General features: G+C 43.2%; 184 protein-coding genes and 1 pseudogene (1 of these 185 cut by a window edge). 49 read left to right on the top strand and 136 right to left on the bottom strand.

Going from position 1 to position 230,686, the window contains the following annotated elements; translation table 11 throughout:
• The 3 genes in view from AC0J2X_RS08625 to AC0J2X_RS08615 are tightly spaced (at most 3 nt apart) and all read right to left on the bottom strand, a layout consistent with a single transcriptional unit that may run on beyond the window.
• A protein-coding gene (locus AC0J2X_RS08625; RefSeq protein ID WP_014949565.1) for a DUF2256 domain-containing protein crosses the window boundary here: on the bottom strand, positions 1–92 show its 5' portion. Its footprint begins 61 nt before the window's first position; the window shows 92 of its 153 coding nt (coding positions 1–92); the start codon lies at positions 90–92; the stop codon falls past the left edge of the window.
• Positions 79–1,617 carry a cryptochrome/photolyase family protein gene (locus AC0J2X_RS08620; RefSeq protein ID WP_101564666.1) on the bottom strand — a complete coding sequence of 513 codons (1,539 nt, stop codon included), beginning with the start codon at positions 1,615–1,617 and terminating at the stop codon, positions 79–81. The genes AC0J2X_RS08625 and AC0J2X_RS08620 overlap by 14 nt, the downstream gene beginning before the upstream one ends.
• Positions 1,618–1,620: 3 nt before the next feature.
• Positions 1,621–3,045 carry a cryptochrome/photolyase family protein gene (locus AC0J2X_RS08615; protein WP_239301210.1) on the bottom strand — a complete coding sequence of 475 codons (1,425 nt, stop codon included), beginning with the start codon at positions 3,043–3,045 and terminating at the stop codon, positions 1,621–1,623.
• Positions 3,046–3,156: 111 nt separating this feature from the next.
• On the opposite strand from AC0J2X_RS08615, the gene AC0J2X_RS08610 reads away from it, so the two are divergent.
• The gene (locus tag AC0J2X_RS08610) at positions 3,157–4,464 is read left to right on the top strand and encodes a DASH family cryptochrome (RefSeq protein WP_472995939.1); all 1,308 of its coding nucleotides are present in this window, start codon (positions 3,157–3,159) and stop codon (positions 4,462–4,464) included.
• Positions 4,465–4,480: 16 nt separating this feature from the next.
• Entirely contained in the window at positions 4,481–6,112 is a 1,632-nt protein-coding gene (locus tag AC0J2X_RS08605; protein WP_472995938.1) for a cryptochrome/deoxyribodipyrimidine photo-lyase family protein, read from the top strand.
• A 5-nt stretch (positions 6,113–6,117) separates the two neighbouring features.
• On the opposite strand, the gene AC0J2X_RS08600 is transcribed toward AC0J2X_RS08605, so the two are convergent.
• Positions 6,118–6,405: a hypothetical protein gene (locus tag AC0J2X_RS08600; RefSeq protein WP_014976601.1), complete on the bottom strand. Its 288-nt coding sequence runs from the start codon at positions 6,403–6,405 to the stop codon at positions 6,118–6,120.
• 208 nt (positions 6,406–6,613) lie between these two features.
• Between AC0J2X_RS08600 and fabA the strand changes: the two genes are divergently transcribed.
• The gene (gene fabA, locus AC0J2X_RS08595; RefSeq protein ID WP_014949559.1) at positions 6,614–7,132 is read left to right on the top strand and encodes a bifunctional 3-hydroxydecanoyl-ACP dehydratase/trans-2-decenoyl-ACP isomerase; all 519 of its coding nucleotides are present in this window, start codon (positions 6,614–6,616) and stop codon (positions 7,130–7,132) included.
• A gap of 101 nt (positions 7,133–7,233) precedes the next feature.
• Here fabA and rmf read toward each other — a convergent pair whose 3' ends face one another.
• The 28 genes from rmf to AC0J2X_RS08455 all read right to left on the bottom strand — a co-directional run bounded on the left by rmf (position 7,234) and on the right by AC0J2X_RS08455 (position 47,621).
• Complete coding sequence (gene rmf / locus AC0J2X_RS08590) at positions 7,234–7,410, bottom strand: ribosome modulation factor (protein WP_014949558.1); 177 nt, start codon at positions 7,408–7,410, stop codon at positions 7,234–7,236.
• A 302-nt stretch (positions 7,411–7,712) separates the two neighbouring features.
• The gene (locus AC0J2X_RS08585) at positions 7,713–9,470 is read right to left on the bottom strand and encodes a DUF3466 family protein (RefSeq protein WP_061095051.1); all 1,758 of its coding nucleotides are present in this window, start codon (positions 9,468–9,470) and stop codon (positions 7,713–7,715) included.
• Between the two features lie 12 nt (positions 9,471–9,482).
• Positions 9,483–11,423: an ATP-binding cassette ATPase Uup gene (gene uup, locus AC0J2X_RS08580; RefSeq protein WP_014949556.1), complete on the bottom strand. Its 1,941-nt coding sequence runs from the start codon at positions 11,421–11,423 to the stop codon at positions 9,483–9,485.
• The gene (locus AC0J2X_RS08575; protein ID WP_014949555.1) at positions 11,420–11,653 is read right to left on the bottom strand and encodes a glutaredoxin family protein; all 234 of its coding nucleotides are present in this window, start codon (positions 11,651–11,653) and stop codon (positions 11,420–11,422) included. The genes uup and AC0J2X_RS08575 overlap by 4 nt, the downstream gene beginning before the upstream one ends.
• Positions 11,650–13,746, bottom strand: a complete 2,097-nt coding sequence (gene rlmKL / locus AC0J2X_RS08570) for a bifunctional 23S rRNA (guanine(2069)-N(7))-methyltransferase RlmK/23S rRNA (guanine(2445)-N(2))-methyltransferase RlmL (RefSeq protein WP_472995937.1) — start codon at positions 13,744–13,746, stop codon at positions 11,650–11,652. Before rlmKL ends, AC0J2X_RS08575 begins: the two co-directional genes overlap by 4 nt.
• Before the next feature lie 67 nt (positions 13,747–13,813).
• Entirely contained in the window at positions 13,814–14,821 is a 1,008-nt protein-coding gene (pyrD, locus tag AC0J2X_RS08565; protein ID WP_014949553.1) for a quinone-dependent dihydroorotate dehydrogenase, read from the bottom strand.
• Between the two features lie 166 nt (positions 14,822–14,987).
• Positions 14,988–19,826, bottom strand: coding sequence for an NAD-glutamate dehydrogenase (locus tag AC0J2X_RS08560; RefSeq protein ID WP_472995936.1), 4,839 nt, complete (start codon positions 19,824–19,826; stop codon positions 14,988–14,990).
• 196 nt (positions 19,827–20,022) lie between these two features.
• Complete coding sequence (locus AC0J2X_RS08555) at positions 20,023–22,341, bottom strand: efflux RND transporter permease subunit (RefSeq protein ID WP_239247195.1); 2,319 nt, start codon at positions 22,339–22,341, stop codon at positions 20,023–20,025.
• Between the two features lie 15 nt (positions 22,342–22,356).
• Entirely contained in the window at positions 22,357–23,403 is a 1,047-nt protein-coding gene (locus AC0J2X_RS08550) for a WD40/YVTN/BNR-like repeat-containing protein (protein ID WP_278711869.1), read from the bottom strand.
• Between the two features lie 79 nt (positions 23,404–23,482).
• Positions 23,483–24,850: a DUF1329 domain-containing protein gene (locus tag AC0J2X_RS08545; protein ID WP_014949549.1), complete on the bottom strand. Its 1,368-nt coding sequence runs from the start codon at positions 24,848–24,850 to the stop codon at positions 23,483–23,485.
• 11 nt (positions 24,851–24,861) lie between these two features.
• Positions 24,862–26,922, bottom strand: a complete 2,061-nt coding sequence (locus AC0J2X_RS08540; RefSeq protein WP_014949548.1) for a DUF1302 domain-containing protein — start codon at positions 26,920–26,922, stop codon at positions 24,862–24,864.
• Between the two features lie 333 nt (positions 26,923–27,255).
• Positions 27,256–27,498, bottom strand: a complete 243-nt coding sequence (locus tag AC0J2X_RS08535; protein ID WP_014949547.1) for a DUF2835 family protein — start codon at positions 27,496–27,498, stop codon at positions 27,256–27,258.
• The gene (gene pepN / locus AC0J2X_RS08530; RefSeq protein WP_039227709.1) at positions 27,485–30,094 is read right to left on the bottom strand and encodes an aminopeptidase N; all 2,610 of its coding nucleotides are present in this window, start codon (positions 30,092–30,094) and stop codon (positions 27,485–27,487) included. Before pepN ends, AC0J2X_RS08535 begins: the two co-directional genes overlap by 14 nt.
• Before the next feature lie 47 nt (positions 30,095–30,141).
• Positions 30,142–31,617 (bottom strand): Na+/H+ antiporter NhaC, encoded by a 1,476-nt coding sequence (nhaC, locus tag AC0J2X_RS08525; protein ID WP_039227711.1) that lies wholly within the window; start codon positions 31,615–31,617, stop codon positions 30,142–30,144.
• A gap of 72 nt (positions 31,618–31,689) precedes the next feature.
• Positions 31,690–33,024 (bottom strand): sodium-dependent transporter, encoded by a 1,335-nt coding sequence (locus tag AC0J2X_RS08520; RefSeq protein WP_014949544.1) that lies wholly within the window; start codon positions 33,022–33,024, stop codon positions 31,690–31,692.
• Between the two features lie 82 nt (positions 33,025–33,106).
• Positions 33,107–35,149 (bottom strand): carboxy terminal-processing peptidase, encoded by a 2,043-nt coding sequence (gene prc / locus AC0J2X_RS08515; RefSeq protein WP_014949543.1) that lies wholly within the window; start codon positions 35,147–35,149, stop codon positions 33,107–33,109.
• A gap of 3 nt (positions 35,150–35,152) precedes the next feature.
• Positions 35,153–35,821 carry an RNA chaperone ProQ gene (gene proQ, locus AC0J2X_RS08510; protein WP_014949542.1) on the bottom strand — a complete coding sequence of 223 codons (669 nt, stop codon included), beginning with the start codon at positions 35,819–35,821 and terminating at the stop codon, positions 35,153–35,155.
• A 16-nt stretch (positions 35,822–35,837) separates the two neighbouring features.
• Positions 35,838–36,128: a hypothetical protein gene (locus AC0J2X_RS08505; RefSeq protein WP_014949541.1), complete on the bottom strand. Its 291-nt coding sequence runs from the start codon at positions 36,126–36,128 to the stop codon at positions 35,838–35,840.
• 2 nt (positions 36,129–36,130) lie between these two features.
• A complete protein-coding gene (locus AC0J2X_RS08500; protein WP_014949540.1) occupies positions 36,131–36,586 on the bottom strand; it encodes a GAF domain-containing protein in 456 nt (151 codons plus the stop codon).
• 12 nt (positions 36,587–36,598) lie between these two features.
• The gene (locus tag AC0J2X_RS08495) at positions 36,599–37,330 is read right to left on the bottom strand and encodes an SIMPL domain-containing protein (RefSeq protein ID WP_069944358.1); all 732 of its coding nucleotides are present in this window, start codon (positions 37,328–37,330) and stop codon (positions 36,599–36,601) included.
• 391 nt (positions 37,331–37,721) lie between these two features.
• On the bottom strand, positions 37,722–38,843 hold the full coding sequence (locus AC0J2X_RS08490; protein WP_239247201.1) for a pyridoxal-phosphate-dependent aminotransferase family protein: 1,122 nt from the start codon (positions 38,841–38,843) through the stop codon (positions 37,722–37,724).
• A 519-nt stretch (positions 38,844–39,362) separates the two neighbouring features.
• A complete protein-coding gene (locus AC0J2X_RS08485) occupies positions 39,363–39,887 on the bottom strand; it encodes a gamma carbonic anhydrase family protein (RefSeq protein ID WP_069944356.1) in 525 nt (174 codons plus the stop codon).
• A gap of 10 nt (positions 39,888–39,897) precedes the next feature.
• Positions 39,898–40,758: an acyl-CoA thioesterase II gene (gene tesB / locus AC0J2X_RS08480; protein ID WP_014949536.1), complete on the bottom strand. Its 861-nt coding sequence runs from the start codon at positions 40,756–40,758 to the stop codon at positions 39,898–39,900.
• Positions 40,751–42,631 (bottom strand): protein kinase domain-containing protein, encoded by a 1,881-nt coding sequence (locus AC0J2X_RS08475; RefSeq protein ID WP_069944355.1) that lies wholly within the window; start codon positions 42,629–42,631, stop codon positions 40,751–40,753. Before AC0J2X_RS08475 ends, tesB begins: the two co-directional genes overlap by 8 nt.
• Positions 42,632–42,714: 83 nt before the next feature.
• Positions 42,715–43,593, bottom strand: coding sequence for a 23S rRNA (adenine(2030)-N(6))-methyltransferase RlmJ (locus tag AC0J2X_RS08470; RefSeq protein ID WP_472995935.1), 879 nt, complete (start codon positions 43,591–43,593; stop codon positions 42,715–42,717).
• A gap of 146 nt (positions 43,594–43,739) precedes the next feature.
• Positions 43,740–45,440, bottom strand: a complete 1,701-nt coding sequence (locus AC0J2X_RS08465) for a dihydrolipoyllysine-residue acetyltransferase (RefSeq protein WP_069944354.1) — start codon at positions 45,438–45,440, stop codon at positions 43,740–43,742.
• Between the two features lie 16 nt (positions 45,441–45,456).
• Complete coding sequence (locus AC0J2X_RS08460) at positions 45,457–46,434, bottom strand: alpha-ketoacid dehydrogenase subunit beta (RefSeq protein WP_014949532.1); 978 nt, start codon at positions 46,432–46,434, stop codon at positions 45,457–45,459.
• Entirely contained in the window at positions 46,434–47,621 is a 1,188-nt protein-coding gene (locus tag AC0J2X_RS08455; protein WP_069944353.1) for a thiamine pyrophosphate-dependent dehydrogenase E1 component subunit alpha, read from the bottom strand. Before AC0J2X_RS08455 ends, AC0J2X_RS08460 begins: the two co-directional genes overlap by 1 nt.
• 501 nt (positions 47,622–48,122) lie before the next feature.
• Between AC0J2X_RS08455 and AC0J2X_RS08450 the strand changes: the two genes are divergently transcribed.
• Positions 48,123–52,082, top strand: coding sequence for a S8 family serine peptidase (locus AC0J2X_RS08450; protein ID WP_069944352.1), 3,960 nt, complete (start codon positions 48,123–48,125; stop codon positions 52,080–52,082).
• 41 nt (positions 52,083–52,123) lie between these two features.
• Here AC0J2X_RS08450 and rmuC read toward each other — a convergent pair whose 3' ends face one another.
• A complete protein-coding gene (gene rmuC / locus AC0J2X_RS08445; RefSeq protein ID WP_039233007.1) occupies positions 52,124–53,413 on the bottom strand; it encodes a DNA recombination protein RmuC in 1,290 nt (429 codons plus the stop codon).
• 233 nt (positions 53,414–53,646) lie between these two features.
• Positions 53,647–55,176 carry a fumarate hydratase gene (locus AC0J2X_RS08440; protein WP_014949528.1) on the bottom strand — a complete coding sequence of 510 codons (1,530 nt, stop codon included), beginning with the start codon at positions 55,174–55,176 and terminating at the stop codon, positions 53,647–53,649.
• A 271-nt stretch (positions 55,177–55,447) separates the two neighbouring features.
• Between AC0J2X_RS08440 and pabB the strand changes: the two genes are divergently transcribed.
• The 3 genes from pabB to AC0J2X_RS08425 all read left to right on the top strand — a co-directional run bounded on the left by pabB (position 55,448) and on the right by AC0J2X_RS08425 (position 59,049).
• Complete coding sequence (gene pabB / locus AC0J2X_RS08435) at positions 55,448–56,887, top strand: aminodeoxychorismate synthase component I (RefSeq protein ID WP_014976580.1); 1,440 nt, start codon at positions 55,448–55,450, stop codon at positions 56,885–56,887.
• 62 nt (positions 56,888–56,949) lie between these two features.
• On the top strand, positions 56,950–57,522 hold the full coding sequence (locus AC0J2X_RS08430) for a CoA pyrophosphatase (protein WP_014949526.1): 573 nt from the start codon (positions 56,950–56,952) through the stop codon (positions 57,520–57,522).
• A 153-nt stretch (positions 57,523–57,675) separates the two neighbouring features.
• Entirely contained in the window at positions 57,676–59,049 is a 1,374-nt protein-coding gene (locus AC0J2X_RS08425) for an L-serine ammonia-lyase (protein ID WP_069944351.1), read from the top strand.
• Positions 59,050–59,136: 87 nt separating this feature from the next.
• Here AC0J2X_RS08425 and cysB read toward each other — a convergent pair whose 3' ends face one another.
• A complete protein-coding gene (cysB, locus tag AC0J2X_RS08420) occupies positions 59,137–60,111 on the bottom strand; it encodes an HTH-type transcriptional regulator CysB (RefSeq protein ID WP_014949524.1) in 975 nt (324 codons plus the stop codon).
• 208 nt (positions 60,112–60,319) lie between these two features.
• On the opposite strand from cysB, the gene AC0J2X_RS08415 reads away from it, so the two are divergent.
• Both AC0J2X_RS08415 and AC0J2X_RS08410 read left to right on the top strand, forming a co-directional pair.
• Entirely contained in the window at positions 60,320–61,024 is a 705-nt protein-coding gene (locus tag AC0J2X_RS08415) for a sensor histidine kinase (RefSeq protein ID WP_014976578.1), read from the top strand.
• Between the two features lie 95 nt (positions 61,025–61,119).
• Positions 61,120–61,878: a hypothetical protein gene (locus AC0J2X_RS08410; RefSeq protein WP_014949522.1), complete on the top strand. Its 759-nt coding sequence runs from the start codon at positions 61,120–61,122 to the stop codon at positions 61,876–61,878.
• A gap of 37 nt (positions 61,879–61,915) precedes the next feature.
• On the opposite strand, the gene AC0J2X_RS08405 is transcribed toward AC0J2X_RS08410, so the two are convergent.
• Entirely contained in the window at positions 61,916–62,800 is an 885-nt protein-coding gene (locus AC0J2X_RS08405) for a LysR family transcriptional regulator (protein WP_069944350.1), read from the bottom strand.
• A gap of 122 nt (positions 62,801–62,922) precedes the next feature.
• Between AC0J2X_RS08405 and AC0J2X_RS08400 the strand changes: the two genes are divergently transcribed.
• From AC0J2X_RS08400 to AC0J2X_RS08370, 7 genes are all read left to right on the top strand, one after another.
• Positions 62,923–63,630, top strand: coding sequence for a CoA transferase subunit A (locus tag AC0J2X_RS08400; protein WP_069944349.1), 708 nt, complete (start codon positions 62,923–62,925; stop codon positions 63,628–63,630).
• Positions 63,630–64,283, top strand: coding sequence for a CoA transferase subunit B (locus AC0J2X_RS08395; protein WP_014949519.1), 654 nt, complete (start codon positions 63,630–63,632; stop codon positions 64,281–64,283). The genes AC0J2X_RS08400 and AC0J2X_RS08395 overlap by 1 nt, the downstream gene beginning before the upstream one ends.
• 245 nt (positions 64,284–64,528) lie before the next feature.
• Positions 64,529–65,854: a DEAD/DEAH box helicase gene (locus AC0J2X_RS08390; RefSeq protein ID WP_014976575.1), complete on the top strand. Its 1,326-nt coding sequence runs from the start codon at positions 64,529–64,531 to the stop codon at positions 65,852–65,854.
• A gap of 242 nt (positions 65,855–66,096) precedes the next feature.
• Positions 66,097–66,630, top strand: a complete 534-nt coding sequence (locus AC0J2X_RS08385) for a hypothetical protein (RefSeq protein WP_069944406.1) — start codon at positions 66,097–66,099, stop codon at positions 66,628–66,630.
• A 320-nt stretch (positions 66,631–66,950) separates the two neighbouring features.
• Positions 66,951–68,093, top strand: coding sequence for a PIN-like domain-containing protein (locus AC0J2X_RS08380; RefSeq protein WP_069944346.1), 1,143 nt, complete (start codon positions 66,951–66,953; stop codon positions 68,091–68,093).
• A 111-nt stretch (positions 68,094–68,204) separates the two neighbouring features.
• Positions 68,205–70,121: a GGDEF domain-containing protein gene (locus AC0J2X_RS08375; protein ID WP_069944345.1), complete on the top strand. Its 1,917-nt coding sequence runs from the start codon at positions 68,205–68,207 to the stop codon at positions 70,119–70,121.
• Positions 70,122–70,656: 535 nt separating this feature from the next.
• Positions 70,657–71,610 carry a hypothetical protein gene (locus AC0J2X_RS08370; RefSeq protein ID WP_069944344.1) on the top strand — a complete coding sequence of 318 codons (954 nt, stop codon included), beginning with the start codon at positions 70,657–70,659 and terminating at the stop codon, positions 71,608–71,610.
• Positions 71,611–71,999: 389 nt separating this feature from the next.
• Here the strand turns inward: AC0J2X_RS08370 and AC0J2X_RS08365 are convergent, their stop codons facing one another.
• The 3 genes from AC0J2X_RS08365 to AC0J2X_RS08355 form a co-directional block, all read right to left on the bottom strand.
• Positions 72,000–72,248 (bottom strand): EF-hand domain-containing protein, encoded by a 249-nt coding sequence (locus tag AC0J2X_RS08365; RefSeq protein ID WP_039220280.1) that lies wholly within the window; start codon positions 72,246–72,248, stop codon positions 72,000–72,002.
• 52 nt (positions 72,249–72,300) lie between these two features.
• A complete protein-coding gene (trhO, locus tag AC0J2X_RS08360) occupies positions 72,301–73,296 on the bottom strand; it encodes an oxygen-dependent tRNA uridine(34) hydroxylase TrhO (RefSeq protein WP_014949513.1) in 996 nt (331 codons plus the stop codon).
• A gap of 149 nt (positions 73,297–73,445) precedes the next feature.
• On the bottom strand, positions 73,446–74,000 hold the full coding sequence (locus AC0J2X_RS08355) for a VC2046/SO_2500 family protein (protein ID WP_069944343.1): 555 nt from the start codon (positions 73,998–74,000) through the stop codon (positions 73,446–73,448).
• A 121-nt stretch (positions 74,001–74,121) separates the two neighbouring features.
• Between AC0J2X_RS08355 and AC0J2X_RS08350 the strand changes: the two genes are divergently transcribed.
• The 4 genes from AC0J2X_RS08350 (at position 74,122) to AC0J2X_RS08335 (ending at position 77,602) form a co-directional block, all read left to right on the top strand.
• A complete protein-coding gene (locus tag AC0J2X_RS08350) occupies positions 74,122–75,762 on the top strand; it encodes a response regulator (RefSeq protein WP_069944342.1) in 1,641 nt (546 codons plus the stop codon).
• Between the two features lie 19 nt (positions 75,763–75,781).
• On the top strand, positions 75,782–76,327 hold the full coding sequence (locus AC0J2X_RS08345) for a hypothetical protein (RefSeq protein ID WP_039227739.1): 546 nt from the start codon (positions 75,782–75,784) through the stop codon (positions 76,325–76,327).
• Between the two features lie 314 nt (positions 76,328–76,641).
• Positions 76,642–77,214: a hypothetical protein gene (locus tag AC0J2X_RS08340; protein ID WP_039232985.1), complete on the top strand. Its 573-nt coding sequence runs from the start codon at positions 76,642–76,644 to the stop codon at positions 77,212–77,214.
• Positions 77,204–77,602, top strand: a complete 399-nt coding sequence (locus tag AC0J2X_RS08335; protein ID WP_039232981.1) for a hypothetical protein — start codon at positions 77,204–77,206, stop codon at positions 77,600–77,602. The genes AC0J2X_RS08340 and AC0J2X_RS08335 overlap by 11 nt, the downstream gene beginning before the upstream one ends.
• 315 nt (positions 77,603–77,917) lie before the next feature.
• Here the strand turns inward: AC0J2X_RS08335 and AC0J2X_RS08330 are convergent, their stop codons facing one another.
• Positions 77,918–79,174: an alpha/beta hydrolase gene (locus AC0J2X_RS08330; RefSeq protein ID WP_039232979.1), complete on the bottom strand. Its 1,257-nt coding sequence runs from the start codon at positions 79,172–79,174 to the stop codon at positions 77,918–77,920.
• Between the two features lie 298 nt (positions 79,175–79,472).
• Between AC0J2X_RS08330 and AC0J2X_RS08325 the strand changes: the two genes are divergently transcribed.
• The gene (locus tag AC0J2X_RS08325; protein WP_069944339.1) at positions 79,473–80,642 is read left to right on the top strand and encodes a hypothetical protein; all 1,170 of its coding nucleotides are present in this window, start codon (positions 79,473–79,475) and stop codon (positions 80,640–80,642) included.
• Between the two features lie 150 nt (positions 80,643–80,792).
• Here the strand turns inward: AC0J2X_RS08325 and AC0J2X_RS08320 are convergent, their stop codons facing one another.
• Positions 80,793–81,635 carry a DUF6279 family lipoprotein gene (locus AC0J2X_RS08320; protein WP_069944338.1) on the bottom strand — a complete coding sequence of 281 codons (843 nt, stop codon included), beginning with the start codon at positions 81,633–81,635 and terminating at the stop codon, positions 80,793–80,795.
• 177 nt (positions 81,636–81,812) lie between these two features.
• Between AC0J2X_RS08320 and AC0J2X_RS08315 the strand changes: the two genes are divergently transcribed.
• Complete coding sequence (locus AC0J2X_RS08315) at positions 81,813–82,817, top strand: ATP-dependent 6-phosphofructokinase (protein WP_069944337.1); 1,005 nt, start codon at positions 81,813–81,815, stop codon at positions 82,815–82,817.
• A 111-nt stretch (positions 82,818–82,928) separates the two neighbouring features.
• Here AC0J2X_RS08315 and AC0J2X_RS08310 read toward each other — a convergent pair whose 3' ends face one another.
• The 4 genes from AC0J2X_RS08310 to AC0J2X_RS08295 all read right to left on the bottom strand — a co-directional run bounded on the left by AC0J2X_RS08310 (position 82,929) and on the right by AC0J2X_RS08295 (position 86,184).
• Positions 82,929–83,756 carry a LytR/AlgR family response regulator transcription factor gene (locus AC0J2X_RS08310; protein ID WP_014949507.1) on the bottom strand — a complete coding sequence of 276 codons (828 nt, stop codon included), beginning with the start codon at positions 83,754–83,756 and terminating at the stop codon, positions 82,929–82,931.
• A 1-nt stretch (position 83,757) separates the two neighbouring features.
• Positions 83,758–84,831: a sensor histidine kinase gene (locus AC0J2X_RS08305; protein ID WP_014949506.1), complete on the bottom strand. Its 1,074-nt coding sequence runs from the start codon at positions 84,829–84,831 to the stop codon at positions 83,758–83,760.
• Between the two features lie 147 nt (positions 84,832–84,978).
• On the bottom strand, positions 84,979–85,440 hold the full coding sequence (locus AC0J2X_RS08300) for an Mpo1 family 2-hydroxy fatty acid dioxygenase (protein ID WP_039232973.1): 462 nt from the start codon (positions 85,438–85,440) through the stop codon (positions 84,979–84,981).
• Positions 85,441–85,500: 60 nt separating this feature from the next.
• Positions 85,501–86,184: a PilZ domain-containing protein gene (locus AC0J2X_RS08295; protein WP_069944336.1), complete on the bottom strand. Its 684-nt coding sequence runs from the start codon at positions 86,182–86,184 to the stop codon at positions 85,501–85,503.
• Positions 86,185–86,376: 192 nt separating this feature from the next.
• On the opposite strand from AC0J2X_RS08295, the gene AC0J2X_RS08290 reads away from it, so the two are divergent.
• The gene (locus AC0J2X_RS08290; protein WP_069944335.1) at positions 86,377–88,203 is read left to right on the top strand and encodes a M61 family metallopeptidase; all 1,827 of its coding nucleotides are present in this window, start codon (positions 86,377–86,379) and stop codon (positions 88,201–88,203) included.
• A 96-nt stretch (positions 88,204–88,299) separates the two neighbouring features.
• On the opposite strand, the gene AC0J2X_RS08285 is transcribed toward AC0J2X_RS08290, so the two are convergent.
• From AC0J2X_RS08285 to yejK, 3 genes are all read right to left on the bottom strand, one after another.
• Positions 88,300–89,208: a M23 family metallopeptidase gene (locus AC0J2X_RS08285; protein WP_069944334.1), complete on the bottom strand. Its 909-nt coding sequence runs from the start codon at positions 89,206–89,208 to the stop codon at positions 88,300–88,302.
• A 38-nt stretch (positions 89,209–89,246) separates the two neighbouring features.
• A complete protein-coding gene (locus AC0J2X_RS08280; protein WP_014949501.1) occupies positions 89,247–90,122 on the bottom strand; it encodes a 6-carboxytetrahydropterin synthase in 876 nt (291 codons plus the stop codon).
• 66 nt (positions 90,123–90,188) lie between these two features.
• Positions 90,189–91,295: a nucleoid-associated protein YejK gene (gene yejK / locus AC0J2X_RS08275; protein ID WP_069944333.1), complete on the bottom strand. Its 1,107-nt coding sequence runs from the start codon at positions 91,293–91,295 to the stop codon at positions 90,189–90,191.
• Between the two features lie 159 nt (positions 91,296–91,454).
• On the opposite strand from yejK, the gene AC0J2X_RS08270 reads away from it, so the two are divergent.
• Entirely contained in the window at positions 91,455–91,673 is a 219-nt protein-coding gene (locus AC0J2X_RS08270) for a YejL family protein (protein ID WP_069944332.1), read from the top strand.
• Between the two features lie 8 nt (positions 91,674–91,681).
• Positions 91,682–93,208, top strand: coding sequence for a DUF3413 domain-containing protein (locus AC0J2X_RS08265; RefSeq protein WP_069944331.1), 1,527 nt, complete (start codon positions 91,682–91,684; stop codon positions 93,206–93,208).
• A gap of 535 nt (positions 93,209–93,743) precedes the next feature.
• On the opposite strand, the gene AC0J2X_RS08260 is transcribed toward AC0J2X_RS08265, so the two are convergent.
• The 3 genes from AC0J2X_RS08260 to AC0J2X_RS08250 all read right to left on the bottom strand — a co-directional run bounded on the left by AC0J2X_RS08260 (position 93,744) and on the right by AC0J2X_RS08250 (position 97,073).
• Entirely contained in the window at positions 93,744–94,592 is an 849-nt protein-coding gene (locus AC0J2X_RS08260; protein WP_069944330.1) for a putative RNA methyltransferase, read from the bottom strand.
• 136 nt (positions 94,593–94,728) lie between these two features.
• Positions 94,729–95,859 carry an enoyl-CoA hydratase/isomerase family protein gene (locus AC0J2X_RS08255; protein ID WP_069944329.1) on the bottom strand — a complete coding sequence of 377 codons (1,131 nt, stop codon included), beginning with the start codon at positions 95,857–95,859 and terminating at the stop codon, positions 94,729–94,731.
• Between the two features lie 59 nt (positions 95,860–95,918).
• The gene (locus AC0J2X_RS08250; protein WP_069944328.1) at positions 95,919–97,073 is read right to left on the bottom strand and encodes an acyl-CoA dehydrogenase family protein; all 1,155 of its coding nucleotides are present in this window, start codon (positions 97,071–97,073) and stop codon (positions 95,919–95,921) included.
• Between the two features lie 259 nt (positions 97,074–97,332).
• On the opposite strand from AC0J2X_RS08250, the gene AC0J2X_RS08245 reads away from it, so the two are divergent.
• Entirely contained in the window at positions 97,333–98,916 is a 1,584-nt protein-coding gene (locus AC0J2X_RS08245) for a response regulator (protein WP_075176671.1), read from the top strand.
• 145 nt (positions 98,917–99,061) lie between these two features.
• On the opposite strand, the gene AC0J2X_RS08240 is transcribed toward AC0J2X_RS08245, so the two are convergent.
• Complete coding sequence (locus AC0J2X_RS08240) at positions 99,062–99,937, bottom strand: NAD(P)-dependent oxidoreductase (protein ID WP_014976555.1); 876 nt, start codon at positions 99,935–99,937, stop codon at positions 99,062–99,064.
• 88 nt (positions 99,938–100,025) lie between these two features.
• On the opposite strand from AC0J2X_RS08240, the gene AC0J2X_RS08235 reads away from it, so the two are divergent.
• Together AC0J2X_RS08235 and AC0J2X_RS08230 are read left to right on the top strand one after the other, a co-directional pair.
• Positions 100,026–100,511: a glutathione peroxidase gene (locus tag AC0J2X_RS08235; protein ID WP_014949473.1), complete on the top strand. Its 486-nt coding sequence runs from the start codon at positions 100,026–100,028 to the stop codon at positions 100,509–100,511.
• Between the two features lie 174 nt (positions 100,512–100,685).
• Positions 100,686–101,726, top strand: a complete 1,041-nt coding sequence (locus AC0J2X_RS08230; protein WP_014976554.1) for a 2-hydroxyacid dehydrogenase — start codon at positions 100,686–100,688, stop codon at positions 101,724–101,726.
• 94 nt (positions 101,727–101,820) lie between these two features.
• On the opposite strand, the gene AC0J2X_RS08225 is transcribed toward AC0J2X_RS08230, so the two are convergent.
• Together AC0J2X_RS08225 and AC0J2X_RS08220 are read right to left on the bottom strand one after the other, a co-directional pair.
• The gene (locus AC0J2X_RS08225; RefSeq protein WP_014949471.1) at positions 101,821–102,567 is read right to left on the bottom strand and encodes a methyltransferase; all 747 of its coding nucleotides are present in this window, start codon (positions 102,565–102,567) and stop codon (positions 101,821–101,823) included.
• A 15-nt stretch (positions 102,568–102,582) separates the two neighbouring features.
• The gene (locus AC0J2X_RS08220; RefSeq protein ID WP_014976553.1) at positions 102,583–103,344 is read right to left on the bottom strand and encodes a Nif3-like dinuclear metal center hexameric protein; all 762 of its coding nucleotides are present in this window, start codon (positions 103,342–103,344) and stop codon (positions 102,583–102,585) included.
• A 230-nt stretch (positions 103,345–103,574) separates the two neighbouring features.
• On the opposite strand from AC0J2X_RS08220, the gene AC0J2X_RS08215 reads away from it, so the two are divergent.
• The gene (locus AC0J2X_RS08215) at positions 103,575–103,922 is read left to right on the top strand and encodes a hypothetical protein (RefSeq protein WP_014976552.1); all 348 of its coding nucleotides are present in this window, start codon (positions 103,575–103,577) and stop codon (positions 103,920–103,922) included.
• 175 nt (positions 103,923–104,097) lie between these two features.
• On the opposite strand, the gene AC0J2X_RS08210 is transcribed toward AC0J2X_RS08215, so the two are convergent.
• The 4 genes from AC0J2X_RS08210 to AC0J2X_RS08195 form a co-directional block, all read right to left on the bottom strand.
• A complete protein-coding gene (locus AC0J2X_RS08210; RefSeq protein ID WP_014949468.1) occupies positions 104,098–104,721 on the bottom strand; it encodes a TetR/AcrR family transcriptional regulator in 624 nt (207 codons plus the stop codon).
• A 101-nt stretch (positions 104,722–104,822) separates the two neighbouring features.
• A complete protein-coding gene (sohB, locus tag AC0J2X_RS08205; protein ID WP_039227763.1) occupies positions 104,823–105,869 on the bottom strand; it encodes a protease SohB in 1,047 nt (348 codons plus the stop codon).
• A 119-nt stretch (positions 105,870–105,988) separates the two neighbouring features.
• Positions 105,989–108,511, bottom strand: coding sequence for an acylase (locus AC0J2X_RS08200; protein WP_278344211.1), 2,523 nt, complete (start codon positions 108,509–108,511; stop codon positions 105,989–105,991).
• 240 nt (positions 108,512–108,751) lie between these two features.
• Positions 108,752–111,349 (bottom strand): VolA/Pla-1 family phospholipase, encoded by a 2,598-nt coding sequence (locus AC0J2X_RS08195; protein ID WP_039227766.1) that lies wholly within the window; start codon positions 111,347–111,349, stop codon positions 108,752–108,754.
• A 320-nt stretch (positions 111,350–111,669) separates the two neighbouring features.
• On the opposite strand from AC0J2X_RS08195, the gene AC0J2X_RS08190 reads away from it, so the two are divergent.
• Positions 111,670–112,413: a YciK family oxidoreductase gene (locus AC0J2X_RS08190; RefSeq protein WP_014976548.1), complete on the top strand. Its 744-nt coding sequence runs from the start codon at positions 111,670–111,672 to the stop codon at positions 112,411–112,413.
• Between the two features lie 95 nt (positions 112,414–112,508).
• Here the strand turns inward: AC0J2X_RS08190 and glnS are convergent, their stop codons facing one another.
• Positions 112,509–114,176 carry a glutamine--tRNA ligase gene (gene glnS, locus AC0J2X_RS08185; RefSeq protein WP_014976547.1) on the bottom strand — a complete coding sequence of 556 codons (1,668 nt, stop codon included), beginning with the start codon at positions 114,174–114,176 and terminating at the stop codon, positions 112,509–112,511.
• A 296-nt stretch (positions 114,177–114,472) separates the two neighbouring features.
• Between glnS and AC0J2X_RS08180 the strand changes: the two genes are divergently transcribed.
• On the top strand, positions 114,473–115,495 hold the full coding sequence (locus tag AC0J2X_RS08180) for a LacI family DNA-binding transcriptional regulator (protein WP_014949462.1): 1,023 nt from the start codon (positions 114,473–114,475) through the stop codon (positions 115,493–115,495).
• A 102-nt stretch (positions 115,496–115,597) separates the two neighbouring features.
• On the opposite strand, the gene AC0J2X_RS08175 is transcribed toward AC0J2X_RS08180, so the two are convergent.
• The 19 genes from AC0J2X_RS08175 to sdhC all read right to left on the bottom strand — a co-directional run bounded on the left by AC0J2X_RS08175 (position 115,598) and on the right by sdhC (position 148,800).
• Positions 115,598–117,295 (bottom strand): alpha-amylase family glycosyl hydrolase, encoded by a 1,698-nt coding sequence (locus AC0J2X_RS08175; RefSeq protein ID WP_061485866.1) that lies wholly within the window; start codon positions 117,293–117,295, stop codon positions 115,598–115,600.
• Position 117,296: 1 nt separating this feature from the next.
• A complete protein-coding gene (locus tag AC0J2X_RS08170) occupies positions 117,297–118,778 on the bottom strand; it encodes an MFS transporter (protein WP_049588619.1) in 1,482 nt (493 codons plus the stop codon).
• A 38-nt stretch (positions 118,779–118,816) separates the two neighbouring features.
• Positions 118,817–120,757 (bottom strand): glycoside hydrolase family 13 protein, encoded by a 1,941-nt coding sequence (locus AC0J2X_RS08165; protein WP_069944324.1) that lies wholly within the window; start codon positions 120,755–120,757, stop codon positions 118,817–118,819.
• A 156-nt stretch (positions 120,758–120,913) separates the two neighbouring features.
• Entirely contained in the window at positions 120,914–122,866 is a 1,953-nt protein-coding gene (locus AC0J2X_RS08160; RefSeq protein ID WP_069944323.1) for an alpha-amylase family protein, read from the bottom strand.
• Between the two features lie 122 nt (positions 122,867–122,988).
• Complete coding sequence (locus AC0J2X_RS08155) at positions 122,989–123,885, bottom strand: PEP-CTERM/exosortase system-associated acyltransferase (RefSeq protein ID WP_061485863.1); 897 nt, start codon at positions 123,883–123,885, stop codon at positions 122,989–122,991.
• Positions 123,886–123,981: 96 nt separating this feature from the next.
• Positions 123,982–124,470: an RNA methyltransferase gene (locus AC0J2X_RS08150; RefSeq protein WP_207198495.1), complete on the bottom strand. Its 489-nt coding sequence runs from the start codon at positions 124,468–124,470 to the stop codon at positions 123,982–123,984.
• A gap of 783 nt (positions 124,471–125,253) precedes the next feature.
• Positions 125,254–126,114, bottom strand: a complete 861-nt coding sequence (locus tag AC0J2X_RS08145) for a patatin-like phospholipase family protein (RefSeq protein WP_014949455.1) — start codon at positions 126,112–126,114, stop codon at positions 125,254–125,256.
• Positions 126,115–126,280: 166 nt separating this feature from the next.
• Complete coding sequence (locus AC0J2X_RS08140) at positions 126,281–130,612, bottom strand: alpha-1,6-glucosidase domain-containing protein (RefSeq protein WP_472995934.1); 4,332 nt, start codon at positions 130,610–130,612, stop codon at positions 126,281–126,283.
• An 83-nt stretch (positions 130,613–130,695) separates the two neighbouring features.
• Entirely contained in the window at positions 130,696–133,746 is a 3,051-nt protein-coding gene (locus AC0J2X_RS08135) for a TonB-dependent receptor (RefSeq protein WP_069944322.1), read from the bottom strand.
• A gap of 290 nt (positions 133,747–134,036) precedes the next feature.
• Positions 134,037–135,557 carry a tryptophan halogenase family protein gene (locus AC0J2X_RS08130; protein WP_069944321.1) on the bottom strand — a complete coding sequence of 507 codons (1,521 nt, stop codon included), beginning with the start codon at positions 135,555–135,557 and terminating at the stop codon, positions 134,037–134,039.
• A 130-nt stretch (positions 135,558–135,687) separates the two neighbouring features.
• Positions 135,688–138,549, bottom strand: a complete 2,862-nt coding sequence (locus AC0J2X_RS08125) for a TonB-dependent receptor (RefSeq protein WP_069944320.1) — start codon at positions 138,547–138,549, stop codon at positions 135,688–135,690.
• Between the two features lie 328 nt (positions 138,550–138,877).
• The gene (gene sucD / locus AC0J2X_RS08120; protein ID WP_012518366.1) at positions 138,878–139,750 is read right to left on the bottom strand and encodes a succinate--CoA ligase subunit alpha; all 873 of its coding nucleotides are present in this window, start codon (positions 139,748–139,750) and stop codon (positions 138,878–138,880) included.
• Positions 139,750–140,916, bottom strand: a complete 1,167-nt coding sequence (gene sucC / locus AC0J2X_RS08115; protein ID WP_014949450.1) for an ADP-forming succinate--CoA ligase subunit beta — start codon at positions 140,914–140,916, stop codon at positions 139,750–139,752. Before sucC ends, sucD begins: the two co-directional genes overlap by 1 nt.
• Positions 140,917–141,068: 152 nt before the next feature.
• On the bottom strand, positions 141,069–142,580 hold the full coding sequence (odhB, locus tag AC0J2X_RS08110) for a 2-oxoglutarate dehydrogenase complex dihydrolipoyllysine-residue succinyltransferase (protein ID WP_069944319.1): 1,512 nt from the start codon (positions 142,578–142,580) through the stop codon (positions 141,069–141,071).
• Positions 142,581–142,589: 9 nt separating this feature from the next.
• Positions 142,590–145,409, bottom strand: a complete 2,820-nt coding sequence (sucA, locus tag AC0J2X_RS08105) for a 2-oxoglutarate dehydrogenase E1 component (protein ID WP_069944318.1) — start codon at positions 145,407–145,409, stop codon at positions 142,590–142,592.
• A 176-nt stretch (positions 145,410–145,585) separates the two neighbouring features.
• Positions 145,586–146,296, bottom strand: coding sequence for a succinate dehydrogenase iron-sulfur subunit (locus AC0J2X_RS08100; RefSeq protein WP_012518362.1), 711 nt, complete (start codon positions 146,294–146,296; stop codon positions 145,586–145,588).
• A 14-nt stretch (positions 146,297–146,310) separates the two neighbouring features.
• Positions 146,311–148,083 (bottom strand): succinate dehydrogenase flavoprotein subunit, encoded by a 1,773-nt coding sequence (gene sdhA, locus AC0J2X_RS08095; RefSeq protein ID WP_014949447.1) that lies wholly within the window; start codon positions 148,081–148,083, stop codon positions 146,311–146,313.
• A 1-nt stretch (position 148,084) separates the two neighbouring features.
• A complete protein-coding gene (gene sdhD / locus AC0J2X_RS08090; RefSeq protein WP_014949446.1) occupies positions 148,085–148,432 on the bottom strand; it encodes a succinate dehydrogenase, hydrophobic membrane anchor protein in 348 nt (115 codons plus the stop codon).
• Positions 148,426–148,800 (bottom strand): succinate dehydrogenase, cytochrome b556 subunit, encoded by a 375-nt coding sequence (gene sdhC / locus AC0J2X_RS08085; RefSeq protein ID WP_014949445.1) that lies wholly within the window; start codon positions 148,798–148,800, stop codon positions 148,426–148,428. Before sdhC ends, sdhD begins: the two co-directional genes overlap by 7 nt.
• 704 nt (positions 148,801–149,504) lie before the next feature.
• Between sdhC and AC0J2X_RS08080 the strand changes: the two genes are divergently transcribed.
• Together AC0J2X_RS08080 and AC0J2X_RS08075 are read left to right on the top strand one after the other, a co-directional pair.
• Positions 149,505–150,782: a citrate synthase gene (locus AC0J2X_RS08080; protein WP_014949444.1), complete on the top strand. Its 1,278-nt coding sequence runs from the start codon at positions 149,505–149,507 to the stop codon at positions 150,780–150,782.
• Between the two features lie 99 nt (positions 150,783–150,881).
• On the top strand, positions 150,882–151,304 hold the full coding sequence (locus AC0J2X_RS08075; RefSeq protein ID WP_014949443.1) for a DUF3429 domain-containing protein: 423 nt from the start codon (positions 150,882–150,884) through the stop codon (positions 151,302–151,304).
• 243 nt (positions 151,305–151,547) lie between these two features.
• Here the strand turns inward: AC0J2X_RS08075 and AC0J2X_RS08070 are convergent, their stop codons facing one another.
• From AC0J2X_RS08070 to AC0J2X_RS08050, 5 genes are all read right to left on the bottom strand, one after another.
• Entirely contained in the window at positions 151,548–153,008 is a 1,461-nt protein-coding gene (locus AC0J2X_RS08070; protein WP_069944317.1) for a phosphohexomutase domain-containing protein, read from the bottom strand.
• 194 nt (positions 153,009–153,202) lie between these two features.
• A complete protein-coding gene (locus tag AC0J2X_RS08065) occupies positions 153,203–153,523 on the bottom strand; it encodes a GNAT family N-acetyltransferase (RefSeq protein WP_240491584.1) in 321 nt (106 codons plus the stop codon).
• Entirely contained in the window at positions 153,513–153,707 is a 195-nt protein-coding gene (locus AC0J2X_RS08060; protein WP_240491583.1) for a hypothetical protein, read from the bottom strand. The genes AC0J2X_RS08065 and AC0J2X_RS08060 overlap by 11 nt, the downstream gene beginning before the upstream one ends.
• Positions 153,708–153,822: 115 nt before the next feature.
• Positions 153,823–154,686, bottom strand: a complete 864-nt coding sequence (locus tag AC0J2X_RS08055; RefSeq protein WP_472995933.1) for a pirin family protein — start codon at positions 154,684–154,686, stop codon at positions 153,823–153,825.
• An 86-nt stretch (positions 154,687–154,772) separates the two neighbouring features.
• Positions 154,773–155,738, bottom strand: a complete 966-nt coding sequence (locus AC0J2X_RS08050; RefSeq protein WP_278344446.1) for a glutathione S-transferase family protein — start codon at positions 155,736–155,738, stop codon at positions 154,773–154,775.
• A gap of 220 nt (positions 155,739–155,958) precedes the next feature.
• On the opposite strand from AC0J2X_RS08050, the gene tcdA reads away from it, so the two are divergent.
• Entirely contained in the window at positions 155,959–156,735 is a 777-nt protein-coding gene (gene tcdA / locus AC0J2X_RS08045) for a tRNA cyclic N6-threonylcarbamoyladenosine(37) synthase TcdA (protein ID WP_014949437.1), read from the top strand.
• A 111-nt stretch (positions 156,736–156,846) separates the two neighbouring features.
• Positions 156,847–157,260: a hypothetical protein gene (locus tag AC0J2X_RS08040; protein ID WP_014949436.1), complete on the top strand. Its 414-nt coding sequence runs from the start codon at positions 156,847–156,849 to the stop codon at positions 157,258–157,260.
• A gap of 90 nt (positions 157,261–157,350) precedes the next feature.
• On the opposite strand, the gene AC0J2X_RS08035 is transcribed toward AC0J2X_RS08040, so the two are convergent.
• Positions 157,351–157,821, bottom strand: coding sequence for a DUF2919 family protein (locus tag AC0J2X_RS08035; protein ID WP_014976532.1), 471 nt, complete (start codon positions 157,819–157,821; stop codon positions 157,351–157,353).
• Positions 157,822–158,127: 306 nt separating this feature from the next.
• On the opposite strand from AC0J2X_RS08035, the gene rimO reads away from it, so the two are divergent.
• Positions 158,128–159,582, top strand: coding sequence for a 30S ribosomal protein S12 methylthiotransferase RimO (rimO, locus tag AC0J2X_RS08030; protein ID WP_014976531.1), 1,455 nt, complete (start codon positions 158,128–158,130; stop codon positions 159,580–159,582).
• Between the two features lie 161 nt (positions 159,583–159,743).
• Entirely contained in the window at positions 159,744–160,556 is an 813-nt protein-coding gene (locus AC0J2X_RS08025; protein WP_014976530.1) for a substrate-binding periplasmic protein, read from the top strand.
• A gap of 159 nt (positions 160,557–160,715) precedes the next feature.
• Here AC0J2X_RS08025 and AC0J2X_RS08020 read toward each other — a convergent pair whose 3' ends face one another.
• The 6 genes from AC0J2X_RS08020 to AC0J2X_RS07995 all read right to left on the bottom strand — a co-directional run bounded on the left by AC0J2X_RS08020 (position 160,716) and on the right by AC0J2X_RS07995 (position 168,077).
• Positions 160,716–161,375: an SDR family oxidoreductase gene (locus AC0J2X_RS08020; protein ID WP_014976529.1), complete on the bottom strand. Its 660-nt coding sequence runs from the start codon at positions 161,373–161,375 to the stop codon at positions 160,716–160,718.
• Between the two features lie 131 nt (positions 161,376–161,506).
• Positions 161,507–162,256, bottom strand: coding sequence for a 3-deoxy-manno-octulosonate cytidylyltransferase (kdsB, locus tag AC0J2X_RS08015; protein WP_014976528.1), 750 nt, complete (start codon positions 162,254–162,256; stop codon positions 161,507–161,509).
• Between the two features lie 42 nt (positions 162,257–162,298).
• Positions 162,299–162,493 carry a Trm112 family protein gene (locus AC0J2X_RS08010; RefSeq protein WP_014949430.1) on the bottom strand — a complete coding sequence of 65 codons (195 nt, stop codon included), beginning with the start codon at positions 162,491–162,493 and terminating at the stop codon, positions 162,299–162,301.
• A 5-nt stretch (positions 162,494–162,498) separates the two neighbouring features.
• Complete coding sequence (gene lpxK / locus AC0J2X_RS08005; protein WP_014976527.1) at positions 162,499–163,530, bottom strand: tetraacyldisaccharide 4'-kinase; 1,032 nt, start codon at positions 163,528–163,530, stop codon at positions 162,499–162,501.
• Entirely contained in the window at positions 163,527–165,275 is a 1,749-nt protein-coding gene (gene msbA, locus AC0J2X_RS08000) for a lipid A export permease/ATP-binding protein MsbA (protein WP_014976526.1), read from the bottom strand. Before msbA ends, lpxK begins: the two co-directional genes overlap by 4 nt.
• A 207-nt stretch (positions 165,276–165,482) precedes the next feature.
• Entirely contained in the window at positions 165,483–168,077 is a 2,595-nt protein-coding gene (locus AC0J2X_RS07995; protein ID WP_278344445.1) for a DNA internalization-related competence protein ComEC/Rec2, read from the bottom strand.
• A 210-nt stretch (positions 168,078–168,287) separates the two neighbouring features.
• Between AC0J2X_RS07995 and AC0J2X_RS07990 the strand changes: the two genes are divergently transcribed.
• The gene (locus AC0J2X_RS07990; RefSeq protein WP_278344444.1) at positions 168,288–168,815 is read left to right on the top strand and encodes a DUF2062 domain-containing protein; all 528 of its coding nucleotides are present in this window, start codon (positions 168,288–168,290) and stop codon (positions 168,813–168,815) included.
• Positions 168,816–169,039: 224 nt separating this feature from the next.
• On the opposite strand, the gene ligA is transcribed toward AC0J2X_RS07990, so the two are convergent.
• The 3 genes from ligA to smc form a co-directional block, all read right to left on the bottom strand.
• A complete protein-coding gene (gene ligA, locus AC0J2X_RS07985; protein ID WP_061094954.1) occupies positions 169,040–171,076 on the bottom strand; it encodes an NAD-dependent DNA ligase LigA in 2,037 nt (678 codons plus the stop codon).
• A 291-nt stretch (positions 171,077–171,367) separates the two neighbouring features.
• Entirely contained in the window at positions 171,368–172,945 is a 1,578-nt protein-coding gene (zipA, locus tag AC0J2X_RS07980) for a cell division protein ZipA (RefSeq protein WP_472995932.1), read from the bottom strand.
• Positions 172,946–172,965: 20 nt separating this feature from the next.
• Positions 172,966–176,517 carry a chromosome segregation protein SMC gene (gene smc / locus AC0J2X_RS07975; protein ID WP_342317591.1) on the bottom strand — a complete coding sequence of 1,184 codons (3,552 nt, stop codon included), beginning with the start codon at positions 176,515–176,517 and terminating at the stop codon, positions 172,966–172,968.
• A 262-nt stretch (positions 176,518–176,779) separates the two neighbouring features.
• Here smc and cysZ point away from each other — a divergent pair, with 262 nt between their 5' ends.
• Positions 176,780–177,517, top strand: coding sequence for a sulfate transporter CysZ (gene cysZ, locus AC0J2X_RS07970; RefSeq protein ID WP_014979262.1), 738 nt, complete (start codon positions 176,780–176,782; stop codon positions 177,515–177,517).
• 35 nt (positions 177,518–177,552) lie between these two features.
• Here cysZ and AC0J2X_RS07965 read toward each other — a convergent pair whose 3' ends face one another.
• Entirely contained in the window at positions 177,553–179,217 is a 1,665-nt protein-coding gene (locus AC0J2X_RS07965) for an SEL1-like repeat protein (protein ID WP_156078329.1), read from the bottom strand.
• A 12-nt stretch (positions 179,218–179,229) separates the two neighbouring features.
• Positions 179,230–180,132, bottom strand: a complete 903-nt coding sequence (gene nlpI, locus AC0J2X_RS07960; RefSeq protein WP_014949420.1) for a lipoprotein NlpI — start codon at positions 180,130–180,132, stop codon at positions 179,230–179,232.
• Positions 180,133–180,267: 135 nt separating this feature from the next.
• Here nlpI and cdd point away from each other — a divergent pair, with 135 nt between their 5' ends.
• Complete coding sequence (gene cdd, locus AC0J2X_RS07955; RefSeq protein WP_039220705.1) at positions 180,268–180,675, top strand: cytidine deaminase; 408 nt, start codon at positions 180,268–180,270, stop codon at positions 180,673–180,675.
• A 93-nt stretch (positions 180,676–180,768) separates the two neighbouring features.
• On the opposite strand, the gene AC0J2X_RS07950 is transcribed toward cdd, so the two are convergent.
• The 23 genes and pseudogenes from AC0J2X_RS07950 to AC0J2X_RS07840 form a co-directional block, all read right to left on the bottom strand.
• Positions 180,769–181,437 carry a hypothetical protein gene (locus AC0J2X_RS07950; protein ID WP_171337087.1) on the bottom strand — a complete coding sequence of 223 codons (669 nt, stop codon included), beginning with the start codon at positions 181,435–181,437 and terminating at the stop codon, positions 180,769–180,771.
• Between the two features lie 2 nt (positions 181,438–181,439).
• Complete coding sequence (locus AC0J2X_RS07945; RefSeq protein WP_472995931.1) at positions 181,440–182,042, bottom strand: RNA polymerase sigma factor; 603 nt, start codon at positions 182,040–182,042, stop codon at positions 181,440–181,442.
• Positions 182,043–182,051: 9 nt separating this feature from the next.
• Positions 182,052–182,745 (bottom strand): annotated as a pseudogene (locus tag AC0J2X_RS07940) (TonB family protein).
• A gap of 100 nt (positions 182,746–182,845) precedes the next feature.
• Positions 182,846–183,022 (bottom strand): hypothetical protein, encoded by a 177-nt coding sequence (locus AC0J2X_RS07935; protein ID WP_197040339.1) that lies wholly within the window; start codon positions 183,020–183,022, stop codon positions 182,846–182,848.
• Between the two features lie 95 nt (positions 183,023–183,117).
• Positions 183,118–184,164 carry a succinylglutamate desuccinylase/aspartoacylase family protein gene (locus tag AC0J2X_RS07930; protein WP_231513071.1) on the bottom strand — a complete coding sequence of 349 codons (1,047 nt, stop codon included), beginning with the start codon at positions 184,162–184,164 and terminating at the stop codon, positions 183,118–183,120.
• Between the two features lie 127 nt (positions 184,165–184,291).
• Positions 184,292–186,007, bottom strand: a complete 1,716-nt coding sequence (locus tag AC0J2X_RS07925) for an OFA family MFS transporter (protein ID WP_069944296.1) — start codon at positions 186,005–186,007, stop codon at positions 184,292–184,294.
• 267 nt (positions 186,008–186,274) lie between these two features.
• Positions 186,275–186,988 carry a DUF4328 domain-containing protein gene (locus AC0J2X_RS07920; protein ID WP_254666640.1) on the bottom strand — a complete coding sequence of 238 codons (714 nt, stop codon included), beginning with the start codon at positions 186,986–186,988 and terminating at the stop codon, positions 186,275–186,277.
• A gap of 100 nt (positions 186,989–187,088) precedes the next feature.
• The gene (locus AC0J2X_RS07915; RefSeq protein ID WP_069944294.1) at positions 187,089–188,135 is read right to left on the bottom strand and encodes a DUF2157 domain-containing protein; all 1,047 of its coding nucleotides are present in this window, start codon (positions 188,133–188,135) and stop codon (positions 187,089–187,091) included.
• A 78-nt stretch (positions 188,136–188,213) separates the two neighbouring features.
• Positions 188,214–188,759, bottom strand: a complete 546-nt coding sequence (locus AC0J2X_RS07910; RefSeq protein WP_014976510.1) for a hypothetical protein — start codon at positions 188,757–188,759, stop codon at positions 188,214–188,216.
• 46 nt (positions 188,760–188,805) lie between these two features.
• Positions 188,806–189,063 (bottom strand): hypothetical protein, encoded by a 258-nt coding sequence (locus tag AC0J2X_RS07905; RefSeq protein ID WP_014976509.1) that lies wholly within the window; start codon positions 189,061–189,063, stop codon positions 188,806–188,808.
• A gap of 21 nt (positions 189,064–189,084) precedes the next feature.
• A complete protein-coding gene (locus AC0J2X_RS07900) occupies positions 189,085–189,309 on the bottom strand; it encodes a hypothetical protein (protein ID WP_014976508.1) in 225 nt (74 codons plus the stop codon).
• Between the two features lie 14 nt (positions 189,310–189,323).
• Positions 189,324–189,728: an MAPEG family protein gene (locus AC0J2X_RS07895; protein ID WP_014976507.1), complete on the bottom strand. Its 405-nt coding sequence runs from the start codon at positions 189,726–189,728 to the stop codon at positions 189,324–189,326.
• A gap of 34 nt (positions 189,729–189,762) precedes the next feature.
• Positions 189,763–190,083, bottom strand: a complete 321-nt coding sequence (locus AC0J2X_RS07890) for a DUF6419 family natural product biosynthesis protein (RefSeq protein WP_170826503.1) — start codon at positions 190,081–190,083, stop codon at positions 189,763–189,765.
• A 177-nt stretch (positions 190,084–190,260) separates the two neighbouring features.
• Entirely contained in the window at positions 190,261–191,292 is a 1,032-nt protein-coding gene (locus AC0J2X_RS07885; protein WP_069944292.1) for a serine hydrolase domain-containing protein, read from the bottom strand.
• Positions 191,293–191,398: 106 nt separating this feature from the next.
• Positions 191,399–191,866 (bottom strand): hypothetical protein, encoded by a 468-nt coding sequence (locus AC0J2X_RS07880; RefSeq protein WP_069944291.1) that lies wholly within the window; start codon positions 191,864–191,866, stop codon positions 191,399–191,401.
• A gap of 42 nt (positions 191,867–191,908) precedes the next feature.
• Complete coding sequence (locus AC0J2X_RS07875) at positions 191,909–192,403, bottom strand: AAA family ATPase (protein WP_069944290.1); 495 nt, start codon at positions 192,401–192,403, stop codon at positions 191,909–191,911.
• Between the two features lie 162 nt (positions 192,404–192,565).
• Positions 192,566–193,585, bottom strand: coding sequence for a PDDEXK family nuclease (locus AC0J2X_RS07870; protein WP_014998281.1), 1,020 nt, complete (start codon positions 193,583–193,585; stop codon positions 192,566–192,568).
• 75 nt (positions 193,586–193,660) lie between these two features.
• A complete protein-coding gene (locus tag AC0J2X_RS07865) occupies positions 193,661–194,326 on the bottom strand; it encodes a uracil-DNA glycosylase family protein (protein ID WP_069944289.1) in 666 nt (221 codons plus the stop codon).
• Positions 194,327–194,400: 74 nt separating this feature from the next.
• Positions 194,401–195,015 (bottom strand): DUF6630 family protein, encoded by a 615-nt coding sequence (locus AC0J2X_RS07860; RefSeq protein WP_231513070.1) that lies wholly within the window; start codon positions 195,013–195,015, stop codon positions 194,401–194,403.
• Positions 195,016–195,214: 199 nt separating this feature from the next.
• Entirely contained in the window at positions 195,215–196,003 is a 789-nt protein-coding gene (locus tag AC0J2X_RS07855; RefSeq protein WP_069944287.1) for a PhzF family phenazine biosynthesis protein, read from the bottom strand.
• 480 nt (positions 196,004–196,483) lie between these two features.
• Positions 196,484–199,060, bottom strand: coding sequence for a DEAD/DEAH box helicase family protein (locus AC0J2X_RS07850; RefSeq protein ID WP_069944286.1), 2,577 nt, complete (start codon positions 199,058–199,060; stop codon positions 196,484–196,486).
• Positions 199,061–199,062: 2 nt separating this feature from the next.
• Positions 199,063–201,036, bottom strand: a complete 1,974-nt coding sequence (locus AC0J2X_RS07845; RefSeq protein ID WP_069944285.1) for a phospholipase D-like domain-containing protein — start codon at positions 201,034–201,036, stop codon at positions 199,063–199,065.
• Positions 201,037–201,058: 22 nt separating this feature from the next.
• On the bottom strand, positions 201,059–202,294 hold the full coding sequence (locus AC0J2X_RS07840; RefSeq protein WP_139125427.1) for a hypothetical protein: 1,236 nt from the start codon (positions 202,292–202,294) through the stop codon (positions 201,059–201,061).
• Positions 202,295–202,643: 349 nt separating this feature from the next.
• Here AC0J2X_RS07840 and AC0J2X_RS07835 point away from each other — a divergent pair, with 349 nt between their 5' ends.
• From AC0J2X_RS07835 to AC0J2X_RS07825, 3 genes are all read left to right on the top strand, one after another.
• Positions 202,644–203,621, top strand: a complete 978-nt coding sequence (locus AC0J2X_RS07835) for a transposase (RefSeq protein WP_472995930.1) — start codon at positions 202,644–202,646, stop codon at positions 203,619–203,621.
• Between the two features lie 142 nt (positions 203,622–203,763).
• The gene (locus AC0J2X_RS07830) at positions 203,764–204,009 is read left to right on the top strand and encodes a type II toxin-antitoxin system CcdA family antitoxin (RefSeq protein ID WP_039220515.1); all 246 of its coding nucleotides are present in this window, start codon (positions 203,764–203,766) and stop codon (positions 204,007–204,009) included.
• Complete coding sequence (locus tag AC0J2X_RS07825) at positions 204,009–204,326, top strand: CcdB family protein (RefSeq protein ID WP_069944282.1); 318 nt, start codon at positions 204,009–204,011, stop codon at positions 204,324–204,326. Before AC0J2X_RS07830 ends, AC0J2X_RS07825 begins: the two co-directional genes overlap by 1 nt.
• 192 nt (positions 204,327–204,518) lie before the next feature.
• On the opposite strand, the gene AC0J2X_RS07820 is transcribed toward AC0J2X_RS07825, so the two are convergent.
• The 11 genes from AC0J2X_RS07820 to pnp form a co-directional block, all read right to left on the bottom strand.
• A complete protein-coding gene (locus AC0J2X_RS07820; protein ID WP_069944281.1) occupies positions 204,519–204,986 on the bottom strand; it encodes a hypothetical protein in 468 nt (155 codons plus the stop codon).
• Positions 204,987–205,062: 76 nt separating this feature from the next.
• Positions 205,063–206,385, bottom strand: coding sequence for a PIN-like domain-containing protein (locus AC0J2X_RS07815; protein ID WP_156078325.1), 1,323 nt, complete (start codon positions 206,383–206,385; stop codon positions 205,063–205,065).
• Between the two features lie 57 nt (positions 206,386–206,442).
• Positions 206,443–207,243, bottom strand: coding sequence for a DUF6615 family protein (locus tag AC0J2X_RS07810; RefSeq protein WP_472995929.1), 801 nt, complete (start codon positions 207,241–207,243; stop codon positions 206,443–206,445).
• A gap of 332 nt (positions 207,244–207,575) precedes the next feature.
• Positions 207,576–208,160 (bottom strand): TRADD-N-associated membrane domain-containing protein, encoded by a 585-nt coding sequence (locus AC0J2X_RS07805; protein ID WP_472995928.1) that lies wholly within the window; start codon positions 208,158–208,160, stop codon positions 207,576–207,578.
• 130 nt (positions 208,161–208,290) lie between these two features.
• Positions 208,291–208,830: a hypothetical protein gene (locus AC0J2X_RS07800; protein ID WP_049587812.1), complete on the bottom strand. Its 540-nt coding sequence runs from the start codon at positions 208,828–208,830 to the stop codon at positions 208,291–208,293.
• An 88-nt stretch (positions 208,831–208,918) separates the two neighbouring features.
• Positions 208,919–211,669: a TrlF family AAA-like ATPase gene (locus tag AC0J2X_RS07795; protein WP_049587810.1), complete on the bottom strand. Its 2,751-nt coding sequence runs from the start codon at positions 211,667–211,669 to the stop codon at positions 208,919–208,921.
• A 101-nt stretch (positions 211,670–211,770) separates the two neighbouring features.
• Complete coding sequence (locus AC0J2X_RS07790) at positions 211,771–212,595, bottom strand: hypothetical protein (protein ID WP_049587808.1); 825 nt, start codon at positions 212,593–212,595, stop codon at positions 211,771–211,773.
• A gap of 107 nt (positions 212,596–212,702) precedes the next feature.
• Positions 212,703–212,870: a Rap1a/Tai family immunity protein gene (locus AC0J2X_RS07785; protein ID WP_375342100.1), complete on the bottom strand. Its 168-nt coding sequence runs from the start codon at positions 212,868–212,870 to the stop codon at positions 212,703–212,705.
• 21 nt (positions 212,871–212,891) lie between these two features.
• Positions 212,892–213,068: a hypothetical protein gene (locus tag AC0J2X_RS07780; protein ID WP_156080647.1), complete on the bottom strand. Its 177-nt coding sequence runs from the start codon at positions 213,066–213,068 to the stop codon at positions 212,892–212,894.
• A 269-nt stretch (positions 213,069–213,337) separates the two neighbouring features.
• On the bottom strand, positions 213,338–213,631 hold the full coding sequence (locus AC0J2X_RS07775; RefSeq protein ID WP_156078318.1) for a DUF1244 domain-containing protein: 294 nt from the start codon (positions 213,629–213,631) through the stop codon (positions 213,338–213,340).
• Positions 213,632–213,792: 161 nt separating this feature from the next.
• The gene (pnp, locus tag AC0J2X_RS07770; protein WP_039229711.1) at positions 213,793–215,904 is read right to left on the bottom strand and encodes a polyribonucleotide nucleotidyltransferase; all 2,112 of its coding nucleotides are present in this window, start codon (positions 215,902–215,904) and stop codon (positions 213,793–213,795) included.
• A 339-nt stretch (positions 215,905–216,243) separates the two neighbouring features.
• On the opposite strand from pnp, the gene AC0J2X_RS07765 reads away from it, so the two are divergent.
• Positions 216,244–216,798, top strand: coding sequence for an HNH endonuclease (locus tag AC0J2X_RS07765; protein ID WP_014949384.1), 555 nt, complete (start codon positions 216,244–216,246; stop codon positions 216,796–216,798).
• 3 nt (positions 216,799–216,801) lie between these two features.
• On the opposite strand, the gene AC0J2X_RS07760 is transcribed toward AC0J2X_RS07765, so the two are convergent.
• The 5 genes from AC0J2X_RS07760 to AC0J2X_RS07740 all read right to left on the bottom strand — a co-directional run bounded on the left by AC0J2X_RS07760 (position 216,802) and on the right by AC0J2X_RS07740 (position 223,181).
• Positions 216,802–217,752, bottom strand: a complete 951-nt coding sequence (locus AC0J2X_RS07760) for a mechanosensitive ion channel family protein (RefSeq protein ID WP_069944269.1) — start codon at positions 217,750–217,752, stop codon at positions 216,802–216,804.
• Between the two features lie 130 nt (positions 217,753–217,882).
• The gene (locus AC0J2X_RS07755) at positions 217,883–219,130 is read right to left on the bottom strand and encodes a glutamate-5-semialdehyde dehydrogenase (RefSeq protein ID WP_039229394.1); all 1,248 of its coding nucleotides are present in this window, start codon (positions 219,128–219,130) and stop codon (positions 217,883–217,885) included.
• Entirely contained in the window at positions 219,127–220,236 is a 1,110-nt protein-coding gene (proB, locus tag AC0J2X_RS07750) for a glutamate 5-kinase (RefSeq protein ID WP_049587803.1), read from the bottom strand. The genes AC0J2X_RS07755 and proB overlap by 4 nt, the downstream gene beginning before the upstream one ends.
• Before the next feature lie 16 nt (positions 220,237–220,252).
• Positions 220,253–221,767, bottom strand: a complete 1,515-nt coding sequence (gene putP, locus AC0J2X_RS07745) for a sodium/proline symporter PutP (RefSeq protein WP_069944276.1) — start codon at positions 221,765–221,767, stop codon at positions 220,253–220,255.
• Positions 221,768–222,134: 367 nt separating this feature from the next.
• Positions 222,135–223,181 carry a DNA topoisomerase IB gene (locus tag AC0J2X_RS07740; protein WP_472995927.1) on the bottom strand — a complete coding sequence of 349 codons (1,047 nt, stop codon included), beginning with the start codon at positions 223,179–223,181 and terminating at the stop codon, positions 222,135–222,137.
• 583 nt (positions 223,182–223,764) lie between these two features.
• On the opposite strand from AC0J2X_RS07740, the gene AC0J2X_RS07735 reads away from it, so the two are divergent.
• Together AC0J2X_RS07735 and AC0J2X_RS07730 are read left to right on the top strand one after the other, a co-directional pair.
• Positions 223,765–224,355, top strand: coding sequence for a hypothetical protein (locus tag AC0J2X_RS07735; protein WP_039229403.1), 591 nt, complete (start codon positions 223,765–223,767; stop codon positions 224,353–224,355).
• Positions 224,356–224,534: 179 nt separating this feature from the next.
• Positions 224,535–225,365, top strand: coding sequence for an HAD family hydrolase (locus AC0J2X_RS07730; protein WP_061485815.1), 831 nt, complete (start codon positions 224,535–224,537; stop codon positions 225,363–225,365).
• 71 nt (positions 225,366–225,436) lie between these two features.
• On the opposite strand, the gene AC0J2X_RS07725 is transcribed toward AC0J2X_RS07730, so the two are convergent.
• Positions 225,437–226,141, bottom strand: coding sequence for an SDR family NAD(P)-dependent oxidoreductase (locus tag AC0J2X_RS07725; protein ID WP_014976474.1), 705 nt, complete (start codon positions 226,139–226,141; stop codon positions 225,437–225,439).
• A gap of 20 nt (positions 226,142–226,161) precedes the next feature.
• The gene (locus tag AC0J2X_RS07720) at positions 226,162–226,692 is read right to left on the bottom strand and encodes a DUF2878 domain-containing protein (RefSeq protein WP_061485814.1); all 531 of its coding nucleotides are present in this window, start codon (positions 226,690–226,692) and stop codon (positions 226,162–226,164) included.
• A 150-nt stretch (positions 226,693–226,842) separates the two neighbouring features.
• Between AC0J2X_RS07720 and AC0J2X_RS07715 the strand changes: the two genes are divergently transcribed.
• The 3 genes from AC0J2X_RS07715 (at position 226,843) to AC0J2X_RS07705 (ending at position 230,519) form a co-directional block, all read left to right on the top strand.
• Complete coding sequence (locus AC0J2X_RS07715) at positions 226,843–228,471, top strand: diacylglycerol kinase family protein (protein WP_283627167.1); 1,629 nt, start codon at positions 226,843–226,845, stop codon at positions 228,469–228,471.
• Between the two features lie 7 nt (positions 228,472–228,478).
• Positions 228,479–229,834 carry an NADP-specific glutamate dehydrogenase gene (gene gdhA, locus AC0J2X_RS07710; protein ID WP_061485812.1) on the top strand — a complete coding sequence of 452 codons (1,356 nt, stop codon included), beginning with the start codon at positions 228,479–228,481 and terminating at the stop codon, positions 229,832–229,834.
• 229 nt (positions 229,835–230,063) lie between these two features.
• Positions 230,064–230,519: a hemerythrin domain-containing protein gene (locus AC0J2X_RS07705; RefSeq protein ID WP_014949372.1), complete on the top strand. Its 456-nt coding sequence runs from the start codon at positions 230,064–230,066 to the stop codon at positions 230,517–230,519.
• Positions 230,520–230,686 lie beyond the last annotated feature (167 nt).

Here is a 230,686-nt window from a genome sequence, read left to right as displayed (position 1 = left end):
ACATTTTCCCAGTTCTTTTCCCATTTTTTGCGCCAAGTAAATGGTCTCTGACAAACCGGACAAATTTTGGTGGGTAAATCAGACTTCTTCATTTTTCGTTAGCTTAGTCAGGAATGTTGAGGCATCTTGCTTCATAGTTTCGATATTTTCTTCTTTCATTCGCCCGTAGGTTTTATAGATCATGGCCATGCGGTGATTGTTGCTCAATTTTTCCTTGTGTTTGTCAATAAAGTGCCAGTATAAGTAGTTAAACGGGCACGCTTTTGGTCCGGTCTTTTTAGAAACTTGGTATCCGCAATTTTTGCAGTAATTGCTCATCTTGTTGATGTAGCTTCCGCTTGCGACGTACGGCTTACTTGCTAGGTTACCTCCATCGCTGTACAAAATCATGCCCGCAACATTAGGAAGTTCAACCCATTCATATGCGTCGGCATACACTAACAGATACCATGCCTGCACTTCCTCAGGGCTAAGTTCAGTTAAAAGACTAAAATTACCAATAACCATCAATCTTTGTATGTGGTGGGCATAAGCGTTCTGCTGCGTTTCTTTAATACACTGGCGCATGCAGTTCATATTCGTCTGGGCGTCCCAAAAGAACGAGGGCAATGCGCGGCTGTTATTGAAGTAGTTATCAGTTTTTAGATTTGGCATAAAGTGCCAGTAGAACCCTCTGACATACTCCCGCCAGCCCAGAATCTGGCGAATGAACCCTTCAGCAGAATTCAGTGGAACTTGCCCTGCATGGTAAGCTTGCTCGGCTGCATGAATGGCTTCTTTTGGCGTCAATAAACCGCAGTTCAAATAAAACGCGATATGTGAATGGTAAAGCCAAGGCTTGCCTTCCACCATGGCGTCTTGATACTGACCAAAGTTAGGTAATCTTTCTTCTATAAAAGTATTCAATACGCTGAGTGCGTCTTTTCGAGTTACCGCAAAGTGGAAGTTATTGATATCGCCAAAATGATCGCTAAACTCGCTTTTTACGAGCTCGATAACTTTCGAAGTAATGTCATCAATCTCAAACGTAGAATGCTTCGGTACTCTCTGGGTTTCAGGCATTGCTTCGCGATTCTGGGCATCGTAATTCCACTTACCGCCAATGGGATTTTTTCCTTCCATGAGCACGTTGTGTTTGCGACGCATCTCACGGTAAAAAAACTCCATTCGAAGTTGTTTCTTGCCTTCAGCCCAGTCCGTAAATTCATGTGGGGACGATAAAAAGCGATTGTCATCACATATACTAACGGGTATGCCAAGCACGTTTTCCCATTGCTCCATGCTTTTGAGTAAGCGGTACTCTCCGGGCATAGTCACCTTTACTTCGTCAAAATCATTTCCGTTAAGTTCATGCTTAACCTGAGCGAGCAAATCGCCCTGATTGTTTTTGTCGCTATAATGAACATAGTTAACGTTAAAATTGTCTTCTCGCAACGCTTTGGCAAAATGACGCATTGCGCTAAACAAAAACGCTATCTTCTTCTTATGGTGCTTAACGTAGGTGGCTTCTTCACGTACTTCCGCCATCAAAATTGTGTCTTTGCTTTTTACTGCGTTAGCAATCGCTGGCAACGTCTCGGTAAGCTGATCGCCTAAAACTAAAATGAGTGCTGCCATACCCTACTCTTTTAATGTTTGGAATGCGTCTAGCGCGCGTTGACGCGATGCTTTTAAATCAACAATAGGTTTTGGGTATTCCTTACCAAGTTCTATACCTGCATCTTTCAATATCGCCGAAGGGGCTTCCCATGGCTTATGGATATACTTGTCTGACAGCTTTTTCAATTCAGGGCAATACTTACGCACATAGTTGCCCTTTTTATCAAATTTTTCGCCCTGTAGTATTGGGTTAAATATCCTGAAGTAAGGCGCAGCATCAGCGCCAGAACCCGCAACCCATTGCCAACTTGCACTGTTACTCGCAAGGTCGGCATCCAACAATGTATCCCAAAACCATCGCTCGCCTTCATGCCAACTGAGTAATAGATTTTTCACTAAAAACGAGCCCACAATCATGCGAACTCGATTATGCATGTAGCCCGTTTGCCACAGTTCGCGCATGCCAGCGTCTACGATAGGAATGCCTGTATTTCCCTTTTGCCACGCTTTGAGCGCTTTCGCATCTGTGCGCCAAGGAAACTTATCGAACTTTTCGTTGAAGTTCTTATTAGGCAAAGTAGGAAAATGGAACAGCAAATAATAGCTGAACTCGCGCCAACCTAACTCACTCAAGTAGGTTTCAATGCTTTTGTCTTCACTATTTCCAAACTTGTCTTTTATCGCGTACCAAACTTGATTTGGAGACACTTCACCAAAGTGTAAATGCGGCGACAAACGCGATGTCCCATTGGCTGACGGTATGTCTCTGCCGTCTTTGTATTTACGTGCTGAATTTTCAATAAAGTCAGCTAAACTATCAGCGGCGCCGTCTTCGCCTGGTGACCACTCTTTTTCAATGGTTGCATCCCAGTTGATGGAAGGGAGTAAATCTAGCGATGTTAATCCATCGCTGTCGTTGTCGACATCCGCATAAGTAATACGTGCGGGTGGTGCTTTGGGATAACGAGGCTCTTCAACCTGCAGGCAGCCCTTCTTGTAGTAGGGTGTAAATACGCGATACGGTGTACCGTCTTTCTTCAATACTTTCATTGGCTCCCATAGTAAGCTGCCGTTACAGCTATGGGCTTCATAATCATGCTCGATTAAGGTTTTCTTGATCGTTTTATCGCGGTTTATTTGCCATGGCTCATAGCACCGATTCCAAAAGATACCTTTAGCGTTAAATGACTTCATTAACTTTGGAATAAGTGTCTGTGGGTCACCCTTAAATATTTGTAAATGTCCGTTCAAGCGTTTATTGAGCGACGAGAGTGAATGATGCAGCCACCATTTACTTGCCCCCCCAGGCTCTCTGCCATTAGGTGCAGTGTCATCATATATGTAGATGGGTACTATTTTTCCCATATCACAGGCAGCGTTTAAGGCCGGATTGTCTTTTACACGAAGGTCTTGTCTGAACCACATTATACTAACGGGAACGGTCACTTTTTTTCCTCAGGCATTGCGCCAAATCTTAATATTATTCGTATTGCATGTACTACGATAAAACTCGGATTCAGGATCCGTAGAAATAGTAAAAAAGTACTCAAAATTAGTATGATAAATCACCACCAACAATCAAAACGTACGAACAACAATCAACGAGGTTTATATTGGTTTCGACATGACCTTAGACTTCACGATAATGCTGCTATTTCTGCGCTGTGTGAAGCAGTTCAGCAGGTTACTTTTCTTTATATTCTTGATGATAAAGCGTTTACACCTACGACATATGGTTTTGCGCCTATGGGGAAACATAGGCACACATTCCTGTTTCAAACACTTGTGGATTTAAAACGGCAATTAGCTAAGCTCGGACATGATTTGCTCATTGTCAAAGGCGACCCTGCTGAGTGTTTAGTTCAATTGATGAAGTCCGGACAATATTCTCACCTTGGGGTAAGCGAGCACTGTGGTTTTGATGAGAGAGCACAATTAAATACAGTAAAGCGCTTTTTCGATTCGGTAACAGTAATAGAAACTCCGACGTTTGGCTTATTTGATGCTCAAACCCTTCCTTTCAACATCGAAGAGATGCCCGACGTTTTTAGTCCGTTTCGCAGAAAAGTGGAAAAGCACTGTAAGCCATTATCTGTCCATCCACCCATGGAAAGCTTACCAAGCCCTTTTACACCGCAATTAGATGAGTCTTTTTTATTCGCCATTGATACTGATTTACCAAGCCCGTCTCAATCATCGTTTGTTGGAGGTGAAACAGCAGCGCTGACGCATTTAAATACTTATCTCTTCGATTGGAAAGCTGCAGCAACGTACAAAGACACAAGGAACGCTTTAGATACTTGGCAAGACAGTACCAAGCTTTCGGCCTGGTTAGCGAACGGGTCGCTGTCTGCACGGGAAGTCATTCGGCAAGTTCAACAGTTTGAAGCAACCGTTGAAAAAAACGATTCCACTTATTGGATATACTTTGAATTACTTTGGCGCGAATTTTTTCATTGGTTACAGTGTAAATACGGGGCCAATTGGTTTCGTTTTAGCGGTATCCAGGGTAAAAAGCCGTCGACACAGCATTGTCCGGAAACCTTTGCGTTATGGTGCGAAGGAAAAACTAGTTACCCGATAGTCGATGCTTGCATGCGACAACTCGCTGAAACTGGCTATATGTCAAACCGAGGCAGGCAACTGGTTGCGAGCTGTTTTGTTCACGAACTAAGGCAGGACTGGCGATACGGTGCAGCGTGGTTTGAGCATCAATTAATCGATTACGATGTGGGGAGTAATTGGGGCAATTGGCTTTACTTAGCTGGTGTTGGAAGCGACCCTCGCGGCCACAGACAGTTCAACCTTCAAAAGCAGACTGAGATTTATGATTCGGACGGCCAATTTCGTGAAAAGTGGTTGTAGTTAGTTAGTTCGTCGTATGGTTCCAGTACATTCTAAACAATCTGTCACTGTCATATGGTTTAAACGTGACCTTCGTCTTCGAGACCACGAGCCTCTCTACCGTGCAGTTGAAAAAAACGAAAACATTCTTCCGCTTTTTTGTTGGGAACCTTCCCTTATAGCCGACCCGCATATGGACATACGTCATTGGCAATTTATCCAGCAAAGTATCGACGACATTAACGCCCAGTTGCCTTCAGACGCCCGTTTACTGACCTTACACTGTGAAGTTATTGATGCGCTCGAACTTATTGCCCAGCACTACGCCATTTCAGCGGTTAGGAGTTACCAAGAAATAGGGTTGAGCGTTACGCATAACCGTGATATTTCAGTAATTAACTATTTGAAGAAAAAGAAAATAAACCATATTGAGTCCCAGTATGGCGCAGTGATGCGTGGTTTGCCTCACCGTGAGCAATGGCAGCAAAACTGGGATCGTCACTTTACAACGAAAACCTATGATATTGATATAAACAGCGTTAATTGGGTCGACTGGACCCAGCACAACAACATCAATACTGCTTGCAAAAATTTAGATGAGCTTGGTCTGTTTGATTTTCATATTACTAGTCAAACCGGCACTCATTGTAACGAGAAAGCGAATTATTATCGGCAGGATGTTTTAGACAAGTTAAAAAAATTAAACAAGATGCAGCCAGGCGGTGAAAGGCGTGCTTGGCAAGTATTAAAAGATTTTTTCGATGCTAGAGGACAATACTACCATCAACATATTTCTAAGCCGGAATATGCAAGACGGGCATGTTCTCGTTTAAGTCCCTACTTGGCATGGGGAAATCTATCAATTAAGCAAGTTTACCAAAGCGTCCAACATCAAAAGCAGACGAAAAAATTACTGCCGAATTCTGATAGAAAACAGTGGAGTCGCGCCCTAGCCGCTTTAACGTCTCGGTTACATTGGCACTGCCACTTTATTCAAAAATTTGAGAGCGAACACAGTATTGAATGGCGACCAATGAATAGTGGATACGAATACTTTCCGTTTATAGATGGCCCAGAAGCCGAGCGTCGCTTTTACCTTTGGACAATGGGATTGACCGGCTATCCGTTGGTAGATGCCTGCATGCGAGCACTTAAGTATACCGGGTACTTAAACTTTCGAATGCGTGCCATGGTAACCAGTTTTCTGTGTCATCACCTAAATGTACACTGGCTAAAGGCAGCGCATTATTTGGCAACACAGTTCTTAGATTTTGAGCCAGGTATTCATTACCCCCAAATACAGATGCAGGCTAGCGTAACCGGCATTCACACCGTGCGGTTATACAACCCTGCAACACAATCTTCAAAATTAGATCCTGAAGGTGTATTCATTAAGAAGTGGGTGCCAGAACTTGCTAAATTACCCAGTGAAGCTGTTCACGCCCCTCACTTATTGCCGCCCCTAGAAGCGCAAATGTTAGATTTTGACGTTGAACGCGACTACGTTGAACCGCTCGTTGATATAACAGAGAATAATCGCATCACGGCAAAGCGCTTATGGGACTATCGCGAGCGAGATGATGTGGTTAAAGAGGCGCATCGTATTGTTAAACGCCACACCATGCAAAATAGTCCAAGTCGTGCATGGCTGAAAACAAAAATTAAATAAACCGGCTAACGGTTATTTTTGCGAAGCCATTCATTCAGTAGTTTAATTTGCCCACATTTGTAAGCTGCGTACATAAGCCGCATGGCATTTGACATAGCTTCACTGTCAGTCCAGCCAGTCTTGTCGCGTATTTCGTCATAACACGCCTTTGCTTCAGGGCTAACATAGCCTCTTACAAGTTTCTTACCTGCGTCTTTTTGCCTTTCTCTGAACCTTCGTTGTTTATCAGCGTTGGCTTTAGCTCTATCTGCGGCACTCTTTTTAATGCTTTTTTTCGTTGTTTGTTCTGTCATAGTTTTCACACAATGTTACGTTACTGTAGAGCTTGTATTTAGAAGTCGTACAAAAACCACACGTATAGAACGATGTTTGTACAAGCCAATGTTGCTAAACCTATATTAGCATGCGTTTTTCTTCAGAAAAATGACTGTTCAGAGTTGTTTGGCGTACAACTGTTCGCTAAATTAGCAGCGTCACTTTAATAACAGCAACGAGTTGGGAATGTCAGAGAAGAAAAATAGTTTTAACAAAGAAGATTTATTGGCGTGTAGCCGTGGTGAAATGTTTGGCCCAGGTAACAGTCAACTTCCCGCACCTAACATGTTAATGATGGATCGCGTAGTTTCAATTACAGAAGATGGCGGTGAGCATGGGAAAGGCGAAATTATCGCTGAATTAGATATTACCCCCGATTTATGGTTTTTTGATTGTCACTTCCCAGGTGATCCGGTAATGCCGGGATGCCTAGGCCTAGACGCGATGTGGCAGTTAGTTGGTTTCTTCTTAGGTTGGAGCGGCGGCCCTGGTAAAGGCCGAGCTTTAGGTGTAGGTGAAGTTAAATTTACCGGTCAAATCCTTCCAACCGCTAAGAAGGTAACGTATAAGATCACGATGAAGCGCGTGATAAAGCGTAAACTCTTCATGGGTATGGCAGATGGTTCAGTAGAAGTTGATGGCCGTGAGATTTACGTAGCGAAAGATTTGAAAGTTGGCTTGTTCCAAGATACCTCAAACTTCTAAACTGCCTTTATAGAGCTATAAGGTCAACTAACGTTGACCAACAAAAAAGCCCCTTTTCAGGGGCTTTCCTTTTTGCATAATCAGTTCATAAAAGAGAAGTGTTATTTAACACTTAAACCTAAGTGTCTGTCTTCTACTGCCTCGCGCCATCCACCTAACCACTGTGAACGTGCATCGTTTTGCTGAAATGGACAATTTTCCTTTGAACGACCGCTAATGCCAGCTTGATAGCCTTTCGAATGGGCGCGTGTCAGTTTATCTCTTTTTTGTCTTTTCATTGATTAGCCTCTTTTGTTTGTTGAAAGTACAACAAATCATTTTCTCGAGCGCTCTACATCATTTCGGTTGATAGTGCCGGAAAAGTGATTGCGTACAATACTGTGATAGTGCAATTAACTAAATGGTTCAAGAAAAATAAAAAATAAAAGGGCTTGACAAAATTTAAATAAATGAAGTTTCTATGAAATTTATGTTACATTTTTTATGCATAAATATGTCTTTTTTTACGTTTTTTAGGCATAAAAAAAGCCACGCATAGGTGGCTCTTTTAATATTGATTACATATTGTCCAAATGGTCAGCTATTTCTTAATACGTCTACGCATAAATACTGCAGCAAATAGACCAAAAAATGCGAGTAAACCTGTTGCAGCTCCTTTTCGCTCATAGGGCTGTTCGTCTTCAGGAATTTCACATTCATCTATGGAACCATTCGATAACGGAGACAGTTTAACCGCCACTACGGAGTCGATTTCTTCTGTTTCACCGTCTGAATTAATTATATCGTTACCCGTTACATACTTGTTCGTAGCTTTAATTCTCGCATTCGCAATGATCTCATTATCATCGTTGATATCTACTGCTTCAATTAGCTCATATGGGTTATCACAAGAGACTAAATCATTTAAGTTAGTAAACTCTTCAGTATCAATGTTGTACATAAATGCCGCTGTATCGCGAAGCGTATCACTCGTTGCATCCACGTCTGCCTTACCCACTACGATATTATTATTGTTAATGGCATTCGCAGTCACACCAGCACTCACGAAGAAGCCATCAGGGTAATGCTGTTCTTGGGTATCAAGGTTGTATACAAACAAACGAGAGCGTGCGATATCGCTTTGTGAACGAAGCACTGCACCCGTCACCCAATTTTCATCATTAATTGCGATAGCCTGGCTAATGATATTTTCTTCGCGTGGAAGAAGTTCAATGGTTTCACCGTCTCTGAAAACCGTTGCAACTCGTTCACTTTCAGTCCTGCCTGATGTATTTGGGCGCGTTATCGTAATGCGATCTCCGGTAAGGCCTTCACCGACTGCGATACCTTGGTTATTTATGTCATAGGCATACGTGAAATAGTGGCGTGTATCGTCTTCATCAGGTTCAAATAATAACGGGTAGGTATCGGTGCTGATTACATCGCCGTTGACATCGATCTGCCAAATGGTAGCGTTAACCTCAGACAGCAATACGAAGCTCGGTAAGTAATTTGTAGATGAATTAATGAAGTAGCTAGAAATACGTGGAACAGCAAAATCGCCATTATAAATAGTAAACAGGCAGCGACCTTCAGATGTGTCACCACGAGACTCATCGTCTGTACACGTTTCAACAGCATCGGCAACATCATCGCGGAAACTAACAGTACTGAAACCTGCAACCTGTAAGTTTGCGTTTATTGCTCGAGCTGAAGAGAACCCTCCTACAGTGTCATCAACAGCTGGAAGTACTTTAGTCTCTCCAGATGCTTGAACAAAGGCTTGTTGTGCTGACTCTGGATACGTGTAGTTTAATGTATCGCCATCTTCGTTCTCATATGGGTCTAGAACAACCAGTCCCGAAGAATCACCGACAATAAAGTTACCGTTCAAGCTGTCACGACCAGTCGATTCAACAGATCGCGTATAGTCATCAAATTTGTCTGTAACTTCATCAAGACCTGGTACTAATGATATATCTTGAGTGTCGGTTGCATAGGTTCTATACGACGCTAGCTTCTGTCCCGTTGTAAGATTTGGGTTCGATAGAAGATAGTTTACTACCGTGGTGTAGTCTATGTCTGTAAAAACACCCTGGCGTGCGTCATCTTCGTTTTCTAGACTCTCACCGAACTGGTCAAAAAAAGTCGTGTCTTCTTCAAGCTGCTCTGCGTCGATTGGTGGATTGAACTCCAGTTGAACGACAGACAACATTTTGCCTGAGTTATCAATCGAACGAGCAAAATTGTTTCTAGCGGTATCCTGTAAAGGAAGAGGCGTCACTGAATAGGTCGCGGCGAATGCCGAAACACTTCCTGTTGCCAACAGAACGGCGGCGGCAAGCTGAGTTCGTTTCATTTAAAATCCTATTTACTGCTGATTATCTTCCAGCATACTTTCTAGTTCATCCCAGCGCGCATATTTCTGGGAAAGTAATTCTTCTTTATCTGCCAACTCGGCTAATGCCTTGGCAGTAATGTCACTGTCTTGTTTGAAAAAGTCCGGGTCGTTCACTTTTTCTTGCATAGCCTCAAGCTCTTCCTCAAGTGTTTCTAGTTCTTTCGGTAAGGACTCAAGTTCACGCTGGTCTTTGTATGATAGCTTTTTCGTCTTACGGGGAGAAGACTTAGCACTAGGACTGTCTGAAGCTGAATTAGTTTCATTCTTTACCTTGGCTTTTTCTTCCTTTTCGATTTGCTGACGTTTTTCCTGTTGCTCTTTATACCAGTTTTCTACGTCAGTGAAACCCCCAATAAATTCGCGAAGCATTCCATTACCCTCGAATACCACGCTACTATTTGCTACGTTATCAACAAATTCCCTATCGTGACTGACTAAAAGCACGGTGCCGGTATATTCGTTGAGTAAGGTTTCGAGCATTTCCAAGGTTTCAACGTCTAAGTCATTGGTAGGCTCATCCAGCACCAAAACGTTGCTCGGTTTAAGCATCAGTTTTGCTAGCATCAGGCGGTTTTTTTCTCCACCTGATAGCGACTTAACCGGTGCATTAACGCGTTCAGGCGTAAACAAGTAATCTTGTAAATAGCTGATCACATGGCGTGGGTGGCCATTTACCATCAGATCGCGTTTACCGTCGCCTACCGCGTCTATCACAGACTTTTCTAAATCCAGCCCGTGGCGGTGCTGGTCAAAGTAAGCAACTTCAAGGTTAGTGCCTTGTTTGCAGTTGCCGCTATCGGGCTGGAGTTCGCCGAGTAGAAGCTTGATAAGCGTACTTTTACCGCTACCATTAGGACCAATGAGAGCAAGCTTGTCACCACGCAAAACATTAAGGTTTAACCCTTTAACAATAGGCTTGCCTTCAATGCTATAGCTTAAGTCTTTTACTTCAAACACCATCTTTCCAGAGCGCGCGCCCTGGTGTTGATTGACAACCGCATTGCCCTGAACCGCTCTTCTCGCTTTACGCTCCTCGCGTAGTTTTTTTAGCGCTCTTACTCGGCCTTCGTTGCGGGTACGGCGGGCTTTAATGCCCTGACGAATCCATACCTCTTCTTGCGCTAGTTTTTTATCAAACTCAGCGTTTTGTGAAGCTTCAACCTCTAAATCGTGCTGCTTCTTTTCTAAATAAGTTTCGTAGTTACCCGGATAGCTCGTAACCGAGCCGCGGTCTAGATCAATAATTCGCGTAGCCATGGCACGTATAAACGCACGGTCGTGGCTCACAAACACAATTGCGCCTTGGTAATTACTCAAGCTGGATTCAAGCCAGCGGATCATTTCAATATCGAGGTGGTTAGTTGGTTCGTCTAACAGGAGCAAATCCGGCTGTCGAACAAGCGCACGAGCTAGCGCTGCTTTTCTACGCCATCCCCCAGAAAGAGTAGATAGCGATATCTCAGGGTCTAGCTTTAGCATGGTGAGCGTCTGTTCAATTTGCTGTTCAAACTGCCACGCGTCTCTGGCTTCTAACTGTTCTTGTAGTCGCTGTAATTTATTTAAATTTGATTCGCTTGGATCTTCACCAACGATACGGGTTTGATGAAAGTAGGCTTTCAGTGTTTCACCTACGTCAGATAAGCCTTCGGCAACATAGTCAAAAAGCGTCACATCGGTGGTTTGAGGCGGGTCCTGCTCTAAGCGCGCAATGACCGTATTATTTTCAATTATACGCTGCCCATCGTCGGCAATAATATCGCCAGCAATAACTTTCATTAGCGTTGATTTACCACTACCGTTGCGACCTACTAGGCAAACGCGCTCTTTAGGCTGTACAACCAGTTCGACACCGTCTAACAGCGGCGGATTCCCATAAATAACAGTGATGTTTTTTAACTGCAAAATGCTCACTGAAGAAACTCCTCTAAATCGGCGGTATTAAAAGGCCAGCCGATTTCTTTTTCATTATCTGCCCGTTTCAAAACGGGGATCCTTGCACCGTACAAATGATAAAGCTCAGTGCTAGTGCGAATGTTAACCTTCTCTATATTAAGCGATGAAAACATAGACGTTTGTTGAAGCTCAACATCGGCTAAGTCGCACAGGCTACATTGCGGCCCGGTGTAAAAATAAATTTTCATGAGCCTAGCACCCAGCACTGATGGATGTTGCCTTTACGTGCAAAATCTTCTGGAATAGTGTCTTTGGTAATATTGTCTACTGACAAGCCCAGTTCACTGATGGCTGATTCGTCTAGCTTAAAGCCACGCTTGTTGTTAGAGAAGATGATGATCCCCTGCTCTTTTAAGCACGCTTTAGCATCGGTAAGCATTTTTACGTGGTCGCGCTGCACATCCCACGTATTTTGCATACGCTTTGAATTCGAAAATGAAGGTGGGTCGATAAAAATTAAGTCGTATTTGCCTTTATGCGTGCCTAACCAAGTGGTGCAGTCAGCTTGAATAAAAGCATGAGGCGCAGTGAGTTTGTTCAGCGCTACGTTCTTCTTTGCCCACTCTAAATAAGTATTAGACATATCCACTGTCGTTACAGACTTTGCGCCACCTTTAGCGGCGAATACCGACACACTACCCGTATATGAAAACAAGTTAAGAACGTCTTTACCTTGGGACAACGCCTGCACTTTTTGGCGGGTATTACGGTGATCTAAGAAAAGGCCTGTGTCCAAGTAGTCAGTAAGGTTAACCAGGAAACGAGCGCCATTTTCAAACACTTCCATCATGTCGCCAGTCTGATTAATTTTCTCGTACTGTTTTGTACCTTTTTGTTGGCTACGCACTTTAAGCGCTATCTGTTTTGGTGAAACACCTGTTACTGCTGGCAAATGAAGCAAGACTTCTTGCAGACGCTTGCGTGCTTTATCTTCAGAAACCGTTTTTGGCGGCGCGTATTCTTGAACGACCAGCCAGTCACCATATCTATCTACGGCAACGTTATAATCTGGCAGGTCAGCATCGTATATGCGGTAACAGTTAGTGTTAGCGTTCTTGATCCAGCCTTTCATGCGTTTGAGGTTTTTCTTCAAACGATTGGCAAACTCGTGGTTGCTAGCGTCCTCGCTAAACTGTACCGTGTTTTCTTCATCCAACACATAATTCGCTAAACGACATTCCAGCTTACCGTTATTCATGGCATAGTCTTTGGTGGCGCGAAGCTTTAAAACCCGAAGCAAATCACGATTGCTGCTAAGAAGCGACACATGCCATCCCTTCCAGGCTTCTTTAAAACGCTTACCCCAATCACTAAATAGCGGTATCAACGATGTTAGCTCGCCCAAACGTTCTCCGTAAGGAGGGTTTGAAACGACGTAGCCTGGTGTGGAAACGGGAGGAGAAGATTTTGTTGCGTCTTGCTGTGAGAACGAAATATCGTTAAATACGCCAGCAAAATCAGCGTTGGCTTTCGCAATGGCTACCATTTTACGGCTGAAATCACCCGCGTAAATACCACTGCAGCTTGGCTTCTGAACGGAAATAGCTTGTTCTACCAAATCATCCCAAAGCTTCTCTTCGTGGCCGAGCCACTTAGTAAAGCCCCAATACATACGCTTTATACCTGGCGCAATATTGCGAGCGATGTAGGCTGCCTCAATCGCGATGGTGCCCGAGCCACACATTAGGTCGACCAATGGCGCATCGGTATTCTCTGTCCATCCACTACGCATTAGCATTGCGCTTGCGATATGCTCTTTAAGCGGCGCGTCACCGGTTTCTTGTCGGTATGCGCGTTGGTGCAGACTTGCCCCTGCTAAATCTATGCCTAAAATTACATTATCGCGATGTAGTCTTGCATACACAGAAATATCAGGGCTCTTTCGTTCTACTGATGGGCGCGGTAAGCCTTGCTCTACGAATGAATCTACTATGGCGTCTTTAACACGAACCGCACCAAATTGAGTGTTTTTTATGGCAAAGTTTGTGCCGATAAACTGTACAGATAAGGTATAACGTGAATCCATCTGCATTTGCCAGTCAATACCCATAGCCGTGTTATACAGTGCATCTGCATCGCCTGCTTTACCTGATGCAAGCACCCAAATTACGCGGTTAGCTAAGCGTGACCATAAGCAAAGTTTATACGCATCCTCTTTTGAGCCTTCAAACTGAATAGTGCCAGGCCCTTGCTTAACTTGCGCATCAGGGCAAAGGCGTAGCACTTCTTGTTTTAATAGTTCGTCAAGACCGCGACTGGTCGTAACCAGAATAGTATTCATTCATGTACCTGTTTTTGATGTACGTGCCTAAGAAAAAGCACGTACACGAGAGATTGGTTTGGGTATATTATAACGCGTTTACGATGCGTTTAACGAGCGATGGGCCTTGATAAATAAAAGCCGAGTAGACCTGCACCAGTGATGCGCCAGCGTCCAAGCGTGCTTGTGCCGCTTCGGGTGAGTCAATACCACCAACGCCAATAATAGGAATAGCGCGGTCAAGTGCTTTGTTTAGCTTGCGTGTTACTTCTAAGCTCATATCTGTCATAACTGAGCCACTTAAACCGCCCATTTCCTCAGCGTGCTGTAATCCGGCAACGGCATCACGTGAAAGTGTCGTATTAGTAGCAATTACGCCATCCATTTTGCTGTTAATTAGCGAGGCAGCGATACTGTCAATTTCCACATCGCTCAAATCTGGCGCTATTTTAATGAACAGCGGTACATATTTACCGTGGGTTTGCGTTAGCGTTTCCTGTGCTGCTTTTAGGCCAACTAACAGCTTATCGAGCGCTTCACCGTATTGAAGGTTTCTTAGGCCAGGTGTGTTCGGTGACGAAATGTTAATAGTGACGTAGCTTGCGTAAGGATAAACTTTGTTTAAACAAATCAGGTAATCGTCGAGCGCATTCGCTTCTTCGGTATCTTTATTTTTACCAATATTAATACCAATAGGCCCTTTAAACTGAGCCTTTTTCACTTGTTCGACAAGATGATCAACACCTTTATTATTAAATCCCATGCGATTAATAATGGCGTGCTTTTCCGGAATTCTGAATAAACGAGGTTTTGGGTTTCCTGGCTGCGGACGAGGCGTTACCGTGCCTATCTCAACAAAACCAAATCCCATGCTGGCAAATGCATCAATACAATCGCCGTTCTTATCAAGACCGGCGGCAAGTCCTACCGGATTATCGAAGGTCATGCCGGCAACGGTAACGGGCTTTTTTATCGTCGGTGTGCTGTACATCCATTTCAGCGGTGTATGTTGGGTCTTGTTTAACCAGTTAATGGTGAAATCGTGACTTTTTTCAGGTTCACACTGAAGCAAGAATTTTTGCACTAGAGATTGCATGGTTATTTTTACCGCTCGCTAATTAAGGGCCTGTTGATCATCAACGTATATTGCGCTTGTATGAGGTTTGCATTTACAAGCGATGCTGAAAAAATGTACAGTAATGTTCAGTTGGCCAATAAAAAGCCCTGATAAACAGGGCTTAAATCATTAAGGTGCGAGTATTCTAATGGTTAGACTTCACGCTTAAAAGCATCAATTCACGTAAAGCGACAGAAAATTTCGCAAATTCGTGCGTTGTACTGGTCTTAAACTCAGACATCATGTGATACCAGCGCTTAAGTAGGACCTGATTGCTTTCAATCCACTCATCAAGAATTTGATCTGCACTACTTACGTCTGCGCGAGAAGCTAAAAGATTTGCTGCAATGGAACGCTGCTGCCAATCTAACTCTTCACGATACGAGGCGCGAGCTAACGCTTGCCAGTGGTTGCTTACCGCCTGGTTGTTTATCTGATCTAAGAACCAGTGAAGCTCTAAACGAGAACCTAGCTGATAGTAAAGCTTAGCGACTACATCGGTATCATGCTTATCTGCTTCAACGATTTGCGCAAGGTCAAAGCTAGAGAACATGTTAGAGAAGCTTGCAACCTGATAAGCGATGTCTTCTGGTACACCCTTATCAATATATTTCTGCGTGGCGTTTTCAAGCTGAGTAAATTCGCTTTTAACCAAGTAGTTTTGCAGGTTCTTCGATAAAATATCGAAGGTACCACGGTAGCTCGCGATGGCTTCTTCAATGGATTGCGTCTTATTACCGTGGCGAATATACCAGCGCGAAGCGCGACGCATAATTCTACGTGCTTCATCTAACATTTTAAGCTGTAGCTGAGCTGGAATAACGTTATCCAGTTGTTCGATGCGCTCCCACAGCGTCTTCATGTTAAAGATACCGTGAACAATTGCGTATGCGTCAGCAATTTCGCTCACACTTGCGCCAGTTTCTTCCTGCATTCTAAACACGAAGTTAAGGCCCATGTCGTTAACCATGTTGTTGGTTAACTTAGTCGCAATAATTTCGCTTCTAAGCGGATGCTGTTGCATGTGTGTTGCGAATTTTTCGCGGAGCACTTTAGGGAAGGCTTCTACTAACAACTTACCGTGGTAAGGATTGTCAGTAATTTCCGGAATATTAAGCGCATCTTTAAGTACCATTTTGCCGTACGCAATCAATACGCTTAACTCTGGGCGAGTTAAACCTTGATCCGTGGCTACGCGATCTGAAATCTCATCGTCACTTGGAATAAATTCCAATTCACGGTTTAGCTGACCTTCACGCTCAAGACCGTGGATAAAGCGAAGCTGTTCTTTAAGTTGCTTAACGCCAGCTAACTCAGTAATAGAGATAGACTGAGTTTGACGGTAGCAGTCTTTCAGTACAATTCGACTTACATCGTCGGTCATATCGTAGAGCAACTTATTACGCTGTTTAAGCGTAAGTTCACCGTCGTTAACTAGGCTGTTAAGCAAGATTTTGATGTTTACTTCGTTATCCGAGCAATCAACCCCACCTACGTTATCGATGAAGTCAGTGTTAACTCGGCCACCGTTAGACGCATATTCAATACGACCTAACTGCGTTAGACCTAAGTTACCGCCCTCGCCCACAATTTTAGCTTGTACGTCACGACCATTGACGCGTAAGTCATCATTAGCACGGTCACCTACGTCTGAGTGAGATTCTTTCTTGCTCTTAATATACGTACCGATTCCACCGTTCCACAGTAGGTCGACTGGCATTTTCAATATATTGTGAATTAGCTCATTAGGCGTCATCGTTAGCTGACGCGTACCTAACCACTTTTTCATTTCAGGTGTAAGCTTGATAGATTTAGACGCGCGGCTAAATACGCCTCCGCCTTTTGAAATCAGCTTACTGTCATAGTCTTCCCAGCTTAGGCTTGGATTCTCAAACAGGCGTTGACGCTCTTTATAACTTGCTGCTGCATCTGGGCTTGGATCGAAGAAAATATGTAAATGGTTAAACGCAGCGATTAGTCGCGTATGCTCTGATAGCAACATACCGTTACCGAATACGTCACCTGCCATGTCACCCACACCAACAGCGGTAAAGTCAGTGGTCTGACAGTCGATACCAATTTCTCTGAAATGACGTTTAACCGACTCCCATCCGCCGCGTGCAGTAATACCCATTTTCTTATGGTCGTATCCAATACTACCGCCAGATGCAAATGCATCGCCCAGCCAAAACCCAAACTCTTCCGCAATACCGTTTGCGATATCAGAGAACGTGGCAGTGCCTTTATCTGCAGCAACAACCAAATAAGGGTCATCATCATCAAGGCGAACAACATCCTTAGGAGGAACAATTTCACCATTTACAATGTTGTCAGTAATATCTAACAAGCTGGTGATGAAAGTGCGATAGCATGCTTGGCCTTCAGCCTGAATAGCTGCGCGACCTTCGCCTACAGGTAGGTTCTTACAAACGAAACCACCTTTTGCACCAACCGGCACGATCACCGTGTTTTTAACTTGTTGCGCTTTTACTAGGCCGAGTACTTCTGTTCTGAAGTCTTCTTGTCTATCAGACCAACGAAGACCGCCGCGGGCAACTTTGCCGCCACGCAGGTGCACACCTTCAACGCGAGGACTGTAAACAAAAATTTCAAACTTAGGCAGTGGTAATGGCATGTCAGGAATGAGTTCAGGCATCATCTTAAATGATACATATGATTTTTCATTGCCGGCATCGTCTACCTGATAGAAGTTTGTACGTAACGTTGCAGACATCATATCCAGATAACGACGAATAATTCGGTCGTCATCCAAGTTACTAACGTTGTCTAACTGTTCCTTAATAGTCTCAAGAATACCTTCCTCTTTTTTCTCATTGCGCTTTTTCTTAGGATTAAAACGCTGGTCGAAAAAGTCTACGAGTAAACGAGCAATGTCTGGATAGTTAGCTAGTGTGTTTGCGATGTAGTCACGGCTGAAAGAACTGCCGGTCTGGCGCATGTATTTAGCATAAGCACGGAGTACCGTAACTTTACGACCAGTCATATTCGCGCCAAGGATAAGACGGTTAAACGCGTCGTCTTCTAGTGTCTTGTACCACACTTTGGCGAAGGCATCTTGAAAGAGAATCTGGGCGTTTTCCATGTCAAAGTGCTGACCACTTTTATGTAACATGGTGAAGTCCATGACCCAGTTACGTTCACCTTCTGAACACGTGACTTTATAAGGGCTTTCATCGATTACGCGTAACCCAAAATTCTCAAGCATCGGTAACACGTCAGACAAATGAATAGGCTCGGCGCGGTGGAAAAGCTTAAGCTTAACTACTTGGCTGTCAGCGTCTTCTTCTTGTGGACGATAGAACAACATATCCAATGTGTGGTTGTCGTCTAACATCTCTAGTTTGCCAATATCTACAAGCGCTGCTGACGGTAGGTTATGCTCCATATAGCTGCGAGAGAAAGCATTGTTGTATTTGCGTTCCAACGCTTTACCCGAAGCCTCACCGTGTGCCGCTGAAATAGCTGACGCGAGTCTGTCATTCCAGGTTTTGGTCAACTCAATAATGTTTTGCTCTATTTCCTTCACATCGAATTCCGCGTTGTTGTCGTTGACTCTAGCAATGTAATGCGTACGGGCATATACAGACTCTGAGAAGAACGTAGTAAATTCCACTTCTTCAGTTGCGCCCAATGACGCTTTAAGTAGCGCTTGGGTTTCTTTGCGTAACTGGGTGTTATAGCGCTCTCTTGGAACAAACACCATGCACGAGAAAAAGCGGCCAAAAATGTCTTTTCGAATGAATAAACGTGAAATTCCACGCTCTTGCATTTGAAAAATACCCATCACAATTTGCGCTAGCTCTTCTGCTGGCGTTTGTAGCAACTCATCTCGTGGGTAGGTTTCTATAATATTTGCAAACGCTTTGTATGCGTGAGTTCCGGGCTCGAAACCAGATAGCTCACAAATACGTTTGATTTTTTCACGTAAAATCGGAAGCTGAGTTACGCTGTTGTTATAGAAAGAGGCAGAATACAAACCTAAAAAGCGGTGCTCACCAACAACTTGACCTTCTTTGTTAAACACCTTCACGCCTACATAGTCCATATATGCAGGACGGTGTACTCGCGCGCGTGAATTTGTTTTGGTCAGAATCAATGGGTTTTTGCTAAGCGCTTCCGCACGGGCCGACGCAGGCAAGCGAGACAACAAACGCTCACGGTCGTTTACTGAGTTTTTAAGCAAACCTAAACTGGTGTCGTTTTGAGGGATCCATCTATGGTCCCCTTCAATGGCTTTAACGTCATAATAACGGTAACCCATCATTGTGAAGTTGTGATCGCCTAACCATTCTAAGTAAGCTTTAGTTTGCTTTTTGGCTTCTGCAGATACAGGCCAGTTAAATTTACCATTGTTTTTAATTACGTCTTGCAAGGTATTTGTCATGCCTTGCCAGTCTTGAACTGCCAGAGAAACTTCATCAACGACAGAGTGCAGTTCTTGTGTTAGAGCATCGATATCTTTTTTCGATGTTTGTCTATCGATTTCGATAAAGATGACCGTTTCTTTTTTCGCACCTTCAAGCGATTGACCTGGCTCAGCAAACGCTTCAACTTTGTTCGCTTTGTCGCGCTTAATGCCAATTGGGCTGTGAAGGAATAAATGTGCGGTGATGTTCAAACGATTTAGCAACATGCGCACCGAGTCAACCAAGAATGGCATATCCGACACAATAATCTCAACAATTGTGTGGCTTGAGTGCCAGCCGTGTTTGGCAATTTCCGGGTTAAATACGCGTATGTATGGCGACGTATGTTCAAACTTCGCCAAGCCATTCCATAAACTAAGTGTTGCACCATAAAGGTCGCTGTCGTTGCGATTTTCTAGGTCATCGCTTGAAATATTTTTATACAACAGACGTCCGAATTGCTGCACAAGAGACTTCTGCTTGGTATCTACTTTTTTGTCGATAAGTGCAAATACATTGTCTAGCAGTACTGAGTGTCGCTGTGAGGTGACTGTCATTTGTTAACCTTTTTTGAATGTCGTAATACCAATCCAGCTTGGTATAAGTGCCGAGTACCTAACTATTTTCTCTAATAAATGACGCTAATGAAAGCCCATTTTTAACCTTATATTAACAGCATAGATAAGTATGCAGAAAACACCCAAAAAAAAGGGCCTAAAGGCCCTTTTTAATGCTTAGCTATGCAAAAATATTTTATGCATCAGGGTCATTCTTGTTCCACCATAGGAATCTTGCTAGTGCAGGCAGTACAATTATTGCTCCAAGCATGTTCACGACGAACATAAATGTAAGCAAAATGCCCATATCCATTTGGAACTTAAGCGAAGAGAACACCCATGTGCTCACACCTATTGCCAGCGTAATACCGGTAAATAGCACAGCACTTCCACGTTCTTTTAAGGCAGCGAAATACGCTTCTTGAACGGTAGCGCCTTTCTTCAGCATCAAGCTCTTGGTAGAGAGTATATAAATACCATAGTCCACACCTATACCCACGCCAAGTGCGATAACTGGTAATGTAGAAACGGTGAGGCCAATTTGAAGGTATGTCATTAAGGCTTGCGCCAGTACAGACACCACATACAGCGGAATAACAACAACTAACGTAGCACGCACCGAGCGGAAGCTAATTAGACACAACGCAATAACGGCGCCAAATACATAAAGCATCATAGGGTCTTGCGCTGCACTCACCGCTTCATTAGTTGCGGCCATCACGCCGACAGGACCAGAAGCAAGACTGAACTTCATATCATCGGTTTGATATTCATCGCGATACGCTTTTACCGCTTCAACGACACGAGAGATCGTTTCTGCTTTGTGGTCTTCCATAAACAGAATAATTGGCATGACCGAGCAATCGCCGTTAAGTAAACCAGACGACGTTGGAACGCGAGAAATTGCCTGCACCAATGTTTGCTGGTTACGAGGGAGTACCTGCCACTTAACGTTGCCTTCGTTGTAACCTGCGTTAACAATTTTGGCAACAGATGCCAACGAAACCGCCGATTGAACGCCTTGAACATTTTCCATTTTCCACTGGAAATCGTCCATGGCCTTCATCACGCTGTGTGACGTACAAGCTTCTGGTGTGGTTTCAACCAAAATAGAAATGTAATCTACCGTTACTTCGTACTTATCGGTAATCAGGAAAGTGTCCTGATTGTAGCGTGACGTTTCATGAAGCGCAGGTGCCCCCGCATGTAGGTCCCCTATCTTCATATTCTGAGCTTGGAAATGACCAAACACGAATAGGATAGCAGTAACGATAAGAATTATTGCCGCAGGCTTTTTACGTGAACAAGCTGCAATGACTTCCCAGAATTTCGAATTAGCGTTTTCTTTACCCGCGAATTTTTCGACATATTTCTGGTCAAGTTTTAAGAAGCTCATCAGCACAGGCAGCAGCAACAAGTTGGTAAGAATGATTACCGCTACACCCATACTTGCTGTAATCGCCAATTCGCGAATAATGCCGATATCGATTACCAATAACGTCATAAAGCCAACCGTATCAGATAACAATGCAATTCCGCCTGGAACCAACAAGTTTCTGAATGCCGCCATAGATGCCCGTTTAGCACCAATACCGGTTACTGCTTGTTTTTCTACCGCGTTAATCATTTGTACGCCGTGGCTCACACCAATGGCAAATACTAAAAATGGCACCAGTATTGACATAGGGTCCATACCAAAGCCAATTGAAGTAAGCAGTCCTAGCTGCCAGATAACGGCAATGATTGAGCATACTAATGGCAATAACGTAAGCATGATGCTGCGCGAGAAGAAATACACCATTACGGCAGTAATCGCGATAGCAATGGCGAAAAAGATCAAAACGTCTTTTGCACCGTCGGCCACATCGCCAATCATTTTCGCAAAGCCAATTATATGAATAGACGTATTTTCGTTTTCATATTGACCGCGAAGCTGCTCTTCAAGTTCTGCCGCTAATGCCAATGTATTGAGAGGTTCGCCAGTTTGCGGGTCAATATCGAGCAATTGCGCTGTTACCATTGCGCAGCTGTAATCACTGGATACTTGTCTTCCGACAATGTTTGCCTTTTCTACGTTAGCTGCCACCAACTCTAATGCTTCTGGGCTCGCAGAATTAAAGTCGGCAGGAATGACTGGCCCGCCTGCAAAGCCGCCTTCCACTATTTCAGTAAAGCGGGTTGAAGGAGAGAAAAGCGAAATAACTAACGAACGGTTCACCCCATTAATAAAGAAGAGTTGGTCGTGAACATTCTTTAGTGTATCGAAGAAGTTTTGATTGTAGATGTTATCGTTTTTATCACACACAGAAACTAATATATTGTTAGCGCCACCAAAATCTTGGCGGTGCTCAATGTACGTTTTCATGTATTCGTGATTTAGCGGTATGTTCTTTTCAAAACCTGCGTCTAAGCGCATTTGTGAAGCTTGGTAACCAAGGAAAACTGTGGCTATAGCAAACAAGGCTACGACAATTTTACGGTTTCCGAATACTAATTTTTCAAGAAAATGGGTCATTGTTTTTATACTGCCCTATTTTAAATTCAACGTTTTAATGCCATTCGCAGTAACGGCAATATTCTTACCATTAAACTGTGTTGCATTAAGAAGCGCGGCTTTGTCTTTAATCTGTGAAACGACAATGCCTTCATCAGCTTCGCAATCTGAAAGGTTTGCATAGGGGTCTCGCATACTGGTGGGTAAAGGTCGCTGTGCGCTTACCATCATCCCATTGTTACCCAAAGCATAAACCTTCGATTCAGAACCAATTAGAATTGAATTTAGTGTGCTGGTTGAGCAAGTTTGTACGTATTCCCACTCACCTTCGTTTCTGTTAACAAATATATTTCCGCGAAGGCCAACCGCTAGAACGGTATTTTCATCAAGCGGCTTAATATCGAAAAACGATCCTGTATAGTCGACGTAATACCGTTGCCACGATTCTCCCATATTAGTACTTTTGGCTAGCAGGCCGGCTTCGCCTGCTAGGTAAAGCGTATCACCATCAAGGGTAATTCTGTTTAAGTGGGGTAAAATAGATTCAAGTTCTTGCTGATAGAAGTCTTCATCTTCTTTTCGAATATCTTCAAGGTATTCTTGATCCATTGGGTCAAGCAGACTGGCATGACGTTCTGCCGTCCACGTTTTTCCACCGTCTAAGGTTCGATAGAACAAGCCATAGGCACCTGTAGCAATACCCTGCTTTTCATTGAAGAATAATACGTCTAGAAATGGGCGCTGAAGGTCAGGTTGGAAATTTTGAATTCCCCACGTTTCGCCTTTATCTGAAGAATGAAGAATGACAGCGTCGTGGCCCACTGCCCAAATATTGTCGCCTACAACAGTTGTCGCTGTAAGCGTTGATTGTGTTGGTACGGCTTTTTGAGTAAATGCCTCACCATCCTCTGAAACTAACACGTGACCGCGTTCACCGACAATAACGACAAATGTATCAGCGTCTATGTCCAAAAGAACCGATTGCTCAACCAATGGTGCCATGAATGCTTCTTCGGCGATTGCAGTTGTAGAGTAATTAACTGCGAAAGTGGCGGCAATGCACGCTGCAATGGTTTTTTTCATAATTAACCATTCCCCCTATTTATAATTGTCTGCATACAAAAACGGCTGGCAATTGCCAACCGTTTGTTGTTTAAGGCGATTAGCGCATACCTTCTCGTCGTAACGCCTGAGGTGTGAATTCCACATCTCGTGGGCGTACGGTGAAGTCGTACATCTCTTCTTCGTTATCGAGGCCAATGGCCAGGTAACGACGAGAGTTCAAGTCATGGTACACATCCAGCGTAGACCACTGAGTAGGTACTTCATAATAGTTCACACCATACGCTACACCAACACGATAAAGTTCGCCACGATTATCATACATATCAGCAACTTGAATTTGCCAGCTATCTTCATCAATGAAGAATACACGCTTTTGATAAATATGACGGAAACCGTCTTTTAATGTGGCTTCTACTTCCCAAACGCGGTGTTTTTCCCAACGTGTTAGGTCTGGATTAACGTGGTTTGGCTTTAAGATGTCATCGTACTTCGCATTATCTGAATGAAGTGCATAGTTGTTGTATGCAACGAACATTTCTTTCTTACCCACTAACTTCCAGTTGTAACGGTTTGGTGAGCCGTTAAACATATCAAAGTCATCGGTAGTACGAAGGCCATCAGCTGCAGTTCCAGGTGTATCATAAGCAATGTTTGGTGCTAGACGTACACGGCGCTGACCCGTGTTGTAGGTCCATGCTTTACGCGGCTCTTTTACTTGGTCAACTGTTTCATGTACAAGCAGTGCTGTACCCGCCAAACGAGCAGGCTTTGTTACTTTTTGTTTAAACATGAAAAGTACGTTTTCGTCAGTAAGCTTTTCTGGTGTAGCACCTTCTTCTGCGTACTTAATTAATAACTGCTCATCGAAACCGATTACGTTGTAATCACCACCAGTTGTTACTGCAGCTTGACCACCATTACGCTGAACCGCTTCACCGCGATAGCGAAGTATATGGTTCCAAATAGCTTCAAGACCATTTTGTGGAATTGGGAACGGAATACCGAGAACAGCCCCTTTAATTCCGTTACCGCCGTCTAGTAGCTCCGCGCTAGTTGCATTTACCTTAGTTGCGTCGTAGATAGCCTGTGGATTAGACGCAGAACGACGCGTTGGGTAAACCGGCATACGGAAGGTTTCAGGGTAAGCTTCGAAAAGCTTTTTCTGACCTTCAGATAGAAAGTCCGCATATTCTTTGTAGTTTTGTGCCGTGATTTCAAATAGCACTTTATCTTCAGGGTACGGGTCTGGATGGTGATCACCCACTGTGTAGCCCGCTGGTGCTGAAGTAATACCGCCAGTCCACGCTGGGATACTGCCGTCTGCATTACCTGCTTTCATAGCGCCCAGTGGCGTCAATTCGTTACCTAGTTTATTGGCATCTGCGTCAGACACCTTTGCCATCGCGCTTGCACCTGACAGAGCAAGTGATAAAGCCGCAGCGATAATTCCTACTTTTCTAATCATAAATACCACTCTTAGATTGCATATTTGATGTTAAATGAAACGAAGTCTCTGTCTGATAGCGCATTAGTAGTACCAATACCGCCCCAGAAAGCGCTGTACGACGCTGTTGCTGACCACTTGCTTAGGTAGTCGAACGTCAATGAAATTGCAGCAGACTTAACATCTTCTGTGAAAAGGAATAGAGGGTCTGGTGTTGTACCCTCTACATCGTGAGAGAATGTTGCACGAGCACGTAAGTTAATTCCGGCCATGACGTCGTTGTAATCAGCGACAGCAAGTAAGCGGTAACCCCACGCATCGTCAGTAGCAAACGGGTTAGTCTCTGGTCCGTCTGATAGCGCTTGGTGTAAACCTTCACGACTATTGCCGTTGATAGGCTCTAGTGACGGCGTACGTGCTGTACCAGGCGCATTTAAGCGAATAACGTTCGGATCTGGCATATCTACAACGTTCACATAACCTACTTCGCCTAACAGTACGAAGTTGTCAGAGCCAAATTTAGGGCCAAACACGTGTGAGGCAGTAAACTGCATTTGCCATGTATCAGAGAATAGATAACCTTCCGCTGTTTCGCCTGGGCCTACTGCTCTTCCGATATTGTTTAGCTGTGAAATACCTTCTAAATCTGGACGTAGCCCAGCATTCGCTAGCTGCTCTGGCATACCCATGTAAAGCAATTCAACATCATCGATTTGAAGCGGCTCATCTACACGGTAAGCAAATTCACCCGCAAGAGCCGTAGTACCGATGTTAGTGTTAAAGCTCATACCATAAAGTTTGATATCTTCTGGGTAGAAGAACTCTGACTGTGTAAATGCACCCAGTTCAGTGATGTTGTCGCGAGTAACGGTATTAGACGCTAGGAACGCGAGATCAGCGCCAATTCCTTCAGCAGTAAAATCGGATGTCTTACCTGAAATAAGCGGGCGTTGGCTGTGGTAATTGATGTGATAGAAACTAAACTCTGTTTCATTCAAATTCTCAGCAAACCACGTCAAGCGTAAACCGTATTGACCCTGATCGTCCGCGTCATTGTGCGCTTCGTCAGAAAAACCGCGGATAGCCACTTTGGTTGGATAAGCAAGGTATGCTTGCGAAATGTCAGCTGGATTAGCGCCAGAGCGAAGCAAATCGCCATATCCGTTTAACGCAGTGAGAAGGTGATCTAAGTCGATGTCTGGGTTACCACTGAAACCAAGCTGGATATTTTGGCGTTGACCGCCCTCACCTGCAAAGTCGTTGCCCGCGAAGTAGCTGCCAGAAACTGGAAGCCAGCTGCGCTGCCATTCGTACTGGTAATAACCAGAAATACTCACTGTGTCAGTCAAACCTAAAGACGCGTACACCATCCCTACTGGAAGGAATACTTCTTTAAGTTCTGCACCTGGAGCACGAGCTCGTGTTACATCAACAGGGTTCGTTGTGTTAATACCGTGCTGGATGAATGTACTTTCACCCCAACTGATCACCTGACGGCCTACACGAAGCGTAAGTGGTTTGTCGCCAATCCACCAGTCGCCATAGAAGAATGCGTCGTAAAGACGTACATCGGTACACAGTAGGTCTTCTGCTTCAGGGTCTTGACACAAGTCGTATTGGTTACCCGTTATTGGGTTAGAGTATGGACGGTCGCCGTCCATTTGCTCAAAGTCGTAGAACCAGAAACCACGGGCGAAGAAACCATAGTCGCCAAAATTGATATCTAATTCATGAGTACCTGAAATTTGCGTTGCAAACGCGTCACCTGGATCGTGTGCAAGGTTACCAAGGTCACCATTGGTGGAATAACCGCCATCTGCTAAACCCCACACGTCGCCACTTGGGTATAAAGGATTGAAAGCTGCGTGATAACCGCTCCAGTCGAATTGAGGATGGTTACTGTTACCTATAAGGTCGTAATCTCTTGCCTCTGTTCGAATACTTGTAGCTAATGTAAATGTTGAATCTAAAGAAATACTTACATCACCCACTTGCCAATTCGCAGCGTGTGCAGGTACTGCAGCAGCACCTAGCAGTGAGAGAACTCCCGCTGCTACCGGTGATATCTTAAAAGCGCTAGGCCCGTTTTTCATATTTTTATACTCCCAAGTCGATGTGACTTAATACGTGACATCATGACCAACCATAACGATTAACAAAATCATTACATCATTTTGCCATAACCGCAAGAACTAATCCTACCAGTTAACAAAATTTACAACATTAGTCGTATCAAATAGTTATTGCTTTATTGTGAGTATAAAAGGCATTTATAAACTTGCAGGAAAAATGTACAGAAATATTGCAAAACTGTTGCGTTAAGTATTTTGGAACGCTCAATGACAAAAGAAAACGCATAAGTGTTACGTATGGGAGTGTTGAAAACTCGTATACAAGAGAGTAATTCGTCGCGTACAAAAAAGGCTCTATGCGAGCCTTTCGAAGGATTTTATTTTTTTGTTGGCATCAATAATCATCCTAAAACGACCTTTAATACCATCAGACGTAACAAATTGCCTGAGCCGGTTGGTCGGTACTTGGACGCTTAGGCCTGATTCACTGACCATGACCACATCTGGCATAGATGGAATATAAAGCACCTCACATTGCTTGTAAGGTGCATTTATTGAAAAGTAAAAAACCGAGTCAGTTTGGCTAATGCTTGTCATAAGCAAGGCTTTTACTTACTTTCTCAAACAAATCTTTACTTAAACCTTTGTGATTAAGCAAACGGCCAAGCTGTTGCTTCATATGAACCTGATGCTCGCTTGCAAAGCCCTGCCATTGCGTCAGTGGCGTTACAATACGGGCGGCAACCTGTGGGTTGACCGCATCGAGCTTAAGTAAGTAGTCGGTTACAAATTTATATCCACTGCCATCGAGTGCATGAAACCTTTCGCTGTTATAGAAAGCGAAGCTACCAATAACAGAACGAACACGGTTCGGGTTACTCATTGCGAACTGAGGGTGCTCACATAACATTGTGATAGTCGCAAAGATATCGTCTCGATTTTGTGTAGCGTGGAGTGCGAACCATTTGTCCAAAACAAGCGGGTCATGATTCCACGATTCCTCAAACTGAGCCATCAAACTGTCGAAAGTGGTGGCGCTACAGTGTTGTGCGCTTCTCAACGCGCCTAGCGTATCTGTCATATTATCAGCGGTTTCAAACTGAGAAACCACAATATGCTCGTGTTGGGGTAACCGCGCTAAGTGTGCAAGCACGACATTTTTGCAGCGACGTTGATTCACCGCTTCTTGCGTGTAGCAATACGCGCTTTTCTCGATATTTTCGAAGACTTGTTTTAGCTCTTTTTCGAGTGCGCGAGCAAACTGGTCGCAGAACGCTTTTCTCGCTTTCGAAAGTGCGGAAACGTTTATATTACTTCGGCTTTGGCACAGTGTCTCAAACGAAGGTATGACTAAACATTCACTCAGCAATTCAAGGTTGTTCTGCTCTTGGGCAATCGCTTGCTTGATACCGTTCCAGATTTCATTACTGATACCAGACCCCGGCGATTCCTCTAATTGCTTCACACAGCGGTCATACAATGTTTGCATTGCATCCCAACGATTAAATGGATCCTTCGCATGCTTAAATATAGTAAGTAAAGACTCTGTCCCCAATGGGTTTTCTACTTTCGCTGGCGCTGAGAAGTTACCCAATACTACAGGTGTTAAATTAGTAGTTTTGGCTTCTACAGTAAAACGCATAGAATCATCTTTTAAAATGACCATGCCGTTTTGAATTAACGACTCGTTGTCTGTATAGCTTTTCCCCTCATCATCAATAATCTCGATATTTACAGGAATATATAGAGGAAGCTTTTCTTTCTGATCGGAGGTTGCAGGTGTGTGCTGTGACAATGTAAAGCTATGCTTAACAATGCCATCATCATCGACCTCAGTGCTGTGTGCGACAGAAATCACTGGCGTACCAGATTGACTATACCAGCGGGTAAACTGGGTTAAATCTAAATCAGTAGCAGACTGCATTGCTGAAATGAAGTCATCACAGGTGACAGCCTGACCGTCGTGTCTTCTAAAGTACTCGTCCATACCACGTCTGAAGCTGTCAGGCCCCAATAATGTGTGGAACATGCGAATAACTTCAGCGCCTTTGTCATAAACCGTCACCGTGTAGAAGTTGTTCATTTCAATGACTTCTTCTGGACGAATTGGATGACTCATTGCACTCGCATCTTCTGCAAACTGGTGTTCTCGCATAACACGAACGTGCTTTATACGATTACTTAACGCCGAAGTCATATCAGCGCTGAACTGTTGGTCTCTAAATACAGTAAGCCCCTCTTTAAGGCTTAGCTGGAACCAATCGCGACAAGTAACACGGTTGCCGGTCCAGTTGTGGAAGTACTCATGCGCGATAACCGACTCAACATTGAAAAAGTCATCGTCGGTGGCACTTTTTTGATCGGCTAATACAAACTTACTGTTGAATACATTTAAGCCCTTGTTTTCCATCGCTCCCATATTGAAGAAATCGACGGCAACAATCATGTAGATATCTAAGTCGTACTCTAACCCGAACACATCTTCGTCCCACTTCATCGCCCGTTTGAGAGATTCTAATGCGAAAATGCCTTGAGACTTTTTGCCTTTATCAACATAAAGTTCTAGCGCAACCTCTTTACCGCTAGTGGTGGTGTAGCTATCGGTAAGTAGATCGAAGTCACCGGCAACTAGAGCAAAAAGGTAGCAAGGTTTTGGATGTGGATCGTGCCATTTAACAAAATGCGTATTTTCGTCAACCTCGCCTTTGTCCACTGGGTTGCCATTGGCCAAAAGCATCGGTACTGATTTGTCGGCAACTACCGTCACTGTGTAGACCGACAAAACATCCGGGCGGTCCATGAAGTACGTAATGCGACGAAACCCTTCCGCTTCACACTGCGTACAATAGGCACCACCTGATAAATACAAGCCTTCCAGCGCTTTGTTGTGCTCAGGGGCAATGGTATTGGTAATTTCTAAGACGAACTCATCAAGTTCAGTAACCACGCTTAAAGCGCTATCTGTTACCGTGTATTCATTATCAGATAGGTGCGTACCGTTAATAGAAATAGAATCTAGCGATAAATTATCGCCATCAAGTACTAATGGACTATCGTGCGCGCCATTACGAGTGACGGACAACGTGCTGATAACTTTGGTTTGCGTTGGGTGTAGCGTTATATGTAGGTCAACTGTCGCTATTGAAAAAGCGGGCGGCTGGTAATCCGCCCGGCGTTTAGCTTGAACTGACATAGATCCTCCTGGAAGAAAGCCTACGTGGGTTTAATTGGAACTCTGTGTTAAACCGTATCTTTGCTGTTTACTTCAACATGCGGTGGCGTAATACGTAAAATCTTAATACCTAAATACGCATAAATAACAGCAAGGATCGGGTTGATTACGTTGAAGAATGCATAGAATACGTAATCAAATGGATTGACTAATAAAACACTGTGCATGTAAGCACCACAGGTGTTCCAAGGAATAAGTGGAGACGTAAGTGTGCCGCCGTCTTCAAGGCTTCGAGAAAGATTCAATTGGTCTAAACCACGCTTTTTGAATTCTTCTTTGTACATACGGCCTGGCATCACGATTGAAATATACTGATCTGCAGTAACAAGGTTGGTACCAAAACAAGTAAGAATGGTTCTGCTCACCATATCCCCTGCAGACTTTGCACCAATTAATATGGCAGAAACTGCACGCTTTAATAGGCCAACACGCTCTAATACGGCACCAAACGACATTGCACAGATGATCAACCAAATGGTATTTAACATAGAAGACATGCCACCACGAGAAAGCAAGCTATTTAAGTTCTCGTCAGGTGTTGAGAAGCTTACGCCATCGAATAGCGCAGTCCAAACTACCTTCAACGCACCTACATTCACCGAGTCGTCAGCACTTGCCATAGAAGTAACCACATCCCACTGGAATACAACTGCCCAGACGCCACCTAACAAAGCGCCGATAAAAACAGCTGGAAACGCAGGCATCTTTTTAATCGCTAAAGTGAGCAAAACGACAAGGGGAATTAACAAATGCCAACCTAAGTCAAAAGACTCGTTTAACAAAAGTTGCATTTGCTCAATGCGTTCTGCTTTGGCCTCACCCACTTCACTAAAGCCCAGTACCGTAAATAGAATAAGCGCAATAACAAAGCTCGGAATCGTCGTCCAAAGCATGTAACGGATGTGCTCAAATAAATCCGTGCCCGCAACGGCAGGCGCTAAGTTTGTTGTTTCAGATAAGGGCGAAATTTTATCGCCAAAGTACGAACCTGATACTACTGCGCCGGCGGTTATGGCTGCCGACATTTCCATGCCTGCAGAAACGCCCATTAGCGCAACACCCACAGTCGCCGCGGTAGTCCAAGAACTACCTATACTCATTGCAACAACCGCACAAATCAGACAAGCGGCAGCATAGAAAAACGAGGGGTTAAGCAACTCTAAACCGAAATAGATAAGCGTAGGCACGGTTCCGGCTAGCATCCATGTGCCAATAAGAGAACCTACCGCTAACAGAATTAAGCAGGCACCTAAAGACATTGAGATACCGTCTACAATGCCCTTTTCGATAGTTTTCCAGCTGTAGCCATTTTTCATTCCAATGATAGCAGCTAAGCCCATCGCTAGAAGAAGTGCAATTTGGTTTGGACCGTAAGAAGAGTTATCGGCAAACAAATAAACTGCGCTTCCCATCATTATGACTAACGCAAGAATAGGAAGCATTGCATCGAGAAGTGACGGCGTTTTTATTTCTTTATTCGTCATTGTCGTTTTTTAAAACCTTATTATTGTATTTGTAACGCGTTAAGCGTGCTGTCCGCTTTTTACCAGAATGCTTTAGAAGACTGAGCGGTAGAACATAAGCGCAATGATAACGGGACACACAAAGCGTACGTACCAAGGCCAAATCTTCCAGAAAATGCTGTGTTCAGCAAACTGATCACCTTGTTTAAGTTCATCGAGTATTGCATCTCTGCGCCACACCCAACCTGCGAAAATACACAAGGCGAGTCCTAGTAACGGTTGGCTATACTCGGTAGTTAATGCGATAACAAAGCCGAACAAGGTTTCAAAATTTAAGATGATGATGCAGCTTAATACAAAGATGACCGATGCCATTAATAACACGGCCTTTTTACGTTGAAGACCTTTACTTTCTACCATAAACGCAACGGGAACTTCCAACATTGAAATTGAAGACGTGACGGCAGCAATCGCCATTAGCGCGAAAAAGGTAAAAGCAACGAAAAGACCTACGCTACCAATGGTATCAAACAGTGCTGGTAGTACTTTGAAAATCAGCGTATCACCTTGGATTAACGCGCCTTCAGGTGTGAAGATTTCAACGCCGTTGTTTAATGCAACGTACATGGCCGGGATAATAAGCATACCCGCAATAACCGCAACACCGATATCGACAAGCGCTACCGACGCACCAATGCTTGGTAGATTTTCATTTTTACTTAAGTATGAACCATAAACCAGCATGGTACCCACACCTAAAGACATTGAGAAAAAGGCTTGTCCCATGGCGTTAATTAATAAGTCTGGGTCTAGAACGCGAGAGAAGTCAGGTACTAAATATGCTGACCAACCTTCTACGGCACCAGGCTGTAGGCTCACATAAACAATCAGTGCAAGAATGAGAATAACCAATGTAGGCATCAAACGCACCGACCACTTCTCAATGCCTGACTTTACACCACCGACAACGATAAATGCAGTTAAGCCCATGAATAAGAAGCAGAAAATAATGTTACGCGTAACTGATGAAGTGAGTAGCCAGTCGCTAGCACTCGTAAATCCCACCATGCTAACGGCTGCATCGGCGAAATAAACCAGCATCCATCCGCCTACAATAGCGTAGAATGCAAGGATAAGTGACACGGTAACACAGCCCCAAATGCCCGTTAGCCTTCCGACGAAATTGCCTGATATTTTACCTAAAGCGTCAACCATATTCGAACGTGAACTACGACCGATTATAAGTTCTGCCATAAGTACGGGATAAGCGAGTACAAAAGCCAGCAGTAAGTATACGAGAACAAATGCTGCGCCGCCGTTACTTGCTACCTTTGTAGGAAAGCCCCAAATATTACCTAGTCCTACTGCCGAGCCTGCCGCTGCTAGCACGAACCCTATTCGAGAGGAAAATTCACCTCTGATAGCCATGTTATTTCCCTTTATTATTGTTTTAATAATTTATAGACACAAAAAAAGGGCTGGCCCTAGACCAGCCCTTTTTTCTAATCACTTAATTTCTTGTGATAGCGTAACGGCCTGTTTCGATCATATCGAAAGTAATATTGGCTGCCTCGTCCAAGAATGGATCTAATTCTTCCATATCTTCAGGTAGGTCGTCCAATGTTGTGACAGTTTCCATTCCCAATCGCTGTAAACGTTCGTTAGCACGAGCAAGCGACTTCTCTTCCGCCTCTTTCTTCTCGCCTTCACGTACAGATTTAACTAATGAGATGAAGTTCTTGTCTTTATTTTCCTTATATTCCTTTATGTCGTCTTGGATATAAGAAAACTCAGGATCTTGTAAAATACGTTTGTTGTGCTTCGCTGTTAAAACATCAAGCGCAGCAGTACCGTCTGCAAACGTCGTATAGTTAGCGCGATTGATACTGTCCCATGGCAACGCATTTTCCGCTTGGCTTTCTCCCCATTCAGCTGGTTCAACTGCCGATGGATAAAGAATATCAGGAATAACGCCTTTATGCTGTGTGCTGCCGCCGTCAATGCGATAGAACTTGGCGATAGTAAACTGAACACTACCTAATGGGTTGTCGTAAAGGTCATAAATTTTACCTAAACCGCGATGCTGCTGCACTGTCCCTTTCCCGAAGGTTTGTTCACCTACGATGAGAGCACGGTTGTAGTCTTGCATCGCTGCCGCAAAAATCTCTGAAGCAGATGCGCTATATCTGTCAACTAATACGGTTAACGGGCCATCGTAAGCCACTTCGCCATCTGTATCACGGTTAACGCTAACTTTGCTTTGACCGTATCGAATTTGAACCACCGGGCCTTTTTCGATAAATAGGCCAGTGAGTAACGTTGCTTCGGTTAGAGAACCACCGCCATTACCGCGCAAGTCTACGATAACGCCTTTAACGTTTTGCGCTTTCAAGCTTTCTATTTCTTTAGCAACATCCATACTAAGGTTGTTGTAAAAACTTGGAATGGTGATTACACCTAGAGGTTCACCCGCGTGAGGACCTGTCTCTGGCACATATACTTCCGATTTGGCTGCGCGATCTTCTAACTTAATTTTATCGCGAGTAAGGCTAACGACCGACGTGGTTTTCGCGTCCGTGGCTCCTTTTTCAACCTGTAGACGAACAGTACTTCCTTTCGGGCCTTTAATTAACTCAACCACTTCGTCCAATCGCCAACCAATCACATCAACAAACTCTTCGTCGTCTTGTGCTACGCCAACAATTTTATCTTCTGGTTTTATTGCGCCAGACTCGTCTGCAGGACCGCCAGGTACAACGCTTTTGATTACCGTGTAATCATCTTCGCTTTGCAATACTGCACCAATACCTTCGAACGACAAGTTCATGTCCATTTGAAAACGTTCAGCGTTACGCGGAGATAAGTAACTGGTGTGAGCTTCAATTGTACGTGCGAATGCATTCATTGCAGTTTGAAAAACGTCTTCGCTCTTTGCTTGCTTAGTGCGCTTAATCGCTCGTGTATAGCGTTTGGTAAGAAGCTCTTTCGCCTCTTCCCACGTTTTGTCTGCAAGTATTAGATTTAACGCGTCGTATTTAACGCGTTGACGCCAAATTTCATCCAGCTCAGCTTTATTGGCTGGCCATTCAGCATCTTCTCTGTCGTAAAAGAACTTATCGCCTTCTTTTTCAAAGTCGAACGGGCCTTTCTCTAACAGTGCAAGTGCAAATTCATAACGCTCAATGCGTCGTTTTGCGCTTACGTTATACATATCATAGGCAACAGAGAGGTTGCCTTTACTCAGCGCATCATCAAACAATGTGCGGTATTTCTCAAAACCCACAACATCAGACAGCAATAACACTTGTTTATTGTGATCTAATGAATCGATGAAGCGCTGGTAAACTCTAGCTGAGAGTGCATCATCCAACGAAATTTCCTTGTAGTGCGCCCTGGTAAAGAGTGCGCTTACTCGCTTAGCTGCAACACTGTGTTGAGATTCCTGTTGTAAAATGGGAAGCTCGTCTACCTCTGGTGTTGACGTAACTGCGCCTGCTCCTACCCCAACGGTAAGAAAAGCACTGGCGATGGAAATTCGAAGGATGTCTCTCATATTTTACGACCTCTTGGAGCGTGCCAAACGTAAAGCGTCTGCGTTTACTTTAACTACCATGCCTGAGTCTAATTGAACGTGAATGCCATCTTTAGCTACTTCGGTAATTACTGCAGGCATAGGTGCTTTACCTAATTTAACGGTAACTTGCGTACCTTGCTGTAAATCGCTATCTGTCAATTTCGCAGGTGGTGTATTGTTTGGTCTGTTATTTTTCGGTTTAGTTCCGCGCTTAGTATCAGCATGGTCCGAATTTGCAGATTTTTCACCTTTTGGACGATTAAATTGACGTTTATCTTTTCGCTTAGGCTGCTGAGCTAGCTTAGCTTTGCGCTTTTCAGCTGCTTTTGCTTTGCTTTCTTCTAACTGCTGCTGCGCATGATCAGCGTGTTCTTTTTCAATTGCATCGCCTTCAACGCCGTCTAAATCTACACGGTTTGCACCTTCTTTGATGCTATGAAGATAGCGCCAGCTGTTGGTGTAATGTCGTAGTGTAGAACGAAGTAAGGTTTTGCTAACGCGTTCCTCTTCTTCTAAACGTGTGGCAAGATCTTGAAAAATACCGATCTTAAGTGGGCGGGCCTCGCCTTCAATGCTAAAACATTTCGGAAAGGTCTCTGCAAGGAAAGCTATCACTTCCTTACTGTTGGTAAACTTCTCTGGTGATTCCATTAACTTTCTAAATTATTCAGGAGATTTCATCGTTACTTGCATCATCCCAAGTTGCCAGCGTGTGGTCAACCCAATCAAGCAATTCGTCGTCATCTATTTCTAATAAATGCTTATCTTGTTGCCAAGATTCCCATGCGTAGTGCAAAATTTGCTCTAAACGCTGTGTTTCAATATCTTCTTCTGCATTGTCGTACACCGCATGTAAGATGAAATTTAAACGTTCAGATGCCTCATCTGGGTCATCATGAAAGTCTTCCATGTCCTCATACGTGGATAAAACAACGTGAATATCAACACTGGATTTCATAATTATTTCTGCGAATCCATAAGAATTTGAGCAATTTCAACGAGCCCTTTTTCGTCTTCTTCGGTAAAGCGTTCAAAAACAGGGCTGTCGATATCAAGTACGCCAACCAGCACATCGTTTAGCACTAGTGGAACAACAATCTCAGAGTTTGACGCAGCATCGCAGGCAATGTGTCCTTCGAACTGATGAACGTCTGCTATACGCTGAACAGTTCTGGTACTTGCACTCGTTCCGCAAACGCCTTTTCCAAGTGGAATGCGAATACATGCTGGTTGCCCCTGGAATGGACCGAGTACCAACTGCTCTTCTTTATAAAGGTAAAAACCTGCCCAATTCACCTCTTCGAGGCTATTGAAAAGCAGCGCACTTATATTTGCCATGTTAGCGATAAGATCGTGCTCGCCAGAAACCAAGCTCTTTGCTTGGTTTATTAACTGACCGTACTGTTGTTCTTTCAAACGAATTTCCTGCTATTGAACAATGTTAAAAGACACATTAACACGCGCTTCTATGCGCTCTTGGCCAGGTAAAGACATAGACATGTCTTTGGCAAAAGCTTCTGCACGCATTACTGGAATCGGCATATTGCCACCAGATTCTGAGATTGCAACAACTTCACCTACTTCAATCTCTAATTCTTTTGCTAATAACTGTGCACGTTGCTTTGCGTCTTTTACCGCAGAGATAAGTGCTTTTTGATAGGCATCGCCTTCACCAACTGAAATAAAGTTGAATTGTTGTATGCGATCAACACCTCGTTTAAGCACGCCATCTAATACTTTGTCATAAGTTTCAAGGTCAGTAGATGTGACGGTGATATCTCGTGACAACGTGAAACCTTCTTGCTGACGGCCTTGAGGCGTATTGATATAGCGAGGTTGTAAGCGTACTTGCATACTCTGAATGTGCTTTTCATCTATACCTTGATTAAGCAAGAACTTAACAATAGAGCGGAGGTCCGAATCAAGCTGAGTGTTCAGTTTACCTACCGTATTACCTTCTTCTTCAACAACGAGTGTGACTGAATAAGCGTTTGGTGTCACTTCTACCGCTCCTACGCCTTGCACATTTATAACCGCTTCTTGTGCGGCCTGTGCAAAAACCATTGGTGCAGATAAGGCAATAAATGATGATGCTAACAATGCTTTTTTAACTACACTTTTAGCTGTCGAATAAGTATTAGTACGCGTGATCATTTTCATAGAGATTCCTTTTTTATGGTGCCTTTTAATTACGTTACCTAAAGGATAAATGTTTAAAACTGAATAGTTTATGAATATACGCAATAAACGAAATCTTAGCACTGAACTAAGACGAGAAGAGATATAACTTCGCCGAGATGCGCTTTTTATGAGGCAAGACCCAAAAATGGATAAGTAATACCAGTCAACTTGATGTAGTGCCACTATACCTGCGGTAACACGACGTGATTACGAAGATTTTAAATCTCACTGAGTGGGTAATGATCTATGCGGACTGATATCAAAGCGCTATGTTAAATGGGTTTTATATGCTAAACGGCTAAAAGCCAACCGTTCAGCTAAGCATCTCGCTGAACGTGTTGACCGAAAAGATTAAAAGGCGCTAGGCGTTTTACTTAAGCACAGTGCGCAACGCAGCAAGGCAGTGATCGATATTACGGGGTTTACATGCGTATCCCATAAGACCAATTCGCCATACTTTACCGGCATGATCGCCTAAACCGGCGCCGATTTCTAAATTAAAATCTTCAAGCAATTGCTTGCGAACGGCAGCATCGTCTACGCCGTCTGGAATTTTAACTACATTTAATTGAGGCAAACGATAAGCACTGTCTACCGTTAGCTCTAACCCAAGTTCACTTAAACCCTGCGCAAGTTTTTCATGACCCAATGCATGACGCTGCCACGCATTTTCTAAGCCTTCTTCTTTTAAAATCAGAAGTGCTTCGTACATAGCGTACATACTGTTGACAGGTGCGGTATGGTGGTAGGCACGCTTGGCGCCCTGCCCCCAATAACCAACAATCAAGTTCATGTCTAGAAACCAGCTTTGCACTTTCGTTTTTCGGTTTTGAATAACGTTAACTGCTCTTTCACTAAATGAAACAGGAGAGATACCCGGCACGCAACTCAAACACTTCTGCGAACCTGAATAAATAGCGTCAATGCTCCAACCGTCAACATCTAACTCGATACCTCCAAGAGAGGTAACTGCATCAACAATGCTAAGACAATCATACTTTTTAGCCAGCTCACAAAGCGCTTTGGCTTCATTGCGTACGCCCGTAGATGTTTCGGCGTGAACAAAGGCAAGGATCTTAATATCCGGATTGGCTTTAAGGGTGTCTTCTACCACATTAAGGTCAGTTTGCTCGCCCCATGTATTGTTGACGGTAATAGCCTCACCACCACAACGCTCTACGTTTTCGACCATTCGATTGCCAAATACGCCGTTAATACACACGAGTACCTTATCGCCTGGTTCTACAAGATTAACAAAACATGCCTCCATTCCTGCTGAGCCCGGAGCAGAAATAGGCATAGTAAGTGCATTCTCAGTTTTAAACGCATACTGTAAAAGCTGCTTGGTTTGGTCCATTAACTCAATGAATAATGGATCGAGATGGCCCAGGGTGGGTCTCGCCATGGCGTTTAAAATTCTGGGGTTAACATCGGATGGTCCTGGACCCATCAAAGTCCGTTCAGGGGGAATAAAAGTAGAAAATGATTGCATAATCCATCCTCGTATTAATGTAAGAGCCTGTTTTTAGAGTCAGTATCACGCATATTTAGCATGAACGTTGACGTCATACTACAAGGATAATGGCATGGTACAACCGTCTGTTTTCAACATAACTTACATGAATGAAAGTAAGTCTATATATTTAAAAAGGGTATATATTAACAACGCTTCATCACGTGGATAAAATGTGTGCAACATGTGGATATAAACTGTACATCTTTTTCTCAAAAAGCATCACATCCGACCAGTTTTTAGTCCATTGATTACTAACGTATAAGTTCTACAATTTAACTGACGTTGAGAGTGTAAGATAAAATTCACACAAAAATTGTTTATAATTTAAACAAATGTATTCTATACTCATTGTCCGTTTAAAAGATTTTATTTAAACTCTCCTGTGTAAAAGTTAGCGCACGGCTCAGCAATGAGCCATTCCCCTAGGCCCGGAACGTTTGTTCTGGTCATTTTTTATTGGGATTCAAAATATCGCGAACAGCCTAGTCTTAAATTTCAGCTATCAATTGGCTGTAATGATGACTTATATGTTTTGGCGTTATCTACGTAATGTTCAGCGGACGCTTTTAGTTTGGGTTCGATCTTCTCATCAAATGTTCTAATGACTTTACCAGGCGCTCCAACTACTAAACTGTAATCTGGAATTTCCATGTTTTCCGTTATCAAAGCGTTAGCGCCAATGATGCAGTACTTTCCAATTTTTGCACCGTTTAATGCGACGGCGTTAATTCCTATCAAGGAATAGTCACCAATCTCGCAGCCGTGAAGCATGACTTTATGTCCTACTGTTACCCCTTCACCTAGCACTAAAGGAATACCTGCATCGGTGTGTAATACGCTGCCATCTTGGATATTCGTATTTTCACCAACGGTTATCTTGTCCATATCGCCGCGTATAACCGCATTGAACCAAACGCTTGAACCCACTTTGAGTTCAACATTACCAATAACATGTGCGCCTGGCGCTATAAACGTACTTTCATCAACCAGCGGTGATGTAGAACCTAATTTGTAGCGCATTACCCTCTCCCTATTCGTCTACTTTTCTCATTAATCCTTCTTGCATGGTTGACGCAACAAGTTCACCATTTTGGTTAAATATTTGTCCGCGTACCAAACCTCTAGAGCCTCCGCTAAAGGGACTCTCCATTGCATACAATAACCATTCGTTCATATTGATTGGGCGGTGGAACCACATAGCATGGTCTATCGTTGCGATTCGAAGTGATTTATCGGTTACCGCAACACCGTGTGGTTGAAGCGACGTACTGAGAAAATGATAATCTGATGCGTAAGCAAGCGCAGCTTGATGAACAGTCAATGATGCATTCATTGTGTCTCTTGCTTTTAACCAAATATAACGCGTCGGTTCGCGTTTCGCTGACTGGTAAGAGTTAGCTGCATCTACCGTGCGGATATCTACAGGTTTATGATAGCTCAACGCTTCTTGCATAGGCCGTGCAATTTTATTGAAGTTAGCTTCATAGAATTCAATGTCAGACTGCACATCTTCCGGCGCAGGCACATCTGGCATTGTTGGGTTTTGATGCTCCATGCCATCTTGAGGAACCTGAAAAGACGCTGTCATGTAGAAAATATTTCTACCATCCTGAATGGCTTTAACCCGTCGAGCAGAGAAACTTCTGCCGTCTCGCACTACTTCAACATCGTAAACTACAGGCTTTTTAGCATCGCCTGGTAGTAAAAAATAAGTGTGGAATGAGTGTGCGACTCTACCAGCCTCCACTGTTTCGTATGCAGCTGCTAACGCTTGCCCCAAAACTTGTCCACCAAACAAGGCGCGGAAGCCTAAATCCCAGCTTTGACCTCGATAGATGCCAGCCTCCACTGTTTCGAGTTCAAAAAGTGACGATAGTTTAATCTCAGACATGTTGTACTTTCTCTTCAATTACTGCTTTTGGGTTTCGCGGGTAGTACTTTTCAGGCAATTTTGCTTTATGCTCGAAAAAGCGCGTATCTTTATAGGGTAACTTCATAAACCCTGAAATGCCTAGCCCTTTTATTTTGGGAATTTGCTGAACGAGTTGCGCTAATAATGCGTGGAAGCGCTCTTCTTGGCTGTGATCAAGCAACGTGTAATAGTTGTGAATTTTCAAATGCCGCGGTAATGCTTCAAATATAATACAACCAGTGTGATGTATTGTATTAAGTTGAACGATGGTATCGATAATCTCCTGAGGCAGCTTTAATAGTTCGTCCGGATCATCGCCATCTTCGAAATATGAGTGAGTCCGGCTTTCATCCTTTTGTGCAGAAACCCGTGATAGCTCGTAGGGAATAAACATACCGCCTGCTGGTTTAAAGTCTTCATCTTCACTTTCGCGTTCAATGTGCAGTGTGTTTTTGGCGTTGAACATACAACATTTGAACACAGCGGGTTTGTGAATAGCCCTTGCTAAATTAATGACATTATTCACTGCTAAATCAAACGCTGCTTTCATTGATTCATCATATAAGTTCAAGCTTGAATCGACATATATACCTTCTGGCTCCCAGCGCACAGCCATACCGCCAACTACAGGGTAACGGCCTAATCTGCTTATTGCTGAAACAAATGCTTTTTCGGTATCCCCCATGCCCTGTAAATAGTTTTTGTAGTAGCGGTCAAATTGCGCATCGTCTATATAACGAAGTTCCTCTACGTCTTTTTCATCTAACGTGTCAGACAGTCTTGCTTGTTGGCGTAGGTAAGATTTTCGAGAGCTGTAAACAACGGTTTCAATATCAGCACGGTTCTGAGTGTGGGCCAGCCATGTAGGGATTAACGGTGTATATTGCGTTGGCTTGTCTTGAGTGAAAACCATATTCTTCAAAACGTGGAGATGATTAAACAGGTAATCTCCGCCCTGCCTTCTCTTTTCTGGATCTTCACTGAGCATGTGCTCAAGGATATTAGCAAGCATTTTAGGAAGACCAAGGGATGAAGGTGTAATAACCTTGCTTCCGTAACGACACGATTGCCCTGATGCCAATGCATATAATGTACTGGCCAAGCCTTGTTCATCGAAGCGGGGGCTGGAGAGTGCGCCATTAAGCTGCTCCTCGCCAATAAAATAAACATCGCCAAGTCGAGCATTAGTTTGATGCAGTTCACCCGACATTAAATCCATTACATTGTTACCTACATATTGCCCAGTGATGTCAGTCTGTGCGAACACTGAAGAGCCCCAATCAATCAATCCAACCGATTCATTTTCGGCATCCCAAACCAGATTCGAGGGCTTTATGTCTCCGTGCACAATGGGTTTAATTTCTCCATTTTCACTGTATTGGCGAAAACTGGATAAAAGTTCGCCGACCTGCACTGCAATTTTGACGATAATACGGGGCGAAAGTGGGCCTGTTTTCAAGCTGACTTTTTCTAGGTCTTCGCCAGGTGCGCGCCCCATAACCAAGATGGATTGTTTGCGTATTTGTTGATATTCAATAAACCGCGGCACAAACTCATGATTAACGTGAGAAAGCATAAAAGCTTCCTCTTCTAGTCTATCTTGCACATGCTGCGGCAACGTTATTCGCGAAAACTTAAATACCCGTGATTCACCGCTTGGTGCATTCCCTGCAAACGCAAAACCAAAGGCCCCTTTCCCTAAAAGTTCTATTTCACTGTAACCCAACCCTTCTAACTGTGAAATGCAAAGGCTTACCCAGTCTTTTAGTTTTTTCGCATCCGCATGGGATAGCAAATATATCGACTGCTCATCGGGTATATAGAAATGTTTTAGGCCTTTGAGTTGCGACATGTTTTTTACTTCACGCTTTTAGTGACTTTTTGAAACAGATTAATCAGCAACAATACGCTTACCATTGTTAAACTGCACAGCAATCAATTATCTTCGTTTATCCAGGTAACATGCGCTGTAGCGTGATAACCCGTTTCATCAGCACCTAACATACCAACAACGCTTTCTAGCGCGCTCTCTAAATTAGCATCTAATTGCCAAGGCGGGTTTAACACGAATACGCCAGAACCATACATTCCAGCATCTGGGGTATTTTCTGCTACATGTATTTCTGCTTTAAAACAGGGTTTACCTAATGCTGCAAGCTTCTCGCACATAGCTTCACTTGCACCACTTTTGACACCAGCCCTCTCTGACAATAGTGGATACCACACTACGATTTGTGCCTGCTGCCAGCGTTTAAATACCTGTTCCACACCCTTAACAAGGTCGCTATATTCATTCACGCGCTCATAAGGAGGGTCGATTAAAATAGCACCGCGATTGGGTTTAGGTGGCGTGAGTGCGCGAAGCCCTTCATAACCGTCTCGTTTATGTACGTGGCTATTACGGGTTCGTAAACGGGATACGTTTTTGTCTAGTTTATCGAATTCCGCAGGATGAAGTTCCATTAGGTGTAAATTATCACCATCCCTTTTCGCTTTTGCGCTTATTGCCGGTGAGCCCGGATATTGTTGTTGTGCTAAAAAAGGTTCACACAACGATAGATAGTCTGCCAACAAATTTGGCAAGTCCTGAACGCCTTTATCATCTATAAGCAAACGAGAAATACCCGTCTCGTACTCTTTATTTTTTGATGACATGGCATCGGTTAGATCGTAAGCGCCCGCGCCTGCGTGGGTGTCGAAAAGCGTAAAAGGTTTATCTTTTTTCTTTAATGCGTTGATAACGCCAATCCAACAAAGATGTTTGATGACATCAGCGTGGTTGCCCGCATGAAAGGCATGTTGATAACTAAGCACAAAACCTCAGTAAAATTTTCGTTTGTTTATAGTGCTCTATAATAACGTCAACGCGCTTTGAGGTATACAAAACAAAAAGGGCCAGTAGTTTTGCTACTGGCCCTTTTAAAATATTGCTACTGCAAATCAAATTGCTTTGAATGATATCACTTAAGGTGCATCAACATTTTTTCTGGCTGAGTTAGGTAACTCATCCATAGATTATTGAATCGCACCATAGTCGCACCATCAATAATACGGTGATCGCCGGACCAGTTTACCGCCATGATATTTTGCGCGCTAACATTCCCTTCATCATCAAAACGCGGAAGTTTCTGCGTTTTGCCGAGAGCAACAATAGCAGCTTCTGGCTTATTAATTACTGGCGTTGCGGTAATACCGCCTATTGCACCGATATTAGAGATACTAATCGTACCGCCTTTTAGGTGCTCGCCAGCCACGCGGCCCGCTCTGGCTTGTTCGATAATAACCTGCATTTGAACAGCAATATCTAAAAGCGAGAGGTCTTGTACGCGTTTAATATTCGGTACAAGCAAACCAATTTTAGAGTCTACTGCAAAACCAATATTGTGATCTGTGAAGTAGCTTATCTCAGTGGCGTCTTCGTTAAGCTGACTGTTAATGACAGGGAACTCATTAAGTGCCAACGACATTGCTTTAACGAAAAACGGCATAAAGCTGAGTTTTACGTTCTTCGCTTCAAATTCAGGTTTAAGCAGCTTGCGTAGCGCCATCAGGTTGTCCATTACCAACTCGTCACTTACTGTGAAGTGCGGGATAGTATAGACCGAAGCCGACATTTGCTTCGCCATAGCTGCCTGAATACCGCGTACTTTTTCTGTTCTAACGCTGCCTTTAAGCACAGTGCTTGTGCTATTCAAATCACCTTTTTCTGCGGTAGATGAGCTTGGCGCAGAAGATCTCGAATTTTGAGACGACGTGTCAACATTCGAATGTTGTAGATTCAACACGTCAGACTTAAGGATCCGCCCCTTTTTACCCGAGCCTTCCACAGTAGAAAGGTCGATATTCTTTTCTCTTGCAACACGTCTTACCGCGGGGCTAGCCAACACTTTACCTTCTATAGCGATAGGTGGCTCGTATTCGCCGTCGCTGAATTTTGAAGGAGAAATTTGCGCTGATTGCTGACTTGAACCGTTTGTTTGCGTGTTCACTGAACTTTGAGATGCAACGCTTGAAGCGTTGTTTTTTGCCGATGGTGATTCGTCATCAGTACCGCTAGTAGTTGTGACTTCACCGGCAACTTCTAACGCAAACAATGCACTATGCACTTTCGCTATATCGCCTTGCGCGTAATAAAGACGATGCACGGTACCTGCGTTTTTAGCGGGGATCTCTACCACTGCCTTGTCGGTCATCACTTCTACAACGGCTTGATCTTCTTCAATTTCATCGCCTTCCGCCACGTTCCATTTCACAATTTCGCACTCGACAATACCTTCACCAATATCTGGCAAAATAAAGTCTTCGATGTGCTTGCCGTTTGAAGCGCCTGAAGAAGCACTATCATTCGCTGTCGCTGTTTCAGACGCATTGTCTTTTACTTCCGCTTGCGCGTCTTCATGTGTATCTGAGTTAGCGTCGGCATCATCTGGCGTCATAGAGAATAATGGTGCGTGCACTTTAGCAATATCGCCTACCGCGTAATGCAGTTTATTAACCACACCCGCATGCATTGCAGGAATTTGCACGGTAGCCTTGTCGGTCATTACTTCCGCGACAGGTTGATCTTCTTCTATATGCTCACCTTCAGAAACTAACCATTCCAGAAGTTCACATTCAACTATACCTTCACCAATGTCCGGTAAGATAAATTCAATTGTCATTTCATCGTCCCCCGGCTTAGTAGTGAAGCGTACGTTTTATGGCTTCGTACGTCTTCGTTTCATCTGGCATATATTCTTTTTCGTGCGCCAAAGGATACGGCGTGTCTAAACCACACACTCTTGCAATAGGCGCTTCAAGGTATAAGAAACAACGTTCCTGAATGCTCGCTGCGATTTCACTCGCAAAGCCACCTGTTAGCGGTGCTTCGTGGTTTATCAATAAGCGACCTGTTTTCATTACAGATTGCATAACCGTTTCAACGTCCCACGGTAATATGCTGCGTAAATCGATAATTTCACACGACACACCATCTTCAAGAGCCATTTCTGCAGCTTTTTGCAGAATTTCTATTTGCGCGCCCCACCCTAATAAGGTGATATCGCTACCTTCTTGAACAATATCTGCCTTACCTAATGGCAGTTCGTAATCTTCTTCAGGCACTTCCGATACAGATGCACGGTAAAGACGTTTAGGCTCCATAAACAATACGGGGTTTTTATCGCGAATTGATGCAAGTAACAAACCTTTCGCCTGATAAGGGTCACGAGGGATAACAATCTTTAACCCTGGGCAGTGAGCGAAGAATGCCTCTGGTGATTGACTGTGGTAGTGGCCGCCTGCGATACCGCCACCATAAGGTGTACGAATTGTTAGCGTACCAACATCGAACTGACCGCCTGAACGGTAGCGCCATTTAGCCGTCTCATTCACAATTTGATCGAATGCAGGGAAAATGTAATCACCAAATTGAATTTCAGCAATAGGTACAGAGCCTTGTGAGGCCAAGCCGTTCGCGAAGCCAATAATGCCTTGTTCAGTAAGCGGCGTGTTAAAGCAACGCGCCTTACCAAATTTTTCTTGAAGGTGACTGGTTGCACGGAACACGCCACCAAAATGGCCCACGTCTTCACCAAAGACCATTACTTTCTCATCTTCGGTCATGGCTGTGATGAGTGCATTATTAATTGCTTGAAGTAGATTCATCTTAGCCATTATTTTACTCTCCCTGCTGTTTTAGGGTACATCTTCGGGTACTTCTTAATATGCGCTTTCAATTCACTGAGTTGTTCTTTTAAGTGCCAAGGTGCTGTGTCGTATACATCTTCGACAATGTCTTCAATGGCACATACGTCAGTCTTTTCACAACTCTTCATTGCTGCTAAAACGTCTTGTCTTGCTTTATCGACGCGCTTTTGGTTCTCAGCCTCGTCAAACCAGCCCTTGCTGTCTAACCATTTCGCCATACGAGCGATAGGATCTTTTGCACGCCACTTATCTTCTTCTTCACGAGAGCGATAGCCTGTTGGATCATCCGACGTGGAGTGCGCCGCTAAACGATAGGTCATGGCTTCAATGAGCACAGGACATTTCTCTTCAATGGCAATACGACGGGCTTCTTTTGTAGCTGCGTAGATGGCTAACACATCGTTTCCATCAACACGGATAGTTTTAATACCGTAACCTAAGCCACGAGAAGCAATGCCGTCACCCGCGAATTGCTCTTCTGCTGGTGTTGAAATGGCGTAGCCATTATTACGGCAAAAGAAGATAACTGGGCAGTTTAAAACAGCGGCCATATTTAACCCTGCGTGGAAGTCTCCTTCAGACGCTGCACCTTCACCGAAGTAACAGATAGTAACCACATCTTTACCCGACATTTTTTGACCATAGGCGTAACCAGATGCTTGAGGGATCTGTGTGCCTAGTGGTGAAGATATCGTCATGAAGTTAAGTGGCTTGTCACCATAATGGATAGGCATTTGACGTCCTTTATTAGGATCGTCTTTATTGCTAAACATTTGGTTCATGAATTGTTCTGTGGTGTACCCGCGATATGCTAAAGCGCCTTGCTCACGGTACTGAGACATGATCATGTCGTCGTCTGAGAGTGCTGCTGCACTTGCAACTGACGCCGCTTCTTCACCCGTGCTTGCCAAGTAAAAACTAATACGACCTTGGCGCTGTGCACCCACCATACGTTCATCCAATACTCGAATGTAATGCATGGTATTAAATATTTTTAATGCTTCTTCTTTGCTGAGGTCAGGTTCAACTGCTTTTTCAATGAGTTCACCTTCGGCAGAAAGGATTTGCAGCATTGGGATATCAACAACCCCTTTAGTAATAATTTCGACCTTATTTGTTGTTTTTACTTCGGCCAAATGATTTCTGTCTTTCACGTTTGTTCCCCTTAAATATGAGGGTTAATAGCGACTTATAGTGATACCAATATGCTAGTTGAGAAAATGCAGGAGCGTCCTACTTATTCATTGGCATTTTTTCAAATGGGTGAAATAGACATACTCAATTAGTCTAAATGAAAAGGATATTCGTCCTAAAAACGTAAACCCCATGTAAAAAATATGAAAACCGAGTAGGACAATCATTTCTCATTCACATCCAGTAATAGAGTTTCTAACGTTTCAAACGCTTATATATCCAATAATCTACTGCTTAGAACTTCAATGAAAAAAGGAAGTTATCTATGCAACGACTAATCGTCGTTAAATGTAACAAAATGTGTAAATTGTGTATTGCAGAAACACACGTTACAAAAAGAAAAAAAGTGTGCTAGTAATAAATAGTCACAGCGATAAGTTGCGTTTTAAAAAAGGCGAATGACCTTTTAAGCAAACAAAAAAATCGTTGGGCTCCAGGGAACTATTCACACGAGAATAATTATGAAAAAAACAATCCTTAGTACGGTTATTGCTACCGCATTAGCAGGCTCAGCCTTTGGTGCACTAGCAATATCAAATCAATTATCTGGCCACAGCGTTGAACAACGTAACGCCATCGAAGCATCCTTCGACAAAAAGAATATTCTTGCAAATGCAATCCAAGCGGATAGTGATAGCGTACGTGTTATCGTACAACTTACTGACGTGCCTATGGCGCAATTCAGCGCAGTAAATCCAAGTGTAAGCAGCATGGCTGCCCACAAAGGTCAAAAGGTAAATTTCAAGTCAAATGCAGCGAAGGAATATCAATCTTTCCTTGAAGCTCAACAGCAATCGGTTATCCAGTCTATCAAGTCATTCGATAAGTCATTCAAAGCTGACATGTCTTACACAGCAGCATTTAATGGTTTTGCGGGTATCGTTTCAAAAAGTGCACTTGATAAGCTTTCCAGCCTTTCAACAGTAAAAGCGGTATACCCAGACTTAGTGCACCATGCCCAAATGGACGCTAGTTTGGATCTGATCGGTGCAGTTCAAACGTGGGAACAGTTCGGCGGGAAGGAAAGCGCCGGTGCAGGCGTGAAAGTGGCGATCATCGATAGTGGTATTCGTCCAGAAAACCCTTTATTCAGTGGTGAAAACTTTACTGCACCAGATTCTCTTCCAACAGATGATTACTGTTCAGAAGTTCCTGATTTTTGTAACAATAAACTGATTGTGGCACGTGCGGCAGACATCGTAGAAGGCTTCGCAGTTGTTGAAGAAGAATATGAAAGCCCGCTAGGCTTTAACGGTCACGGTACTCACGTTGCTGGTACCGCGGTAGGTAACTACGGCGTAATGGCTCAGCGCGATGGCGCAGAAGCTGAAATCTCTGGTGTTGCGCCAGCTGCTTATCTAATGGTTTACAAAGGTTTGTATGCCACACCAGCTAACCCTGCTTCTTCTAGCGGTGCTTCTTCAATGCTGCTTTCTATGCTTGAAGCTGCGCTTACAGATGGTGCTGACATTGTAAATAACTCGTGGGGTGGCGGTGCAGGTGGAAACCCTAACGGCTCAGTATATGAAGACGTACTTGAAGCCATGCACGATGCGGGCGTTGTTACCGTTTTTGCAGCGGGTAACGATGGTCCGGGTGCTGGTACTATTGGCTGTCCTGGTTGTTCAGAAGACGTAATAACGGTCGCAAATACAACAACGGGTCGTTTGTTCGCAAACGAAGTGACCGTTGAAGGCGATACCACTTTAGGTTCTATTCCGGCCCTTTACTCAGTGGGCAACCCTGCCATTGTATTTGATAGCCCAATTACTGCACCTGTTGTTTATGCAGGCGAAGTAGATGCGGCAAACGTTGAAGGTTGTGATGCATTTGCTGCGGGCGCGTTCGATGGTGCAATTGCGCTTATCAGCCGTGGTACGTGTGGTTTCGTGACTAAAATTGAAAACGCAGAGGCAGCGGGAGCAACTGCTGTTCTTATTCATAACGTTGATGGACGCGGTGAAGCGCCAATATTAATGGGCGGCTTAAGTGAAGCTCAAACAATTCCATCACTTATGCTTCCTGCTACACCAGGTTTAGCGCTTGCTAACCTAGCTGAAACTACTGAAGAGTCGCTAAATGTAACTATCGGTAGCGATATTGTTCGCGTTGTTTCAGACAGCCTTGCTGACATCATGAATGAAAGCAGCTCTCGCGGTCCTAACGGCGACCCGACGTTCCTTAAGCCTAATATTGCTGCTCCTGGTACTCGCATCTTCTCTGGCGAATCACCGGATGCACCAGGACACGAAGACCAGAACTTCTCGTTCAAGAACGGTACTTCAATGGCATCGCCACACGTAGCTGGTGCAGCTGCACTTCTTAAGCAAATGCATCCTGATTGGACTGCACAGCAAATAAAGAGTGCGCTTGTTACTTCTTCAATTCGCGATATTCTGAAAGAAGATGCATCTACCGCAGCAGACAACTTTGACATGGGTGCAGGTCGTTTAGATCTTCCTCGTGCAACATCTGTTGAACTAACATACAGCGACCTAAGCCTTGTTTCATCTGAGTGTTATATCACGTGCGACATGTCTATCACTGTGACTAATACAAGCGACGCTGATGTGACAGTAGATGCGACCACAATGTTTGATGATGATAATATTGTTGCTACGGTTACGCCTGCAATGGCAACCCTACCTGCTGGCGCATCTGCGCAAATCATGGTTTCGGTAGATGTATCATTGGCAGGTTCTGGCGAATGGTTACTCGGTGGTATCAACTGGGCGGACACTAACGATGAAACCACTGATTATTTCATACCTGTTGCAGTTTACCCGATCAACACCGATGAACCTGAATTATTTAACAGCTCAGTAAGCAACACGTTTGCAGCTGAAAATGAAACAGTAGTTACGTCGGCATCGGTTACAAACTCAGGTGTAACAGGCCTAATTGGTGTAACTTCGACAGTTGATGAAAAGTACGATATCGACGTTTCTAGTATTTCAGCGGTCAAGAATGGCAACCAAGAGCCAGTGACCTACGATGCTGAAAAACGTGAAGTGCGCTGGGAAGGTGCTCTTAACACAGCGACGCTTGAGCTAGTTGAAACGGCTGCGCCATTTGGGTACTTGCCAATGAGAAGTCTACCTTTTGTGGTAGACCCTATCGTATGTAGTGAAACCTGTGACGATGCTGCAATAACGGTAGAGTCATTCATCGACATAGAATACATGGGGCAGACCTACACAAACGTCCAAGTATCTTCTAACGGCTTTATCTCATTGGGTACATCATCTGGCCAGGTGACTGAATATCGTCCACAATCACTTCCAGGTGCATCAGAGCCAAACAATGTTATAGCACCTTATTGGACAGATCTTGACCTAGATGGTACTGCTGATGATGATACTGGCACAGGTTCGATGTATGCAGCTACGCTAAATACGAGTACTAACCAGTTCTTTGTAGTTGAGTGGGAAAACGCGATGCTGTGGGGCGATACTGGTTCTAGCGTAAACTTCCAGATATGGTACGATCGCAATGCTGCCTCATTCTCGTTTGCTTATGGTCCAATGAGTCCTAATGACACACCCACTGTTGTAGGCTTCGAAAATGCATCAGGTACAGTTGGTTATACCCATGCTGCACAGTTAACCTCTGGTATTGTAGGTTCTCTGCCTGTTGAGGGTGATGAATTTGGTATCGTTACCATCCCTGGTGATCAGATTACCGTTAGCTACAGCGGTTCAGTTAAGCCATCAGGCGAGCTAATGGATGATATGCTTTCAGTTGATGAGGACGCCTCTATCACAGCTAACATCTTGGCTAACGAGATGGAAGATATCATCTTCAATACATTTGAGATGGAATCACTGTCAGGTGACTTCAGAACGTATACGCCTATTGAAGTTGATAGAGAAGAGCTAGACCCATCGACGCTAGAAGTAGTTGCTGAAGCGCAAAACGGTACTGTAGCAATCAACGATGACGGTACGATAACTTATACACCTAATGCTGACTTCTTCGGTGAAGACTCGTTTACTTACACGGTACGTGTAATGGGCACTACCACGGAAGAAGGAGAGGAAGTACTAGGTGAAACTATCGGTGAAGGTACTGTTTCGGTAGCGGTTGCAGGTGTGCAAGATGCTCCAGTTATTTCAATATCTGCTCCAACTAGCGTTGATGAAGGTCAGTCTTACACTGTAACTGCTTCTGCAAGTGACGCAGACGGAGACGACGTGACTATCACCATTAACGGTGTAGAGCGCACTTCGTTCACTGATACAGCGCCTAGTAACGAACAGTCTAACCGTGTAACGGTTCAAGTAACGGCTTCAGATGGTATTGAAACTACTACAGAAAGCGTGACTATTCGCGTTAACGATAAGTCAGGTGGTTCAATGGGCTGGATTGCATTGCTTCTTGCTCCAGCAGTTTACCTACGTAGACGCATGAAACGTTCATAACGTTTTTGATAAGAGAAAAAAGGCCGCAATTGCGGCCTTTTTTAATCGTCTTGAGAAAGTTGCTGTAAGTGCTGAGACATTCGCTTACTGGGTTGTACGCCAAGTTCTCTAAACTTTTCTATTTGCCTTACCAAGTTCCCTCTTCCACTGGTTAACTTATTCATTGCTTGTTCGTAGTTTGCGTGAGCGGTATCCATCGACTTACCTACTTTTTCCATATCCGTCACAAACCCAACGAACTTGTCATAAAGCTTTGCTGCTTGTTCCGCAATAAGCTGTGCGTTTTGATTTTGGTACTCATACTGCCAAATGTTATTAATAGTACGCAGTGCAACCAGTAAATTAGTTGGGCTAACCAACATGATATTGTGATTAAGTGCCATTGTGACTAAATCTGGTTCTTCTTCGACAGCAATCAGAAATGCAGGCTCAATGGGAATGAAAAGTAATACATAATCCAGTGTCTTTATGCCTTTAAGCGTTTGGTAGTCCTTCGCGCCTAAGCCTTTGATATGCCCTTTTATAGAAGCCACATGTTGACTTAAAAATTGCGCTTTCTCAGCTTCATCATCACAGTTGTAATACCTTTCATAGGCCGCCAAACTTACTTTTGAATCTATGATCACATCTTTATCATTTGGCAAATGCACCACAACATCTGGTTGAAATCGCTTGCCGTGCTCTGATGTTGCTGACATTTGTGTTTCAAATTCATGACCCTCGCGTAAACCAGACTCTTTGAGTATCCGCTCAAGCACTACTTCGCCCCAGTTTCCTTGCTTTTTATTGTCACCTTTTAGTGCATTGGTCAGCGCTGCAGCTTCTTCCGTAATTTTCTGGTTGAGAGCCTTTAAACTTAGAATCTCTGTTTTAAGTGAGGCTCGCTCCTGCCCCTCACGTATGTGTTGTTCTGAGATTTGACGTTTAAAACCATCTAACTCGTTTTTGAATGGCGCCAAAACAGCTTCTATATTGTGTTTTGTTTGTTGCGTGTAACGCTGTTGCTTTTCTTCGAATATGCGATTTGCTAGATTTTCGAATTGCGTATGCAAACGTTGTTCAGATGCATTCATAGACGCAAGCTTATCTTCATGCGCAGCATGAAGCGCCTGAATTCTTGCTTGGTGCGCATCGTTTTGTGCTTGAAGCTTGGCAATAGCAATACGCTCGCTATTCAAATCATTTTGTAGCTGCTCATTGATTTGCGAAAGCTGCGCTATCTTGGTGGCATTCGCCTGGCCTCGAATAAATGAATAAAGTGAAAAAGCACACACACTTACGAAGGCTATAAGAAAGGAAATGGGCTCGCTAGAAATAAGGTTAATTAACATAGTGCACGTTCATACTGTTATTTTGTACAGCACTATAAACAAAATCAGATAAATATACCAACTGGTATAAATTTAAAATGAAATTTGGGCAAAACGTCTAGCACGTAAACCTTTGAAAAAATGAAACTACACAAATGAAAACGGGTGCTATTGCACCCGTTTTTTATATTGTGATGAAAAACCTAATTAGCTTTCTTAAGCAGAACGGCTCATCTTAAGTTTTGTCTTCCTCTCTATTTAGATAGCGAGGCATCAAGCTCTTCAATTTTTGCTTTCCAAATGGCCGGACCATTTTTGTGAGCATTGGCACCCGTGCTGTCTACTGCAACGGTTACTGGCATGTCTTCTACGTCGAACTCGTAAATTGCTTCCATACCTAAGTCCTCGAATGCTACGACACGAGATTTCTTAATGGCTTTAGATACAAGGTACGCTGCACCTCCAACTGCCATTAGATAAACCGCTTTGTGTTTAGCAATTGAATCAACGGTTGCTGGACCACGCTCTGCTTTTCCAATCATGCCAATAAGGCCTGTTTTCTCTAGCATCATGTCAGTGAACTTATCCATACGGGTAGCCGTTGTCGGGCCAGCCGGACCAACCACTTCGTCACCTACAGCGTCAACAGGACCAACGTAATAGATAAAGCGGTTAGTTAGATCAACGCCCTCTGGTAAACCTTCACCATTTTCCATCATGGTTTGAATGCGCTTGTGAGCAGCATCACGACCGGTAAGCATCTTACCTGACAGCAGTACCGTTTCGCCTACTTTCCACTCTTGGATGTCTTCTTTTGTTACTTCATCAAGGTTAACGCGGCGAGTGTTTTCGCTCACTTCCCAAGTTACTTCTGGCCAATCTTCTAATTTAGGTGGCGTAAGCTCCGCTGGACCCGAACCATCTAGATAAAAATGTGCGTGACGAGTCGCCGCACAGTTTGGGATCATTGCTACAGGTTTTGACGCAGCGTGAGTAGGTAGCGACTTAATCTTAACGTCAACAACGGTCGTTAAACCACCTAGGCCTTGCGCACCGATACCCAACTTATTTACGCGGTCAAAAATTTCTAAGCGAAGTTTTTCGTCGGTAGTTTGCGGGCCGCGCTCTATAAGCTCTTGGATGTCTACTGGGTCCATAAGGCTTTCTTTTGCAAGTACCGCTGCTTTTTCAGCCGTACCGCCAATACCTATTCCCAGCATACCTGGAGGGCACCAGCCTGCCCCCATCGTCGGCAAAGTTTTTACTACCCAGTCAGCAATATCATCGCTTGGGTTAAGCATTACCATTTTAGACTTGTTTTCAGAACCGCCGCCTTTAGCCGCGATCATCACTTCGATCTTTTCACCCGCTACCATGTCGATATGCACAACAGATGGCGTATTGTCTTTGGTGTTTTTGCGCGCACCGGCAGGGTCAGCAACGATTGAGGCGCGAAGTGGATTGTCTGGATTAAGGTATGCACGACGTGTACCTTCATCAACCATTTCTTGAACGGTCATGTCAGTTTTATCCCACGTCACACCCATACCAACTTTAACAAAACAGGTTACGATCCCCGTGTCTTGACACAAAGGGCGCTTACCCTCTGCAGACATGCGTGAGTTGATAAGAATTTGCGCCATCGCGTCTTTCGCGGCTTGGCTCTTTTCCTTTTTATAGGCTTCTTCTACGGCTTTAACGTAATCGAGCGGGTGATAATAAGAAATAAATTGCAGGGCATCTTCAATGCTGTCAATGAAGTCTTGTTGACGGATAACGGTCATGACATCCTCTTTTTATTTGGCTTTCGTGGTCTTAGCTAGCTAAAAAAGCGTATACTAGCGCATCTAAAGACAACGCACCATGTAAAACCATGTGCTTGTGGCTAATTCCAGTCATTTTTAAAAACTATGCTGAAGGGATATCTGAAAAAGCAGCCTAATGTGATCGGTTATTAGCCCTTATTTGTTAACGCCAGTTAAAAATAGAAGGAAGTTTGTGCTTAATTCAAGCATCAAACGCCCACGATAAAAAAAAGAAGTACAGAAAACACCTATGTCACACGCAGATACTATTCACGTTCATGTTTCCCGTTTCACTGCAGAGGAATTAGCCGATAAATTAGCGCTAAATTGTGACGAGAACACAGCCGTTTTCAATGCACTTTTTAAGCGAGTCTCTACACGCCCATATTCTCTTTTACTCGATACTTCTGGTTCGTCGAAAAGTGAAGGACGCTTCAATATTATGGCATTTTCACCTTCCGCAGTTATCGAAGCAAAAGGTGATAAGGTTCAACTCATCGAACTAAACACTTCAAAGCGTCAGCAATTGACATTGACCCCCTTTGAAGCGGTGCAATCACACTTACATGCGCGCGTTTCAAATGTGGAGATACATGCCAGTGTAAATACAGCGCACCTCCCTTTCATTATCGGTGTGGCTGGTATGGCAGGCTATGATACTGGGCGCTTTTATGAAACCATGCCAAGCATCGCCAAAGATGACTACGAAACCCCTGATTTCGCGGTTGGCCTTTATCTTCGTTCACTTATTGAAGATACAAAAACAGGTTATATCTATTATTGCTCCGTTGACAGTCAACCGCTGACTCAGTTTTTTTCTTCGTTCAACGACGAAACACCTGAGCCAAAATTCAAGTTAACGTCGCGGTTCGAATCAAATTTGTCTAAAACGGAATATGAAGCTTGTTTGGATAAAATACACGCCTATTTGCGTGCCGGTGATTGCTACCAAGTAAATATGGCGCAACGTTTTAGCGCAGCGTTTGAAGGGAATATGTGGCAAGCATATTGTGAGCTACGCAATCAAAATCAAGCGCCATTTTCAGCCTTTTATAACCTTCCCCAAGGCTGTATTGCTTCCATTTCACCAGAACGCTTTCTACGCGTTAAAGATGGGGTTGTAGAAACAAAACCGATAAAGGGTACACGCCCGCGATTTGAAGACAAAGAAGAAGATGCCGCCAGTGCTCAGAGCTTGCTCTCAGCAGAAAAAGACCGTGCAGAAAATCTTATGATTGTAGATCTGCTGCGCAACGATATTTCAAAGCACTGCAAACCTCACTCGGTGAACGTACCCGCACTCTTTGCTCTTGAAAGTTATCAGGCTGTGCACCATTTAGTAAGTACGGTAACTGGTGAATTGAATGAATCTTCTTCGCCTTTATCGCTTCTGGCATCAGCATTTCCTGGGGGGTCAATAACTGGAGCACCGAAAATCCGCGCGATGGAAGTTATCGATGAGCTAGAGCCTCACCGCCGGAATATTTACTGTGGCAGCGTGTTCTATATGGGTTTTCGTGAAGACATGGATTCAAGTATTTGCATTAGAACCGTATTGGCAGAGAACCGTCGATTACATTGCTGGGCCGGTGGTGGTATTGTGCTAGATTCGGTTTCTAGCGAAGAATATCAAGAAACCCTAGATAAAGTGTCTAGAATACTGCCAGTACTTGAATCAATTAACCAATAGCACAGTATCTGTATGTAATGTGCTAGCACAAAGGTAAGCATATAGGTTGTAAGTAAATATCTATGACAAAGAACGAATTTCTATCACAGTTTCACCACTTAAGGCAGCCTCACACCGAGCCAGATTTTCCGTTGCGAAAAACAGGGCGCCCTGCGGCTGTACTTATCCCCCTGATAGATTATGGGAATTCGCTTCAATTACTGCTTACCGAACGAGCGCACCACCTCAAGCATCACCCAGGTCAAATCAGCTTTCCAGGCGGAGCGGTCGACGAAGCTGACAATTCTTTTTTTGACGCGGCACTTAGAGAAGCTGAAGAAGAAGTTGGTTTACCCGCTACTCACGTAGACGTAGTAGGAATGTTGCCTAGATACCGAACAATCAGCGGATATGAAATTGCGCCAGTTGTTGGCTTTGTAAATCCTGACTTTACACCGATTATTGACAAAAATGAGGTTGAAAGCGCTTTTGAAGTGCCTCTCGCACATGTTTTAGACAGAAGAAATCATTTAGTTCACACGACGCATCGCGATAAAAAGGCATTTCCAATTTACTTTATCCCATGGAAAAACCGCATGATATGGGGCGCAACGGCGGCAATGTTACGCAATTTATCTCATCATATTCATCCTTAGCCTTTGTATTTGCTTAACCGCTCTTGCGTGTACTATAAATTAAACTTTACAGCGTATTAGCAAAACTAATCCCTTTATTAGCTTTTCTGTATTGTGGTTTTTCCGTGGTGGATGCATGATCTTACTATTACTTTGTTTTAATTTTGAAAGTTTATGATCAGTGTATTTGATATGTTCAGCGTGGGCATTGGCCCATCGAGTTCGCACACCGTAGGACCAATGAAAGCAGGCGCCGAGTTTGTCACCGAACTCGCTCAGGAAGCTGCGCTTTTTGATTCAGTGGATAGCGTGAAAGTTGAACTGTTTGGGTCATTAGGCCAAACCGGTATCGGCCACGGAACAGGAAAAGCTGTTATCCTCGGTTTACTAGGAGAACTTCCAGACGTTGTCGATGTGGACAGCATCGAGTCTAAACTTGAAGAAATACGCAACACGGAAAAGCTTTGCCTTAATGGCCAGAAATTAGTGCGCTTTCCTAACAAAAACGCCATTGTTTTTCACCGCCGTAAAACGCTCCCCAAACACGCTAATGCCTTAACGTTTTATGCGTACGCGAAAGATGAGCTTGTAAAACAGCAAACTTATTACAGTATTGGCGGTGGTTTTATCATAAAAGACGAAGACTTCGATGCGACCAAAGCGCATGCAGCCAGCCTGCAAGCATCAGTACCCTTCCCTTTTAAAACGGCCGGTGACCTTCTTGCTCTGTGTAAAACTAACGGCTTAAGCATTAGTTCACTGATGCTACGTAACGAATCAACTTTCAGGCCCAAGCACGAAGTGAAGCAACAGCTACACAACATTTGGTTAGTAATGAAAGCTTGTATTCAACGAGGTATCGAAAGCGAAGGTATTTTACCTGGCGGGCTTAAAGTAGTTCGCCGCGCACCTGGACTATACCGTCGACTTCAAACTGAACACACAAACGACCCTATGCAGACTATGGATTGGGTTAACTTGTTTGCTTTAGCTGTAAACGAAGAAAATGCAGCTGGCGGCCGTGTTGTAACTGCACCTACAAATGGTGCAGCGGGTATCATTCCGGCTGTTCTACAGTACGTAGATAAGTTTATTCGACCTGTTGATGAAGAAGTAGCAAGTCGATTCCTGCTTACCGCAGGCGCCATTGGTATTCTCTATAAAGAGAATGCGTCAATCTCAGGTGCTGAAGTAGGTTGCCAAGGAGAAGTAGGCGTCGCTTGTTCAATGGCTGCAGGCGCGTTAGCTGAAATTATGGGGGGCACAGCTGCCTCGGTAGAGAACGCTGCGGAAATCGGTATGGAGCACAACCTCGGCCTTACTTGTGACCCCGTGGGTGGCTTGGTTCAGGTTCCTTGCATTGAGCGAAATGCCATGGGTGCAATCAAAGCAATTAATGCTTCTCGTCTTGCACTGCGCGGAACCGGTGAGCAAAAAGTATCGCTAGATAAGGTTATTAAAACCATGCGCGATACCGGTAATGATATGAAGACTAAATATAAAGAAACGGCGAGAGGTGGACTCGCGGTAAATATTATCGAATGTTAGCGCCTCGTTCTAACTAGACAATATGTGAAATGCAAAAAAGGGGCAATTAGCCCCTTTTTTAATGAACGTTTTCAACAAGCGCTGCGCTTACTTTACTGGAAGCGTCACGCCTTTAAACATTTTTTCTACTTCTTCGTTATTTTTCAGCATCATAGCCTTCTCAACCTTGTCCTTGGTCAGATGAGGCGCAAAACGCTCAATGAAGTCGTACATATAACTTCTTAAGAACGACCCTTTTCTGAATCCAATTTTCGTCGTGCTGTAATCGAACAGGTGACTAGCATCTATCTTCACAAGATCATCATCTAATTCTTCGCTTACCGCCATCGACGCAATAACACCAATACCGACACCTAAGCGAACATAGGTTTTAATAACGTCGGCATCTGTTGCGGTAAACACGATTTTAGGTGTTAGCCCTGCCCTTTCAAACGCTTGATCTAATTCAGAGCGCCCGGTGAAACCGAAAACATAAGTAACCAACGGATATTTGGCAATGTCTGAAATATCGATAGTGCCCTTTTTCGACAAGGGATGGTCCTTGTTTACTATTACACTGCGATTCCAGTGATAACAAGGAAGCATGACTAAATCGTTGTACAAGTGGAGAGCCTCGGTAGCGATAGCAAAATCGGCTTCGCCCTTGGCAGCCAGGTCGCTAATTTGAGACGGCGTGCCCTGATGCATGTGTAATGACACTTTTGGATACTTGCTCATGAAACCCTGAATAACATCAGGTAATGCATAACGGGCTTGCGTATGCGTAGTCGCAATATTGAGTTTACCTTGATCTGGAAGCGTGTGCTCCCTTGCTACCGCTTTAATACTCTCTACTTTGGCTAGTATTTCACGAGCTATATTGATTACATCATTACCCGCGTCTGTTACGTGTGTTAAATGCTTACCGCTACGGCCAAAAATCTGAACACCTAGTTCATCTTCCAACATGCGAACTTGTTTGCTGATACCCGGCTGTGAGGTATATAAACTTTCTGCTGTTGCTGACACGTTCAAATTGTTATTGAGGACTTCTACGATATACCGTAGTTGCTGTAGCTTCATATTTTACACCGTTTAATGCGATAGACTGACACTGTACTCCCCCCGTTATAACCAAAACCACCTTTTTTTACTAGTTGCTATTACGAAATTGGCATTATAAAGTTGAAAATAATTGAATTTTTGCATTTTCGAGTGGGATTTATTCGCCTTTGTCCGATTTCTTCTACATTATGGGTAGGTGATTAAAAAGCACGGTGTTAGATAGATAATGAGTAGCAGTAAACAAGTTACATCCACAATTGATTTTTCATCGGTGTTGGCAGCTGCTGTGCACGATATGAAAAATTCACTTTTTCTCCTTATTCAATCTATTGAAACACTCAGCGACGCCCTTTCTCCTCACGACGAGAAAGCTAGAGAGCAAGTTGCGAGTGTTCATTATGAAGCATCTAGGCTCAACACCAATCTTGTTCAAGTACTCTCTTTGTACAGGGCTGAATTAGAAAGTTTACCCATTACCGTTGACGAAAGTTTCATCAAAGATTTGGTTGAAGATGTTGTTGGCTCTAATGCGTTATATGTATCTCAGAAAAATATTGATATAAGCATCGCTATCGAAGATGACCTTAGCTGGTACTTAGACAGTGAGTTAATTTATTTGTTATTAAACGATGTAATCATTAACGCAATGCGCTATGGAACATCCAAAATAATAGTAAGTGCCAAGGCAGACGAGAACGACTTCATGACTATTAAAATAGAGGATGATGGTCGTGGCTATCCTGAAGCGATGTTAACTAAAAGCCACGAAGAGCTCTGTGACTTTGAGTTAAGCCAAGGAAGAACGGGATTGGGGTTATTTTTTGCGAAGTTAATTGCAAACGCACATTCTCAAGGAGATAAAGTGGGTTCAATCGCCCTTTCCAACGGCGGGAGTCTCGGTGGAAGTGTATTTGAAGTAAAAATACCGTAAGATTGACCGATAACATTAAGTAATACAAAAAGTAACGCTCGTACGTAGTAATACGTTAACGTTATAAAAAATAAAAAACAGACGGAAACACACGCATGTACGTGATTATTATTATATTAATTGTTGTTTTGCTAATCGCAGCTATTTTTATCAATGCAATGCAACAACATCGTCAAAAGCAAGAGGCTGAGCGCAGAACTGAACTTGCCAAACAGCGTACTATTGTCGACGAAACTGAGAACGTTATTGCCGCCTGTGTAAACATGCCTGTTTCTTCGCGCATTATGGGCATACTTCACAATCGTATTCTAAATGCCTTGAAAGCAATGAACGATTTATCGAGTACATCTGAACTAAAACAGCGTATCTCAAGCAGTGAGCAAGCAACCGCCGCTGCTCTTTCGGACAATAGCGGTATCACTAACGATTTCGCGTTACCCGACAACGACAAAATGATCATTCAATACATTCAGGCCGTTAAGAAACTGCGCATTATTCTTCGTTCAGAACATAGCAAAGGGCAAATTGATTCTAAAGTATTCATGGATGAAGATAAGCAGCTTGAACGCTTGCAGGTAAAAGTAAATGTAGAAACATTGATTAAGCGCGGCCGCGCTGCACTTCAAACCAATATGCTTGGGTCAGCCAGACAGTATTTTGAAAAGGCGAAAAACGCACTAGAAAATCAAAATCCCCAAGACGAATACTCAATGTCTAAACTTGCTACACTTAACGAGTGGTTACACGAAATCCAAAGCAACCTTAAGAGCGTGAACGAAAAAGATCGCGCCAAGAAGCAAGAAGAAGAAAGAGACGAATTAGACGAGTTGTTCGCACCTAAGAAGAAGTGGTAGGTCGAACCTTTTCTTAGAAACTATAAAGCGCATTATTTCACTCATAATGCGCTACGGCCATGTCCCACATAGATTGAGCCGGCAGCGATAACCCTTTTCGCGCATTTCGAATTATTCCAATATTTTTCACCAGAGGCATGTCACTAATTTCTTTTGTTACTAGCCCCAATCCCTCCATTTGCGCTTTACAAATCGCCGGCATAATAGATATACCTAAACCATTTAGAATAAGCTTTCCTAGTGTAGATAGCTGCCCCGTTTCCGCGATTATATTCAGCTCACCATATTGTGCTAGCTTAGATTGAGTCCAGTGGCGTACCGCAGATCCCCTATTCATCATTACCAATGGAAGTTTTAGACAGTCCTGCCAATGCAACTTGTCCCCTAAATGGGCTGATTGTGCTTTGTTGGTCACAACAACAAACTCATCAGCAAAAAGGCTTTTAAACACTAAACCATCTTTGCGCTCTGGCTCAAACGAGAACCCAATCTCGCTGCGGCCTGTAGTAACTTCATGAATTACCTGCTCCATTACTACATCGACAATTCGTAAGTTTACGTTTGGAATTCGTCGATGAAATACTGACAAGATATTCGGTAAATGAGACTCGGCAAATGACGGCATAGCGCAAATGGTAAGCTGCCCTTTCGCCATAGCAAACAAATTTTGAATATCAGAAAAAGTATTGTCCCAGTCGTGCAGTAGCCTCAAAGCATTTGGAAACAACACCTCTCCTTCTGGTGTTAGGCTTACATTGCGTGTATTGCGTTGGAATAACTTACCGCCTAACTGCTCTTCCATTTTTTTAATTGCCGATGACAAAGCTGGCTGTGTTAAATGTAGATTTACCGCGGCTTCAGCGAAGGTTGATGACTTGGCCACTTCTACAAACGCTTTTATTTGACGGTATGAAACATCCATAAACTTTTCAACTGACTTCAAAAATTAATAAATAGTTTTTATTAATCGCAAGATTAATTCGATTTTACAAATGAAGCAACAATGTCGATACTTATTTTTAACAAATGCATTGGAGATAGAGAATGGCGGGATTTAACAAAGTTGTATCCTCATACGAAGAAGCAATGGCTGGCCTTGAAAATGGTATGACAGTTATTGCGGGCGGTTTCGGGCTGTGTGGTATACCCGAAGGACTGATAGGCCAAATTAAGAAAATGGGCGTATCTGGCCTTACTGTAGTTTCTAATAATTGTGGTGTAGACGGATTTGGCTTGGGTCTTTTACTAGAAGACAAACAAATAGCAAAAATGGTGTCTTCTTATGTAGGTGAAAATGCCCTGTTTGAAAAACAACTGCTTAACGGTGAGCTGGAAGTTGAGCTTACACCTCAAGGAACGCTAGCTGAAAAAATGCGCGCTGGTGGTGCTGGCATTCCTGCCTTCTACACTGCCACAGGTTATGGCACGCCTGTTGGTGAAGGAAAAGAAGTCAAAGAATTCAACGGTCGTCCTTATATTCTTGAACATGCTATTACTGGCGACTTTGCCATTGTAAAAGCATGGAAAGCAGATACTTACGGAAACTGTATTTATCGCCATACAGCACAAAACTTTAATCCTATGGCCGCTACTGCAGGTAAAGTCACTGTGGTAGAAGCAGAGGAAATTGTAGAGCCTGGTGATTTGAACCCTAGCGAGATCCACACTCCCGGGATTTATGTAAACCGTGTCATTCAAGGTTCATTTGAAAAACGTATTGAACGCCGTGTAGTTAGCAAGGAGTCAGTGTAATGCTTAGTAGAGAACAAATCGCAATGCGCGTCGCTCAAGAGTTTAAAGATGGCGATTACGTCAATTTAGGCATAGGTATCCCTACCCTTGCAGCTAACTATGTGCCAGATGACATCAGCGTGATGCTGCAGTCAGAAAACGGCCTTTTGGGTATGGGACGTTACCCGACTGAAAGTGAAATTGACGCTGATATGATAAACGCTGGTAAAGAAACGGTAACGGCTATCACAGGCGCATCTATTTTTAGTAGCGCCGAGAGCTTTGCCATGATCCGCGGTGGTCATGTTGACTTTACTGTACTTGGCGCATTTGAGGTTGATGTATCGGGTAATATTGCCTCTTGGATGATACCGGGCAAACTCGTTAAAGGCATGGGCGGCGCTATGGACTTAGTTGCTGGCGCGAAGAACATAATTGTTACTATGACTCATACCGACAAACACGGTAACCCAAAACTACTTGGCGAATGCACTTTACCGTTAACCGGTGTTAACTGTATTACGCGCATTATTACTGACTTAGCAGTGCTGAGTGTTGAAGACGGCGCATTTGTGCTTCAAGAACGCGCCCCGGGCGTCAGCGTTGACGAAATTAAAGAGAAAACGGGCGGAAAGCTTGTTGTTCCTGAAAATGTACCTGAAATGCAGTTTTAAATTCTGCGTTTAATTGTGCATCGTAAGGTCGCGCTTATCACTTAGTATTTATGCTTTTGTGGTAAGCGCGCACCATTGAGTTAACTCACATCTTTGCTTCAGCTTTATATTCTTTTTTCAATAACTATTGTTACAAGTGCCCGCCTTCAATATTCAAACTTATAAGCCTTTCCAATAAACCTTTAAATGCACCGTGCATTAAGGGATAATGCGCCAGAATGTCATTTTAAAAAGGCTATACCTTCTTGCTAGTTACTGATTTACCTGTTCACCACAAAATTATTTCAAAGCTCGAAACGAAAAACATTTCGACGCTAACCGAAATTCAAGAACGCACTATGCTGCCTGCTATTCAGGGCAAAGATATTATTGCGTCATCAAAAACGGGGTCAGGTAAAACCTTCGCCTTTTTAGTGCCAGCTATAAACAGGCTAATGTCGCAAAAGGCCCTTAGTCGTCAAGACCCACGCGCACTTATTCTTGCGCCAACTCGAGAGCTAGCCAAACAAGTTTTCATTGAAGCTAAATCAATGTGTACCGGGCTAAATCTTACTTGTTCACTTATTGTGGGTGGTGAAAATTATAACGACCAAGTTAAAGCGCTTCGCCGTAACCCTCACATTATCGTTGGTACCGCTGGTCGTGTAGCCGACCATCTATTAGATAAAAGTGTGTATTTAAACGGTTTAGAGTTGCTTATCTTTGATGAAGCCGACCGAATGTTAGACTTAGGCTTCTCTGCTCAGCTTAAAATGATTAACGACTATGCTGATCACAGAAAGCGTCAAACTATGTTGTTTTCTGCCACGCTCGATAATATTGAGCTAAAGCATATGACAACGCAGTTAACCAAAGGCGCTGTCCGTGTAGCTGTAGGAGACTCAACCGCAGAGCATGGCGATATCGAACAGAAGTGCTTCTTTGCAGACAATGTTGATAACAAAGATCAAATTTTACAGTTTGAACTAGCCAATCGTACCTACAACCAAGCTATCGTATTTACAGCTACCCGTGAAGATACCGATAGAATTGCAGCACTGCTTAACGAACAAAACTTAGAAGCTATTGCGCTTCGTGGTGATATGCTACAAAGCCAACGCGCAGCAGTAATGAGTGCGTTTGCTCGTGGACAGCACAGTATTCTGGTTACTACCGACCTCGCCTCTCGTGGACTAGATCTATCAAAAGTAGGATTGGTGGTTAACTTTGACCTTCCTAAGAACGCTGATGAATACATTCACCGTATCGGCCGTACAGGCCGTGCTGGGCAAAAAGGCGAAGCATTCTCGCTAATTGGCCCTCGTGATTGGAACAGTTTCGAGGGGCTTAAGAATCACCTTCAATATGCGTTAGAGTGTTCACCGCATGACGAATTCTCGGCGTCTTTCAAAGGTTTTACGCCGAAGAAAAAAGTATCGAAACAATCAAATGCGAAAAGTGGTAAAAAGCGCGTAGCGAAACCAGCAAAACCTGGCACTAAAAAACGTGTCGATACCATGTCTGGAGAAGATATTGGTATGGTTCCTGTGAAACGCAAGCCAAGAAACACTCTGTCTGACGACGACGAGTAAAACTCTATATCGTAGTTTGAACCATCACCGCCGCTAGTCACAATTCACTATTGAATAGCGGTGTGTAACCTTTCACTTTGTTTTTAATCACATTTCCTACAGCCCTTTGATGGAACACTTCGCCATCATATGCTCTACTACGCATATAGAAACAAGTCGATTGTGCTGACTACACGCTTCAACTGTTTGTAACAAAGCGTGTAAGCGGCACAAACTCCCCCTTTAAAATGGATTTTAACCACATGAAATTTATAAAGTTCGTATCGTTAGCCTTGTTTATAGTAATAGTCGTTGTGGCACTTTCCTATGAAAAAATAATAGCACGCGTATTGTTGCCGCAATACATAGAGTGGGCACATGAAACAGATATGAAAGGCTTAAAAATAGGTCAACCGTTGAACGAACAAGAATTGGCGCTAGCATCGGAGATAGGCATAAAACAGCCTAAGAAAGTAAGAATTGTTTATGTAGATGAAGTGCCATATCCCTACGAAAACTTCGCGCTTAAAGTGTTTGGCGAAGCCGTTGGACTTGTTGGAGAAGGAATAATAAATAACGCACAAGTTTTCGGCTATTCGATTTATGCTCGTAAAGATTTCGAGCTTAATAGGCCCAAGTTAGCCCACGAATTAGTGCATGTGTTACAGATTGAACGAGCCAGTTTAGATGAAGTTGTCACCCAACACTTTTTCGACATGGCTGAATACGGTTACGATAAAGCCCCACTAGAAGTAGAGGCGTCCGCAGCCAATATAGTATACAGCGCTGATTGGTAATTTGTATTCACCAAGGATTGCTTTTTAGGGCGGCGGTGATTGTTTACAGTAGCGTTTGTGTTAAAGGTTCGTTTGAGTGAAGATACTGACAATCCTACTTTTATTCGACTACTTCCGTTTTGTGCCAGAAGCGGAAGTTCGCAAGGTATTATTGAAACAGCGGAAATGTACTTACAGCGGACCTAAGACCTTGGATGGCCTGCGGCAACAATAATCGACTTATAAACCTCGGTTCATCAGCTTAAAACTACAATTTCTGGCTATCGAGCTATCTATATTGTACCCTCAATGTTTGCATAGATGATTAGCATGGATGAGCAATGAGCAAGGGTATGAAAGAGCTATTTCCTGGTTATTTTAGGGAAGAACATGGAGAACTAAGCGATATTTGGAAGCAAGCTGTATTTGTCTTTGATGCCAACATACTGCTTAATATCTATCGTTATTCAAATAAATCCAGTGAAGGTTTCTTGCGTATTCTGAAACAAATACAAGATAGAGTTTGGATCTCGCATCAAGCTGTAGAAGAATACTTTCAAAATAGGCTTGCCGTAATTAAGTCGCAAGAAGCTGCATATGACGATACGATGAAAAACATAGATGCTTTGGAAAGTAAACTTGATAATAATCGTCAGCATCCATTCCTTAACAAATCATCTCTAGACGAACTTCAGGCAACTTTTTCAAAAATAAAACAAGAACTTTCTGAAAGCAAAAAATACCATTCTGATCGAATATTAAATGATCCGATTAAAGATACTCTTGCTTCAATATTTGAAGGGAAAATTGGAGCTCCTTACACAGAGAAAGAGTACGAAACTGTATTCAAGGATGGCGAAACCAGATACAGGCGTTTTATACCACCAGGCTATAAAGATTCCAATAAAGCTAAAGAAGCCGACAGCTTTAACGACCAAAAGAGAAAGTTTGGTGATTTAGTCGTATGGCTACAAACGTTAGCACATGCGAATGACTCTGCTAAAGACGTTATTTTTATTACAGATGATAAAAAGGAAGATTGGTGGGAAATTTTTAATGGGAAGACCATCGGCCCTCGCCCTGAACTCGTTAAGGAGTTCAAAGACTTCACAAGCAAACGATTTTATATGTACCGTGCAGATACCTTTCTAAATAATGCAAATGAATTTCTAAATAGCAACATTGACGCAGAAACTCTTGCTGAAGTAAAACAAGTGCATCTTGATAAAAGCGTTTTTACAGCACTACAGAAATATAAACCTTTACACGATTTAGTCTTTTATCTAAATATGCAAAAGTTATCGGTTGGTTCCAAACTACCATCTGAAAGAGAACTCTCAGAAGTGGTTGGCTATAACAGAACGGTGATTCGTGAACAGCTTGTTCGCCTCGAATCTTACGAATACGTAGATATTAACCATGGCAAGTCTACATTACTTATTAAAGAACTGCCCAGCCTTAACACTTTAGAAAAGGATGATTGAAGTGTCCGGTCCTTGCCTGATAAGAAACTTCACAAATATGTCAATTGTGAAAATCCAACAGTCTATCTTTGTTATAACATACATTTGTAAGTTTTAGAGCCCTGCATTATTTTGACCCATAGTTTAGTAAGAGCCATAGTAGCAATCTTAGTTTTATATACTCAGTTCCCATCGGCTGAGGTGACTCAAACATTCAGCAAAGAAGAAGTAGAGCGATATTATGGCTATCTAAATGTTTTACTGAGAGCTGAGGAAGGAGCCATCTATGCTGATGCGCCTGAACTACAAAAAAAATTGGAAGAACTAGGCTTTTACAAGGAGTCAACACATTTTCGAAATGTAACCAACCTTTTCACTTACGATGTTTATGACTCTCAAAATCCCAATGAGAAAATAAATTTATTTTGCTCTAATGATGATTTCTGGAAACGATTAAAACTATCCAACGAACGTATTTACTTTTCTTTAAAGATAATATGTATCGAAACTAAGTTCGCGATTACAGGGCAAGAAGACGCAGCCAACTCTCTTGTAAATCTCCAGCGCGAAGCCTTGAAGTTAAAAGATAAATGGCCTTATGTGCAAGTTACATCAAGCCTCGCTGTAGTTTTGACCAAGGGAGGAAATCATGTTGCCGCCTTAATCGAGTGGCAAAAGGTAATCGGTGATATTCGTCCGAGAAGTAGCAAACCTATATTGAACGAAGTGTATTTAGAGCTTGCATTAGAATGGGTTTCAGATAGCTACCTAGCCCTACAAGCCTATGACGAAACCATACTCATATCTAAAAAATTAATCACTCTTACTAGCTCGAACTCTCAGGTTGATAAAAGATTATACCCTTACATAAATATTATCAGAGCACAACAAAATAAGGGGAATAGCGAGCAAGCAAACTTAGCAATCGCAGAGACATTGAAGATAGCTGAGAATTTTCAATATGATTTTGATGGCAACTTTCAAAAAACGCTTCTACTAATTGAAGCCTTGAAAGTAGATGAATTTCAAAAATCTGTTAAGAAGTCTCTCGAGTACAAAAAAATAGTCGAGTCGTTAAATAATTTAGATTACACATCCTCAAAGGTTTATGATGCTCCAAGGTCCAAATTTCTGTTGAGAGCTATTAATAGCTTCAACTACGCCGTCAATGGTTACCATAAGAAGGCAAGAGAAGAGCTTAGCCTCATTGAAACAATACCTGACTATTTCCCATCAAATCAGCTCGCAAGCTTTTATGAAATTGCAGCTATCACTATGGAAGAAATTGGCGATTACCGGTCAGCCTATAGCTTTCTAAAGAAGGCGAAGCTAGAAAGTATACGGAGTGTGCAAAATACCTCAGCATTTATACCTGATATCATAGACTCTCAAAATTCACAGATAGAAAAAGCTACCGTTGCTTTACTTAAGTCACAATTAAAAAATCAAAAGATAACGCTTGAGAGCAACCGTCTGAGGATAATTCTTATCTCTCTCATAGCTTTAACTCTCTTAAGTGCACTAGTTTTTTTCATTTATCGTCATCGTGAGAATTCAAAGTTAGCAAACACAGATAGCTTAACAAAAGCGTTAACACGCAGGGCTATAATGCCATTGTTAGTGACTTCCATTTCAGATAAAAGGCGGAGTACAGTAATAGCCATTATTGATTTAGATAATTTTAAGAAAATTAATGATACCTATGGTCATGTAATGGGTGACGAGGTGCTGGCTAAGTTTTCAAATCACGTTTCCGCCAAAATTCGTAAAACAGACAAGTTCGCTAGATATGGCGGCGAGGAGTTTTTATTACTCTTCGATAATGCAACTCATATTGAAGTTAAAGGCTTAATCGATTCAATTCGCGTGAGCTTTGGTAAATTGGTGTCATGGAATTCAACGAGCGATTCTGTATCAGTTTCTTTTAGTTGCGGTGTTGTTGAAGTGAAAACAGCGAAGGAGGTGAGCTTCGCAATAAAACATGCTGATGAATTACTTTACGAAGCTAAAAAAGCAGGAAGAGGACGTACACATAGTGCTGAAATTTGAAGTTTAGTTTAACTTGAGCATAACAATATTGAATATTCATTCTTTGACTAAAGCCGATTGAGCAATATCGTTTGCAATTTGCGCGCTTTACGAGCCTATCGACCTTCTAAATTCTAGCTCAAGAGCCGTTATTTTTGGCACTATTCGAAAGTGTGAAGCCCAAAAGCTGAAGGTCCGTTCCTTGTCTGTTGAAGCTCGCCAGTGCTTGCCGTAAGTCAGCTCTTGACCAATGACGGAAATCCAGTGTCACAAGCCTGAACGCCCGCTCCTTGTCTATTGTTGCCTGTCGGCGCTAGCTTTGAGGCAACTCTGTGCCAGAAGCAGCCGTTCGAAAATTTGTAATTAAACGGCAGAAAAGTACGTAAAGCGGAAGTAGAGACACTAAACTATGCACGACGCAATGAGCGGCCACTGAATTACGTCTTTTTATACTTCTGATATGTGCAATTACCCTTCCAAACATTTTTCATGGTATGGTCGAGCACCGTAAAATTTTAACGTTAATCACTATCTGATTATTATAAGGATGTTGAAAATGAAGTTAGTTAATAGCTTAATTGTTTTTGGCTTTGCTGCATTGTTGGTAGCCTGTTCTGATAGCTCTCAACAATCTGACCCTGACTTCAGACCTAAACATAGAGTTGCACACTTTTCCTCTGCGAGTAGTCCACTTGTTTTAATAGACGAAGCCCATAATAACTTTTTGACGCTGAGCGGCAGGTATAAGCCATTTGCGCAAGTTCTTGAAAGCGACGGGTTCAGGGTCAGTTCGAATGATAAAGCAATTACAGAAAGTCAGCTAAGGCAAGTGGATATTTTAGTAATTGCAAACGCGCTTGACAGAAATCGACAGGACTGGCTTCCACCTTACGGAGAAGCGTTTGATGACCATGAAGTTGAAGCTCTCAAGAGCTGGATATTGAACGGTGGCTCACTTTTTTTAGTTGCTGATCACACACCTTTTCCCAAAGCTATTGATAATCTGGCACTTGCACTAGGCTTTCAATTCATCAATGGACATGTTGGAAACGCAACCTTTAGCAAAGTGGATCACTCTCTCGCAGAACATGCGACAACTTACAATAAAGAAATTTCGCAAAATATAGGTGAAAAATCACAACCTCTTTTTCTGCAAAGTATTAATAATGTGTCACGAGATATACTACAGGTAAGATCGTTCGGTGGCTCAGCATTTAAAGCTCCCGAAAAAGCAATATCTCTATTGAATTTAGGAAACGGTATCACTGCTACAGAACCCAAAGTACCGTTTCAAGTAAACGCGGATACACCAAAGGTTCCAATGTCAGGATGGAGTCAAGGTGCTGTTATAGAGCTAGGTAAAGGACGTGTTGCAGTTTTTTCTGAAGGCATGATGTTCTCTTCGCAATTAGTTAAAAGTACAGGCAAAGCGATGGGACTACGCTCTGTTGGTGCGGAACAAAATGAAGAGTTTTTACTGAACATAATGCGCTGGCTAGCTGACTCGTAAGACTGTTAATTGACTAGTTGCCTACAGGATCAAGAGGTTTCTAGGCAGCTAATTTGTCTGGGAAGCGATTCTGCGTAAACAAACTCCGATTCTGGCTCATGCCAGAAACTCAGAGCTACAAACTAAACAGTCTGCTCCTTGTCTACAGCGGACAAGCGCGTTAGTAACCTTCAAGGTCCGCTTAACGCTAGAAGCCGACATTGAAGGCTATTCAAAGGAAGCTATATCTCACTCCCAACACGAAACAACAAACTCAACACATAAAAAAAACGAGTGCTTAAAAGCACTCGTTTTCAATTGGCTCTTTTACGTGGCCTAGCCCTCGTTTCCACGCTTAGCCTAGCGTGTCGAAAAGCCTCAGTCGACGATAAGTGTTACTAAGTTTAAACTTAGTACTCCCACCATCCTTCTTGCCACCACTCCAAAAACTCTTCAAAGTCGATGTAACCGTCGTCGTTACTATCGATAAGCTTAAAGCCTTCTTGTACGTGGCTAGCTTTCGTTTTTGGTGAAATAACGGTTAGAAGCTCGATGAACTCCGGCAAATCGATTTGGCCGTTGCCATCACGATCGAAAAAGCTGAAGTCCTTTCTAATTTCTTCAATTTTAGATTCTGAAAGTTGAGTGCTCACTCGCATTCCTTATTTCAACTGCAATAAGCACGAGTGTAACGCCCTTCTTTCTAGCTGTCTACGCCTGATTTTCTTTTGCTTTAAGTGCGCGTAAACGTTGAGCTTCTGCTTTTTCCTGACGCTTTTGTTCCATGGTCAAACGCGCTTCCGTTCCTACGTGTTCTTGTTGACGCTCTTTTGCCAGCTGAACCTGTTTTTCACGTTCTCTAAAGCGAGCAATTTGATCGTCGGTATGGGTACCAAAGCAGTGTGGGCAGCTTACACCCGGCTCATACTTATCACTCTGCTTGTCTTCTTCAGTAATTGGAAGTCTGCACGCGTAGCACTGCTCATAATGGCTTTTCTCTAAGTCATGGTTAACTGCAACGCGATTATCAAATACAAAGCAATCGCCTTCCCACAACGACTCTTCTTTCGGTACATCTTCAAGGTACTGTAGAATACCGCCTTCTAAGTGATAAACCTCGTCAAACCCCTGCTCTTTCAAGTAAGCCGTCGATTTTTCACAGCGAATACCACCGGTGCAGAACATAGCCACTTTTTTGTTTTTTGACGGGTCGAGCTCCTTCGCTACGTATTCAGGAAACTCACGAAACGTTTCGGTTTTTGGGTCGATAGCGTGTTTGAACGTACCAATTTCAATTTCATAACCGTTTCGCGTGTCAATAACCGTAACATCTGGGTCGCTAATAAGTGCGTTCCAGTCTTTAGGTTTTACGTAAGTACCAACGGTTTTGCGAGGGTCAATACCCTCAACGCCCATGGTCACAATTTCTTTTTTCAGTTTTACCTTGGTGCGATAGAACGGCTGTTCATCGTGAAGAGATTCTTTGCAAGAAATAGGATTAATACGCTCGTCGCTGTTTAAATAAGCAAGTAATGCGTCGATACCTTCGCGGGTACCAGAAACCGTACCGTTTATCCCTTCGTGGGCAAGAAGAAGTGTACCTTTAATGCCATTAGCTTCCATTGTTTCGAGAAGCGGTTGGCGGATTTCTTTGAAGTTTTCAAGCGCAACAAATTTATACATTGCGCATACAATATATTTAGACATATTTTAACCTTTGCTGATTGGAGCGTAAGACCAGTGCAAAAATGCGGCGCGCAATATAACAAAAAGGAATGATAAAAACTAGGGCGGATACGAATTAGCGCTCCTACGTCAACCCAAACTTAGCACGCAACAACGAATTGAAATAACTGCTATGCAATATTCTCAAAAGATGTGAAGTGTGACGAATTTTCTTGTTGTGAATGGTGTTCTTTATCTTGTGATGAGAGGATATCGTATAGCATCGTATTATCTTCCTTCACGGTGTTAGCGTATTCCTTTTTCAACCGCTTTTGTGTTGCCAAACTACAATTATCTACTACATCGTCGGGTAGACGTTTAGCATCATCAGTTTGTGATAGTGGAGAGGGATTCATACTTAAATATAATCTTGCTGCCGCATAGTCTTGAGAGACTAACTCAGACAAAACGCGCATTCTGCCCCATTCGCTTTCATTAGCGGCTAGCGATGGCCTTCTATAATAATTTAACGATGCAAGCTTGGATTCGATGCTGCTTTTATCATCATTTTCTGACGCTACCGCTTCGATTTCAAATGGCTCGGCAACACTATGTTGCTGCATAGCAAGATATAGAGAGAACAACGCTCCCTGCGCAGATGCTTTAGCAAGCACACCACTGCGCTCCCAGTATATACTGGGGTCAATAGGTATTTGCTCACGAGCTTCGACAGTTTCTTGCGACATTCTTATTTACAACTTCATATGTATACTTATGTTTTCGGCAAGATAATGTTTTTCTTAAGCTTATTATCTAAAATTAGATATACTCCTATAAAGTAATCGCGCGCTCATTCATGGATTTGAAATGCAATTTAGCAACAAACAAGTACTGATTGTTGAAGACCAACGCCCTTTCCTTCTTTTATTAAAGGGGCTGATGCATTCGATGGGCGCATCTGATGTAGTTACGAAGTCATCTGCTGAACAAGCGGTATCACTATGTAAAAAGCATAAGTTTGATATTGTCATTTGTGATCTACACTTGGGAGCTGACAACAAAAATGGCTATGAGCTCATTGAAGAGTTGCGCACTCGAAGGCTTATCAGTCCCACTTCGGTGTTCATTCTGATAAGCGCAGATAGCGCTCGACCGGTAGTGTTGGGCAGTATTGAACGTAGACCCGATGATTTTTTAATTAAGCCCTTTTCTCAAGTTCAGCTGAAGTCTCGTATTGTTCGTGCGTGGCAGAAAAGACAGTTTCTCCAGCAAGCGTTTAGTCTCGTTGAACAGGGTGAAATAAACAGTGCAATCGACCATATCGAAGCGTTACTTGACGCCCCTTCCCACTATAAAGGTCACTGTGAACAGCTATTAGTCGAGCTATACTGGCGTATAAAGCAACCCGATAAAGCGCTAGATGTGTTACGTGACTACATTGACGGAAAACCCGTGCTGTGGGCACAAATAGCTATTGGAAAAACTTACTTGCTTTTAAAGGAATATGAGAAAGCGATTTCAATTGCCAAGAGAACGCTAAAGCGTAACCGGTTCAATGCAGACGCCCACGATATTCTTGCGCAAGCACACCAAGCCACCACAGCTGGCGACAAAGCACTTGATGCAATAAAAGAAGCAATAAAACTGTCACCCTACTCCTTACCCAGGCATTTCAAAGCCTGTGAAATAGGTCGGCAAAATGACGATTTAGTGCTGGCAGCGAGTTCAAGCCAAGCGATCTGGGATTTATCAAAACGAACCGTTCACAAAACAAGTTTACACTGGTGCGGTATTATCCGAAGCCTTTTAGATGTCGCAGAGTTTGCAGACGACAAGCGCCAGCGCAATAAGTATCAGCAAGAAGCATTACTAACTCTGCAACGAGGAAAGTTTGATGAACATCTTCAAAAAATGGACAGAGATTTTGACGTAGATATATTTGGTACAATCGTCAACGCTAGAATTAGTGCTATTGACGGCAAGCTGATTGATGCCAAACGCCACTTAACAACGTCACAAACACTGCTTGACGATAAGTACACGGAAGTTCCTACCGCGTTTATTCCTGACAGTATTAACGTTATGTATAAACTGGGTGAGTTTGATGATGCGCTACAGTTGAATGCACTTTTAACTTCAAGACAGGATGAGCTCGACCAAAACAGTCTAAACATGCTGGATGCGCAAGCCCTCAATGCTCAGAAAAACTTAGCCAGTTATCAACAGTTCAACCGCGAAGGCATTCAACACTATCAGCAGCAAGATTACGAACGTGCTAAAGCTTCATTTGCCCTTGCTCAAGGCTTTGCTCCTGTAAATACAGGGGTTGCGCTTAATCTATTGCAATGTCTTCTACAAATTGCAATCAAAGAAGATAAAGCCGAAATGAAACTCATTAATGAGTGTAAGCGGCTGTTTAAATTGATTGACGATATGTCACTTAAGGCGCCTTACAAAGAAAAATACACCAACCTTAGAGATGAACTCTCTAAATATATTGGCTTTTGAATTAGAAAACTGGTGAGCTATGAGGTTGTTAGTTTTTTTACTGGTGGCAATTTTAATCGACGAGGTTAGCGCCAATGAACAGGCGCTAAGTCAGAACGAGTCTTTTGTACTAGCCGATGCTGGTATTCACAGAATGACATTTGAAGAGCTAAACAGTGGTGAAATATTTGTTATTCGCGGATTAAAAGTACCTAGCACACAGCAATTCGAGGGTAGTCAAGCTAACGAGAAACACCTCCCAAAACTCGTCAAAGTTAAAACTGGCAAATACTATCTAAAATCGATAACTCCAGCTTTTTCGAACATTGGGGTAAGACGTTTTAAAAAACCTGAATGCGATGGCTGCTTTTTCTCGCTTCAACCAAGCGCGGTTTCTTATCTGGGTAGGTGGAATATTGATTTAGAATACAAATCAAGGAATAAGGTAGAGTGGCATATACAGAGGCAGTATTCCTACGAGAACCTTAAAACATTAAAACAAAAAAACACTAAATTGACCGAACTTCCCCTTTTCGTTGCTAACGAAGAAGGTAAAGTTCTTAAAATCGATTGGAAAGAATTATAACTTAATACCTTATTTAGTACTGAGTGCTACCACCATAAGTCGGAGTTTTCTTCTTGTATTACGAGAAGACCAGTACTGTATCGACCGAGCTGAATGTGTACTGAGCCAGAGTATTACTAATTAATTGGATTAGTCGTCACTTAACCTGACACTTTCAGAGATAGAGCTAGACCAAATCTGACAGTCTCTTGTGAGCGTGTAGCGGACATCTTATATGTTCACGTGGAAATACAAAAAATGGTTTTTCGGAGAAAATAGGTGTTATTATGAAGCCTCACAAATAAGAGAATGTGGTTTCATCAAGGACGATTTATATGGACATTAAATTTACACTCCAAGATATAGACGGGAATGAGTATACTGAAGACCAATTAGAACTTCTCATGACTTCGTTAGACCTTACTGATTGTAGTGAACTAGAAAGCCATTTAGTTAAGATTGCAGAAGCTAGCTTGATTGAATATCTTGAGATGCTAATTGGGAAAGGCATGTCAAACAGAGCAGATGAGTCAAAGCAAGACAGACTCTTTTATCTAATTAAAAAATTTTATTCGCCCTACCTTCCAAGTGATGACGAAGTCTCTACGGTTTTCCAGCTAACATCAACACAGTCGAGAACTTTACTCAGAAATACGCTTTCTAGGTATAGGACGAGACTTTCCAACGAGTTGCAAAAAACGCTCACATCAACATTCAGGTCAGCACAATCTACCAATAGTGGGTATGATTTAACTATTGCGTCTGATGTTTTCGTCGAGCAGTTTAACTTAATTGTTGCCAAAGAAGGTGCTGGTTATAACCCTGTAAAAAAGAAAAGTGTAGGCTCAAAGTTGTATTTTATGAGCACTGATACATACAATGCATTGGAGAACCATTTTGGCGGCTGAGCTACCTAATGTCTTGTCAGCTATAAGCGTTCTTTTTGCTATTGCAGTCTTTCATATGACTACAAACTTAAAAAATGTCGAAAAGGCACTAGCGTTTAACAAACCTCCAAAGGAGCAATCAAGTCAGCTAGATTCACTAAGAAAAAAAATTCGTGGTACTGTCATTTTTAGCTCACTTCCCAATTTTAGCATTTTAGTTTCATTACTATTTACAATGACACCACTATTTATAGAACACGCAAAATATACGACTTTCTCTTTCATGGATATGAATCAGATTATTACCTTGTATCAAATTATTTGGTTTGTAGTAATTGTCTACACAATCTCATCAATTGCTAACTTTTTAAAGCTCCTACGTAAATGGCTTGAATTTAGGCAGCCTTAGTATCAAGTAAGCTAAACAATAACATGTAAGCTCCGCTTACTTTGTTCCATAATTTAGAGTGGGGGTATATATAATTATTGGAATTTTTAGTTCGCTCAACTTCCGATCCTTGTCTGTTGAAACCCGTCAGTGCTCGCTGTAGTTAAGCTCCGAGCCAAAAGCAGAAGTTCAAATATTTGTAGTTGAAAGGCACAAGAGTACGTAAAGCGGACGTTGGGCAATCAAGCCAATAAAGACTTTTCATGTTCATAAGCCGCCGCTCAAAGGTGATAAATTTGAGGCTAATGTAGAGCGAAAACTTTGATTGACTAGTTTTTATCGACTTTGAAAAAAGTATAGTAGACCATCCGAAATCGAATGTCGCCAGTTCAGATGTGCGTGTCCTCCATTATATTCTCTATACTCAACTTCATATCCTTTAAGCTTTAATATATCTCGAAACTGTCGATTCGTACCGACTCTTGCTAACCCAAGGTCATATAGCCCCACATCGATATAAAAATCGATGGGCAACGTCTCTGCATCCATATATTCTTTCAGTATTTTCCCTTCAAATTTAGGGTAAATGGGCCAATTCTCTTTTTTCTGTAACGTGTAGTAAAAAGAACCTGATTGAGATAAAACGCCGTTGACTTTTTCAGAATGCAAGAATGCTGTAGACGCCGCTGCGTATGCAGCGCGGCTAGGACCAGAAATAACTACTTTTTTAGGTTCAACTTGATACTTTCTTGTAACGGTCGACAATACTTCCTTTACAACAAAAGAAGGAAATGCTCCATTGAGCAAGTCTTTGGATCTATCTTTGTTTAGTACAAAAATGGCAATTACAGGTGTAATTTTTTGTTGTGAATGAAGATTATCAAGAATGGTAGGTAATGGTGTCCATCCCTTCCATTGCTCGTCATAACTCGCATTTACGGCAAAGTTTTCACCATCGAGTTGTATTAGAATATTGTAAGAATTATCAGGCTCATATGTTTTTGGTAAGTAAACAAAGACATCGCGAGCACTATTCATGTATTTACTTTCGATGCTTATTTGTTCGAGAACAACTCTAGTATCACTATTATGAAATACATTTTGAGAAAGTGGCGCATCTGGACCAATTACTGAGCCATCAAATACGTGCTCAATCTCGGTTTTGTAAAAGGCTGTAGTCTCAGTGGATATTTTTTTGAATTCGTTGATACCGTAGTTGAACCACGCATTGCTTGGTATTCGTTGAACACAGTAATAATAATCACTATCTCCAATTTGTTTAAACCGTAAGCCGTAAAAATCCGGACCTCCAGACTGCATAAAGTAATCTGTCAGCGTTGAGCCTTTGGCAAAGTAAGTGACCGTGGAGAATTCAGGATTTTCTAGATCGCGTTCAACGATGTGCATTTCCTGTAGTGAATCGAAAAATTTAGAAAGTGAAGTCTCGTCCTTTTTATAAGCTAGAAAAATCTCAATAAGTTTTTCCGTTGGGTATTCTTCCTTAATTTGCTCCCTTAGCTCTGCATTCGCATTAGCGTCTGTCGATATGTTTATGAAAAATGCGAAGCTAATAGCAAAAAAAATCCATTTCAATAGCTTGTTCCTTTTGGAAAACATTCAAATAAGTACAACCATTAAAACGAAGCTAAAAAAGCCAACTACCCAATAAAAGTGCGAGCGTCGCCATTCTGCCTGTTTGCGTCTCTCATGAATTCACGCGCGACCGTCCGCTCTTTGTCTTAAGGTGCCTATGGGCTTACAGGTCTTCTGTGTACGTCAAGCGGACATTTCTTACCTTTTCCCACGTAAACAAAGTGGATAGTTTTTCAGTGGAGATGGGTGGTACTATGATTTCTCAGTAATAATCTATTAAATTTCTCAAGGAATGCGAGTGTTTAATCTAGAGAAGTCTTCACTATTTTTTGAAGGAATGTCTAAATCTCATCCTGAGTTGGTGCAGAATATTGAAATTGTTCATGAGAACAGAGACTCACTGGATGTTTCCTATCATAATCCCAAGCTGTTTATTTTAAACTTAAATAACTCTCTAAGGTCATTGCTATTTTTTATAGAGACTGCAATTAAGAACTCGCCAACGTGGTTGAATTCCTGCGTAAACTTGTATCGCAGAGAAAACCAAGAAGACTATGAAATCTTAAAGAAACTTAGAGATGTCAGTGCGCACCAGGCCCTTATTTTTCCAGCAGAGTCAATAATTACTGGTCTCTTTAGAATAAAGTCATCCCAAGACTACCTCGCTAAAATAGGGATGGGTGATTTAAGAGCACCGGGGAGTTATTCCTGGGACTTAGCGATGAAAAACACAGATGAAATATTTCATGACCTTCTAGTTTTTCATAATATGGCATTTATGGATTTAGAGCATGGAGAGCCTGGCGAATGCTTAGGAATATCAAGAAAATGGTTCTTCCATGTGAAATTCAAGAATAAATCAGGTAGCTACGATAAGATCGTAGACGTATACGACCTAATATGTAGGTTTTCTGAAAAATTATTAGATGCGGTGTGTTTGTCATACGCAGAAGAGGTTGGCATTCAATTTAGCCCTCCATTTCATCATGAGATGAAGGAGTTTAATTGCATTAATACCCTTCTCGAGATCGATCTCTATCCATCGCTTTTCAGTGAGTGGTGGGGAGGCAAAGTATCCCCTATGAATTATGGCGTTCGTGTTCTTAAGAATAAAGGAGATGCTATAACTGCCTACGATGAAGTGCATAAAGAAAGCTATTCTAATTTGTGCTCGAGCCCTGCTGCTTATAAGCAGGCATTGCTTAAATATAAAGATATGAGCTATGAAGAGTATTTCAAAGATTGTAACGTAAATGAGTTTTACTCATTCATATATTTTAATCACTGGCACTATAAGAAATCATTTGGCGGAGGGCTAGATACGCCTATTCAACCTTCCGAGATTATGCATTTACAGCGGCTTGGTAAGATTTTTCTCACAGAGTACCAGAAAGAAAAGTTGTGTACGATTATGTCTACCAGTGAAGACTTAAAGGCGCATTTTGAAGCACTTGCAAACAAATTTTAACAAACGCATTTTGTCGGGCTGGTTTTCGGTAGCGCTCAAAACCAGCCGCAAATGCAGGCGTTGACCGTCCGGTCCTTGTCTAATGCCGACTGTCAGGGCAAGTTGAGACCTTAAAATCAAAGTGTCAGATTAGATATGAGCCACTACAAATTAATCCATAAAATTATCAACCGTTTCGATTAGCTCATCCACGTTTTCAACCAGTGTTTGACGCTGTTTCTCTGAAAGAGTTGAAAATATCTCGGCCAGTAGCGTTGCCGTCACAGTCATATTATGAGCACTACTTTGCTTGTACACATCGCTTTTATAATTATCCGGATTTTGCATGAGAGCCACCAATTCTTGCTCAAACCTTTCGTTTTGCTTGCGCGAAACGAATAACTTTCTTGCCGCATTTTGAATGTTTCTGCGATACGTTATCCAAGCGTCACCTGTAGAAATAAACTGTTGCGCGTAGGTGCTAACAATTTGTTTTTGCTCTTTACTTAGATCTCCAATACGCTCACTTATTGTTTCTTGTATTCGCTCGATTCTATCTTTAAGTCTCTGTGCTTCAGACTTTTCCAGCGCCTCTTGTCGCTCTTCCTCTTCTTCTTTGTTGTCTTTTTCTAAAGCCGCAAACAGGGTGACAACTTGTTCATCATCGAGTGTTTTAGCAATAGCCGCTAATTCAGGACTGACCTCGTCTCGTACGCGCTCCCAATGCGATCTAGCTAGCTCAAGGTTGTTATAAACAATACTCGAATTAAGGGTGTCATTCTGAATCTGCTTTTTTATATCCTCTAATTGCGCTTTATAACGAGTAAGTTCACTCTTCTTGTGCCAGCTCAACCAGTTTTGTAAATGCGCATCAAACTTCTCCTCTTGCTCATCTTTAAGCTCGATGTAGTCGTCCATGTACCAATACACCCACCAATCTAGGTTGTTATAGGCCAGCTTAGAACTGCATGAAGTAAGAAAAATAATAAAGACAACAACCAACAATGAACGCATAGTGTTTCCTTTTTTTACGTTAGTTACGTCGTGACAAGCAAAAACGCTTATTGCTGTGTACTGAAAAATTGAATTTTACTTTGATATTACGCAATAAATATCCGCAATAGAGAACTTTACGTTGCACAGCCTTTACTCTACTTTAATGGCATTGCCTGTAAAAAGAAGGACTTTAATGTGTCAAAACGTGTCGCAATTTTAACCTCTGGTGGCGACGCCCCAGGTATGAATGCATGTATACGTGCCGCAATTATTGCGTGTCAGAAAGCTAATTTTACCTTACTTGGCTACAAGCACGGCTACAACGGATTACTACAGCAAGAGTTTATTCCTCTATCTCTTGATTCAACGCACAATCTTATCCAGCAAGGCGGCACCATACTACACAGCGCAAGGTGTAAAGAATTTAAAAATCGTGAAGGGCTTATCAAAGCGGCTGATAACTTGAGACAGGCCGAGATCGACACACTTATTGTAATCGGTGGTGACGGATCTTTTCGCGGCGCAGCAAAGTTGAGCGAACTATGGGATGGCCAGATTCTTGGTATTCCTGGAACAATTGATAACGATATAGCGGGCACTGATGCCACTATAGGCTACTTTACCGCAATAGATACCGCCATGAGTTCTATCGATAAAGTTCGTGATACAGCTGATGCGTTCGAACGTATTTTCCTTGTAGAAGTAATGGGTCGCAATGCTGGCTTTTTAGCATTAAATGGTGCCCTTTCCGCGGCTGCTGACTATGTGGTTGTTCCTGAGTTTTTTGAATCCGCTGAGACTGAAATCAAAAAGATCGTAAACCAGATAAAAGCGCAGCGTGCTTTGAAAGGGCCCGTCAGTTTTATTGTTGTAGTAGCTGAAAACGTTTGGCCTAATGGCTTAACAGGATTAACCGAAGCTTTGCAGTATCACAATATCAACGACGTTAGGCCAGTAACCTTGGGACATGTCCAACGTGGCGGCTCGCCGGTAGCACAGGACCGACTGCTCGCCACTACTCTTGGCGAATTCGCCATAAGCTTAGTAGGAAGCGAAGTCACCAACATAATGGTTGGTGAAGTTAATCAGCGCCCTATTACCGTACCTCTACCCAAAACTTGGGAAGAAACAAAACCCCTCAATCAAGCCCGGGTTGACGCTATGCGTACCCTAATGAACGAAAGATACAGCTGCGACTAAGTAAGATGGTTCAGACGCTGTTTAACTTGAAACTTTTATAGATTGTAAAAACAAAAAAGGCGGTGCTTTATAATAAAACACCGCCTTTTAGTACTTAATGCTCAAGCTTCTTTACATCTTCATTGCCGCTTTCACTTTATCACGATGACTGCGACTCACTTTAAGTTCTGTATCATTTTGAAGTATTAAATGATATTCGCCACTAATATGGCTCACTAACTTTTTAACAAAACGGATATTAGCAATAGCTGAACGGTGCACTCGAACAAAGAACTGTGGATTGAGTTCCTGCTCAAGTTCTTTCATGGTTTTGCGCATTATATGCATGCCATCCAGTGCGTGAACGCACATATAATCACCTGCAGCATCAATCCATTGAATGTCTTGAACGTTTACGCGCGTTACTTCTGAGCCATCTTTAATAGCCAATACATCCGGGTATGGATTGGTTTCAACCGGCTCACCATTAGCTAACTTGCGTAAAATCTCTTCGCAATCATCGCCTGTAAGTTCAGCAACAAGGCTTACCAATTTTTGGGACTGCTCATCTTGATGCTGAGTTGAGTAATATTCACGTACTTTGTTTAACGCTGCACCTAAGCGCTCGTCGTCTGCTGGCTTTAACAGATAATCTAAAGCATGCACGTCAAATGCTTTTATTGCGTAGCTGTCATAAGCAGTTACGAAAACGATCATGGGAATGGGCTGTTTCAGTTCGCGCAACTTGTGAATAACCTGAAAGCCGTTTAAGCCTGGCATTTGAATATCTAAAAACACCAAATCTGGACGATGTTGAGAAATGCTACTTACAGCCTCTAGGCCGTTCTGACACTCTGCAAGCACCTGCACATCATCATGACGCTCTAACCTGGCACGAAGGCCCTTGCGTGCTAAAGGTTCGTCGTCCACTACAATGGTTTTAATCACTTGCTTTGTCATGTTATACGTCCTTAACTTCATAGGGAATGCGTATTCTAACTCGCACGCCTGAAGGCTGATTGTGTTCTATAGAGAATGCAAAATTACGATGATAGAGGGATTGCAAACGCTCTTTTATATTGGCTAGGCCTACGCCGTTTTCTCGACTAAGTGTTCCGTCTTTGATATCTGCACCAGGTCCGTTATCGGCAACATCCATTAACAAATCATTGCCAAATGTACGTGCCGTAATCGCTATACGACCACCATTTTCCATCTTAGATATGGCGTGCTTTATTGAGTTTTCAATAATGGGCTGCAAAATCATGCTCGGCACAAGTGCACTTTCACACCCTTCATCGATGTCCCATAGTACTTCTAGACGATCGTCAAAACGTACCTTCTCTATCTCTAGATAGAGTCGTAATGCCTTTATTTCCTGACCTAGCGGTACTCGCTTTATCGGGTCGTTGTCTAATGAATAACGTAGAAAGTCACTCAAACGCGACACCATCGCTTCTGCTGTGTCGTTCTCTTTTAAAAGAATAAGGGTTGAGATAGCGTTAAGCGTATTAAAGAGAAAATGCGGGTTGAGTTGATAGCGCAACATCTTTATGTGAGCTTGGTGCGCCATGGTACTCGCCTTTAACGCGTTCTGCTTCTCTTTTTGAAGCATTTGGAAGTTCTTGATGCCAAAGTACACACCACTCCAACACCCCACCATTATTAGCGAGTTAATAGTGTTGGTAAAATACATATACCATTCGTCTGGGCGATATCCGTGCTTGTAGATTTCCCAGTAGTTAATGTTTTTCACCACGGCCCATAGCAAAGCAATTAAGTAGCACGACACAATCACTATGATGATCATGTTGAGCGGTGATTGCTTTCTTGCCCATCGATAGATGTAGCGAAGCGGAATGGTTAGCAACCATCCTGCATAGGCATTAAGCATGATGATGAAAACCCAAATGGGTCGAACATCATGGAGAAAAGATCCGATGTAATAAATTATTGCGAACCCTGCCCAGCCTGCACTGTGCAATGTCCAAAATAAACGTTCATTACTTTCTATTACGCGCTGAAAGCGACTCACAATATTACCAATTTAAAAACTTATAAGAAGATTATACGCAAGCCTTGCCACGACCCAAGCGCCTTGGTCGTGCCCCTTATGCTTCTTGTCGCAGGGCAAAATCTTGAAATTAGACATGTTTTGGCTATATCAATTCGCTGATTAAGCTCAGTAACTGATATTCATTCTTTTCAGCCAGTGCACCCACCACCAGGCTGGGCCAACCAGCAAGAAGCGCAAATCGTCAAAAAACGAAGGCTTTTTGCCCTCGATATGATGGCCAATAAACTGCAAAATCCACATAACGACAAACAGTACAAGAGAAAATAACCATACTGAGATACTGAAGTGGTCTAGGGTATTAACTGCACCGAAACACAGTATAGTTAAGAGGGTCATTGCAGCCCCAATCGGACCAGACAACATAAAATAATAATACAATACGGGAACCGCTATGATATGCGCCCACGTTATATCGAATTGCGCTATGATTTCAGGTACCGGCAAACTCCAAAGCAAACCTATCGTTACGAAATAGATGCTGGGTACGGCAATAGCATGGATGATAACGTTGGTCTTGTTTTGGTGGCTTTCACCGTACTGCATTAAAAGTCGCTCAATACTTCTCATGTAGATCCCCTTAGCCTGTTATTTTGATTATTATCTAAAGAGCACCCAACTATTGTTTTCCTACGTTAACAATGTGTGTCGGGACAACAGCGTTTTTATCAATTTTTCTTCACAGGTAAAGGCGAGCCCATAATAAACCACATCACTATCAAGCTTATGATTTTTAACTTTTGCAGCAAGCGCTACTTCTTTACCGTCCAACGAATAGTTTAGCTTAACCTCAGCTTCATCGAGCATTACCGGCCAATTTGGCTTGACCTGTAACGCTACTTTGCACCCTTTTTCACTTAAATCTATGATGATCCCCGTTACGTTTTCGTCACTGGGATAAACGTCAGCTTCTAACGTTACTGAAACGCCAAGTTGAGCACGCTTTACAGCGCGAAGCCCTATACTTTCAATACGTTTTGGAAAGGTTGTAATAAGTAAGCCTGATGGCTTTGAAAGCAATTTGAGTACTTTCACTTTAAACGCAATAACCTGGCCAGTATCGCCCTCAAGCACAGAACGCACCACGATATCGTTGCCAACAGTCAGAGCATCCCTAACGGTAATCCACTTCGCCGATGTTGGAATATGAAAAAGCAAACATTCATCAATAAGCATGCCTATGTAGTCAGTCTTCACACGCTTTGGCGCTGCAGGCATAGCAATTTGTAAATCTACTGTATCGCCGGGTACCAGCGTACGCAACGATTCCAAATTATCTTCGCTTAGTAAATTGCTTTGTATTTTTTCAGCCATTTGTATTTGTTATTGCTGGATTTAATGTCATTTAACTCAATGTACGCATCAAACAAAAACTTATCAATACTACGATTGAAAACCATGTTCAATAAACGTAAAAATTGCCTCTTAGTAGCAGGCAATCTATTGGGATTAACTCAATAGGTTGATATAGTTGAGGGATAGTTTTGCTTATCTTTTCGGACGTTTATGACCTCTGCTCTTCGCTATACGTTAACTATTTCCAATTGGCGTGCCCATCAATTTACTGTCGCGCTGCAAATACCTGAGCATTCTGGCTCATCAATTGAGCTTAGCCTTCCAAGCTGGATCCCGGGAAGCTACATGGTGCGCGATTTTGCAAAAAGCATTATCGAGCTAACTGCAAACACTTCTGAAGGTCATAGTACTGAAAATGTTGGCGATAGAAGCGTTTATAGCCTTTCGGTAACTAAGCTCGATAAACAAACTTGGCGTGTAGACACAGATGGAAAACCATGTACGGTCGTTTACTCGGTTTATGCCAACGACTTATCTATTCGCTCTGCTTTTATGAACGACCAATATGCGTTTATAAATGGAACCAGTGCGTTTCTAAACGTTTACGGCTTCGAGAATGTGCCGTGTGAGGTGGACATTGAGCTTAACGACAGCGATTCTGCAACCTCGAATTGGAAGGCTTATACGTCAATGCCTTCTCGATGTGAAAGCACAAGCCCATCTCGGTGGCACTTCGTTGAAAAAAATTACGATGAGCTCATTGATCATCCCATTTATGTGGGTATTGCAGACACTCACAGCTTTGAGGTTGACGGCATTACGTTTACGTTACTTTTCTCAGGTAACAACAATATTGATTATGAGCGCATAGCAAATGACTTAACGCCAATTTGCAAGCACCACCTAGATTTGTTTGGTGCTCCACAACCTATTAATAACTACCTGTTTATGACGCTGCTTGCCGACAATGGGTTCGGCGGTTTAGAGCATAAGTATTCTACTGCCCTTCTTTACCCTCGCTTCGACCTTCCTCAAGTTGGTGAAAGTGTGAAAAAAACCGACAGCTACATCACATTCTTAAGTCTGTGCAGCCATGAGTTTTTCCACACATGGCATGTTAAGCGCATTAAACCTAGCGTAATGGTGAAACCAGACTTATCTCAGGAAACATACACAAATCAGCTGTGGATTTATGAAGGCTTTACCAGTTTCTATGATGACGTCACCCTTGCTAGAGCCGGCGTTATCGAACCACAGAAATACCTCGATATTGTTGCGCAAAATGTCAGTCGACTTTTGCAAAACGCTGGTCGCTCTAAACAAAGTGCAGCGGAAAGTAGTTTCGACGCATGGACAAAGTTCTATAAGCAAGATGCGAGCGCTACTAACAATATTGTCAGTTATTACACAAAGGGTGGCATTATAGCCCTTGGGTTAGATTTACTCCTTCGTAAGCAGTCAAACGAACAAGTGAATTTAGACACCTTGATGCAATTACTGTGGAAACACTATGGCGTAGAGGAAAAAGGTACGCCTGATGACGTGATCCAATCTTTATGCAAAACCCACTTCGACATCGACGTTTCAGAATACTTAAATCGTGTGGTGTATGGCACAGACGATGTAGAATTGGCTTCGTTAGTATCTGAAATGGGCGTTAACTATGCGGTTCGTGCTCGCGTGTCAGGTGAAGATAAAGGCGGTGCCTCCTCGCTGCCTGCCATTAAAAATCAGATTGGCGCCACGTTAAAGCCAGCTACCTTCGGGCTTACGGTAATGCAGGTATTTGAGGGTCTTGCCGCAATGAAGGCAGGTGTTTTTTTAAACGATGTTATCATTGGGTTAGACGGTCATATCGTCAATGCCCAGAAGCTTCAGCGCCTATTAGATAATGCCCAAACGTCGCAGGTAGAGTTAACGCTTATTCGAGACGGGCGGCTTCTAACCCTGCCTCTTGAGGTAACTCAGGCAAGAAAAGAAATGGCTTACTTTGAAATCACTGATGAAGAAAAGCTTAATCAGTGGCTGGGAAAATAACTCCGCCCTGTCGCGTAAAAACTAAAAAGGCGCTTTGAGAGTTTACCTGAAAGCGCCTTTTTCTTTATGACTGTTAAAGCTAAATCAAATTAATGGTTACTGTTCAGGCGACCCCGAAATGATAGTCTGTGGGTCTAAACGAGTGTTGCCCAAATTAATACGCCAATCCAGATGCGGGCCTGTAGAGCGCCCTGTTGAACCTATCGTTCCAATCTGCTCGCCTTGCTTAACGGTTTCACCCACTTCTACCGTTATAGTATCCATATGAAGAAACGTTGAAAACACGCGCATGCCGTGGTCGAGGATCAAGGTGTTACCCGAATAATAGAGATCATCAGCCATTGTTACCACACCATCAACTGGGGCATACACAGGCGTGCCCGTTTCATTGGCGATGTCCAAACCATAATGCGGCCATTTCGGCACGCCATTTAGAATGCGCTGACTACCGTAAACACCGGAAATAACGCCTTTCGCAGGCCACTCAAACCGGGTGAATAATGCATCTAAATCAGTATTACCGCTTCGCGCGTTAGCTACGTTGATATTGTCTTGCTTAATACGCGCCGTCACTTCTGCTGGCGGAGAAACCATTTTTTGCTCTAGCCCGTCAATTCGCTGAATGTTGTATTCGCGTTTTTCAAGGGTAATGTCTCGCTGCCACTTTTGGCCGTTTTCTAATTTTACAACCAACGTTTGCTGCAGTGGCGCTTCCCGTTCAAAGCCAACAACAAATTTTCCGTCTTTATTGGTTTGAACAGTTTCGCCATTAAGCGTTACTTTAGCCCCAGCGGGAGCTTGCCCGCGAAGTAAGGCACCTTGCGTAAACTTACCGTTCAGCGCAACGTTTACTTGCTCTTGACTAGATAACGCTTCTTTTTGGCCGTTTAACTCTACATCTGCGTAAGCAAATGGCATAGAGGCAACTGTGCTAATTGCCACTACACAACTCATTACACGAGATAGTGCGCTATGCAATGCGTTTTTTGAAAGCGTGAATGCCATAGATGTTTCCTTTCCCTATAACGAGCAGTAGTCGAATGTTAACCCTTTACTGTGGCGCCTTTACCTACGCCCTCATAAGCAATAACTTGGCAAACGCCATCAGGCGTGCGTTTCTTCTGTTCTTCAAGCAGATACTGCGCCAAACACTCGACTGTTGAGTCGGTTTCGATGACTTCACAATCTGACTTAGGAATTAATAGTTCAAAATAGCCTTGTGACGACTCGTAAGCAAAACAGTAGTAATCCGCTTCATTTGAAACTTGACCTTTAAGCTTTCTGTCGCTGTACGCTATTTCGTCTTCACGGGTGGCTATATAGATGTCGGCCCAACGGTCAGCCCAATACTGCTGACTTTCAACACACACTTTGCCGTCAAGGATAATATCAATACGCGAACGGTGACCGTGCGCTATGCGCTGACAATTACCGTCGTGCTTTTTAAGCCCGTGGGTATAGTGATAATACGGAGAATTAATGACTTCCTCACGTAAATGCAACGTAATGTTTTCAACGTTTTCTGGAAGATGAGTCGCCAATACTTCTTTTAAGTAAACGCCAACAGATTCCATGTTTATCTCATCAGAATAAACAAATGCATAAGCTTCAGCGGGGCAATGTAGCATGATGCTACGCCCATCAATGCAGGTAAAGCGCGCTTCTACCTGTTCAGAATCGTCGTCGTGAATAACCTCTGAACCGCTGTATTCAGCAGGTACAAGCAACTTGTGATCAACATATTCGTCGATTAGTCGCTTTAAGTTCTTTTTCACGTGACCAAAGTCTTGAACCATGCTCTCTTCGTTGAGCTCACCGTCCAAAATCACATCGACAATCCAGCTTTCCCCTACCATACCGCGCTTTGGGCAAAGGTAAGAGAAGTCCATCACTGTCAAATCATTTACAAATAATTGCATAACACCCTTGAATCGAGTTTATATTCTACTAACTAGTATACGTTTTTTATCTTTGCTTCGCAGCGACTAGTCCATTGAAGATTGGCGATTAAGCTGATCTTTTAAATTAGGTGGAATTCCACGGATTGTTAGCGTATCAGTAGCTGGGTCGTAAAATACCCGATCGCCCATTAATTTGCGTTCGAAGCTAAGCGATATACCACCACCCTGACCGGTAAATTTAGCAAGTTGTTTCAGCGCTGCAGGGTCTGGCTGAATTTCTTTTTCAAGCGGTACTTCCATAGACTGTGTAAACGCAGAAAAGTTACTGCTAGTTTCTTCATTTTGTGGAAGTCGGTTAGCCAGTTCATCTACCGATAAACTCTCGCCCGCATCAATCTTTTCTTTAAAGTACGATTTAACTTCTTCTCTATGCTGGTGCTGCTCTTGCGGGTCTAGTGACTCACTGGCTAGGTAGGCATCAACTGTAGAAATCAATTGTTTATTTTGCTGTTTAACATCAACCAGCTCTTCGCAGCCTACAAACTGCATAAAGAAGTCTGATACCTTACGTCCCATTCTACCTTTAATAAAACTAACGTAACGCTGCTGTTCTGGCTGAATATCCCACTGGGTTAAATCGAACCGTACAGCGAGCTGCATTTTTGCTAAATCCAAGTGTTCACGCGCGGAAAGGTCTAAAGAGTTTGTCACTTCAACGTGCGAGCGGGTATTTAACAATGCAATCATCAAATACTGTGTGGCTAAATACTCATACTGGCAGAAAATAAGAAAACCGGTCTCAACCGTACCCGTTTCTGCCAAAGTGCGAACTAAGCGATTGGTCGCTGATACCGAAAAAGCATGGAATGCATCTTCAACGTTATCACCCGCCTCTTTTTGAATATCCATGTATTGCTTAAGGCCTTCCGCGAACTCTGCTACGTTCTCGGTGCTCTTTTGCGTAGTCGCTTCGCCTTCTTCGTTTTCCACTTTTGCTTCACGGGTAACTTCCGTCACGAAGTGGCCAACCCCTTTTCCAGGTTTAGCATTGAAACTGTGGTTTATTTGATGGGCAAGAAGCTCGATTTCCGGAGTAACAGCTAAGCAGTTGTCACGTGGAATTGCTTCAATTTTCTCTTCTTTGTTTACAATCAAACGATGTACAACAAAGTGATGAATCAGTGCACTCATAGAGTATCGGGTGTCCTGTTGCTTAAAAAGTGTCAGAAATATCCAAAGAATTGCGGGATTTTAGAATGAATGATTGTACTCACTCAAACAACGATTATAATCATTTTACGTGTAAAACCATTCTTTTTATCAAAGAAATCATAAAAAAGAGGCGTAGCAATGCCCCAACAGAGCCGCTATAGCAACGACGAATTCGAAACGCTAATGAATAACGTTATTCTAACCCTTGAAGAAGGCGGTGCAAACCGCGATCTTTCACTTATGGTGTTAGGAAATGTCATTACGCACATTTTAAATACTCAGGTAGCCCCTGAAAATCGCGAAGCCATGGCAGCGCAGTTTGCCGACGTACTCAAGAAAAGCGTTAAAAATAGCTAAGGGATTGCATGATACTTGCCGAATCACCTCGTCGCCAGCGTGTTACTAAACTGGTAAATTGGGGGCATTGGTTTGCCTTGGCGAACATTATCATCGCCATAGTTATTGCCTCGATTTTTGTTTTCTCATCACCTATGCCTGGCACAGGTGTCGGCACCTTGTATCTTCTAGCCAACTGGTTCGGTCATATTGGTTTTATGACCTTTTTTGGCTTTGTCATTTTTATTCTCCCTCTTTGCTATTTGGTTAACAACCCCAGAGTCATAAAGGTCAGCGCGTCTATTATTGCAGCTGTGGGGCTAGCACTCTTGGCTTTCGATGCGTTGCTATTTAATCGCACAGGCTTCCATATTAGCTTTCAGGCCGCGGATTTACTGCGCAGTGAAGCTCAGTCAACAATGGCGATAGAAAGCTGGCAACAGTGGGCATTTTTATTTCTTCTGTTTATCGTTTGGCTTGGCTTCCAGCTGGTCTTAGCCAATGCAATCTGGAAACGTGTTGAACGCTTCACTCGCCATAAAGTGGGCATCCCTGTTACTACATTTTTTGTCAGCTGTTTTGTTACCAGTCACGCTATACACGTGTGGGCTGATGCCAAGTTGTATCAACCTATCATAAAGCAGGACAACATGTTTCCGCTTTCTTATCCTGCGACTGCTAAAACGACGATGTCGCGTTATGGATTGCTTGACTTAGCGGCTTATGAAGAAAGAAAACAACTTCAGTTCAACCCTGATATTCACAATATCACTTACCCAGCCGAGCCGGTTTATTGTTCTATTGAAACTAATAGAAACTTAACCGTGGTTGTCCAGAGTGATAACGAACAGGTGGTGGACTTAAGTAACATCAAGCGCAACACCTTAAACAAAGTAGCCAATTACTATTCGACGGCCAGCAGCATAGAAGGCTTAATGACTACTACGCTATTTGGTGTTCCCGAAATATACCAAGACGCTTTATCTCAAAAGCGTCCGGTGTTATTAGCGCTTCCATTGGGGTCTGGCATGCCGGTCTCTATTCACAGCGATGAAGCGTTGCCGTTGCCTCAATTAGCGGGATATTTGCAACCACTGAGCAACAATCATGATGGTTTGCATATTGCGTTTTTGAAGAGTGCTGATATCGAAAGCTATGTGAAAAACACGTTAGCGCGTAAACACGATGTGATTGTTGCAACTGGCTTTGGTAGCGAAAGTGGCAAAGGCACGCTGTACAGTACCCTTAAACTGAATGCTAGCTTAGCCAGCACGGAAGATTTAGCGCCTACCATTTTAGGAGCATTGGGATGTAACGCCCCTGCTACGTTTTATTCTACTGGCCAAAGCTTACTTTCTCCTTCAAGACCATGGCTAGTTAGCACCTCTGGTGAACGCATTGTTGTGTTCCATGACAATAAGCGTACTGACGTACTTAGTAACGGCAGCTATGAAATAAGCGACATGGCGACCGGCAAGCGCAGTAAAGAAGCGCTAAATGTCGATTTATTAAGTCAGGCTATTAAACACCTATCACGATTCTCAACACAGAATTAAAATTCTGGCGGCAGACTAAGGAAAGTCTGCCGTTAAGCGCTTCTGTGTTATGTACAACCACTCAAGATAAGTTACGCATAACCACCCATCTAATTGTTTTGCATAACTAATATAGAAAACCAGCACTTTACGAAACACCGGCCCAAACGGGTTCTCGCAACACTCTGTGTTAAGGACGCAAACTAATAAAGACTATAGTTTTAGGCCATCTAGCTAGAGGTGTGGATGTCTACCCACCATTGAATCCGATGGGTAATCCACTTTATACCAATCCGCAAAGATAATTGCCCACTCAGAAGGCGCTGGCAAGTTTCCTAGCGAAGCGTGGGAATGCAGGAATGGCTGTTTCCTTTCAAATTCCCAGAATGAAGCTAGGAAGCTTGCCAGACATTCCCGAAGGGCGAGTTTAAAATGTCCGTACACTTTGTTGTGTTACCTCGATGTAGAACCACTATACCTGCGGTAACACGCCGCGATTACGAACATTTTAACTCTCGCTGAGTGGGTAATGATCTATGCGGACTGGTATTAAATATTACTGTGGTGTTTTTTGCCATAGCTGAATATGGAAGTCTGCGGTTACGCTTTTCAACGTTTCAACAATCTCATCGATTTTGCCGTTTGGCAGTTTCCAGTAAAACGGCGTCATTTTGATAAGTGCCAGCGCATGTTCTTCGCTTTCGAAATGGATAGGAAAGGAAAAACACTCATTGTAAACCCGTGTAAGCCCATCTCGTTCTTGGTTGTCGATTTCATGCTGTCTTGGATTGTCGTACACCTGCTGTTTAAGCTCAAACAGGTGTTCAGGCGCTGGGTCGACCGTCACTAAAAGGCCATTGTTTTTAAGAGCCCTCACATATTCTTCATTACTCCCAGGTGCGAAAACCTGAATCATCACGTCTTGCGAGTTACCGCTTAGGGGTAAATCGAAACTGCTAGCAACAACGAACTGTGCTTGTTTGTACGCTTTAGCTGCCAGCTCTACTGCGATTTTGGCGATATCGCTACCTGCTCCTTCAACCTTTAAGCCACTCGCTGAAAGTCCTTGTACCATCGCATCCAAGTAACTCCCCTCACCACAACCCGCGTCATAAACCTTTATGGCATTCTTTGATGCTTCTTCATTGGCTGCCGTTTCATTTAGTACCTTTTTCACCAGCGTCACTAATTTATCTTTCAACGGCTTATAGGCATTTAATTGGTGGAATTCCCTTCTGGCTCTCACCATTGCTTTGTCGTCACCCGGAAGTTTCGATTTTTTAAATTGAACGGGCAAAAGGTTAACGTAACCAGACTTCGCTTTATCGAAGGTATGGTTGTTTTCGCAGCGAATAGGCGTTGTATGTAATGAGATAGGGAGTTTACAAAGTGGACAGTGCCACATGACAGGTTCTTTTTACTGAGAATTTGCCGTAAAGGATATCAAACCCGACACCTTTACGGCAATAAGCGTAACAACTTCACACGCCGAGTTAACACTAATACTGGGCGCTTTCGTGCTTATTTGGAGAACTTTTACACTACAGCTTTGCCAATGGATGTTGCTCTTCAGCCCATGGAGAAGTGAAGAAATGTGCTATTGCGCTTTGCGGCACTTCATCTACTGTTTTGTATTTCCACTGTGGTGACATGTCTTTATCAATCAAAAGCGCTCTTACACCCTCTTGGAACTCTCCACTTTCTCCACATCGACAGGACATATCAGCTTCCATTCTAAAACAGTCAGCCAACGTCATATTCGCACCTTTCTTACATTGCTCGAACACCAAATGCATAGTGATAGGAGAACCTTTGGCTAAAGTGCTTTGCGCTCTCTGTAACCACTTATTCTCACTCATGTCTGCGTTAAGAATGGCATGAACTACATCGGTAACATTGTCAGCCGAACACAAGTCATTAATAAGTGCCATATTCGGCTCAACGTTGCCATTGGGAAGTTCTTCAGGCGTTTTCATTGTGTTGATAATGTGCGAAACACTAGAATCCAAACTTTCGCTGTCGGTCTTTTCCCACGTGTATTCTACGAGGGTATTAAGCAAAGTGTCTTTTTCGGTACTCGCCAGCAAACTGTCTGCAAGCCCTACAAAGCAAGCATCGGAGCCATTCATTTGGCCGCCAGTTAAACCTAGGAAGAGACCTGCTTTTCCTGGTAAGCGAGGTAGAAAATAGCTTCCGCCTACGTCCGGGTACAAACCTATCGTAATTTCCGGCATAGCAAGACGAGAGGTTTCGGTTACTATTCGATGGCTTGCACCGCATAGAAGCCCCATGCCACCGCCCATAACAATACCACTGCCCCAAACAACAATAGGCTTACTGTAATTGTGAATAGTATAATCTAGCGTGTATTCAGTTTCGAAAAATGTTTCTAAGAAAGCTGGAATTTGCCCATTAGCTTCCACCATCGATTTGTACATAGACACTATGTCACCACCGGCGCAAAATGCCTTCTCGCCAGCAGCATCGATCACAACAGCTACGATATCGTCGCGAGACTGCCATCGCTGAAGCGCGTCAAGCATGATGCCAGCCATTTCCAAATCCAATGCATTTAATGCCTTTGGCTTGTTAAGCGTTAAACGGCCTATTGTGTAGTCATTGCTAGACGTCTTGATTTCATCAACAATGACTACCGATTCCACATCTGTCATTTTCACTCCTTCCCATAGTCCATTAAATCGTGCCTGAATTAGTTCGTTAGCGAAGTGTACTACAGTACACTTCTCTCATCTGACAACAAACGTCTACCAATGATAACGCGCATAATTTCATTGGTGCCTTCCAATATTTGATGTACGCGAACATCTCTGAAGTGACGCTCCAACGGATATTCTTTGATATAACCGTACCCGCCGTGTAGCTGAAGGGCATCGTTACATACATTGAAGCCAACATCTGTCGCAAACCTTTTCGCCATAGCGCAATAGGTGGTTTTGTCTGGGTCGTTATTATCCAGCTTACAAGCCGCCATACGTACCATTTGTCTCGCTGCAACAAGTTCAGTAGCCATATCAGCTAATTTAAACTGTAATGCCTGGAAACCTGCAATAGGTTTACCAAACTGCTCACGTTCATTCATGTAGTCGCGCGCAACGTTTAGCGCCTGCTGTGCAGTTCCTACCGAGCAAGTTGCAATATTGATTCGGCCGCCATCAAGCCCTTGCATGGCCATTTTAAAGCCTTGTCCTTCCTCGCCAAGTAACCAACTAGCATCTAATTTCACGTTATCGAACGTGATCATACGAGTGGGCTGTGCATTCCACCCCATTTTTTCTTCGGCTTTACCGTACTCAATCCCGTCGGCATTAGCCGGAACCGCGAATGCAGATACGCCCTTAGGACCATCTTCCCCTGTACGCGCCATTACAACAAGAACATCCGTACTGCCAGCACCAGAGATAAACACCTTAGACCCGTTAAGGACATACCCACCGTCAGCTTTCGTCGCCTTTGTTTTAAGCGACGCTGCATCAGAACCAGCGCCAGGCTCGGTTAGGCAATATGACGCCAGCTTGTCACCGGTTACCAGTTGGTCACACCACGTATCTTTAACTTCACTGGTGCCCCAAGTGGCAATCATCCACGTTGCCATGTTATGTATGGTTAACATAGCTGTAGTCGTGGTACATCCCATTGAAAGCTGCTCGAAGATTATGGAGGAATCGAGCCTAGATAAGCCCAACCCACCTGCACTCTCAGGCGCATACAATCCACAGAAGCCTAATTCACCCGCTTTCTTTATTGCCTCTACTGGGAAGTGATGGTCTCTATCCCACATAGCGGCGTTAGGTGCTAGCTCTTGCTGAGCGAATTGACGGGCGGTCTCTTCAAAGGCTAACTGGTCATCGGTTAATTCAAAATTCATTAGGCATATCCTCAATTGATTTGCTTTTGAACTACAATAACCAATACTTACCCCTTACGTAAACGTAAAGGTAAATTTTTATTTAAAAACATTGAGGGTTAACGTAAATATTTTGTGACGAGAAATGCTGTTTCTTTATAGACTCCAGCACGAAGCAGAAAAAAGTTATCCTTTTTAATAATGCACTTTTATCTCGCCGCTGATAAGCTAGGTTGATGTAAGTAAACCTTGTTTGGTCGCCGTGGAATTCAGAATAGCTATAGTAGAAGACAATGCTACTGCTCGGACTGCGCTTCGAGGACATTTAATGTCAATTGCTAACTTATCGGTAAGTAGCTTTGCATCTGGTGTAGAACTGAAAGCGGCACTTAAAAAGCAAAACTTTGAACTCCTGTTAATGGACTATCACCTAGGTCAAGGCAAAACAGGCGTGGAATGGATCCAGAGTTTAAGAGAGGCAGGCTTTATAAGACCTAGCACAGGCATTATTTTCTTAACGTCTGATCGCTCACCGCAAATTATTGGCCGTATAATGGATTTACAGCCTGACGTTTTGCTTATTAAGCCATACACCATTGCTTCACTAACCCGCCAAATTAACCATTACTTAAGTTATCGAGACTTTGTTAAAAACGTATTGCACGCGCTGGATAACAAACAACTTGACCGAGCAATTAGTGTCGTTAGAGCTAAGATCACCGAAGGCATTCCTCCTCGGCTTGTTGCTGAAATTAGAAAGCTTTATGCGCGTCTTCTTTTCGAGAATGGTGATTTGCAACGAGCGTTGAGTATTTATGATGATGTGTTAACCCGCTCTGACAAAGTCCTTTGGGCACAATGGGGAAAAGTAAAGTGCCAGTACGCTTCGGGTCAATGGCCACATTGTAAAAGCCATTTGAGCCAAATGGTTAACTCTAGCTTGGCTCGTGACAAGGCATTTGAATGGCTTGCATCCATATCATTTGAACAAGACTCCTACGATCAAGTAGAAAAATACTTAAATGAAATTAAGTTTAGTGAATTAAGCCTACCAGCTGCAAAGTTAAAAACCATTGCCTATCAAAAGCAGGACAAGGTTGTAGAAGCCATCGATCTCTTACAGAAGAAACGGGCTATGCATCGCAGTGCAAAAGACAGGTTCAATGACTTTACGTTTGAGCTCGCTGAGTTCTATTTGTTTCTTGCAGAAGAGTCGCCTGAAACCAATAGAAAAGAAAGCTTGTCTCAGGCTAGAAAATTAGTAGGCATTGCCGGAAGAAGTCAGGGCGACCCGCAGACTTTACAAAAAAGAGACTACCTTCTGGCTTTCTCGGCTGTGCTGGACGGCGACTTAGAAAAAGCGGCACATTTGCTTGAAAGCGACTACGTCGACAACTACCTTCGTACTGAGCCGTCTATCCTCGTTATTGCCGCAAAAGTACATCACGGTCTTGGAGATGAACGTAAAGCTGGTGAGTTACTCTTGATGGCTAAGCGAAAAAACGCGGAGTTACAAGCTATTTCAGAACAGGTTATGAATGACGAGCTGATTTTTTCGGGTGGAGAAAGGTTAGGTTTAAATCACGAACAGGCCATTTCTATAAACGAGGCCGGCACACAACTTTTTATCGAAGGCTTATTCAACAAGGCAATGAGGCATTTTTATGATGCTTTCCAACTCTCACCTGATACCGCAGCGTTTGGCTTAAACCTTCTTCAGTGCATGATTGAGTCAGACACAGGTGTTTACCGAAAATTTAACGTCAGACAGCTACTCGACAAGATAATGTCACTCCCCTTGAATGACGTTAACAAGGCCCGTTTGGAACAGCTTACGCTATCTGCTCAAGAACAGGCGCTGTAATGTTTAATTAGCAAATGACTAAAGCAACATCCATAACCTGCGTTATGGATAACAACGCACCGCTTCCAGAACGCCACTGTTTTTCGCTGTTTAGTACATTTTACTGTAAACCAGCGGGCCTTTTATTCTTGTTAGTCTGTTAGCGTTATTTGAGTCGGGTAAGCAAACTCGATGTATCCCAACGGCCGCCACCAAGCTTTTGAACATCTGCATAATATTGATCAACAAGTGCCGTTAGCGCCAAAGTCGAACCGTTCTTACGCGCTTCATCCAATGCAATACTTAAGTCTTTACGCATCCAATCAACAGCAAAACCAAAATCAAAGCTGTTATTTAGCATCGTGCTGGCTCTGTTTTCCATCTGCCACGACTGAGCTGCGCCTTTGCTAATAACATCGACAACCGCATTACAATCAAGCCCAGCACGCTGGCCAAAATGTAGTGCTTCAGCCAAGCCTTGTACAATGCCGGCAATACAAATCTGATTCATCATTTTTGCTAGTTGACCGCTGCCACTCTTACCAAGTAGCTGACTGTGTCGTGCATAATGTGCCATTACCGGCTCAACCGTGCTGTATACGTCTTCATCGCCGCCCACCATAACGGTCAGCTGCCCGTTCTCAGCCCCAGCCTGGCCACCAGAAACCGGTGCATCCAAGAAGCCAACTTGCTTATCTTGGCAGCTTTTATATAGTTCTCTGGCAATATCTGCTGATGCAGTCGTATGATCGACCAGCACACTGCCCGTCTTCATCACTGCTAACGCCTGTGTGCCCACATCTCTTACATCATTGTCGTTACCCACACACATAAATACGATGTCAGCGCCTTCACACGCCTGCGCAACGGTATTGCTAGCACTGACTTTAGCGTCGTCAGTGTTATAGGTTGTTAGCCAATCCTGTGCCTTTTGAGAGGTACGATTATAAACAGTGACCGAATAGCCAGCTTTGCTCAAGTGCCCTGCCATAGGATAGCCCATTACACCCAAGCCCAAAAAACTCACTTTCAAATTACTCATACAAAATATACTCTAGATACTTAACAAAGATGGTTGGATTACCTAAGAGTAACAGACTTAACAACAACAAAAATATAGGAAAATAATTTTGGCGCTCTATGAACACGCTATTACGTTGAACAACGGTGAACAAACTACCCTTGAACAATACAAGGGTAAGGTATTACTTATTGTTAATACGGCAAGCAAATGTGGCTTTACTCCTCAATATGAAGGACTAGAGTCGCTCTATAAAAAATACAACGATAAGGGCTTTGAAATTTTAGGGTTTCCCTGCGATCAGTTCGGACATCAAGAGCCAGGTAGCGACGAAGATATTGCGCAATTTTGTAGCCTTAATTTTGGCGTTTCATTCCCATTATTTAAGAAAACAAATGTAAATGGTCCAGATGCCAATCCGCTCTTTGATGAATTGAAAAACGAAGCCCCCGGTCTTCTTGGCACAAAACGTATAAAATGGAACTTCACTAAATTCTTAGTTAATGCTCAAGGCAAGGTGCTAAAACGTTATGCGCCTACTGTAAAACCAGAAGCCATTGAAAAAGACATCGCTAAGCTTTTATCAGCGAATTAGTACGCTTTGCAGTTTAGATAGCCGCCGACATGGCGGCAGTGAACGAGCGTTTTGAAATATACCTAATGCGTTAGTGCTCAATACATCCCGCTAGATTTATTGATCTACATCTATGTAGTTTGAATGTGAATGTGGTAATTTTTTGCCGTCAAAGTGACTTAACTGGGTACTAAAATGAATACCTCTGCACGTAAAAAAGCGCACGATAACCTCAGCGACCAACAACACAAAAACATCGCTTTTTTTAGTACTCGCTCTTATGAACACGCTCTGTTTTCTGAATTGCTGGAAACATTAAACGGTGCTAGTGACAAAACCATCAATGCCACATTTTTTGAACACCCACTGAACGCTTCAACCGCTGCGAGTTGCAGTGGATTCAGCGATGTTGTTGTGTTTGTAAATGACGACATTAATAGGAAAACCATTGAAGCTCTAAAACTCTGTGGCGTTAAACATATCGCGCTTCGCTGCGCTGGCTTCAACAATGTTGATGTGGATGCAGCAGCAAAGGCAGGTATCACTGTAAGCCGCGTACCCGCTTATAGCCCTGAAACCGTAGCTGAACATACAATTGCGCTAATCCTTACGTTGAACCGAAAAACACATAAAGCATACAACCGAGTACGCGAAGGCAACTTCAATCTTGGAGGATTGATGGGCTTTACGCTTCACGGTAAAACCGTAGGGGTAATTGGCACAGGAAAGATTGGACAAGCGGTTATACGCATACTATTGGGATTTGGATGCCATGTGCTTTGCTTCGATCCGCATACAAACAATGATGTAACCACAATGGGAGCCCATTATGTAACGCTCAATGAACTACTTGAAAAAAGCGTTATTGTTACCCTGCACTGCCCGCTCAACGAACAGAGTCATCATATAATCAATGCGAAGAGTATTGATAAAATGCCTCAAGGCGTCATGCTAATTAATACGTCAAGAGGCGGGCTTGTCGATGACAATGCCATCATTAAAGGGCTTAAGTCGAAAAAAATTGGATATTTAGGGCTAGATGTCTACGAAAGAGAATCCGAACTGTTTTTTAACGATCATTCGCAAGACATAATTCAGGATGATATTTTTCAGCGCTTAACTACGTTTCCGAACGTTTTAATAACGGGCCACCAAGGGTTCTTCACGCTCGAAGCCTTAGAGGAAATCGCAAAAATCACGGTCAATAATATTATGACGGGTGAGAACGCGCTCTAAGGCGCCACTACAACTATCTACGTATTAGTGCGCTCATAACCCTATGTAGTCCGTCACGTAAATATCCCAACAAACTCTTTTTTACTGGCTTTTTCTATTTCTCTTTTTCTAGAATCAGCTGAAAATATTTTCCTAACCAAAGGTAAGGCGCTTGCCTATGATACTGCCGCTCTAGCGCAAGTAAGTCATCAAATTTGCTGCTTTGATGGGTTATATCTCGCATGTAATCATGGAAACAACGAATGCCTGCTTTTTCGATAATTTTGAAACCCAATGATTCACAATGTTCAACCACGCGGGTTGCACTTAACGGCTGTTTTGGATTCAGTCTAACTTGCTTTTTAACTTTCATCCCTTTCGCGATGTAATCAAAGTTTCCGTAGATAGCATTGGCAAACAAATTCGCATCTTGGTTGAAAAAGCTTAGGCTTAAACGGGACCCTGGCTTCATGTTCTTATACATAAAATCGATAGCATCAAAGGGCGCATCCAGCCACTCTAAAACCGCATGGCAAATCACTAAATCAAAACTGTCTAAATCCTCAATCTGCTGCAAATATTGATGCCTAATTGTAATATTTGGTGCATCTGCAAGCAGTGCCTCAGCTTGTTTAAGTACATCCTTCGACGCGTCAGTTAACACAACAGAATGCCCTTTAGAAGCAATATGCGCTGTCATTACACCTGTCCCCCCACCTATTTCAATAGCGCGAACAGGCGTGGTTAAATAAGGCTCGAGAACATCACATAATAAGGTGTGCCTGAGCTTTCCCTTAGTAGTGCCATATATATTGCTTGAGAATTTTTCTGCAATACCATCGAAGATACGATCGTTATTCATATACTACAGTCATCGCTAAGCAGGATTGTCAATATCAATAAACTCGACAGGCACGTCGAATTGCTGCCCAATGTGCTCTCCTAAGGATTTCACACCGTAGCGTTCAGTAGCATGATGACCAGCAGCAAAAAAAGTTATCCCCATTTCCCTTGCCGTGTGTACAGTTTGTTCAGACACTTCTCCGGTAATAAATGCATCGACGCCCAGTTCAACCGCTTGTTCGATGAATCCTTGTCCACCTCCCGTGCACCAAGCAAGCTTCGATATAGGTTTTGATACAGGCCCCTCAATCAGCACGTCTCTCCCCAGCAACTTCTGTAATTTAACCTGTAACGCTGACCCTTCAATTTCTTCTTCAAAATTTCCGTGCATAACAACGCCAACAGGCTTCACACCGCTCACCGCACTTATATTTTGAATGCCTAATAGCGATGCAAGTTGTCGGTTGTTGCCAAATTCAGGGTGTACATCCAGTGGAAGGTGATAAGCAAACAAATTGATATCATTTGACAGTAGCGCTTGAAGGCGGCGCTTTTTCATGCCCGCAATCACTTGTGACTCACCTTTCCAAAAATAACCATGGTGAACAATTAGCGCATCTGCCTTAGCTTCTATGGCGGCATCAACGAGTGCTTGTGACGCAGTTACACCGGTAACTATCTTCTCAATTTTACTTGCGCCCTCTACCTGTAATCCATTGGGGCAATAATCACTGATCTCGCTAACCCTTAACATTCCATCAAGATAATTTTGTAGTTCTAGGCGGGTAATAGACACAAGTCCTCCGGTTGAAAGTTAGACAAATTGTTCAAAAAACGTTATAAAAAGACGCGAACGTTTAGCATTATACCTGTAATTAGACAATTATGAGTGGTGAGTAGATCCAATTTTAGTTTTGCGATACTTGCTGGCTTGGTCGTTACGCTGGGCGAGTTTTTCTCAGCGTAATAGCAATTACATACGTCGCATAGCGTTCGTCATCTTAACAAAATAAAGAGCAAAAAAGCATGGCAAACTTAGACAAAGACGAAGTGGTAGCAGCATTTACCGAAGCTTATAAAAAGGCGAACGGCAAAGCACCATCTATTGAAAGCAAAAGTGGTTGGTACAGTGTAGATGGCGGTAAGAACGTCCGTTTAGCACAGCTTCAAGAGATGACAGCGTCGTTAGCTTCTGGCTCTTCTGACGCCACGAGTGAAAGTGAAGAGAAAAAAGCGCCAAAGAAAGAGGCAAAAGCCGCAGCGAAACCAGCGAAGAAAAAGGCACCTTCATCCAAAAAGTCAGGATTTTCGGTAAAGGATTTCTGGGCAGAAAAGCTCAATGCAGAGGCGCCTGGCGCAACCCTTCCTCGATAATTTTGCATAACCTGATTTAATATCTAGTTTAGCTACTGGTGTAAAAACGCAATAAATGTCGCATACCGTAAGTGTCGTTGAGGCACTTATGTTATGTGACCCCTTCACTATTTATTATGAAATAATAATAGCTTACCACTCTTTCTCAACTGAGTATTTAACGAGCGCGCTTGAATTATTTGCCTGCTAGCCCTTGGGCTACGAATGGAACTAGGTGCTGGATAACTTCTTTTATATCGACATGCTTGTGAAAGTCAGACTCAGCTATTTCTGTTAGCGCTTGGCTCGACGCCATTGAAAATACAAAACTTCCCATCGCAAAATGCAAGCGCCAGAATAGTTCTTCCTCAGGTAGATCAGGAAGACAACGCCTTATGGCGTCGACAAGTGCACGGATACAATCACCGTAATCATTCATTAAGAACTTACGCAAATGCCCCTGAGTTTCGTTGTAGCCACGTCCTAGCAACTTAACAAACGTAGAAGTACCCTGCTCTGAAATGGTGTTGAGGTTAAGCATAGGAGGGATCAACGAATACAAGAGTTGCTCAACGCCCTTCGCACCTTCCATAGGTGTCAAAGACGCCAAGCAAGACTCTACCTGCGGCATTAGGTGATCAAAGTACCTTTTAAACACGGCTTGAATTAAATTCTTCTTACTGCCGAAGTGATAGTTCACCGACGCCAAATTCACTTCTGCTCTGGCAGTAATCTCGCGCATGGATGTTTGAGTAAACCCGCTTTGAGAAAATAAGTATTCTGCCGCATCTAATATATCGGTTTTAGTATGCCGTGCCATATTCTTTTTATTATCTTTTTGTAGGTTAAAAATTTAACGTATGTCTGTGTTAACAATCGTTTTATCGGTCCTGAATTATCAACACAGACAAATTGTCGCTATTAAAACCAGTGACGCGCTTTGCTCATTGATTTCATAAACACGCGCTCAACAACATTTGCTGCAGACATCCCCAGTTTCTCTGCTACATTTTTCTTCACAGCATACTTAACACTAAATATTTCGCGTGCGGGATAATGAGAAAGAATATAGTCATCTGAGGTTGTGATGTCGTCAATTAAGCCAAGCGACTTAGCTTTAATACCTGGCCAATACTCGCCTGTGGCGACTTTATCGATGTCCATATCTGGACGCTGGCTTTGAACGAAGTCTTTGAACAGTACATGAATCTCTTCAATTTCTTCTTTAAATTTCGCGCGGCCTTCATCGTTGTTCTCACCAAATACGGTTAGAGTACGCTTGAATTCACCAGCGGTGTGTTGTTCAAACTCAATATCATTTTTCTTCAATAGTTTATTGAAGTTAGGCAACTGAGCTAAAACGCCTATGCTGCCAATGTAAGCAAATTGAGACGCCAGTAATTTGTCTGCAACACAAGCCATCATGTAACCACCGCTTGCCGCCACTTTATCTACCGCAATCGTTAGTTTAAGACCCTTTTCCTTGATACGCTGAAGTTGAGACGCTGCAAGTCCATAGCCGTGTACAACACCCCCACCACTTTCAAGTCGAACCAAGACTTCGTCTTCTTTATTCGCTACACATAAGATAGCGGTAATTTCTTCTCTTAAGTGTTCCACTTCATTGGCGTCCATCGAACCTTTAAAGTCGATGACATAAAGACGGGACTTCTCAGACTCTTCGCCCTGTTCTGTGATTTTGGCTTTGTTTTTTGCTTTATTTTTAGCTTTCGCTTCTTTTTTCTGTTCCTTGGCTAATTTCTTTAACGCATTTTTATCTAACAGAACCTGTTTCGCGTAATTTGTAATGTCTTTCAACTGCTCAGAAATAGACACGATTTCAAGTTGCCCTTTCCCATGCTTTTGCTTACTCGCTAAGCCAACAATGGTAGATACAACCACAATAAAAGCGATAACTAGCGTTACTGCCTTGGCAACAAACAAACCGTACTCGTACAAAAACTCCAAACTTTACTCCTAGTAAAATAAACGGGTAAGCGTCGTTGTTTACCCACAACGTAAATAGCGGCCTTGCTTTGTGAAAAGCAACGCCGCTTTGCTAATTACGTTATAATACCAGTCTCATCTTATTCTGACGATAGGGTAACTTGCTCTATCTTGTTAGCCTCTATCTCCTCGTCAGTAAAGAAGATATCTCTTAGCGTAGGCTGCGTAGAATAAAGCTGAGTTTGGTCTAAGAAATGTTCACTGCCATACTTGCGAGATTGTGAGTAGGTCAGAATACCCCGTCCCTTGGGGCCTTCATCAGTGAAGTTAATAACCATAGCCCAACTGGTGCCATAGTTAATATGGTAGCCTTCAGCTTCTGCACTCATTATGGTGTTACTATTCACAGGCTCGTAGTTATGACGTGGAAGCAACGTACCGTTCCTGTTGCTTATAAGGTCAAACACGTTAAAGCCACCTTCAATATTGTGTGCACCAGCCCATGGTAGTTTGATACCAGACGCCGTGCCATCTGGCAGGCTTCGCTCAACAAACTGAACGTCCCCTAGCGGCGCGTCGAATGCGACACCTGCTTGCTCAATCACTTGAGTTGCTCTTGCCAATTGTTCAAGAGTAACGTCATTTTGCATCAAGCCAGAAGGCGTAGTGACTGGTGATTCTAGTGAAAACGGCGTCTCCCACTGTGGCGCTTGGTTAAACTGGAATGCAAACTCTCTAAACACGTGTGCACCAGTACTTGTAAGGTTCATGGTGCCATCCCAATCCTCCAACGCAGCACAGGCTTGTGAAACATCAACGCTAGTTCCGTCTACATCTACAGGTGTTGAACCTTGCGCGGCGCATAGCGAAAGCAATGAAGGCAAAATATTCTCTGCTAAATAACTTCTGTTATTAAACAGTAAGCCTTCCACTTCGTCTGGCGTAAAGGTTCCGTCACTTCCCGCTTCGTTTTCAATAAACTGTTGACCCATTCTTGAGCGTAGTGTTTGTTGATATTCCACGCTACCAAATAGCGGATTGCTTACAACAATTGGTGAGTTTAAATTCGTTAACCAATAGCTGTCGTTCGAGTTTTGAACTGAATCCGTGCCCTCGTACTTAGGCGCTTCTTCGTATGGAACGGGTCCTTCGAAATCAAACTGCGAAATGTTACCCGGTAATACGGTAAAGCCAGCAGCTGCTTTAGTTTGAATAAGTAACGGGTTAGTCGTTAGTTGCTCAATTGCGGTTTCGGTTAGATTCGGCACGGTTGAATCGTCAATGTAGAAGACTTGACCATCATCAGAGGCAGCCATTGTATTATTGAAAATAACACCGTCGTAATCTTTAAACGCCTGCTTAAACTCGTCCATGGATGTCGCCATATTCATGGCAAGCCAATGGTCTACAATATCGAAATTAGGCAGATTTGCGTCTTTTATGGCAAAGGCATTATTACCATTCCAATCAAAGTTACCAGGCACTTCAATCATTGGACCGTAGTTGGTGTAATACGCGGTCTTATTAAGCTTAATGGTTTGCCCTCCACCCACTGCGACATCAATTTGAAGTGGCTTTTCATAGATGGTGCGTCTGTTGCCATCAACCATATGGGTAAGGCCAGATTCATCATTTTCGTCGAGGGTCAGCTGATACACAACAAAATGTTCAGCCGTCGAGAAGGTGTGTGTCCATGCAACGTTTTCGTTAAATCCGATATTTACTGCACCAGGCAATCCCATCAACGAGCCACCTGTTACATTCAAGTGTCCGGGTACTTGAGCATGAAAATTCCAAAAGCGTAGATTTCCTGTGTGAGGAAAATGCGGATTGCCTAAAACCATACCTTTGCCATTGGTCGTTTTATCGCTGCCTAACCCCCAACCATTAGAGCCCATTTCTTGAGGATTTTTTTCAGGCAGACCTACCGTTGGTGAAATCTTAAACGTAGAAGCAACGTCACTTGAGGACGCAGCTGGAGTAGGTAGATAACTCTCACCTTCAGGCGCTGCAATAAACATAGGTCCTAAGAAATTAGCGGCCCCAGGTAATAGCGCCACGCCTAATGAGTACGTTAATAGATCCACACTATCAATTTCAGTGACCCATGGTTGGCCAGCACAGCTTTGATCTCGTTCTTCTACAGGAGTTTCAGCTAAGTACCGGTTGTATCCAGCAGTGTAGCCTTGAAACATTGCACGTGAATTAGCAGACAACCGAGGTAAGTTCTCTTCTGCTAACTCTCTAATACCTAGAGTAAGAAAACCGAAATCGTTAATAAGATGCTCTGAATCACCGCTACCAGGTACAGTATCTGGACCAAAATACTTAGCTCTCTCAGAGTTATACTTAACAATCTGGTCGGCCAATACACAAAGGTTATCGCGTGCAAACGCATAACCCACACCGTAAGCCATACTTTCTAGGTTATCGGCTTTCACATGCGGAACGCCATAGGTGGTCCAGGTAACATCCGCGGACAGTGTACCGTCAGGAGAAAATGCTGGAATTGGTGCTGGTGTTGGTTCGGGTGTCGTAGGCGTTGTGGGCGCTGGTTGTTCTACGTTAGAAAAGTCGTTATCGTTATCGCCGCACGCACCGAGAAGTGCAGTGAGTGATAACGCAATAAGCGTCCGTTTAGCGTTAAAGGTGTTGTCAATCATCTCAAATGTTCCCTAATGATAAATGAAAAAGGTCAACCACTCTTACCGCACGCGTCTTCAAAGCGGTGTTAATTACAGCATAAGTAAAACTGATCCGACCTGAATTCACACTACATTAACAAATGAAAACATTCAAACAACATTATAATTTTTCTACAAAAAAGCCGGCAATAACGCCGGCTTTCTTTCTGTAAAATGTAAGCAGTTGTAACGCTGCCCATTGGAGCAAACTACCCTTGGCTAGTTCGCTACAACACTTTCATCAGAAATTGGCAGTACAAGTGCGTCAGACGCAATATAACCCGCCACTTCTTTTTGCATTTCCGTTGTTACCGCTGCGCTCGCCGCAGGGCTTAAGCTAGAAGCATGAGCACCACTATTGAACTGTACAATTCCGCTAATTGGATCTGTACCAGGACCTTGCGTGGTTGTCACTTGCTCTAAGCCAATGGTCGCTGCCAGAGGAAGCTGACCTGACAATGGTAACGCTGTTGAAATTGGAATAACTTGATCCGGAAGGTTCGCGTCGCTGCCATCACCCACTACCGTCATCATATGAACTGGCGTATTGCTACCCAGTGTCTGAGCGTAGTTAGTAGGGTCACCAGCATCCATTACCGTTTGCGCAGCAAAAGCAAACTCTGCAAATACTGCATTTACTTCGGCAGCCTGCTCAGCAGTAAGATTTTCTTCGAAAATCGCTACCGCTGCGCGAAGTTGTTCTTCGCTCACATCAGTGGTTTCATACAGTTGATTTAGCAAGGCAACAAACTCTTCAGAAGCCTGAGACAGCAACAGACCTTTGATAAGAGGACCAAACGCGGCTGACTCAATTAGGAACTGAGCAACACCGCCCCCTGGAGACTCAAGAGAAGCTTGCTTGACAGCAAACATGCCATCAAGTGCTGCTAAATCGCCGCCCATCGACGTGTTTGCCACTGAAGCAAAATTACCACCAGTGATAGCGCCTAGAGACACACCCATAATCGATACACGTGACATATCAAACTTAACATTTTGCGCTGCTGTGGTATCGACAACTGCGTTTAGTCCTAAACGTAGACCAAGTAAATCTGACACGCTTTGGCGTAGATTGTCCCGAGCCGTAGGCAAGCTGGCAAGGTTCATATAGTGAGTTGCGCTAACCGTAGTCGCGTTCAGTTCATCTGTACCGTCGCCATTAAGGTCAAAACCGCGGCTACCGTGTAATGGTTGGTCGATTGCTACTGACGCAATACCTGCTAGAGACAGAGTACCAGTGATGGCAAGCATATCTTCTTTTTGGCTGGTAATGCCGTGCGCTAGAATAACCACTGGCCAACCGGCTTCAGGCATGCTGATAGGAAAACCTAAAGCACCTGCAATTGCTGGGTCAGGAATAGTAACCTGAACGTCTAACGTTTCTGTACCCATGTTTCCGCCAGTAGGCTGTGGATATGGGTTGAATTTAGTAATGTTTCTTGCGCTATCTAACATTTCGCCGTTAATACGAACGTCTGCAAGGCCTAGTGAAGAACACATTGCTGCATTAGGACCTGGCTCTGCGTCTGCAAGTAATTCTTGAGGAGCACCAGCTAAAACAATTCCGCTGTCACAAGCTGCCTTCCAGAAATCATTTACTGGAGCAAGTGGGTTCTCTGCACTTGGAACACCCAAGAAATAAGGCAATGCAATATTACCTTCATAACGTTGAGCTGCACAAAATGGACCGGCTTGCGCTAAAATGCCCGTAGAAACACCAACAGCAAATTCGTTCAGCGCACCCCATTGAGCAGAAAGTTGACCAGACGCAGTACCCGCAAGTCCTGCACAAGTTTCTAACAAGCTGAAATCAGTAGCGTCAATCGCTGCTTGAATATTATCTGGTAGACCTTGTTTACCCTGCTCTACTGCGCCAGCTACAACAGTAGCGTTTACAAGACCAAGTGCTTCCATGGCATTAGGCGCTGCAGATACATCGCTTACCGTGATTGCAGGTAGTGCAGTTGGAGCGGACGGGTCACCGCCAGCAGCCAGTTGTGCAAAACGGCTAATCATGACCTTCTTGATGGTATCAAGCGAGTTGGCAATAGACTGTGTGGTGAAAGCTGACACGTAAGTAATGTCTTCACGATCGAAACCCGCACCAAGCACTGGATTAACTAACGAATTAACTAAGCCTTGTAATTGAAGCTGTGCTGCACTTGATAGAGGATTAGTGTCGATGTCTTGTCTTACTGAGTCCCACGTAGTTGACCCCTGAACCGATTTGCCAGAAGAGTCTTTCAAATCAGTGGTCATTACTAACATGTAGCCCTGAGCTGCTTTTAGCGGCTTAAGAGGAACAAAAGTGATTGTGTTGCTATCAGCAAGGCTGAGTACGTAATCAACACCAAAGGTAAGTTGATCGCCAAGCTTACAACCCGCAGAAGGTGTTGTAACCTGCGCACAGTCAGGATCACTTTGGTCAAGACCTAACGTTGCTTCAAAAAGCAACACGCCAGAAGATAATGTACTTGCATCAAGCGATGCGCCAGCAGGTGTTTCTACATTAATTACAAACGGGTGTTGAGTTGACCAACCGTCTAACACGTTAAGTGCATTTTGCGGGTCAGCAAAATCTGTAGGGTCATCGACCGGAATATTCAGTGTGTAATCAAAGAAACCATCATCGCCTGGAAGCATCAGAAGGTCGTTTGGAATGTTCAAGTTCCCATTAGCTGGGTCAAAAACGATTCGTGAAAATGGTGTTTGGACTTCTGTTTCGGCCTGAATGTCGGAAAGGGTTTCATCGGAGCCACCACAGCCTGCTAGACCCAGCGCAAGGGCCACACTGGAACTTAATACGAGTTTTCTCATCTCTACTCCCTACAAGCATTGTTGTTATTCTGTGTCTAAAACTTAACTCTATTAAAAGTAGCTTGGTCTACCCTGTCTTTACAGGCGTAGATGATAGTTTTAAACATGTTAGACCAGTTGTATCTTCCTCAATCTTATTGACTTTGTTGCAACTTTGCAAAGTTTTGTTAACTACTTTTGTTAACTTTTTTTACGTTTGAAGAAATTTTCATTCATTGTTTTACTTGTGAGTCAGGCTGAGTATGATCTGGGGTTTGATTCTTAATTGGGTCTACAGGCCCCAATCATTGCGATATAAATGAACCTTTTGAAGGAAAATGATGAACGATTACAACGCACCAGCGGATTTATTGCGCGATAAAGTTATTCTTATCACCGGGGCTGGCGATGGAATTGGTGCACAAGCCGCAAAAACGTATGCTGCACATGGCGCTATTTGTATTTTATTAGGCCGCACCGTGTCTAAACTTGAAGCTGTGTACGACGACATTGTCGCAGCAGGTGGTCAAGAACCCGCCATTGTTCCTTTAGATATCAAAGGCGCAACGCCCTCTCATTATCAGCAAATGACGCAAACCATTATTGACCAGTTTGGCCGATTAGATGGTGTTCTTCACAATGCGAGTATTTTAGGCCACCTAAGTGCATTTAAAGATATTGATGCGCAAGAATGGCAAGACGTGATGCAAATTAACCTAAATGGCATGGTCTTCATGACACAAGCGCTTATTCCCGCTTTAGAGAAGGCAGAAAGTGCATCGGTAATTTTCACCACCTCTAGCGTAGGCAGAAAAGGTCGCGCATTTTGGGGTACGTACGCCGTATCAAAATTCGCAACAGAAGGCGTTATGCAAACCCTTGCTGATGAATATCGAAATAAGTCACTGCGCTTTAACTGTATTAATCCAGGTGGTACCCGCACACAAATGCGCGCTCAAGCGTTTCCAGCAGAAAACCCTGAAACACTAAAAACACCTGAAGATATTATGCCTACATATCTTTATCTTATGGGCGAGGACAGTAAGGAAACAACCGGACAGTCACTTGATTGCCAACCAAAGTAATTAACGAAAGCAATGTTCCTTTAAACAAAAAAACCGCTTAAGCAGCACTTAAGCGGTTTTTTGTTTACAGCGCATAAATGGCTAAAGGCCAGTGCCTACTCGCCCATTTTGGCCCAGGTATCTCGTAGACCTACTGTGCGGTTAAAGACCGGCTTGTCGTCTGTGCTGTCTTTATCTACACAGAAGTAGCCAGTGCGTTCAAACTGCCATGCTCCTACTTCAGGAACATTGTCTGCCAATCCGGCTTCTACCCAACCGTGTTTTACTTCCAACGAGTGAGGGTTAATCGCATCGGTAAAGTTTTCTTCCGCTGCTGGGTTAGGCACGTTAAACAAGCGGTCGTAAAGCCTAAACTCTGCTGCCTGTGCTGTTGCTGCATCCACCCAATGAATAACACCTTTAACTTTGCGGCCATCAGCCGGATCTTTACCTAGAGTATCTGCGTCATAAGTACAAAAAACGGTTGTTACATTACCATTTTCATCTTTTTCAACGCGATTAGCTTTAACCACGTAGGCGTTGCGAAGACGAACTTCTTTATCAAGCACTAAGCGCTTAAACTTCTTGTTCGCCGACTCTCGGAAGTCTTCTGCTTCTATATACACTTCGCGACTGAAGCCGATGTTACGCGTACCCATACTTTCATCGTTAGGATGATTTGGCGCAACCAGCGTTTCTGTCTGGCCTTCCTCATAATTTTCGATAACGAGCTTTATTGGATCTAGTACGGCCATTGCGCGAGGAGCATTTGCATTTAGGTCGTCGCGTATGCACGCTTCTAGCATGGACATTTCAACCATGTTGTCCATCTTAGTCACACCGATGCGTTTACAAAACTCAACGATTGAACCCGGTGTGTAGCCGCGACGGCGTAAACCTGCAATGGTAGGCATGCGTGGGTCGTCCCAGCCATGTACATGGTTTTCGTCGACTAACTGAATCAGACGACGCTTGCTTAATACCGTATATTCTAGATTAAGACGTGAGAATTCATACTGTCTTGGCGTGCAGTCGATAGAAATGTTTTCGATAACCCAATCATAAAGACGACGGTTATCCTGGAACTCTAGTGTACACAGGGAGTGCGTTATTCCCTCAATGGCGTCTGAGATACAATGTGTAAAATCGTACATTGGATACACGCACCACTTATCACCAGTTTGATGATGGTGAGCATGCTTAACGCGATAAATTACCGGGTCACGCATGCACATAAATGGCGATGCCATATCAATTTTCGCACGCAGACTACACTCACCTTCTTTATATTCGCCTGCCGTCATTTTGGCAAACTCACTGAGGTTAGTTTCAACGTCTGTATCGCGATAAGGGCTATTTTGACCAGGCTCTTTAAGTGTGCCACGCATTTCGCGCATAACGTCTTGCGCTGAAAAATCTACATAGGCTAAGCCTTTTTCAATAAGTTCAACGGCGTATGCGTGTAGTTGGTCAAAGTAATTCGATGAATAGCGCGCTTCTCCGTCCCACGTAAATCCAAGCCATTGCACATCTTCCTTAATTGAATTAACGAAGGTAATGTCTTCTTTTGCAGGGTTGGTATCGTCAAAGCGTAAATTGCACGTACCTGTGTAGTCTTGAGCAATACCAAAATTCAAGCAGATAGACTTGGCGTGGCCAATGTGTAAGAAGCCATTCGGCTCTGGTGGAAACCGTGTTTTAATTGCGTCATGTAGACCACTAGACAGGTCTTTATCAATAATCTGACGGATAAAATTGGTCGGACGGTGTTCAGTCTCGGCCATTCGCTTGTTCCCCTTATGCACGTAATATTTCAAAATCTCGCTGAGTATAACACTCTCGCAATTACTTCAACCATGTTTTATTCAAAGAAGCCTGACAAGTGATTGAATTAAGAGCGATCTGCAAATACCTTCTAAAACTAAATGCCGTTATGACTTCCAAAATATAAATAAGCACTAACGAAATCGTAACTTTGCGTGGCATTTGAGCGACTGCGTCTCAAAATGCGCGCGTCATTATAAAAATATGGTAATCTAAATTCGCGACAACAAGGTCGTAGCAGCAAATCATGGTGTTTATGAAAGAAAAAGCAACCTCTTTTGACATTGCCCACTTGGCAGGTGTTTCGCAGTCGACGGTTTCGCGAGCGTTAAATAATAGCCCGCTAGTTAATCAAGAAACTAGAGATCGCGTTCAGCGTATTGCCCGGGAACTCAATTACAAAGTGGATAAAAACGCAAGTAACTTGAGAAAGCAAAAGAGCAGCACAATTGCCCTACTCTTGTTTGAAGATCCTACGTCCGATGATTCGATGATTAATCCGTTCTTCCTAGCGATGCTCGGCAGTATTACCCGCGCGTGTGCGCAAGCAAACTATGATCTGCTTGTGTCCTTCCAAAATTTAGATGATGACTGGCACGCAGAATATGAAGACTCAAATAAGGCTGACGGCATTATTCTATTAGGATATGGCGACTATACTGATTACCAAAACAAAGTCGCGCAACTTGAATCACAGGGCACGCACTTTGTTCGTTGGGGTGCGCCAGATGAAGCCCACCCAGGGGTTAGTATCGGTTGTGATAACTATCAAGGTGGCCAAAGCATAACGTCACATTTAATTGGCTTGGGTAAAACTTCCTTTGCGTTTATTGGCGACAACGGCGATCACGCCCCTGAATTCAAAGCGCGTTTTAACGGTTATTTTGAAACACTTCAATCTCATGGGCTTGATCAGTCAAGTGTTCAACGCAATGCTATTTCGACTGAGGATGCGGGGTCAGAAGCGGTGAAATCATTGCTGCAAAGTGGCGAACTTCCCCAAGCAATTGTCTGCGCATCGGACCTTATTGCAATGGGCGTGCTTAGAGCGCTGCGCCAGGCAAAAGTGAATGTGCCTGATGATGTAGCCGTGGTTGGCTATGACAATATTGCGGTTTCAGCCTACACCACGCCTTCGCTCACCACTGTTCAGCAAAATACCAAACTGGCGGGCGAGTTATTGGTAAACACCTTATTAAAAGCCATTAACAACGAAGACGTTCAGGATTATTTAATGCCTGCGGATATTATTATTAGGCAGTCATGTGGCAGTGAGTAAGCGTGCGCAAATTACACGCTAGAAATTAAGCAATCACTGATTAACAAAAAGCCCCGGGCGTTAAACAACCACGGGGCTTTTTTATTGTGCGCTAAACACGTTTTATTGGCGGGCCAACTGATGCTTAATTTGAGCAAGTAATGCACTGTTACTTACTTGACCCTCGCGCACCCATACCTGAACGCCATTGGGCTTAACCGTTGCGGTTAACGCATCACCTAGTTTTACCGTTTGCGTTTCTCCAGATAATTGTTCCGTCCAGTCGCCCGATTGCATAAAGTCACTAACCTCAAAAGATTGTGCGGCATTACCCTTATTAAGTAATACAAGTGCAGTCTGCTGTGTTTCTGCAGTATCAACAACGCGATAAAACGCCGCTTGATGCCCGTCAAGTTCAACGTTGACTTGAACACCGCGCTGCAGTGCTACCGTGTTTTTACGCACATTGGCAATCTTTGTTAGCGCCTGTTGAATAGGATGTGTCTTGGCTTGGTCTAGGCGCTCTTGGCCAACATAGTTACGATTGCCGGCATGTTCCGCCGTACCGCGCATGAAGCCAATTTCAGATCCCATGTATACAACCGGAATGCCTCTTACTGTAAACAACCAATTATGCGCATTAATAAAGCCTTCATCAGTGGCATTAATGCGCGCCATATCGTGGTTATCGTAGAACGTAGTTAATTCATATGGATTGTTATATGGCCCGTGCGTAAGATGAAGCACCGTTTCTAAGTCAGCAAAATCACTCTCTAGCGGCTTTTCAAATACACTCACCATGGCCTTTTGCATAGGAAAGTCTAATACACTGACGCCCCCATTTTTCGGTAACGTATGTTGGGCAATGTTGTTCGCCTCATAGTCAAATGCTTCGCCAAACATAAAAAAGTCAGGGTTTTGCTCGCGTATACGATCTGACGCTTCACGCCAAAACGCATGAGGCACATGCCTGATTGTATCTATTCTAAATGCATCAGCACCTTGAGAAATCCAATACAAATAGCTGTTGATGAGATAATCGCGTACGGCGGGGTTTTCGTCATCTAGATTAGAAAGCTTAACTAAATCTGGATAGTTGTGAAAAAAGCTATGAAGCGGGTTGTTTTCAGGGTCAAGCTCTTCAGGCGCTAAGTTTTGATGATCAGCAACCAGATTTCCATCGCTGTCATATATTTCCCCGTAGCCAGGTAAGTCCTTCTCCATGGTGAAGCTTGGTGTGCCATGATTTGCCACAATATCAAACACGGACTTAAGGCCATGCTGACGCATTTTCGCCGTATAGTCACTAACGCTTAAATTGGCGCTAACCAAATGCTCGTCAGCTTTATAGAAATTAGTTGCCCAATAGCCGTGATAACCCGTTTTACCACCGTCTTTAAAGGCACCGCCATAAGTAATGGGTTCATCACCATTAAACGCATAGTCCGGGTTATCGTGGACAGGCGTCATCCATACTGCCGTGAACCCCATTTCTTTAATGTAATCGGCGTTGTTTAAGATACCCTGTAAATCACCGCCCATGTAACCCACATAGGCTTTCTTACCTTCAGGACCTTCTAAGGGCAGTTGCCACGTAGGGTGATCGCCTCCCTGCTCTTCATGATTGTTCGAAGGGTCGCCGTCTACAAAACGATCTGTTACAACAAAGTACACCGCTTCGCTAGCAAATGGCGTAGTGGTACCCACGATAGCGTGGCTGTTTTCTTGTATATCGTTAGATGAAGGAACAGACGTACTCGAGCAGGCTGAGCAAAATAAACCAGCTAACGTTAATGCGATTGTTGTACGATTAAATGACATATTAAGCTCCCTGCGCTTCTTCAATTTCTTGCTTATCGGCCTCGTTCACGAAGAAAACTGAAACCGCACCAATTAACATAGAAACTCCGGCAACAACGATAATGTACTTTGCGTCGTTGTCGAAAACAGAACTTAGAATCCAGCCAGCAGTTAGGCCCGATACAATTTGAGGGGCGGCTACGGTAAAGTTAAAGATACCCATATAAACACCCGTTTTATTTGCAGGTAACGCACCAGCTAACATAGCGTAAGGCATAGCAAGAATAGCAGCCCACGCAATACCTACGCCTACCATAGGGATTAACAGCTTCACTGCGCCCAAAGGTACTGTTACTTCAGTAATCAGTAAGTTTACGTTGATCATCGTTAGGTCTTGGAATAACAAGAAGCTTACGTAGCTCAGGCCACCTAGCGCTAAAGACGAAGCGTAAACCGTTTTGCGTCCAAACTTGTCAGCAAGTTTTGCCAAGAAAATAGAAAAAATAGCAGCAAATACCGAATACGCAGCAAATAGAATCCCTACCCAATCACCAGCGGCTCCCTTGGCCATGATGATGGTTTCAGGCACCATCGGGGCTGCAGCAATATAAGCTGGGTCAAACCACTGCTTATCTACATTCCATATATGTTGCGTAATAGCAGGTGTGGTGTATACCCACATAATAAAGAGTGCAAACCACGAGAAAAACTGCACGACAGCAAGTTGTTTCATCGTCTTTGGCATATCTTTTACTAACGTGAAAAACTCACTTAAGCGTTGTCCTAGCGGTGCTTTAGGCGCTTTTTCAGTTGCAGGCTGCTCTTCGGTAAGCCCTTTATAGCGGTTGTATTCATCTGGTGCGTATTCTTTGGTACGAACTACCGTCCAAATGACCGTACCAAGCAGTACTGTAGCGCCAATGTAGAAAGCCCAAACAACAGAAGGTGCAACCTCACCCATTTGTGCCGTATTTTCAAGGCCAATAACATTGGTAAGTACAAATGGCAGTATTGAGCCGATAACTGCGCCTATATTAATCAGTAATGACTGAATCGAATAGCCAACATTGCGTTGTGACGGCGGTACCATGTCTGACACCAATGAGCGAAACGGCTGAAAACATACGTTAAACGACGCGTCCATAAGTGCAACCATTAACGCGCCCATTACCATAGGTGCCAAGAAGGCAACAAATATCGGCGCATTAGGCAGTAAAATCATACCCAATACTGCGGCGATTGCACCAGCAAGGATGAACGGGCGGCGTCGACCTAATCGATTCCACGTTCTATCAGATGCTGAGCCAACAATTGGTTGAACGATTAACCCCATGATTGGCGCGACGAGCCAAAATAGTGATAGCGAGTGAAGGTCTGCCCCTAAGTCTGAAAGGATCCGACTTACGTTTGCGTTTTGCAGTGCAAAACCGAATTGAACACCTAGAAAGCCAAAGCTGACGTTCCATATTTGCCAGAAAGAAAGGCGTGGTTGAGTTGCTTGCATACTTTGCTCTATTTATTGTTTTACTATAGTTAATACGATTACTGCACAATGAAAACACTAGCAGACATTGCTGGTAAGCTTAAGGTATCCGTCGTCTTAAAAGATATCCCATCGCTAACTCGTGTTAACGTCTGGTGTGTGCTTAGCACCTCTGCATACTTATTTAGAGGCAGGTCCACTGGCTTTTTATTTAAGATGACCAATATTTTATCAGAATGATTGGTATTTGATTTATCTGCACCACTGACTGAATCGACATTTGCCTCTCGAATATAGGTATAAACCCCATTCTCTGGTGCAAAATGCTTCAACAGGCCTTTAAACTGCATAGGGTGTGATTTACGCAGTTGAAGTAACCCCTTCACACGCTGCTGTGCCCAACGCTCATCATCCGTTAAACCGTGCCCGGTAAAAGCGTTTTTGTCATTGTCCGAAGGCCACCCGCCTGGAAAGTCAGAACGAATAATACCGTGGTCTTCACTGCCTTCGTTACCCATCAAAATTTCTGTACCGTAAAAAACTTGTGGAATACCGCGCGTAGTGAGCAATAGCGTCATCGCCATATTCCATTTGTCTTTATCATGACCGAGCTGAGTAAAAATGCGGCTCATATCGTGGTTATCAGGAAAGATGACCAAATTATTCGGGTCGCCATACAAAAAGTCAGTAGCTAAGGTTTCGTATACAGAGATGAAGCCAGAATTCCAGCTTTCATCATTGCTCAACGCTTCAACGACTGCGGCTTGAAGCGGGAAATCCATAACCGATGGTAGAGCGCTATCGTAATCATCGTGGCGGTGGCTACCCGCCTGCCAATATGCCGTGATTGCGGGGTTAACTGACCACTCTTCCCCTACTATATTGAAATTCGGGTACTCGTCCATTATGCGGTTTGTCCATTGGCTCAAAAACGCCTTATCAGGATAGGAGTACGTATCCACACGTATTCCACTTAGCCCAGCGCTTTCAACCCACCAAATCGCGTTTTGAATAAGGTAGTTCGCTAAATGCGGATTGCGCTGATTCAAGTCCGGCATGGTTGGCACAAACCAACCATCGCTAAACCCTTTTATATCGCTTGCTATGGCGTGAGGGTCGTGAAGAGCTTCACGCTTGTGGGTTGTCCCTACAAATTTACCGTTGTTATTGATCCAGTTGTGTGACGGCGTATCTTTCATCCATAAATGATTACTGCCTATATGGTTAAGTACCATATCCATTATAATGCCAAGACCCTTTGACTTAGCTTCAGTACTTAACGCAATAAAATCGTCATTGGAACCAAATCGAGGGTCTATTTTGTAGTAATCCGTGGTGGAATAGCCATGATAACTGTATTTATCCATGGCATTTTCGAGCATGGGCATTGTCCATATTTGAGTAAAGCCCATATCCTGAATGTAATTGAGGTTATCAACAATACCTTGAATGTCACCACCGTGGCGACCACCTTTGAATGAACGGTCTGCGGGATCGCCATAACCCTTAACATTATCATTTTCCTTATTACCATTGGCATATCTGTCGGGGGCAATAAGATAAATAGCATCTTGAGGCCCAAAGCCTACGCGCGACGCTGAGCCTTGTGCTCTTTTTTCCAGGGTGTAAGTTAAATCACGGGTCGTACCATCGCTGTCTGTAAGCCTGATAACGAGTTCTTGGGCACTAACATTCGACGTGTCTAGCGTTACGAATAGATAGTTTTCACTATCAAGGGCTTGGCTATGCTTAACTCTTACATCGCCTTTCGCTATTGAAACAGTGTCATCGGCAACACCATCACCATAAAGCATCAATTCTACATTACTGTTTTGCATACCAACCCACCAATTCGGCGGGTAAACATCAATGCCACTGTTTGCAGATGATTGAACTGAGAACAAAGGAAATGTAGTGATACAGCTGAGGAGAAGCGGAATTGCGCGCTTTTGGATTTTTTTATGACCACTGTCATTAGTTACACGATTACGTTTTGGCACATCAACCCCATGTTAAAAATACGTTAAGTACAAGATGGTGATGAGATACTACCTTGCCCGTCCGATCTGACCAATGCTCTGCATACGTATTCACGAAACACCATGTAAAAAAACATGGTGTTTCGCGTTAACTCAGCAGCATGTGATAAAACCTAATTAGAAGGCGAATACTTTAGTCTCAAGCCCTTCCAATGAGAACGAAGCGTTGTAGTTAATGCCCGCTTTTTCTAGTGTTATGCCTTCATGAGAAAGCATAGGCGCTAGCGTAATCCGATCGCTATCTTTACCTAAAACATTTGAAGGAACAACAAGCTTCATTGCACCTGTAGGCTTATCGTTAAAATTAGCCACAACCACAAATCCGTGCTCACCTTGCGCGCGCACAAAAGCAAATTGCTGCTCAGTATAGGCTGAATCTTTCACATCAAGATTGAGCGCGTGTAGGCTTTGATATTCACCTGTAACTGCAGGGTTTGTGGCAGCAATAGCCATCACGTCTTGGTAAAATTGGTGAAGTGCTTTTTCATCTTCGGTAGATTTCCCTGCATCAAACTTACCGTTGTTCATAAAACGCTGATGGGCAGGAACACCTACATAATCGAAAATTGACGTACGTGTTGGATTTCCAAAACCAGTCTCTTCGCTACCGTCTTCACCCACATCTTGACCAAAGTACAACAGCGTAGGCGAACTGCTAATAAGCGCACTCACTGCGAGCGCGGGTTTACCTTTCTGGGCACTACCGGCAAAGTCGGGGCTGGCTATACGTTGTTCGTCGTGATTTTCTAAAAAATGAAGCATATGCGGGGCGATATCATTGATTTCATCATGAATAGTAACCAGTTTGCTTACTTTTCCACTCCCTTGCATAATCGTTTTTAATGTGTCGTAGAAACCCACCTTGTCGTAAAGGTAGTCCATTTTGCCTTGGTGGATATACTCGCGATACTTATCTGGTTGATAAACTTCCGCAAGCAAGAACGCATTGGGTGCCTTTTGTTTAATACTGCTATTTAGAAACGACCAAAACTCGACAGGCACCATTTCGGCCATATCGTAGCGGAAACCGTCGACACCTTTATCTATCCAATAATGTGCAATATCTCTGAATTTATACCACGAATCTGGTACGTCTTTTCCTTGCCAAAATGCGGCATGTTCTTCAAAAGACTTATCACTGTACTCTTCAGGTAAAACTGGAAAGTCGTAAGTGCCGTCAGGCTTCACGCCATAGTTCACTTTTACGGTCTCGTACCAGTCGTTTATATCCGGTTTCGAAGCTCTAGCCCCGTTGCCTGTCCATTTTGCTGGGAACTCTTCGAACTTACCGTCAGATAGTGGATGCTTTTCACCACCTAGAGGTTGATAGTTATCAGCTGTGGGCACTTGAAACGCTTCACCTACTACATAGTAAAAGTTGTTATCACGGGCGTATTCAACAGACGTGTCGTCGTGCGCGCCGAAATCACTTACACCTTCAGGTGCAGAAAGTGAATGGTAATCACGGGCGACATGATTGGGCACGATATCGATAATAACCTTCATTCCCGCTGCGTGAGTCCTGGCAATTAGCGCTTCAAATTCTTCTAAACGCTTGGCTGGATCATCGGCTAGGTCTGGATTAACGTTGTAGTAATCTTTAACTGCGTAGGGAGAGCCCGCTCTGCCTTTCACTACATCTGGGTCGTCGTCTGAAATACCAAAATCAGTGTAGTCATTAATCACCGCATGGTGCGGCACACCGGTATACCAGACATGACTGGTTCCCAAAGATTTTATGGCCTTTAGCGCTTCGGGAGTAAAATCACTAAACTTACCTACCCCATTGTGCTCAATTGTGCCCCAAGGCTGGTTATTTGTATTCGTGTTTCCAAACAAGCGAGTAAAAACTTGATAAACAACAGGTTTACCTTGCCTTTCAGCCGAATCGTTTAGCGTCGAACTTTCGCCGCTTTGACCAAATGGTTTCAGGCTAGCGTCTTTGGTCACCGGTTTTTGATTATTCACTGGAGAGGTCGGCCCTGTACACGCTGTTATTCCAATTGACAGCATAGCAATAGACAAGGGTTTAAGACAAAAACGAAATTGGAAATTTGGCATGGTAATCATTGTGATAAATGTAAATTATGCCAACAGGATACGCGTTAACTGGATGTTAAAAAACATGCATACGTATTCAAACATAAAAAAACCGCCTGACGAGGCGGCTTAGTATTACAGATAGCATGGTGTCATGCTGCATGAGCTATGCGAAGAGGCTTTCGAGTATGGTCAATGGTGGGAACGGCCACATCGCCAATAGCTTGTAACGCACTATTTAGTTCTGAATGAATCTTTCTGTGAAAACCTTTTAAAGGTTTTGCTAAATCATCAAGCAGTACATGCGGTGACAATCTATATGGCATACGTTTACCGTTGAATTCGATAGCTTCACCTACTGGATTAAAATGAATACCGAATGCCTTCATTCTTCTTGCTAACTTAGGCTCCATAAGCACATAGGCATGCTTAACGTTTAAATGAAGGCACACACTCGTTGCCATTAAGTACAGCGCAATTGAAAGATAAGGAAAATGCTCAACGTTAAATGGAACATTTTTCTTTTGTTTAACTTTTTCAATTTTTTCAGAGGGTAGGATTTTAGAGCGTAACTGTCGCACTCTAAATTCTCTCGGTATTGCAAGGCGAGAGATTTCACAGACGCTTTGTGGAGACAAGTTTGAAGGTAGCAATGAACCATCGCCAATTACTTCCGCACACTTTTCTTCTAATGGAAGTGCCAAGCCAGCTTCAGTTGGCAAGACCAACCTTATCGTGCCTGCACACTCTCCTGTTGGCAAATGCTTGATGTAGCAATTGATCGCGCGATCATCAAACTTATCTTTTTCTAATGCAGTGGCATTTTTCTGCTCGAAGTTCATTTCTTCACAATACACTTTGTGTCGCGTTTTATAACTCACCTGCTTTTCACTTTCTTCGTTAGCAATCACAAGTTCGTAACGGCTAAAGAAGAAATTAGAAATACTCTCTTCGAGTGAGAAACGACTAGGGAGTACCCTAGAAAATGTTTGTGGTAGTCGACTCAGTTTGTTAGACACGGCGCCATTAAACGCTCGAACTGCGCTCATTGTTCTCATCTTCAACGCAAAGCTCCCCTGATTTAATTTATTATTAGGCTTGTGGGTAACTTCCTGTTCGCAACGACAGCCTTAGTTATTTAATTACTATTTAATCTTAGATTTGTTATTCGTATCTCTACTTTGTCTGATAAGTGCATCCCCACTTACGTAATCAGACTTTGACAGACGGTCATACAGCAACACATTTGCTGTGGCCGCTAAATTCATGCATGAAAAGGTAGGAACGTAGACAACATGATCGCACCAAGACAAAACGTCTTCGCCGATACTGCCATCTTCAGGACCTAGCAAGTAAAACGCATTACTCGGGTGCTCAAATAAAGGTAGTGGTGTAGCACCCTCTACCAGTTCAACCGCTACGACTGACGCACCTTCAGGCACTACTTCTTTTAAGTCGTCGACCCCAATGGTCGGAATGACTTTATGAAACGCTTTCGTATCCGCATTAAAATCTTTAGCAAATCGATAGCGCTGACCAGTATAAAAAACGCTGGCCACACCATAACAACCTGCAGCTCGCAGTATAGAAGCAACATTTACGGGATTTTTCGGGTTTATTAACCCAATTGACATTTTCTGATTCGCAATTTGCACGTTTGTATTTATTTTATTTTTTATTCAGCATTTGATATTGCCACGTTCTTTCTCACGCTTCTAGACAGGTTAGCGCAAACTAACCTTAAGTATGATTAAATTTATCTAAAAAGCGGTAGACACAAAACTCGCGATTCAATTATGCCAATGAGCATTTCTGCCAATGAGCATTGGTCTCCTCTTGTTATCGAGAAGCACGTGATATTGCAAAGCGTGGTCGATTGTAATTTCTATATTTTAATAACGTGTGACAGTTTGGTCTATTTACTCAATCCCTTTTTTAAGAAGGATTTAATGTTGAGATAAATGAACCACCCGAAATCTTCGCATCGTTAAAAAAAAGCGTTCATTGCCACCTGTTCAGCAAGATGCAGACCAGTTTAATGAAAATATTGCACATTGCCTGCAAAGTTTACATAAGAATGCTTGATAAACTCGAAAAAATTGATTTTTTTCAAAATGTTACTTAAATAGGAAATATGGCAACTTATGTTCAAACGGGAAGACAACAGCGCTAGTTATAAGCGATGTAAGGGAAATAGCGTTGCTAAATTCAACAATTCACGATGTGTAGGACTGGTACTAGAAGTAAGAATGAGTAACTTAAGCTTAAACTGTTGCCAAATTGAAACAGGGTAAGATATTGAAAATAAGAGTTTTATTGGAGATAAAAAAAAGCTTGGAAAAAAAACCAAGCTCTATAAGCCTTTTGTTGCGATTTGCATACAGGCTTTGTATAGAAAGAAGAAATCAGTCTGGTAGCTATGCGCTTTTGCGCTGTCTTTCCACTGAATTCTCATAGCAATGTTTAAGATAGCGTCTTGCCATGCGCCGCCCTTGACCGTAGCCTCGCAATAACTTCTTCTTATCCATAGTTAAACGCTTAACGCAAAAAGCTTCGTCAGGCGCTATCACACGGATTGTGCAGTCGTCGGGTGGATTATTGAGAAAAGCTAACGTTTCGTTATAAATGGCTGCACGCTGCAACATCTTATCGAGTAGCGCAGGCTGGTTGCCATACATCTTTTGCATTAGCCAAACAGACTTTACTTCTGGTTTTGTAAAACCTAACGGTTGAGAAAGAATGACCGTGATATCCTTCGCACCCATTTTGTATGCTTGGATAGCAGGTATTGCATCTGCCACTCCCCCGTCCAGGTATCGCGTACCGTTTATTGAAATTTCGTCTCGGTATGCAGTTGGCAACGCACAGGAAGCTACCATTAAATCATCAACATTATCTTTGGTGGCTTGTATATATTCACATTCACCTGACTCTGCATTAGTAATCCCAACATACAGTGGCATGCTGCTTTTTTCACCTGGTGCAGGAATATTCATGGACTGTTTAGAGTGATGCCATAGCCAATGAACATCTGTCATGTGCCCACCTTTTATGAAACGAAGCGGGCTAAAAAACTCCCTCTTTGTGGCGTATTGCGTGATGATGGTTTTACTAAGCCCATGCATTTTCGACACGTAGGTTGAAAGATTAGTTGCGCCAGCTGAAACGCCAATCGCGAAGTCGAACGAATGGTAGTCATGCTCCATGAATTTGTCTAACACGCCTGCTGCAAAAACTCCGCGCATAGCGCCACCTTCAACAACAAGTGCACGTTTCATTTTCATCTCCTTTTGAATAAATTCAACCATTCTGGTACGACCACTATTTTCATGGTGATACTACTAGAGAATCAAGAGATATGCCAAAAACAAAAAACCGCGAACTACGTCGCGGTTTTTAAATTTTTATTTATTAGAAATTTACCAAATTAGCGTTTATTCGGTCTTACTTTTTCGTAACCGTTAACGTAGGTGCATTTCCATCAGGGCCAGATACCTTAAACTCGTATAGACCAGACTCTGCAACTTCAATCATTAGATTATTGTTACTTGCGCCAAGTGTTTTCGGCTCGCCAGACGTTACTACGTTGCTTGCTGCATCGTTCGGATTGCCAAGGTTTACTGTCGACCAGTCTTCAGAAGCGACTTTGAATTCAATACTACCTGCGCTCAATTCAATGTCTGCGGTATAAACACCTTCTCCTTGATATTCAAACATATCGACAGCTCCCCAGCCATTCATACCACCACGGATATAAACTTGAGTGTCGCCCCAAAACGCTTCTTTAAATACACCAATGGTTGGCGCATTTAAATCAGTGACGTTGAATACGAACACATAGCGGTCGGCGGTTTCAATGTTCAAAATAAGATTGTCGTTAGTAGCGGCGAGCCCCAAAGTCTGACCAGGCGCAAGGTTGCGATCTGAATCATCGGCTGATATCGCACCGAAGTTCACGGTACTCCAATCTTCTGAAGCAACCTTAAACTCGTAAGTTCCTGGTTCAACATCACGAGAGAAAGTGTAAATACGTCCGCCTTGGTACGCAAACTCCTCAGCCGTACCCCAGTCGTTCATTGCACCACGAAGATACACTGGTGTGCCAACATAGGGCTCTTCGTTTTCAATCATAAGGATTGGTGCTTCGCTATCAGTCGCATCAATAGTAAACAGGTAGGTCGCGCTCGTCGCTGGTGTAAATGAAAGGTTGGTATTAGTACGTGCAAGAACCTTTTCTTCACCCGCTGTTACTGTACCTTCTTCACCATCCGCTGCACCAAAGTTCACTGTACTCCAATCTTCAGATGCGAATTTGAATCCATATGTAACGCCACCTTCAAGTGTAGCTGTTACGGTGTACTTACCGTCACCCTGATAGGTAAATGCATCATCCGTTGACCAACCATTCATATCTCCACGCAGGTAAGCGATGGTGTCGCCGAAAGGAACAACATCAGGCGCACCAGACGTGGCATACGCTGATAGACCATAACCTTGAGCTCCAGACTGTGGTTTTACGAAAACAGCAATAGTTAGTGCAGGAACGGTAAAGGTTCCATTACCATCTTCACCTTCTACAAATGTGGCGCCGCGTACCGCTGCATCGACAGAATTCATTTGTGTGGCGTGAAGCGAAAAGCCTGTTGCTGTGTTTACCGTGATAGACTTCTCTTCATACCCTGTATTCACTAGCACCATAACCGCATCATTCATCATGTCTAAATCTAGGCGAGGTACTTCACTGTTTTCCGATACGCCGTCATCAATGCTCATCGCAATGAGGCCACGCTGCTGGCGTTCGCCGATATTGTGGAAACCAATACGATCGATAATGTCTTCAGCGGTGGTCAATCTAAACAATGGACTTGTCATACGAATGTTTAGCAACTCTGCAAAGACGTCTGAGGCAAACATGATATCTGCCATCGACGCAGCGCGGTTCGGACTATAAATAAACTCACCCATTTCTTCCCAACGGGCTTCATTGTCCTGTGCTAGCGGTAAGCCTACATTCCAGTTATTGGTCTCGTAAGTGAAATCCACATAGTTAAACCAATCTCCGGCATCATAAGTGTTTCTATCCATTGATTTGGAGCGAAGCATGTCGCCGCCCATCTGTAGGAATGGGATGCCTTGAGATACAAGGTTAATACCCATTGCTACATTTTGGGCACGAACCCGCTGTTCTAGAGTAATATCTTGTGGAAGCGTGTAGTTTAACTGATCCCACAGTGTTTCATTATCGTGCTTCGACACGTAGTTAATGATATCCGCAGGATCTTCTGCATAGCCGCCTAAGTTACTGGTAGCGCCTGCACTTCCTGAAGACGTCTCCAAAACATAGTCTTTTAACGTTCCGATCATGCCCATTTTTACACGGTCTTGCGCGCTTAATAGCCCTTCATCTTCCGGTCTAAAGATAGCGCCTTGGCGAATAGCTTCTCGAATACGGTCGTTATAGGTACCAATCTCGGTACCAGCCATATTGAGCTGGCTCGCTTGCTCGTAACCACGGTCTATTTTGGTCCAACCTTCCCCATAAAAGTAATTATCTTCGTCAATAGAATGAACAGCATCACGCAAGCGCACCATGGTGTCCTTAGTGGCTTGGCTCATAATGTCGAAACGGAAAGAGTCATACTTATAGTGTTCAGTCCACATAAGCAGTGAGTCTTTCATGAATTTTTCCATCATGACATTACGAGGTTCGGTGTCATCACAGCATGTTTCACGAACAATCGCACCAGTATCCACTTCGTAACGGTGATAGTAGCCCGGTACCGCTTTGTCTAAAACTGACTTGCTGAAAACACCCGATGCATTGGTGTGGTTGTATACAACGTCTAATGCAACACGAAGTCCCATCTCGTGAAGCGCCTGGATCATTGCGCGCATTTCTACAATGCGTTCAACACCTTCTGCACTTGACGCATAACTTCCTTCTGGCGCGTTAAAGTGATGGGGGTCATAGCCCCAGTTGAACGTATCTAGATTCCGCAAATCATTAGTAAGCTGTTGTGCCTTGCCCGCTTCAGATAGTGGATCATAAGAATTGTAAACATCGATTAGCAGTGCGTTTGCGCTTTCTTCTTCACACACTGCCGCACCGCTGTTTAAGCGACACAATTTGCCTACCGTATCATACAAATCAACGGTCTTAGTAGGGTCTTCGTCAATGGTTGCGATGTCATTTGCTGGAAGTATATGGAAGTAAGTAAGCCCTGCTTCAACAAGCTTTTTAAGGTGCTCAACCGGTGCTGTGCCCTCTTCAGTAAAGGCAAGGTATTTACCTCTATTTTCCTCAGACGTAGACATATCACGTACGCTAAAGTCACGAACGTGTCCTTGGTAAATGACTGCATCTTCATAATTTTCAACCGTCGGAATAGTATGAGTATCCCAGCCTTGTGGTTTTAAATCATCATCCGCTAGATTTACAAAGCGAGAGAAACGGCCGTTTGTGCTTAGTGATACAGAATATGGGTCTGTTACAAGCAGTGTCTCTACTTTGCCCGTTATCGGGTGATAAACAGTGACTTCATAACGGTAAAGCTGACGGTCAAGCGACATATCACCTTCATGGCGCCAAACACCTGAGGTATCGTCACGAACCATTTCAATACGTTGGTTTAATGTCTTGTTGTCATTATAAAGTAAAAGGTCAACATTTGAAGCAGTAGGTGCCCACAGTGCAGCAGTTATACCTGCGTCAGTGTAGATGCCCCCAAGTTGAGCTTCATCAGCATCGTCTTCTCCTAAGGTGTACAGAGCATCAATAGCATTAGCCAATTGGATACCTGTTGCTGCTACTAGCGTCCCTTCAGCATCATATCCGCCAACAACCGCTTGTGTCGTCAATACCGTTTTGGCATCTTCTACCGACCAGTCACCTTCCCATGCTTGCATAGCAGATAAGTGCGGCGCGCGGGTAGATTGCTCCTCGGTAAGCGTTGTACTCATTAAGGTTACTTGAGTACCGTTGATCCCCTCATCAAGTGTGCTCTCTAAATCAGCCTGGGCTGAGTAGTGAAGCTTTACCTCTGAAACCGTTTCGGGAACATCCCATAAAATGGTGTTTGCATCTAGCCAATGGGCACCAAAGCCTTCTATATCAACCGGCTGAGGACCAAGCGACATTATGGGGAACTCAAATATGGTTGGCTCACCAGAAAGGGTAAAATTCATGCGTACAAAGGTTTCATCATCTTGTACTAAAGAACCCTGGAAGTCTCCGCCCCCCATTTCTTTTCCGGCATCGTCAGTGCCTTTGTGGATGATGAAATTGTGACAGCTTCCATACCCTTCTTTAAGGTCTAGAATCCAATACGCACCATAGTTTGGATCGATGCCGCTATGAATGCGACCGTTGGCCCAATCCGTGTCTGCGTCAGCATAAGCATCACACTCGTCATTGTTCCAAGTATGTAGTCTCCAGCCTTCATAAGCTGCATCGTTACTTGAGTTATCAGCGTCAACAGCAGCCCGATTATAATAAAGTACAGCTTGATTAGATGAAGGGGTAAATACAGGTGCAGGTAAACTTGGATCAGCACCGGCTTCACATGCATCGTTCGCTTCATTAGGTACGAGCGGCGCATCGCATTGAATAGGTGGTGGCGGTTCACAAGCCGTACCTGTTGAATTAGGTACATTTGGAACCTCACAGGTAAGCAGATCGTTGGTGCCCGACTCTACGCCCGAGCCACCGCAACCTGCAAGTGTATAAGCGCCTACTACGAGTAACGCAGCGCGCACTACTCTTTTTTTAGTAAACATAGAATTCTCCTGAATATTTTCGCTACTTTTGGCAACCGAATATTCCTTCGTGTTGCTAAATAAATTACCTAAGATGCTGTTTTTCATAGTTGATATGTCATCCCTAGGTAATATTGCGTTCCAAAGTATTGGATAGTGCCGGTTTGCTCTTCTGATGAGAAATAGCTCTTCGTTGGCTCGTCTGTTAGGTTATTAACTTGAAATAGTACGCTCCAATTGTCGTTAATCTCGTACGACGCTTGGTAATCAATAACCAATTCTTCGTCAAAGTTAACCACCTGGTCGTTTACCGCTACTTGCTGCGAAACAAATGCATCGCGATATCGGCTAGACAAGCGAGTTTCAAAACCTTCGTATTCCCAAAACACAGTTAGCGTAGCAACGTTTTCAGAAAGACCTGGTAAGTTAGCGGCATACACGTCATCACCTAGCGTGCGCTGAATTTCACTTTCGGTGTAAGAGTAACTTGCGCTAACGCCTAAGCCTGACCACATGCCAGGCAGCATGCTATAAATTTGCGTATAGGCGATTTCTAAACCGCGAATATAGCCACCTTCGGCATTGTTTACGGCTGTGCTGTAGCTACCATTTTCAGTAGGGACGGTAATAAAGATGGGGTCGCCATTTTCATCAAGCGCGAGTTCGGCTTCCTGTCCTGCAAACTCTGGCGTCAAGTAAACCGGCACACTTACGTTATCAGGAATTACAATGCCGTTTGCTTCAAAATCATAAGGCTCTATTTCGATGTCTTCTACGAACGATTCAATGTCTTTATAAAAGCCAGCAACAACTAATGCACCTTCCGTATCTGAGAAATAATACTCCCACGAAACGTCGTATTGAGTTGCATAGAATGGTTCTAAATAAGGGCTGTTACGGGCGCTACCACTAACCCTTGCCGTAGGGTTGGAAAGCGTAATTTCACCCGAGTCTCTGTCTTGGAAAGCGGTAACCGTTTCAATAGTGGTTGACGCATTTGCGGCAAAACGGTTTATTGGCGCTCTGCCCATCACTTTTGCAGCAGCTACACGAAGTTGCGTGTCATCTGTAAGTTTAAAGTTCAGGTTAATTGAAGGCAAAACGTCAGAATATTCGTGACTTATCAACGCTGGGCGATAAAAGTTATTAATTAACCCTACGTCGTCGGTAATGTTTTGTGCACCAGCCGTAGGGTCACTAACTTCAACCGATGTTCCGGTCTCAAGGTCTTCAATTAACTGAGTAGCACGCTGTAGCGTCGTTGAACTTTGTTTACTTTTAACGTAACGAACACCAACATTACCTGTAACAGGGATACTGCCAATTTCTGTATTAATGTTTGCCATCAAGTAAGCAGAATTCACAGTTTCAAATACATCGCCACTTTCTTGTAGCGTCCACGCAGTAGCTGGCCCTGTACCTGGACCATTAATAACGCCGGCAGCGCCAGGTCCCCACGTTTGAACAGGCTGTGGCCTACCGTTTGGAAACCAAGCATTAAGTGCACTCTCTAGATCAACGGAAAGATAACTTGGAAAATAACCAAAATCACCGCTCCAATTTACCTCTTCGACCATATCAGAAGTTAACTGAAGTGGCGGTTCGCTTACTGAGAATGCACTATCGTTTCCGTATTCAAACACAGAGCGGTCATTGTTATATTCCCGGTCTGAGTAACGATAGCCAAATTCAAAGCCTGAAATGATTGGCACATCAACATAATATTGGAAGTCTACGCGATAGGCGTCTAACTCATCTTTGTTTTCATACGGGTAAATGCCGTATTTACTTACCATTACACGGTCTAAGTCTGTAAAAGTATCACTTTGATTAAAACCGATATCAGGTAAGTTTAGTCCGTTGAGCAAATAAGAAATTTGAACGTTTTCGTCGAACACGGGGTTTGCCGCTGTCGCGTCTTCGCCAACAAGCGACCACAGTAAGCCGTTTCTAAAGTCGCTTTCAGCACTTGAGCGGGAGACGTCAAACTGAACCGCTAAATCTGGCGATATTTCCCAGCTAGCATTCACGCCTAAGTTGGTAACACTGTCAAAATCTTGATTGTCGTCGTTTACCAACTCAACACGGGTAAAGCTGTTGTCTGTACGAGAAAATGTGCCGCCAATTACGCTGTTATTTACTACTACAGGATTAGTTATACCAGCGTTTATTCCACCTAGCTTAACGCGAAACCCGCGAGCAAAGGCTTCGGAGTCAAATTTCGAGATAAAAGCATCAGCTTTAAGTGTAAAGGTATCGATAGGTGCCCATTCAAACGCGGCAACGTAACCATCGCGCGTCTCTTCCCCGCCCTTGTGCTGCATTTCAAAGCCTTCTGAAATGAGTTCACAATTGGGGCAATCTGCAGGCCCGTCTATATCACCTTCAAGTCCGTCTACATCAACTTGACCGTTATAAGCTAAACCAATGAATTGAGTAGAAACGCTCGGTTGGAATAAACGAGCATAACCTAATGATACACCTAGCGTATCGTCAAGGAATTTACCTTGATATGAAAAACTCAGTCTATGTCCATACTCTGTAGCATCACTCACCTCTGACGCTCTATCGTTGTACATGCCACGCATGTTGGCGCTGAATTTATGCTGATCTTCAATGGCAAGTGGTGATGCAGTTTTAAGTTCTACCGTACCCGCTATACCCCCCTCAATAAGCGATGCCTTGGGTGATTTATAAACCGCTGCCTCACTAATAAGCTCTGAAGGATACTGATCAAACTCAATTGCCCGACTTCCGCTGGTCGATACCTGCTCTCTACCGTTTAATGTAGAAAACACAAAGTCACCGGATAGACCACGAATGTTTATCTGCGCGGCTTGGCCCCCGGTTCTTACCGCAGAGATACCCGGCAAGCGGGTCAGTGCATCCGCCATCGACACATCGGGAAGTCCGCCCAAATCGTCTGCAGATATTTGTTCAGAAACCGTATCGGAGAAGCGTTTCTGGTTTAGTGATTGGATCAAGCTGGTACTAAAACCACGTACTTCAATACGCTCTAGGGTATCTTCTTGTGGTCGTTCAACTTCCTCCATTGAGGTGTCTGGTGACTCTTGGGCGTAAAGAGGAGCTGCGCTAAACGCGACCCCACTACTTATCAAGGCCGCCATGATAGTGCTGGGTTTGAATGTTTTCATTGGTGTCCCATTCCTTGTTTATTATCGACACTTTTAGGACTACCACACCCAAAAATGCCTCTTATGGTTCAACACCAAATACTACTGTTTTGTATAAAAAGGGAGCAATGCTATGCATACGTATTCATTTACATCAGCGCAACATATTTTTAATTTACCAGTAGAAAACCAGCATAATTGTAACAATTCATCCTTAAAAACGAATAAAGCAGCCTTTTGGCTGCTTTATCCTTTACCTGTTTAGTTAGCTAATGCGTTCGTTCGCAGCACTTCTAACCATATGAAACTATTCAACTCATTGCGCGCTTATACTTTGCAACCATCCCATTTATATACTCGTCATGTGTCGGCAACTTAGCAATGGGCTCTTTTTTGATTTCCAACAACCTTGTTAACATTTGATTTAACTGAACTTCAGGCACACTGTTTACCAAACCGTGATAATCCTTAGGAGTAATCCCCTGACCGTACAAGACCTGTAGCCATGAGCTTTCAAGGAATAGATCATTTTGTTCTCGTAGCAGATTTCCGCTTTCTTTAAACAACGTAATTTTATGTGCTAGGGAATCGGGCAAAGTAATATTTCGCATATCATTGAAAAAGGCGCTATCGGTTCGCTCATTTACGGTGTAATGCAAAACAAGAAAATCTCGGATTTGTTCAAACTCTAATTCAGACTGCTTGTTATATTCCGTTTCCAAGCACGGTACAAAACCATTGTGGGGAAACAACTGAATTAAACGAACAATTGCAGATTGAATGAGGTGAATACTGGTAGATTCAAGTGGCTCTAAGAATCCACTTGATAGACCTACTGCTACTACGTTTTTGTACCACTGCTTACGTCGTCTACCCGTCGTAAACTTTATCAGTTTAGGGTCGCCCAATGGTTTGGTATCTAAGTTTGACAACAAAGTGTCACAGGCCTGATCATCAGTGATATAGCGTGAACTATATACGTGGCCATTACCATTTCTGTGTTGCAGTGGGATCCTCCATTGCCAACCCGCATCGTGGGCAATAGAGCGCGTGTAAGGTGCAGTTTTTTCATGTCGCTCAGACGGTACAGCAATGGCACTATCACAAGGAAGTAAGTGAGACCAATCGTCGTAACCAGCGCCCAGCGCTTCCTCTATCAATAGCCCCTTAAAGCCTGTGCAATCAACAAATAAGTCCCCTTCAACCACGTCCCCACTTTCTAAGTGAAGAGCTTGAATAAAACCGCTGTCGGTAAAACGTTGAACACGTGAAATTTTGCCTTCTTTGCGTACAACTCCCATATTTTCACTCAGCTTTCGTAAATACTGAGCGTATAAACTGGCGTCAAAATGATAGGCGAAAGGTAGCTCAACGACTGGGTCTTTGGCATTTATCTGCGCAAATCGTCCCGCTTCAGCGGCATGGTAATTTAGGTCAAAATCCCACAGGTCGTCTTTTAGGCCTTGCTGGCGCGCCTTTACCCAATAGTGATGAAAATGACAAAACGCCATGCTTTTGCCCGGCGCACCAAAGGTGTGATAGTAGCTTTCACCCTTCGTTTTCCAATTTTCGAACCGTATAGCAAGTTTTATCGTTGCTTTAGTATCATGAAGAAACTGTGCTTCGTCGATACCTAACACTTGGTTTACTAGGCGTATTGGGGGGATGGTAGCTTCACCAACACCGACCGTACCAATCGCTTCAGATTCAACCAGAGTAATATCAACTGCTTTACCCAACACCTTTTTCATTAATGATGCAGCTAACCAACCTGCCGTTCCACCGCCGGCAATCACTACACGCTTTATCGGTTTATTATGAGGATCTTGCATAAACTTCTCGCAATTCGTACCAAAAATTTTGAAGGGTTCCTTTCATACAAAAAGAAAAGCCACCATTTGCTCTCTCTTTTAGCACAAGCTAAAACAAAAAGCAGCAGGTGGCTTTACACACACGAAGAAATTAGAACTTGTAGTTAAATCCTAGCAAGTAGTTCGTTCCATAAGTTTGGAACTGCGTGATTTGACGGCCGTCAGCCGCTGACGCTTGAATATCATCTTCATCAGTCAGGTTCTGTGCTTGTAAAGTAACACGTAGGCCTTCTAGATATTCGATACCAGACTCGCTAAAGTCATAGCCAATTTGCGCATCAACAAGCGTACCGCCTTGCTTCGTTGCGTCAACTAACGCCAAACTAACACCACGTTCTTCAGTTAGGTACTGATCGCGTTTTGTTGCCGCAAGACGGAATTCGAAACCAGCATTCTCATAGAAGAAAGTCATACTGTAAGACTCTTCAGATAGTCCAGGAATACGTGTTTCAGTTTGCCCCGGAGCCGCGTCAACTTCACCATCCATAAAGGTGGCACTTGCGAACAAGCCGAAGCCTTCAAGTGAATCGTGGATCATGTCAAATGGAAGTGAGCCTTGTAATTCGTAACCGCGAACAAAGCCTTCGAAACCATCAAGAACACTGCCTACTTGGCCAGTGAACAATACAGGAGTTTGGCCCTCTGAACCTTGGTGAACTTCTGGAATATAGAATTCTGTAAAGTCAGCTACAATAGACGTGCTACGGTGCCAGTTTTTAATGTCTTTATAGAAGAAAGACACAGCAACATAACCCGTATCAGCAAAGTAGTTTTCATAGGCTAGGTCAAACTGGTTAGCTTCAAGCGGACGCAATTCAGGGTTACCAGCACTACCCCCCCATGGACCATTTTCAATTTCAGTGCTAGTAATTTGGTTATCGTTGAATGAGAACGTAACCTGAGTATTTGGACGCATGTCATCCATACGCGGACGAGAAATAACTTTACTCAAGCCTAAGCGTACAAACTGCCCCTCAGCCACTTCTGCTGAAAGGTTAAGTGTTGGAAGAACATCAGTGTAATCAGCACCACCAGATACAGGGTTAGCAACAGTAAAGCCTTCTCTATTTGAAGTTGCAAAGAAACCTGTTGACTGCTGGTCGGCACTAACAACTTGAAGACCTACGTTACCGCGAACCCAAACATCGCCAACTTCCATTTCCAAGTCTAGTTTGGTGTAAAGGGTAAGTAGCTCTTCATCAACGGTATAAGTATCACCTAAGCGATCGTTTTGAACGCGGCTTGCATCGCTTTCATCGTAATAACCACTTTCGAAAAGACCTAGCGAGTCGTACGCTAGCACGCCGTCAATTCCAATAAAGTTAAGGTTCGTTACGCCTAGCACTTCAGGAATAGGAGCATTTCCAGGATACGAAGGCGCTGTTAGGTAGGCACCGTTATTGTCTTTAGATTTAGAACGGTCAGAATATACAACACCAGCAGATAGGCCAGTTACCACACCCCAATCTACATAGCCTTTAACGTCGAAACGAAGGGTATCAAGCTCTTCTTCGAAAAGCGGCTGGTTTACGAAACCATCCTGTGCGTCAGACTCAAGTAACGGACGTGCGCCCCATGCTTGTGGACCTGCAAGGCTAATAAGTGTTGGGTCGGTAAGGTCAACCGGTGCAATAGTTGGGTGATCAGAGAACATTACACCAGAAGATGTCATTTCCCAGCTACGTGCAGTAATTGGACGGCCTTCAGTACCAGCACGACCTACACCTGAGTAGCTTTCTACATCGACAATTTCTTTTTCAACTTTACCGGTAGAGTAATCTAGTTCTAGTGTCCAAGAGTCGTTGATTTGGTATTCAGCATTAATGCCTACTGTGGTTAGGTCTGCTTCTTGACGACGCGCATCGTTACGTACAACGCTATAGAAACCATCAGTGTAACCGCTGGTTACCAGACCATTTTCAACACCAGTGATTGTGTAAGCGCTTGTACCCCACTCTGCACCGCCTTCTTCAAGACCACGGCGTACATCGTCTTCAACGAAATCGATATAAAGCGCATCTAGTTGGATATTGAGCTTATCGGTAGGTGCCCACTGGACTACAGCGGCAATTGAGTCACGTTCTAGCATTGCTGAACGCTGGAATGAATCGTGACCGCCCAATACAACAGTACCATCAGGAACGTCTACAGTGTCTTGACCATCATAGCGACGAGGGTTCCAAAGAGGATTTCCGTTATCGTCAAACGTGTTTTCTGGTGTAGTGTTTACTGTGGCGTAACCCCAACCGCGGAAGTGTTGCTCCTGGCGCGGAGACTCCATGCTCGCAACAGTTAACGCTAAACCAATCGTATCGTCGGCAAATTGATCGACAAAGTTTACAGAAATGCGGTGACCGTCGTTGTCAAAATCTGGGTTTGGAGAGTCTTCAGCATTCTTTTCGAACGTGCCGTTTACGGTAAACGTGCTTTCTGCCGTTAGAGGCTTAACCGTTTGAAGGTCAATTGAACCACCGATATTTTGGGTAGTCATGCCCGCTTCTGGTGTTTTGTATACCAGAATGTTTGAAATGATTTCCGTTGGATAAAGGTCAAACTCAACCCCACGGTTATCACCCATACCTAGAAGCTCACGACCGTTCAGTGACGTACCAACGTAGTTCTCGTTAAAACCACGAACAGAGATACCACTTGTACGACCGTTACGACGTTCACCAGTTACACCAGGAAGACGTGCGATTGATTCTGCAATACTGGTATCTGGTAGCTTACCAATATCTTCTGCTGATAACGCTTCAACAATTGAGGTGTTATCCATTTTGATTGCTTGAGCACGCTGTAAGCTGCCGCGAATACCGCTAACTTGAATTACTTCAAGATTTGCTTCATCAACAGCATCAGTGTTTGCATCTTGTGCAAATGCTGGTGTACTACCAAACGCCATACCGCCTGAAATAAGCGCAGCTTTAATTAGGTTGGGTTTAAATTGTTTCATAAAACGGGTGTCCCATACGGTTATAGTTGTTGTCTTTTTGTTGTTCTTATGACAATTAAATGACAATACATCTCGTCGGCATAATGCTATAGAGGACCTAGGGTTTGCACAATTGCCTGCATACGTATTCAATAAAATTCGTGCAACACGCCGTTAACAAAGAATACGCAGGCCTTTATGTAATTTAACAACACAATATGGATTGTAAGGGGCTTTTACGGCAGATAGTTGTAATTTTGTTACATGCGTTTCTGCCGAGTTGTTAATAAGCGCGCACAAAAAAGCCCGCTTTAAGCGGGCTTTTATCAAAAAATTGTTAAGCGTTAGCTTACCAACCTGTAGTCTCGCGAAGCGCCTTGCCGATTTCAGCAAGTGAACGTACAGTTTTAACGCCAGCGTCTTCTAGTGCTTTGAATTTCTCATCAGCAGTACCTTTACCGCCTGCGATGATTGCACCAGCGTGACCCATACGCTTACCTGGAGGAGCAGTAACACCAGCAATGTAAGAAACAACAGGCTTGGTTACATTAGCTTTAATGAACGCTGCAGCTTCTTCTTCAGCTGTACCACCGATCTCACCGATCATTACGATAGCTTCAGTTTGTGGATCGTCTTGGAACATCTGAAGGATGTCGATGAAGTTTGAACCAGGAATTGGGTCGCCACCGATACCAACACAAGTAGACTGGCCAAAACCTTCGTCAGTGGTTTGCTTAACCGCTTCGTACGTAAGTGTACCAGAGCGAGAAACAATACCTACTTTACCAGGCTTGTGGATGTGACCAGGCATGATACCAATTTTACACTCTCCAGGAGTGATCACACCTGGGCAGTTTGGACCGATCATGCGAACGCCTTTCGCTTCTACGTATTCTTTAACGTAAAGCATATCTAGCGTTGGGATACCTTCAGTGATACATACGATTAGCTCGATACCCGCATCTGCAGCTTCAACAATTGAATCTTTACAGAAAGGTGCTGGTACATAGATAACTGTTGCAGTTGCGCCAGTTGCTTCTACCGCTTCACGTACAGTATTGAATACTGGAAGACCTAGGTGCTCAGTACCGCCTTTACCTGGTGTTACACCACCAACCATTTGCGTACCGTAAGCAATTGCTTGCTCAGAGTGAAAAGTACCCTGACCGCCAGTGAAACCCTGACAAATTACTTTAGTATCTTTATTAATTAATACAGACATTATTTGCCCTCCGCTGCAGCAACAACTTTCTGCGCTGCATCAGTTAGCGATTCAGCAGCAATGATATCTAGACCAGAGTTCGCTAGAACTTCACGGCCAAGCTCTGCATTGGTACCTTCAAGACGTACAACTACAGGTACTTCTACGCCAACTTCTTTAACCGCACCAATGATACCTTCTGCAATCATGTCACAGCGAACGATACCACCGAAGATGTTAACCAATACCGCTTTAACATTGTCATCAGAAAGGATGATTTTAAATGCTTCAGCTACACGCTCTTTAGTTGCGCCGCCACCAACGTCTAGGAAGTTAGCTGGCTTGCCACCGTGTAGGTTTACGATGTCCATAGTACCCATTGCTAGGCCTGCACCGTTAACCATACAACCTACATTACCGTCTAGCGCAACATAGTTTAGTTCCCACTGAGCAGCATGAGCTTCACGCGCATCTTCTTGCGAAGGATCTTGCATATCTTTCAGCTTAGGCTGACGATATAGCGCGTTACCATCGATACCTACTTTCGCGTCTAGGCAGTGTAGGTTACCGTCAGTTTTGATAACTAGCGGGTTGATTTCGATAAGCGCAACATCAAGCTCTTCAAACATCTTAGCTAGGCCAAGGAAGATTTGAGTGAATTGCTTGATTTGTACGCCAGAAAGACCTAGAGCAAACGCCATTTCGCGCGCTTGATAAGGCTGAGGACCTACAATTGGGTCGATTTCAGCTTTAAGGATTTTCTCTGGAGTTTCTTCTGCAACAGTTTCAATCTCAACGCCACCTTCAGTAGATGCCATGAATACAACGCGACGGGTTGTACGGTCAACTACTGCACCAAGGTAAAGCTCGTTAGCGATATCTGTGCAAGATTCAACTAGGATTTTGCTCACAGGCTGACCGTTTTCGTCAGTCTGGAAAGTCACCAAATTTTTGCCAAGCCAGTTTTCAGCGAAAGCGCGAATGTCGTCTTTGTTTTTAACTAGCTTTACACCGCCAGCTTTACCGCGACCGCCCGCGTGTACCTGACACTTAACTACCCACTCGTTTCCGCCAATTCGGTCAGCGGCTTCTACAGCACCTTGAGCAGTGTCTGCTGCGTATCCTTCAGAAACAGGCAAACCGTATTCTTTGAATAGCTGCTTACCTTGGTATTCATGCAAATTCATGGTGTTTCTATCCGATTTTTAGTAAGACAAAAGCCGCAAATGCGACTTGATTAGTTTGACTGATATTATAGGGCAAATATCAGCGTTGCGTTAGGCGCAAAGCAAGCATACACAAGCTAAACGCCTAACCACAATTCCGTGAGACGAAAGTCTTATACGTCTAGAAGTAGACGTGTTGGATCTTCTAGCATCTCTTTAACGGTTACCAAGAAACCTACTGATTCTTTACCATCGATAATACGGTGGTCATAAGAAAGCGCTAGGTACATCATTGGTAGAATTTCTACTTTGCCATTAACAGCCATTGGGCGATCTTGAATTTTATGCATACCCAAGATAGCGCTCTGTGGCGGGTTAATGATTGGTGTAGACATTAGTGAACCAAACACACCACCGTTGGTGATTGTGAAATTACCACCTTGTAGTTCAGCCAATGACAGCTTACCGTCACGGCCTTTAAGTGCTAGTTCCTTAATTCCTTTTTCAACACCTGCCATGCCTAGTGTGTCAGTATCTTTAAGTACTGGCGTTACAAGGCCGCGTGGTGTAGAAACAGCAATCGATACGTCGAAGTAGTTGTGATAAACAATATCATCACCGTCAATAGACGCGTTAACTTCAGGGAAGCGCTTAAGTGCTTCAGTTACCGCTTTCACATAGAAAGACATGAAACCAAGACGAATACCGTGACGCTTCTCGAAGCTGTCTTGATACTGCTTACGAAGATCCATGATTGGCTTCATGTTAACTTCGTTAAACGTTGTTAGCATTGCCGTAGAGTTCTTCGCTTCAAGAAGACGATTTGCAATTGTCTTACGAAGACGTGTCATAGGAACACGCTTTTCAGTACGGTTACCAGTTGGTAAATCTGCAACTGGTGCTTCAGCAGCTGCTGTTGAAGCCTTCGCTGAGCTATCGCCGCCTTTAAGGTATTTCTCTACGTCTTCTTTAGTGATGCGGCCATTTTTGCCAGTGCCTTTCACTTTAGCTGCGTCTACGCCTTTTTCAGCAAGTAGACGACGTACAGACGGACTAAGCGCATCGCTGCTGTCGTCACTGTCGTCGCTTTCGCTAGATGCTGCTGGAGCAGAAGCGCCGCTTGCAGCACCTTCTACAAATTTTGCAATTACTTCTTCAGCAGTAACTGTTGCGCCCTCTTCTGCGATAATTTCAGCAAGAGAACCGTCTGCAGGAGCAACAACTTCAAGAACAACTTTATCAGTTTCGATATCAACCAAATTTTGGTCGCGAGAAACTGCTTCACCTACAGCTACGTGCCACGTTGCGATTGTCGCGTCAGCTACAGATTCAGGAAGTACTGGTACTTTAACATCAGATGTTTTTCCAGAAGCCGCTGGAGCCGCCTCTGATTTTGATTCGTCTTTTGCCTTGCTTTCTGTTTTAGCTTCAGCTGGTGCAGCAGCACCACCCTTTTCTAATTTAGCAATAACTTGCTCGCCTAAAACAGTTGCACCCTCTTCGTTTAGGATCTCACCAATTGTACCGTCCGCTGGCGCCACAACTTCTAAAACCACTTTATCAGTTTCAATATCAACCAGGTTCTGGTCTCGTTTAACTGCGTCACCGGCCTTTACGTGCCAGGTTGCAATGGTGGCATCGGCAACTGACTCAGGTAGAACCGGAACTTTTATCTCAATTGTCATTACTGTTCCTTATTTAATTGTGAGTGCGTTTTCAACCAGGGCTTTCTGTTGCTGGTTGTGAACGGATACATAACCTACTGCAGGTGACGAGGATGCATCACGGCCTGCATATGTTAATTTTGCACCATCTGGAATTGCTTGCCAGAAATGGTGTTGGCTACAGTACCAAGCGCCTTGGTTTTGAGGCTCTTCTTGACACCAAACCCAATCTTTTACGTGGCTGTATTGTGCCACAACTTTAGCGCATTCTTCTTGTGGGAATGGATAAAGTTGCTCTAAACGGATGATTGCAACGTCTGTTTGCTCATTTTTACGGCGTTGGTCTAACAAATCGTAGTAAACCTTGCCTGAACACATAACAACACGCTTCACATTCTTCGGATCGATATCATCAATTTCGCCGATTACGTTATGGAATTTACCCTCTGCTAGTTCTTCAAGTGAAGATACCGCAAGAGGATGACGTAATAATGACTTAGGCGACATAACGATAAGTGGCTTACGCATAGGGCGCACCACCTGGCGACGAAGCATATTGTAAACCTGTGCAGGTGTAGAAGGTACACACACTTGCCAGTTATGATCAGCACACATTTGAAGGAAACGTTCAAGGCGTGCAGAGCTATGCTCTGGGCCTTGGCCTTCGTAACCATGTGGAAGTAAAACGGTTAGGCCACACAAACGGCCCCACTTCGCTTCACCTGAGCTTAAGAACTGATCAAATACAACCTGAGCGCCGTTAGCGAAGTCACCGAACTGGGCTTCCCAAATAGTCAGACACGTAGGCTCCGCTGTCGCATAACCATACTCAAATGCCATAACCGCTTCTTCTGAAAGCACAGAGTCGTAAATTTCGATCTCGCCCTGTCCTTCACGAACATGCTGTAGTGGCATATATATCGACGCATCTTTTTGATTGTGTAACACCGCGTGACGGTGGAAGAAAGTACCACGGCCTGAATCCTGACCGGTAATACGAATATCTTCGCCGGCATCAACGATAGTTGCATAGGCCAAGTTTTCAGCCATGCCCCAATCAAGCATTTTCTCGCCAGCAACCATCGCTTTACGGTCTTGGTAGAGCTTGTTTACGCGAGACTGAAGCTTGTGCTCTTCAGGAATAGTAGTGATTGACTCACCTAGCTCTTTGAGCTTCTCAACTGAAAGCGAACCATCGTAAGGCGTATCCCAGTCGTGACCAAGATATGGAGACCAGTCAACGCTGTGCTCTGTCATTGGACGCCACTCTTCAACAACGCACGCGCCGTGGTCGAGCGCTTCACGATATTCTTCAAGATAGCGGTCTGCGTCACGTTGTTCAATCACACCTTCAGCTATTAACTGGTCAGCATAAAGAACACGTGGAACCGGGTGCTTCTTAATTTTTTGGTACATCAACGGCTGCGTGGCGTTTGGCTCATCCGCTTCGTTGTGACCATGACGACGGTAACAAACTAAATCAATTACAACGTCTTTCTTAAACTTATTGCGGTATTCAAGCGCAAGCTGCGTAACAAAGGCAACCGCTTCTGGATCGTCTGAGTTCACATGGAAAATCGGTGCCTGTACCATCTTCGCGATGTCAGTACAATATTGCGTTGAACGGGTATCTTCAGTCTTCGATGTGGTGAAACCAACTTGGTTATTTACCACAATACGAACCGTACCACCTACAGCAAAGCCGCGAGTTTGCGACATGTTGAAGGTTTCTTGTACTACACCCTGACCAGCAATTGCCGAGTCACCGTGAATAGTGATAGGCAGTACTGTACTCGTGTCATCATTGCGACGCGCAAGACGTGCACGTACAGACCCCATAACTACAGGGTTTACAATCTCAAGGTGAGACGGGTTAAACGCTAGTGCTAAGTGAACATTGCCGCCAGGTGTTGCGAAGTCAGACGAGAAACCTGCGTGGTATTTCACGTCACCCGCGCCTAGTGAGTCGTCGTGCTTACCTGAAAATTCATCAAACAGCACCGATGGGTTTTTACCCAATACGTTAACTAGCACGTTCAAACGACCACGGTGAGCCATGCCGATAACCACCTCTTTGGTACCTGCAGTGCCAGCCTTGGTGATTAAACCTTTCAGCATAGGAATAAGTGCATCGCCGCCTTCTAGAGAGAAACGCTTTGCCCCTGGGAATTTAGAACCCAAGTACTTTTCCATTCCGTCAGCCGCAGTAAGACCTTTAAGAATTCCTAGCTTTTCGTCGCGAGAAATTTCAGGCTTTGCTTGGACAGATTCAATTTTTTGTTGCAACCAGCGTTTCTGTTCAGTATCGGTAATATGCATGTACTCTGCACCGATAGAGCCACAGTATGTGCGGTTTAACGATTTAAACAGTTCACCCAATGGCATTGAATCTTTGCCAATAGCATACGAACCTACATTGAATACTGAATCGAAATCTTGCTCAGAAAGGCTGTGGTGAGAAAGTTCTAAATCGCGTACACGCTCTTGTTTCCATAGACCTAGCGGGTCAAGGTTTGCGTGCTGATGACCGCGGAAGCGGAACGCATTGATTAACTGAAGAACTTTAACTTGCCTGTCGTCTGAAACATTTGCAGAAGGCACAGACGGACTAGACATGCGGGCGGTTGGCCCTAACGCAGCAAGTTGCCTAAATTGATTTTTAATTGTTGTATGATTGGTTTCTAACTCTACGCCATCGACTTTGGGGAGGTTATCGAAGATTTGTCGCCAATTTTCAGAGACACTTTGCGGGTCTTCTAAATAAGTTTCATACAACTCTTCAACATAGGCAGCGTTGGCACCTGCCATGTGCGAGGAATCCCACCACGCTTTCATCACGCTTTCTTGCATTTAATTTGCCTTGCTACGTTTTATAAAATCTAGTTAACAATCAAGATGTATTATAAGGTTATTCTCAGCATAACCAAGTGTTATAACAGCGAATATATAAAAAAATAGCCATCCTTTTGGGATGGCTATTTAGAGCATCACTATCTGTAACTTTAGGAAGTTATCAGAATATAGTACTAAACAGCCCGTTGTAAAAGCATAGACTTAATTTGGCCTATCGCTTTTGTAGGGTTTAAGCCCTTAGGACATACACTTACACAGTTCATGATACCGTGACAGCGGAATACGCTGAACGCATCATCAAGGTCGTTAAGACGCTCTTCAGTTGCCGTATCACGGCTATCGATAAGGAAACGATACGCGTGAAGTAGACCAGCAGGACCGATGAACTTATCAGGGTTCCACCAGAAAGATGGGCATGACGTTGAACAACATGCACATAGAATACACTCGTAAAGACCGTCAAGTTTCGCACGCTCTTCAGGTGACTGTAAGTGTTCGCGCGCTGGCGGCTGCTTACTGTCGTTGATTAAGAACGGCTTAATCTTTTCGTACTGTGTGTAGAACTGCGTCATATCAACAACAAGGTCACGTACAACAGGTAGACCTGGAAGCGGACGTACTACTATTTTACCTTTGCCCAGTGCAGATAAAGGAGTGATACACGCAAGGCCATTTTTGCCGTTCATGTTCACGCCGTCTGAACCACACACACCTTCACGGCAAGAGCGACGGAAAGAAAGCGTCGGATCTTGCTCTTTAAGTGCAAGTAGCGCGTCTAGCACCATCATGTCCTGACCTTCCTCTACTTCTAGAGTGTAGTCTTGCATGCGAGGCTTCGCATCTACTTCTGGGTTGTAACGATAAATCGAAAAAGTTAATTGCATGATCGTTGCCTCTCTTAATATGAACGCACTTTAGGCGGGAATGCTTCCCTAAGCTTAGGCGCCATATTCACTTCACGTTTAAGCATTTTATCAGTGTTCGGATCGTAGATGCTGTGGCATAACCAGTTATCGTCATCACGGTCCGGGAAGTCGAAGCGGCTGTGAGCACCACGGCTTTCCGTTCTGAAGTTCGCTGCTACTGCTGTGCTGTACGCGGTTTCCATTAGGTTATCAAGCTCTAAACATTCAATACGCTGGGTATTGAAGTCTGCGCTCTTGTCGTCAAGGCGTGCATGCTTAAGACGCTCGCGAATTTCGCTAAGCTCTTTAAGACCTTCCGCCATTGCTTCACCTTCACGGAATACTGAGAAGTTAAGCTGCATGCATTTCTGCAAGTCTTTCTTAATTTGTACTGGGTCTTCGCCCTTACCTTTCTCTGAATTTTCCCAACGGTTGAAACGCGTCATAGAGGCTTCAAGATCAGACTCTGATGCGTCGCGTGTTGGTGCCATTTCAGACAATGTCTTACCAAGGTGTAAACCGGTCGCGCGACCGAATACAACAAGGTCAAGAAGTGAGTTACCGCCAAGACGGTTCGCACCGTGTACAGATACACAGGCTATCTCACCACAAGCAAATAGACCGTTAACAACCTTGTCGTTACCGTTTTCATCAACCGTTAGACATTGGCCATCAACATTTGTAGGAATACCACCCATCATATAGTGACAAGTAGGAATTACTGGAATTGGCTCTTTCACTGGGTCAACGTGTGCAAACGTACGTGAAAGTTCAAGGATACCAGGTAGACGAGACTCAAGAACGTCTTTACCAAGGTGGTCAAGCTTAAGCTTAATGTGAGTACCCCATGGGCCTTCACAACCACGACCTTCACGAATTTCAGTCATCATTGAACGCGCAACAACGTCACGACCAGCAAGGTCTTTCGCGTTAGGCGCATAACGTTCCATGAAACGTTCGCCGTCTTTGTTTAGAAGGTAACCACCTTCACCACGACAACCTTCTGTTACCAATGTTCCTGCGCCAGCGATACCCGTTGGGTGGAACTGCCACATTTCCATATCTTGAACTGCAACGCCTGCACGAAGTGCCATACCAACACCGTCACCGGTATTGATGTGTGCATTTGTAGTAGATGCGTAGATACGACCCGCACCACCTGTTGCAAGTACAACTGCGCGAGACTTGAAGTAAACTACTTCACCAGATTCGATATCAATCGCGGTACAACCAACAACGTCTCCGTCTTGGTTCTTAACTAGGTCAAGTGCATACCACTCAGAGAAAACTTTTGTTTTGTTCTTTACGTTTTGCTGGTAAAGAAGGTGTAGAAGCGCGTGACCAGTACGGTCAGCTGCAGCTGCTGTACGAGCGCCCTGCTCGCCACCAAAGTTCTTAGACTGACCGCCAAAAGGACGCTGGTAGATTTTACCGTTTTCGAAACGAGAAAATGGTAGACCCATATTTTCCATTTCGATAATTGCTTCCGGACCAGTTTTACACATGTATTCGATAGCGTCTTGGTCACCGATATAATCAGAACCCTTAACGGTGTCATACATGTGCCATTCCCAATTGTCTTCGTGTGAATTACCAAGTGCTACAGTAATACCACCTTGAGCAGACACAGTATGAGAACGGGTTGGAAATACTTTTGATAACAGTGCACATGATTTACCAGACTGCGAAATCTGTAGTGCTGCGCGCATACCTGCACCGCCAGCACCAATTACTACTGCATCAAACTCGTGAACGGGTAAACTCATTTTACACTCCCCACAATACGAATAGGCCAACAGCTACATAGCCGAATGCGATGATATTTAAGATATATTGTAGTCCTGCGCGCAGACCTGCTGATTTAACATAGTCTGTAAGCACCTGCCAAAGGCCGATGCGCACGTGGATCATCACTGCTACTAGTGCTGCCAATGTGAAAACTTTCATAGCCAGGCCAGAGAACAACCCTCGCCATTCGATAAACGTTAGGTTATCGGTGGTAATAAAGAACCACGCCATGAAAACCGAGTACGCGAAAATAATTGCTGCTGTAGCGCGAAGTGAAACGTAGTCTTGTACGCCGTCACGCTTAATGCTTGCTTGGTTGGTTACCATAATGCAACTCCCAATACTACGGTCAGTACAACCCAAAGTGCGATTACAGCTTTTGCACTTGTGTTACCCGACTCTAATTCTTCCCAGTGACCTAAATCCATAACAACGTGTCTTAGGCCGCCTAGAATGTGATATGTCAGCGCTGAAGCTGTGCCAATTGCGACAAATTTTCCAAAGAAACCGTCCATGATTGCTTGTACGTCCGCGAAACCTTCAGGCGAATGAACAGAAACTGCCCATGCCCAGATAACAAAAAGTAGCGCGAAGAACATTGCAACACCGGTTACACGGTGGAGAATTGACGAAATAGCAGAGGGCGGAAATTTAATAGTATTGAGTTCTAAATTTACTGGTCTTTGCTTTTTCACAATGTATGCCTGTTTAATCCGTAGGGGATAATGAATTTCTTACCTTTATTATGTCCTGAGTAAGTGAATTCGATTTTTAACCTGTTAATTGCCTCATCCATTGAGTTGTTAACAATTTGTGAATTATTCTTTAATGCCTGTAACAGAATAATTATTCCATTTCCAAAGCACCGCTGAGTATATCCAGCGTAGTATATAATTACAATTTTTTGTGCCGTAGTAAGACTTTAGTCGCTATATACACTTTTATGATAATTATTTTGAATAAAAAGAGATCAAAATTGAGCGCAACACGTTTAAATGAGCGCAATTACAGTGTTAAGAAGTTTACCAGCAGCTAAATGGAATAACTATGCATAACAACGAGAAATTAAGCACTTTTAATCTGTATGCGTATTTATTCCTCATCAAAAGGTTACTTTTTAAACTAACCTGTTAATATATTTATCGTTCGATGGTTTACCTTTATCGAAAAGCCATTGATAATTGCACCGTATCGGGCAAAGTGAAATCCCAACGAGTTAATTAATCGTTATCTGATTGCTAGTATTTTTTTAAGCAATTCGGAATATTTATTGTGCAAATATGCAATTAAATTGACTTGTTGGTGCATAATAAAGTACAAATACGCCCACTTTTCCCAACGAAGCGGATATTTTCGTCCGTTTTCGCTGCAAACAGAACCATTCTGAGGAGAGCATTTTATGGCAGATCAGAAAGCCATTCTTAAAGCCGGCGGTAAGGAAATCGAGCTTCCTATCTTGTCTGGCACCGAAGGACAAGATGTAATCGATGTCCGTACGTTAGGCCAGCACGGTTATTTCACGTACGACCCAGGTTTTATGGCGACAGGATCTTGCGAGTCTTCAATTACCTATATTGATGGCGCTCAAGGTGTATTATTACACCGCGGTTTCCCTATCGAAGAATTAGCGCGTGACGCAGACTACTTAGAAGTTTGTCACATGCTTCTTCACGGTGACGCACCAACAAAAGAACAGTACGAAGAATTTAAAGAGACAATTACTCGTCACACCATGGTACATGAACAAATTAACATGTTCTTCCATGGTTTCCGCAACGACGCCCACCCTATGGCAATGCTATGTGGTACCGTTGGCGCGATGTCTTCGTTCTACCACAGCGATTTAGACGTTTCTAATGAAGAACAGCGCATTCGCAGCGCACACCGTCTAATTGCTAAAATGCCTACTCTTGTTGCTATGTGCTACAAGTACAATGTAGGTCAGCCGTTTGTTTATCCACGAAACGACTTAAGCTATGCAGCTAACTTCCTGAACATGATGTTCTCTGTACCAGCAGAAGAATATCAAATCAGCCCAGCTGTTGAGCGTGCGATGGACCGTATCTTTACGCTTCACGCAGACCACGAACAGAATGCTTCAACGTCTACCGTTCGTCTTGCCGGTTCTTCTGGTGCGAACCCATATGCATGTATTTCTGCTGGTGTTGCTTCACTTTGGGGTCCTGCTCATGGTGGTGCAAACGAAGCATGTCTGAACATGCTAGAAGAAATTGGCACAGTTGATCGTATTCCAGAGTTTATTGCACGCGCTAAAGACAAGAATGACCCATTCCGTCTTATGGGCTTCGGTCACCGTGTTTATAAAAATCACGATCCACGTGCAACAGTAATGCGTGAAAGCTGTCACGAAGTATTAAGCGAGCTTAACGTAAAAGATCCACTACTAGAAGTAGCGATGGAACTAGAAAAGATTGCGTTAAGTGACCCGTACTTCGCAGAGAAGAAACTGTTCCCGAACGTAGACTTCTACTCAGGTATCGTTCTTAAAGCAATTGGTATTCCTACCAACATGTTTACGTGTATTTTTGCCCTATCTCGTACAGTAGGTTGGATTTCACACTGGCATGAAATGATGAGCGACCCTAAACAAAAAATTGGTCGTCCTCGTCAGCTTTACACTGGTCACAACCAGCGTAAGTACACGCCAATTAAGTAGTAAATTAGTAAATACTGAACTAAGTATTACGCTTAATAGTAAAAATAGCGCCTTTATGGCGCTATTTTTGTTTATACAAGATTACTTCAAGGAACAACAATGCCCTATTCAGCGGTTTTTCTAGGTATTGCCGGTCTCATTCCTTTTGTGGCTATGCCACTGGCTTATCAGCTTAACCTGTTATCGCTTACACAAAGCGCTGTTTACTTTGTCCAATACTCAGCTGTGCTATTGTCTTTCTTTGGTGGCATTCATTGGTGGGATGCGATAAGTAACCAACGTTATGACAAACAAATGTTAGTCGCTATGTTGCCGACCATAATTGGGTGGCTGTGTTTAGTGTTCTCTCACGACGTGAAGGTGTTTGGCGTTTTATCGTTAAGCTACGTCGCCGTACTTATTTACGACAAGTTTATCCTGAGTCTTCCTAAAGAGCAGATTGTAAGTTACATAAGCTTGCGGATGGGATTAACAAGTGTCGTTGTTATCTGTCACGCCTGGATGATTTACTTGCTCGTCTAGCGTTACTACTACCAGCTTAGCTTTAGAGACATAAAATTAGATAATTGCGAAAAAAGTAAAAGAGGCAAAAGCCTGCGGTGCTTAAGCGAGTTTCTAACTCAAGCAAAAAGTTACGCATAACCAGTATAAGCAATTGATAAATATAGCTTTAACAGGTTTAAATCTCGAAAAAAAAGGCGATAATATCGCTATGTTATCGCCTTCGTTTTTTACTTCTAGCGTTATTAACGAAAAGTAACGAGGTTATTCAGCGCGAATAAGCGAAAGTAGCTCTTCGGTTTTTTGTTCCATCAACGCAATGTCGCCTTTACTTTCAACGTTTAAGCGAATAACTGGCTCAGTATTCGATTTACGTAAATTAAAGCGCCATGTGCCAAACTCCAGACCCAAACCATCGGTAGTATCGATTACGCTGGCTAGTGGCTGATATTTACTTGTAACGCGTTCCAGCGCTGCGTCAGCATCTTTTAGTTTACTGTTAATTTCACCAGAAGATGGAAACGCTTCAATTCGCGCTTTCACCATACTCGCTAGTGTTTGCTTTTTCACACACACCAATTCGGCAATTAACAACCAAGGGATCATGCCTGAATCACAGTAGGCAAAATCTCTAAAGTAATGGTGCGCACTCATTTCACCCCCATAGACCGCATCTTCTTTGCGCATACGCTCCTTAATAAACGCATGGCCGGTTTTCGACTTAATGGGTGTACCACCTGCATTCGCTACGATATCTTCTGTATTCCAGTATACGCGAGGGTCATAAATGATTTTACTGTCGGTGTTTTTCTCGATAAAGGCTTCAGCAAGCAAGCCAACGATATAATATCCTTCAATAAATTCACCATCAGCGTCAAACAAGAAGCAACGGTCGAAATCACCATCCCATGCAATGCCAAAATCAGCTCCCGACGCTCTAACGGCATCAGCAGTGTCAGCACGGTTTTCAGGTAACAATGGATTGGGGATGCCGTTTGGAAATGTACCATCAGCATTGTGATGTACTTTTACAAATTCTATCGGAACACCCTGCGCTTTCATTTCTTGTTCAATGGCGTCAAGTGCAGGGCCTGCTGCACCATTACCAGCGTTAACTACCACTTTTAACGGTGTAAAATTACTTAAATTCACATAAGACAGCATGTGAGATACATAGTCAGACATACACGATTTAACCGTATATTTTTCGGTTTCAGAAAGCTTGTCTTCTTTTACATGGGCCGTACCGTTAAAAAACGCATCGGCATCAATTAACGCCCCCTCAGTGTAGTGTGCTAATCGCTCTGACACGAAGCTATCTTCTAATGCTTCCGCTTTCTCTTTTATGGCGTTTAGACCTGTGTCGCCACTAATTGGAACAGAGCCCGCCTTAACCAATTTCATGCCGTTGTAATTAATGGGGTTATGACTTGCCGTTACTTCAATACCACCATCAACGCCAAGGTGTTTGGTAGCGAAGTAAATTTCTTCTGTTCCTGCCATGCCAATATCAGTCACTGTTGCACCAGCATCGATAAGACCTGCGCTTAACGCTAATTTTAACGGTGTTGACGTAAGACGCACGTCACTACCAACAACAACAGTTTTCGCATTTAATTCTTGCGCAAAAGCATAGCCAATTCGATACGCTACATCTTCAGTCAGCTGTGAGTTCAATTCGCCACGAATATCGTACGCTTTAAAGCAGGTAATTGGGGTTGCCATTTGGATCGAAATTCCCTGTGTTTTAACTATTTATGATTACATTATCGCCTTTTACAACAAAAAAGCGCATACGCCCCTTTGCTATTGTCGTAAAAGAGATTAGACATACCGATATTAAATCATTAGAGGGAATGAATTACTAATTCAATTTAAACAGCGCAACGTTTTGCTCACGCTGTTTTCAATCGATAAATTTAAAGCGCGAGTTCGAAATAGATACTGTTATGGAAAGCGCCTTGATGACGATACTTTCGGCGAAAGCACAGCTTTGGACTAAAACCATTCTTGATAAGGACTTTTTCAGAAGCGGCATTGTTGTCCATGACCTCTGCAGTGAGCAATCTTATGCCCATGCTTTTGGCCTCCTCAATTAAAAATGAGACGCAGTGAGAAGCAATGCCTTTTCCACAATCCTTCTCTGCAACTCGATAGCCGATTTCCGCCTTGTCGCCTGCTCTATTTTTGATGTTAGCACGCGCTACAATCTGGTTATTTCGTTGCTCATCAACAAGCACATAACCCCAAGCTCTTTTTCGGCTGTTGTAAGTAAAGCAATTCGCTAATGTGGTAGCCTACGCCATCCAATGAATAAAACGCTGCCTCTCTTGGTGCTATAGACGATTCAAAATAGGCTTTATTACTACGCTCAAATTCTAAAAGTGATAGCACGTGTTTTTCGGCGATGCTTTCAAAATGCATTGGCAGTGCTACTCCTTGCTGAACCTAATGAAGAGGTATTGATTAAAAGCCCAGTCTAATACCAGTCCGCATAGATAATTACCCATAGTCGAATCAAAACAGGCAAACCTTGTATCTACTTTGCTAATGAACCGCTTTGGTAATCGTTAAATGCCTGAATAATTTCCTGCTGAGTGTTCATTACAAAAGGCCCATATTGGACCACAGGCTCTTCAATAGGTTTACCTGAGACCACTATAAACTTACAACCTTTATCAGCGGATACAGATAGCTGCTTGCCACTTTGTGACAAAACACCCAGCTCTCCCTGCGACACAATTGTTTCTTTGCTAAGTTCGCCGCTATTAATGACCACGCTTCCCTCGTACACATAAATAAAGGCAGCTTCATCCGAACCCAGTGCAATTTCCGAACTCCCGCTTCGTAGTGCAACGTCTAAAAAAGTAGGAGCAACCGCCGTTGTCTTCACAGGCCCTTTCACACCATCAATTTCACCTGCTAACACTTTGATTACTGCATCTTGAATGTGTACTGTAGGCACACTATCTGGCTGTATGTCTTGATAGTTCGGCGCTGACATTTTCTCTACGGCCGGAAGATTCACCCACAGCTGAAAGCCTTGTAACAAGCCCTCCTCCTGCTCTGGCATTTCTTCATGTATTATGCCTCGACCCGCATTCATCCATTGAATGCCACCAGCATCAATAACCCCCTCATTGCCTACAGAGTCTTTATGGCGCATTTTTCCTGCAAGCATATAAGTAACTGTCTGAAAACCACGGTGAGGATGTGGTGGAAAACCAGCAATGTATTCACCTGGATTATCTGAACCAAAAAAATCCAACATTAAAAAGGGATCGAGGCGAGGTAGATCAGGTTGCCCAATAATACGAGTAAGCGACACCCCCGCGCCATCACTTGTTGGCATACCTGTAACCACTTTCTCTATCGATTTTTGTTCACTCACTTCCACTGACATAATGTGTATCTACCTTAAATCTTAGCCTTCACTATCTTTTACGAGCTTCACGTTTAGCTTTTTGTATTACCGACCTTTTGTGTGCTTTAACGTTCTATTTTATCGCGACCGTGAGGCGACATAAGATCTTGCTCTGGCCCGACGGGGATTACCTGGGTTGGATTTATCATAGTGTGGCTGTAGTAATAGTGCCTTTTGATATGGTCGAAGTTTACCGTTTCAGCAACGCCCGGAACTTGATAAAGTTCTTTCATATAGCCGTAAATATTTGGATAGTCTGCAATTTGCTTTTTATTGCATTTAAAGTGCCCGTGATACACAGCGTCGAAGCGTATCAGCGTGGTAAATAAGCGCCAGTCAGCTTCTGTTATTTTGCTGCCAACCAAATAACGTTGTTTACTCAACCTTTCTTCAACCCTATCTAGCGCGCAGAACAATGCAGTTACTGCCTCTTCATAGGCCTCTTGCGTTGTAGCAAATCCAGCTTTATACACGCCATTATTTATGTCGTGATACACCATATTGTTGATGGCATCAATTTCTTCACGTTGGGCGTTAGGATAATAATCGTCTTCATTATTAGTCAGTGAATTAAACCCACTGTTAAAAATACGGATAATTTCAGCTGATTCATTATTAACGATAGTTTCTGTTCGTTTATCCCAAAGGATTGGAACAGTGACACGGGTGGTTATCTCAGGTTCTGCCTTAGTATAAATTTGATGCGCATAATCAAAGTTATAAAGCTTATCTCCCGTTGCTCCTGGGTAATCTTTAAACTCCCAGCCTTGATCAAGCATCTCAGGGTGTACCACCGAAACATCAATATGCGCCTCCAATCCCTTTAACTTTCTAAATATGAGCGCCCTGTGGGCCCAAGGACAAGCTAACGAGACATAAAGATGATAGCGACCAGATTCAGCGGGAAACGTGGAACCATCTTCGTTACTGACTTTGTCACGAAATTTAGATGCTTGGCGCTCAAATTTCCCACCATTTTTGCTGGTGTCGTACCACTTGTCTTGCCATTTTCCATCAACGAGTAAGCCCATATGCCTGCCCCTTTTCATTACTTCATTAAACAATGAATTCATTTAAACATGTGCTGGGTAGAACGTATGTCGCTTAAAATCGGATTTATTATTCGAAAAAACTGGAGTGTATTGATCTTTAGTGTCCACTTTTGAGATGATGCGCGCCCTGCTAGCGTACTTGCACGTTTTTGTGTGAACACACGCCTTTGAGTTAGTTTATTTTTAAGTGAAGTGAAACATGTCTGATGATCCACGTTTAGGCGGTATTGTGCGTTTATATGGCGCACAGCAAACTAATAATTTAGCCAACAGTCATGTGGCTGTAGTCGGCATTGGCGGTGTGGGAAGTTGGACTGCAGAAGCACTAGCTCGTTCGGGCATAGGTACTATAACCCTTATTGATTTAGACGATGTTTGCGTAACTAATACAAATCGCCAAATTCACGCGCTTTCCAATACCATAGGAGAAGCAAAGGTCGACGCCATTGCATCGAGAATTCACTTGATAAATCCTGCTTGCAAAGTGAATTGTATTGAGGATTTTGTCACTCCAGAAAATACGGCTACGCTTTTGACCAAAGAAATGCACGCTGTAGTCGATGCCACTGACAGTATTCGCGCTAAAGCGGCGATGATAGCTCACTGTAAACGCAACAAAATTCCTATTGTTACGGTTGGCGGTGCGGGCGGTCAAATAGACCCAACTCAAGTCACTAAAGGCGATTTAGCTAAAACAACACAAGACCCCCTAGCAGCTAAGCTACGCAGTGAGCTTAGACGTAACTATAATTTTAGTAAAAACCCAAAACGCCGCTTTGGCGTTGAGTGTATCTATTCAACAGAGCAATTGCGCTACCCACAACCTGACGGCTCGGTTTGTTACAACAAATCTGCAATGGAAGGTGGTACTCGACTAGACTGTGCAGGCGGCTTTGGTGCTGTGGTCACGGTAACCGCCACCTTTGGTATGTTTGCCGCTGCAAGTGTAATAAATAGATTAACTGGACAAAAATAGACTTTGGCCGATAACTTGCGCACAATAGTCAAAAACTTATAACACCTTGTCTTAACGACTTTTTAAGCGTTAGCGTGTTATAACAAAAGTATCGGTGAGAAGGAGAACAACATGTCACCTGATGAACTCAATAAATTAATGGCAGATTGCGCGAAGGACGCTGTGGTAACAGCAGCTGATGAGTTCGATATTGTACTCGACCACTCACCTGCTAGCGTAGCACTGGTGGACGACATTTTACTTAGTTTCGTAGATAAATATCACGATTTAGCGTTAGAAGATGAAGCAGTGTTCACCATCTGTAATATCTTTGGCGCTTACGTTGGAGAAATTTTAAAAGCGCAGCTAGATGGTGAATGGATTTACGATCAGTCAAATCCTAAAGCACCTGCCGTTTTTCTTCAGGTTGGTGAAAATACCTATGCCTTAGCGGGTATTTGCTATGAACGTCTGGTTAACGACAGTCAAATCAGCGTATTTGCCTACTATGAACAGGCGTTGGGGAACCACTTACGCAGCCACTAACGTTCTCACAGATTTTGCACTCAGTCTAACGTCTGTTCAATTGAGTGCATTAAATATATTTCCGATAAAGATGTTTTTGGAGAATGAGGTTCAGGGGTTAGGTGTTTCCCAATCCTCTACCATCCACTTTAAATGACGACTTTTTGAAATTGCGTACAAGGCTATACTGTAAAAAACGATTTTTACACCCGTAATAGTTTCAAACCCCCAGTGATGATGCATAGCGTAGTAAAGCTGAACACTCAACAATGCCAACACCCCCAATTGAGCCAGTGGAATAACCCATCGGCGCCATGCTAAAAAGCCTTTTTTCCATAAGCGATCTCGTTGGCTAACCAAAGATAACGCAATTAACACAGGTAAACTTGCCGCTAACCCCAACCCTAACGTTTCTTTTTGTGGGTAAAAGAACGTAAGTAGCTCACTAGTTTGAGTGCGGGAAGCCAGAGAAAAGACGAACGCGAGCCAGTCAATGCATAGAAGTATAAACACGCTGTAAAGCCAACGGGGAGGTAGAATTCGCCCTGACTCATCATAAAAAGTTAGCGGTAATTTAAGCATGCATTCACTTCTATTTTATTAATTTGAACCCTAAAGCGCATTCAACTCTGATAATGTTTACTTTCAAGAAGTGATAAATGTGGGGGTAAGTAAGGTATTTTTAAACCTTGTTCGTGCCGCTTTTACAATGAAACCCGTGGCCGTTTAAACTTGTTTTCACATTTAGTGCCTAACTTACGGCTGTACTGTGAGAATGCGTCAATAATTTATATCTTGGTCGCTAATTATATATACTGCGTACAAGCGTGTTTTCCTGTATAATCCGCGGCCATTTTAAGCTCAGTCATTTTCCAGGTGATATTTTAGATGACAGTAGAAACGTTTAATCCAAACAAAGTAGTAAATAAAACCACCACGCTAGAAACGCCAGTGAAGGTATTAAGTGACAACAAACCTTCGCAACAAAGCAATGGCAGCAGAATTGGTTTTGTTAGCTTAGGTTGCCCTAAGAACTTAGTTGATTCAGAGCGTATTCTTACTCAACTTCGCACCGAAGGTTATGACGTAGTCCCTACCTACAACGATGCCGACTTGGTTATCGTTAACACCTGTGGATTCATTGACGCGGCGGTAGAAGAGTCATTAGACACCATAGGCGAAGCACTTAAAGAAAACGGCAAAGTTATCGTTACCGGGTGTTTAGGTGTTAAAGAAGACGAAATTAGAGAGCTTCATCCAAATGTACTGGCTATCACGGGGCCTCATGCCTACGAAACGGTAGTTGAGCAAGTACACGATCATCTTCCAAAACCCCAGCACAATCCGTTTGAAGATCTGATCCCTGACCATGGTGTAAAATTAACGCCTCGTCATTATGCTTATTTAAAGATTTCAGAAGGCTGTAACCACCGTTGCACGTTCTGTATCATTCCTTCTATGCGTGGCGACCTTGTCAGCCGCCCAGTGGGTAACGTACTCGATGAAGCTAAGCGTTTGAAAGACGCTGGTGTTAAAGAGCTATTGGTTATTTCACAAGACACTAGCGCCTATGGTGTTGATGTTAAGCACAGAACGGGCTTTTGGAACGGCATGCCGGTTAAAGCACACATGCAACAGTTGTGTGAAAAGCTGGGCGAAATGGGCATTTGGGTCCGTTTACATTACGTGTACCCTTACCCGCATGTGGATGATCTAATTCCACTAATGAACGAAGGTAAAATCCTTCCTTACTTGGATATTCCGTTTCAACACGCCAACAAACGTATTCTTAAGTTAATGAAACGCCCAGGTAGTGCTGAGCGCGTGCTAGAGCGCGTTAAAAAGTGGCGCGAAGATTGCCCATCATTAGTCATTCGTTCGACATTCATCGTCGGCTTTCCGGGCGAAACGGAAGAAGAGTTTGAAGAGTTATTGGATTTCCTTCGCGAAGCGCAGCTTGATCGTGTTGGTGCATTCGCCTATTCCCCTGTTGAAGGTGCAAGAGCAAATGACCTCCCTGACCCAGTGCCAGAAGAAGTGAAACAAGCTCGCCTTGCACGGTTTATGGAAGTACAGGGCGAAATAAGCGCAGCGCGACTTCAAGCGAGAATCGGTAACGAATATCAAGTTGTTATCGACAGCGTTGATGCGGAAGGTGCCGTCGGCCGTACCTATGCAGACGCACCGGAAGTTGATGGTCTGGTTCATTTAAACGGTGTTTATGACGTAAAACCTGGCGATCGTGTATGGGCTGAAGTTATTCACGCTAACGAACACGACGTATGGGCAGTATTGTCTGAAGACCAAGACGAAGAAGACGAAGGCGCTGATCCCGCGCTGTAACTTTCGATTAACTGCAGTCTAAACTCGAAAGTCATCTATTCGTTATTTTTGTAACCCTATCGGCTAATTGCCAGTCGATAGGGTTTTATGTATAACAGACCCTATACATAATTAAACAAGTAAAACTATCAATGCCATCTTCTGTGGTACGTGAATAAAATATGGCAATGTTACCCTACTCCAAACTGAAACACTCTTCCCGCCACATCTTGTCATTTGGCATAGTGCTCATTTTGACTTTCGTATTCAACCCTCGTGCACTTGCCAGTACAGAGTGCAAGACTTTACACACCGCGGGAGCACAACAGTGGTTTCCCTACGCATTTAACGAGTTTGAAGGAAGGTTGAAAGCTACGGGGATAGCATTTGACGTTTTAACCCTGCTAGCACGGGATTTAGGTGTCACACTAAAGATAGAAACTGGGCTCCCCTGGAAACGAATAGAATCCAAACTCGACGCGGGCGAGCTTGATATTTTGGCGGGAAACTATTGGAACGAAGCTCGTAGTCGAAAATGGCTTATCACCGCACCGTTTGCAGCAGAAGAGGTTTACGTTGTGCTCTCTCCTTCACTTTCTCAAACGCGAGGTACCGATCTTTCGCTTAGCGCACTTGCGCAATATATTGGTGTGATGCCTCGAGGAATAAGCTTAGGTGAAAAATTCGATAGCATTAAATCAAACTTGAATATTATCGAAGTTAAAGACCACGACAAAATGTATGAAATGATGCGTCGACATCGTGCTGATTACGCAGTTTCACCACAAAGCGCAGCACTAAGCCACTTGAACGACCCAGAAAATGACGGCATGCGAATAAGCCAGTCACCTATATCTTCAAACAATGTACATTTTGCTATCTCCGCCAAATCTAAGTGCGCATCACTATTTCCAGAGTTTAACCAAGCCCTTAGCGCTCGTTTAAAAGACGGGTCTATTAAGCATATCATTGATACGTATGATTTAACGCGCTAAAGCTATGGCGCATTGGAATCATGTAGTTAAGAACACGTGTAGTTAAGGACACGTACAGTTAAAGACAGGTGTAGTTTAAAAGTAAAAGAGCGCTTTTCGTAAGCGCTCTCTTGGTGTTATTGCATTATTGATTGAGTTTGTGGCAAACCAACATTAAACCTACCAAGGCAACTCGTCACCATTTGAATGGATGAAGCGACCTGCGTTAGATACATTTAGCTCATCTATGCGTTGTGACAAACGCTCAGCACAGGTATCGGCGTCAATATCTCCCGCTCCATTGACCATTTCTGTTTGAACGAATCCAGGATGAAAAATACCTACTGCAATTCCCTTGGGTTTCAGATCATTCGCCATGGACACTCCCGCCGCGTTTAGTGCGGCTTTAGACATTCGGTAGCCATAGTAGCCGCCTGACCCATTGTCTGCCATTGAACCCATGCGACTGGTAATCATGGCAATTTTACCGTCATTTGCCATTGCCGGTAATAGTGTTTGAGTAACTAACAATGGACCTAATGCATTAACCCTAAATTGATAATCGATGGTATTTGGATCCCAATCGTCAATACTCTCGCGTCCGAGCACTCCGGCATTATTAATGAGCAAATCGATGTTAACGTCCATTAAAGGTGCAAGCTTTTCAGCCAACATTTCTGGTTGGGATACGTCCACACCTTTGATGATTGTCACACCTGCACTGTTTAGCTCGTCGCAACTGTTTCGACAGGTAGCATAAACTTTCGCACCACGTGCTTTATATTGCTTGGTAAGCGCAAGGCCTATGCCTCTGTTGCCACCGGTAATAACTACGTTCATAACGGTTCCCTTGTTACTATGTGTATGCGTTTAAAAGGTTTCACTCACCTTTTACAAGAACTGGCTGTTTAGATAAGGCTTTTTGCTAATTTACTAAAAAGCATCAGCCCTATTTCAGCACTCATTTCTTATTAACTTATAGTCTTTAAAAGACGTTCTAGATCTTCCGGGGTATCAATTCCAACTGGCGGTGGCGCTATCGCCACCTCACAGTGAATCTTATCGCCATACCATATGGCTCGAAGCTGTTCTAAGGATTCAATTTGCTCCAGAGAGCTAGGCGCATAGGCAACATATTGCTTAACGTATTCAGCACGATAGGCATAAATGCCTATATGGCGTTTGTACAGCGACGTATTTGCAGATTGCGGGTTTGCCATCATGTGATCGCGTTCAAAAGGAATAGGAGAACGTGAAAAATAGATAGACTCACCCTTTTCGTTTACCAACACCTTAACAATATTGGGGTTAAACACATCCTCAACACGTTCAATAGGCGTAGATAACGTAGCCATCTGGCACTGGGGCGCATTGGCAAGATTATCTGCAACCTGCCTGATGTTTTCGGCGGGAATAAATGGCTCATCCCCCTGTACGTTAACCACAATAGTAGAACTCGCAATGCCTTCTTTTTCGATAACCTCGGCAATGCGCTCTGTTCCAGATTGGTGGTTGACAGACGTCATGCATACTTGAGCAAAACCTAGCACGACGTTTTGAATACGTTCATCGTCCGTGGCAACAATGACGTTATCCGCTCCAGCTTCTTTAGCACGTTCAACCACATGTTGAATCATCGGCTTTCCATCAATAAGCGCTAAGGGTTTGCCAGGAAACCGACTTGAGCCGTATCGAGCAGGGATCACAACTGTAAATGACATAACTTTATTTCGCCCTTATTTACCACTTAGTTTAACGTTTTATTACCGTGTCGCGTCAACATCGTCTAACGACAATGCTGTTGCTTTACTTTCGATAAGTACAGGGATGCCATCTTTAATATCGAAAGCCAATCTATCAAATCGACACACTAACTGGGTGCTATCATCACTCAGAACTAATTTTCCCTTACACACTGGGCAAGCCAAAACTTCTAAAAGCTTTTTATCAAAGGCCATTGTTATTATTCCTGTCCGTCTTGGTTGATCTTCAAACCTGCCTTGGCAAGTTTCACATTTACTAAATTAAAAAAGTCTGGCGCTAAATGCGCGGTAACAGGTAAAAACCAGCAGTCGTTATGAGCAAAAGGTGCAGCTTTAACGGCGTCTTTTTCTGTCATTAATACTCTGCCATTCGGTATGTCTGACCGTGTGATCGCATGGTGATCCGCCAGCGGTGTAGCTGAAGAAAGCTGGATACCCATTTCTTTAAGCTGAGAGAAAAAACGCTGAGGTGAACCTATTCCAGCAATTGCGTTGCACGGCACTTTTTGTATCTCTTCAAGGGGACTGGTTCTTACTCTGTTTGAAACAGAGGTGAAGTCCCCAGCTACTAAGGTCATTAGATATTGAGGCGCTACAGCATGGCTAAATGTCGGCATTGAACGGCTATTATGTACTAGCGCATCAACGGTACCAAGGCGCCATTGTCCTTCGCGAAGGGGCCCCATTGGCAGCAAATAACCACTGCCTACTTTTCTATCGTCCATCACCACAATTTCAACGTCGCGATGAAGTGCGTAATGTTGAAGGCCGTCATCACAAATAATTAAATCGCAGTGTAATTTGTCACTTAAGTACGCGGCTCCACGTGCGCGGACTGGATCGATAACAACGTCGCACTGGCTTCTAATGGTCAGTAAACGAGGTTCGTCTCCCACCTCAGACGCATCATCTTCGCCTTTCACTAATCGCGGGTATTCTGGTGATTTAGCGCCATAGCCCCGACTTAAAATGCCGACCTTAATGCCCTGCTTCTGGTAATAATCGGCTAAAGCTAATACGACTGGCGTTTTGCCGTTGCCGCCCACTGATATGTTGCCAACGACAATCACGGGAGCGTTAGACTTAAAGGCCTTTTTGAATCCAATTTTAAAAAGTAACCGGCGAATTGCCGAAATAAAGTAGAACAGCAGCGCAAATGGTGAGAGCAGCCACACTAAAGGATGGCCGAAATACCATTTATCGTGCTTGGTTTTACTTTGTGATTGACTCACTTAGTCTCACCAAATTGTAACGCGTGCAGTTGCGCGTAGTGACCACCTTTTTCAAGCAATTCGTTGTGTTTACCTTTTTCAATAATGCGCCCCTGCTCCACTACCATAATGCAATCTGCGTTTTCGATGGTAGACAAGCGGTGCGCCACAACAATGCTGGTGCATCGTTTTTGCAGCGTTTCTAATGCGTCTTGGATCAAACGCTCAGACTCTGTATCAAGGGCAGATGTCGCTTCATCCAGAATAAGTATGGGCGCTTCGGCAAGTATTGCCCTTGCAATGGCAATACGCTGACGCTGGCCGCCCGAAAGCATCAAGCCGTTTTCACCAATTACCGTATCTAGTCCTTCAGGTAAGTTCGATAAGAACTCTTCAACATGCGCCATTTTTGCCGCATTCTCGATGTCTTTGCGAGATACATTTTGGCGCGCACCATAAGCAATATTGTTAGCTATGGTATCGTTAAATAGCGTAACGTTTTGCGATACCACGGCGAACTGCGCCCGCAGATCTTTAAGATCAATATCGTTGAGCGCCGTGTCATCCAAGCGAATTTCACCTTCTTGCGGTACATAAAAGCGTGTAAGCAGCGACGAGATGGTCGATTTACCACTTCCCGAGCGCCCTACCAAAGCAATCGACTGCCCAGGGTTTGCGATAAAGCTCACATTAGATAACGCGGGCGTCTGTTTTCCTGGATAAGAAAATGTAACGTCGTCAAATTCAATTTTTCCTGTTGCGCGCTCTACTTTGGTTTTTCCTTTATCTTCTTCGTCTGCTTCATCAAGAATTTCAAAAATACTGGCGCAGGCTGCCATACCTTTTTGAAATTGGTTATTAATGGTAGTGAGCTGTTTAAGAGGTTTAAGCAGCATCACCATACAAAAGACCACATTAATAAATACGCCTGCAGTAAGCTTTTCAAGCATACCAGGCGTGCTGGCAATAAACAGAACGACTGCAAGGGCAATTGACGCTATTACCTGTATTGAAGACACACTCAAAATAGAAGTGACATTCAACTTCATTGACTGTTGACGGTTGTGATTGTTTTTCTGCTCGAAACGCTTTTGCTCTATTTCTTGACCGCCAAACATGATCACAACTTTGTGACCTTTCACCGCTTGCTCTACCGACGATGTTAGGTTGCCCATTGATTGTTGAATGTTTTTACTTACAACGCGAAAACGCTTACTAACGATAGAAACAATCACTGCCACAATCGGGCCAATTAAAAGAAATATGAGAGAAAGCTGCCATGAGTAATAGAACATGACACACAGCAAACCGATGACCAGTGCGCCTTCCCTCACCAATGTTAGCAGCGCCTTACCAGATGCATTAGCCACTTGCTCTGTATCGTAGGTGACTTTACTGATAAGCCCGCCAACCGCATGATTATCGTGAAATGCCACTGGAAGATGAATGTATTTTTCAAACAACTGCTGGCGCATGCGCATTACCACCTGAGCACCAATCCAGCTTAGCGTGTAACTACCTAAAAAGTTGAAAACACCCCGTAACAAAAAGAGCGGCACAATCGCATATGCGGCTAGACGTAGATAGTCATGGTCGTTTTTCCCCAGTGATTCGTCAATCATTGGCTGAAGCTGGGAAAATACGAAGGTATCTACAGCGGAATAACCAATCATACCAATGATGGCAAAAACGAAAGGCACTTTATACGCTTTAAGATACTGTAAAAAGCGCTTAATTTGATAATCCGAGTTGTCGGCTTGTTGCATGTAGTTTTTTTAACCTGTTTGAAACGTTAACAAAAACGCGTTGGAAGTATTGTACTCGTTCTCGCTCTAATTCACTAATATAGCGGCAAAATTGGTTAGTCTGCCAACTAAGTGAATAATGTGTGGCCACTTCATACCTATTTAAAGGTATTCGTGTACATCTTCGTTTCGTTACAAGCTAATATTTCTGTCATTTGGCGATATTACTTAGTCTTTGAGGTGTCGCGGTGTAATGCCTGGTAAATACCAGCGTTTGTTCAACGTTCCACGTTGGGAATCTATATGGAAAGAATTCTTATCGAAGGTTGCGCTTATATATCCGTGATAGCTTGTTAAATATTGCGTTACGCCCAAACGCTCGTAACGTTTAGCCACAACATACGCAGGAAACTGCCATCGATTCTCGTAACCTTGCGTAAAGATCACAGCTTTTGGTGCAACGTGTTCTATAAAAACATTAGTAGAAGACGTTTTGCTTCCGTGATGCGGCGCAATAAGAATGTCGGCAGTTAGATTTGTAGAACTCGCTAAAGTATCCACTGAAGCCCCCTCTGAAAAACCATCCATGCTTTCACGGGTTATCAACGCGTACTCACTTGTTTTCTCAATGTCACCAGGAATTAACACGCTACCAGCGTCGCTTGTTATTTTAACCACACACGACATGGCATTGTTGTCTTCTTTGTTGCCATTTGGCGGCCATAGAAAATTGATTGTTAAATTCTGCCAGCGTATACGCTTTCCTCGCTCACAACCTAATGTTGGTGTATAGAAAGTGGCTTTTTTAGCTAAGGCGTGTTGTTCAATGGCTAATGCGCCTCCTGCATGATCGTTGTCACTATGCGTATGAACTACAACATCTATATTTGAAATATGCCTACTTTCCAAAAAAGGTAACAGGTGTTTCGTTGCAGTATGAGCATTGCCATTAAACTGAGCGCCAGAATCAATAATCATAGCCCGACCTCCCGCAGTCACTGCAATAGCACTGGCCTGGCCCGCATCAAATACATGCAGCGCCCATGCCGATTCATTGGTAGGTAACCACTTTTGAAAAATGCTTAGCGATGGGAGCAAGAGAAGCGCTACGCAGATAGCTTTGTACCGCCATGTTGGCAAAAGAAAAATAAAAAAAGCGACAATTAGACAAAGTGCCGCACCACTACTTACGTAAAAATTGATAGCGCTCCCAGAAAACTGACTAAGAACGTTCAAAAGCGATAACAAATACCCTAAACACGCATCACTGTAATGCATAAGCATGCCCGTAATTTGTTGTGAGAAACTAAACTCAACAAAGTGAATGACCAGCAACGAAATTAAACAAATAGGTAAAAGTAACGTTATTACGGGCAAGGCGATTAAGTTAGTAACAACTGCAATAAAACTGGCGTTACCAAACCATATTAGGGTTAGCGGCATCATTATTACGGTAAGCGCTACTTGTAGTTTAAACAAAGACACATACCAAGGTACTCGCTGTAGCCCCCAAACAACAACTAAAAACCAAATGCACAGTACAGCCCCTATGCTCAAGTAAAAGCTAGCGCTTAATATAGAGAGAGGAAACAGCAACAAACTCGAAGTAAGCATTGTGAGCGCAACATTTACTGGCCGCCATGCATGTCGAGAGAGAGACAGCACGCACCCCATAGTTACCAGTATCAGCGCACGCACAACTGGCAATGCGCTTCCACTAAGCAACGCGTAACAAAAACAAGCAGCGATAAGCACACAAAGCACAGAGGCTCTAATGGGCGCGCTGGTTTGAAACATCTTACTTATTTGCTGTTCTCTGTTCTTTCGACCTGTTGCCGGATAGTTGATGGAGGCTGAACGTACTAACCAATATTTCGCTCTGCCTAATAGGCCTGTAACATGCGTGAGTAAAAATATAACGGGGTTAAAAAACAATAAGCAGACCCCAGCGATAAGTGATAGATGCATGCCTGATATACTAAACATGTGCCCAGTGCCGGTGCGTTGTAACAGCGTCCAATCACCCAACGTGAAGCCCGTTTTATCCCCTAGCAGCAATGCGCGCCACCATTTTTCATGAACAAGGTCTAGCTTCTGCAATGTTGTAGCAAGTTCATAACGCACTGAGTGATTATGCTTTGTTTTATCGTGCTCTATCGACTTGATATAGCCAATTGCATGAATAAATTGGCTAACCAACTGCTGTTGTCGGCTAGCTCCAACAGGATTAGCTGTACCGTATGCAGGTTTAAGTTTTACAATTGCGGTGAAGGTATCGCCGTTGTGCAAACAATTTAATTTCACCTGGGACGGAGAAACCGATTGAGGCCGCACGCCTTTAGTTCCCTGTTGAGCATATGCAATTTTCTTATTGTCTAAGCCTTTGCTTTTTCGATCATTTGGGAATTCATAACGTTGGTGAGTAAGACGAGCTTTGAAATTAAACGTGCTAGTTAAAACACGCTTAGGCAAGGGGGAAAGTATACCGTTGTCTAGAAATGTCGCTGTGCTTTCACGGTTGACAGACTCAATAGCGACAACATACTGATAAGCCGCATCCGGCACGCTAGCAGTGCCGAAGATACATCCCCCCGACACAACTCGACCTGAAATTGTGACATCTTGTTGAATTTTCCCTTGGGGCAGTTGCCAAGCGTAGTAAAAATGCCCTACACTCGCCACCCAAAGTACTCCAGACAGCAGTCCGCTCACTGCCCAACATAGCAGCACCTCTGGAAATGCATGATGTTCAGCGGGTTTTGTCGTCGAAATGAATATAATGATAGTCACAGATATTATTAAAATGGCAATCATCAATGCCATGCTGTGAGTACTTGGAAGTATTTGCCAGAAAACTGCACTTATTGCGCTAGCGCAAAAACAGCTTAAGCAAATTGTGATACGATTGACCATGTTTTCACGTAGCAATTGACAGTGAGTGAATGTGGGTGGTGCAAATTCATGTTGCGCAATTCCGTTTACTGTTATTTTTTCTGTCTTTTTTGATTTTATTTTCGAGATGCATTGATATTTATGCCTAAGAAATTTATCCGACGTTTTTTGCCAGATCACCAAAGCATTAAGCAAAACAAAGCTTTAAAAATTTTTGGTAGCGTATTGCACGAGCCCAATCTTTGGCACTTAAACCGTCGTTCTGCATCTGGTGCATTTGGCATAGGTTTATTTTTCGCGTTTTGGCCGGTACCCTTTCAAATGTGGCTTTCTGCCGGTTTAGCTATTCCATTTCGCGCAAACCTGCCCTTATCTGTTGCAACTGTTTGGGTGACTAACCCTTTTACTATTCCGCCTATATTTTATGGGGCATACAAGGTTGGTACTACTGTACTTGGGACCAAGCCTGAGCATTTTGAATTTCAGTTTAGTTGGCAGTGGGTTGTAGAAAGCATTAATACCATTGGCCCTGCATTTTTAGTCGGGTGTGGAATTTGCTCGGTTGTGTTTGGACTAGCGGGTTATTTCTCTTTGAACTGGGTTTGGCGCTTTCAAGTGAAAAAAGCCTGGAAAAGACGCAGACAAATGCGGAATCAAGAAGCCCACTAGCGTGAGAGCCCTACACTTGAGTGTTTGTAGAAATATTTACCTTTTCTCAAGCCCCTTACAACGTTCAGTACAAAATACGCCGTAAAAGACAGAGCAAGAATTACAAAAAACGCCACTTCATAGAAGTGGCGTTTTTTATTGGTAACGATCAATATGAGTTCGGCGTTAATCTATTCAAGAAAACCATTACGCCGAGCGCTCTTATTGAATTTAAGCCAGACAGGCTACTTTTCATGCTCTGATAAAAAAGCGATAAGCGCAGCTTCGTCCCATACCTCCACATCTAGCTCTTGTGCTTTAGTTAATTTGGAACCCGCTTTTTCTCCTGCAACTAGGAAGTCGGTATTCTTACTTACAGAACCTGCCACTTTAGCACCAAGTAACTGCAGACGGGCTTTCGCATCAGACCGCCCCATTTCACTAAGCGTACCGGTAATAACGCAGGTTTTACCTTCAAGAGGCAAATTATCCGAATCTGGCTTTTCGATAGCTGGCCAGTTAATTCCTTCTTTTAACAGCGCATCAATAACATCGGTATTATGTGATTCGTTAAAGAAGTTGAAAATGTGGGTAGCCACCACTTCACCTACGTCTTGGACTTCAACCAAGGCTTCAAGTGACGCTTCGCGAATCGCCTCCAAAGTTTCGAAGTGCGCAGCCAAGTTTGCCGCAGTAGCCTCGCCAACCTCACGGATCCCCAACGCATAAAGAAACTTGGCAAGCGTGGTTTGCTTTGAAGCTTCAAGCGATGCCAGTAGCTTACTGGCAGACTTTTCAGCCATGCGCTCTAGCCCAACAACATCGCCTAACGAAAGCGTGAAAAAGTCGGCGGGACTGTGCACAAGATCAGCGTCAACTAACTGATCGACTAACTTGTCGCCCAGACCATCAATATCGAATGCTTTACGCGAAGCAAAATGCTTAAGCGCCTGCTTGCGTTGTGCTGCACAAATTAATCCACCGGTGCAACGGGCAACCGCTTCGTCTTCTAGTTTCTCAACCTGCGAGTCACACACTGGGCATTGGCTTGGGAAGGTAATGTCAGTTTCGCTACCTGTGCGATTAGCTTCTACCACAGATACCACTTGAGGAATTACGTCACCCGCACGTCGAATTACCACGGTGTCGCCAACTTTAACGCCTAATCTCGAAATTTCGTCTTGGTTGTGAAGTGTAGCATTCGACACAGTTACTCCACCCACAAATACAGGCTCCAAACGGGCAACCGGCGTGATTGCACCAGTCCTTCCTACTTGAAACTCAACGTCCAGTAACTTAGTCACTTCTTCTTGTGCAGGAAACTTCTGCGCAATCGCCCAGCGAGGCGCTCGAGCCACAAAGCCAAGGGCATTTTGCAGGTCAATACGGTTAACCTTAAACACAACGCCGTCAATGTCATACGGCAAACTATCGCGCTTTTCCAAAATGTGGTTGTAGTACGCCAAGCAGCCTTTACCGCCCTCGGCGGTGTCGATATCAGGGCACAGCGGCAGCCCCCAATTACCTAATTGCTTAAGGCGCTCGCTGTGTGTTGTGGGTAATTCAAAACTTTCAGGTTGCACTACGCCTAGCGAATAAGCATAAAACATCAGCGGGCGCTTGGCCGTAATTTTAGAGTCTAACTGTCGTAAACTACCGGCCGCAGCATTACGAGGGTTGGCAAAAACCTTACCCCCCGTTTCTTTTTGGTGTTCGTTGAGTTTTGCAAAGCCCTCACGAGGCATAAACACTTCACCGCGCACTTCTACGCGCTCAGGATAATGCTCACCACGAAGCGTTAACGGCACATTAGAAATGGTACGCACGTTAGCCGTGATATTCTCGCCTACCTGGCCGTCACCACGGGTGGCAGCACGCACTAATTCGCCATTTTCATACAGAATACTTACCGCTAAACCATCTAGCTTGGGTTCGCAGCTAAAATCTAACGTTGCCGAATCTTTTAGTCTGTCTTTTAAACGTTTTTCGAAGGCAAGCAGTGATTCTTCATCAAAGGCGTTATCCAGCGACAGCATAGGAACATCATGGGTAACTTGTTCAAAGGCCGATAACGCTGCGCCCCCTACTTTTTGACTGGGAGAATTCGGGCTTTGAAGCGTAGGATATTGTTTTTCTAGCGCAATAAGCGCCTGCATATCTCTATCATATACTGCATCAGGAACCGAAGGGTCATCCATCACATAGTACTGATAGTTGTACTCATTAAGTGTGTTGCGAAGTGTTGCTATTTGTTGCTTTGCTTGTTCTAAAGAATCTGACATGGAGTTGTTGTCACGCCGTTTAAATAGTTAAAAGTATTACAATTCGTTGCCAAGGCCTATTCGCCCAAGCCGCTGTATGTTCCAAATGGGCTGCAAAAACCTGGCCTATTTCAGTCAGGTTGTGAAACGTACAGCCACGCTACAATGCTATGGCTTGCTAGCCCTTGTTATACATCAAGGATCAATAGACCCTAATCAACAGAAAAGGACCTGGGTATGAGCCAAGTCCTTTTTTGTTTTTGCACCTACATGAATAATCCACAAGATTGAGGCGCAAGTGATAAATTAACGCTAGCTGCGCGCAATCATACGCTTGCGCTCGAACTCACGAATTTTCTCGACGTATTGCTGTAAGCCCTGCTTCGTTAATACGCTTCGGCGTCCATCAAGTACTTGTGCGCCGAACTCATCTGCCAATTTGCGGGCTGCATTGTGCATCATGTTAAACACTTGATGAGGGTCACCCTCAATAGGCAATATCATAAACAGCGAAATACCTTGGGTTTCAAAGTTCTCTAGGTTATCAATATCGAAAACCCCAGGCTTAAACATGTTAGCAAGGCTAAACAATACTGGCCCTTTGCCATTTGAATTTACGTGGCGGTGGAAGATGTCTTGATCGCCAAATTTAAACCCTAATGTTAATAGCATAGGTAATAGTGCAGCGCCTGAAATGGGCTCGCCTTCTGGCGTTCTTACATTTAATACTAAAACCTCGGGTTCGATCGACGACTTAGCGGTCTTTGATGTACTTCCAGCACCATCATTGCCTGACTCATTAGCACTAAAGCTTTCATCGCCAAAATCAGCGCTAGCTGCTTCGCTGGTGTCAAAATCAATACGCATTTGATCGTCACCAAAATTCGGCTCTTCACGTCTTCTCACTGGCGTTTTGCTTCGTTTGTTACGTGCAAAACGTCGCGGCTGTTCATTTTCTTCATGAGCATCGCTGGATGAAACAGACTCTTCGGGTGCATCTAAACTGAAATCAGCAACTTCTCTTTCGTTTTTAGCCGGCGGCTGCACTGTTTCAGGCTCTTCCTCCAGCGTTGGGTCGATATAAAACTTCTGTGCAGGACGAACTGGCTCTGCACGTCCTATTTCTTGATGACCGCTCGCCTGACTCTGAATTGGGTCATGCGATTGCGCGTTATCCGCTCTCTCTTGATTACTTGGAGTATTTGGCTGTTCGCTTTCTTCACGCTGAGCATGCGACGCTAAAGACGTTTCCTCTTGCTCTTCGCCTTCACGAAGTAAGAAGCCTGGAGGTTCAGGGAACGCGGCAAGGTTTTCGTCGCCTCTGTTAGCACCTTTTGTTGATGGGCCATCGGGACGAGCTTGCCCTTTCATGTGTGGCTTCGGATTCGTAACCACAGAGCCATAGAGCTTTGGTGCTTTCTCAGCTTCTTCTTTCCCGTCAGACGGCATAGCTGAATTACCAACGCTGCTTGGGCGTTTACCCGCATGCTCACCGTGTGCGCCCTCTTTTCCATCACCCTGCTCTTTTGACGTGGCATGTTGAGACAAGCTATCCTCGTCATCAGCTTCTTCGCTGCTGTAAGCATGTTTTTCATTGATATCGTAATGCGCAGGGCTTTTTGCCGTATTCGTCGATACGTTGCTTGCAGCCTCATGCTCTTGGTTTTGTGTTTTGCTAACCACGCGCACCGCGCCAATGCCAAGCTCGTCAAAGCCTTCTTGCTCGTCGGACTCGAAATCGTTGTCATCATCTTGCCACTGACGGGGCTCTAAGCGCTCTTTTTCCGAAGGCTTACTGTTTTTACGAATTTTCCAAATACCATGGGCAAGCACTGCGATGATAAAAACCGTGCCTCCAAGGAGTAAAAATAGACGTAATTGATCTTCCATTTAATTTCTTTCGCCCTTTGTTATGCTTCTGCGAAGGCTACAGCTTCGTCTACATCTACCGCCACCATACGCGAAACTCCTGGTTCCGCCATGGTAACACCGGTTAGGTGACTGGCCATTTCCATCGCTATTTTATTGTGGGTGATATAAATAAACTGCACTGTTTGTGACATTTCTGACACTAAGTTACAAAAGCGCCCTACATTTGCATCATCCAATGGTGCATCTACTTCATCCAGCAAACAAAATGGTGCCGGATTTAATCTGAAAATAGCAAACACCAATGATAAAGCGGTTAATGCTTTTTCTCCACCGCTTAAGAGGTGAATCGTACTATTTTTCTTACCAGGGGGGCGAGCCATTATCGTCACCCCAGTTTCCAACAAATCGTCATCGGTAAGCGCAAGATATGCCGAGCCGCCACCAAACACTTTGGGAAATAACATTTTAAGGTCTTCATTAACCTGTTCAAAGGTAGTAGAAAAGCGCGTGCGGGTTTCTTTATCAATCTTCCGAATGGCCGATTGTAGCGTTTCCAAGGCTTCGGTCAGGTCGTTATGCTGTGTATCTAAATGCGACTTTCTTTCCGACTGGGTTTCATATTCTTCAACCGCAGCTAAGTTCACTGCACCTAAACGCTGCAAATTAGCCTGCGTTTTTTCAAGGTCTTCTTGCCAGCGTTTCTCTTCGGCATCTTCGGGTAAGGTTTCTAGAATGTTCTTCAGCGACTGCTGCGTTTCATCAAGCTGTTCTAAAATCGTATTCGCACGTACCCGATACCCTTCAATATCAATGTTGAGTTTATCGATGTTTGTCTGTCGCGTTTGAATATCTTTACCTAAAGCTTGATGCCCTTTTTCGGCTTCTCGTAACCATTGTTCTATATCTTCAAGACTACTTTGCTTAGCACTTTTCAGCTGTTCTAATTCAGCTTTGTTTTCCAACAACGACTGTAGCTCTGCTTCTTGAATTTCTTCAGGAGACGTAAGCTGTGTAAGTTCTGTTTGTAATCTTTCTTTGTTTTTTATGTACTCTTCACGCTGCTGAATGTTACGCGTAACCTGTTGACTATATAAATTCTGGTGGTTCTCTAGTTGCTGCTTCTTAAGTGCAAGCTCATGTTTTTGCGATGTTAATGTATCAACTAACGCGCGCAACTCTGACGTAGTTCGCTCATTTGCATCACGCTTAGCGTTCACATCGTCAATGTGCACTTCGTGTTCAAGAATTTGTGCCTCTTGAAGCTCTAATTTTTCCGAAAGTTGGGCTAGTTGCTCTTCTTCTTTCGCTAACATTAACTCTTGCTTTGCTAACTCGTCATTAAGTTTGGCAGTGCGTGTTGACTGTTGCTCTTGCTGCATTTCAAGCAAAGAAAGTTTATTTTTAAGCTGTGCGCGCTGGTTTTCTTTTTCACTTAAGGCGCTCTGAATAGCCTGCTTTTGCGCTTCACTCTGTTCAAGTGCCTGTTTGGCACACTCTACTGAATGCTCAATCTCATCTATAAGGCTTTCAGTTTCTTCAATGCTGTCTACCAGCCCCTTAATTTTGTTCGCCCGCTGCAAAGCACCGTCGCTTGCTTCGCCAGGTTTCACTACCCACTGCGAGCTTGCCCACAACCCTGAAGGCGAGATTGCGCTAGTAAACTCCTTGGCAATAGCTTCAGGTTCAGGTTCAGGTTCAGGTTCAGGTTCATCTTCATTGTTAAAAGCACTTTCAATCGTTTCCGCAAGTTCGTCATCGTTGCTACAAAGGTAAATGTCATCAAAAAATGCGGGAACACGCTGTGTTGACGATTCATTTGTGCTAGATTCAGTTAATAGAGCGTGTGCTAGTGAACCCGATTTGGCAGTGCTTACAAACGCCTTATCGGTAAACACTTTAATGCCGCTTGGCAAATAAGCGTGGTTTTGAAGCAGTGCCTGTATGTCATGGCTTTTGGCAACAACGGGGTCTTTTGCGTGTTGTAAAATCGATTCTACACAAGGTGCAAGAGTTTGGTTAGAGCTAAACTGCTGCCACAGCTTTTCAATCCCGTCTAACGTAACGTCTTCATTATTTGAGGCATCTTGTTGAAGCGCTTCTAGCGCAGCTTTTGTGGACAGTGCAGTTTGTAACTGGCCCTGGGTATCACGGCGCTTCGCTTCTATAGCGTTGACTTCGCCTTGTTGCTGCGACACCTTTTGATTGGACTCTTGAAGTAATTGCTTAGCTTCATCAATGTCAAAATAGAGTTCGCTACATTGCTCTTCTAAAAGTGTTATCTGACTGGCAAAATCTTCTTCATCTAGCTGTTTTAGCTCGTCTTGTAGTTCGCTGATACGCTGAGAAGTGCGTAACTGCATGCTCATCGTTGACTGAATTTGGCTATGGCATTGCTGAACATTCTGACGAAGTTGATTGTAGGTTTGTTCTTGCGCTCGCGCTTGTGCGTTAAATTCTCTTAGCGCTTGTTCAGCGTCTTCAAAACGCTCTTTGGCATGCTCTAACTCTGCTTCCTTAAGGGCAAATTCAGGCTCAATGTTTTCAAGCGCCTCGTTTGATACCGCAAGCGCTTCCTGTGCCTCATCAATAGAGTGGTTAAGCAATTCGTGTTGCTCGCTAATTCGTGCTAACTCTTGCTCTACCTGCCCTTTGCGTTGTTTTGCGTGCAGCGCATTTTGCTCTAGTCGTGTTATTGCGTTACTGGTAGTAAACAGCTGCTGCTGAAGATCATCTATCGTTTGTTTTGTTTCCAGCTGCTTGGTTTTGTACGACTCAAGCCCCGCTTCATCGCCCTGTAGTCGAGCCACTAAGTCGTCAACTTCTAACTGCAGTGCTTGCTGCTGTTTTTGCAGCGCTTCAATATGTTCACTGTTTTTTAGAAAACGAAGGGCTGCTAACTGGCCTTTTAGCTCTCTGGCTTGTGCACGTAGCGTTTTGTAACGAGTAGCCGCAGCAGCCTGACGCTGTAATTTTTCGAGCTGCTTGCCTAATTCATCGCGCACATCATTCAAGCGTTCAAGGTTATCTTGCGTGTGCCTTATACGGTTTTCTGTCTCTCTGCGGCGCTCTTTGTACTTTGAGATACCCGCGGCTTCTTCTATGAATACACGCAAATCCTGTGGCTTAGATTCAATAAGCCGCGAGATCATACCTTGCTCAATGATGGCGTAAGACCGGGGGCCCAGCCCTGTTCCTAAAAATAGATCGGTGACATCACGCCGGCGACATTTAGTGCCGTTTAGAAAATAGGTAGAGGTGGCGTCCCGTGTAACTAAGCGTTTAACAGACAGCTCATTGTAGTTGGCAAATTCACCCGCTATCCGCCCTGCACTGTTGTCAAAAACAAGTTCAACGCTACATTGACCCACTGGCTTACGAGACGAAGAGCCATTAAAAATCACGTCGGTCATTGCATCGCCGCGTAAGTTTTTGGCAGAACTTTCACCTAAAACCCAACGTACAGCATCAATGACATTCGACTTGCCGCAGCCGTTAGGGCCTACGATGGCGGTCATTTCGCCGGGGAATGGAATAGTAGTTGGCTCAACAAAGGACTTGAAACCCGCGAGCTTAATCTTTTTAAGCCTCACACATCATCCCTCTTAAACACAAAGCTGCACGCGGTATCGCCTTGATATTAGCCAGAAACCAGCTAACCATCGGCTGAAATAGCAGTTGATGTAGAAATGATGCAATCACACGGAAGATTCTTTTGTTATTATGCTTCGACTCTACCAAATCTAACAGCTTGTAACAATTACCATTTCACTGAGTTAGGCAGAGAATACGCCAAGCGCGTATGATAGAACAGATAGTTAACAAACACAGCGTTTTAAACGCGAAGGAGTACGAATGAGTTCAGGCGGTGTACATTATTTCTTTGAAGGCTTTTCGCTTATAAAAACCAAAGGATTAAAGCGTTTTGTTTTTGTACCCCTAACAATAAACTTAGTGCTTTTTTCTGTGGCTTTTTACTTCTTGTTTGGCCAAATAGAAATGGGTATCGCTTATGTGATTGATCTTGTACCTGAATGGTTAGGCTGGATAAAAACAGCGATCAGCTTTTTCTTGTGGCCCCTCGCAGTCATCAGCGTATTGCTCATTTTCGCACTGATCTTTGGCACACTGGCAAACTGGATTGCAGCGCCGTTTAATGGCGTTCTATCAGAAAAGGTTGAGCGTCATTTAACGGGTCAAGATTTAGGTGACGAGGGCGTGATGTCTTTAGTTAAAGACATTCCTAGAACTGTAGGGCGCGAACTCACCAAGCTGGTTTGGTATCTACCTCGCGCTATTGGATTTTTGTTATTGTTCTTTTTTCTGCCCATTATTGGGCAAGTCTTGTGGTTCTTATTTAACGCCTGGATGATGGCAATTCAGTACTGCGATTACCCATACGACAACCACAAAATAGATTTTACGCGCATGCGCCTGCACCTTGGCGAACACAAAGGGAAAGCGATGACGTTCGGAATGATGGTGAATATATTCTCACTTATTCCCGTGGTTAACTTTATCGTTATGCCCGTAGCAATTTGTGGTGCAACGTCTATGTGGGTAAGAGAGCTTAAAGATACACTCGCTAAATAGTGGCGAGTGTATTGTTTTAGTAATGACAGCTATGGTTATTTGCCACCAGTAAACGCTTCGTATTCAGCTAACCAGTGTGCGGCTTCTTTTTGGTTGCCGCTATTGTGGAACGCCTGGAAGAAATTCATTGAAATAGGTCGCTGGGCATTTTGTTTTTCCAGCTGCTGCTGCCACAGTACCAAATATAAAGGCGGGATCACGCCGCTATCGTGATGTTCCATAAAGGTAATTCTGCGGCTGGGCTTATAGCTGTTTTCCCCCAATACGGTGCACGTTTTGGCCCGTGCAATAATGGTTGCAGGATCTATCTCTAGCCAATTTTCAACCGTTTTGTGAGGTGCATACCAGTACTCAGAATCTACGATTAGGTTTGGTGGTGCAAAATCGTTTATTCCATCTTCATCGCACAGCCTATTCGCCATGCCCTTGCCAATAGGATATTCGTCAGCGAAGCCTGCGAAGTGCGCTAGCTCATGAACAAACACTGAATAAGCGTCACTGATGTCTAAGTACATTACGCCGTTTTGAACATTTGCCTTACCCTGCTCTGCCACTACTACTGCATGACTAAATTTCTGCTTTTTCGCAATGCTTGCCAAAGGAGTAATACTACAGCCTAAGATCCCAGCGTTCTTATAATCCGGATCGCAGCTTAGTACATCGGGTTTAAGCCAAATAGGCGGGGCCAGGCAAATAGAAAGGTTCTGCAGGCGCTTGTCGTCATTGAATGAGTTATAAAGACTGTGAGCACGCATGATAGTAGCTAAACTGGTAGCAAAAGGCTGAATACGCTGAAGGCATTTCCCTTCATTCTCCCAGTTAAATGAAGGAGACTGCTTTAGTGCTTGCTGTATAGAATACGGCGTGTAGAGATTGATGGCCTCTAAGGCTTTTTCCGCTTGAAGATGCCCTTTCTTCGCGGCAAAGCTAAAATGCTGCTTGGCCTCAGAAAACTCCCCTTCGTCCCACAGAAGGCGAGCGTATTTAAATGCGCTTTGCATGTCTAAGGTTGCTGTTGCTGCGAGAAGCGGTTTCGCTAATTGTTGCTGCCCGTGTAGAAGATACCAATCGGCCAATGCGGCCTGTGCGGGTACGTAGTTTTGTGAAGCCGCGCGTACTAGCCACTTCTCACGTTTTTCTGGCGAATCAGTAGACATTGCAAACGCAAGCTGTGCTTCTGCGACCTCGCCGAGCGCTGCTAAGCGCATAAAGCGCTGTGACGCACCTTCTTCACCTAATATTTGATATAGCAGCCATGCAGCGTCTGCGTTTTCAAGATTAACTAGCTTCTCTAGAAAATAGATTGCAGTGGTTTCATCAATATAGTCAGTAGCAATGAAGCCTGCGTTATACGCACGCTCAAATTCACCGAGCAAGCGTGCCTGTGCATTTTCACTGCCCTGCTTTGCAGCTAACCAAAGTAGCGCTAGTGCATCATGCTTAAGGTGATAGTTAGAATAATTGAAACGTTCGGTATTAGCCGAAGTTTGAGCGTCGGGAGAAGATTCTGTGCTGTCCTGTTCCATGCCGTCGGCAGCATTTACTGAAGCAGAGCTCGCCTTTTCAGTTGGGTCGCTATCTGACACTAGGCTTGCCGGCGTAAGTACCTTGCTTGCATTAGCAATTAGTTGCGGGACATAGCGTCCGCTATCGCCCGCAACTATGAGCAGTGCGAACACTGCTAAAAATAAGCCTCGCATAACGCTTGCTGCTTACTCTTCGCTAACCAGATCGCTGCTAGCTAGTTCACGCAAACGGTTAAGTTCCATTCGTGCGTAGCGGTGTTCAACGTAATCAAATACATTGGTGCTTAATGCAAGCTTGAAGTAATTTGATGCAATACCGCTGTTTCCGCGCTGGGTATGAAATTTACCTAAGTAAAAATACGCTTCACACAACCTGTCTGTTAACGCTTTTTGGCTTTTCACACCGTCTAACAATGAGTTAAGTACATCGTTCTCATCAACAGTACCTAAAAACAAGTCCACCAGCGTAGTAGCCCAGTGCTGGTTGTCCAGCGTTGGTCGAATAGAAGCCAAGTATTTTTGTCCTTCAAGCTCTGACACGTCGTGATGCGCAAAGTACGCCCACAGAGCGCGAAATGGATCGCTATCATCTTTTTCAAAAAAGCGGTTTAGATCGTTGGTCGCGAGTTCGGCGCGCCCACCGTAATAAAGCGCAATACCGCGATTTAGGAACGCGAAATCATACTCTGGGTTAATTTCCAGTGTAGAGTCGAATGCGTCGTAAGCCTGAATAAAGTCGTTCTGCTGAATATAGTGAATACCCATAGAATTATAGGCTTCAGCCAAATCTGGCTTTAAATTAATGGCTTGGGTGTAATCAAACTGCGCTAAGCCCGATAGGCCCACGCTGTCGTACAACATGCCTCGTTGAAAGTGCAGTTCAGCTTTGTCTTCATCTGATAACGCAGGGCTGGTAAGCACCTGATTGTAACGAGCAATAGCCATTTCGGAACGAGGATTAATGGGCGCAGGTTCGGCTAAAAGCAGGTTTCCCATTTGTGGTCTTTCTGAAACAGGTGGTGTTTGCGCACAACCGGTTAAAATAGCAGCGAATAGAGAAAAAAAGATGAGACTAACGTTTCTGCACATGGTAAAAAAGCATTCTATAAAAAAAGAAAAAACCGCCTGAGTATTAAGTATACGCTTGTTGCGGCGCTAATGCCGCCAACCTTCTCGCATTTGATGATAAAAGTAAAGCGTATTGGGTGGTTAACACAGGTAGCTATGAAGAAAAATAATTTAGAACAACTATCACAACTTGCTTTTGACGCACAGAAAAACTCACACTCACCTTATTCCAACTTTAAAGTTGGTGCTGCGGTGCTTACTCCAAGTGGAGAAACCTTCTCTGGTTGTAATGTAGAAAGTGCTGCTTTTCCATTAGGACAATGCGCTGAAGCCACAGCTATTGGCAATATGGTCACACAGGGACAAAAACGTATTTCGCATATCGTTATTGCGAGCCCGAACGACGAGTTTTGCTTTCCGTGCGGTGGATGCAGACAGAAAATTGCTGAATTTGCCCCAGATGAAACTCCCGTTACCATGGTAAGTCAAAACGGCGAGACATTCGAAACCACCATTGGTGAGTTACTTCCAAATGCCTTTAGAGCACACGATTTAGACAAATAAGTCATTCCTAAAATACTGTTCGTAATCGAGGCTCGAGCGAGTTTCACCGCCTTTACCTCGTTTACGAACGCATCCAGCTAAACACCCTATAAATCAGCACATCAACGGCTTACTCGACTGTTTAATTGAAAGTATTCTTCCTTGCGCATCAAAGGCCAGCGCTACATGCGTGCCAATATTGATATCCCCTTCTATGCGACCGTTAATATTTAATGATGCGATAAGGTTTTCAGAAACCACAACTTGCTGATTTTTGCAGCTCACCAAGAGCCAATACCCATTTTGCGCCGTAAGCGTGGCTGGCTCTAACGTAACCGCTCTAGCGACTAAATTGCTTTCAAGATATTGTTGAGTATAGGCATTAAATCGCGCTTTATAATCAGTACCGGCTTTACCAGCTAGCAGCTTATCTTCCCCTTCGAATCCGTGATATTGAACAATGTCTACACGGTGTGCTGCCGTCTGTAATGGCGACGAATGGTTACGTTGAAATGTTCCTATGTTGTAAACGCCCAACATTGCGACAATAGCAAATGCCACAGCCGTGAAACGTAAGGTTGAAGAAGCGAAGTACGCTCGAATATTAGCAGCCGTAGCAGCAAATACGCGTTTTATTCCACTATCACTTTCTATTGCCTTGTTGTACGCGAGAACCCTTTCACGAATTCGAGCATTAGCCTTTTCACTCATTCCATCATTTTGCTTTTGTACCTGCTGGCTGCGTTTGAACGCATCTTGTAGCTCTTTATCTGATGTAGACATGATTACAGTTTCTCCAGCATGGTTTTAAGGCTGTCTTTGGCATAACGTATCCGGGTTTTAATCGTTTCTTTTTCAGCGCCGCAAATAGTGGCGATTTCCGCTAACGAAAAACCTTCAAACTGTAGCGAAAGCGCCTCTTTCTGTTTGTAGGGTAACTGCTGAATACATGCCTTAAACATGTCTTTTTCTATCCCTTTTGCTACGTCATCCTCTACCGAAGACTGTGCATTTTTAAGTAACTCGCTTAACGAAAACGACTCAACTGCCTCGTTGTTAAATTCAAGCTTGGCGTTTTTTCTGAATTCATCAATAAGCGTTCGCCTACCAATAGTGAAAAGCCAAGCCTGAAAATTATCGCCGCTTTTAAATAAGTGACGATTTTCGATAACCTTAATCCAAGTGCGCTGACACATATCTTCTGCAACAGTGCTATCACTTAACACCTTCAAAAAATAAAATAGCTTATGGCTGTGTAAGTCAAACAGCGCGGCTAACGATGCTTCATCACCTTTTGCGCTGTACCGCAGCATCAGCCTTTCGCTGACTCCCAGCACTTTTTCGCGCTTGCCTTGAAACAGGCATTGCAAGCTTGCGCCTATACTCATAGGCAGTCCTTATTGTTCTAATTTGAAATCTAATACTACAACCATACCTGATTGACTAACAGGTTTACCGTCATTCAGCTTGGGTTTGTACTTCCATTTTTTAAGCGCTCTGCGCGCAGCTCTATCGAACACGCGCTTGGGCTCTGAATCTAGTACTGTAATATCAGACACTGAGCCACTAGCACTTATCGTAAACCCTAACTTTACCCAGCCTTCAATACCGTCGCGACTGGCCTCAGGTGGATAAGTGGGGGTCTACCCTAAATTGGGGTGTGGCTTGCATATCACCTTGCGCACTGTTCAAGTTAATCGACAAATCTAACCCCGTATTAGGTATGTGCGTTTTTATCTCAAAGCCGCCTGGGCCTTCATTGGGCTCAGGGTCAATCTCGATAACTTTTTGAGGTGGCGTTTTAATTACCTGCTCAATTGGCACCATTGGTTTTTTAGTGATGGTCCGTTCGTCTTCAGGTTGGTAAATGATCGGCTCAAAGAACACCGGTGGGGCTTCGCTTATGTTTACTTTGTCTTGCTTAATGAGCTCTGCCATTAATACGAAAAGCCCTGCCGTAACGGTACATCCAGCTATAGCAATTGTGGCTGCGTTTAAAGCACGTTTAGCGAAAGGCGCTTTTTCAAACGGTAGTACACTTTGGTGTGTTAAGTGCTTTGGGTTGGCGTTTGGTAAAATTGTTGTTTGCATAATGTTCCCCCTTTTTTCACTAAACGGGGGAACTGATATAAAGGGGTGAATAAATGTGAACGTTTTTATTTAACGTTGACGTTTTACAATGTTCGAAAGGTTAACTTTTATTTTGGTTACTCGGCTTTTCGCCTTCACGAATAGGCTCTGCAGACGTCTGATTGGCGCGGTTTTCTTCTTGGCGTTTATTCAGCTTAGCAGCGGCCATAAATCCAATAAAAAATATGGCAAAAATAACAACGCCCACCCAAATCAAAACATTAAAAAGAAAGTCCATATCATTCCCTAATCACAATTTCGTGAAATAACTTTAACATTTATTTGTTTGAGTAGGTTAATTAGATCACCACTGTAACTACGCCACCAGCTTAGTTATTCAGAAACTTCAACACCAATAGCCATAACAGACTGTCCGTCTTTGATGGCTGGCATTTGATTAACCATCATAACCGTGCCATCAACGGGCGATTTAATGGTTTCAACGAGATTTCCAAAATAGTCCGTGACCGCACCTACATCCTGTCCTGTCTTTACTTTATCGCCTATCACCACAGAAGCTTTGAAGAACCCGTTTTTTGAGCTCTTTGGATATTTGATTGTTTCATAGATAACTGGCTCGGGGTGCTGCTTTGGCGTCTCTGGCAGCATTTTCAAAAAATACATGGCGTTTTTAGCCACATCTAGCGCTTTTGCTACCGATTCTTCATCTGTCTGTGCCAAATGCCCAATTTCAGTCGTTAGTCCCGGCTTTCCTCTCGTCATCGCTGTGTTAGGGTATGAAATTGAATTGTTGGGATCTCTTGGGCGGTCGCCATACATAACGATATGCTGCATGCCCGTGGCTTTGGCAAATTCAAATGTTAACGCATCAAGTTCTTCGTCGCCCACAAAAGGAGAATACACATGATTTAGCAACGTTTGGTTTGCGCTACCAGAATGCATGTCGATCAAGAAATCTGTTTTGCCGATAAACTCTCTGGTTAGCAGCTCCGCAATCTGTTCTGTTGGTGTGCCATCAACGCTCCCTGGGAATTCCCGATTTAGGTTTTTCTCATCTTTAGGGTTCAACGCGATTCTATTTGCGTGAAACCCATCTAAGTTTGCCAAGTGCAACACAACCAACACACCGCTCATCTCTTTAGGATCAATGCTTTGCTGTAGTTGCTGCAACGCATACATAGATGGAAACTCATCGCCATGAATACCAGCGGTAAGCAACAATACAGGACCGTCACTTTTTCCGTTAATAACCGTCACTGGCAAGGTTATGTTGCTTTCTTTAGCAAGATATGACGTTTTCTCCCCCGTTTTTGTTGTCACCCCCATTAATTCATACGGCGCATTTGCACTAACATTGAGGCTAAACGCACAGCATAGGGAAACAACAATGGAAGCAAGAGGATTCTTCTTAAATAGCATAGCTGACAACTCATGAGAAAATAGCGCACTAGTAAGCCAGAACGTTTCAACTTAATCAATAAAGAGTATTTTAAAACACCTTTGCAAAAAAATACCCGCTATAAAGCGGGTATTCTCGATTGGTAAATTAGCTTGCTCGCGCGGGCTCCAGTTCGGGGTGCGTATTCTCTACGTGATGCTTCTCTCGCACAGGTTTTACAAGTAAGTTAGCAATAAATGCCAATACCAATAACCCAGCCATTGCATACATAGTGGTATTGTAGAGCGTAGAGGTTGGGTCTACCGTTCCGGCTGGCGCAATTTCCAGCAAACGTGCAACCGTTACCGTTTTAGCTTCTACCAATTTTTGCAAGTCAGCCATTGGCGCACCAAACTTACTTGCAAACGCGGCAGGGTCGACTTTTGCCGCTAAATCGGCAATTGCATTCTCTACTGACATATTGCGCAAATAAGTAATAGCGAATGGCCCTAATACGCCGGCAGTAGACCATGCTGTTAGCAATCGGCCGTGAATGCCGCCTACATGTAAGGTACCAAACAAATCTGCCAAGTATGCAGGAATAGTTGCAAAGCCACCGCCATACATTGTGAAAATTATCATTGTTGCAATGTAGAACCCAATTAACGCGGTGGTGTTCCCCATTCCAGCCCAAAAAGGGATAGACAAGTAAAGCAGCGTACCTATTACGAAAAAGCAGTGGTAGGTATTCTTTCTGCCAATATAATCAGACGTAGAAGCCCAAAAGAAGCGCCCTACCATGTTAAACACCGAGATCATCAATACATAGGTACCTGCAAAACCTGCGGTAACAATAGCTAAGTTTCCAAAGATCTCATTGATCATGGTCTTCGCTACGCCAATAACGCCAATACCCGCGGTAACATTGAAACATAGTACTATCCAAAGCAACCAAAATTGAGGTGTTTTAAGGGCTTGATCAATATGGACGTGATTTTTCGATACCATTCCTTTCGATGATGCTTCAGGTTTAGGCTGCCAACCCTCTGGTTTCCACTCCTCTTTCGGTACGCGATACTGGAAAGACGCAAACATCATTACAATAAAATAAGCGATACCAAGAGTAAGGAAAGTCGATGCCGCACCAGTTTCGCCCGTACCAACGACATAAACACCGGCTTCGCCACCGAACGAGGCTGCTTGATTTGCAGAGGCAATAACCACTTCTACTTTTCCAGCTGCCGTCTCTGCAAAACGACGCCCTTCTTCGGTAACCAGCGCAACCATGTTTTCTGCACCTAAGTATTCTGGCGCTCTTTGAAAAGTTTCAAGCAGTGCACTAATAAGAGGAGCGCCTATCATTGCACCTCCACCAAAACCCATAATTGCGAGACCTGTTGCCATACCTCGTCGATCGGGAAACCACCGTATGAGTGTTGAGACTGGTGAAACATAACCGAGCCCAAGCCCGAAGCCGCCGAGTACGCCGTAGCCCAAGTACAGCAGCCACAGTTGATGGGTAGAGATACCTATCGAACCAACAATAAAACCACCGCCCCACAAAAAAGCCGCAACCACGCCTACAAAACGAGGCCCTACTTTCTCTAGCCATTTACCCGCAAATGCGGCAGCTAAACCAAGGCAAACAATAGCCACTGAGAAGATCCAAACAACCGAAGATAAACTCCAATCGTTAGCAGAAGACGCAACAACGCCCAAGTCTCGAGTTAGCGGCGTGTTGAAAACTGACCACGCATAAACAGACCCGATACAAAGGTGGATTGCGATAGATGCTGGCGGAACCCGCCAGCGGTTATAGCCATCTGGTGCGACAATGTTTTCTTTGCGTAAGAAAGCAAGCGCCCCCGTTCCTGAAGTTGACATACATTTTTCCCCTACATGTATTGTGCGCGTTTCTATGCCGCTTTATTACTGGGGGTGTATGGCTCCCATTATTGTATTAAATCAAAGGTATAGAAACGAAGATGTGTACGTAAGCCAGCGTTATCCTGACCTTTTGTTATACTTAAGTATAACGACACTGTCGCGCAACTTAATTTTTACTTAATGTTTACATATAGAGTAAGACTTTAGTCTTATAAAGACAGTTGCTCTACCTTTGTGGCAGAGCAACAAGCGAAATGGATACTACTATTTTGCGGGTTGTAAATCTGAATCTTCTGCAGTTTCTGCTTTTTCCACGTCACTTTCAATCTGTGCTTTTTGCATGTTAGAGATGTTGTTAATCAATAACCAAGTAACTATGGCTAGTGGAATGGATAGGACCTCAGAAACCTGCGAAATCAGATTAACATTCATTATTTCGGAGATTTCTTGCGCCCTTCTGGACATACGAAAAACGACCTGTCCAACCACACTGTTGGCGATCCAGAAAAACCACCATATGCCTAAAATAGGGCCTGCTTTTTCTAAGTGCCAATTGTTAGGGTTTTGGCTGGCTTGCCAAATCTCTTTCATCGCTTGATAAGGTTTCCATAACGACACAATAGGAATGAAATAGAAACCTATCGACCAAGCAGGTGTAAACGTCATATCTTTAGCGCCTAAATAACGCGCATTTTGGTTTGACTGATAAATCCATTTAAGAATTAAGATGCCGGAAATGATAAACACCGCCAAATACGAAAAAGCAATTATCTGCTGCCTTTTGTCATTGGACTCAGCGTCTGCAACGGCCATTTCTTGATTGAAATAAACGCCATTTTGAAAATCTGTTAGAAGTTGATACTCCATTAAGTTGGAACCAATGGCTATAAGCGCTAAAGCCACCTGTACGTACAATAAATACTTTATCCACGTAGTGAGGCGACCAGGCTCCTTAAATTCTACGTTATTTTCCGACATCTCCATTTACCTCTTTCCCCTTACTACTGCGTAAGCGTTATCTTTTATTAATTGTTATCTGTATTGAGTTAGTTACTGGTTTATTTACTGCCTAGGTGAACTAAGCTTTATTAGCTAATAGTTCCTGTAGCGCTTTCGGCAGTATCGCTTGCGCACTCTTTGTTATGCGAGCCTCATTCTTTTGCCACCAAATTCCCGAATATACGACGCCTAAACCGATCGCTGATAGCGCTACAGGGAAAAGCCAACTATCTTCAAAAACGGTAGAAGCAAGATGACCTAAATATAAACAGCATCCCAAAGCACCAAATATAACAAATACACGTCGAACCAACAGAGCACCAGCGCCAATCATGGCAAGGTTTATACAGAAATAGATAAACTTAGACAGTTCGCTGTCTGAATCTTGACTGGTAAGGCCGCCCCAAAACGCTAAAACGCCGAAAAGATAAAGCCAAAACGCGTAATCTGCTGTGTTCCGTGCTCTTATGTCCACCCAGAACGCCAATAGCGTCATCAACGCGCCAAAGTACATCGACACAAGTGCTCGGAATTGCCACGTGTAGCTGTTCCATAAGTCCTCATGGTCAATAATGAGCATCACAGCGTCCATACTGATATACCAGAGCGTTACCGCAATCGGCATTATTAAGAACGGGTATTTATATCGCCATGCTACGATAAGTCCAGTTACTAGCGTTCCAAGTTCCATATATAACCATAGCCATTTAATGCGGTGGTGAAACTGGCGAAAAACCGTATTGTCGTCGGGCCATAGCCCTAGCCATTGCTGCGCACCGTAGATAGCAATTGGCGTTAAACAAACTACGAACGTGGCACAGATCCCTGCTGGTATTATTAAATGCTTACGCGCAAAGGAATTGGCAAGCTTTAAGCCCACGCCAGCATAAAGCATAGAGATAAATACGATGCCGGCACCACCAAATTGCTCCCAGCCTAAATTCATAAATAGAGTCATGGCGCCAATTGCAATAAGGCCACCTAAGTAATACAGAATATGGGTGAAGGTAAAAGAGGGAGTATGCTGATTTTCTTCTTGAAAGAAATTGTACAGAGCAATGCCCTGTTGCTCGGAGATGATATTGTTAGCTACTGCTTTTTGAATACTGGATTTAGATACTTCCATGTACTTCTCTAAATAAGCTTGAAGAGCTGAAGATTATTACTTTACTTTGTTATGGGTAAAAAGCCAGCCTAATAGAAGTTACTCGCTTCCTTTCTCGATATCTAATTCCGCTCTATCGATTAGCGTAAAATAGTCTTCATCAGCGTAAAGCTTTAAAAAGATAGACATAGTGATGCTTGTCATTTCATTTGCCGCCTCTTTAAACCCAGTATTGACGTGAAGATCAAAGCCCGTTGGCGATGCAGAACCCATGAACTCTTGAAGTTCAGTGAATTCTTTTATTGCGTCGGCACTTAACCCTAAAATGTACTCAGTTCGCACTGGCGTTTTACTCAGCCATCCTGACTCGGCCGGCAGTGTTTTTTCTGAAATAACCTCAAGATTATACTTAAAACTTCTTTCTTGCTCTGAGGAGCTAACACCCAAGGTAAGCCAGGTGCTTTCTGGTTTTATTTCGGCAGGCTTGTCTAAGTGAATCTTCGTAAGTAAATGATTGGGGTCGAGTTCAACAAATTTCTCCTCATCAAATGAGCGAAACTCAAGCATTGTTGCAATAGGTATATTGGCACAACTAACTACAAGCAAAGTTAATGAAACAACAAATAATTTTTTGATACTTAACAACAGCGGCTTCCCTTCATTGGTTATTACAAGACATGTTCTAGCAATTCTATACAGTTCTCGTCGTTTCTTTTGCAAAAGCTTTTTCAGATTTGTTCCACGTTAAGTGGCCAAAAGCGATACCCGCAATGGGAAAGATGATCATCGCAATGGCGAGTCGCCCCCAGATATTTTCGGAAGGCTCAATAAACGCCATAAGTAATGACCATAATAAACCGGTAGAGACTCCCCAGCCTAAAACGCCGTAAACTAGAACGAAGCGCTGTTTTCCTTTTTCTCTTATTCTCGCCCACTTTTCTAATTTCATCGCAGATATCCTTTTTCAACTCTAAGCAATCATTGCAAGACAGACAAAAACCACCACAAAGCTTATAAAACCAACAGCAACGGTCCTTCCTTCATCACGACCTGCTCTTGGATACTTGCCGAAGGTCAGCAACTTGAGCACCACATGGCCCGTGCCCTTCAAAACGAATTCCATAATAGCGTCTATGATAATCCACTTTATTACTCGAAGCATAAAGCGGCCCAGCGGTTCAAAAACTTCTTCCATAACCCTTACGCTCTTTAACCTAAAACCTGTTCTATAAAAAGCAACAACCACATTGCAAGAACGGCAACGAAGTTGATAGTAAACACCAAACCACGCAATCTAATATTGTCAGTAAATATTTGTACAAGACTATGCAGCACCCTGCCAATAAAAAATACCCACGCAAGGAAGACTTGTGAATTGCTAATTGGCTCACCTAAGGAAATTAGCAAGGCGCAAACAACGTGAAAAAATAACGGCCACTCAAACTGATTGCTCAGATTCGCACTTACTTTAGGCTGTATATCAGCAAACGGGTTTGAACCATCTTTGTTTTTCCCTACTCCCCATACCGAAGGCGCGCGAGCTAGCGTGAGAAATACGTAGAGCAATGCACAAAGAAGAATGTGCATAAACATAGGGGTTATTAAATTAGACATCTTGGTTTAATTATCTCGTTGTTATCAAATTTCGTTAGCTATCAACGCAACTATCATATCTTTGAACACCTTTCGGCAGACCAAGTGCTACACCGGTGAAAGAGAAAATAAAGATAATCGATATTACAGTTAATGCGGCAAAACTAGACTCGTTTATGTTAGGGCTGACAACTACCGAAAAGGTGTTGATACAAAGCAAAAGCAAGCTTATTTTTGAATACCCTTTAAAGCCTAAAACTCCAGCGAGCATAAGCATTAAAAACGAGCCCGCAACTGCCGGAGTAAATGGCGCAGCGGCCAGTAGCAAACACAAAACCGATATAAGCACAGATAACATTAAGAAGAGTTTTTTCACGTTTTGCCCCTTTTTTTGCCGAGCAGCTGAAGAGATAAAATAATCACTAAAAGCATAGAGTAAAAACGGCGAGTTAATAAACTAACTACATAATAAAAACCGTTCTGTTGCCACCCATTATTTTCTAACTTGTAATGATTGGCCTACACTGAACAAGCGTTGAACCAAGCCTACCACCTACTCGTTTTCTGCTTTTCTTAGTATTTTAAAGATTCGGCTTATTGTGATTTCAGACAAGTTCCACTCATAACCTTCAAAGTCAGTGGTATTGATAAATTGAACAACCACGGTATCGAGGTCTTTGTCATATTCTGCAAGGCTTTGATAGCCGATAACCAAGCCTCCATGCTCGAAAACATAAGGGTAAAGTTCCGCTTCGCCTTCATTGAAAATAGCGCCGTTGTTTAGCGCTCGTAAGAACTTACCCACATCTTCTGCTGTCGCTAGCATACCGTAGTCGCGCGCCTTAACATCTTCCTCGTAACCAACGTAATAGCCGCTCATCACGTCGTCCATATTGACTTCGCTCAATGAAAAATAGGTGTTGTTCAATTCAAGCGGAAGTAAAATGTTTTGCTTAATGTACTCGTGGTGACTGTACCCCAAAACCTTATCCATAAGATTGCGAAGCAACAGATAGTTCGTGTTGGAATACTCATATCCATCACCGGGCTCAAAACTCGCCGGAAGATCTAGCGCAAAGTCGAGCGCTCGCTTGCCGTTTTCCGGTTCGTTTTCCCAGTAGGCAGCATTATCAGTAAAGTTAGGGATTCCTGACTTATGCTGCACCATCATTTTAAGCGTTATTTTTTCTGAATGCTCAATTCTGTCTTTGAGTTCGGGTAAATGATCAACGAGTAAATCGTCTAGGGATAGTCGCTGTTCTCGCGCCATTTTGGTGATAGCCACAGCAGTGTACAACTTACTGATACTGGCAATTTTAAATAAAGAGTCGGGGGCAGCGGGTATTTTGTTATCTCTATCTTTCCAGCCTGCTGTGTAAAAAGCTGGAGGTTTTCCCGCCTGATCCACGTAAACAATTATACCGTCAAAGCCATGGCTAATTGCCTCATCAACTTGTTCTTGTACTGTGTGTGGCAAAGGTAGGATCCAGGCTTTAACCAATATCCACGGAACGAAAAACAAAGAAACAATGGTACTGATTAGCAGAAGAAGCCTGATGATTGTTGTTCTTCGGTTCTTCGTCATTTTACCTTGCCTTTAAAGCTCATCATGTAACACTATCACTAGGTGTACGCCAACTTATTGCAACCGAAAATACAATTGTTACCTAAACGGCTATCGAAAATGAAACTTACTCATGGTACTTTCGAATTACAGCAATCTTACCGTACTCTATTTCTAGTACTTCCATCATTACTTGACTGTATTCAATAGGCTGATTGTTTTGCGGATGCACGCCCTTGACATAATTCTTATATCTGATAGCAATAGCAGAGTGATTAAATGTAAAAACATCTAACAGCTCAGCATTATATTCTGTATGTGCGCCTAAATAGAATGTCATGCCCTCTCTCATTTGCTCCTTACCGTCAGGTAATCGCGTATCGTCTATCACCCATGGCAAATGTGAATGACCAACATCATCCGCGAGCAAATTTAAGTGATTTTCAAGCTCAACTTTTGTCGCGCCAGGGGCCTGAGTTGCAACCATTGTGTCGAAGTACTGTTGGGCAAGCTGCTCAAGATCTATTTTAATATCTTCAGCCGATACCGTAGCTGACACTAGAAGTGATAATGCAAGAAGTATATTTTTTTTCACTAGAAACTCCGTTTCACTTATTTCATATATTAACGAATTTGCCTAACTTGTCTCGGTTGGGACATTTTGCGTAATCATCTTTTTATGACCATGGTAGCTATCATAAAACTGCTTATGTGCCGCATAAGAAAATGTATCGTTTCTTTCTGAATATTGCCCAATCCAATCAATAAGCATTGCTAAGTTGTCATCTTGGGCTTGCTTTGTTTTGTATTTATGGGGCTCCCAAGGTCTCGCCTTTGCGTTTGAAATGCAGGATTCAGTGGGTAAGTTCATAAATATAATTTCAGTAGACTGCTGCTCTACAATTTTTAGTAAGTCTGTATAACAGCCTTCAATTACCCATTTGTCGTTAGAAGAAATAAAAGCCTTTATCTCTTCTTCAGAGTCATCAATAGGCTTTCTCTCAGGAGGGCTAGTAGGTTTCCACGCTAATGTATCTAGATCTAAATGAGCCAAATCTTGTGTTTTGCATAAGTGCTGTGCCAGCGTAGATTTTCCAGAACCAGAGTTTCCAAATATTAAAATTTTTGCCAAAACCACCCTCCTTAAATCAACTAATAAAATGCTGAACTAACAATGCGTTTTAAACGACCTGTAACAGTCCACGGCAACGTAGCCAGAAACTACCAAAAGGCCATTAAAAGTGCACTAGCGCTTAAAGCTTTGACTGTGAAGAACCCCAACCGCGTTAACTTGTTAAGTGCGATGTAAATAATTATTAAGCTCATCGACTAACTCAAGTGCTTCGCTTTTCGTTAAGTAAGGTACTTTTATCGTTCTGGCCCAAAAGAAACTTTTACCTGTTTTAGAACTCACTTCTGAAAAAGGCATAGCCAATAACGTGTTATCGTTTCGGTTTGGGATGGGAGTTAAAAACTCTACGTCTCGATACAGTGTTTCACTGTCTGGCGCTTTAACCTCACCTTTCACTTTTGCAGCAGCTATCAAGCCACACCATTTGTGGGAAAAGAAAACAATGTCGCCTATATGAACATGGTGAACAAACCTTTTGGCGTCTCCATACGCCTCCAGACGACTATTATCCATCATCGACCAAATAGAGTCCTCATTCCAACTGCGATTTGTATCAAATAATACACCTTTTACATCACTTGGGTTTTTGTGCTTATCATAGGGAAGCGCAAAGAACTCAAAGTACTTTTCGCCAGCAAGTTCATAAATTCTATAGGGCAAGAAATCGATGGATATACCACTTTTCTTCCAGTAATCGACGGAAGATATTAATGAGTCATCCGCTGCACTGCCGATAACTAATAAGTGCTGTTTATTATTAATTTCTTTAGGCTCTAATTGGTGCTCAAGACTAAAAGCCTCTCTGTGTGCTTCAACTAGCGACATGTCGCCTTTGCTATATTCTTTGAACTTATTTTCTAATTTTTGATAGCTCCATTGACCAGCATCTTGCGCATATCTCAGCGCTTGATGAACAGCATCTTTCCCGGCAGATGCACGCTTTAGCTCGAATATAACTAATTCGCCACTTTCATTCAGTGCATATATGTCAGCTTCTGCCTGCCATTGGCGTTCTTGAAACACCGGCATCAATCTAGCGTCTTCAAATAAGACGTCTAAAATACTGTTCGCAATTAAGTTTTCTAGATCTTTCTCTAATTTTCCAAAGCTAGAAAAGTCTTTGAACTCTACGGGTTCCAACTTTTCAAATACTTCTGCTTGTTCTTCTATTTTGTAGAGCATGCTTTGCATTCCTTTGAGTGAATAACAGGTAACAGCTTTGATACAGCCTTTTGCGGCTGCATCAAAGCTGCGATGTTAATTGACTCGTTGTATCTTACTTAACAGCCACTTGATAACTTCAGTTTTACCTACAGGAGAGTAGCGACTTAAATGAGGTAGGCCTGCAACGTAAATAGGGCGTTCATTGATCTTGCAACTAAATCCCTTAACCGCCCAGTTTCCGTGTCCTGACGGTAAATAATCTTCTTTGCCGCCGAACATAGAATGCAAGTAGCCGTAGGGTGAAACATCAGAGTTTCCGAAAGTTATTATAAGCTTTGGCTTAACAACGCTTAAAATTGCCTCATGTACTGGCCAACATATTTCAGCTAATGAAAAGTTAATATCTGTAGCTTCGCGGCTCTGTAAGAATATTAAATTACTCGCACACACATCTCTGGTGTTGATCCCAAGGCTTTCAAATATCCATTGAACTCTTTTTTGAAGAGGGGCTTCGCCACTTGCCCACACACCTTTATGATTCTCCCAACTCTCATCCAAGTAGGCGTTAGTGGTATTTGTAAGCATTGAACTAATACTTTGTTCAACTGGCTTTCCGTTTGCGCCACCTGGATTGAAGCCGAGCAAGTAAATATCACTAGGCTTTAGTGTTTCATGACTACTATAGAGAACGCTTCCTGGTTCCTCTAGATATTCAGACAGCGCTTGTTTAGCAATAATAGGTATTTCATTTTTGGTCATTTTTGCCTCGAAAAAAAATAGAAAAATTTAAGCAGTACAAAAAAGCTATCGCAGCACGTTCTTCTTCGCTCCAACTAACTAGTCACACGGTTATCGTATGTCTTTATAATCAATTTTAGTTGCTGCGAATATGTTTTGAGTTTTGCCGCGTTGCCACTTGGTATTAAAGACAAGACGAACGTGTCTGATCCATCGTCAATGCCAATAATTTCTAACCCCATGCTTTTTGCACAGGTTGAGAATAAAAAGCCAGATTCACTAGACTCTAAGTAGTAAGATATATTGAACTGAGTTTGCATCATATCGTCCGCCAGCTGGCTCGATATGCTGCAAGTAGCAAGTGCATTTTTAGATAAATCGTTTAATAAATCGAAGACATGTTGCGCATCCTCTCTCCAATCTACAATCACTACACGGTTGATGCTTTTTAGACCTTCTATAATTACAAATGTAAGGTCAAATGAATTTTCAAAGGCTCCATCAAATCCGCTTTCTTCTAGTCCGTCTTTGTGTTTTAGTTTGTATGCTTTCTTATCAGAAAGGTAAAGTTGAACGTCATTTACAACGGTTTGATTGCCATTGCCGATTATCTTTGCTAATGCAATTTCTGGGGAGTGGTTTTTCGGCTGATTTTCATTACAGCCTATAACAATAAGAGCAGTTATAACTATCAGTAATCTCTTCATCATTCCTTGATTCCAACTTGGTTTTATCCACTACAGTGGGCTTCCATATATAGCGGATACCGACGTAAAAATAACTAGTTAGACAGACCCATAATGTAGACCCTTTTAGACAAAGATGCCTGTCTCGTTTAGTCGATGATTCTCTTTAAAGGTGCGAACCCCTTATTCTCTCAGAGTGTAATATAAAGTGCCTGTTCTTTAGTTAGTTTTGCGGGATATTAATCTCTGCGGTCATGTAGTCCACGTTGCTCCCTGATAGGAATACTCTATTACCTTTGACTTCACATTCTACGCTGCCCGACCGCTTAGACAGCTGTCGAGCACTAAGCTTATTGCGACCGAGACGGCTAGCCCAGTATGGCGCAAGTTCACAATGGGCAGACCCTGTGACCGGATCTTCGTTCACTCTAAGCTTAGGAAAGAAACAGCGGCTAACAAAATCGACCTCTTGTCCCGGGGCAGTTACAACCACACCCCGTAGCCCAAGCTCTTTGAGTTTTTCAAAATCCGGTTTTAGTGATTTTATTTCTTCTTCAGAATCAAAAACAACGAGATAGTCGAACCCGGATAGTACTTCCTTCGGGGCTTTGCCAAGCGCATTAACTAGCGCTGAAGGTGCTTCAGTGTTGATAAGCGATGCAGCCGGAAAATCCATACTAAAACCCGTGCCACTTCGCGTGACAGTAAGCGGCCCACTGCGGGTATGGAAAACTACTTCCTGCTTGGCGTAGTTTAGATGAGTGTAGAGTACATGAGCCGCAGCAAGTGTCGCATGCCCACAAAGATCAACTTCATCTGCTGGTGTAAACCACCTCAATTCATAGGCGTTCCCCATCGGAACGAAAAATGCGGTTTCAGAGAGGTTATTTTCTTCAGCAATGGCCTGCAACAAACTATCATCAAGCCAAGCTTCTAATGGGCATACGGCAGCCGGATTACCTTCAAAAACATGGTTTGCAAAAGCATCAACCTGAAACATCTTAAGCTTCATCTATCTTCCTTTTGTATGCTGAAAACCCAACGCTCAGCAATTATGGCTATTCAAGTGCTGGTACGTATCGTTAGGCCTCTTTTCGTCTTTTAATTGAAAACAAGCTGAACCAAAATGCCCCTTCTACAACGAGCCCCAAAATAATGAACAGGAATACACCTGACTGAACTCCCATACTGTAAGATGTTATAGCTGCGACTAGAAGAGCCAGAGCAATCAGAATTCGATAAATACCATTCATTTAAACTCTTCTTTTAAATGCTTAATAAAAAAGCACAAAGATGCCTGTCTTGTTAAGTCGAGACTAATTCAACTAATGAGCAGTTTGATGACTACAGAAGTCCAAGATGCTTGTAAAAACCAGTAGCATCAATGTAGCTCCAAGCGATAAAACCAGTATTAGTTGCAATAGTAACTCCTTTATGCACTTAATGTAGGCAAGTTTTAACTTTTCAAATTTACTAATCCATCATACAAATCTTATTTTGGTCTAAAGTCAGGTGCAGCTCTGCAAAGCTCGTCATATATATCTTCATCACCACGCGTTCTTTCAGATGCTTGTAAGATCACGCCATGTAGTTGGGAACGAAGCTCATCCCATCTTGTATCAAGTACTTGCCAATTATATTCATCGTAAGTGCCTTTAAAAATCACAGGTTTAACTTCGATGAATGGCAGAACACCACCTTGTTTTTGAAAAGCTTCGAATTCTTTTTGCCACCTTGAGCCAAGGCGGTCAACACGCCCTATTTGCTGCTCGACCACGCCTGGGTTCCACTCAGGATGAAGTAAGTACACGACTCTGCATGCTTGATGTAAGTTTAGTCCTTCACGGCCCACTGCCGATTGGGCAACTATCACTTTGGGAAAGCTATTTTGACGATTAAAACCTAACTGCATAACTCTCCTACTATGCGCTTCTGTACCGCCGTACATCAGGCGCGCCAAGCCTCCTCTAATATGAGTAAATTCAGCTGAAACGCGCTTGGATATGATTGGCCACAGCCCTTTGGCTTCATCCATATCCAACTCGCCATCACCATTCTGGTCGCCTTCGTTTTTGGCTGTCAGCACATTCATTAAATCTCTAAAGCCTTGAGCAATTTCAAATGACGAAAACTCAAAACCTTCTTTATCTATTAATTCAAATATTGCATTTGCAAAGTCAGTTAAGTTGGTTTGTTTTTCTGACTCTTTTGATTTTAATGAGACTTTAAATGCTTCAAATAAAGCTAAGGTTCTTGAATCAAAAACTTTAGCTTTAACTGATTCAATATTTTTAATTAGCGTATTTTTGGCCTTATCCAGTTTGTTAGTGTGTACTTTATATTGCCCAGCCAGCCTATCGTTTACCTCATTAATACTCCACTCAATATTTAGTTGATAAAGCGCTGCTTTAACTGCCAATTCCTCAGATTCTGCACTATTATCTGTGGTTTCCTGGATTTTACTTTGAGGCCAATAACGCTTTTTCTGAAGAGACCTAAGCATTTCTCTAGCATTTAGCAGGTTAACTAAAGCCCGCATTGGTTTTGTCATCTTGCCAAATACAAGCGCTTTTTGGCCCTTCGATAAATCACTTTCTATCCCATCAATTACTTTTAAAATAGCTGGATGGCTATAAAGTGACTCCTCTCCTGATTGAAACGAGTTGGCAATGATTGAATGCCACCACTGAGCTCTTTGTTCTTTTTTACTGGGTAAATTAACGTCTTCTGTTTCGAACGCATCGTCATCTTCTGAAGCATTAATGGCTTTATCAATTATTCCCGCAATGCCGTGACCATTCGCTAAAGTAAGTCTTGCTCTTTTGGATGTTGAATCTGTCTGCATACTCGATGCTGCGGAAAGTCCTTCAACGGCGCAGACAATTTTTTTCCACTCGCTTGTAAGCTCAGATACTTCTATATTTACTGGTATATGCCGACGATAAGCGTTTATAGGTAAACCAGAAGCTCTATGAAACGCTTTGATAGTTTCATCTTGACGTTTGTCTCTTCTAAATAAGTAAGGCGCTAGTGCCTTCTGAAACTGAATTGAGATGTCTTTGAATTGTCGTCTGATTATTGGGTCTGAACGCCAAGTTTTCTTGAACTTTGAAACAACCTGAGCATAATTTTTGACGACCTCTAGAATCTCATCACGTTTTTCTTTTGGTAGCTCAATTCTGCTGAGCATGTCATCCCATTGACCAACACCCAATTCGACAGGGGTTGCTGTCATAGCAAGGTTGCGGGCTTCCTCGGCTTTTAATACGATATTATTTAATATCGTATTAAGGCTGCTGGTTTCACCTCTGCTTTTATGCGCTTCATCTATGACGACTAAATCAAAAGCGCCCAAGCCTAACCCTACTGTTTTTTCGAGTAAATTTCTGTATTCACTACCCGCATAGAAAACATCTCCCTCAAAACCACTCATTCCCCAATTGAAGCTTATTACTATGTCACTTAGGGTTTTGTTAATAATATGCTTTTTGGGTAGTTTTCTTGCATGATTAACTATATTTTTGGCACATATCTCGGCCTCCCAAGACACTAAGTCTGTGCGCTTATGATAACCTCTTGGTACACTTCCATTATGAAGTTTATGGTATTGACCATAGACCTCAGGCAATAAAGCCCAACGTTCTGCTTTAGAACCGATTCCTAGGCGCCAATTTGCAAAGTTATGTGAAAGCAGAATTACGGGCTCATCTGCCCACGGCTCAGCGGTATCCTCATCGCTATAAGCATCTAGAAACCCCCAAAGACTTCGTATTACTGATTTTGGCTTAAGGTCTTTATCTCTCTCTTCTAGCTCGCTTTGCCATTGAAACCCCAAGGTTGTCGGAACAACGACCAATACTCGTCCACCAGATTGTTTTACAGCATGAATAAGCTCAACGGCAATACGGGTTTTACCCATACCGACTTCATCCGCAATGATTGCACCTGAGGTTGGCAATGTTTTAATTAGATTGCGAACACTGTACTTTTGCCCAGAATTTAACCTTTCATTTGTACTTAAAGAGTCAGAAATGATGTTTGCTACTTGCTCCCAACCTTTGAATTTCATCACTACTCTCCTAATTTTGCTAATGCTGCCAACCCTAATTTTAGTTCGAGTCGTTTCAGCACTTCTTCATAATAAGCACCTAATTCAGTTGCGTTTGATTCAGCAAAGTCTGGCCTAAAGGGAGGCTGCCATAATGGTGAGATTGGATTGATTGCTATGTTTTTGAAGAAAGTAAAAGCTGAACTGCTCTTTAATTGAGAAAATGTTTGCTCTAAACGAGTACACCATTGTATCCAGTCTTTTTCTGATACTTCAGTTTGCTTTTCTGCGATAAGCTCAATCAAAACCATCATTGTGTTAATTGAGTAGCGCTTATCGACTTCAACATCCATTTCAGCGCCCTTAACTTGTCCATCATCAGATGCCCCATCGCCTTCGTCGCCCTCGTATCCCTCAGTTTCAAAGCTTGGTAGAAGTGGAAAAGCACTAAACATATACCAAGCATCATCAAGGGCTAATTCGGGGAGTTCAGTCGCGGCAACCCGGCCATATTGATCAATAACAGGAATGTCCTCAGTATGAACAGTGCTATTATTGCACCATGAAACCGTGAGTTGCCTAGGCGGCTTTCCAAACCATAGTAAACATGCTTCTGATTTGATTGTTAGCTTATCTGCACCAGCGTTGACAACTGTAAAAGCATCAGTAAATGGGGTATTGGGTACTAAAGCGTATTTATCGTGTTCTAACTCTTCGAGTACAAAGTAGGAGATTGGTAGAGATATATGCTCTGCCTCATGCTCAGGCATTTCACTACCTCCACTTAGTTGTGATGTGTCGGTTAACGCATAATCACTATCAAAGCAAAGGGGTAATTTTAAACTTAAAGCCGTTTCTGGGTTTTCTTCCCCAACCCAAGTAATACCTTTAGCTTCAAATACTACTCCCGCTTCTATGTTACCACCGAATTTTGACGCCTTTTTTGTAAAGCCTGGGCCAGTTAAATTACCCGACCCTAAATACACCCATGCACTTTTGCATTCATCTGTGGTTTCGGATGACTTGGCAGAAAAAATAAACTTTGCATGCAAGCTTCGCTGCATTTTCCCACCCTGATATAAAGGGTCATATGCTTTTAATACTTGCCAATTATTATCTTTTAAACTGTTTAAGCTACTGGCAATAGACTGACACCCATGCTGATTGACAATAATATTTTTGTCAGCATTTTTTGAGAGCAAGCTTTCATCAATTAAACGCAGATGAAGGGAGTTAATGACACTTGGAACAGCATCACTAGAGCCGCCCTCGTAAAAGCCAGATCCTAAAGACAAATAGTTTCGCTTCTTTTCACTACAGTGGTGTTTTACCAAAGCAGGTAACTGGTCTAAAAGCGATGCTGAACGGTTGTCGAAAAAACGAGGCTTTATACTATCTTCTACAACTACTTCGTCAAATAGCTTATGGAACCTTGCATATTGAGTATGTGTATAAGATTTCAGTTTACTGGCTCCGCTGTCAGTCAAAATAGCCGTATCAAAATGTCTAAGAATGTCATTAAAATAATGATAAGCAGCGAGAATGTCAGCTTTACCTTGCTCATCCTTATTACCAGGCACCACATCAATCGACCACACAAGATCGAGGCTGTCTTCAAGTGTTTGCCTCGTCCAATTACCTGTTGAAACAATTAAACGTATAAATTGTTCTTCACTCTCAATGGCTTTAAAAGTAAGTAAAGCGACTTTGCTATGTAGTAATTTAAACTGTTTAGTTGTGTCGTGTTTAAATGCAAGGTGCAACAAGCCTGGGCATGCAATAGGCGATATTTGGACATGATTAGGATCAAGCATTAATGTAAGGCTTATCCCCCCTTGATAGGACCTCTGCCCTTTCATATTCAAAGTGAATTTTTCTAACGCATCATTAAAAAACTCGGCATCAGCTGAATAACCGGCCACTAAGCCGAATTCCCCTTTAAATCCTCTAGGAGGGATAAAGTAGCTTGCTAAAGATGGGGCTAATTTTCTACTCATCTCTATGTCCTTCTAGACCAAGTCACTTTTCTAATTTATTTTCAAAATCTTGATTTAGAACGTACATATTCAAAACGCGAAAAGAAATACCTTTCGGAAATAATGAATCATCCTCGATATCGTCATTATTGACAGGCTCTGGTTTGCCAAATGCCGCAGCAGGTAAAATTTGCGCACCTCTACACCGAAGAACAACTTCATCTCGCTCTAATAAAAATTTAATTATGTCTGTATCGTTTTTTTGCAAGCATTGTTTAGCAAAGTAAGTCGCTTCTTTTGATGCACTAGGGTCATGTTTTAGATTTAGGAAAGCGTTTGCCGCTTCTTTTAGCATACGCACTGCATCATGTATGCTGTGCGATAATGCTTGTGTGAGTTCGAGTCTTGGCGGGTTAAGCGACGTTATTTCTGCCTCAATTACATTAAGCAAATCTAAAGACTTATTTCTTAAAGAAAAAAAGAAAGCGCCACTTTTTAAATCATCGAAATGCGCTTGTTCAATGAACGGAGGTTTTGACCAATTTACGTAACGGTGAAGGTTTTTAGACTTTACCCAATCAAGTACGCCTTTTCTTCGACGTACACTTTCATTGTCACCTGACAATAGAGCTTGAATGAAAACATGTAAAGCATGCTGCTCTAAACGATCCAGAGGTGACAATACAAAGCGCAATTCTTTGTAGCTGTTGGTGTTGGAAGAAGGCAGTTTTATTTCATTTTTTACCCATCGAGCTAAAAACTCAGAAATACTTAATCTATTACATTTGATATCTGCACAAGCTGCAACAACAAAGTCGTTACCTTGCTGATTTAAACTAAAACTATTGAACCTCTCACCTTTTGAGTCTACAAACCCTAAGCTAGGTAACGCCTGTACCGTGCGCATACGCATTGGCTGAGTGACATAAAAGTTGCTACCGCTGAATATTTTATAGGTTAAAAATGGTTGGTTACTTAGTTTTGTTCTACCGCGTAACCGATCGTTTGCCTCCCAATTAGTTGCGCTATAAGCTAAGTAACAAGCAAGTGCTTCAATAGCATTTGTTACTTCAATATTTGTAACTTTTTTACCAGAATCTCTTACTTTATTGGCAACATCAACACCTAAACAGGCTAAGAAAACAGATTTTGCGTACTTAACACCTCCTAATCCTGGTACTGCTAAGTCATTAAAGTTACGAACAATTGAACTTAAACGCAATGTTCGCGTTCTCCTTTGAGAAACGACCTTTTCTGGTCCCATTAGCCCCCAATCCATAAATATTTTCCACTTATTAGATTTTTATCATTCTTTATTGATAACTAAATACGAACAAGGCTTTTACAAGTATGCTTATAAAAGAGAATAAATATATATGGTACAAGACTTTAAGCAACAAAAGAATGAAGAGAACTATCACACAATACGTTATATCTAGATGCGGGAAATTCCTCATTCATAAACTTTTGTAAACGTATTGAACACAAACGTAAGGGTCATGAAAATAAACAATGAATAAACAAGACAGGCATAACTAGAAAAATCCAAACTGTCCCTTCGTACACTTTCTTTAATCTAAATATCCATCCAAACTGCTAATCGAGTTAATCAGAGTCGGACAGTCGCAATGCCTAAAGCCCGAAAGTCTCAAATTAGTTTATCGGATACGCCCTATTACCATTGTGTTTCCCGCTGTGTTCGTCGTGCTTTCTTATGTGGCGAGGAAAACGGTAGAAGCTTTGAGCATCGTCGCCAATGGGTAGAAGACCGTATTCATATTTTAAGTGAGGTTTTTGCCATTGATGTATGTGCTTATGCGGTAATGAGTAATCATACGCACCTGGTATTACACGTAAACAAAGAGAAAGCAGACGCACTAAGTACAGAAGACGTGATTCAACGTTGGCATAAACTGTACAAAGGCACATTAATCTCAAAGCGCTACTTATCACCAGATTTACGTAAAGAATTACATGAAACCCAAATTAAAACGGTTGAGTTAACGGCTGAAGTATGGCGTAAAAGGCTATTTGATATCAGTTGGTTTATGCGTGCACTGAATGAATACATTGCCAGGGCCGCAAATAAAGAGGACTACTGTACTGGTCATTTTTGGGAAGGACGGTTTAAGTCACAAGCGCTATTAGATGAGTCAGCCCTTGCCGCCTGTATGGCTTATGTTGATTTAAACCCAGTACGAGCAAAGATGGCCAAAACTCCTGAGGCATCGGACCATACCAGTATTAAATACCGTATTAACGCAGCCAGGCTGGGCAAAACACCTAAAAGACTTATGCCTCTTGCAGGCAGCCCAAGACAAGAGATGCCACACAGTTTACCTTTTACCCTTCCAGACTATTTACAGCTTGTAGATGTAACCAGCCGATATCTTCATCCAAACAAGCGCGGCAAGGTTCAACATAACCTCCCCCCTATTTTAGAGCGTCTCAATATTGAACACGAACATTGGATAACATTAACCACGCAATTTGAAACCTGCTTTAAGCACGCCGCCGGCAAAGTAATTCACCTAGAGCAATACGCGCAGAATCAACATCAGCAACGGGTTCAGGGCCGACAAAGTGCAATGCGATTACTTGGTTAACTTTGCAGTTTAATAGAAAGTAAGACAGGCACTATATGTATACATCTCTACATAACAATTCTGGGCTTGTTAACAATCTATTTTTTTACAATGCGCATCCCTATGCGTATAGTTAATATGTAGAACAGTTTGGAGTGATAGCATGCAAGATTTATATGACATTCATGCCCCAAAAAAAGCGACTAACTTAAGCTTGAACAGCGACTTATTACAAAAAGCTAGAGACTTAAAAGTTAACCTGTCTGCAACTTTAGAACAGGCACTTAAAGACAAGTTGAAAAGTGTTGAAGAAGAAAGGTGGAAAAAAGAAAACAAAGCTGCCATAGCTGCCTACAACGAGTTTGTTGCTGAGAACGGCTGTATAGGTGATGAGTACAGGAACTTCTAATGGCACAGTTTGATGTTTACAGAAACCCAAGCTCAAAAACAAATAGAGCTTACCCCTTTCTTGTAGATGTTCAAAACTCTGTAATTGACCAATTAGCAACAAGGTTAGTTGTACCGCTGACAAAGAATAAGACTACAAATAGTCTTTATATGAAAAATCTTACGCCGGAGATAGAATTCGAAGGCGAGACATACCTATTCGTGACTCAACAACTTAGTTCCTTACCCGAAGATGTGCTCAAGGACTGCATCGGTTCTTTGGCGCAATCCCGTGAATTGCTAATAGGTGCAATAGACTTTGCTATTACTGGAATATAGCCTTTCTATAAGAGATTCTGACAGGTGGGCATAACGACGTAATGTGGCTAGAAAAGTAAAGCGATGAGCTAGTACATATTACAGAGCTTTATAGTGCGAGTACTCGTCGCTTCCGATATCTCCGGTACCACCACCATCGGAATTGCCGTGGTCTGACGACATTACATAAACATGCCTGTCTCGTTTAGTATTTTATTTTGGAGTGTATGGTGGAAGAACTTCTCCACTTGTTAATACAACAACCCTATAAATTTTATCACTTTCAACTCCTCGTTCTGTTATATCGCTAGCCTTTGCAAGGCTAATTAAATAATACCAAACATTAGAATCAAATGAATAACCTAACCGTAATTCAAGTCCGATTAATTGAAGTGCGCCTTCAGGTTTATAAAATTCCTTGGCTTTTAAAACAGCATTTTCGATTGTAAGTTTAGGATTACCTTTACCATCCCAAGCTTTATCAAAATCAAACTGATTTCGCCACAAGGTGAAGTTGGCGGGCTTTCCTCTTGATTGAGTACCTATCAAGTAGAAATAATCCTCTCTTTGTTTACCATCACTACTCTCTTTTTGGATAACTATCAATTCATCCTTAGCATAAGCCGTTGAAGGAAGTGCAAGTAAAAACATAAAAGAGATTAGTGGTAGTAATTTATTCATTTAATTATCCTTAATTAGAGAGTTTATAAACATGCCTGTCTTTTTTAGTAGTAGTGTTTTTAGTGCTAAGCTTTTCTTACTCATTATCACCAGAGTCGTCTTCATCTTGAGGTTTATTTAGACGGTTTATTAGATCATACCTTTCTAGGGTATTTTTATAGCTATCGAGATTAATATTTTTAGTTAAAGCGTCATATTTTTCAAAGATATCTTTATACTTTTCTAAATTCGATTGCTTAGTTAATAACTCATATCTTTCTAGCTGTTTAGCTAATTCTTCATTTGGTTTATTAAGAGCATTGAACCGCTCTATATCAATCGCTAGTTTGCTGTTTTCAAATGCGTTTCTATACTTGTCTGAGTTAAGTATTTCTGAATCAATAATCTCTCTGTATCTTTTATTTTGTTTTTCAGAGAGTTTTATCAAGTTGTTAATTTTAGATTCATGTATTGATGAGATGTGAGAAGTTTGCGCATCAATTATTGAACTTTCTTCAACTTTGACCGCTTTATAAGATTCTCCATCAGCCATAAACATTGATGTACTGTACATATGGAAGGCATCTATATTTGATTCGGAATAAATTTCAGCTTGAAGCTCAGCTAAAGGCCCGACAACTTTTTTTCCATTGGAGTTAATTTTATACCACCAATCTTCTTTGGCATCGTCAGTAACAAAAACGACATTTTTTATATTTTCGTCATTTGCCTTAGCTATTAATTGCTTCCAAAGAATTAGATCCCCGTATTGCCTTTCATAATTTAAACCATCGTAGTGAAAGCTCTTATCTTCTTCCTTTTTTGATTTTCCAGAGTCCTTAAAGCCTGGAGGAATTTGATTTTTGAAACGAACAGCTCCCTCTTTATAAAGGTCATCAAGCCAATTCTGGTTTTCAGGTTTACTTCCAACTTTACCATCAAATAGTTCGTTTATTTGATCTCGAATTGCATCGTGGGAGCGAACACAAGGTTGATTACTGTTCCAATGCAAGACTGATTTTTTGTAATTCCCAATACTCTTGTTAATCTCTTTTTCAAGTTTTTCTGTATTCTCAAAAAGCTTTGGAAAACGTCTTTTAAGCGCTAATTGTTCAAAATCACCTTTAAAAACATTTTGAATTTTTTCTAGGTTATTTTCGATATCATTGAAAATGCTTTTTTCATTTTTAATAACTGTTAACCGGCGCCTCTGATATTCCAATCCTGCATGATATGGTATCCATAAATTATCTTTAATCGACTCAAGAATATTAAAAAAGTCGTTTCTAGTTTGCATCGCATAACCATATAAGTTTAAAAGAACATTAGCGTCAAAAGCGAAAAGAGTTTGTTCATCTTTCCATAGTTCTTCTAATTTTTCTTGGTTTACGTTATGAAAACCTTTAAATACATTCTTCATCTAGTTCCTTTACATTTTGATGAAGCGCCACATTCTGAAAAAAGCCTAACGCCGCGTTCAGCGGCCTGTCCGCTGCAATGCCTTGTTAGGTGATTTATCAAATTCTCGCATGTCATAAACTGCTACATGCCTAAATATACCCAAGTTGTATTCTTTAATGTACTCCCCAAGCTGTCCTTTATCTACTTCCAACTCGTGGGTATTAAGAAGGTAGTGAACATATTCAGGTAAACGTTGTTCCTTTGCTTCACTATCTATGGAAGGGAAGTACTCTTCAAAGTAACCTCTGAATGCTATTGGGCAGCAGAAAATACAGTGAAATGGGTTACTTACACTCAGTAGGTCATTCTTAGAAACTTTTTTTCCGTGCTTACCATCGGCAAACTCTTCGACCTTTTTTGCATGAGCCATAAATACGCCGCAATCTTCAACATCATTATGAAGGCACATTGCTTTTGTTTTTTCGTCTGGAAGACTATAGAACATGTAAAAGGGGAGTTTAGAGCTTGAGCTTGCATATGTTAGCAAGGTGTTCATTTGATTCTTTGTATTTTGCGGGTAGTTAAGCTTATTAACATAGGCATCGTAAGGTTTGACGAACTTTTTCGCTTGAAAAACCAATGGATAACTTATATTTCGACCAACGAGCCAAATTTCCATTTCAAAGTCAGCGCCAGTAACTTTATTTTCTTCCTGTTTTGTAAAAGATGAAACATTGATTGATTTAAATTTCTTGTTTATTGAAGCCCACTTCCATAACAAAAAGTCTGTTATAGATTCTTCTCCAACACCGCCTACGTTCATTAAAAATTCTTTGACTTCACGAGTAACTGACTTATGCGCTTGGCAATGATCCATATTTATTTCACCTAGACACAATGACTCCCTGTAAAAGTGCTAGCCCCCGCATTTTCGTGGGTTAACTTTTCAGCCAGAGCCATAATTAGTTTGTTCAATACTAAATCAATTTGGAGGCTAGCATGAACAAACATAGCATGATTTTTATCGGTTTGGATACGCATAAAGAGTTTCATGAAGTTGCTTGTAAGAATGTCTGTCTTGTTTAGTCCTGTGTAAAGAAATGACTGTCTTGTTTAGTACCTGGGATATAGCCATTCTGTAAGAGACTCTGACATGAGGGCATGACGGCCTAATGCGGCCGAAAACGTGCAAAAAAAAACCAGCCTTATTTAGTCTTCTCCATCCGTGAAACAAATATGCCTGTCTTGTTTAGTACAATATAAATAGAAATTAACTCCGGCGATTACCTCAACGAGAGCTCCGCTTATAGTGGAAATAATAGAAGCATCTCTGGACAAACCCAAAAGTACAAATGAGACACTGACTACGAGAAATATAATGCCAACAATTGCTGATGCAAAAGCAGATTGAAAGCTTCTCCTAGCATTGTTGATGATAAGGTCATGATAAACACTCAAGGTTTCAATCTGTGCAGCAACAATATCTCGTATTTTACTTGAAGCTGTATCCGTTATTTTTTGCGCATTTTTCCTAAATAAGGATTCATCACTACCAGCACTCGCTGCCAAATTTATGAACGAAGACTCGCCGGAGAAGTCAGACGGCGCATATAACTTATGAGTTTGATAAGAAAGAAGATAAAAGAAGGCACCTAGCACTACAACAGGAATAGCTATTAAGGTAATTACAATATATTTTTGCATATCTTCGGGAGCTGATGATGCTACAACGACTAGAACCCCCTCAAATAATATTAATGCAAAAGCTAAGAATTTTAACGGACTTTCTTTCATTGATTTATTTCCAGTTTCTCGTAGCACCTAACGACGCCAGAACGCGGCAATTTTGTAGTTGATTTTTTGTGGCAGCGTAGCGCCCGCCACAAAAAGGCGACGGAAAAATTGCTCGCCGTTACTGGCCTTGTTAGCGCGCATAGGCTAAGGCTATGTTTATTTCCTTACACCGCGCTTCATCGAAAGTAAGTTGATGACTCACCATTATTTCCTTCCAGTTTTGAATAACCGTAAACGCGAAAGTAAACGCCAATATATCTTTACCGTCCGGCAGTAATATTTTCGCAGTTGGTGCTTCAGCACTCTGACCTAGAGTATTCCCGTGGGCGTCGATATATGAGAAGGAGCCAGAGTTATTCTCAACGCGATCAACTGTTGAGGTCTTGTTGTTATCCAAGCCAAAATGTTTTGAACCGTTAGCGATGTCTCTGGCATATTTAAGATATTCGTATGCGTTACATGTATCGTGAAAACTTTGCTTTTGTTGACTATTAGTGTCCCAGCCTAACTCCTTTATGCACCAATCGCGCATTGAGTGCGCAGTCACAGAGAAATTAAAAATGGAATCTGACAGCTCGAGATCATTTGATGCAAAATTAATCCTTCTTCCCTCACGCACCACCTTTGCCAAGATGTCTCCTGCTTTGGTAAAACACTTAATCTGACTCATTGCTGGGGTTCCTTGAGCGCCAACGCCTCAAACACCGGCGCAGCTTTGCTGCGTCCGAGTGCTTTGACTTGTTAGCACTTTGCTTAAATTAAACATTAAACATTCTCTTGTAGCGTTGTTGGAGTGCTATCTCACCACCTTCCATAATTTCACATACATTTTTCCTAACATTTACTTCTTGCAATGCTCCAGATGCGACTGGATTTATTTGTCCTCGATCTTCTAGCGCAATAACATACTCTGAATCACCGTTTACTACGATATTAGGGTTGTGAGTTACGACAATTATTTGTCTGTCTGCTTTGTTTTCATGCAATTTCGAAACGATCAAGCTTGTAATCAAGCCATTATCAAGGTCATCTTCAGGCTGATCTAAAACGAGTGGCTCAGTTCCATAAGATAGTAAAAATGACAAAATAGCCGAAGCCTTTTGTCCAGCTGAACCTTGTGAAACATCCTTAAACCTATTGCCGTCATTAAATTTTATGGACAATTTATCCTCAGGAAACCAAGTATTTACTTGATCAAAATTTTGAGGCTGTAAATTAGCCATGAATTCAGAAAATCTTTTCCCAATCTTGGCTCCTTGGATTTCACCAGACCTAAAGTTAAACACCTGAGACTTAAAGTCATGAATTTTAGATAGCCAAGGCTCCAGGTTGCTTGAATTATCAGAGCTTGTTGTGGCCAATAATTCCTTGTTTAAACTGTAAAGGAAACCACACTCGCGATCTAAATCAAAAATATCAGCAGCAAAAGCGTTATCAGAACGCCCAATGACATCTCTAAATGATTCTTCTATGTGATCTATATCTGAAAAAGGATCTAAATCAACCTTAATAGACGAGTTTCCAGACAAGTGTTGTTTTAAGAATTCTAAACGATTCACTGTTAATTTTTTCCTGCACTCTATGATTTCTTGATATGCAGAATTGATTAAAGAATCCGCCTCGCTTATCTGAGAGGTTACTAGCTCCATTGCTTTTAGTGATTTATTAATGGTATCCCGTTCAGCAATAAGTCTTGCATAATCAGAGGGGTTATCAATTCCTTCGCTACGCAATCTTTCGATTAACTCTTCGTATTTTCCAATAACTTCAAGATGAGTCTTATTGAAGTCAGACTCAATATACCAGCCTCTAAACTGTGTCAATTCATTTCCAAGTGATGCCACTGCTTGCGCAATAGCCTCTCTAAAAGATTGAGCTGCCCCATTCAAGTTTTGTAACTTGGTGAGAACTTCTGATTCACTTGCCGATTGAGTATCAAATGCAATGTCATCTATTGCAGGGATAGCTGATACGTTGGATATTGACTCAACTTGATTCTTCAGATCTTCAATGCCTGCTTCATATTGCGAAACATTCGTTCGCTTCCCGCTATATGCTTGATAGTTTTTAAGGATGTCTGTGTGACCAGAGTTCTCGATTGTTTTTATCTTCTGCTCAACATCAGAAAGCTGCCCTAACAGCACACTTTTATTTGCTAATTTTGATTGAAGCTCCCTTTTTTGACTGCACAACGTTTGAAAATGGGAGTGCTTTTCAGACCATTCCATCTTCCACTGCTGGAAACCTACAGTTGACGACTCATCGATAAGACGCAGAAGCGTATTAGGATTTTTAGCTAAGTCAAATATCTGCTTTTGACTAAATATCTTTATAGGGAATCGAGAGTGTGCGTCACCTTCTTCGGGAATCCATTGCTGACCATCATGACGCGAAATTGAAACTAGGTTGTTTGCCTTAGTCCACGTCAAGAGGTATAGATTTTCATCTCTCGAATAAACGCAGCTGATTTTCGTATTTTCAAGCATTACTCCTTCAGAATCTCTAGATGCAGATATTTTAGTAAAACTCTCGAAAGATCTACGAATTTCATTGTCTCGATCCAATACATCAAAGTCTTTTGCTCTGTCCATACCTAATCGTATGAATTCAAGGACGGACGACTTTCCGCTACCACGCCCTCCAATTATTGAATTCAACCAAGGGTTAAATTCCACTGTCAAAGGAGTTGAACGCCCTGCATATTTAGCATTTTCGATAGTCACAGAGCGTAACAGTGTGTTGGAAGAAATATTGGGATCTGTTGTTTCGTTATCTGAACGAATTATGGAAGATGAACCATCAACCAGAGCCAGTTTAAGCCCTTCTATCGAAGGGGTAGACATCTTTACCCAAGTATAAGCTCTCCCAATATCATTAGGGTGATGGGCGTCAGAGCCAATTATTGATGGTAAGTCGACATTTAAATTTGTGTATCTGGATAATGGGGCATCAGCTCGCTCTTGATCAGGGAAAATTATTTCAACGGCATTTGCTTGTTTGCAGACTTGCCCTATTGTGTGAGAAGAATGCTGCTGACAAAGCCCTGCCTTCATATCTATATGAGCTGGTATGGCAACGCCCCCAGCTGATATGATTTCTTTTATTACATTCTCAGCACTTTCCTCGGCTACTGAATCACTATCTCCTTTTGTCCCACGAAACTTTGATGCTCCAATAACAGCATTGATATCTGCTGAAGTGGCACAAGGGTCAAAAATACCCAGAACATGTATGTTTGAGTTGGCTGTAATCTCAACACCAGGAAAGACGAAAATTGAATAACCTTCTGTTCTTAAGTTTTCTGCCGCATCTTTAAGATTATCAATCCAGTCACCAGTGTTGTGATCTGTAACTGCAACACACTCTATGCCCTTGGCGATATAGTCCAACAGCCAATCTTTAGCGGTCTTCGATGCCTTTAAACTACTATCTGTTTTCCCATAATCAAAAGAAGCTGGTGTGTGTGTATGAAAATCAAATTTCCACCATCTTGCCCCGACGAAACTCATTACTTACATCCTTATGTTCGATTTACCCAAGGGAGTGCTAACGCCCGCATTTGCGGCTGGTTTGGAGCGCAGCGAAAAACCAGTCCTACAACATGCGCTTGTTAGATTTTTACGTTTAATGCTGAAGCTAACTCCTGAAGAATATTTTCAGAAACCTCAACCATATGCTTACTTACGACTGGTTCAGCACCATGAATTATTGAGTTCCTTAAGGATATAAGACTTTTAATCTCGCCAAATAGCCCTTGATCAATCCGCTCAGCACGTAATATGAACTCTGCCAGCCTTACATTTGATATCCTTCTTCTAGAGCGGCTCTTTCCTTCAAGCTCGGATTGATATGCTTGTCCATATTTCTGAAGTATATATTCTAGTTGATTGTAATTTGTTAAAAAGCTTTCCAAGCTTCCTTTATTCTCGGCTTCAGGTGTTGGATCAACTTTCTGTTGGATAACTTTGCTTTCCTTCTCAATCCTCTTTGGTGCAATAACATCAAAAATGAAGTAAGCAATAACAAGCAAATTTATAAAAAATGCTGATTGCGCTGTATTCATCAGGATTGTGTTGAACATGGTATGTTCACTACTTTCAGATGAAATCACAAGGTTCGATATTACTAAGGTAAAAATAGACAACGCAGTTACGAAGAGAAGTATATTGAAGTACCTTTCTTTAAGACTTTCGACGGCCACGGTCAGTGTGTCATCTTCAAATTCTTCTCGACTCAGTTCATTTCGGAAGAATATAAAGCCGGTTAATGTTAACCCATAGATTCCCGCCAGTACTTGCGCTGAAGTGGAGTACAAATAGAATATCTGATTTTCGTTCAAACTAAGTAATGGCTGGTTCAAACCTATCAGACTCGTAGCAACTGAGGCTATTACGAGAAAGATCGAAGACAGCACCGAAATTTTTGTTGGTGTCAAAAACACACTCCTTTGTATGAGGGAAATCTAACGCCGCCATAAATGGCGCGAGCTTGCGAGCGTCCGGCGACCGTAGGGAGCGAATTTAATGGCCTTGTTATGTGCTGCTACTTGCATGGGTATGCATCAATGAATGCAAGCACAGTTAAAACAACTTCATCTTCGTGAAGTGACGCTGGATTCTTCTTTAAATAAGATACGACGATTCGAGTAGCCTGCCCATTATCTATCCCATTTTCAGGTAAGCACGCTTTAATCGAGCCATCATTTTCCATTAATTCCATCGTATTTCGGACTCATTGAACTAACCCAAAACACATACCTATATCGAATTCGTTTTGTATTTCTCGGGTATCAAGGAATTTTTCTGCTGCAATGCATTGCTCTAGTAGTATGTTACCGTCTGCATAGATTGATGAAGAGAAGAGCATTAAAGCTACAATCGACAAAATGTATTTTCTAAAGACTCTCATTTTTTCTCCTTGTGCACATAACAGTTTACTCGTCCCCAAAACGTCATGCTAATCCACACCACTTTCGGGAACCTGTCCTTGTATTTATAATTACAATAACCCACAACCAACAGAAAAATAAAGAAAAACAGTCATGTCATCTTTAACACGCATAGTGAATGCACCAAATCAGCATTCAACTAACTATGGTGTATTTCCCCCCAATAAACAAAAAAGCCAGCTTCAGCTGGCTTTCAAAACACAAAAATAAATGTCGTCTTATCTAAAAATTACTTCCCCTGCCTAGCAGCCAACTTCTCCAACTGCTCGTCAGTAGCTGGAAGCTGGTGTTTCTCTTTCCACTCTGAATACGGCATTTTGTATACCACTTCGCGTGCGGCTTCGTAGCCGATATCAGCGCCCTGCTCGCTTGCAGCGGCCGAATACCATTTTGCTAAGCAGTTACGGCAGAAATCGGCCAAAATCATCAGGTCAATGTTCTGAACGTCTTTATTCGCGTCTAGGTGTTCTACTAAGCGGCGAAATACTGCTGCTTCTACTTCGGTTTGCGTTTGCTTATCCATTTTCAAATACCTCTAAAAAAGCGCTTTTCGTTATAGGTTGGATGTGAGGGTTAAAAAGTAAAACCCAACCCGTTATGGCTTTTAAAACCTAAAACGAAAAAAGGGAGCCAAGCTCCCTTTTTACTTATATACAGCTAACTAGGTTTAAAACCTAATTGGCATTACTCTGCGTCGTCAGACTTAGGCGCAGGTTTTTCTAGAAGCTCTTTAATGCTTAGGCGTACACGGTTCTGGCGATCGATTTCCATAACCTTAACGTCAACCATTTGGCCTTCTTCTAGGTAGTCAGTTACTTTGTTCACACGCTCGTGAGCGATTTGTGAAATGTGAACAAGACCTTCTTTACCTGGCAGTACTTCTACAAACGCACCGAAGTCTACAATACGTGTAATTTTACCGTTGTAAGTCTTACCAACTTCAATTTCAGCCGTTACTTGCTCAATCTTGCTAATAGCGATGTCTGCTTTCGCACGCTCTGTCGCGAAGATTTTGATAGTACCGTCGTCTTCAATCTCGATGTTAGTGTCAGACTCTTCAGTAATTTGACGGATCATTGCACCGCCTTTACCGATAACGTCACGAATTTTGTCTTGGTCAATCTTCATTGTGTAAATGCGTGGAGCAAATTCACTTAGCTCTTCACGGTGACCGCCAATCGCTTCGTCCATTACGTTAAGAATGTGCAAACGTGCTTCTTTTGCTTGTTTAAGCGCGATTTGCATAATTTCTTTAGTAATACCTTCAATCTTAATGTCCATTTGAAGTGCAGTAATACCTTCGGTAGTACCCGCTACTTTAAAGTCCATGTCGCCAAGGTGGTCTTCGTCACCAAGGATGTCTGAAAGTACAACAAAGTTGTCGTCACTCTTAACAAGACCCATTGCGATACCCGCAACAGACGCTTTAATTGGAACACCTGCATCCATAAGCGCTAGTGAAGTACCACATACCGACGCCATTGAAGATGAGCCGTTTGATTCTGTGATTTCAGAAACCACACGTACTACGTACGGGAATTCTTCTTCACTTGGCATTACTGCTTGAATACCACGCTTCGCTAGACGACCGTGACCAATTTCACGACGCTTAGGCGAACCAATCATACCTGTTTCACCAACACAGTATGGAGGGAAGTTGTAGTGAAGCATGAAACGGCTGTCGCGCTTACCTTGAAGCTCGTCAATCATCTGTGCGTCACGCTCTGTACCAAGCGTAGCAGCTACAAGTGCCTGCGTTTCACCACGAGTAAATAGTGCAGAACCGTGAGTACGAGGAAGAATACCTGTCGCTACGTCTAGTGCACGGATCATTGCTGGGTCACGACCATCAATACGCGGCGCACCAGATAGAATGCGTGAACGTACAACGTCAGACTCAAGATCATGAAGAAGGTCTAGTACTTCTTTCTTATCTTGTTCTTCGTCTTCAGCAAGGATAGCTTCTAGTGCTTTTTCAGTTGCTGCAGTTACTGCGTCTTTACGCTCTAACTTGTCAGAAATCTGGTAAGCCGCAGTCATTTCTGCTTCAGCTAATGCTTTAACTTTGTCTTTAAGCGCAGTGTTTTCTGCTTCTGGTGCCCAGTCCCACTTCTCAGTGCCAACTTCAGCAGCAAATTCGTTAACCGCGTTAACTACAGTTTGCATTTGTTCGTGACCGAACATAACCGCACCTAGCATGGTATCTTCAGAAAGCACGCTTGCTTCTGATTCAACCATAAGTACTGCGCCTTCAGTACCCGCAACAACAAGGTCAAGCTCGCTTTCAGCTTGCTCTTCTGCGCGTGTATTTAGAATGTATTCACCGTTGCTAAAACCAACACGAGCCGCACCGATTGGGCCGTTGAAAGGAATACCAGAGATAGCAAGGGCTGCTGAAGTACCAATCATAGAGATGATGTCTGTAGGGATATCTGGGTTAGCAGACATTACAGTTACAACAACTTGTACTTCGTTTTTGAAACCTTCTGGGAATAATGGACGGATTGGACGGTCGATAAGACGTGCAATCAGTGTTTCACCTTCAGATGGACGACCTTCACGCTTGAAGAAACCACCAGGGATTTTACCCGCAGCGTACGCTTTTTCTTGGTAGTTAACAGTAAGTGGGAAGAAGTCTTGATCTGCTTTGGCTTCTTTTTTACCAACTACTGTTACCAGTACAGACGTATCGTCCATGCTCGCAAGAACCGCAGCTGTTGCCTGACGAGCAATTACACCCGTCTCTAGAGTTACAGTATGCTGTCCATACTGAAATGATTTAGTAATAGGAGTCACTATTTGTCCTTTAATTTCAATCTTTATTTTATCGCTTTTAAACGCGGCGCATAGTATAGCCATGAAGTAGCGTTAATACCATGGTCAAATGCAGCCCCGCGCGGAATTTGTCGTGTTATTTGGTCATTAACCGCTACCACCTATAGCACCATGACTATATGAAATATCTGTGAAATTTCAATTATTGACTATATTTTCATCATACTGACACAAAACAGCGTATGCTAGAACAAAAAGCGAACAAAGTAAGAACTTAAATAAACATCACGTGCGACCAATGCGCAGAAGTGATTAACCACAACAAGAACGTCTAATATTAGTGTGCTAAAGGAGATAACCATGTTGGTACTTCGACTTAATAAAGCAGGCATGCCACAAGAGTGGATAGATGTTGAACAAGCCGCAAAGCTTTACAGTCAAGATAAGGTGCTATTTGAGCTAGGTAGCGATGCTATTACGCTTAAGGGAGGCTGGAATCACGAAGGGCTGCAAAGTCAGCTTACCCTGTCTAGTATTATCGCGTGCGACGGCAAGGTAACAGATTTATCTGGCAAAGTTGCCCTTACTAATCGCTATTTGTTTAGGCGCGATAGCTACCTGTGTATGTACTGCGGCAATAAGTTTACGCCAAAGCAGCTTACCCGAGACCACATTATCCCCCGCTCTCGCGGCGGAAAAGACAGTTGGACGAACGTTGCCACGGCTTGCCAGCGATGCAATCACGCGAAAGGTGCTAAAACGCCAGAAGAAGCCAACATGCCCCTACTCGCGGTTCCGTTTAGGCCAAATGTGTACGAGCGCTTTTATTTAATGAACAGGCGAATTTTGGCTGACCAAATGGCCTTTTTACAAGGCCACTTCACCAGCCACAGAGAATGGACGTGCTTAGAATAAACGCTATAGCGCTCCGCTAGTAGTTATCTGTGCTTCGGGCATTGCTTTAGCTTGGTTTTGCACTGAAGAGGAATCGCTCTGCTGTGCATGAAGCTGGCGCTGCTCTTCTTTTTGCGCTTTGAACCACAGACTTAACCAATCTGAGCACATTTTGTGCTCTAACTCGTGAGCTTCGGCTGTAGGGCAAAACAAGCTTACCTTTACCACCACTTTGGCAAGTTCATTGGTTTTAATCTCAACCTCTGGGTCGATGCGAATAAACTCTTGCTCTAAGTGACGTTCAATTAAGCCTTTGTAGCGCTCTGCTACATCGCGAAAATATTCACAATGTGCCTGTGCCCTGGCATGAAACGCTGGAAGCAAACTATAGGCGTTAACAGAAGGCTCGTTCACTATTTCAAATGAATGCAAACGGTAGCGACGCATGAAGTTAAGGTTACGCACAGTTTGAGTTACAAGCTGACTATTAGGCACGTACACGTGTTTACCCGTGTAGTTAAAGCTTTCAGGGTCTACTTCTAAAAGTGCCGTTTTCGCCCAGTCCATCTCTACTACTTCACCAATGATGTTGTTCATTTGGATCCAGTCGCCTACCCTGAACGGCCGAGCGCCCAGGTAGTAAATGAATCCCATAAAGCACTGAATAAACTCGCGGGTTGCCAACACAATGGCCACCATAAAGGCAGCAATGGAGATTGCCAGTGTTTGGATTTCAGAGCTCCACACCATCATTAACACAATGATGATAAAAGCATTGCCCAACTGTTCTAGGATATTGATTTGATTTCGGCGGTCTTCGCCACGATGAGAACTAATGCGCCTGATAAGGCGCAACACACCCTTTTTGATAAAGTGCAGTACAATTAAAAGTACTAGAGATGTCAGCAGTTTATAATCATTGGCAAAACTTATAAATTGATGCCATAACTGCGCTGGGTCTATCACAATCTCCATGTAAGCTCCGTCTGTACTCCGAGGGTAAATATTTGAATAGGCGAAAAAAAGCGCCGACGAATGTCAGCGCTTTTAATTATGAAGCATGTAAACTCGTGGCACAATGCCGACCAGTTAAAACATCTTTTTATTAGTCGCGAATTTGGCCTTCACCATTCACTAAATATTTCTCTGAAGTCAACGACTCCAAGCCCATTGGGCCATAAGCATGTAGCTTAGTGGTTGCAATACCAATTTCTGCACCCAATCCAAGTTGGCTACCGTCAGAAAAACGTGAAGAGGCGTTAACCATTACTACACTTGCATCAACTGCACGTTGGAATAACTTGCCTTTTTCAGCATCTTCCGTACAAATAACTTCAGTATGGTTACTACCAAATTGCGCAATGTGGTCAACAGCTGCTTCGAAATCGTCAACTACACGGATAGCGATTTCTAGACCAAGATACTCTTCACCATACGCGTCTTCAGAAATAACGTCAGCACCATCAAAGTATTGGCTGCCTTTTTCGTTTACGTGAACCTTAACACCCTTTTCTTTGAATGCGTCGGCTACTTTTGGCAGAAAATCACCCGCAACGGCTTGGTGTACTACTAAGCCTTCTAGGGCATTACACACGCCAGTACGCTGAGTTTTACCATTTAGAAGTAGCGCCATCGCTTTATCTAAATTTGCATCTTTGTCTACGTAAAGGTGACACACACCTTTAAAGTGCTGAATTACCGGCACTTTAGCGTTGTCAGTCACGTAGTTGATTAGGCCTTCACCACCACGAGGAATAATTACGTCAATGTAATCACGCTGCTCCATTAGCTCTTGCATTAATGCACGATCTGGATTCGGAACTACCGTTACCAGCGCTTTTGGTAAATTGTGCTTCTCCAGCACGTCTTGCATAAGTTCAGCAATGGCTAAACTCGTATCTAGTGCCTCTTTACCACCACGTAATATTACTGCGTTACCCGATTTAAAGCATAGCGCGCCTGCGTCGGCAGTAACATTAGGTCGTGCTTCATATATCATGCACACAACACCAAGCGGTATACGCATTTTCTTAATCTCAATACCGTTTGGACGTGTACCGATAACGCGCTCTTTACCCACAGGATCGTCAAGTTCAACAATAACTTCGATGCCTTCAGCCATGGCTTCAATACGCTCATCGTTTAGGATTAAGCGGTCAACCATCGCTGCGTCTAAGTTATTCTCTTTGGCGCGCGCGACTTCCTTTTCGTTTACTTCAATAATTTTGCTTTTGTTTGCACGAATTGCCGCGGCCATATCAGTTAACACCGCGTTTTTCTGGCTTTCGCTTAAAATAGCCAGTGTACGTGCAGCTTTTTTTGCCTGTTGTGCTAACTCTGTAATAATGCTCATTCTTTCTCCAGATTTGCTATGTGCTGATCAGAAATAATTGGCCCAGTCTTTTCCTCAAACTCATGGGCGAATTCTTCGTTTTCCTGATTCGCAATGAAATTCAATAAACAGCTACTGTAATTCGACTTGGCTTTTACCAGTTTAGTACCGTCTTCTTTACGTACTAGAATGGTGTCGCCTACCGAGAACTCACCTTTCACGTCAATAATTTCGCTACTTGTCAGTTGCTCTGCGTCGCCAGCTAAAGAGGCGTCAAAGTCCCCTTCTACTATCACCTCGCCCTGCGCGTTTGACGTATGGCGCATCCAATGCACATTCTCTTGCATTGGCGTGGCGTGAGGTTTGAAATGCGTGCCTGGGTTTTCACCTGCTAGCAGCATATTAAACGACAGTTCAGTAAAGCCGTTAATAATATATGTATCTATACCATGCGAAACGGCTTTCTCGGCCGCTTCAATTTTAGTGCGCATACCACCGGTTCCTACACCGCCTTTTACCGCACCGCCAGCCATGTCATAAATGCTTTGATCAATGGTATTAACTGATTTAAGCAATTGTGCGTCGTCGTGTTCATGCGGGTTCTTATCGTACAACCCATCAATGTCTGAACAGATGATAAGTGCATCTGCTTCAGCTGCCGACGCCACCATGGCCGATAAATTATCGTTATCGCCTACTTTCAATTTGTCAGTGGTAACGGTGTCGTTTTCGTTCACGATAGGCAGGATATTGTTGTCCAATAAACTGAATATCGTTTCACGGATACTTACGTAACGCTCTCTGTCTCGCAAATCAGCATGCGTTAAAAGCATCTGAGCAGACGGAAAATCAAACAGTCTGTCCCACGTGGCAATCATTTCGGTTTGACCCGCTGCTGCCATTGCTTTTTTCACTGCAATATCTGACTTTTCTTGCTCTGGAAACAGGTGCGCACCCGCTGCGACAGAACCAGAAGACACGAGTACAACTTGTGTACCGTTGGCTCTGCATCGCACGATAAATTGCGCAATGCTCAAAAGGTAATGACTGCTACAACCTTGTTGGTTGGGCGATATCAATGCACTACCCACTTTGATGACTACGCGTTTCCAATTTGGATGACTCATAATAAACTTTTTAACCTTAAGATTGTTGATTTGCTAATTCTTCACTGGCTTGCGCGAATGTTGCTTGTACGTTTGACGATGGGTTTTCGCTAAAGCGACTTACCACATAAAGCGTTAACGTACTTACCGCAAACCCTGGAATAATTTCATAAATAACGCTGCTTAACGTTTTACCGTCAGCTAAAACGGGCGCATAAATCCAGAACAACACGGTTACCGCACCGCTGATCATGCCCGCCATTGCCGCTTTCGCTGTAAGGTCCTTTTTATACAGACAAAACAGTACTAACGGACCAAATGCTGCACCAAAACCTGCCCAAGCATTACTTACTAAAGATAAAATTGTGTTCGACGCATCCATGGCTAATAACAATGCAACCACAGCTACACCTGCTACACCATATCGGCCAATTGTTACCGTTTGCTTTTCAGTCAGCGCCTTGGTTGAAGACTTTTTATTTACCATTACGCGGTAAATGTCTTCGGTTAACGAACTTGCGCTAACCAGCAGTTGCGACGAAATTGTACTCATAATAGCGGCTAAAATAGCGGCCATTAAAAATCCACTGATAAGTGGGTGGAACAGCAATTGTGAGAAAATAATAAATATCGTCTCAGGGTCGTCGACAGCAAGACCAAACTGATTGGCATAAGCAATGCCTACGAATCCTGTTGCCAGTGCACCAATGATGGTCACTAACATCCACGACATACCAATATTTCGCGCTGTGCCAATGGCATTAACAGAACGAATTGCCATAAAGCGAACAATAATGTGCGGCTGTCCAAAATAACCTAAGCCCCAACCTAAACTCGATAGCAACCCTACAATCGTTAACGTTTCTAACGATTCAGAAAAATTGGGTACAGATTGATAAGCGGCGCTTGTCATTTGCGACACACTATCGAATTCGGTAAACGCGACAATTGGAACCAGTACCAGCGCCACGAACATAATGCACCCTTGTACAAAGTCCGTAAGACTTACTGCCAAGAAACCACCAAGTAGCGTATAAGACACCACTACACCCAGCGTAATAAATAGGCCTAACTGATAATCGACCGAAAACGCGCTTTCAAACAACTTACCACCTGCAACTAACCCGGCTGACGTGTACAACGTGAAAAACAGCACGATTATCACCGCTGAAACAATGCGTAAGCTTGAGTTAGGCGTATTAAAACGCTTGGCAAAAAACTCAGGCACAGTAAGCGAGTCGTTCGCTACTTCGGTATAAACGCGAAGCTTCGGTGCTACTAATAAATAATTAGCTAACGCACCAGCAACCAGTCCAATTGCGATGTAGACCGCGTCAAAACCGGTTAAGTACATTGCTCCTGGTAAGCCCATCAGCATCCAACCTGACATGTCAGACGCACCCGCAGACAGTGCGGTTACTTGAGGGCTAACTTGTCGCCCTCCCAAAATATAACCAGAAATATCACTGGTAGATTGTCGGTAAGCAAACAACCCTATCCCTAACATCGCTATAAAATACACCGCTAGTGATAGGTAACTTTCCATTGGCATAACGTTCGTTATTTCCTCTATTGCTCTTCGAAAACTCGTAAATGAAAACGCCATTTAACCTTTGCTAATTGAAATTCAAAAGCAAATAATTAAATCGAACAATAATCATTAGAGCTCTAACAATATAAGGATCTGACAGAAAATTTCAAGTGCAATTTTTAAACAACATCGTTTAACAGGCACTTATGTTTAAATTAGCACCAACCATGTTTCACAGCATATTACGCTAATAAAATTCAAAATTACCATTAGCATTCATTAACTTAAAAACACTAAGTCATTTATGAAACAATTTAACTTTAGCTGAAAAGTCGCAAAAAACAGCAACTTTACTATCAGCTAAAACATTTTCATTAAAAATACTTTGTTACGCGCACTCAGACGAAATAACATCCAAAAGAAGCTTTTCTACAGGCAGTAAATGGGTAAGTTGCGTACAATCTTCACTATGTAGCGAGCGAACCCGATTAATTAGCTTCTCACACGCCTTTTCGTCATTTTTCACAGTAAATAGTTTCGGATGAATATAATATTTCCTGCAAACGGTGGGAGTATTGCCAAGTTCTGCTGCAACACACTTACTTAACGTACTCTCCCATTTCTTGGTTCTGGAGTTTGCTATCTGTTCATACACACTGGGCAGGTTTGTTAGTGCAAATCGACTTGATGCCCACGTTCGAAAGTCTTTACAACTGAACTGTTCACTTAGTTCGTTGTGGATAAACGTATTAACGTCTTCGCTCGTTACGTCGTGCCATTGTTTATTCTCATCTTGATAACGAAATAAACAGTAACCTTGTTGTTGCGCACAGTCACAAACTAATGAAGCAAGCTCAGGGTCGTTTACTTTTAGTGTTCTTGGTTTGCCGTGCTTACCAATGTAAGCAAGTTCAACACTATCGTCACACTGCGCTTGTACATGCTTGCGCCGCAATGTAGTTAACCCATATGTGTTATTTTCCTTGCTATATTGAGCGTTGCCAACTCTAGCACCTGTGTAATCGAGCAACAGGCACACCAGCGCGCAAGCTCTTTCTTGCGTCCATGTTGGCTGTGAAATTAATGAAAGACAGTGCTCACGGAACTCAGGAAGTGCATTACCAAAGGCAACCAAACGCTCAAATTTTTCTACTTGCTGCTGCTCGTGCCATTTGTTGTGATAGATATATTGTTTACGTCCTTTTTCGTCATAGCCGACGGCTTGAACGCTGGCTTTACTGTCACGGCTTATAAAGGTGTCGCGCCAATTTGGAGGAATGACAAGCTTTTTGATACGCTTTAGCACGCGCTCTCCTGTGACTTTTTTTCCACTTGCATAGCGATAGTAAAACCGTTTATCACCGCAAGCGATGCGCCTTATTGATAGATGGCTATCATCAGAGTAGACGTTGCAATAGCCCTTAATCCGTTTCATTTATAGATACTCCTTTCCTTACCAGCTAAGAAGACCGACTGTTAAGGTGCTGCTACGGCCGTAGATGCTCGCTGTGCTTTCTTAGTCAGATTGCAAACAACGGTACCAAATCTCAATTTATAAATAGAATCTACAGAAGAACGTACAGAAATGATCACTACACGCAAGTAACCTTGCCGCAAGCCGACGCTTCCACGGCAAGACAGTGATTTTAAAGGCCATAACGAATTTTCACGCTATGTGTAAAATTATCACAGTACCGGCTGTTTGGTCCGGTAGCGGCGCTTGCTAAAACTCAGCATATCGCTTCGAAATCCTTCTTTATTTCGCCTTCCAGCTTACTAAATCATATTTAACATTCCGAAAATAACCATTAATAACAATAGCATAAAAACAAACCCTCTCTTTTTTCTACTAAAGTATAAACCGCAACTTTTCTTCGTCGGAATGCAACTTGAATAAGTATGAACAATAGTTGTCGAGTTACTTATGCACTTAGGTGAAGCCGAACAGCAATACCCTTTGAAGTGCAAGTGAAGTGGATTGATTTAGAGAGTCCAAGTAAGAAGTCGAGGATTTAAAGATGAATGTTCAAAGTTCGAAAAACGTAGAGTCAAAAAGCGAAAACAGTAATGAACATGAGAATTTGAGAGCCCATGTTGTATCAACCGGTGATTTGCAAGTCGCGGCTGTATTTCCGTCAAAACTTAAAGTGCAGGAAGTACTTGAGATAGTTCAAGACCAAACATCTGTTGAGGTATCTCAAGTAGAAATTATCGAAGCTGGCGACCCTAAAATGAGTGAAAAACTTGAACGTAACAGCGCATCCATTGGCAAAAGCATGTGGTCGTCCCACCTGTTGCTTGGTTCAATCGGTCTGATTGTAGGTTTAGTGGCGGCATTTTTGTTAACGCAGTTTGGCCCGGCGCTTACTCAACAAAATCCTTTGTTTACCTACATAGCACTAATTAGCCCAGGCATATTCATTGGGTTATTCATAGCGGGTTTAATCGGTTTACGTCCAGACAGAAATGAGGTTATACAAACCGTAAGACACGCGGTTAGATATGGTAAAGTTGCGCTGGTAATTAACCTTAAAAAGTCACAGTCTGCTTCTAAAGTCTCGCAATTACTGAAGCAGCACACCGACAAAGTGGTCGAATCTATTCGGTAGCAAGACTAGCGACATAATATGGAACGCTGCTTCAAAGCAGAATGTGATACAGTAATCATAGCGGAGTTATCAATCTAGCTGTTCCAATATTTTCGAAGGGCAATATAACGAACTCCACGTTTATTGCCCTTCGTCGTTTGGTCGGCGTTATTCTGAAAGAGAGATTAGGCACCAATTGTATGGATTTAATATTTTTTGATTTAGATGGCACTTTATTAAATAAGTCTTCTGAAATCTCCTCGTTTACTAAAGAGACGTTGGGCTTGCTTGGTGAGAGAGACATCGCATTCACCGTAGCGACGGGTCGTACCATGCATTCAGCGCAATTTGTGCTACGAGGTCAGTCTTTTGTACTCCCTCACATTTATAATAATGGGGTGGCAATTTGGGATCCTGCCGGAAACGCGCTAACACTAGAAAATTTGCTCGCGCCCAGTGAAGTAAATCTTATTATCGAGCACGCCGTAAATAATAATATTACGCCTTTCATTAACACAGTGAATATGGATAGCCCAGATCACGAGCACGTGATTTACCATTCGTCGCCTAAGCATCAGGTGGAACACGATTTAATTGAAAAGTATTTTTCGCGCACTAAAGCGCGACTAGCGTCTATTGAGTCGCTACCTGCTAATGCACATATAACAAACATCAGTATGATCGGAGATGCACCACTAGTCTATGACATGTATAAGCAGCTTAACATGCACGAAGGACTGATAGCGTACTCTGGACCAGCTATCGAAGGAGACGAGTACCGTTGGATGGATGTACACCACAATCTTGCGAATAAAGGTAGTGCGGTAGAGCTTTTGCGCCAACAGTTGAATGCAAGCAACGTTATTGTGTTTGGCGACAGTGATAATGATTTAAGTATGTTTAAGCTAGCAGACGAGGCTTATGCACCTTCTAACGCTAAACCTTATATCAAAGACGCCGCCACTTCCGTCATTGGGCATCACGATGAAGATGGAATCGCCCGCTTTCTACGAGAGCGATTCTCACTTTAGAAGATGCTGATTAAAAAGCATCGTGAAAATGGTAGCCTTCAAACTATATGAATTAGGCTAGTTAATTAAGGCTACCACTCTATAGGCTCTCTATCTTTTAAGAATTGGCCATGGGGGCCGCCCTCTTCCATGGTTGCTAACCAAATAGCCGTATCTGCTCCCTCCTCGGGTGTTTTGGGCGCATCACTTCCACCCATTCTGGTATGCACCCAACCTGGGGTCATGCTATTAACGGTTACATCAAGAGACTTACCGTCAGCAGCTTCATCAACTACCGCTGCCATCTTAACCGTAAGCGCATTAATAGCAGCCTTTGTTATCGCATAGCACATTGGCCCTTTCAGTCCCTCGGCGAAGCTACCGTAACTAGAACTTACATTGATAATACGTCCAAAACCTCGCTCAATCATTTGCGGTAACGTTTGCTGGATAAGTGTAAGCGGGGCGTTCACATTAATTTGCATCGATTTAGCCAACGTCTCAGAATTTACATCTTTCCATGGCGTATCGTCTAAGATACCTGCATTGTTTATGAGGATATCAACAGGGCCATACACGGCCTCAGCTCGAACAAACGCATCGACGATGGCTGTTTCGTTATCAAGAGGCATCTCAATAATATGCAAATCCCCTCCCACAATATCTTTCTTGGCTTCAAGGCCGGCCTCTTCGTCTCGACACCCCATTAGCACTTTATAGCCTTTAGACAGCATTCCTTTTACTATTTCTAGACCTATACCTCTGTTTCCACCTGTAACTAATACGTTTTTCGTCATTGCCAATACACTCCTTGCATTTACGCTTGGGCTTGTTTTGCCTCAAAACGATTGGATAAATAAAAACACAGCGGGAAGATTACACTCCACACTAGAGCGATAAAAATATAAGAAAGCACAACGCTTGCGCCCAATTCAACCGCGCCGAATTTGGCGCCGGCGATATAACTGAGCGGCGCGAAGATAGCTCCAGCAACCGCCGCAACGGCCATTCGACCATTAAAGGCGGTTAAACTGTGATAGACCGTACCTGCAAAGGCTGCCCATAGAAGACTTAGCCAAATTGGAATTGGCCAGAAGCTGACCAGCGTTTCAGTCTCGTTAAAAATGAAGAGCCCGCTTAGGGTTAAAAGTGCATCAACCACCGTGCCCAGTAAAAATACCGTGCCCATTAGCTTTATATCTGCCACTCGCTTGGGCGAAATGGCTATCCATAGAAGGATTAACCCTAACACTGGAATTACTGCTTTATTCTGGAACAAGATGACCAGCCACCAAATTCCTTGGAACCATACAAAGTTCGCAACCTTTAGTACTGCACTATTCTTCATTTGAAACGCTCATATTTTCAATACCAAAACATACGTTTACCGGTACGTGATAGTTCAACCCTACTGCGACAAAAGTAAACGAAAACGCTCCAGTGTAAGTATAGATGCATAGACTGTTTGCTCTTTCCAATTACAAAGGATGTGTTAATCGTGAAAATGGTGAAGTATTACGTACTTGGTGCATTAGTGGCGTTAGCACTAACGCTGACCGTGCCAGTGATATTATTAAAAGTGTTATTTGGTTGGATTGCATTTTCCCTTATTGCCGTAAGCAGCGCCTATTTGCTCAACTATCCAAGCCTGTTTCGCAAACGTGAGGATGGCTCAATACCATTCTACATACGCTGGATTTTTGTACCTTTTTTACTGGGCTCTTGGCTTTACAATGAATACGCACGCAGAACGGATAAAGTCCCTCCCCTACAAAAAATCGAGCCGCACTTATTCCTTGCGTGCCGCATGTCGGGAAAACACGTTAGCCTTTTAAACGAAAACAACATTGATGCCATTCTTGACGTAACCGCTGAATTTGACGGACTGGATTGGACGGCATATCAAGAAGATTACCGCTATTTAAACGTACCGGTACTCGACCATACCAGCCCCACTCCTGAACAACTTGTTTTAGCAATAAATTGGTTGAATCAGCAAATTTCTGAAAAGAAAAATGTTGTTGTGCATTGTGCGCTTGGACGAGGTCGCTCTGTTCTGGTAGTTGCAGCCTATTTACTGGCCAAAAACCCTTCGTTGAGTGTAGATGATGCATTACGTGAAATTAACCAGATACGCCAAACAGCAAGGCTCAACAAACGTCAATTAGCATCGCTGCAGCAGATCAGAGATGGAGGCCTACTTTCACTACAAAAGAATCTAACCCTTATCGTTAATCCAGTTGCTGGGGGCGGTAAATGGGAGCAATACCGAGATGACGTTCTTTCTCGATTAAATGAAAAATTCAAAGTGACCGTGAAAGAAACCACACCTGAAGTAGATGGTAAGGCACTAGCAGAAAGAGCGAAACAAGACGGCGCCCACATTATTGTCGCATGCGGCGGCGATGGAACGTTAACTGAAGTCGCCTCGGCTTTGGTCAACACCGACGTTACCATGGGGATTATCCCCTTTGGTACAGCAAACGCACTAAGCCAAGTGTTGCATGGCTACATTAGTAAAGTCATGCCTATTAGTACAGCATGCGACATCATTATAGAGGGCAACACCTTAGCCATAGATACCGCGACCTGTAACGACCACGTTATGCTTTTGGTGGCAGCAGTTGGCTTCGAGGAAAAAATGATTTCGGCCGCTGATCGCGAAGAAAAGAATGTAGGCGGCCAGTTTGCCTACCTAAAAGGGCTATGGAACGCGATTTCAAATAATGAAAACATGACGTTTAAAGTAGCAAAAGACAACCAGCCAGCTGAAACCTTAGAAACGCCGAGCTTTGTTATTGCAAACGCAGCCCCAATGACCACAGCACTTGCTCAGGGCGCAGAGCCGCCCGACATCACCGATGGAAAGCTTGATTTGACCTGGCTATTACCTCAGCCCAGCTCTGATAAACAATTCGCATCGTTAGCAGAGCTAGTGCTAAGTCCAGCTGAAGCAAAGAAGCAATCTGAATCAATACGGCACGAACGCGCATCAAGCATAACGTTAACATTTGATAAGCCCACGGCGTATGCTGTCGACGGCGAGATCTACGAAGGCGAAAAGCTTGAGATAAAAACATGCCCTCGAAGCCTTAACGTTCTCACCAATTTTGAAGAAAAGGATTAAGCAGTACATGACTCAGAAAAGTAACTTTGAAGAAATCTATACCTTTCTTAATGAGAAGTTTGCTAACGAAACGGAATATCTACAGGCGGTACACGAAGTATTAGAAGATATTGTTCCTATTTACAATGCAAACAAAGACTACAAAGCGTTCGATATTATAAGACGCATTTGCATGCCTGAACGCATTATTTATTTTACCGTGTCGTGGATGAACAGTGATGGCAATATTGAAGTCAATCAAGGTTGGCGTGTACAGCACAATTCAGCCATGGGTCCTTACAAGGGTGGCTTGCGCTTTCATCCTACCGTCAACTTATCGGTGCTTAAGTTTCTTGCTTTCGAACAGTGTTTCAAAAATGCCCTGACCGGCTTACCCATGGGTGGAGGTAAAGGCGGGTCAGACTTTAACCCCAAAGGGCGTACTGATCGCGACATTATGTTGTTTTGCCAAGCCTTCATGCGTGAATTACAGCGACATATTGGCGCCAACACCGATGTACCTGCAGGTGACATAAACGTCGGCGCGAGAGAAATAGGATACCTTTATGGCGAATATCGCAGGCTAAACAATAAGTTCGAAGGCGTGTTAACCGGTAAAGGCTTAGAATTTGGTGGTAGCTATGTGCGTACTGAAGCTACAGGCTTTGGCTTAATTTACTTTTTAGAAGCGGTATGTCGACATCAAGGTACTCCAATTGAAGGCAAAACCATTGCAGTGTCTGGAGCCGGAAACGTAGCGTTGCATGCTGCACTCAAAGCGGTAGAGAAAGGCGGAAAAGTTATTTCGCTGTCTAATAGCCGAGGGCTTTTACATAATGAGAATGGGTTAACTGATACCGCGCTTAAATGGGCAATCGACAACCATGCAAACCGCATCAATATCCTTGCTGACATGGCAGATGAAAACATGGGCAAGTGGATAGCTGATAAAAAGCCTTGGCATTTAAAATGCGACATAGCACTGCCTTGCGCTACGCAAAACGAACTACTTGAAGAAGATGCAAAATCACTGCTAGATAACGGCTGTCAAATGGTACTAGAAGGTGCGAATATGCCGTGCACAAACGAAGCGCAGGCTTTGTTTTTAGACGCCCAAATTGCATACGTACCAGGCAAAGCATCTAACGCTGGCGGCGTTGCGCTATCAGGCTTAGAAATGAGCCAGAACGCCATGTTCAATCAACGTAACGCAAGCGCACTCGATGAACAGCTCTATTCAATTATGGAAAGCATTCATCAGCGCTGTGTTGATGAGGGTAAATCTGAAGGCGATGCTGGAAGCAGCTACGTTGATTATATGAAAGGCGCCAATGTAGCAGCATTTCGTAGACTCGCTGACGCCATGGTCGCACAAGGCGTATAGCGCATATTCCATCTCCCTCTTTCGGTAAATTCACGGACTTACTGCCGTGAATTTATCGGAAACTGACTTGTAAAATTTGCGTTGTCCCCTTCCCCAATTCAATGACTCTGTGTCACTTCATTTGAAATTTCTTTTAAAAATCAACGCGTGACAGATATCTCACTAATGGAATAAAAATAGCATTACCACAGGTGTGATTCATTTTTTAGGTATTTATAAGGAACTACCCATGAAAATTTTTGAAGCTTTGCGTCAAGACCATGAAAAGCAACGTTTACTGCTTAAAATTCTAGCTGAAACAAGCGGAAACACTGCTGCGCGCCGTGAATATTATCAAGAGCTTAAGACACAGCTTGAAAGTCATGCCATCGCTGAAGAGCGCCATTTCTATTCTCATCTTCTGGAGAAAGATGCCACTGTAGATTTAACACGTCACGGCATTGCAGAGCATCACGAAATTGATGAGCTACTCGCAAAGCTCGATGATACGGATATGAGTTCACCAGCTTGGTTGCGTCATTTGAAAACACTTCAGGAAAAGGTGGAACATCACCTTGCCGACGAAGAACAGGAATTCTTCCAAGTTGCAGGCAATGTGCTTAATGACCGCCAAAAAACAAAACTTGCAGATGAATATCAAAAAGAGATGAAGCAAGAGTTAGACGACGAAAAGCTCACCGCCTAACATGGAATATGTCACGTTGCCGAAATCGTCCTATTCGACAAACGTCATCACGTAAAAAGCCAGCTATTAAAGCTGGCTTTTGTTTATTTCATGTCCCGTCCTAAAATACGTTGACATAAAGAGGACTTCTTTATGACAACTTCAAGTAATCAAAGACCTAAGCGCAC

The sequence above is a fragment of the Alteromonas sp. R7 genome, from assembly GCF_055755235.1.
This window is presented reverse-complemented; position numbering and strand designations above follow the sequence as displayed.

What these genes read in the sequence shown, in the direction of transcription:
- AC0J2X_RS08620 (WP_101564666.1), bottom strand. Translation starts at nt 1,617, where the DNA reads ATGGCAGCACTCATTTTAGTTTTAGGCGATCAGCTTACCGAGACGTTG.
- AC0J2X_RS08610 (WP_472995939.1), top strand. Translation starts at nt 3,157, where the DNA reads ATGATAAATCACCACCAACAATCAAAACGTACGAACAACAATCAACGA.
- AC0J2X_RS08605 (WP_472995938.1), top strand. Translation starts at nt 4,481, where the DNA reads ATGGTTCCAGTACATTCTAAACAATCTGTCACTGTCATATGGTTTAAA.
- AC0J2X_RS08600 (WP_014976601.1), bottom strand. Translation starts at nt 6,405, where the DNA reads ATGACAGAACAAACAACGAAAAAAAGCATTAAAAAGAGTGCCGCAGAT.
- fabA (WP_014949559.1), top strand. Translation starts at nt 6,614, where the DNA reads ATGTCAGAGAAGAAAAATAGTTTTAACAAAGAAGATTTATTGGCGTGT.
- rmf (WP_014949558.1), bottom strand. Translation starts at nt 7,410, where the DNA reads ATGAAAAGACAAAAAAGAGATAAACTGACACGCGCCCATTCGAAAGGC.
- AC0J2X_RS08585 (WP_061095051.1), bottom strand. Translation starts at nt 9,470, where the DNA reads ATGAAACGAACTCAGCTTGCCGCCGCCGTTCTGTTGGCAACAGGAAGT.
- AC0J2X_RS08575 (WP_014949555.1), bottom strand. Translation starts at nt 11,653, where the DNA reads ATGAAAATTTATTTTTACACCGGGCCGCAATGTAGCCTGTGCGACTTA.
- rlmKL (WP_472995937.1), bottom strand. Translation starts at nt 13,746, where the DNA reads ATGAATACTATTCTGGTTACGACCAGTCGCGGTCTTGACGAACTATTA.
- pyrD (WP_014949553.1), bottom strand. Translation starts at nt 14,821, where the DNA reads ATGCAATCTCTAGTGCAAAAATTCTTGCTTCAGTGTGAACCTGAAAAA.
- AC0J2X_RS08560 (WP_472995936.1), bottom strand. Translation starts at nt 19,826, where the DNA reads ATGACAGTCACCTCACAGCGACACTCAGTACTGCTAGACAATGTATTT.
- AC0J2X_RS08555 (WP_239247195.1), bottom strand. Translation starts at nt 22,341, where the DNA reads ATGACCCATTTTCTTGAAAAATTAGTATTCGGAAACCGTAAAATTGTC.
- AC0J2X_RS08550 (WP_278711869.1), bottom strand. Translation starts at nt 23,403, where the DNA reads ATGAAAAAAACCATTGCAGCGTGCATTGCCGCCACTTTCGCAGTTAAT.
- AC0J2X_RS08545 (WP_014949549.1), bottom strand. Translation starts at nt 24,850, where the DNA reads ATGATTAGAAAAGTAGGAATTATCGCTGCGGCTTTATCACTTGCTCTG.
- AC0J2X_RS08540 (WP_014949548.1), bottom strand. Translation starts at nt 26,922, where the DNA reads ATGAAAAACGGGCCTAGCGCTTTTAAGATATCACCGGTAGCAGCGGGA.
- AC0J2X_RS08535 (WP_014949547.1), bottom strand. Translation starts at nt 27,498, where the DNA reads ATGACAAGCATTAGCCAAACTGACTCGGTTTTTTACTTTTCAATAAAT.
- pepN (WP_039227709.1), bottom strand. Translation starts at nt 30,094, where the DNA reads ATGTCAGTTCAAGCTAAACGCCGGGCGGATTACCAGCCGCCCGCTTTT.
- nhaC (WP_039227711.1), bottom strand. Translation starts at nt 31,617, where the DNA reads ATGACGAATAAAGAAATAAAAACGCCGTCACTTCTCGATGCAATGCTT.
- AC0J2X_RS08520 (WP_014949544.1), bottom strand. Translation starts at nt 33,024, where the DNA reads ATGGCTATCAGAGGTGAATTTTCCTCTCGAATAGGGTTCGTGCTAGCA.
- prc (WP_014949543.1), bottom strand. Translation starts at nt 35,149, where the DNA reads ATGAGAGACATCCTTCGAATTTCCATCGCCAGTGCTTTTCTTACCGTT.
- proQ (WP_014949542.1), bottom strand. Translation starts at nt 35,821, where the DNA reads ATGGAATCACCAGAGAAGTTTACCAACAGTAAGGAAGTGATAGCTTTC.
- AC0J2X_RS08505 (WP_014949541.1), bottom strand. Translation starts at nt 36,128, where the DNA reads ATGAAATCCAGTGTTGATATTCACGTTGTTTTATCCACGTATGAGGAC.
- AC0J2X_RS08495 (WP_069944358.1), bottom strand. Translation starts at nt 37,330, where the DNA reads ATGAAAATGATCACGCGTACTAATACTTATTCGACAGCTAAAAGTGTA.
- AC0J2X_RS08490 (WP_239247201.1), bottom strand. Translation starts at nt 38,843, where the DNA reads ATGCAATCATTTTCTACTTTTATTCCCCCTGAACGGACTTTGATGGGT.
- AC0J2X_RS08485 (WP_069944356.1), bottom strand. Translation starts at nt 39,887, where the DNA reads ATGCGCTACAAATTAGGTTCTACATCACCGCTGGTTGATGAAAGTACG.
- tesB (WP_014949536.1), bottom strand. Translation starts at nt 40,758, where the DNA reads ATGTCTGAGATTAAACTATCGTCACTTTTTGAACTCGAAACAGTGGAG.
- AC0J2X_RS08475 (WP_069944355.1), bottom strand. Translation starts at nt 42,631, where the DNA reads ATGTCGCAACTCAAAGGCCTAAAACATTTCTATATACCCGATGAGCAG.
- AC0J2X_RS08465 (WP_069944354.1), bottom strand. Translation starts at nt 45,440, where the DNA reads ATGACAATTGAATTTATCTTACCGGACATTGGTGAAGGTATAGTTGAA.
- AC0J2X_RS08460 (WP_014949532.1), bottom strand. Translation starts at nt 46,434, where the DNA reads ATGGCTAAGATGAATCTACTTCAAGCAATTAATAATGCACTCATCACA.
- AC0J2X_RS08450 (WP_069944352.1), top strand. Translation starts at nt 48,123, where the DNA reads ATGAAAAAAACAATCCTTAGTACGGTTATTGCTACCGCATTAGCAGGC.
- rmuC (WP_039233007.1), bottom strand. Translation starts at nt 53,413, where the DNA reads ATGTTAATTAACCTTATTTCTAGCGAGCCCATTTCCTTTCTTATAGCC.
- AC0J2X_RS08440 (WP_014949528.1), bottom strand. Translation starts at nt 55,176, where the DNA reads ATGACCGTTATCCGTCAACAAGACTTCATTGACAGCATTGAAGATGCC.
- pabB (WP_014976580.1), top strand. Translation starts at nt 55,448, where the DNA reads ATGTCACACGCAGATACTATTCACGTTCATGTTTCCCGTTTCACTGCA.
- AC0J2X_RS08430 (WP_014949526.1), top strand. Translation starts at nt 56,950, where the DNA reads ATGACAAAGAACGAATTTCTATCACAGTTTCACCACTTAAGGCAGCCT.
- AC0J2X_RS08425 (WP_069944351.1), top strand. Translation starts at nt 57,676, where the DNA reads ATGATCAGTGTATTTGATATGTTCAGCGTGGGCATTGGCCCATCGAGT.
- cysB (WP_014949524.1), bottom strand. Translation starts at nt 60,111, where the DNA reads ATGAAGCTACAGCAACTACGGTATATCGTAGAAGTCCTCAATAACAAT.
- AC0J2X_RS08415 (WP_014976578.1), top strand. Translation starts at nt 60,320, where the DNA reads ATGAGTAGCAGTAAACAAGTTACATCCACAATTGATTTTTCATCGGTG.
- AC0J2X_RS08410 (WP_014949522.1), top strand. Translation starts at nt 61,120, where the DNA reads ATGTACGTGATTATTATTATATTAATTGTTGTTTTGCTAATCGCAGCT.
- AC0J2X_RS08405 (WP_069944350.1), bottom strand. Translation starts at nt 62,800, where the DNA reads ATGGATGTTTCATACCGTCAAATAAAAGCGTTTGTAGAAGTGGCCAAG.
- AC0J2X_RS08400 (WP_069944349.1), top strand. Translation starts at nt 62,923, where the DNA reads ATGGCGGGATTTAACAAAGTTGTATCCTCATACGAAGAAGCAATGGCT.
- AC0J2X_RS08395 (WP_014949519.1), top strand. Translation starts at nt 63,630, where the DNA reads ATGCTTAGTAGAGAACAAATCGCAATGCGCGTCGCTCAAGAGTTTAAA.
- AC0J2X_RS08385 (WP_069944406.1), top strand. Translation starts at nt 66,097, where the DNA reads ATGAAATTTATAAAGTTCGTATCGTTAGCCTTGTTTATAGTAATAGTC.
- AC0J2X_RS08380 (WP_069944346.1), top strand. Translation starts at nt 66,951, where the DNA reads ATGAGCAAGGGTATGAAAGAGCTATTTCCTGGTTATTTTAGGGAAGAA.
- AC0J2X_RS08370 (WP_069944344.1), top strand. Translation starts at nt 70,657, where the DNA reads ATGAAGTTAGTTAATAGCTTAATTGTTTTTGGCTTTGCTGCATTGTTG.
- AC0J2X_RS08365 (WP_039220280.1), bottom strand. Translation starts at nt 72,248, where the DNA reads ATGCGAGTGAGCACTCAACTTTCAGAATCTAAAATTGAAGAAATTAGA.
- trhO (WP_014949513.1), bottom strand. Translation starts at nt 73,296, where the DNA reads ATGTCTAAATATATTGTATGCGCAATGTATAAATTTGTTGCGCTTGAA.
- AC0J2X_RS08355 (WP_069944343.1), bottom strand. Translation starts at nt 74,000, where the DNA reads ATGTCGCAAGAAACTGTCGAAGCTCGTGAGCAAATACCTATTGACCCC.
- AC0J2X_RS08350 (WP_069944342.1), top strand. Translation starts at nt 74,122, where the DNA reads ATGCAATTTAGCAACAAACAAGTACTGATTGTTGAAGACCAACGCCCT.
- AC0J2X_RS08345 (WP_039227739.1), top strand. Translation starts at nt 75,782, where the DNA reads ATGAGGTTGTTAGTTTTTTTACTGGTGGCAATTTTAATCGACGAGGTT.
- AC0J2X_RS08340 (WP_039232985.1), top strand. Translation starts at nt 76,642, where the DNA reads ATGGACATTAAATTTACACTCCAAGATATAGACGGGAATGAGTATACT.
- AC0J2X_RS08320 (WP_069944338.1), bottom strand. Translation starts at nt 81,635, where the DNA reads ATGCGTTCATTGTTGGTTGTTGTCTTTATTATTTTTCTTACTTCATGC.
- AC0J2X_RS08310 (WP_014949507.1), bottom strand. Translation starts at nt 83,756, where the DNA reads ATGACAAAGCAAGTGATTAAAACCATTGTAGTGGACGACGAACCTTTA.
- AC0J2X_RS08300 (WP_039232973.1), bottom strand. Translation starts at nt 85,440, where the DNA reads ATGAGAAGTATTGAGCGACTTTTAATGCAGTACGGTGAAAGCCACCAA.
- AC0J2X_RS08295 (WP_069944336.1), bottom strand. Translation starts at nt 86,184, where the DNA reads ATGGCTGAAAAAATACAAAGCAATTTACTAAGCGAAGATAATTTGGAA.
- AC0J2X_RS08290 (WP_069944335.1), top strand. Translation starts at nt 86,377, where the DNA reads ATGACCTCTGCTCTTCGCTATACGTTAACTATTTCCAATTGGCGTGCC.
- AC0J2X_RS08285 (WP_069944334.1), bottom strand. Translation starts at nt 89,208, where the DNA reads ATGGCATTCACGCTTTCAAAAAACGCATTGCATAGCGCACTATCTCGT.
- AC0J2X_RS08280 (WP_014949501.1), bottom strand. Translation starts at nt 90,122, where the DNA reads ATGCAATTATTTGTAAATGATTTGACAGTGATGGACTTCTCTTACCTT.
- yejK (WP_069944333.1), bottom strand. Translation starts at nt 91,295, where the DNA reads ATGAGTGCACTGATTCATCACTTTGTTGTACATCGTTTGATTGTAAAC.
- AC0J2X_RS08270 (WP_069944332.1), top strand. Translation starts at nt 91,455, where the DNA reads ATGCCCCAACAGAGCCGCTATAGCAACGACGAATTCGAAACGCTAATG.
- AC0J2X_RS08265 (WP_069944331.1), top strand. Translation starts at nt 91,682, where the DNA reads ATGATACTTGCCGAATCACCTCGTCGCCAGCGTGTTACTAAACTGGTA.
- AC0J2X_RS08260 (WP_069944330.1), bottom strand. Translation starts at nt 94,592, where the DNA reads ATGTGGCACTGTCCACTTTGTAAACTCCCTATCTCATTACATACAACG.
- AC0J2X_RS08255 (WP_069944329.1), bottom strand. Translation starts at nt 95,859, where the DNA reads ATGACAGATGTGGAATCGGTAGTCATTGTTGATGAAATCAAGACGTCT.
- AC0J2X_RS08250 (WP_069944328.1), bottom strand. Translation starts at nt 97,073, where the DNA reads ATGAATTTTGAATTAACCGATGACCAGTTAGCCTTTGAAGAGACCGCC.
- AC0J2X_RS08240 (WP_014976555.1), bottom strand. Translation starts at nt 99,937, where the DNA reads ATGAGTAATTTGAAAGTGAGTTTTTTGGGCTTGGGTGTAATGGGCTAT.
- AC0J2X_RS08230 (WP_014976554.1), top strand. Translation starts at nt 100,686, where the DNA reads ATGAATACCTCTGCACGTAAAAAAGCGCACGATAACCTCAGCGACCAA.
- AC0J2X_RS08225 (WP_014949471.1), bottom strand. Translation starts at nt 102,567, where the DNA reads ATGAATAACGATCGTATCTTCGATGGTATTGCAGAAAAATTCTCAAGC.
- AC0J2X_RS08215 (WP_014976552.1), top strand. Translation starts at nt 103,575, where the DNA reads ATGGCAAACTTAGACAAAGACGAAGTGGTAGCAGCATTTACCGAAGCT.
- AC0J2X_RS08210 (WP_014949468.1), bottom strand. Translation starts at nt 104,721, where the DNA reads ATGGCACGGCATACTAAAACCGATATATTAGATGCGGCAGAATACTTA.
- AC0J2X_RS08200 (WP_278344211.1), bottom strand. Translation starts at nt 108,511, where the DNA reads ATGATTGACAACACCTTTAACGCTAAACGGACGCTTATTGCGTTATCA.
- AC0J2X_RS08195 (WP_039227766.1), bottom strand. Translation starts at nt 111,349, where the DNA reads ATGAGAAAACTCGTATTAAGTTCCAGTGTGGCCCTTGCGCTGGGTCTA.
- AC0J2X_RS08190 (WP_014976548.1), top strand. Translation starts at nt 111,670, where the DNA reads ATGAACGATTACAACGCACCAGCGGATTTATTGCGCGATAAAGTTATT.
- glnS (WP_014976547.1), bottom strand. Translation starts at nt 114,176, where the DNA reads ATGGCCGAGACTGAACACCGTCCGACCAATTTTATCCGTCAGATTATT.
- AC0J2X_RS08180 (WP_014949462.1), top strand. Translation starts at nt 114,473, where the DNA reads ATGAAAGAAAAAGCAACCTCTTTTGACATTGCCCACTTGGCAGGTGTT.
- AC0J2X_RS08175 (WP_061485866.1), bottom strand. Translation starts at nt 117,295, where the DNA reads ATGTCATTTAATCGTACAACAATCGCATTAACGTTAGCTGGTTTATTT.
- AC0J2X_RS08170 (WP_049588619.1), bottom strand. Translation starts at nt 118,778, where the DNA reads ATGCAAGCAACTCAACCACGCCTTTCTTTCTGGCAAATATGGAACGTC.
- AC0J2X_RS08160 (WP_069944323.1), bottom strand. Translation starts at nt 122,866, where the DNA reads ATGATTACCATGCCAAATTTCCAATTTCGTTTTTGTCTTAAACCCTTG.
- AC0J2X_RS08155 (WP_061485863.1), bottom strand. Translation starts at nt 123,885, where the DNA reads ATGAGCGCAGTTCGAGCGTTTAATGGCGCCGTGTCTAACAAACTGAGT.
- AC0J2X_RS08150 (WP_207198495.1), bottom strand. Translation starts at nt 124,470, where the DNA reads ATGTCAATTGGGTTAATAAACCCGAAAAATCCCGTAAATGTTGCTTCT.
- AC0J2X_RS08145 (WP_014949455.1), bottom strand. Translation starts at nt 126,114, where the DNA reads ATGAAACGTGCACTTGTTGTTGAAGGTGGCGCTATGCGCGGAGTTTTT.
- AC0J2X_RS08140 (WP_472995934.1), bottom strand. Translation starts at nt 130,612, where the DNA reads ATGTTTACTAAAAAAAGAGTAGTGCGCGCTGCGTTACTCGTAGTAGGC.
- AC0J2X_RS08135 (WP_069944322.1), bottom strand. Translation starts at nt 133,746, where the DNA reads ATGAAAACATTCAAACCCAGCACTATCATGGCGGCCTTGATAAGTAGT.
- AC0J2X_RS08130 (WP_069944321.1), bottom strand. Translation starts at nt 135,557, where the DNA reads ATGCAAGATCCTCATAATAAACCGATAAAGCGTGTAGTGATTGCCGGC.
- AC0J2X_RS08125 (WP_069944320.1), bottom strand. Translation starts at nt 138,549, where the DNA reads ATGAAACAATTTAAACCCAACCTAATTAAAGCTGCGCTTATTTCAGGC.
- sucD (WP_012518366.1), bottom strand. Translation starts at nt 139,750, where the DNA reads ATGTCTGTATTAATTAATAAAGATACTAAAGTAATTTGTCAGGGTTTC.
- sucC (WP_014949450.1), bottom strand. Translation starts at nt 140,916, where the DNA reads ATGAATTTGCATGAATACCAAGGTAAGCAGCTATTCAAAGAATACGGT.
- odhB (WP_069944319.1), bottom strand. Translation starts at nt 142,580, where the DNA reads ATGACAATTGAGATAAAAGTTCCGGTTCTACCTGAGTCAGTTGCCGAT.
- sucA (WP_069944318.1), bottom strand. Translation starts at nt 145,409, where the DNA reads ATGCAAGAAAGCGTGATGAAAGCGTGGTGGGATTCCTCGCACATGGCA.
- AC0J2X_RS08100 (WP_012518362.1), bottom strand. Translation starts at nt 146,296, where the DNA reads ATGCAATTAACTTTTTCGATTTATCGTTACAACCCAGAAGTAGATGCG.
- sdhA (WP_014949447.1), bottom strand. Translation starts at nt 148,083, where the DNA reads ATGAGTTTACCCGTTCACGAGTTTGATGCAGTAGTAATTGGTGCTGGC.
- sdhD (WP_014949446.1), bottom strand. Translation starts at nt 148,432, where the DNA reads ATGGTAACCAACCAAGCAAGCATTAAGCGTGACGGCGTACAAGACTAC.
- AC0J2X_RS08080 (WP_014949444.1), top strand. Translation starts at nt 149,505, where the DNA reads ATGGCAGATCAGAAAGCCATTCTTAAAGCCGGCGGTAAGGAAATCGAG.
- AC0J2X_RS08075 (WP_014949443.1), top strand. Translation starts at nt 150,882, where the DNA reads ATGCCCTATTCAGCGGTTTTTCTAGGTATTGCCGGTCTCATTCCTTTT.
- AC0J2X_RS08070 (WP_069944317.1), bottom strand. Translation starts at nt 153,008, where the DNA reads ATGGCAACCCCAATTACCTGCTTTAAAGCGTACGATATTCGTGGCGAA.
- AC0J2X_RS08060 (WP_240491583.1), bottom strand. Translation starts at nt 153,707, where the DNA reads ATGCATTTTGAAAGCATCGCCGAAAAACACGTGCTATCACTTTTAGAA.
- AC0J2X_RS08055 (WP_472995933.1), bottom strand. Translation starts at nt 154,686, where the DNA reads ATGTCAGTGGAAGTGAGTGAACAAAAATCGATAGAGAAAGTGGTTACA.
- AC0J2X_RS08050 (WP_278344446.1), bottom strand. Translation starts at nt 155,738, where the DNA reads ATGGGCTTACTCGTTGATGGAAAATGGCAAGACAAGTGGTACGACACC.
- tcdA (WP_014949437.1), top strand. Translation starts at nt 155,959, where the DNA reads ATGTCTGATGATCCACGTTTAGGCGGTATTGTGCGTTTATATGGCGCA.
- AC0J2X_RS08040 (WP_014949436.1), top strand. Translation starts at nt 156,847, where the DNA reads ATGTCACCTGATGAACTCAATAAATTAATGGCAGATTGCGCGAAGGAC.
- AC0J2X_RS08035 (WP_014976532.1), bottom strand. Translation starts at nt 157,821, where the DNA reads ATGCTTAAATTACCGCTAACTTTTTATGATGAGTCAGGGCGAATTCTA.
- rimO (WP_014976531.1), top strand. Translation starts at nt 158,128, where the DNA reads ATGACAGTAGAAACGTTTAATCCAAACAAAGTAGTAAATAAAACCACC.
- AC0J2X_RS08025 (WP_014976530.1), top strand. Translation starts at nt 159,744, where the DNA reads ATGGCAATGTTACCCTACTCCAAACTGAAACACTCTTCCCGCCACATC.
- AC0J2X_RS08020 (WP_014976529.1), bottom strand. Translation starts at nt 161,375, where the DNA reads ATGAACGTAGTTATTACCGGTGGCAACAGAGGCATAGGCCTTGCGCTT.
- kdsB (WP_014976528.1), bottom strand. Translation starts at nt 162,256, where the DNA reads ATGTCATTTACAGTTGTGATCCCTGCTCGATACGGCTCAAGTCGGTTT.
- AC0J2X_RS08010 (WP_014949430.1), bottom strand. Translation starts at nt 162,493, where the DNA reads ATGGCCTTTGATAAAAAGCTTTTAGAAGTTTTGGCTTGCCCAGTGTGT.
- msbA (WP_014976526.1), bottom strand. Translation starts at nt 165,275, where the DNA reads ATGCAACAAGCCGACAACTCGGATTATCAAATTAAGCGCTTTTTACAG.
- AC0J2X_RS07995 (WP_278344445.1), bottom strand. Translation starts at nt 168,077, where the DNA reads ATGGCATTGATGATTGCCATTTTAATAATATCTGTGACTATCATTATA.
- AC0J2X_RS07990 (WP_278344444.1), top strand. Translation starts at nt 168,288, where the DNA reads ATGCCTAAGAAATTTATCCGACGTTTTTTGCCAGATCACCAAAGCATT.
- ligA (WP_061094954.1), bottom strand. Translation starts at nt 171,076, where the DNA reads ATGTCAGATTCTTTAGAACAAGCAAAGCAACAAATAGCAACACTTCGC.
- zipA (WP_472995932.1), bottom strand. Translation starts at nt 172,945, where the DNA reads ATGGAAGATCAATTACGTCTATTTTTACTCCTTGGAGGCACGGTTTTT.
- cysZ (WP_014979262.1), top strand. Translation starts at nt 176,780, where the DNA reads ATGAGTTCAGGCGGTGTACATTATTTCTTTGAAGGCTTTTCGCTTATA.
- AC0J2X_RS07965 (WP_156078329.1), bottom strand. Translation starts at nt 179,217, where the DNA reads ATGCGAGGCTTATTTTTAGCAGTGTTCGCACTGCTCATAGTTGCGGGC.
- nlpI (WP_014949420.1), bottom strand. Translation starts at nt 180,132, where the DNA reads ATGTGCAGAAACGTTAGTCTCATCTTTTTTTCTCTATTCGCTGCTATT.
- cdd (WP_039220705.1), top strand. Translation starts at nt 180,268, where the DNA reads ATGAAGAAAAATAATTTAGAACAACTATCACAACTTGCTTTTGACGCA.
- AC0J2X_RS07950 (WP_171337087.1), bottom strand. Translation starts at nt 181,437, where the DNA reads ATGTCTACATCAGATAAAGAGCTACAAGATGCGTTCAAACGCAGCCAG.
- AC0J2X_RS07945 (WP_472995931.1), bottom strand. Translation starts at nt 182,042, where the DNA reads ATGAGTATAGGCGCAAGCTTGCAATGCCTGTTTCAAGGCAAGCGCGAA.
- AC0J2X_RS07935 (WP_197040339.1), bottom strand. Translation starts at nt 183,022, where the DNA reads ATGGACTTTCTTTTTAATGTTTTGATTTGGGTGGGCGTTGTTATTTTT.
- AC0J2X_RS07930 (WP_231513071.1), bottom strand. Translation starts at nt 184,164, where the DNA reads ATGCTATTTAAGAAGAATCCTCTTGCTTCCATTGTTGTTTCCCTATGC.
- AC0J2X_RS07925 (WP_069944296.1), bottom strand. Translation starts at nt 186,007, where the DNA reads ATGTCAACTTCAGGAACGGGGGCGCTTGCTTTCTTACGCAAAGAAAAC.
- AC0J2X_RS07920 (WP_254666640.1), bottom strand. Translation starts at nt 186,988, where the DNA reads ATGTCGGAAAATAACGTAGAATTTAAGGAGCCTGGTCGCCTCACTACG.
- AC0J2X_RS07915 (WP_069944294.1), bottom strand. Translation starts at nt 188,135, where the DNA reads ATGGAAGTATCTAAATCCAGTATTCAAAAAGCAGTAGCTAACAATATC.
- AC0J2X_RS07905 (WP_014976509.1), bottom strand. Translation starts at nt 189,063, where the DNA reads ATGAAATTAGAAAAGTGGGCGAGAATAAGAGAAAAAGGAAAACAGCGC.
- AC0J2X_RS07900 (WP_014976508.1), bottom strand. Translation starts at nt 189,309, where the DNA reads ATGGAAGAAGTTTTTGAACCGCTGGGCCGCTTTATGCTTCGAGTAATA.
- AC0J2X_RS07895 (WP_014976507.1), bottom strand. Translation starts at nt 189,728, where the DNA reads ATGTCTAATTTAATAACCCCTATGTTTATGCACATTCTTCTTTGTGCA.
- AC0J2X_RS07885 (WP_069944292.1), bottom strand. Translation starts at nt 191,292, where the DNA reads ATGACGAAGAACCGAAGAACAACAATCATCAGGCTTCTTCTGCTAATC.
- AC0J2X_RS07870 (WP_014998281.1), bottom strand. Translation starts at nt 193,585, where the DNA reads ATGCTCTACAAAATAGAAGAACAAGCAGAAGTATTTGAAAAGTTGGAA.
- AC0J2X_RS07865 (WP_069944289.1), bottom strand. Translation starts at nt 194,326, where the DNA reads ATGACCAAAAATGAAATACCTATTATTGCTAAACAAGCGCTGTCTGAA.
- AC0J2X_RS07860 (WP_231513070.1), bottom strand. Translation starts at nt 195,015, where the DNA reads ATGATGAAGAGATTACTGATAGTTATAACTGCTCTTATTGTTATAGGC.
- AC0J2X_RS07855 (WP_069944287.1), bottom strand. Translation starts at nt 196,003, where the DNA reads ATGAAGCTTAAGATGTTTCAGGTTGATGCTTTTGCAAACCATGTTTTT.
- AC0J2X_RS07850 (WP_069944286.1), bottom strand. Translation starts at nt 199,060, where the DNA reads ATGAAATTCAAAGGTTGGGAGCAAGTAGCAAACATCATTTCTGACTCT.
- AC0J2X_RS07845 (WP_069944285.1), bottom strand. Translation starts at nt 201,036, where the DNA reads ATGAGTAGAAAATTAGCCCCATCTTTAGCAAGCTACTTTATCCCTCCT.
- AC0J2X_RS07840 (WP_139125427.1), bottom strand. Translation starts at nt 202,294, where the DNA reads ATGGATTGGGGGCTAATGGGACCAGAAAAGGTCGTTTCTCAAAGGAGA.
- AC0J2X_RS07835 (WP_472995930.1), top strand. Translation starts at nt 202,644, where the DNA reads ATGCCTAAAGCCCGAAAGTCTCAAATTAGTTTATCGGATACGCCCTAT.
- AC0J2X_RS07830 (WP_039220515.1), top strand. Translation starts at nt 203,764, where the DNA reads ATGCAAGATTTATATGACATTCATGCCCCAAAAAAAGCGACTAACTTA.
- AC0J2X_RS07825 (WP_069944282.1), top strand. Translation starts at nt 204,009, where the DNA reads ATGGCACAGTTTGATGTTTACAGAAACCCAAGCTCAAAAACAAATAGA.
- AC0J2X_RS07820 (WP_069944281.1), bottom strand. Translation starts at nt 204,986, where the DNA reads ATGAATAAATTACTACCACTAATCTCTTTTATGTTTTTACTTGCACTT.
- AC0J2X_RS07815 (WP_156078325.1), bottom strand. Translation starts at nt 206,385, where the DNA reads ATGAAGAATGTATTTAAAGGTTTTCATAACGTAAACCAAGAAAAATTA.
- AC0J2X_RS07810 (WP_472995929.1), bottom strand. Translation starts at nt 207,243, where the DNA reads ATGGATCATTGCCAAGCGCATAAGTCAGTTACTCGTGAAGTCAAAGAA.
- AC0J2X_RS07805 (WP_472995928.1), bottom strand. Translation starts at nt 208,160, where the DNA reads ATGAAAGAAAGTCCGTTAAAATTCTTAGCTTTTGCATTAATATTATTT.
- AC0J2X_RS07800 (WP_049587812.1), bottom strand. Translation starts at nt 208,830, where the DNA reads ATGAGTCAGATTAAGTGTTTTACCAAAGCAGGAGACATCTTGGCAAAG.
- AC0J2X_RS07795 (WP_049587810.1), bottom strand. Translation starts at nt 211,669, where the DNA reads ATGAGTTTCGTCGGGGCAAGATGGTGGAAATTTGATTTTCATACACAC.
- AC0J2X_RS07785 (WP_375342100.1), bottom strand. Translation starts at nt 212,870, where the DNA reads ATGGAAAATGATGGCTCGATTAAAGCGTGCTTACCTGAAAATGGGATA.
- AC0J2X_RS07780 (WP_156080647.1), bottom strand. Translation starts at nt 213,068, where the DNA reads ATGAGAGTCTTTAGAAAATACATTTTGTCGATTGTAGCTTTAATGCTC.
- AC0J2X_RS07775 (WP_156078318.1), bottom strand. Translation starts at nt 213,631, where the DNA reads ATGGATAAGCAAACGCAAACCGAAGTAGAAGCAGCAGTATTTCGCCGC.
- AC0J2X_RS07765 (WP_014949384.1), top strand. Translation starts at nt 216,244, where the DNA reads ATGTTGGTACTTCGACTTAATAAAGCAGGCATGCCACAAGAGTGGATA.
- AC0J2X_RS07760 (WP_069944269.1), bottom strand. Translation starts at nt 217,752, where the DNA reads ATGGAGATTGTGATAGACCCAGCGCAGTTATGGCATCAATTTATAAGT.
- AC0J2X_RS07755 (WP_039229394.1), bottom strand. Translation starts at nt 219,130, where the DNA reads ATGAGCATTATTACAGAGTTAGCACAACAGGCAAAAAAAGCTGCACGT.
- proB (WP_049587803.1), bottom strand. Translation starts at nt 220,236, where the DNA reads ATGAGTCATCCAAATTGGAAACGCGTAGTCATCAAAGTGGGTAGTGCA.
- putP (WP_069944276.1), bottom strand. Translation starts at nt 221,767, where the DNA reads ATGCCAATGGAAAGTTACCTATCACTAGCGGTGTATTTTATAGCGATG.
- AC0J2X_RS07740 (WP_472995927.1), bottom strand. Translation starts at nt 223,181, where the DNA reads ATGAAACGGATTAAGGGCTATTGCAACGTCTACTCTGATGATAGCCAT.
- AC0J2X_RS07735 (WP_039229403.1), top strand. Translation starts at nt 223,765, where the DNA reads ATGAATGTTCAAAGTTCGAAAAACGTAGAGTCAAAAAGCGAAAACAGT.
- AC0J2X_RS07730 (WP_061485815.1), top strand. Translation starts at nt 224,535, where the DNA reads ATGGATTTAATATTTTTTGATTTAGATGGCACTTTATTAAATAAGTCT.
- AC0J2X_RS07725 (WP_014976474.1), bottom strand. Translation starts at nt 226,141, where the DNA reads ATGACGAAAAACGTATTAGTTACAGGTGGAAACAGAGGTATAGGTCTA.
- AC0J2X_RS07720 (WP_061485814.1), bottom strand. Translation starts at nt 226,692, where the DNA reads ATGAAGAATAGTGCAGTACTAAAGGTTGCGAACTTTGTATGGTTCCAA.
- gdhA (WP_061485812.1), top strand. Translation starts at nt 228,479, where the DNA reads ATGACTCAGAAAAGTAACTTTGAAGAAATCTATACCTTTCTTAATGAG.
- AC0J2X_RS07705 (WP_014949372.1), top strand. Translation starts at nt 230,064, where the DNA reads ATGAAAATTTTTGAAGCTTTGCGTCAAGACCATGAAAAGCAACGTTTA.